The 230,686-nt window shown below is 40.9% G+C and carries 181 protein-coding genes, 3 tRNA genes, 15 pseudogenes and 1 other annotated feature (2 of these 200 running past the window's edge); of the genes and pseudogenes, 105 read left to right on the top strand and 94 right to left on the bottom strand.

Annotated features, from left to right (window positions below):
- Positions 1 to 807, top strand: the 3' portion of a protein-coding gene (locus tag ACX27_RS08245) for a SpoIID/LytB domain-containing protein (protein WP_062290781.1). The gene continues 339 nt to the left of window position 1, outside the view; only the last 807 of its 1,146 coding nucleotides appear in the window; its start codon lies off the left edge, out of view; the stop codon is at positions 805 to 807.
- A 58-nt stretch (positions 808 to 865) separates the two neighbouring features.
- On the opposite strand, the pseudogene ACX27_RS08240 reads toward ACX27_RS08245, so the two are convergent.
- Positions 866 to 2,168: pseudogene (locus ACX27_RS08240) on the bottom strand (hypothetical protein).
- Between the two features lie 215 nt (positions 2,169 to 2,383).
- Between ACX27_RS08240 and ACX27_RS08230 the strand changes: the two are divergent.
- A complete protein-coding gene (locus tag ACX27_RS08230; protein WP_062290775.1) occupies positions 2,384 to 2,863 on the top strand; it encodes a hypothetical protein in 480 nt (159 codons plus the stop codon).
- Positions 2,864 to 2,954: 91 nt separating this feature from the next.
- On the opposite strand, the gene ACX27_RS08225 is transcribed toward ACX27_RS08230, so the two are convergent.
- Positions 2,955 to 5,171, bottom strand: coding sequence for a GumC family protein (locus tag ACX27_RS08225; RefSeq protein ID WP_062290771.1), 2,217 nt, complete (start codon positions 5,169 to 5,171; stop codon positions 2,955 to 2,957).
- 628 nt (positions 5,172 to 5,799) lie between these two features.
- Here ACX27_RS08225 and tatC point away from each other — a divergent pair.
- Positions 5,800 to 6,594, top strand: coding sequence for a twin-arginine translocase subunit TatC (gene tatC / locus ACX27_RS08220; protein ID WP_062290769.1), 795 nt, complete (start codon positions 5,800 to 5,802; stop codon positions 6,592 to 6,594).
- A gap of 160 nt (positions 6,595 to 6,754) precedes the next feature.
- Here tatC and ACX27_RS08215 read toward each other — a convergent pair whose 3' ends face one another.
- Complete coding sequence (locus ACX27_RS08215; protein WP_062290766.1) at positions 6,755 to 7,063, bottom strand: DUF3067 family protein; 309 nt, start codon at positions 7,061 to 7,063, stop codon at positions 6,755 to 6,757.
- Between the two features lie 229 nt (positions 7,064 to 7,292).
- Here ACX27_RS08215 and petC point away from each other — a divergent pair, with 229 nt between their 5' ends.
- Positions 7,293 to 7,832, top strand: a complete 540-nt coding sequence (petC, locus tag ACX27_RS08210; RefSeq protein ID WP_062290764.1) for a cytochrome b6-f complex iron-sulfur subunit — start codon at positions 7,293 to 7,295, stop codon at positions 7,830 to 7,832.
- Between the two features lie 163 nt (positions 7,833 to 7,995).
- A complete protein-coding gene (petA, locus tag ACX27_RS08205; RefSeq protein WP_062290761.1) occupies positions 7,996 to 8,997 on the top strand; it encodes a cytochrome f in 1,002 nt (333 codons plus the stop codon).
- A gap of 404 nt (positions 8,998 to 9,401) precedes the next feature.
- Here the strand turns inward: petA and modB are convergent, their stop codons facing one another.
- The 3 genes from modB to ACX27_RS08190 all read right to left on the bottom strand — a co-directional run bounded on the left by modB (position 9,402) and on the right by ACX27_RS08190 (position 13,943).
- Positions 9,402 to 11,213, bottom strand: a complete 1,812-nt coding sequence (gene modB / locus ACX27_RS08200) for a molybdate ABC transporter permease subunit (protein ID WP_062290757.1) — start codon at positions 11,211 to 11,213, stop codon at positions 9,402 to 9,404.
- A 142-nt stretch (positions 11,214 to 11,355) separates the two neighbouring features.
- Entirely contained in the window at positions 11,356 to 12,174 is an 819-nt protein-coding gene (gene modA / locus ACX27_RS08195; RefSeq protein WP_062290753.1) for a molybdate ABC transporter substrate-binding protein, read from the bottom strand.
- Positions 12,175 to 12,332: 158 nt separating this feature from the next.
- Positions 12,333 to 13,943, bottom strand: a complete 1,611-nt coding sequence (locus ACX27_RS08190; RefSeq protein ID WP_235526550.1) for a glycoside hydrolase family 10-like protein — start codon at positions 13,941 to 13,943, stop codon at positions 12,333 to 12,335.
- Between the two features lie 42 nt (positions 13,944 to 13,985).
- Between ACX27_RS08190 and ACX27_RS08185 the strand changes: the two genes are divergently transcribed.
- A complete protein-coding gene (locus tag ACX27_RS08185; protein ID WP_062290749.1) occupies positions 13,986 to 15,125 on the top strand; it encodes an acyltransferase family protein in 1,140 nt (379 codons plus the stop codon).
- Positions 15,126 to 15,285: 160 nt separating this feature from the next.
- Here the strand turns inward: ACX27_RS08185 and ACX27_RS30745 are convergent, their stop codons facing one another.
- Together ACX27_RS30745 and ACX27_RS32305 are read right to left on the bottom strand one after the other, a co-directional pair.
- The gene (locus tag ACX27_RS30745) at positions 15,286 to 15,561 is read right to left on the bottom strand and encodes a hypothetical protein (RefSeq protein ID WP_144427421.1); all 276 of its coding nucleotides are present in this window, start codon (positions 15,559 to 15,561) and stop codon (positions 15,286 to 15,288) included.
- 101 nt (positions 15,562 to 15,662) lie between these two features.
- Entirely contained in the window at positions 15,663 to 16,049 is a 387-nt protein-coding gene (locus ACX27_RS32305; RefSeq protein WP_158507357.1) for a hypothetical protein, read from the bottom strand.
- Between the two features lie 46 nt (positions 16,050 to 16,095).
- Here ACX27_RS32305 and ACX27_RS08175 point away from each other — a divergent pair.
- The 3 genes and pseudogenes from ACX27_RS08175 to ACX27_RS33505 all read left to right on the top strand — a co-directional run bounded on the left by ACX27_RS08175 (position 16,096) and on the right by ACX27_RS33505 (position 20,413).
- Positions 16,096 to 18,241: pseudogene (locus tag ACX27_RS08175) on the top strand (pentapeptide repeat-containing protein).
- A gap of 182 nt (positions 18,242 to 18,423) precedes the next feature.
- Positions 18,424 to 20,076: an NAD-binding protein gene (locus tag ACX27_RS08165; RefSeq protein WP_235526549.1), complete on the top strand. Its 1,653-nt coding sequence runs from the start codon at positions 18,424 to 18,426 to the stop codon at positions 20,074 to 20,076.
- Between the two features lie 19 nt (positions 20,077 to 20,095).
- A complete protein-coding gene (locus ACX27_RS33505; protein ID WP_235526548.1) occupies positions 20,096 to 20,413 on the top strand; it encodes a hypothetical protein in 318 nt (105 codons plus the stop codon).
- A gap of 59 nt (positions 20,414 to 20,472) precedes the next feature.
- Here ACX27_RS33505 and ACX27_RS08160 read toward each other — a convergent pair whose 3' ends face one another.
- Both ACX27_RS08160 and ACX27_RS08155 read right to left on the bottom strand, forming a co-directional pair.
- The gene (locus ACX27_RS08160) at positions 20,473 to 21,354 is read right to left on the bottom strand and encodes an amino acid ABC transporter substrate-binding protein (RefSeq protein ID WP_062298223.1); all 882 of its coding nucleotides are present in this window, start codon (positions 21,352 to 21,354) and stop codon (positions 20,473 to 20,475) included.
- A 297-nt stretch (positions 21,355 to 21,651) separates the two neighbouring features.
- Positions 21,652 to 22,086 (bottom strand): BON domain-containing protein, encoded by a 435-nt coding sequence (locus ACX27_RS08155; RefSeq protein WP_062290738.1) that lies wholly within the window; start codon positions 22,084 to 22,086, stop codon positions 21,652 to 21,654.
- A 431-nt stretch (positions 22,087 to 22,517) separates the two neighbouring features.
- On the opposite strand from ACX27_RS08155, the gene ACX27_RS08150 reads away from it, so the two are divergent.
- Positions 22,518 to 22,862 carry a DUF760 domain-containing protein gene (locus ACX27_RS08150; protein WP_062298222.1) on the top strand — a complete coding sequence of 115 codons (345 nt, stop codon included), beginning with the start codon at positions 22,518 to 22,520 and terminating at the stop codon, positions 22,860 to 22,862.
- A 74-nt stretch (positions 22,863 to 22,936) separates the two neighbouring features.
- Here the strand turns inward: ACX27_RS08150 and ACX27_RS08145 are convergent, their stop codons facing one another.
- Entirely contained in the window at positions 22,937 to 23,431 is a 495-nt protein-coding gene (locus ACX27_RS08145) for a pentapeptide repeat-containing protein (RefSeq protein WP_062290735.1), read from the bottom strand.
- A gap of 151 nt (positions 23,432 to 23,582) precedes the next feature.
- Here ACX27_RS08145 and gcvT point away from each other — a divergent pair, with 151 nt between their 5' ends.
- From gcvT to ACX27_RS08115, 6 genes and pseudogenes are all read left to right on the top strand, one after another.
- Positions 23,583 to 24,698, top strand: a complete 1,116-nt coding sequence (gene gcvT, locus ACX27_RS08140) for a glycine cleavage system aminomethyltransferase GcvT (RefSeq protein ID WP_062290732.1) — start codon at positions 23,583 to 23,585, stop codon at positions 24,696 to 24,698.
- Positions 24,699 to 24,856: 158 nt separating this feature from the next.
- A complete protein-coding gene (gene gcvH / locus ACX27_RS08135) occupies positions 24,857 to 25,246 on the top strand; it encodes a glycine cleavage system protein GcvH (protein ID WP_062290728.1) in 390 nt (129 codons plus the stop codon).
- Between the two features lie 118 nt (positions 25,247 to 25,364).
- Positions 25,365 to 28,262, top strand: coding sequence for an aminomethyl-transferring glycine dehydrogenase (gcvP, locus tag ACX27_RS08130; protein ID WP_062290725.1), 2,898 nt, complete (start codon positions 25,365 to 25,367; stop codon positions 28,260 to 28,262).
- A 171-nt stretch (positions 28,263 to 28,433) separates the two neighbouring features.
- Complete coding sequence (locus ACX27_RS08125; RefSeq protein ID WP_062290722.1) at positions 28,434 to 29,393, top strand: AEC family transporter; 960 nt, start codon at positions 28,434 to 28,436, stop codon at positions 29,391 to 29,393.
- Between the two features lie 349 nt (positions 29,394 to 29,742).
- Positions 29,743 to 30,601 (top strand): annotated as a pseudogene (locus ACX27_RS08120) (M23 family metallopeptidase).
- Between the two features lie 119 nt (positions 30,602 to 30,720).
- The gene (locus ACX27_RS08115) at positions 30,721 to 31,260 is read left to right on the top strand and encodes a late competence development ComFB family protein (RefSeq protein ID WP_062290719.1); all 540 of its coding nucleotides are present in this window, start codon (positions 30,721 to 30,723) and stop codon (positions 31,258 to 31,260) included.
- 63 nt (positions 31,261 to 31,323) lie between these two features.
- Here ACX27_RS08115 and ACX27_RS08110 read toward each other — a convergent pair whose 3' ends face one another.
- Entirely contained in the window at positions 31,324 to 32,106 is a 783-nt protein-coding gene (locus tag ACX27_RS08110) for a L,D-transpeptidase (protein WP_200929925.1), read from the bottom strand.
- Positions 32,107 to 32,389: 283 nt separating this feature from the next.
- Between ACX27_RS08110 and ACX27_RS32800 the strand changes: the two genes are divergently transcribed.
- The 3 genes from ACX27_RS32800 (at position 32,390) to ACX27_RS08095 (ending at position 34,599) form a co-directional block, all read left to right on the top strand.
- Positions 32,390 to 32,539 carry a hypothetical protein gene (locus ACX27_RS32800; protein WP_200929924.1) on the top strand — a complete coding sequence of 50 codons (150 nt, stop codon included), beginning with the start codon at positions 32,390 to 32,392 and terminating at the stop codon, positions 32,537 to 32,539.
- A gap of 612 nt (positions 32,540 to 33,151) precedes the next feature.
- The gene (locus ACX27_RS08100) at positions 33,152 to 33,808 is read left to right on the top strand and encodes a sigma-70 family RNA polymerase sigma factor (protein ID WP_062290711.1); all 657 of its coding nucleotides are present in this window, start codon (positions 33,152 to 33,154) and stop codon (positions 33,806 to 33,808) included.
- A gap of 167 nt (positions 33,809 to 33,975) precedes the next feature.
- Complete coding sequence (locus ACX27_RS08095) at positions 33,976 to 34,599, top strand: anti-sigma factor family protein (RefSeq protein WP_062290708.1); 624 nt, start codon at positions 33,976 to 33,978, stop codon at positions 34,597 to 34,599.
- A 114-nt stretch (positions 34,600 to 34,713) separates the two neighbouring features.
- On the opposite strand, the gene ACX27_RS08090 is transcribed toward ACX27_RS08095, so the two are convergent.
- Complete coding sequence (locus ACX27_RS08090) at positions 34,714 to 35,160, bottom strand: gamma-glutamylcyclotransferase family protein (RefSeq protein ID WP_062290705.1); 447 nt, start codon at positions 35,158 to 35,160, stop codon at positions 34,714 to 34,716.
- Positions 35,157 to 35,519: a dihydroneopterin aldolase gene (folB, locus tag ACX27_RS08085; protein WP_062290702.1), complete on the bottom strand. Its 363-nt coding sequence runs from the start codon at positions 35,517 to 35,519 to the stop codon at positions 35,157 to 35,159. The genes ACX27_RS08090 and folB overlap by 4 nt, the downstream gene beginning before the upstream one ends.
- 195 nt (positions 35,520 to 35,714) lie before the next feature.
- Between folB and menD the strand changes: the two genes are divergently transcribed.
- Both menD and menB read left to right on the top strand, forming a co-directional pair.
- Positions 35,715 to 37,436, top strand: coding sequence for a 2-succinyl-5-enolpyruvyl-6-hydroxy-3-cyclohexene-1-carboxylic-acid synthase (gene menD, locus ACX27_RS08080; RefSeq protein ID WP_062290699.1), 1,722 nt, complete (start codon positions 35,715 to 35,717; stop codon positions 37,434 to 37,436).
- Between the two features lie 277 nt (positions 37,437 to 37,713).
- A pseudogene (menB, locus tag ACX27_RS08075) lies at positions 37,714 to 38,548 on the top strand (1,4-dihydroxy-2-naphthoyl-CoA synthase).
- Between the two features lie 125 nt (positions 38,549 to 38,673).
- On the opposite strand, the gene ACX27_RS08070 reads toward menB, so the two are convergent.
- Together ACX27_RS08070 and ACX27_RS08065 are read right to left on the bottom strand one after the other, a co-directional pair.
- Positions 38,674 to 39,009, bottom strand: a complete 336-nt coding sequence (locus ACX27_RS08070; RefSeq protein ID WP_062290696.1) for a hypothetical protein — start codon at positions 39,007 to 39,009, stop codon at positions 38,674 to 38,676.
- 858 nt (positions 39,010 to 39,867) lie between these two features.
- Positions 39,868 to 40,428, bottom strand: a complete 561-nt coding sequence (locus ACX27_RS08065) for a DciA family protein (protein WP_062290693.1) — start codon at positions 40,426 to 40,428, stop codon at positions 39,868 to 39,870.
- A gap of 133 nt (positions 40,429 to 40,561) precedes the next feature.
- Here ACX27_RS08065 and ACX27_RS08060 point away from each other — a divergent pair, with 133 nt between their 5' ends.
- The 9 genes and pseudogenes from ACX27_RS08060 to ACX27_RS08020 all read left to right on the top strand — a co-directional run.
- A complete protein-coding gene (locus ACX27_RS08060) occupies positions 40,562 to 41,785 on the top strand; it encodes a hypothetical protein (protein WP_062290690.1) in 1,224 nt (407 codons plus the stop codon).
- A gap of 89 nt (positions 41,786 to 41,874) precedes the next feature.
- On the top strand, positions 41,875 to 42,582 hold the full coding sequence (locus ACX27_RS08055) for a PspA/IM30 family protein (protein WP_062298220.1): 708 nt from the start codon (positions 41,875 to 41,877) through the stop codon (positions 42,580 to 42,582).
- Positions 42,583 to 42,742: 160 nt separating this feature from the next.
- Positions 42,743 to 43,528, top strand: a complete 786-nt coding sequence (locus ACX27_RS08050; RefSeq protein WP_062290687.1) for a PspA/IM30 family protein — start codon at positions 42,743 to 42,745, stop codon at positions 43,526 to 43,528.
- A gap of 279 nt (positions 43,529 to 43,807) precedes the next feature.
- Entirely contained in the window at positions 43,808 to 44,143 is a 336-nt protein-coding gene (locus ACX27_RS08045) for a thioredoxin family protein (RefSeq protein WP_062290684.1), read from the top strand.
- A gap of 93 nt (positions 44,144 to 44,236) precedes the next feature.
- Positions 44,237 to 45,430, top strand: a complete 1,194-nt coding sequence (locus ACX27_RS08040) for an LL-diaminopimelate aminotransferase (RefSeq protein ID WP_200929923.1) — start codon at positions 44,237 to 44,239, stop codon at positions 45,428 to 45,430.
- A gap of 173 nt (positions 45,431 to 45,603) precedes the next feature.
- Positions 45,604 to 45,975 carry a PEP-CTERM sorting domain-containing protein gene (locus tag ACX27_RS08035; protein WP_062290681.1) on the top strand — a complete coding sequence of 124 codons (372 nt, stop codon included), beginning with the start codon at positions 45,604 to 45,606 and terminating at the stop codon, positions 45,973 to 45,975.
- 304 nt (positions 45,976 to 46,279) lie between these two features.
- A complete protein-coding gene (locus ACX27_RS32795) occupies positions 46,280 to 47,560 on the top strand; it encodes an NF038130 family PEP-CTERM protein (RefSeq protein WP_062290678.1) in 1,281 nt (426 codons plus the stop codon).
- 398 nt (positions 47,561 to 47,958) lie between these two features.
- Positions 47,959 to 48,381, top strand: a complete 423-nt coding sequence (locus tag ACX27_RS08025) for a response regulator (protein ID WP_062290675.1) — start codon at positions 47,959 to 47,961, stop codon at positions 48,379 to 48,381.
- Between the two features lie 277 nt (positions 48,382 to 48,658).
- Positions 48,659 to 49,579: pseudogene (locus tag ACX27_RS08020) on the top strand (diguanylate cyclase domain-containing protein); the annotation flags it as partial.
- Positions 49,580 to 49,663: 84 nt separating this feature from the next.
- Here the strand turns inward: ACX27_RS08020 and dxs are convergent.
- Positions 49,664 to 51,571 carry a 1-deoxy-D-xylulose-5-phosphate synthase gene (gene dxs / locus ACX27_RS08015; RefSeq protein ID WP_062290672.1) on the bottom strand — a complete coding sequence of 636 codons (1,908 nt, stop codon included), beginning with the start codon at positions 51,569 to 51,571 and terminating at the stop codon, positions 49,664 to 49,666.
- A 245-nt stretch (positions 51,572 to 51,816) separates the two neighbouring features.
- Positions 51,817 to 52,506, bottom strand: a complete 690-nt coding sequence (locus ACX27_RS08010) for an S-layer homology domain-containing protein (protein ID WP_062290668.1) — start codon at positions 52,504 to 52,506, stop codon at positions 51,817 to 51,819.
- Positions 52,507 to 52,885: 379 nt separating this feature from the next.
- Between ACX27_RS08010 and ACX27_RS30730 the strand changes: the two genes are divergently transcribed.
- Positions 52,886 to 53,752: a TauD/TfdA dioxygenase family protein gene (locus tag ACX27_RS30730; RefSeq protein WP_083468694.1), complete on the top strand. Its 867-nt coding sequence runs from the start codon at positions 52,886 to 52,888 to the stop codon at positions 53,750 to 53,752.
- 25 nt (positions 53,753 to 53,777) lie between these two features.
- Here the strand turns inward: ACX27_RS30730 and ACX27_RS08000 are convergent, their stop codons facing one another.
- The 4 genes from ACX27_RS08000 to ACX27_RS07985 all read right to left on the bottom strand — a co-directional run bounded on the left by ACX27_RS08000 (position 53,778) and on the right by ACX27_RS07985 (position 59,885).
- A complete protein-coding gene (locus ACX27_RS08000) occupies positions 53,778 to 55,037 on the bottom strand; it encodes an alkaline phosphatase PhoX (RefSeq protein WP_062290665.1) in 1,260 nt (419 codons plus the stop codon).
- A gap of 154 nt (positions 55,038 to 55,191) precedes the next feature.
- A complete protein-coding gene (locus ACX27_RS35085; RefSeq protein ID WP_269465099.1) occupies positions 55,192 to 56,526 on the bottom strand; it encodes an alpha/beta hydrolase family protein in 1,335 nt (444 codons plus the stop codon).
- Positions 56,527 to 56,941: 415 nt separating this feature from the next.
- Positions 56,942 to 57,757, bottom strand: a complete 816-nt coding sequence (locus tag ACX27_RS07990; RefSeq protein WP_200929960.1) for a hypothetical protein — start codon at positions 57,755 to 57,757, stop codon at positions 56,942 to 56,944.
- 40 nt (positions 57,758 to 57,797) lie between these two features.
- Positions 57,798 to 59,885, bottom strand: coding sequence for an S-layer homology domain-containing protein (locus ACX27_RS07985; RefSeq protein WP_062290659.1), 2,088 nt, complete (start codon positions 59,883 to 59,885; stop codon positions 57,798 to 57,800).
- 348 nt (positions 59,886 to 60,233) lie between these two features.
- On the opposite strand from ACX27_RS07985, the gene ACX27_RS07980 reads away from it, so the two are divergent.
- Positions 60,234 to 61,331, top strand: coding sequence for an AI-2E family transporter (locus ACX27_RS07980; protein ID WP_062298213.1), 1,098 nt, complete (start codon positions 60,234 to 60,236; stop codon positions 61,329 to 61,331).
- An 8-nt stretch (positions 61,332 to 61,339) separates the two neighbouring features.
- On the opposite strand, the gene ACX27_RS07975 is transcribed toward ACX27_RS07980, so the two are convergent.
- On the bottom strand, positions 61,340 to 62,395 hold the full coding sequence (locus ACX27_RS07975; protein WP_062290656.1) for a DMT family transporter: 1,056 nt from the start codon (positions 62,393 to 62,395) through the stop codon (positions 61,340 to 61,342).
- A 268-nt stretch (positions 62,396 to 62,663) separates the two neighbouring features.
- Here ACX27_RS07975 and ACX27_RS07970 point away from each other — a divergent pair, with 268 nt between their 5' ends.
- Entirely contained in the window at positions 62,664 to 63,041 is a 378-nt protein-coding gene (locus tag ACX27_RS07970) for a hypothetical protein (protein ID WP_062290653.1), read from the top strand.
- A gap of 97 nt (positions 63,042 to 63,138) precedes the next feature.
- On the opposite strand, the gene ACX27_RS07965 is transcribed toward ACX27_RS07970, so the two are convergent.
- A tRNA-Ser gene (locus tag ACX27_RS07965) sits at positions 63,139 to 63,225 on the bottom strand.
- Positions 63,226 to 63,260: 35 nt separating this feature from the next.
- On the opposite strand from ACX27_RS07965, the gene ACX27_RS07960 reads away from it, so the two are divergent.
- Entirely contained in the window at positions 63,261 to 63,443 is a 183-nt protein-coding gene (locus ACX27_RS07960) for a hypothetical protein (protein WP_062290650.1), read from the top strand.
- Positions 63,444 to 63,458: 15 nt separating this feature from the next.
- Here ACX27_RS07960 and ACX27_RS30725 read toward each other — a convergent pair whose 3' ends face one another.
- A complete protein-coding gene (locus ACX27_RS30725; protein ID WP_083468693.1) occupies positions 63,459 to 63,632 on the bottom strand; it encodes a ribbon-helix-helix domain-containing protein in 174 nt (57 codons plus the stop codon).
- Between the two features lie 231 nt (positions 63,633 to 63,863).
- On the opposite strand from ACX27_RS30725, the gene ACX27_RS07955 reads away from it, so the two are divergent.
- The 9 genes from ACX27_RS07955 to ACX27_RS07920 all read left to right on the top strand — a co-directional run bounded on the left by ACX27_RS07955 (position 63,864) and on the right by ACX27_RS07920 (position 69,708).
- Entirely contained in the window at positions 63,864 to 64,799 is a 936-nt protein-coding gene (locus tag ACX27_RS07955; RefSeq protein WP_062290646.1) for a ParM/StbA family protein, read from the top strand.
- 4 nt (positions 64,800 to 64,803) lie between these two features.
- Positions 64,804 to 65,217 (top strand): hypothetical protein, encoded by a 414-nt coding sequence (locus ACX27_RS07950; RefSeq protein WP_062290643.1) that lies wholly within the window; start codon positions 64,804 to 64,806, stop codon positions 65,215 to 65,217.
- The gene (locus ACX27_RS32790) at positions 65,214 to 65,378 is read left to right on the top strand and encodes a hypothetical protein (RefSeq protein WP_200929922.1); all 165 of its coding nucleotides are present in this window, start codon (positions 65,214 to 65,216) and stop codon (positions 65,376 to 65,378) included. The genes ACX27_RS07950 and ACX27_RS32790 overlap by 4 nt, the downstream gene beginning before the upstream one ends.
- A gap of 6 nt (positions 65,379 to 65,384) precedes the next feature.
- Positions 65,385 to 65,591, top strand: a complete 207-nt coding sequence (locus ACX27_RS07945; protein ID WP_144427420.1) for a hypothetical protein — start codon at positions 65,385 to 65,387, stop codon at positions 65,589 to 65,591.
- Positions 65,592 to 65,600: 9 nt separating this feature from the next.
- Positions 65,601 to 66,104 carry a hypothetical protein gene (locus ACX27_RS07940; protein ID WP_144427419.1) on the top strand — a complete coding sequence of 168 codons (504 nt, stop codon included), beginning with the start codon at positions 65,601 to 65,603 and terminating at the stop codon, positions 66,102 to 66,104.
- Positions 66,105 to 66,181: 77 nt separating this feature from the next.
- Positions 66,182 to 66,577: a hypothetical protein gene (locus tag ACX27_RS07935; protein ID WP_062290634.1), complete on the top strand. Its 396-nt coding sequence runs from the start codon at positions 66,182 to 66,184 to the stop codon at positions 66,575 to 66,577.
- Positions 66,577 to 67,182 carry a hypothetical protein gene (locus ACX27_RS07930; RefSeq protein ID WP_062290632.1) on the top strand — a complete coding sequence of 202 codons (606 nt, stop codon included), beginning with the start codon at positions 66,577 to 66,579 and terminating at the stop codon, positions 67,180 to 67,182. The genes ACX27_RS07935 and ACX27_RS07930 overlap by 1 nt, the downstream gene beginning before the upstream one ends.
- A gap of 52 nt (positions 67,183 to 67,234) precedes the next feature.
- Positions 67,235 to 67,801 (top strand): hypothetical protein, encoded by a 567-nt coding sequence (locus ACX27_RS07925; protein ID WP_062290628.1) that lies wholly within the window; start codon positions 67,235 to 67,237, stop codon positions 67,799 to 67,801.
- The gene (locus tag ACX27_RS07920; protein WP_062290625.1) at positions 67,798 to 69,708 is read left to right on the top strand and encodes an ATP-binding protein; all 1,911 of its coding nucleotides are present in this window, start codon (positions 67,798 to 67,800) and stop codon (positions 69,706 to 69,708) included. The genes ACX27_RS07925 and ACX27_RS07920 overlap by 4 nt, the downstream gene beginning before the upstream one ends.
- A gap of 236 nt (positions 69,709 to 69,944) precedes the next feature.
- On the opposite strand, the gene ACX27_RS07915 is transcribed toward ACX27_RS07920, so the two are convergent.
- Positions 69,945 to 70,163: a hypothetical protein gene (locus ACX27_RS07915; RefSeq protein ID WP_062290622.1), complete on the bottom strand. Its 219-nt coding sequence runs from the start codon at positions 70,161 to 70,163 to the stop codon at positions 69,945 to 69,947.
- Between the two features lie 202 nt (positions 70,164 to 70,365).
- Positions 70,366 to 70,650, bottom strand: a complete 285-nt coding sequence (locus ACX27_RS07910; RefSeq protein ID WP_062290620.1) for a hypothetical protein — start codon at positions 70,648 to 70,650, stop codon at positions 70,366 to 70,368.
- Positions 70,651 to 70,801: 151 nt separating this feature from the next.
- Here ACX27_RS07910 and ACX27_RS07905 point away from each other — a divergent pair, with 151 nt between their 5' ends.
- The 3 genes from ACX27_RS07905 (at position 70,802) to ACX27_RS07895 (ending at position 72,582) form a co-directional block, all read left to right on the top strand.
- On the top strand, positions 70,802 to 71,314 hold the full coding sequence (locus ACX27_RS07905) for a hypothetical protein (RefSeq protein ID WP_062290617.1): 513 nt from the start codon (positions 70,802 to 70,804) through the stop codon (positions 71,312 to 71,314).
- 178 nt (positions 71,315 to 71,492) lie between these two features.
- Entirely contained in the window at positions 71,493 to 71,738 is a 246-nt protein-coding gene (locus tag ACX27_RS07900) for a hypothetical protein (protein ID WP_062290614.1), read from the top strand.
- Between the two features lie 391 nt (positions 71,739 to 72,129).
- Positions 72,130 to 72,582, top strand: coding sequence for a hypothetical protein (locus ACX27_RS07895; protein WP_062290611.1), 453 nt, complete (start codon positions 72,130 to 72,132; stop codon positions 72,580 to 72,582).
- Positions 72,583 to 72,982: 400 nt separating this feature from the next.
- Here ACX27_RS07895 and ACX27_RS07890 read toward each other — a convergent pair whose 3' ends face one another.
- The 3 genes from ACX27_RS07890 to ACX27_RS07880 form a co-directional block, all read right to left on the bottom strand.
- Complete coding sequence (locus ACX27_RS07890; protein ID WP_062290608.1) at positions 72,983 to 73,267, bottom strand: hypothetical protein; 285 nt, start codon at positions 73,265 to 73,267, stop codon at positions 72,983 to 72,985.
- Between the two features lie 234 nt (positions 73,268 to 73,501).
- The gene (locus ACX27_RS07885; protein ID WP_062290606.1) at positions 73,502 to 73,795 is read right to left on the bottom strand and encodes a helix-turn-helix domain-containing protein; all 294 of its coding nucleotides are present in this window, start codon (positions 73,793 to 73,795) and stop codon (positions 73,502 to 73,504) included.
- The gene (locus ACX27_RS07880; RefSeq protein WP_062290604.1) at positions 73,792 to 74,154 is read right to left on the bottom strand and encodes a type II toxin-antitoxin system RelE/ParE family toxin; all 363 of its coding nucleotides are present in this window, start codon (positions 74,152 to 74,154) and stop codon (positions 73,792 to 73,794) included. Before ACX27_RS07880 ends, ACX27_RS07885 begins: the two co-directional genes overlap by 4 nt.
- A 699-nt stretch (positions 74,155 to 74,853) precedes the next feature.
- Here ACX27_RS07880 and ACX27_RS07875 point away from each other — a divergent pair.
- A complete protein-coding gene (locus ACX27_RS07875; protein ID WP_062290601.1) occupies positions 74,854 to 75,222 on the top strand; it encodes a DUF732 domain-containing protein in 369 nt (122 codons plus the stop codon).
- A 2-nt stretch (positions 75,223 to 75,224) separates the two neighbouring features.
- Here the strand turns inward: ACX27_RS07875 and ACX27_RS07870 are convergent, their stop codons facing one another.
- From ACX27_RS07870 to ACX27_RS07845, 7 genes are all read right to left on the bottom strand, one after another.
- Complete coding sequence (locus tag ACX27_RS07870; RefSeq protein ID WP_062290597.1) at positions 75,225 to 79,775, bottom strand: septal ring lytic transglycosylase RlpA family protein; 4,551 nt, start codon at positions 79,773 to 79,775, stop codon at positions 75,225 to 75,227.
- A gap of 128 nt (positions 79,776 to 79,903) precedes the next feature.
- Entirely contained in the window at positions 79,904 to 80,470 is a 567-nt protein-coding gene (locus ACX27_RS07865; protein WP_062290594.1) for a hypothetical protein, read from the bottom strand.
- 374 nt (positions 80,471 to 80,844) lie between these two features.
- The gene (locus tag ACX27_RS31585; protein ID WP_144427418.1) at positions 80,845 to 81,327 is read right to left on the bottom strand and encodes a hypothetical protein; all 483 of its coding nucleotides are present in this window, start codon (positions 81,325 to 81,327) and stop codon (positions 80,845 to 80,847) included.
- Between the two features lie 586 nt (positions 81,328 to 81,913).
- Positions 81,914 to 84,241, bottom strand: coding sequence for a hypothetical protein (locus ACX27_RS07855; protein ID WP_062290588.1), 2,328 nt, complete (start codon positions 84,239 to 84,241; stop codon positions 81,914 to 81,916).
- A complete protein-coding gene (locus ACX27_RS31580; protein WP_144427417.1) occupies positions 84,216 to 84,560 on the bottom strand; it encodes a hypothetical protein in 345 nt (114 codons plus the stop codon). The genes ACX27_RS07855 and ACX27_RS31580 overlap by 26 nt, the downstream gene beginning before the upstream one ends.
- Positions 84,561 to 85,114: 554 nt before the next feature.
- Positions 85,115 to 85,255 (bottom strand): plasmid mobilization protein, encoded by a 141-nt coding sequence (locus ACX27_RS30720; protein WP_158507356.1) that lies wholly within the window; start codon positions 85,253 to 85,255, stop codon positions 85,115 to 85,117.
- Positions 85,256 to 85,502: 247 nt separating this feature from the next.
- Entirely contained in the window at positions 85,503 to 86,684 is a 1,182-nt protein-coding gene (locus tag ACX27_RS07845; RefSeq protein ID WP_062290582.1) for a tyrosine-type recombinase/integrase, read from the bottom strand.
- Positions 86,685 to 87,071: 387 nt separating this feature from the next.
- Here ACX27_RS07845 and ACX27_RS07840 point away from each other — a divergent pair, with 387 nt between their 5' ends.
- The 5 genes from ACX27_RS07840 to ACX27_RS07820 all read left to right on the top strand — a co-directional run bounded on the left by ACX27_RS07840 (position 87,072) and on the right by ACX27_RS07820 (position 91,037).
- A complete protein-coding gene (locus tag ACX27_RS07840; protein ID WP_062290578.1) occupies positions 87,072 to 87,569 on the top strand; it encodes an LptA/OstA family protein in 498 nt (165 codons plus the stop codon).
- Positions 87,570 to 87,741: 172 nt separating this feature from the next.
- A complete protein-coding gene (gene lptB / locus ACX27_RS07835; RefSeq protein WP_062290573.1) occupies positions 87,742 to 88,470 on the top strand; it encodes an LPS export ABC transporter ATP-binding protein in 729 nt (242 codons plus the stop codon).
- 135 nt (positions 88,471 to 88,605) lie between these two features.
- On the top strand, positions 88,606 to 89,721 hold the full coding sequence (locus ACX27_RS07830) for an LptF/LptG family permease (RefSeq protein WP_062298211.1): 1,116 nt from the start codon (positions 88,606 to 88,608) through the stop codon (positions 89,719 to 89,721).
- A 281-nt stretch (positions 89,722 to 90,002) separates the two neighbouring features.
- Positions 90,003 to 90,467, top strand: coding sequence for a hypothetical protein (locus ACX27_RS07825; protein WP_062290569.1), 465 nt, complete (start codon positions 90,003 to 90,005; stop codon positions 90,465 to 90,467).
- 12 nt (positions 90,468 to 90,479) lie between these two features.
- Positions 90,480 to 91,037, top strand: a complete 558-nt coding sequence (locus tag ACX27_RS07820) for a glutathione S-transferase family protein (protein ID WP_062290566.1) — start codon at positions 90,480 to 90,482, stop codon at positions 91,035 to 91,037.
- 115 nt (positions 91,038 to 91,152) lie between these two features.
- Here ACX27_RS07820 and ACX27_RS07815 read toward each other — a convergent pair whose 3' ends face one another.
- Positions 91,153 to 92,436 carry an aspartate aminotransferase family protein gene (locus tag ACX27_RS07815; protein WP_062298209.1) on the bottom strand — a complete coding sequence of 428 codons (1,284 nt, stop codon included), beginning with the start codon at positions 92,434 to 92,436 and terminating at the stop codon, positions 91,153 to 91,155.
- Positions 92,437 to 92,707: 271 nt separating this feature from the next.
- Here ACX27_RS07815 and ACX27_RS07810 point away from each other — a divergent pair, with 271 nt between their 5' ends.
- Entirely contained in the window at positions 92,708 to 93,772 is a 1,065-nt protein-coding gene (locus ACX27_RS07810; protein ID WP_062290562.1) for a potassium channel family protein, read from the top strand.
- Positions 93,773 to 93,903: 131 nt separating this feature from the next.
- A pseudogene (gene glcD, locus ACX27_RS07805) lies at positions 93,904 to 95,377 on the top strand (glycolate oxidase subunit GlcD).
- Between the two features lie 366 nt (positions 95,378 to 95,743).
- Here the strand turns inward: glcD and bchM are convergent.
- Both bchM and ACX27_RS32295 read right to left on the bottom strand, forming a co-directional pair.
- Entirely contained in the window at positions 95,744 to 96,430 is a 687-nt protein-coding gene (bchM, locus tag ACX27_RS07800) for a magnesium protoporphyrin IX methyltransferase (protein WP_062290560.1), read from the bottom strand.
- Positions 96,411 to 96,581, bottom strand: coding sequence for a hypothetical protein (locus tag ACX27_RS32295; protein ID WP_158507355.1), 171 nt, complete (start codon positions 96,579 to 96,581; stop codon positions 96,411 to 96,413). Before ACX27_RS32295 ends, bchM begins: the two co-directional genes overlap by 20 nt.
- A gap of 332 nt (positions 96,582 to 96,913) precedes the next feature.
- Here ACX27_RS32295 and eno point away from each other — a divergent pair, with 332 nt between their 5' ends.
- Positions 96,914 to 98,191, top strand: a complete 1,278-nt coding sequence (gene eno / locus ACX27_RS07795) for a phosphopyruvate hydratase (RefSeq protein ID WP_062290557.1) — start codon at positions 96,914 to 96,916, stop codon at positions 98,189 to 98,191.
- A gap of 60 nt (positions 98,192 to 98,251) precedes the next feature.
- Here eno and argC read toward each other — a convergent pair whose 3' ends face one another.
- Positions 98,252 to 99,310: an N-acetyl-gamma-glutamyl-phosphate reductase gene (argC, locus tag ACX27_RS07790; protein ID WP_062290554.1), complete on the bottom strand. Its 1,059-nt coding sequence runs from the start codon at positions 99,308 to 99,310 to the stop codon at positions 98,252 to 98,254.
- A gap of 357 nt (positions 99,311 to 99,667) precedes the next feature.
- Here argC and ribBA point away from each other — a divergent pair, with 357 nt between their 5' ends.
- Positions 99,668 to 101,380 carry a bifunctional 3,4-dihydroxy-2-butanone-4-phosphate synthase/GTP cyclohydrolase II gene (ribBA, locus tag ACX27_RS07785; RefSeq protein WP_062298207.1) on the top strand — a complete coding sequence of 571 codons (1,713 nt, stop codon included), beginning with the start codon at positions 99,668 to 99,670 and terminating at the stop codon, positions 101,378 to 101,380.
- 222 nt (positions 101,381 to 101,602) lie between these two features.
- The gene (gene trmB / locus ACX27_RS07780) at positions 101,603 to 102,241 is read left to right on the top strand and encodes a tRNA (guanosine(46)-N7)-methyltransferase TrmB (protein ID WP_062290550.1); all 639 of its coding nucleotides are present in this window, start codon (positions 101,603 to 101,605) and stop codon (positions 102,239 to 102,241) included.
- Between the two features lie 160 nt (positions 102,242 to 102,401).
- Here trmB and ACX27_RS33490 read toward each other — a convergent pair whose 3' ends face one another.
- The 7 genes from ACX27_RS33490 to ACX27_RS32785 form a co-directional block, all read right to left on the bottom strand.
- On the bottom strand, positions 102,402 to 103,295 hold the full coding sequence (locus tag ACX27_RS33490) for a beta-barrel domain-containing protein (protein ID WP_235526546.1): 894 nt from the start codon (positions 103,293 to 103,295) through the stop codon (positions 102,402 to 102,404).
- On the bottom strand, positions 103,264 to 103,923 hold the full coding sequence (locus tag ACX27_RS33485) for a biotin/lipoyl-containing protein (RefSeq protein ID WP_235526545.1): 660 nt from the start codon (positions 103,921 to 103,923) through the stop codon (positions 103,264 to 103,266). The genes ACX27_RS33490 and ACX27_RS33485 overlap by 32 nt, the downstream gene beginning before the upstream one ends.
- A gap of 92 nt (positions 103,924 to 104,015) precedes the next feature.
- Entirely contained in the window at positions 104,016 to 106,745 is a 2,730-nt protein-coding gene (locus ACX27_RS07770; RefSeq protein ID WP_062290547.1) for a peptidase domain-containing ABC transporter, read from the bottom strand.
- On the bottom strand, positions 106,735 to 107,364 hold the full coding sequence (locus tag ACX27_RS07765; RefSeq protein ID WP_062290544.1) for a helix-turn-helix domain-containing protein: 630 nt from the start codon (positions 107,362 to 107,364) through the stop codon (positions 106,735 to 106,737). Before ACX27_RS07765 ends, ACX27_RS07770 begins: the two co-directional genes overlap by 11 nt.
- 686 nt (positions 107,365 to 108,050) lie before the next feature.
- Positions 108,051 to 108,821, bottom strand: coding sequence for a peptidylprolyl isomerase (locus tag ACX27_RS07760; protein ID WP_062290541.1), 771 nt, complete (start codon positions 108,819 to 108,821; stop codon positions 108,051 to 108,053).
- 394 nt (positions 108,822 to 109,215) lie between these two features.
- Entirely contained in the window at positions 109,216 to 110,544 is a 1,329-nt protein-coding gene (locus ACX27_RS07755; protein ID WP_062290537.1) for a tetratricopeptide repeat protein, read from the bottom strand.
- 210 nt (positions 110,545 to 110,754) lie between these two features.
- Entirely contained in the window at positions 110,755 to 110,919 is a 165-nt protein-coding gene (locus tag ACX27_RS32785) for a hypothetical protein (protein ID WP_200929921.1), read from the bottom strand.
- A gap of 431 nt (positions 110,920 to 111,350) precedes the next feature.
- Here ACX27_RS32785 and ACX27_RS07750 point away from each other — a divergent pair, with 431 nt between their 5' ends.
- Positions 111,351 to 111,545, top strand: a complete 195-nt coding sequence (locus ACX27_RS07750) for a hypothetical protein (RefSeq protein WP_062290536.1) — start codon at positions 111,351 to 111,353, stop codon at positions 111,543 to 111,545.
- Positions 111,546 to 111,897: 352 nt separating this feature from the next.
- On the opposite strand, the gene ACX27_RS07745 is transcribed toward ACX27_RS07750, so the two are convergent.
- The 13 genes from ACX27_RS07745 to ACX27_RS07680 all read right to left on the bottom strand — a co-directional run bounded on the left by ACX27_RS07745 (position 111,898) and on the right by ACX27_RS07680 (position 126,834).
- Positions 111,898 to 112,536: a heterocyst differentiation related protein gene (locus ACX27_RS07745; RefSeq protein WP_062290534.1), complete on the bottom strand. Its 639-nt coding sequence runs from the start codon at positions 112,534 to 112,536 to the stop codon at positions 111,898 to 111,900.
- Positions 112,537 to 112,836: 300 nt separating this feature from the next.
- Complete coding sequence (gene trpA / locus ACX27_RS07740) at positions 112,837 to 113,634, bottom strand: tryptophan synthase subunit alpha (RefSeq protein ID WP_062290532.1); 798 nt, start codon at positions 113,632 to 113,634, stop codon at positions 112,837 to 112,839.
- A gap of 180 nt (positions 113,635 to 113,814) precedes the next feature.
- The gene (locus ACX27_RS07735) at positions 113,815 to 114,129 is read right to left on the bottom strand and encodes a DUF3007 family protein (RefSeq protein WP_062290529.1); all 315 of its coding nucleotides are present in this window, start codon (positions 114,127 to 114,129) and stop codon (positions 113,815 to 113,817) included.
- A 24-nt stretch (positions 114,130 to 114,153) separates the two neighbouring features.
- Positions 114,154 to 114,366, bottom strand: a complete 213-nt coding sequence (ndhL, locus tag ACX27_RS07730; RefSeq protein ID WP_062290526.1) for an NAD(P)H-quinone oxidoreductase subunit L — start codon at positions 114,364 to 114,366, stop codon at positions 114,154 to 114,156.
- A gap of 1,042 nt (positions 114,367 to 115,408) precedes the next feature.
- Positions 115,409 to 116,905 (bottom strand): beta-barrel domain-containing protein, encoded by a 1,497-nt coding sequence (locus tag ACX27_RS07725; protein WP_062290523.1) that lies wholly within the window; start codon positions 116,903 to 116,905, stop codon positions 115,409 to 115,411.
- Between the two features lie 97 nt (positions 116,906 to 117,002).
- A complete protein-coding gene (locus tag ACX27_RS07720) occupies positions 117,003 to 117,878 on the bottom strand; it encodes an SDR family oxidoreductase (protein ID WP_062290519.1) in 876 nt (291 codons plus the stop codon).
- A 275-nt stretch (positions 117,879 to 118,153) separates the two neighbouring features.
- A complete protein-coding gene (locus tag ACX27_RS07715) occupies positions 118,154 to 119,422 on the bottom strand; it encodes a glycosyltransferase (RefSeq protein WP_062290515.1) in 1,269 nt (422 codons plus the stop codon).
- 219 nt (positions 119,423 to 119,641) lie between these two features.
- Positions 119,642 to 120,901 (bottom strand): glycosyltransferase family 2 protein, encoded by a 1,260-nt coding sequence (locus tag ACX27_RS07705; RefSeq protein ID WP_062290508.1) that lies wholly within the window; start codon positions 120,899 to 120,901, stop codon positions 119,642 to 119,644.
- A gap of 317 nt (positions 120,902 to 121,218) precedes the next feature.
- The gene (locus tag ACX27_RS07700; protein ID WP_062290505.1) at positions 121,219 to 122,478 is read right to left on the bottom strand and encodes a glycosyltransferase family 2 protein; all 1,260 of its coding nucleotides are present in this window, start codon (positions 122,476 to 122,478) and stop codon (positions 121,219 to 121,221) included.
- Between the two features lie 155 nt (positions 122,479 to 122,633).
- Complete coding sequence (locus ACX27_RS07695) at positions 122,634 to 123,101, bottom strand: DUF2141 domain-containing protein (RefSeq protein WP_062290502.1); 468 nt, start codon at positions 123,099 to 123,101, stop codon at positions 122,634 to 122,636.
- Positions 123,102 to 123,279: 178 nt separating this feature from the next.
- Positions 123,280 to 124,281 carry an NAD-dependent epimerase/dehydratase family protein gene (locus ACX27_RS07690; RefSeq protein WP_062290499.1) on the bottom strand — a complete coding sequence of 334 codons (1,002 nt, stop codon included), beginning with the start codon at positions 124,279 to 124,281 and terminating at the stop codon, positions 123,280 to 123,282.
- A 92-nt stretch (positions 124,282 to 124,373) separates the two neighbouring features.
- Positions 124,374 to 125,552 (bottom strand): ABC transporter permease DevC, encoded by a 1,179-nt coding sequence (gene devC / locus ACX27_RS07685; RefSeq protein ID WP_062290495.1) that lies wholly within the window; start codon positions 125,550 to 125,552, stop codon positions 124,374 to 124,376.
- 76 nt (positions 125,553 to 125,628) lie between these two features.
- Positions 125,629 to 126,834: an ABC exporter membrane fusion protein gene (locus ACX27_RS07680; protein ID WP_062290493.1), complete on the bottom strand. Its 1,206-nt coding sequence runs from the start codon at positions 126,832 to 126,834 to the stop codon at positions 125,629 to 125,631.
- 568 nt (positions 126,835 to 127,402) lie between these two features.
- On the opposite strand from ACX27_RS07680, the gene ACX27_RS07675 reads away from it, so the two are divergent.
- From ACX27_RS07675 to ACX27_RS07635, 8 genes and pseudogenes are all read left to right on the top strand, one after another.
- Positions 127,403 to 128,743 carry a ParB N-terminal domain-containing protein gene (locus ACX27_RS07675; RefSeq protein ID WP_062290489.1) on the top strand — a complete coding sequence of 447 codons (1,341 nt, stop codon included), beginning with the start codon at positions 127,403 to 127,405 and terminating at the stop codon, positions 128,741 to 128,743.
- Positions 128,744 to 129,481: 738 nt separating this feature from the next.
- Entirely contained in the window at positions 129,482 to 129,760 is a 279-nt protein-coding gene (locus tag ACX27_RS07670; RefSeq protein WP_062290487.1) for a hypothetical protein, read from the top strand.
- 359 nt (positions 129,761 to 130,119) lie between these two features.
- A pseudogene (locus ACX27_RS07665) lies at positions 130,120 to 135,515 on the top strand (beta-ketoacyl synthase N-terminal-like domain-containing protein).
- 116 nt (positions 135,516 to 135,631) lie between these two features.
- Positions 135,632 to 137,362 (top strand): SDR family NAD(P)-dependent oxidoreductase, encoded by a 1,731-nt coding sequence (locus ACX27_RS07660; protein ID WP_062290484.1) that lies wholly within the window; start codon positions 135,632 to 135,634, stop codon positions 137,360 to 137,362.
- Positions 137,363 to 137,615: 253 nt separating this feature from the next.
- Positions 137,616 to 138,995 carry a beta-ketoacyl [acyl carrier protein] synthase domain-containing protein gene (locus ACX27_RS07650; protein ID WP_062290478.1) on the top strand — a complete coding sequence of 460 codons (1,380 nt, stop codon included), beginning with the start codon at positions 137,616 to 137,618 and terminating at the stop codon, positions 138,993 to 138,995.
- Between the two features lie 101 nt (positions 138,996 to 139,096).
- Positions 139,097 to 142,393, top strand: coding sequence for a PfaB family protein (locus ACX27_RS07645; protein WP_062290475.1), 3,297 nt, complete (start codon positions 139,097 to 139,099; stop codon positions 142,391 to 142,393).
- A gap of 313 nt (positions 142,394 to 142,706) precedes the next feature.
- Positions 142,707 to 144,353 carry a PfaD family polyunsaturated fatty acid/polyketide biosynthesis protein gene (locus tag ACX27_RS07640; protein WP_062290472.1) on the top strand — a complete coding sequence of 549 codons (1,647 nt, stop codon included), beginning with the start codon at positions 142,707 to 142,709 and terminating at the stop codon, positions 144,351 to 144,353.
- Positions 144,354 to 144,367: 14 nt separating this feature from the next.
- A complete protein-coding gene (locus ACX27_RS07635) occupies positions 144,368 to 145,882 on the top strand; it encodes a thioester reductase domain-containing protein (RefSeq protein ID WP_062290469.1) in 1,515 nt (504 codons plus the stop codon).
- Positions 145,883 to 146,137: 255 nt separating this feature from the next.
- Here the strand turns inward: ACX27_RS07635 and ACX27_RS07630 are convergent.
- Positions 146,138 to 147,401, bottom strand: a pseudogene (locus ACX27_RS07630) (hypothetical protein).
- Positions 147,402 to 147,778: 377 nt separating this feature from the next.
- Between ACX27_RS07630 and ACX27_RS07625 the strand changes: the two are divergent.
- The 3 genes from ACX27_RS07625 to ACX27_RS07615 all read left to right on the top strand — a co-directional run bounded on the left by ACX27_RS07625 (position 147,779) and on the right by ACX27_RS07615 (position 150,686).
- Positions 147,779 to 149,086 carry an acetyl ornithine aminotransferase family protein gene (locus tag ACX27_RS07625; RefSeq protein ID WP_062290466.1) on the top strand — a complete coding sequence of 436 codons (1,308 nt, stop codon included), beginning with the start codon at positions 147,779 to 147,781 and terminating at the stop codon, positions 149,084 to 149,086.
- 86 nt (positions 149,087 to 149,172) lie between these two features.
- The gene (locus ACX27_RS07620; RefSeq protein WP_062290463.1) at positions 149,173 to 150,069 is read left to right on the top strand and encodes a DUF1338 domain-containing protein; all 897 of its coding nucleotides are present in this window, start codon (positions 149,173 to 149,175) and stop codon (positions 150,067 to 150,069) included.
- A 260-nt stretch (positions 150,070 to 150,329) separates the two neighbouring features.
- Positions 150,330 to 150,686, top strand: a complete 357-nt coding sequence (locus tag ACX27_RS07615; protein ID WP_062290460.1) for a hypothetical protein — start codon at positions 150,330 to 150,332, stop codon at positions 150,684 to 150,686.
- A gap of 165 nt (positions 150,687 to 150,851) precedes the next feature.
- Here the strand turns inward: ACX27_RS07615 and ACX27_RS07610 are convergent.
- Positions 150,852 to 151,302: pseudogene (locus tag ACX27_RS07610) on the bottom strand (Hsp20/alpha crystallin family protein).
- 403 nt (positions 151,303 to 151,705) lie between these two features.
- Between ACX27_RS07610 and ACX27_RS07605 the strand changes: the two are divergent.
- Positions 151,706 to 152,026: a DMT family transporter gene (locus ACX27_RS07605; protein WP_062290456.1), complete on the top strand. Its 321-nt coding sequence runs from the start codon at positions 151,706 to 151,708 to the stop codon at positions 152,024 to 152,026.
- Positions 152,027 to 152,336: 310 nt separating this feature from the next.
- Here the strand turns inward: ACX27_RS07605 and hppD are convergent, their stop codons facing one another.
- From hppD to ACX27_RS07580, 5 genes and pseudogenes are all read right to left on the bottom strand, one after another.
- The gene (hppD, locus tag ACX27_RS07600; RefSeq protein ID WP_062290452.1) at positions 152,337 to 153,365 is read right to left on the bottom strand and encodes a 4-hydroxyphenylpyruvate dioxygenase; all 1,029 of its coding nucleotides are present in this window, start codon (positions 153,363 to 153,365) and stop codon (positions 152,337 to 152,339) included.
- A 259-nt stretch (positions 153,366 to 153,624) separates the two neighbouring features.
- On the bottom strand, positions 153,625 to 154,695 hold the full coding sequence (locus tag ACX27_RS07595; protein WP_062290449.1) for an NYN domain-containing protein: 1,071 nt from the start codon (positions 154,693 to 154,695) through the stop codon (positions 153,625 to 153,627).
- Between the two features lie 418 nt (positions 154,696 to 155,113).
- Positions 155,114 to 155,924 (bottom strand): annotated as a pseudogene (locus tag ACX27_RS07590) (phosphate ABC transporter ATP-binding protein).
- Positions 155,925 to 156,884: 960 nt separating this feature from the next.
- Positions 156,885 to 156,957, bottom strand: a tRNA-Arg gene (locus tag ACX27_RS07585).
- 46 nt (positions 156,958 to 157,003) lie between these two features.
- Positions 157,004 to 158,182: a murein hydrolase activator EnvC family protein gene (locus ACX27_RS07580; RefSeq protein WP_062290446.1), complete on the bottom strand. Its 1,179-nt coding sequence runs from the start codon at positions 158,180 to 158,182 to the stop codon at positions 157,004 to 157,006.
- Positions 158,183 to 158,312: 130 nt separating this feature from the next.
- On the opposite strand from ACX27_RS07580, the gene ACX27_RS07575 reads away from it, so the two are divergent.
- The 8 genes from ACX27_RS07575 to ACX27_RS07540 all read left to right on the top strand — a co-directional run bounded on the left by ACX27_RS07575 (position 158,313) and on the right by ACX27_RS07540 (position 165,301).
- Positions 158,313 to 158,606, top strand: a complete 294-nt coding sequence (locus tag ACX27_RS07575; protein ID WP_062290443.1) for a hypothetical protein — start codon at positions 158,313 to 158,315, stop codon at positions 158,604 to 158,606.
- Between the two features lie 82 nt (positions 158,607 to 158,688).
- The gene (locus ACX27_RS07570; RefSeq protein ID WP_062290440.1) at positions 158,689 to 159,885 is read left to right on the top strand and encodes a class I SAM-dependent methyltransferase; all 1,197 of its coding nucleotides are present in this window, start codon (positions 158,689 to 158,691) and stop codon (positions 159,883 to 159,885) included.
- A gap of 372 nt (positions 159,886 to 160,257) precedes the next feature.
- Entirely contained in the window at positions 160,258 to 161,136 is an 879-nt protein-coding gene (locus ACX27_RS07565) for an NAD(P)-dependent oxidoreductase (RefSeq protein WP_062290437.1), read from the top strand.
- Positions 161,137 to 161,353: 217 nt separating this feature from the next.
- Positions 161,354 to 162,118, top strand: coding sequence for a serine O-acetyltransferase (cysE, locus tag ACX27_RS07560; RefSeq protein WP_062290434.1), 765 nt, complete (start codon positions 161,354 to 161,356; stop codon positions 162,116 to 162,118).
- A 484-nt stretch (positions 162,119 to 162,602) separates the two neighbouring features.
- Complete coding sequence (locus ACX27_RS33480; protein ID WP_235526544.1) at positions 162,603 to 162,998, top strand: L,D-transpeptidase family protein; 396 nt, start codon at positions 162,603 to 162,605, stop codon at positions 162,996 to 162,998.
- A gap of 74 nt (positions 162,999 to 163,072) precedes the next feature.
- A complete protein-coding gene (gene cynS / locus ACX27_RS07550; RefSeq protein WP_062290431.1) occupies positions 163,073 to 163,513 on the top strand; it encodes a cyanase in 441 nt (146 codons plus the stop codon).
- Between the two features lie 254 nt (positions 163,514 to 163,767).
- Positions 163,768 to 164,367, top strand: coding sequence for a dephospho-CoA kinase (coaE, locus tag ACX27_RS07545; protein WP_062290428.1), 600 nt, complete (start codon positions 163,768 to 163,770; stop codon positions 164,365 to 164,367).
- 670 nt (positions 164,368 to 165,037) lie between these two features.
- Positions 165,038 to 165,301, top strand: a complete 264-nt coding sequence (locus ACX27_RS07540) for a hypothetical protein (RefSeq protein ID WP_062290424.1) — start codon at positions 165,038 to 165,040, stop codon at positions 165,299 to 165,301.
- A gap of 40 nt (positions 165,302 to 165,341) precedes the next feature.
- Here ACX27_RS07540 and ACX27_RS07535 read toward each other — a convergent pair whose 3' ends face one another.
- On the bottom strand, positions 165,342 to 166,736 hold the full coding sequence (locus tag ACX27_RS07535; protein ID WP_062290420.1) for a TldD/PmbA family protein: 1,395 nt from the start codon (positions 166,734 to 166,736) through the stop codon (positions 165,342 to 165,344).
- Positions 166,737 to 167,264: 528 nt separating this feature from the next.
- On the opposite strand from ACX27_RS07535, the gene ACX27_RS07530 reads away from it, so the two are divergent.
- From ACX27_RS07530 to ACX27_RS07510, 5 genes are all read left to right on the top strand, one after another.
- Positions 167,265 to 168,014, top strand: coding sequence for an SDR family NAD(P)-dependent oxidoreductase (locus tag ACX27_RS07530; RefSeq protein WP_062290416.1), 750 nt, complete (start codon positions 167,265 to 167,267; stop codon positions 168,012 to 168,014).
- Between the two features lie 108 nt (positions 168,015 to 168,122).
- The gene (locus tag ACX27_RS07525) at positions 168,123 to 169,499 is read left to right on the top strand and encodes a dihydrolipoyl dehydrogenase family protein (protein WP_062290412.1); all 1,377 of its coding nucleotides are present in this window, start codon (positions 168,123 to 168,125) and stop codon (positions 169,497 to 169,499) included.
- A 94-nt stretch (positions 169,500 to 169,593) separates the two neighbouring features.
- A complete protein-coding gene (gene nifJ / locus ACX27_RS07520; protein ID WP_062290409.1) occupies positions 169,594 to 173,145 on the top strand; it encodes a pyruvate:ferredoxin (flavodoxin) oxidoreductase in 3,552 nt (1,183 codons plus the stop codon).
- Positions 173,146 to 173,310: 165 nt separating this feature from the next.
- Positions 173,311 to 174,342 carry a dihydroorotate dehydrogenase-like protein gene (locus ACX27_RS07515; RefSeq protein ID WP_062290406.1) on the top strand — a complete coding sequence of 344 codons (1,032 nt, stop codon included), beginning with the start codon at positions 173,311 to 173,313 and terminating at the stop codon, positions 174,340 to 174,342.
- A gap of 190 nt (positions 174,343 to 174,532) precedes the next feature.
- The gene (locus ACX27_RS07510) at positions 174,533 to 175,615 is read left to right on the top strand and encodes an ATP-dependent 6-phosphofructokinase (RefSeq protein WP_062290403.1); all 1,083 of its coding nucleotides are present in this window, start codon (positions 174,533 to 174,535) and stop codon (positions 175,613 to 175,615) included.
- Positions 175,616 to 175,765: 150 nt separating this feature from the next.
- Here ACX27_RS07510 and ACX27_RS07505 read toward each other — a convergent pair whose 3' ends face one another.
- From ACX27_RS07505 to ACX27_RS07490, 4 genes are all read right to left on the bottom strand, one after another.
- Entirely contained in the window at positions 175,766 to 176,161 is a 396-nt protein-coding gene (locus tag ACX27_RS07505; RefSeq protein ID WP_062290401.1) for a VOC family protein, read from the bottom strand.
- Positions 176,162 to 176,418: 257 nt separating this feature from the next.
- Complete coding sequence (locus ACX27_RS07500) at positions 176,419 to 177,192, bottom strand: ZIP family metal transporter (protein WP_062290399.1); 774 nt, start codon at positions 177,190 to 177,192, stop codon at positions 176,419 to 176,421.
- 244 nt (positions 177,193 to 177,436) lie between these two features.
- A complete protein-coding gene (locus tag ACX27_RS07495; protein WP_062290396.1) occupies positions 177,437 to 178,210 on the bottom strand; it encodes an SDR family oxidoreductase in 774 nt (257 codons plus the stop codon).
- Between the two features lie 148 nt (positions 178,211 to 178,358).
- Positions 178,359 to 179,168 (bottom strand): hypothetical protein, encoded by an 810-nt coding sequence (locus tag ACX27_RS07490; RefSeq protein WP_062298206.1) that lies wholly within the window; start codon positions 179,166 to 179,168, stop codon positions 178,359 to 178,361.
- Positions 179,169 to 179,252: 84 nt separating this feature from the next.
- Between ACX27_RS07490 and murG the strand changes: the two are divergent.
- Positions 179,253 to 180,324: pseudogene (gene murG, locus ACX27_RS07485) on the top strand (undecaprenyldiphospho-muramoylpentapeptide beta-N-acetylglucosaminyltransferase).
- 57 nt (positions 180,325 to 180,381) lie between these two features.
- On the opposite strand, the gene ACX27_RS07480 reads toward murG, so the two are convergent.
- On the bottom strand, positions 180,382 to 180,960 hold the full coding sequence (locus ACX27_RS07480; RefSeq protein WP_062290393.1) for an HPP family protein: 579 nt from the start codon (positions 180,958 to 180,960) through the stop codon (positions 180,382 to 180,384).
- A 414-nt stretch (positions 180,961 to 181,374) separates the two neighbouring features.
- Positions 181,375 to 183,782, bottom strand: a pseudogene (locus tag ACX27_RS07475) (GH116 family glycosyl hydrolase).
- Between the two features lie 850 nt (positions 183,783 to 184,632).
- Here ACX27_RS07475 and ACX27_RS07470 point away from each other — a divergent pair.
- The 4 genes from ACX27_RS07470 (at position 184,633) to ACX27_RS07455 (ending at position 192,317) form a co-directional block, all read left to right on the top strand.
- On the top strand, positions 184,633 to 186,468 hold the full coding sequence (locus tag ACX27_RS07470) for an alpha-amylase family glycosyl hydrolase (RefSeq protein WP_062290391.1): 1,836 nt from the start codon (positions 184,633 to 184,635) through the stop codon (positions 186,466 to 186,468).
- A 385-nt stretch (positions 186,469 to 186,853) separates the two neighbouring features.
- A complete protein-coding gene (locus tag ACX27_RS07465) occupies positions 186,854 to 189,829 on the top strand; it encodes a response regulator (RefSeq protein ID WP_062290388.1) in 2,976 nt (991 codons plus the stop codon).
- 45 nt (positions 189,830 to 189,874) lie between these two features.
- Complete coding sequence (locus tag ACX27_RS07460; RefSeq protein ID WP_062290385.1) at positions 189,875 to 191,647, top strand: hybrid sensor histidine kinase/response regulator; 1,773 nt, start codon at positions 189,875 to 189,877, stop codon at positions 191,645 to 191,647.
- A gap of 262 nt (positions 191,648 to 191,909) precedes the next feature.
- Entirely contained in the window at positions 191,910 to 192,317 is a 408-nt protein-coding gene (locus ACX27_RS07455) for a KTSC domain-containing protein (protein WP_062290382.1), read from the top strand.
- A gap of 234 nt (positions 192,318 to 192,551) precedes the next feature.
- Here ACX27_RS07455 and ACX27_RS07450 read toward each other — a convergent pair whose 3' ends face one another.
- The gene (locus ACX27_RS07450; RefSeq protein WP_062290379.1) at positions 192,552 to 193,559 is read right to left on the bottom strand and encodes a DnaJ C-terminal domain-containing protein; all 1,008 of its coding nucleotides are present in this window, start codon (positions 193,557 to 193,559) and stop codon (positions 192,552 to 192,554) included.
- A 676-nt stretch (positions 193,560 to 194,235) separates the two neighbouring features.
- On the opposite strand from ACX27_RS07450, the gene hisD reads away from it, so the two are divergent.
- The 3 genes from hisD (at position 194,236) to ACX27_RS07435 (ending at position 196,996) form a co-directional block, all read left to right on the top strand.
- Positions 194,236 to 195,537, top strand: a complete 1,302-nt coding sequence (gene hisD / locus ACX27_RS07445; RefSeq protein WP_062290376.1) for a histidinol dehydrogenase — start codon at positions 194,236 to 194,238, stop codon at positions 195,535 to 195,537.
- Between the two features lie 200 nt (positions 195,538 to 195,737).
- Complete coding sequence (locus ACX27_RS07440; protein ID WP_062290373.1) at positions 195,738 to 196,169, top strand: universal stress protein; 432 nt, start codon at positions 195,738 to 195,740, stop codon at positions 196,167 to 196,169.
- Positions 196,170 to 196,333: 164 nt separating this feature from the next.
- Positions 196,334 to 196,996 (top strand): Uma2 family endonuclease, encoded by a 663-nt coding sequence (locus ACX27_RS07435; RefSeq protein ID WP_062290370.1) that lies wholly within the window; start codon positions 196,334 to 196,336, stop codon positions 196,994 to 196,996.
- 6 nt (positions 196,997 to 197,002) lie between these two features.
- On the opposite strand, the gene ACX27_RS07430 is transcribed toward ACX27_RS07435, so the two are convergent.
- A complete protein-coding gene (locus ACX27_RS07430; RefSeq protein WP_062298204.1) occupies positions 197,003 to 197,392 on the bottom strand; it encodes a hypothetical protein in 390 nt (129 codons plus the stop codon).
- Positions 197,393 to 197,606: 214 nt separating this feature from the next.
- Between ACX27_RS07430 and hslO the strand changes: the two genes are divergently transcribed.
- Together hslO and ACX27_RS07415 are read left to right on the top strand one after the other, a co-directional pair.
- Complete coding sequence (gene hslO / locus ACX27_RS07425) at positions 197,607 to 198,506, top strand: Hsp33 family molecular chaperone HslO (protein ID WP_062290368.1); 900 nt, start codon at positions 197,607 to 197,609, stop codon at positions 198,504 to 198,506.
- Between the two features lie 312 nt (positions 198,507 to 198,818).
- Positions 198,819 to 200,877, top strand: a pseudogene (locus ACX27_RS07415) (chromosome segregation ATPase).
- A 175-nt stretch (positions 200,878 to 201,052) separates the two neighbouring features.
- Here ACX27_RS07415 and ACX27_RS07410 read toward each other — a convergent pair.
- The 3 genes and pseudogenes from ACX27_RS07410 to ACX27_RS07400 form a co-directional block, all read right to left on the bottom strand.
- Positions 201,053 to 201,991, bottom strand: coding sequence for a hypothetical protein (locus tag ACX27_RS07410; protein WP_062290363.1), 939 nt, complete (start codon positions 201,989 to 201,991; stop codon positions 201,053 to 201,055).
- A gap of 143 nt (positions 201,992 to 202,134) precedes the next feature.
- On the bottom strand, positions 202,135 to 202,524 hold the full coding sequence (locus tag ACX27_RS07405; RefSeq protein ID WP_062290360.1) for a DUF2267 domain-containing protein: 390 nt from the start codon (positions 202,522 to 202,524) through the stop codon (positions 202,135 to 202,137).
- Between the two features lie 291 nt (positions 202,525 to 202,815).
- Positions 202,816 to 204,229, bottom strand: a pseudogene (locus ACX27_RS07400) (sensor histidine kinase).
- 504 nt (positions 204,230 to 204,733) lie between these two features.
- On the opposite strand from ACX27_RS07400, the gene ACX27_RS07395 reads away from it, so the two are divergent.
- The 7 genes and pseudogenes from ACX27_RS07395 to ACX27_RS07365 all read left to right on the top strand — a co-directional run bounded on the left by ACX27_RS07395 (position 204,734) and on the right by ACX27_RS07365 (position 214,294).
- Positions 204,734 to 205,336, top strand: a complete 603-nt coding sequence (locus tag ACX27_RS07395; RefSeq protein WP_062290356.1) for a hypothetical protein — start codon at positions 204,734 to 204,736, stop codon at positions 205,334 to 205,336.
- 151 nt (positions 205,337 to 205,487) lie between these two features.
- Positions 205,488 to 205,994, top strand: coding sequence for a hypothetical protein (locus ACX27_RS07390; RefSeq protein ID WP_062290353.1), 507 nt, complete (start codon positions 205,488 to 205,490; stop codon positions 205,992 to 205,994).
- Positions 205,995 to 206,013: 19 nt separating this feature from the next.
- Positions 206,014 to 206,904, top strand: a complete 891-nt coding sequence (locus ACX27_RS07385; protein ID WP_062290349.1) for a fimbrial biogenesis chaperone — start codon at positions 206,014 to 206,016, stop codon at positions 206,902 to 206,904.
- Between the two features lie 187 nt (positions 206,905 to 207,091).
- On the top strand, positions 207,092 to 207,766 hold the full coding sequence (locus tag ACX27_RS07380) for a hypothetical protein (RefSeq protein ID WP_062290346.1): 675 nt from the start codon (positions 207,092 to 207,094) through the stop codon (positions 207,764 to 207,766).
- A gap of 683 nt (positions 207,767 to 208,449) precedes the next feature.
- Positions 208,450 to 211,221, top strand: coding sequence for a carboxypeptidase regulatory-like domain-containing protein (locus tag ACX27_RS07375; RefSeq protein ID WP_062290343.1), 2,772 nt, complete (start codon positions 208,450 to 208,452; stop codon positions 211,219 to 211,221).
- 288 nt (positions 211,222 to 211,509) lie between these two features.
- Positions 211,510 to 213,721 (top strand): annotated as a pseudogene (ppk1, locus tag ACX27_RS07370) (polyphosphate kinase 1).
- Between the two features lie 156 nt (positions 213,722 to 213,877).
- A complete protein-coding gene (locus ACX27_RS07365) occupies positions 213,878 to 214,294 on the top strand; it encodes a response regulator (RefSeq protein WP_062290340.1) in 417 nt (138 codons plus the stop codon).
- A gap of 256 nt (positions 214,295 to 214,550) precedes the next feature.
- Here ACX27_RS07365 and ACX27_RS07360 read toward each other — a convergent pair whose 3' ends face one another.
- On the bottom strand, positions 214,551 to 214,733 hold the full coding sequence (locus tag ACX27_RS07360; protein WP_062290338.1) for a hypothetical protein: 183 nt from the start codon (positions 214,731 to 214,733) through the stop codon (positions 214,551 to 214,553).
- A 157-nt stretch (positions 214,734 to 214,890) separates the two neighbouring features.
- Between ACX27_RS07360 and ACX27_RS07355 the strand changes: the two genes are divergently transcribed.
- Both ACX27_RS07355 and ACX27_RS07350 read left to right on the top strand, forming a co-directional pair.
- On the top strand, positions 214,891 to 215,436 hold the full coding sequence (locus ACX27_RS07355) for a DUF2854 domain-containing protein (RefSeq protein WP_062290335.1): 546 nt from the start codon (positions 214,891 to 214,893) through the stop codon (positions 215,434 to 215,436).
- 50 nt (positions 215,437 to 215,486) lie between these two features.
- Positions 215,487 to 216,014: an ankyrin repeat domain-containing protein gene (locus tag ACX27_RS07350; protein ID WP_144427414.1), complete on the top strand. Its 528-nt coding sequence runs from the start codon at positions 215,487 to 215,489 to the stop codon at positions 216,012 to 216,014.
- 20 nt (positions 216,015 to 216,034) lie between these two features.
- Here ACX27_RS07350 and ACX27_RS07345 read toward each other — a convergent pair whose 3' ends face one another.
- Positions 216,035 to 216,295, bottom strand: a complete 261-nt coding sequence (locus tag ACX27_RS07345; protein ID WP_062290329.1) for a CRR7 family NDH-1 assembly protein — start codon at positions 216,293 to 216,295, stop codon at positions 216,035 to 216,037.
- A 926-nt stretch (positions 216,296 to 217,221) separates the two neighbouring features.
- Here ACX27_RS07345 and ACX27_RS07340 point away from each other — a divergent pair.
- Entirely contained in the window at positions 217,222 to 218,244 is a 1,023-nt protein-coding gene (locus ACX27_RS07340; RefSeq protein WP_062290327.1) for a GGDEF domain-containing response regulator, read from the top strand.
- 208 nt (positions 218,245 to 218,452) lie between these two features.
- On the opposite strand, the gene rplL is transcribed toward ACX27_RS07340, so the two are convergent.
- The 8 genes from rplL to rplS form a co-directional block, all read right to left on the bottom strand.
- Complete coding sequence (gene rplL, locus ACX27_RS07335; protein ID WP_062290323.1) at positions 218,453 to 218,848, bottom strand: 50S ribosomal protein L7/L12; 396 nt, start codon at positions 218,846 to 218,848, stop codon at positions 218,453 to 218,455.
- A 188-nt stretch (positions 218,849 to 219,036) separates the two neighbouring features.
- A complete protein-coding gene (gene rplJ, locus ACX27_RS07330) occupies positions 219,037 to 219,576 on the bottom strand; it encodes a 50S ribosomal protein L10 (protein ID WP_062290320.1) in 540 nt (179 codons plus the stop codon).
- Positions 219,577 to 219,638: 62 nt separating this feature from the next.
- Positions 219,639 to 219,804, bottom strand: a sequence feature (ribosomal protein L10 leader region).
- A gap of 56 nt (positions 219,805 to 219,860) precedes the next feature.
- Positions 219,861 to 220,577 (bottom strand): 50S ribosomal protein L1, encoded by a 717-nt coding sequence (gene rplA, locus ACX27_RS07325; RefSeq protein ID WP_062290318.1) that lies wholly within the window; start codon positions 220,575 to 220,577, stop codon positions 219,861 to 219,863.
- Between the two features lie 143 nt (positions 220,578 to 220,720).
- Positions 220,721 to 221,146, bottom strand: a complete 426-nt coding sequence (gene rplK, locus ACX27_RS07320) for a 50S ribosomal protein L11 (protein WP_062290316.1) — start codon at positions 221,144 to 221,146, stop codon at positions 220,721 to 220,723.
- Positions 221,147 to 221,152: 6 nt separating this feature from the next.
- The gene (gene nusG / locus ACX27_RS07315; RefSeq protein WP_062290313.1) at positions 221,153 to 221,785 is read right to left on the bottom strand and encodes a transcription termination/antitermination protein NusG; all 633 of its coding nucleotides are present in this window, start codon (positions 221,783 to 221,785) and stop codon (positions 221,153 to 221,155) included.
- The gene (gene secE / locus ACX27_RS07310) at positions 221,785 to 222,006 is read right to left on the bottom strand and encodes a preprotein translocase subunit SecE (RefSeq protein ID WP_062290310.1); all 222 of its coding nucleotides are present in this window, start codon (positions 222,004 to 222,006) and stop codon (positions 221,785 to 221,787) included. The genes nusG and secE overlap by 1 nt, the downstream gene beginning before the upstream one ends.
- Before the next feature lie 193 nt (positions 222,007 to 222,199).
- Positions 222,200 to 222,272, bottom strand: a tRNA-Trp gene (locus tag ACX27_RS07305).
- A gap of 150 nt (positions 222,273 to 222,422) precedes the next feature.
- A complete protein-coding gene (rplS, locus tag ACX27_RS07300; RefSeq protein ID WP_062290307.1) occupies positions 222,423 to 222,785 on the bottom strand; it encodes a 50S ribosomal protein L19 in 363 nt (120 codons plus the stop codon).
- Positions 222,786 to 222,946: 161 nt separating this feature from the next.
- On the opposite strand from rplS, the gene ACX27_RS07295 reads away from it, so the two are divergent.
- Positions 222,947 to 223,888: a glycosyltransferase family 2 protein gene (locus ACX27_RS07295; RefSeq protein ID WP_062290304.1), complete on the top strand. Its 942-nt coding sequence runs from the start codon at positions 222,947 to 222,949 to the stop codon at positions 223,886 to 223,888.
- A 104-nt stretch (positions 223,889 to 223,992) separates the two neighbouring features.
- Here the strand turns inward: ACX27_RS07295 and ACX27_RS07290 are convergent, their stop codons facing one another.
- The gene (locus ACX27_RS07290; RefSeq protein WP_083468688.1) at positions 223,993 to 227,232 is read right to left on the bottom strand and encodes an efflux RND transporter permease subunit; all 3,240 of its coding nucleotides are present in this window, start codon (positions 227,230 to 227,232) and stop codon (positions 223,993 to 223,995) included.
- A 31-nt stretch (positions 227,233 to 227,263) separates the two neighbouring features.
- Positions 227,264 to 228,598 (bottom strand): efflux RND transporter periplasmic adaptor subunit, encoded by a 1,335-nt coding sequence (locus ACX27_RS07285; protein ID WP_418006833.1) that lies wholly within the window; start codon positions 228,596 to 228,598, stop codon positions 227,264 to 227,266.
- A gap of 632 nt (positions 228,599 to 229,230) precedes the next feature.
- Here ACX27_RS07285 and ACX27_RS07280 point away from each other — a divergent pair.
- Positions 229,231 to 229,782: a phycobiliprotein lyase gene (locus ACX27_RS07280; RefSeq protein ID WP_062290297.1), complete on the top strand. Its 552-nt coding sequence runs from the start codon at positions 229,231 to 229,233 to the stop codon at positions 229,780 to 229,782.
- Between the two features lie 218 nt (positions 229,783 to 230,000).
- On the opposite strand, the gene ACX27_RS07275 is transcribed toward ACX27_RS07280, so the two are convergent.
- Positions 230,001 to 230,216: a DUF2839 domain-containing protein gene (locus ACX27_RS07275; RefSeq protein WP_062290293.1), complete on the bottom strand. Its 216-nt coding sequence runs from the start codon at positions 230,214 to 230,216 to the stop codon at positions 230,001 to 230,003.
- A gap of 214 nt (positions 230,217 to 230,430) precedes the next feature.
- Positions 230,431 to 230,686, bottom strand: the 3' end of a protein-coding gene (locus ACX27_RS07270; protein ID WP_062290290.1) for a helicase C-terminal domain-containing protein. It continues 1,301 nt past the right edge of the window; 256 of the gene's 1,557 nt are visible here — the last part of the coding sequence; its start codon lies off the right edge, out of view; its stop codon occupies positions 230,431 to 230,433.

The raw sequence follows: 230,686 nt of genomic DNA, 5'->3' as shown, positions 1-230,686 counted from the left end.
CGCGGCAGAACCTTGGTTGTCCCCACAGAAAAAGGTTTAACGGCGGTTAACTGGGTGGATGCGGAAGAATACCTCTACAGTGTGATTGGCGGCGAAATGGATACTAGCTGGCCGCAAGAAGCCCTGAAAGCCCAAGCGATCGCAGCTCGCACCTACGCTCTCTACGAACGAGAAAAACAACGCAATAACCCCATCTACGATTTAGGTGATAGTCCCGATCGCTGGCAAATTTATCAAGGAGTCAAGAGTGAGTCTCCTTCTACTTACGCAGCCGTTGATGGTACGGCGGGGCAAGTCCTAACTTATAACAACAAAATTATTCTCTCTGTTTTCCATGCTTGTTCGGGCGGACATACCGAAAATGTGGAAGATGTCTGGGGAAATACTTTGCCTTACCTGCGGGCTGTACAAGACTACGATCAAGATGTCAAAGAATGCAATTGGGTCAAAACTTTCTCACCTGCCGAAATTAGCGCCAGAATTTCTGGTGTCGGCAATGTTAAGGACATCATTCCCGAAAAATACTCGCCTTTCCGCAGTGTCAAAGCCTTAAAAATTGTTGGCGATAAAGGTACAAAAGTCCTGGAAGGTGAGGCGGTACGTACTGCACTGAAACTCAGAAGTACTCGTTTTAATGTCAGTAAAAGTGCAGATGGTAGTTTTGTGCTGCAAGGCTTAGGTTATGGCCATGCTTTAGGAATGAGCCAATGGGGCGCGTACAACCTAGCTCGACGGGGCATTAATCACCTGCAAATTTTGGGACATTATTATCAAGGTGTAGCCCTCACACCGATTAAAGCGAAGTAAGGGGAAAGTATGAAGTGTGAAGTATGAAGTATGAAATTTATCCTTCACACTTCATCAATTATTCTCCACCTTGTAGACGCTTTTGCCATTCTGCTTCGATTTGGGCAGAGTTCAGAACTTCCTGTTCTAATAAGTCGGTTTCGGTAGTGTAGACTAAATCTTTGTTTTCAATGATGTTTTCGGTGGCAAACTGTTGGGCAAAGTCAATTTTTTGCTGCAAATTTCTATCTGGGTTAGTTAATAGTCTGGCGCGAGACAGGCGATCGCGGTTACTTGCTGTAATTTTTTGATTGCGCCACTGAATCCAGAAATAACGTACTAGTGGTACGCCCAAAAACCCTATACCGTAAGCCAAAAGCAGCCAATAAATTCCTTGGACAAAAACAACTAATCCGCCTAATTGTGCAGCCGCAATCCCATCTTTTAATAAATTTCCCAGGATTAAAGCGCCCACAAAATTGAGAACTCCTAAGCCAGCACTCAACATAATTTGTCCAGAATCAGCCTGACTAAAACGCCAAGATGATTCTTCTAAATAAGGTTGTACTGACTGACGACCTTTTTGACTAGCTTGCACTTGTAATTCGGGAAAATAATAAATAATTTGCCCTTCGGAACTCACTTTTGGTTCTCCGTTAAAGCGCAACAGTACAGGCAGCATATAATCTTCGTACTCTTGTCTATAACTGGGGCCAAGGTCGTCTAAATATGGTGCAATTTGTTCTGCTACGACTGCACCACCCTGACGGCGAATGACAGTAGCTATTTCTTGCCAACGGCGTTCTTCTAATTTGGCATTAGGATTACCATCACCAAATAAAAAGGAAAACACCGCTTCAAAAAAAATTCATCTCACTACCTCTACCTTGACGGCTGTTTTGTCGCCTTTGTTGGTAGGAAGTATCGTAGTAGTTGGGACTAAAATACCAAAATAAATCGGGGAAAAAGAAGAAGCCACCACCGCGGTAATTACTACCACGACTGTCGTTATCGCGATCGGAACTAGCAGCAGTGATTATTATAATGATGCTAATAGTAATTAACGCGATCGAAACAACTAAAAATATCCCAAAAGAAATGCGAATCAGGTAGAAAAGAACCTGCCAAATTTTTTGCCACCATTCTTGCAAACGTAACTGGAAATATTTATTCCGTAAAATTGCCCTAAAATTCTGTGGAAATAGGTAAACAATGTCACCTGTTTCCGCTACTTGCAAATGTCCACCAGCATCAGTAGCTAATGCCAGTAAACCTTGATTTGCTTCTGCAATTTTTAAGCCTGCTTGGGTGGCGACATCACCAATGGTAACTCGATAACCCAGTTGCTCCACAGCATTCATGATAGCGGGATTGGGAGCCATTGCTCACCCCTCCTGTTTCAATTGATTCTATCTTTCTCTAGTATAAAGTTTTATTTTTGATGGCTTGATCAGGTGGTAATTAAATCCCCATAAAGTCACAAAATTAGCCACAAGAATAATTAATTTTTTATTCTCAGAGATATTAATCTTCACTGCCCACATGTTAGAATTATTTGCCCTGGCTTGGTTAACCAGCAAATTTTCTGTCTTCAAATATGGTTCAGTATACTCTCGCCCAAAGCCCAGAAATTATCCTGACTGTTCCTGGCAAAGATTCTGCTAAAGCTCGTGATAAAGCAATGGATCAGTTGATGGAACTGATGGATGCAGGTAAACTCCCCACGGAATTAGAAGAAGGATTCGGACCGCAACAATTAATTGAGGTCAAAGAATCAACCAGTGACCATAGCAATAGTGAGGATGCTATTACTCAAGCAGTCCAAGTGTTAAGTAATTTAGCGACACTCAAGTTGAAAGTGCAAGAATCTCGCACGGAAGCCTTAGAACTTCGTAAAGCTGTTGATATTTTGTTCTCGGATAACGCTGTCACCGAAGAAGAAATTACACGTCTGAAAGAAGGTTTTAAAGTTCTCAAAAATTTCGCTCAAGCAAATCTGCGTTACCAAGAAGCACGCGCTAAAGCAGAACAAGCGCGACAAGTTTTAGACCAAGCTTTAAAATCACCGGATGCGTAAATATAATATTTTGTGTTGTGGGTTGGCAAGTTGAAGTTGTCATTTGTCCTTTGTCATTAGTCATTGGTAGTGACAAAGGACAACCTTTAATTTAGCGTCGTCTGATGCCTCTAAAAACAGAGTTAGCTTGTTCGTCGCTATTTGGTGTTTCTACTTCTACAATTTCAGTACTGGTACTCTTTTTGTAATATTGCTGATAGTAGTCATGGGAAACAGGTGTGGAATCTTTTGATTTGTTGGCAATCATCCCTAACAGGGGTGTACCAGAAATTTGAATTTCTTCCAATACTTGCTTGAGGGCAGTACGTTTTAAATGACCCAAGCCAGCTACCATGACAATACCATTGGTATTAGATGCTAGCAGGTAAGCATCAGCAAATCCGAGTAATGGGGGAGTGTCATAAATTACTAAATCAAAGTTGCTTTGCAGTTCGTTCATTAAATCCTGCATTTTCTTAGAAGCTAGTAACCTGACAGAATCGGGAGGTGTTGGCCCCGCAGTCATCACAAATAGATTATCTTCAATTGGCGATCGCTCAATTACATTTTCCCAATCTAAATCTTGGGCAATGACATCAGTCAAACCCTGAACATTCAATATACCCAAACGCAGGTGCAAAATAGGACAACGCAGGTTAGAGTCTACCAGTAACACTCTCTGCCCCATTGCCGCAGCGGCCTGTGCTAAATGTACAGCCACCGTAGATTTACCATCCCCTTGGCCAGCAGAGCTAATTACCAAAGAGCGAATCGGGTCATCGGAACCCAGTAACATGATATTGGTGTAGAGCGATCGGAAAATTTCAAAGAAAGAAGCCCGATTCGTTTGTTGTAAACCTCTAGATAAAGTTGATTGTGGTGCTGCTTCTAATTCTTTTCTTAAAGGTACAATTCCCAGTAATGGCAACTTAGTACTGTTCTTCAACTCTTGAACAGAGTAGAAAATATTACTCAATTTATCAACAATTAAAGCTGCCCCTATACCCAACACCAGTCCTAAAAGGCTACCAATTGCTAAGTTCAACTTGGCATTGTTAGAAATTGCACTTGGTTTATTAACTGTTGCTAATTTGGGATCAAGTAATCGCCAAGGTTGTTGTTTTTGAGCTTTTTCAATTTCTAGTGCTTGTTGTTTAGTAGTAAATTGCGTCAGAGAACTGTTAGCAATTTCTAATTGTTGCTGAATATTGGTATAGGTACGAGTCAGAGTAGCTAAGTATCTGACATCGTTATTCAGAGTTGTGATTTTGTCATACAAAAATTTATCACGGGCAGAAACAGAGCGAATTTGGCTTTGCAATTCTTTTTGCAGACGCATTTCCTCGCCAGCCAACAAAGGAAGCAAATAAGCTCTCCTATCTGTTAGCGTCAGCATAGCTGGATTATCTGGTGTATATACTGCTGCTTTTTGGGCAATTTCAATATCAATGGCTTGTATTTGATCTAGTATCTTTTGATAACGCCCATTTTCACTCAGCAAAGAATTCCCTGCCTTTTCACCAGGGTTTCTGGCTAATTCTCTTTGTAAATCTTGATATCTGGCGACTAATTGTTCTAGTTGTAAGCGGTTTTCTATGCGCTGTTGTCGCAATCCAGCAAGTTGACTTGCTAATTCTTGCGCTCTCTGGGCTGGATCAATTAAATTATTTTCTACTTGTAAATTGCGGAGTTGATTTTGCCAATATTTGACTCTTGCTTCTATTGGCTGTCTTTGTTTATTAACAAACTCAATTGCTTGATCAACATCTAATTGACGTTCTTGTAAACTATAACCTAAATACGCATCAGCTAATAGCTTAGAAACATCACTAACTAATTTTGAGTCTGGGTGCGTATATTGGACAGTTAAAATATCAGGTGATTGTGAGCCGATGGTTAAGCCAGAAACTAGAGAATTATAAGTAATGTATGGATATTTGGGCTTGAGCCTTTCAACAATCGGATCGAGTACTCTGGGACTACGTAAGACTTGAATAGTTGTATTACCACCATCTCCTTTACCTGATGAGGCTGCAACCCTTGGAGTTGCGTCTTCATCAGAAATTGTTTGAGGCACACTAGCTATTACCTTTGTCTCACCAGTTACCTGTTTCGTTAAAATATCAAACGAACCGAGATACACTGGAGGGTCGGTTTCTGCCTTTAACACCGCTGCTGTAGCTACTAAAGCAGTTATCCCAGAAATTAACAACAATCGACGACGCAAAATGGCAAAAATCTGGCCTATATGCAACTCATCATCATCATTGTTGTTAAATTGAGCAGATTTAGCTTGTGACAGGTAAGGGTGTTTTTCTGACTTCAGCATAGTGTTTGTAAATTAAACGACTGGGTTTTGATGCAGTAAAAACTACTTTCGCAATTGTGGTAAAGATGCTGGGAATGCTTATAAGTTACCTTGTCTATTGCTATGCCCTGGCAAATTTTGGACTTGACTAACTAACTAATACGTTAGTCAATTTTAAGTACACAGGTATTGTGAAGAACTTAGTTCATACACTTACTATTGTGGTTAAGGTTTTACAAATACAGTTTAGTCAAGGGTAACGCAATACAAATACAGTAACATTGCGTAGCATAAATTTGTGGGCTTTGCTGAATATTCCTGTTGAGCTATACAAAATTTTTACTGAAACACCACGAATTTTTTTAACTTTCGACTCTGTAGAAGTTATCTACTCCCTAAGTAGAGACTTTTGTATGTACAGCACAAAGCAGTTCCGATGAAACTGATTTTACGAGCCTGGGATGAAAGGAGACTAGTATGTTTACTCAGCGCAAAGTTGTCTTGGCAGATTACTAGGACTTACTTAGTGAGAGGCAAAATCAAGGGTGTATGGGTATAAGTAAGGAAAAACCCTCATACCCTTACACCTCTACACCCTTACACCTATGAGTAATAGAATAGTTAACAAATGTTGCCTAATAGCCTACTCATGACTCCTTCATCTGAAGCTGACACCATTATCAATCCTGATATCGATCCAGAAGGACAAGGCAACCCTGAGACCAATCCTCTTGATGAGTTGCCGGGTGAAGTCGAAATGTCTCTTTTCGACCACCTAGAAGAGTTAAGACAGCGAATATTTTATGCACTAATAGCTGTAGTCATTTTTGTGATTGGCTGTTTTGTGGCTGTCAAGCCAATTGTGCAATTACTGGAAGTACCAGCTGCTGGAGTAAAATTTCTCCAGCTTGCACCAGGAGAGTATTTCTTTGTCTCTCTGAAAGTTGCTGGCTACAGTGGCTTAGTTCTTTCTAGCCCTTTTATCCTTTATCAAATTATCCAATTTGTCTTGCCAGGGTTGACCCGCCGCGAACGTCGCCTACTGGGGCCCATAGTTTTGGGATCAAGCGTGTTATTTGTTGGAGGGTTAGTATTTGCCTATTTTGCTCTGATTCCCGCCGCTTTAAGATTTTTCATTAGCTATGGTGCGGATGTAGTAGAACAAATTTGGTCAATTGATAAGTATTTTGAATTTGTGTTGCTGTTGTTATTTAGTACTGGTTTAGCATTTCAAATTCCAATTATTCAATTATTGCTCGGCAATTTAGGTATTGTTTCTTCTGAGCGGATGCTGGCTGGCTGGCGATATGTCATTATGGCAGCCGTAGTTTTAGGTGCAGTGCTGACACCTTCCACCGACCCTTTAACCCAAGCTTTGTTAGCAGGCGCTGTTTTAGGGCTTTATATGGGTGGAATTGGTTTAGTAAAACTCACAGGGAAGTAATACAAATAACTTATAGAAATTCGTGTATGAAAAGTTACCAAAGTTTTAGAATTTCTCCAAGCGGATAAACTTTGTTAATTTAGGCATCAAAAAATCTAGCACCCAAATTACTAAACTTTAGCAACCAGAAAATTTAGTGTTAATTGTTTAATTTTAGTGGTTACACTATCCATTCAGAAGCTCTTTCCCCCAAATCGAGTGGGATGCTGACAGCTTTACCCAGTCGGGGGCGATCGCGTGTTTGAGCGATAAAATTTTTTACCTGTGCTGTACCATCTAAAGCATTAAGATAATTAGCGATGGTATCAAGATGTTCTTGGTACTCTGCCTCGGTTAAGGGAAAAGAAGCTTGCTCAAGATATTTCCACATGACTTGCAGAAATATCTTGCCTTGGGTACGGCGGAACTGGACATCGTAAGAATATCCCCATTTATCCAGCAACAGTTGGTGTAATTCCTTTCCTGTCATAGCTTCTCTCAATTAGATTTTACATTTAGTTATGATGTTAAGTTCCGTAACTCAAGTATGATAAGGATATAAAGAAATGTAATGCTAACAGAAAAGATGCTAAAAGTATCTTGCAACAAAGAAATTTAGCATTGTTAGTTAGCATTTCGACCCAGACAAGAGCTGCTCAAGTATTAGTACTCTTGTCAAAATGCTTAAACAAAATATACAAAGAGCGAGCGCGTAGGATATGGCTCAATTTTCGGAATCAATGGACGTTCCCGATATGGGTCGTCGTCAATTCATGAACCTGCTCACCTTTGGGACTGTCACTGGAGTAGCTCTGGGTGCATTGTATCCCGTTGTTAACTACTTTATTCCTCCGGCTGCTGGTGGTGCTGGTGGTGGTACAACAGCAAAAGACAGCCTAGGCAATGATGTGAGCGTTAGTCAATTTCTGGCCAGCCATAACGTAGGCGATCGCACCCTCGTTCAAGGATTGAAGGGCGACCCCACCTACATTGTGGTCGAAAGCAAAGAAGCAATCACCGATTACGGCATTAACGCTGTTTGCACCCACTTGGGTTGTGTTGTTCCTTGGAACGCTGCGGAAAACAAATTTAAATGCCCTTGCCACGGTTCTCAATACGACGCAACTGGTAAAGTAGTTCGAGGCCCTGCACCCCGTTCTTTGGCTTTAAGCCACGCCAAAGCCGAAAACGACAAGATTGTTCTCACACCCTGGACTGAAACCGACTTCCGCACTGGCGAAGAACCTTGGTGGGCTTAGTTTTAGTGCTGAGTGCTGAGGAGCCACTGCGTTGGGCGGCTTTGCCGACTCCCTCAGTGGCGTTGCTGAGTCAAAAGTCTAATAGTTTCACCCATTGACTATTGACTAATGACCAATGACCAATAACCGACTACTTCATCCAAGAATCGTTGTCCTTATAGAGATGAGAAATGCCTTTACAACAGCGAGTTTGACTCGCAGTGCTAAAGCAATTACCAGAACATTGCTTATAGCGATCGCTACAGTAACATTCTTCTTTACTAGCGATATTGCTTTGCCTCAAAGTGCTGCTGCTTATCCCTTCTGGGCGCAGCAAACCTATCCTGAAACTCCCCGTGAACCGACAGGTAGAATCGTTTGCGCTAACTGTCACCTAGCAGCCAAGCCCACAGAAGTCGAAGTACCTCAATCAGTGCTGCCCGACACAGTATTTAAAGCTGTAGTAAAAATTCCCTACGATACCAGCGTGCAGCAAGTTGGTGCAGATGGTTCTAAAGTTGGCTTAAACGTTGGTGCAGTTTTGATGCTCCCCGAAGGCTTCAAACTTGCTCCTGAAGACCGCATTCCTGAAGAACTGAAAGAAGAAGTCGGCGACACCTACTTCCAAACCTACAAAGAAGGTTCCGATAACGTAGTTATTGTTGGCCCATTACCTGGCGAACAATATCAGGAAATTGTCTTCCCTGTTCTGTCTCCTAACCCTGCAACTGACAAAAACATCCACTTCGGTAAGTATTCAGTTCACGTAGGCGGTAACAGAGGACGCGGACAAGTTTATCCCACTGGCGAAAAGAGCAACAACACTGTTTACAACGCTTCCGCTACTGGCACCATTAGCAAGATTGCCAAAGAAGATGATGGTGAAGGTAACGTGAAATATTTAGTGAACATCACAACCGAAGCGGGTGATGTAGTCACTGATACAATTCCTCTTGGCCCAGAACTGATTGTTTCCGAAGGACAAACAGTAAAATCTGGTGATGCTTTGACAAGTAACCCCAACGTTGGTGGTTTTGGTCAAAAAGATACAGAAATTGTATTACAAGATGCTAGCAGAGTTGGTTGGCTAATTGCCTTTATCTGTCTGGTAATGTTAGCTCAAGTAATGCTAGTTCTCAAGAAGAAACAGGTTGAAAAAGTTCAAGCTGCTGAAATGAATTTCTAAAATTCTCTGATAAATCCTTTTTTAAAAAAGACAGGCGATACACCTGTCTTTTTTAGTTTTTTGTGTCATAAAATAAGCTATAGCAGAAGGCAGCTATGCTGGAGGAAAAGTCTTACTATGCCTAGCGTTCCAGTTTTCAAATTGTCCTAACATATCTGACTACTGCTATATCAGGTAAAAATATACTTAAGCTAATCGTCATTTAAATTGCACTATTTTCATAGTAGTAAAAGCTGTAAACCCTCTCCCTTGCTCCCTGCCACCATGCAGTCTCAATGTGCTTTCTTAAATGTTTAACAGCTTATCACCTTCTAACTGACGGGGTGAAAAAGGGTCTGAAGCTAAGTCAGTGTATTCTGAATCCACACAGCGCAAAAATAAATTTAAATGCTGAGTAAACAATACTAGTTTTCCATCAACATCAAACGCAGAGGGTCTAAACGCACGTACCAAGGGAAAGGTTGGTCTTTGATATTGACCCATTTCTCTTTGAATACCTCGGCTTGTAGATGATAGTCTTGCGGATTATTCGGGGCAGTATGTAGTTTTAAAAATAATGTCATCCGATGAGGTGTTTCACTGGTTCGTACTAACCAACAGGGAAAGGTATTAACTGGAGATTTATCTGAGGAAAAGATTAGTTGATGAGCGCGAATACCGATGTGAGAGAGTTCATCAGGAATTGGTTGAACAACTTGCAGGTGACAACCCCAATCTAGGGCTTGGATTGTTTGGATTCCTTGAACAACAGCACGAGAAAAGTTCTTACAGCCAGTTAACTGAGCCACATTTACACTAGCAGGACGCTCGAAGATTTCATATTTGGAACCGTGATGAACTGCTTGACCTTGTTCCAAGACTAATAAATTTGGACAAACTCGGTAAGCTTCATCCATGTTATGAGTGACAAATAAAGCCACACCTTGGTAATCTGCTAGAGTTTCGGTCATCTGCTGTTCTAATTGACTCCGCAGATGAGTATCGAGGGCGGAAAATGGCTCATCAAGAAGTAATGCTTCTGGTTGACTAGCTAAGGCTCTGGCTAAAGCCGCCCGTTGTTGTTGACCGCCGGAAAGTTGGTGGGGATAGCGATCGCCCAATCCTGATAACTGCATTGCTATGAGTTGTTCTTCGATTTGCACTCGTACACTTGGCGCAGATAATCCCTTGGGTAAGCCAAAAGCGATGTTTTCCGCCACTGTCATATTCGGGAACAAAGCATAATTTTGGACTAAAAAACCAATGCGGCGATCGCGGCTAGGTACATTAATGCCTTTTTCAGAATCAAACAACACCCTACCATTCAACACTATCCTTCCTCTGCTTGGCGTTTCGATTCCCGCAATGCAACGCAGAATCATGCTTTTACCAGCGCCGGAACCGCCCAACAATCCTAGTGGTTGCTCGTTGGTATTGAAGGAAACTTGTAAATGAAAACTGGGTAATTTTTTTTCAATGTCTACAAACAAACTGATTTCGGAAGTTGGCGCAGACACAGTAGCAGATTGAACCAGTCGTCTTTCTGGTTTTCTTGTTTTTGTTTCCCTGTGTCTTCCCTTTTCTCTGATTTCTTGCCAAAAATTCACCGCAATAATTCCCGACAGGGAAATTACCATAATTGCGATCGCCCAAAACCAAGCTTCATCCATTGCGCCTGCTTCTACAGCAAAATAAATCGCCATTGGAATCGTCTGGGTTTGTCCAGGAATATTCCCAGCCAGCATCAATGTTGCACCAAATTCACCCAAAGCACGGGCAAAAGCCAAGGTCGTCGCTGCTAAAATTCCCGGTAAGGCTAAAGGTAAACTAATTCGCCAAAAAATTCTCGATTCACTTGCACCCAGGGTTCTCGCCACCCGCAGCAAATTACCATCAATTTGTTCAAAAGCTCCCAGGGCAGTTTTATACATTAATGGGAAAGAAACCACCGTCGCTGCGATCGCTGCACCATACCAAGTAAAAACAATCGTCAAGTCAAAAGGCTCCATGAGTTTCCCCACAGGCCCATTCTTGCCAAAAAATAACAGCAGTAAAAAGCCTACAACTGTTGGTGGCAAAATTAGCGGCGCAACAAAAATACTCTCAATCAAAGATTTAGCTTTACCTCGATAACTGAGCATCCAATAAGCCGCAGCGATGCCCACAAAAAAAGTAATAAATGTTGCCAATAATGAAGTTTTTAGCGATATCCAAAGAGGTGACAAATCCTGTGGCATAGTTTATACAATCAAAGATTTTCCAACATCCCAATAGTAGAAGAGTAAAAAATCATCCGCGTTTATCCGCGGTTAATTATTTTTTCTGATTTCACCCCAACATATCTAAATAACTTTGCTTACTTTTTAACGCCTTAAATTATCAACCTCCAGCTAACACAAATCCCTGCTTTTCAAATACATTTTTAGCTTCATTACTACTATATAGAAACTGCTCAAAATCTTTAGCAGCATCAATATTTTGACTACTTTTAATGACTGCGAGCGGATAGACAATAGGATAATGACTGTTTTCTGGTGCAGTAGTTACCACTTTAACTTTTGAACTACTTTTTGCATCGGAAAGGTAAACTAAACCTGCATCAGCATTACCAGACTCTACATAATTCAAAGCTTGCCGTACATCTTTAGCGTAAACAACCTTCCCTTTGAGTTTGTCAGCAATTTTTAACGAAGTCAAAACTTGTTGGGCATATTGTCCCGCAGGTACACTTTTTGGTTCACCTAAAGCAATTTTCTTAATTTGAGGCGAAGTTAAATCTTTAAAATCTGATATGGTTGTCGAGTTTTGTGGGGCAATTAATACTAATTGATTTTTCAACAAATTTTTACGTGTACCATCAACTAATAAACCTTTTTTCTCAAGTGCATCTATTTGTTTAGTTGCGGCGGAGATGAAAACATCAACTTTTGCGCCTTGTTCAATTTGCTGCTGTAAAGCACCCGATGAACCAAAGTTGTAGGCTAGGTTAACGTTTGGTTTTGCCTGATTGTAAATTGGTTTGATTGCGTCGAGTGCATCTTTGAGACTAGCGGCGGCTGAAATAGTTAAAGTAGTGCTTTGGGCTGTTGGACTAGTAGTTGTGGCTGAGTTGGTTGTATTTGCTTGATTACAACCAATAACTAACAGGCAAGTGAACAATAACCAACAACTAAAAGCTAAAATGCGTTTAAAACTCATTGCCAGTGTTTAATTCATCTGTTACTTACCAACCTAACATAGAAAAAGTTGGTAAGTAACAGTAAATTATTTAAATACACGAAAATCTGGAATTTCTGTAACGAATAATTCCACAATGATTACATCTGTTCAGACCCCCGACTTCTCTAAGAGGACTTTTAAAACATCCTATTAGACTTTCTCGCTTGATATTGAGGAATTTCCACAACGGCGCTTGTTCCTTGCACACCATAACGAGTCACTGCCGACACAGCGACATCTTCAACTTGATTATTATTTAACAAAGTTGAATTCTGCCCAGTCGGTACAATATTGGTGTTCCATTCATTACCTGTTTTGGTTTGCACAACCCATAACCAAACGGGTTGTTTACCTGTGGGTTGCCATCTGAGGACTGTTTTAGTCCCAGTCACATCTTTTTCTAAACTCACTTGGGGTTTTTCAGGTGGTGTATTATCTAACCAAGGTGATGCCGGGACTAATGCAGGATTGTGATAAACATCTTGTGGTAATAAATCTGCAATGCCGCCGCGATTTTGCAGCAGAGGTTTCATACTAAAGTGAATATTGCCATCAGAACCAACATGACCTTGAGTGGTTTTAATTTGATAGACAATTTCTTTAGCAGGCCAAGCTGTGCTGTTGTTTTGACCAACGCGGCTAGTATAAATTCCTGGCCAAATATGTCTAGCTTGGGTGTTTTGTGATATCCACCAATTCAACAATACAGGATAGCTTTGTTGGGGCTGTTCAATTTTCCAATAAAGTTGGGGTGAGAGATAATCTAACCAGCCATTCATTAACCATTTGCGAGAATCTGCATATAGTTCTTGATAAGCATTAAAACCTTTTTCATTGCCTATTTGTTTGGGAAATCCTGGTTGCCAAATGCCAAAAGGACTAATACCAAATTTCACCCAAGGTTTAGCAGTTTTAATGTTTTGATAAAGTCGTTGAATTAAGGTGTTGACATTTTCTCGCCGCCAATCATCACGGGTTTCTCTCCCTCCTGATTGTTGATATTTTTGCCAACTAATTTGATCAGGAAAATCAATTGTTTTATTTCTCCTGTCTTTTTCGGGATAGGGATAAAAGTAATCATCAATGTGAACACCATCGATATCATATCGATTGACAACATCCATAATGACTTGAACGGTGTAATCCTGCACGGCTTTTTCACCGGGGTCTAACCAGAGATATTTGCCGTAACGTTTGACTAATTCTGGATGAGTTTTGCTGATATGATTCGGTGCAATAGTTGATTTGCCTTGGGGATGACGGGCGCGATAAGGATTAAACCAAGCGTGTAATTCCAGTCCACGTTTATGGGCTTCTGCCACTGCAAAAGCTAAGGGGTCATAATAAGGTGCGGGTGGTTTACCCATTTGTCCTGTTAAAAATTCTGACCAAGGTTCATAAGTAGATTGGTATAAGGCATCACAACCAGGACGGACTTGTAAAATCACGGCATTGAGTTTTAATTTAGCCGCGCGATCGAGTATTGTAATTAACTCGGCTTGTTGTTGGCTGGTATTTAAACCGGGTTTAGAAGGCCAGTCAATATTAGCAACACTCGCAACCCACACACCCCGAAATTCTCTGCTGGGTGATGGGGGGATGATAGCGGCTGGCTGGGGAGAAGAGTCAGCAATTTGAAGTGGAAAGAGGCAGAAGGCAGAAGGCAGGAGGCAGGAGGTAAGAATTAGATTCCTGTGCTGCTGTCCTAGACGTAAAAATCCACTAAGAAAAATGTCTTTGATGTTCACAAAAGTTTTGGAGGAGCGTTTAACAGATTAAACTATAACGTTATGAAAAATTCCTCTACACCCTCTACGCGCCTTGCTTCCCTAGATGTATTTCGGGGAATTGCGATCGCCTCTATGATTTTAGTGAATAATCCCGGTAATTGGGATTATGTCTATCCTCCTCTCGACCACGCCAAATGGAATGGTTGCACGCCGACAGACTTGGTTTTCCCGTTCTTTTTATTTATCGTCGGTGTCGCAATGCCATTTTCTTTCGCCAAGTACACCCCAGAAAATCGCCCCACGGCTACTGTCTATCAGCGTATTTTCCGCCGTGGTCTGATATTATTTGCCCTGGGCTTGTTCCTGGCCTTGGTTTCTTTAACCCTTGATTGGTTAATTAAAGGCATACCACCCGATTTCAGCACCCTGCGAATTATGGGAGTCTTGCAGCGCATCAGCCTTGCTTATGTACTTGCATCCCTAGCAGTTCTCAACCTTTCCCGCCGTTGGTTGTGGATATTAGCAGCTGTTATCCTCATCGGTTACTGGCTGGCGATGCAATATATCCCCGTCCCCGGCTTTGGCACAGGAAATCTCACCCCAGAAGGCAATCTCAGTGGTTACATTGACCGCATAATTCTAGGTAAGCATATTTATCGCGGCGGTTCCTTTGACCCAGAAGGTTTATTTAGTACTTTGCCAGCCGTTGTCACCGTCTTTTTGGGATATTTTACAGGCGACTGGTTACGCACTCAGCCAATTAAAAGCCGTACGAGTGTAAATTTAGTAATTTTTGGTTTAATTGCCCTAGTAATTGGATTATTGTGGGGATTTTTATTTCCCATTAATAAACAACTTTGGACAAGTTCTTATGTTGTTTTTACCGCAGGTTGGGCATTACTCACTTTAGCTTTGTGTTATGAACTCATCGAAGTCCGCAACTTGAAAAACTGGGGACTACCATTAGAAGTTATGGGACTGAATGCCATCTTTTTGTTTGTTGGTTCTGGTATACTCACCAGAATTTTACTCAAAACTAACATCGGCAGCAGCACAACCTACAACTGGATTTATGACCACCTATTTCGCCCTTGGGCTGGGACATTCAATGGTTCACTTGCATTTGCCATAGTCATGGTTTTATTGTGGTGGACAATTCTTTATGGAATGTATCGTCGCCGTTGGTTTTTCAAAATTTAGTAGGGGCTTTCCAACCATTGCCTCTACATTGGAGACATATCATGAAAAACAATCCAGACAAATATTGAGTAGGGTGTGTTACGGCTATGCAAGGATTTCGGAACTTAAGAGAGTGAGAATTAGCCGTAACGCACCATCTTTCTCGATACTTTCGGCGTTGCTATAAGAGCGAACTAATGTAGTAAGCGGTTTCGTGATAAGGTTTGCCAGCACGAGTCCCAACTCGTTCAACTCGAACAATAGATTTTAAACCAACCCAGTCAATTGAAATCTTCTCCAAGTTGTCAAATACACAAACTCGACATTGAGTAAAGGGATTGCTAACTCGCTCTATAGTTGTATTGCTACTGGTTGGTGAGGATAGTTTGATATTTTTTCGGAGTTGATTGTAGAGATATGGAGTTCTGATACTCATTAATGAGTCTTGAATACTCATAGGACTTACGCATAAAAACGCAAAATCAAGGGTTTTGGCGAGGGTGTAGGGGTACAGGGGTATAGGGGTGTATGTATCTAAAACCCTTCCGCCACACACCCTTACACCCAATCTTCATAGACAATCTTGGTGCGTAAGTCCTGACTCACACGGGAGTTTTTGATACTCGCGCGTGAGTCTTGGATATTCGTGAATGAGTCTTGGATACTCATTAATGAAGTTCTGATACTCGTGCGAGAGCCTTGGATATTCGTGAATGAGTCTTGGATACTCATTAATGAAGTTCTGATATTCGCGCGAGAGCCTTGGATATTCGTGAATGAACCTCGGATACTCATTAATGAAGTTCTGATATTCGCGCGAGAGCCTTGGATATTCGTGAATGAACCTCGAATACTCATTAATGAAGTTCTGATATTCGCGCGAGAGCCTTGGATATTCGCGCGAGTATAGCAGTAGTTTTGTGAAATGCTATCAGCACTATTCATCAGCTTAAGCGTGTAGTAAAATTTGCCTAAGTGCGTAAAACTACAGATGGCTTTAGACTATTCCGGTCAAAATCTCCGAGGACGCAACTTCAAAGGACAAAACCTTGCAGGTGCAAACTTTAGCTATGCCGATATTCGAGGCGCAAACTTTAGCGGTGCGAACCTGACAGGGGCAAACTTCAGTAACGCCAAAGCTGGACTGCAACGCCGTTGGGTAATTGGTTTAGTCCTTGTCTCATTCTTATTGTCGGCACTGTCAGGTTATCTCTGGTCTTTTAATGGTTACGTAGTGTCGCTAATATTTAGCTCATCCAATGAGAATCAGATTGCAGGCTTTATTGCTCTAATCATATTAATTGCCTTTTCTTTTATCACAATTCGCCAAGGGATAATAGCTGGTTTAAAAGCCGGAGCCTTTGCCATAGTAGGAACATTCGCCGGAGGTTTCGCCTTAACTGTAGCCGAAGCCTTCTCTGTAGCTGGATCTGTAGCCGTAGTTGTAGCCGGAGCCTTCACCGGAGCCTTCGCCTTAACTTTAGCTGGAGTTTTAGCCGGAACCGAAGCTATAGTTGTAGCCGTAGTTGTCGCCGAAGTCTTTGCCGTAGCTGGAGTCGTAGTCGTAGGAATAGCTGGCGATGTAGCCGGAGCTATAGCTGTAGTTGAAGCGTTATTTATTGTATACATTAGCTGGCGAGCCATCATAAGGGATCAAAAGTACTCCTTGCTTCTGAATCTTACTATTGCCTTCGCAGCTACAGGTGGTACAAGCTTTCGACACGCGAGCTTAACCAATGCCGACTTTACCCAAGCTGTACTCAAAAGTACAGATTTTCGCAACGCTATCCTTACTCGGACTTGTTACTATCAAGCCAAGATGCTTGACCGTGTTCGTCCTGGTTCCACTTATCTGCAAAACCCACAAATACGTCAACTGCTAGTTACCGGAGAAGCACAAGGTCAAAACTTCGACCGTCAAAACCTGCGGGGTATCAAATTACAATCTGCTAACCTAGCAGATGCCAGCTTTATCGGTGCTGACCTCAGTGAAGCTAACTTGCAAGATGCTGATTTATCCAGAGTCAAACTCAAACAAACCCAACTCGAAGCAACCGATTTAACAGGCGCAACTCTCACAGGCGCATTCATTGAAGATTGGGGCATTACCAGAGAAACTAAACTGCATGGAGTGAGGTGTGAATATATCTTCATGCGCTTACCCACGAAAGAAAATCCCGACCCCCTCCGCAAACCCGATAATCAGCAAGAAGTCTTCCAAGACGGTGACTTTGGCGAATTTATTCAACCAATTTTTGACACCCTCGACCTTTACTACAATCAAGGAGTTGACCCTCGCGCCATTGCTATTTCGTTCAAAAAACTTGCTGAAAATCACCCCGAAGCCGAGTTAGAAATTGTGGCAATAGAGAAACGCGGCGATGATAAATTATTAGTCCGAGTCAAAACTGCTGAAGCAATTAATAAATCGCAACTGAGTGCAGAATCTTTTGAAGAATATAATCAACTCAAAGCTTTATCTCAGAGTCAGCAATTATTACAGATAAAAGCTAAAAACTATCCCGAAGACAAGTCAGAAATTCTGGCAACAGAGAAACGCAGCGAAAAGAAATCCTCGCTCCATCCTAAAAAAATTTTTGCGCCAGACTAAGCAAGCATCGCTGAAAAAAATAGATAAACGCGTTGCTAAATTAGAAAATATGATAGAGACTTTATTATCCCAGCCAAAATATCATATAAAAGTAGAAGGAGATATCAACGTGTCTGATATTAGCGGCATCAATATTCAAGGTAGCAGTAATGTTAGTGGTATTGCGGGTGGTGGTTCTGTTGCCAACGTGGGAACAATTAGCGGCAATGTCAATATTGCCATTAATGAATTACCCGATTCCCAAAATAGTGAGCAACCAGGAATTAAAGAATTACTCACACAATTACAAGAGGCAATTTCCCAATCTTCAGATTTATCAGATGAAAATAAAGCCGAGGCTTTAGAACAAGTCAAAACCTTAGCCGAAGCAGGTCAAAATCCCCAAGAACCCACTCAGCAAAAAACTGCCAAGACAGCCATCACGATGTTAAAAGGTTTATTTTCTGGCTTACCCGCCGTCGCCACATTGGTAGAAGCAGCAAATAAATTATTACCTGTAATTTCTAAACTATTTGGGTTGGGATGATTTTGTAGGTTTAGATGTCGGAACCCCACCCCGCATTTGCTAACGCAAACGCTCCCCTCCCCGTGAACGGGGAGGGGTTGGGGGTGGGGTTGAAATTACCTCATCCAACCGATAACCGCTATAGTCGTTTGTCGCAAGATGTGAAAAAAGTCGAGTAAAATCTGCTGACTAACATCAAATATATGGAACACAATACAACAACAGATCCGAACTTTTTCTTAGTGTGTGGACTGGGGAATTTGGGACAATATTGTGTATATGTGCTGAAGGAGTTTGGCGTTAAGGTTAATGCCATTGAACAGGTAAATACTCACCCTTGGGAAATTACAGAATTACCAGAGTTAATCGATAAATTAGTGATTGGTGATTGTCGGCAACCGAAAATATTAGAACAAGCAGGGATAAAACATTGTCGGGCAATTTTGATTGTAACAAGTGATGAGCGGGTGAATATAGCGGCGGCATTTGCGGCGCGATCGCTTAATCCTCATGTGCGTTTAGTTATCCGTTCCGCCCAAGATAATCTCAACGATTTACTCCAAGACAGTTTGGGTAACTTTATCGCCTTTGAAGCCACCCAATTACCCGCCCACAGTTTAGCTTTAGCTGCATTAGGTTGTGAAACCAGAGGATTTTTTAATTTAGACAACCATTTACTCCAAGTTTTCGCAGTATCTATCCATGCTTCCCATCGCTGGAGTCATTGTTGTCTTTCGCAAATTAATACTAGCCAACGCCGCGTACTTATCCATGTCACAGCCGGTCAACCAGTACCCAAAGGTTTCTATCAATGGAAACCAGATGCAAAAATCCTCCCCGGAGATTCTATCTTCTACATTGAAGTCAGCGAAAATATCAAGACTTCCCCCAAACAAATGAACAGTTTTGGGCAATTTTGGCATGAAATGGTGACAGAAACATCATGGCAAAATCTCCGCCACAAATTAACGCAGTTTTGGGAAGACAGTAGTCAAACCCGCCGCGTTGCTTTAGTTGGGGCATTATTGTTAGTGAGTTTATTCTTGTTAGGAACACTGCTTTTCAAATCACAATATCCTGACCTTTCTTGGCAAGATGCGCTCAATGTGGCTTTGGTATTGAGTCTCGGCGGTTATGGTGATGTGTTTGGGGGACAGCAAAAAATATCTTTTCCCCTGACATGGTGGCTGCATTTATTCAGTATTACCACGAGTGTGACTAGTACGCTATTTGTTGGTATTCTCTACGCCTTAATGACCGAACGTGTATTATCTGCGAGATTTCAGTTTTCAAAACGCCGTCCCCGCATCCCCAAAACCGACCATGTAGTATTAGTGGGAATGGGGAGAGTCGGTCGGAGTGTCGCCCAGTTGTTGCAAGAACTCAAACAACCCTTGGTAGGCGTAAATACCAAAGACCTTGAATCAGGAATGTTACCCCAAATGCCTTTAGTTTTGGGAAATCTCAACCATGCTTTAACGAAAGTCAATCTTTCAACAGCAAAAAGTGTTGTGGTTGTCACCGATGATGAAGTGACAAATTTGGAAATTGCATTAAAAGCAAGTACTGTCAACCCAAAAGCTAACTTAGTTATTCGTACCTTTGACCCTTGCTTTAGCGAAAATATCGGACTGCTGTTACCTCACGCCAGAATTATGGGAGTTTACGCATTAGCCGCCGAAGCATTTGCGGGTGCAGCATTTGGGGAAAATATTTTAAATTTATTTCGTTTGCATAACCAGACAATTTTAGTTACCGAATATCAAATTGAAGCTGAGGACACCCTCAATGGCAAATTAATTGCTGATATTGCCTATGGCTATAGAGTAGTACCAATTTTTTCATCTGAGAGCTAAACAGCATACACCCAAGTTTATGCCTTCCGATGATATCAAATTAATTGTAGGCGATCGCTTGGTCGTCTTGGCCACCATTGAAGGACTGCAAGCCGTCGAACGCGGAACTATCAAACCCGGACACTGTTTGGTGCGAGTCGAAAAAACAATTTCCGCAGAAGCCACATTTGAAGGCGCAGCCATAATTTCACGAGTTACTGGTTGTGATATGCACCTAGCCAGAACTTTAATGAATCAATTACCAGCCACTCTCCAACATCCCCTATACTTGCACCAAGCACACCGTTTAGTGCAGGAATTGAGTAAATCCCAAATTTCGGCTCATATTGAGTGCTGAGTGCTGAGTAAATATTCTTCCCCTACACCCTTCACACCCCTACAACCCTACACCCCTAATTACAGTTCTCTCTTCGGAATTTCCTCACGAAACTCAATTACCAATTGCATAGTTTCCACAGTCAAATCGCGCAAATCTCGATTCAGAAAAACCGCACCTTGCGGCCCGAACCAACGGTCAAAAATAGCGACATATTTACTATCACCGCTGACAAAACCTTGCATAAACTTAATCAAAGAATAATTCACAGCATCGAGAAACTTAGAATTATCCTCTGGAACCATGCAAGCGATACCTTCTCGTGACAAAGGTCTGTCAGGTGCGATCGCAAAATTATCAGGATTCTTCGCTTTTTGCAACCATCCTTCCAACAAAATGCTATCAGACGCAAAAGCATCAATTTTGCCTTCTTCTAAAGCTGTATAACCTTCCGCACGAGTTTTCAAATAAACCAACTTAGCTTGGGGTTGTACCTGTTTAATCGCTAATTCATTTGTAGTTTGTGCTAATACCCCAATTCGTTTCCCAATTAACGATTCTGGCGAACCAATATCACTACCTGATTTCACTAATAATTGCGTTCCCGTCACACCATAACTCACCGAGAAATCGACTTGTTTATCTCTTTCCCAGGTAAAACTACTAGCATCACAAACAATATCAACTTCCCGGTTAACTATTTTTGGAATTCTCTGTGCAGGAGTCAAACCGACTAATTTTAATTGAATTTTTTTGCCTAATTGTTTTTCTAATTGTTGTTTGATGACATTTAACATATCTACCGAATAACCAGTTAATTTACCTTGGTTATCGGTGTATGCAAAAGGCAGGGCATCTTTACTAGTACCAGCAGTCAGTACTCCTGTACGTGCAACTTTTTGCATCACAGTCTCAGCTACAGCCGCATTAGGCAGAATTGCTACCAAAGCCAGACTAATCATAGGAATATATACTTTAGTATATTGAGTGATTTTGATGAATCCAGATAAGTACTTTAAATCAAAACTTTTATGCACAGCACCCTCACAAAAAATCTGTTGTGATGGACAAAATACAGTAATTATCCCTGCCAAATGCAAATTAGTTGAATCTGGTAATGATTCTTTACCAGAATTTACTTAAAGACTCTCTAAAACTCTCAATTCTTCTACTAAATATAATTAGCCTGCTAAGGCAGGCTTTGTTTGTATAGCTCCAGACTTCCAGTCGGAGGGGAGGGGTTTATGTACAGGCTGAAGTTAAATCTTATTAGGTATTAGCACTTTTGCTTCTACTTTGACACTCTTCACCCCTTTGACTTCCTTTACTAATTTTTCAGCTTTTTGTAACTCTGCATTCGATGTCGCAGTCCCTTTAATGACGACATCACCTGCTTTAGTCTCTACCTCTAATTTATTATTAGGTAACTCTGCTTTCAGCTTTTTAGTAACTTCAGTTTTTAATTCACCCTCAGACTTTTTAGCTCCAGGAGTATTTTTAGTTACTACTGTTTTCTCAGTTGTATTTTTAGGTGTTTTACCTGTAGTTTGAGTAGTTTGAGAAGCGGGTTTTGCTGATGCTTGAGAAGTTGGGTTATTAGTAGAACTTTTAGCAGCATCTTGATGATTTTCTTGGCAACCAAAAGTACCAACTAACAGAATACTACTGATAAGCAACGGAAATAAGTTTTTCATATCTGTCTCCAAATTGAATACTTGCAGCGGTCAATAGAGATAGATGCTATTCTGAAGAAAAAAATTTAACAACAATCCAATAAGCTATAGCAAGTTGCCAGCTATTAAGCAATGTATTTGCCTAAGATATTATCTTGACTGGTATCCTAAGCAATTTCATAGCGGTTTTACGATGTTATCAAATCAATTAGATATTTGCCTATATTTTGTCAAAAATTTATATTTTTTCAGAATAAATTGTTAGTTATTTTTGATACATATATATGAGGAATAATATTTTTTTATTCCTACATCAAATTTACTTATTTCCAGCAAAGCAAGTTTTATCATAAGTAGGATAAACCAGATGTGAAATGTTCGGTTAATCTGAATCTACATATTGCAAAAATCTGATAAATTCAATATATTACAGCACCAACATGAATCATACTATGAGTAATCTTTCCTCTCGCCAGCCAGAAAATTTTATGCCAGAAGATATTAATGAAAATCAGTTTTGGCAATATCTACAATCTCTCAATCGAGATACAGTTGTCCAACTATCTAAACCAGATTCCCCAGAAGTATTACATTTAATTCAACAGACAATTGTGGCAATATTAGGCAATTTGCCCCACGACAGATTTAATACTATGATTACTACTAGCCGCGAAGAATTAGGTAGGTTATTAGGTTCAGCTATGGTAGACGGCTATTTTTTACGTAATGCCGAACAAAGACTGCAAATAGAAAAAACTTTTCATTTAGCAGATGAACAATCTACAAATCCTGAGTAATTTTCCTGCTGATTAATGTTCAAACTTTCATCAACTAAAACCCTCCAAATATCTGGAGGGTTATTTTTATTAATTTACTTACAACCCAAAGACTCGCGCGTATCTACACCTGTTCTAGAATTGACACCACTAGCTTTAACGCAGAGTTTTTTGACCTGCGGCCCATCTAACACAGCATTCGTAAAATCTGCACCTGTAATCTCAACATTATCAAAGGTCGATCGCAGCATCATTGCGTCTGTCAAAATTGCATCAGTCAAATCAGCATTTTTGAACCTAGCTAAGTAAGCTATACCTTCACTAAAATCTACACCATGCAGATTTACACCTTCCAAGACAGTACCGTTAAACACACCGCCGCGTAAGTCAGCATTGCTAAAGTTAGCATTCTCTAAATCAACATTGGTAAATTCTCTACCCATTAAACTTTGACCAGAATAATCCTTTGCTATCACTTCATCCCCAGCCGAACGGGTAATACTCGAAGAACTAGCAGCCTCCGCCGACAGAGGGAATAAAAATAGAACCATCGCTAAAACAACACTCGCTAGTATGCGCCAATTTTTCATAACTTATTCTTAACAAAACTCAACACTCCTACAAATAACATTACTAGGTTGAAGTCTGAAGGGTGAAGTATAAAGTCGGAAATTTTATACTTCAGACTTCATACTTCATCCTTGACTTAGGATATATAGATGTTGAAGAGCATAACTACCTGTGGCTAATCAAGAAAACATCGCCGCATCCTTGGCGCGAACTCCTTTATATCAACTGGGTGTAGAACTGAAAGCCCGCCTGACCAGCTTTGGTGGTTGGGAAATGCCTGTACAATATAGCGGTATTACCAGCGAACACGAAGCCGTGAGAAATGCTGCTGGGATGTTTGATATTTCCCACATGGGCAAATTCACCCTGGAAGGAAAAAAAGTCATTGACCAACTCCAGGGTTTAGTCCCTTCTGACTTGAGTCGCTTACAAGCGGGTCAAGCGCAATATACAGTATTGTTAAATCCCCAAGGGGGAATTATTGACGATATTATTATTTATTATCAAGGTGAAGAGAAAGTAGCGATCGTTGTCAATGCAGCGACCACAGCCAAAGACAAAACCTGGCTATTGCAAAACCTCAACTTAGATGAAATTCAATTTCAAGACCTCTCACCCGAAAAAGTCTTAATTGCCTTGCAAGGGCCACAAGCTGAGAACTATCTCCAGCCATTTGTAGAAACAGACTTACAACCAATTAAAGCCTTTGGTCATTTACAAGCAAATATACTCGGTCAACCAGCCTTCATCGCCCGTACAGGTTATACCGGCGAAGATGGCTTTGAAATTATGGTAGACCCAGAAGTAGGCAGAGAATTATGGCGTAATTTATACAACGCTGGTGTCGTCCCGGCAGGACTAGGTGCCAGAGATACCTTGCGACTTGAAGCCGCAATGGCACTTTACGGTCAAGACATCGACGATAACACCACACCCTTAGAAGCAGGTTTAGGTTGGTTAGTTCACCTCGATACCAAAGGAGACTTTATTGGTCGGTCAGTCTTAGAACAGCAAAAAGCTAACGGAGTGCAACGCCGACTCGTAGGGTTACAAATGCAAGGACGTAACATAGCCCGTCACGGCTATCAAGTTTTATCAGCCGGTCAAGTTGTTGGAGAAGTTACCAGTGGTACCATCTCTCCTACACTGGGCTATCCGGTAGCCCTAGCATATATTCCCAGCAAACTAGCAAAGGTTGGTCAACAGTTAGAAGTGGAAATTCGCGGTAAAGCCTACCCCGCAGTAGTAGTCAAACGTCCCTTCTATCGGTCAAAAACTAAAAAATGAAGTATGAAGTCTGAAGTTTCAGACTTCATACTTCATCCTTTGGTGTTTTTAAGGAATAATGTGTTGTGAACTACTTAAGCTACAGTAAACCTGATTATTAAATATGACCAGCATTACTGTGAGAACAATAATTTTAGTGATATTGGAGAGTAAATAATATGGCTGAATATCCTGATGATTTGAAATACCAAGATAGTCATGAATACGTGCGGCTAGATGGTGAAATTGCTACCATCGGTATTACTGAATTTGCCGTCAGAGAATTGGGTGAAATCGTATTTGTAGAACTGCCAGAGATTGGTAAAACTTTTGCCAAAGGTGATGAATTAGGCACAATAGAATCAGTCAAAGCTGTTGGAGAATTGTATTCACCCGTAACCGGTGCAGTGGTAGAAAGTAATAATGCTTTGATTGATGATCCCGAATTACTGAACGATGACCCATACGGCGAAGGCTGGTTACTGAAAATACGTGTTGATGATCCCAGTGAACTAGATGATGCCCTAACTGCAAGCCAGTACAGCGCATTGGTAGAAGGTGCTGAATAAGTGTGAAGTATGAAGTATGAAGTATAAATTTCATACTTCATGCTTTTCCTTGAATGTCAACGTGTTAAAAGTATTTTTTATTGCAAAATATTAAATAGTTGCGTCCGGAGTTCGATTTGTGGTATATCATGCCCCTCAAACCCAGTCTACCCTTCCTGAAAATACAGCGTACTCTAATTTTATAGAACGACATATAGGCCCCAACACCCGTGACATTCAGCAAATGTTGGAAGTTCTGGGTTTTGCCAGCCTAGACGACCTCATCGATCGCACAGTACCACAAGCCATCCGATCGCAGCAAACGCTACAATTACCCGACGCACAAAGTGAATATGCAGCCCTAGCAAAGTTAAAAAACATTGCTGCTAAAAATCAAGTGTGTCGTTCCTACATCGGTATGGGATATTACGACTGCATTACCCCGCCTGTAATTGGTCGTAATATCTTAGAAAATCCTGGTTGGTACACTGCATACACACCCTATCAACCAGAAATTGCCCAAGGACGGTTAGAAGCACTGCTGAATTTCCAAACCATGATTATTGACTTAACAGGTTTGGAAATTGCCAACGCTTCCTTACTCGATGAAGCCACCGCCGCAGCCGAAGCCATGACTCTGAGTTATGGTGTCAGCAAAAATAAAGCCCATAACTACTTTGTTTCCCGTGACTGTCATCCCCAAACCATTGATGTGTTGCAAACACGGGCAAAACCTCTAGGAATCAATATCATTGTCGGTGACCATCAAATCTTTGATTTTGCTGAACCGATTTTTGGCGCAGTCTTACAATATCCTGCCACCGATGGCACGATTTACGACTATCGCGCCTTCATTGATAAAGCCCATACAGTCGGGGCGTTAGTCACCGTCGCCGCCGACCCCCTCAGCTTAACTTTACTCACCCCACCCGGTGAATTTGGTGCGGATATTGCTGTAGGTAGTACTCAACGCTTTGGTATTCCCTTGGGGTTTGGGGGGCCTCATGCAGCGTATTTCGCCACCAAAGAAGAGTATAAACGCCAAGTTCCAGGACGCATTGTCGGCATATCCAAAGATGTCAACGGTAAGCCTGCATTACGTTTAGCACTGCAAACCCGCGAACAACACATCCGGCGGGAAAAAGCCACCAGTAACATCTGTACCGCCCAGGTACTACTAGCTGTGATGGCGGGTATGTACGCCGTATATCATGGGCCAGAAGGACTGAAGAATATTGCTGAAAATATTCACCAGTTAACTGTAATTTTGGCAGCAGGCTTAAAGCGTCTGGGTTACAAGATTAGTTCGGAAAATGTCTTTGATACACTGCGCGTAGAGTTAGGTACACACAACCTCGAAACTATTCTTGCAGGTTGCCAAGGTAGGAATATCAACTTACGAATTTTTGATGATACTGCTGTTGGTATCTCTTTAGATGAAACAACTACCCCAGAAGATTTAATCGACCTGTGGCAGATTTTCGCGCTTAAAGATGAATTACCGTTCTCTGTAGAAGAATTAACGCATTCCACTACTGATATTCTGCCACGCCGTCAAAGCAGCTACCTCAGCCATCCCGTATTTAACCGCTATCACTCCGAAACAGAGTTGTTGCGTTATCTGCACAAACTAGAAACCAAGGATTTATCCCTAACTACATCGATGATTCCTTTGGGTTCTTGCACTATGAAACTAAACGCAACCGCCGAAATGATTCCGGTAAGTTGGGAGGAATTTAGCAAGATACATCCTTTTGCACCACCATCACAAACCAGGGGTTATCAAATTTTGTTTCAGCAGCTTGAGGCTTGGTTAGCTGAAATTACTGGGTTTGCGGGAATTTCCCTGCAACCAAATGCAGGTTCTCAAGGGGAATACGCTGGACTGTTGGTCATTCACGAATATCACGCCAGTCGTGGAGAAGCACACCGCAACATCTGTTTAATTCCCACCTCCGCACACGGAACCAACCCAGCCAGTGCGGTAATGTGTGGAATGAAGGTTGTACCAGTTGCCTGTGATGCTGACGGTAATATTGATGTAGCAGACCTCAAAGCCAAGGCCGAAAAGCACAGTAGTGAACTTGCAGCGTTGATGGTGACATATCCTTCAACTCACGGCGTATTTGAAGAAGCCATTCAAGAAATTTGTGCAGTTATACACCGTCACGGTGGACAAGTATACATGGATGGGGCAAATATGAACGCCCAAGTCGGGTTGTGTCGTCCCGGAGATATTGGTGCAGATGTTTGTCACTTAAATTTGCACAAAACCTTCTGTATTCCTCACGGTGGCGGTGGCCCTGGTATGGGGCCAATTGGTGTCGCATCCCATCTCGTACCCTTTCTCCCCGGACACACCGTAGTTCTCATCAATAAACCCACTCCCCACTCCACCGGCGCAGTCGCCGCCGCACCTTGGGGTAGTGCCAGCATCTTAGTCATTTCTTGGATGTATATTGCCATGATGGGGGCGGCTGGTTTAACCCAAGCTACGAAAGTGGCAATTCTAAATGCTAACTATATTGCCAAGAGACTAGAAAACTACTATCCAGTGTTGTACAAAGGCAAAAATAATTTAGTTGCCCATGAGTGTATTTTAGATTTGCGATCGCTCAAAAAATCCGCCAACATCGATATTGATGATGTTGCTAAACGGTTAATGGATTATGGTTTCCATGCACCGACAGTCTCCTGGCCTGTGGCTGGCACTATCATGGTGGAACCCACAGAAAGCGAATCTAAAGAAGAATTAGACCGTTTTTGCGATGCCTTGATTGCTATTCGTCAAGAAATTGCTGCCATCGAATCAGGCAAAATGGACATTGAAGACAATCTTTTGAAGAACGCACCCCACACCGCCGAAAGTCTCATCGCTGGCGAATGGACTCATCCCTATTCCCGCGAACAAGCCGCTTACCCTACACCTTGGACAAGGGAAGCAAAATTCTGGCCTAGTGTCGGTCGTATTGATGCTGCTTTTGGTGACAAAAACTTTGTCTGTGCTTGTTTACCTATGGAAGCCTACGCACAATAAATAATAATGTTTAGAGGCTTTGCTGAATTAGCAATAGTCAACTTTTGAACCAAAAATTCTAAGTGTAAAGTATGTATAACCAGAAAAGCTGGCTACAAAAGACAGCTTTTCTACCTTCATACTTTACACTTCATACTTCAGTTGACACCTCAACCAAGGTGCCATATTACCATGATTGAAAGTTTGATTCATGCTTACACCCCGCTTTTCCTGTGGGTTGGGATAGGATTACTAGGTTCTCGATTAAGTTCAGATAATTTTCTCAAGTGGCTTGGTAATGGCCTGTACTGGGTGGGAGTGCCATTGCAAATTTTTGTTTTGGCACGTCATACTGACTTATCTCACGGCCTCCTCATTCCCGGAGTCGCAGTTGGAGTATTACTGCTGAGTTTGGTTTTAGCATTGTTGATTTGGCAAGCTTTACAATGGTTCCGACATCATCAACAGCCATCCTCAGACTCAGCAGTAGACATCCCATTGATGCAAGCCAGCTTGGGCAGTTTTATTCTCGCTACCATTTTAGGAAATACTGGTTTTGTTGGACTCACCCTCACCCAAGTCTTAACTAGTCCAGCCAACAACGACTGGGCAGTATTATTTAGCGTTACTAACAATGTCATCGGCACTTATGGTATTGCAGTCTTAATTGCCAGCTATTTTGGTAAAAGCACAATTAATAACCACTGGTGGACTCAGGTACGCGATTTAGTCACAGTTCCTAGCTTGTGGGCATTTTTTCTAGGTTTGATGACTCAGTTTATCCAATTATCAGAAATAATTGAATCAGGATTAGAACAAGCTGTTTGGGTAGTTATCGCATTTGCTTTGTTACTTGTCGGTTTGCGGCTAGGTACAATTACAGACTGGCAAAGTATTAAAGTTGCTTCTGTTGCTAGTGTGTTAAAAGTATTTGTTGTACCTGTATTAGTGGGGTTAAGCGCCACCTTTTTTGGTGTCACTGGTGAACAACGTTTAGTACTAGTGTTAATGTCTGGTACGCCTACTGGACTTTCTGTATTAATTTTGGCAGAAGTTTATGATTTAGATCGCAACTTATTAGCCAGCAGTATTGCTTTGACATTTATCGGCTTATTTATAGCACTGCCTTTGTGGCTTTTGTGGTTCAGTTAATTTTTGACAACCGCTTTAATAATTTTTGATACAACTTCTATTTGAGTAATCAATCTTAAGACACTATAATGTATCGGCAAAACAAGGGTAAGCAAAAAACTTCCCAATCATATCTTAGCCTAGTGTTTGCTTGACCACATAGAGTATTTCAGGAAAACAAATGATGATTATTGGCGATCGCATCCCAATCGGTATAGCTTATTCATTAGAATGTTTATTGACATAATATTATGGTGTTCAAAAATAATTGCATTGCAAAGAAAGCCCTAGCAATGATGATTTAGGCTGGATGTTCATAAAAGAAAGGAACTATATTATATTTCTATGATTATTGAGAATCACGTAGTAAATCGCTACAAAAAAAAATCTTTTATACGGGATATTTATATCTTTACCCCTGGGCTTGGCATTACCAGCAGCAGCTTTGCAAGTGCAGTTATCTCCGAGTAATCCCCAGTTGGGAGACACCCTATCGGTAATGATTGATGTCACCCAAGAAAATAGTCAGCAACCAACAGTAGTAGTAGGCGAGAAAATACCCAGCTTTTGCCGTTGCGCCCAACAAATATCGAGCCTTCATTCCCACCACCCCCCTAGAACCAGCAGGAAATCGAACCTTCAAAATTTCTGGAGATGGTCAAATTAAGAATTTAACAGTCCAATTGCGATCGCGCAAATTTCCCATACAACGCATCACTCTCCCACCAGGTAAATCTGCTGATGGGGCTACAGAGTATGAACTCAAGCGTGTCGCCGCCTTCAAAGCCTTGCAAACCCCTGAAAAATTTTGGGACGGGAAATTTCTCGCACCTAGTAAAGCCAGAGTTAGTACAATCTATGGCGTACGCCGTTACTATAATGGTAAATTTGCAAAGGATTATTATCATCGGGGTGTAGACTACGCCGGAGCCGCAGGTTCACCTATAACCGCCCCAGCTAGTGGGCGAGTTGCTTTAGTAGGTACAGTATCTCAAGGCTTCCGAGTTCATGGCAATGTAGTTGGCATTGATCACGGCCAAGGAGTAACCAGCATATTCTTACATTTAAGTCGCATTAACGTTAAAGAAGGCGATTTTGTGAAAGCTGGTCAATTAATTGGCGCAGTGGGTTCAACAGGTGCTGCTACAGGGCCACACTTGCACTGGGGTTTGTATGTCAATGGCCAGTCTGTTGATCCAGTACCCTGGCGAACACAGGTTTTTCAATAAAAAATGTTAATTAATAGCGTGTGTGCATAATTTGTAGATTATGCACCGATAATTGGGCAAGATAAATTGGATTTGTACCGTCCTTACCTTACTTGGGTGGCTTAAACAAGATGAGCGTTATGAGTATTGAAAAAATTGTAGAACAAGCTCTTCAGGATGGTTATCTCACCCCAGCTATGGAAGCAGAAGTTGGGCGAATTTGTGATAACGCATCGGAACTCTCGATAGAAGAGTATATGGCCCTGGATCGATTAATGGGAGCTTTATTGACAGGTGAGGTAGTGGCGGTACCTCGCAAACAATTTATCAACGTTATGGAAGAATTGGTGTTGACAGAAGCGATCGCCCGTGTCGCCGAGATTGAAGCCACCAGCGAAAGTTCTCTTGATGTGGGTGATATCGCTGCCTATGCCCTCAACCGTCTGCCACCTTTATATGCCACCACAGAAGAAGGTGCTAACTACCAACGTCAACGCGCTAGGGCAGAATTACAAGAGTTGATTTCTCAACAAGTCAGCGAAGCGATCGGCCGTAACCTCGACCAACCAAATGTCGGAGATAACAGAACACCCTTTTTGGCGAAAAACGCTGGCAATGAAGTTCTTCGTCAAGTTAGTACCTTACTCCAGGTCTACGCCCCTAGCTTCGAGCAGAAATAAATTTTGGTCAATAGTCAATGGTTGATGCTCAAGATGTTTTGACGCTGAACTCTTGACTCTTGATTAATCACGCACTGTTACTAGTGTGCCGACTTTAACTTGGTCATATAGCAAACGTACATCAGAATTACGCATTCTCAAGCAACCGTGAGAAATGGCAGTTCCTAACAAGTGGATATCTGGTGTGCCATGAAAGCCAATTTCATTGCGTCCATCTGTCCAAAAACCAATCCAACGCTCACCCAAAGGGCTGTCACTACCGGGAGGAAACACTTTGCCAGTAATGGGGTGTCGCCAAATCGGGTCATGCTGCATATTCATGACTTGAAAAGAACCCGTAGGTGTTTCCCAGCCTTTTTTCCCTATAGCAATTGGGTAACTGGCTATGACCAAATCTCCTTGATAAACATAAGTGCGGCGATCGCTTAAATCAACCACTACCTGCGTTTTCATCCCCAGTTTACTAGCCGTTTTTTGTTGAGTGGAAAACTGGCTAAAAAAGGATTTTGGTTGAGTATTAGTATTGCGATTTTCTTTTGGTTCTGATTCAGCGCCAACAAATCGCCTGTTATTAGGTATATTAGTATCCCTAGCTACATTTTGGATAACTGTGCCTGACTTACGATCAGAATCTCGCTGCGAGTTCTGCCCTGGAATGGATTCATCAGCCGTTGTCGACGCACCAAAGGCTGTTTCTCCTATACTCCCAGGAAATTTCCGATTAGGAGCATAATTATCCGACTGTTGCTGCGTTGTCGTCACTCGCCAATGGACAGCTAAAGACAAGATGGCTGCGCCAAAACAGAGAAACATTGCTACACGCGTTATAGATTCATTTCTTATCATTGCGATCGCCTATTATTTATCCCTGACAGATCCATCTCTTGGAATAATTGAATGCGCTCATCATCCAATTATCAATAATTCATAAATACTTATCTGTTTCCTTATACATTCGCCAATCTTTCTGGGCAAACTTAACTTAAGCAAATGTCCCAGCAAATAAAACTTCTGGAGAGAAACCTTGATTCCCGTAAAGACCGAACGAAGGTTTCCTCCGTTCAGGCTTTTTTCTAGAACTCTCCAAGTACGGTAATCAATTATTAATGGTGTGGGTGGGAGATAATTCATGTTTGAAAAACTATTGTTAGCAGTCACAATCACATTTTCCATTAATTTCTTTCTTCAAGTTCGGATCACAAATCCAGCGAATACTGGTGCAATTTATCAGGAACATCCAGAAAAAACTACAATTCTGGTAACTAGACCCAATAAATAACATGAGTTTTCCAGGATGCCAGCAGAAATTCATAATGTCTCATTCATAATTATTAATTATGGATTTCTGCGAGCTTCATAATCTCCGGCAACAATCACCAAAAACAAAATTCTACTCTACCCTTGGTGAAGTTACCACAATCTTTAAAACAGTCTAACGACTTCTTCAAACTCAATTCAGTATTCAAAGTAGAAGCTCAGAAATTTAGCTATTCGTCTGTCAACAGATTTAGACTTTTGCCCTGAGCGTGAGGGGATAGGTGACAGGAGGTAGGGGAGCAAGGAGCAAGGGGGAGATTATGGGTTACAGAGGATAGGTAATCACAGATTAAATCTGATACACACAAAAAACAAAAATTGTCAAGCGTAAATAGTCAGTTGCTATTAGCCGCACAATTATATGTAAAACGCCTATGAGTATAAATGTGGCATAATTCGACAGCAAACCCAACTTTCACACTAAAAACTAGAGATCAGCACCATTGTTGTAACCAGGAAACTCACCGCAATTCGAGACTTTTATGTTCCAGTCGTTAATCCGGCACTTAAATCAGGAACATACTGTAATTTAGTATGTCTAATAGTAAGGGATGATTTAAAGCGAATACGATCTATGAGTCAATCGATTGCTGTATCCTGGTCAACGGTTGATGCGAAATGTTCAGAAGCATCGGTGCAAGTTGACAAGCTCTCAAACCACGATTTAATTTTGCGCTGTCAAGCGGGATTGCGTCCAGATCGTGCTGCGTTTGCAGAACTCCTGCGCCGCTATCAAACCCAAGTAGATAGGGTTTTATACCACCTAGCGCCCGATTGGCCAGATAGAGCCGACTTGGCTCAAGAAGTGTGGATTCGAGTGTATCGGAATATTAACCGATTACAAGAACCTGCTAAGTTTCGCGGCTGGTTAAGCCGGATTGCTACTAACTTGTTTTACGACGAATTGCGTAAACGCAAGCGGGTTGTGAGTCCATTGTCCCTAGATGCTCCCCGTGCGGTAGATGATGGTGAAATGGATTGGGAAATTGCTGGTGATACTCCAGGGCCAGAAGAGGAGTTGACCACCAGAGAATTTTATGAACAACTGCGAGAAGCGATCGCCGATTTACCAGAAGTTTTTCGGACTACAATTGTCTTAAGAGAAATTGAAGGCATGGCTTATGAAGAAATCGCCGAAATCACAGGGGTTTCTTTGGGTACGGTAAAATCAAGAATAGCTAGAGCCAGATCCAGACTGCAAGCGCAATTGCAAAATTATCTAGATACCTAAATTACAATCTCTTTCCTTTGTTTAATGCCAGAATTTAAACATTGATTAAGAATTGTGAGGAATCAAAACGTCTGCTGCTGCCGTCAGGAAAAATCAGGAATTTATCAATGAATTTCTGAGAATTACTAGCTTGCTTTACCCGTGTATGAATTAGTAATAATGTTAAGATGACTACTGATTCTCAGTTTAAAGACCTTTCCCACTCACAACTTACTGGAGATTTGTCAGCAGGGATGGATCAACATACCAATGAATCAACGGGTACTACAGATATGGTGAAGCGCGATCGCTTCGAGTTATTGAGTGCATACCTCGATGGTGAGGTAACAGCTACAGAACGCAGGCAAGTAGAAGAATGGTTGGCTAATGATGCCTCTGTTCAATGCCTGTACGCTAGATTATTAAAACTGCGGCAAAGTTTACGGACTTTACCAGTTCCAAACACCGCACAATCACCAGAAGTCACAGCCCAAAAAGTCTTCTCGCGGTTGAGTCGTCGCTCACGCTTGGCCTGGACATTTGGTGGTGCAGCTGTGGCAGCTTGTTTCATTAGTGTAGTTTCGGGTTTACTACCGGGAAGTGAATCTAGGACACCGCAACTGGCACAACAACCCCCAGTAGAAATAGAATCTCCATCAGCAGCTAAAACATCTACTACCCCCACAGCACCCCTGATGGTGGCGATAAATAATCCAGTGATTGAAATTCCCAAAGCAGCAGTCACCACGCCAGAAGAAACTATTGATTTCAAACAGCCTGAACTGAACAAAATCGAGCCAGACTTGAATTAACCCCAAGTCAAACAATTTTGGACTTTAGATTCTTTTGATGGATAAATTCAGGAGCTTCAGACCTGTTTAAATTTTGGCTCTTGAATTTTCAATCCAAAATCCAAAATTTAAAATCTAAAATTCAGTGAGTGCTAAACCACAACCACTCCACCAGCCATCGGCTAAAAAAGTGCCGTTGAACTGGTGAACAAGTTCTAAACTCATTACATAAACCCAAGCCCAACCCAGAATTTCGCCTTGGGGCGTGTACACTTCGACTCTTTGGCGATTGTAAAGATTTTCTGAGATGGATCTATGGGGTTGGTAATCTTCTAGATAATCTAGAGCTTGTAAAACCTGTGGATCGGAAAAAGAAAGTAAATAGCCGTGGACTTGATTTTGTCCCAATATCATACCAGGGTAGCCCATAGGCAAAGCAAACAGTTGGCCTAAGACGACTGCCCTCTTGGTATTTACCACCTTACCTGCACAGTATTTTTGATAATTAGCTTCACCGGGTTTAAGTGTACCGTAAACAAAAACCTGTAGTTCTTCTATTGATATTAACCTATCACCTGTCACCTATAACCTCTAGTCAATTCAATACTAATTTTGCCGCCAAAATCAGGAATGGGGGCGGCGGGTTTGGTAACAACGACTTGGACTTGTGTGACGCGATCGCTCTGTTGCAAAATAGAGTCAGCGATTGTACCTGCTAACTTTTCTAGTAAAGCAAATTTAGATGTTTTAACTAAATTTTGAATAGTGCTAATTACACTGCGATAATCAAGAGTATCTGCGATCGCATCAGTTTCAGCAGCTTGGGCAAGATCCAACCACAATTTAATATCTACCTCAAACCATTGCCCTAAAACTTGCTCTTCTGGCAAATATCCAGTGTAGCCATAGCAGCGAATTCCCGTTAAATGAATACAGTCCATAGTGTTCCAGATCAATTTGCCATCCAAAATTTAACAAACAAAGGACTTACACACAAAGTTTATCTGTTGATACTGGGTATAAGGGTATAGGGGTGTAAGGGTTTTGAACATCTACACCCTCACACCCTCGTCCACTATTCCCTATTCCCTGTTCACTTTACAATTGAATATTGTCTGATAGCTACCTTGGATTTGATGCTGGTCGCCTATAAGAATGTTAATCAACTTTGGGCTTTTGTCTTAACGGAGACATTAAAGCGACTGGGTTTAACTTGTGCGGTAATTTGTCCTGGTTCTCGTTCTACACCTTTAACAATTGCCTTTGCCCAACAAGTACCAGATATTGAGGCTATATCGATTCTCGATGAACGTTCTGCGGCTTTTTTTGCCTTGGGAGTAGCTAAAGCCACCGGAAAACCTGTAGCACTGGTTTGTACTTCTGGTACAGCAGGGGCAAACTTTTATCCAGCCGTGATAGAAGCAAAAGAAAGCCGCGTACCACTCTTAGTATTAACAACTGATAGACCACCAGAACTGCGAGATTGTCACTCTGGTCAAACCATCGACCAAGTGAAATTATATGGTAGTTATCCCAACTGGCAAACTGAGTTAGCCTTACCTTCGGCAAGTATGGAAATGCTGGCTTATTTGCGGCAAATGGTAATTTATGCCTGGGAGAGAACGCAAATACCAACTCAAGGGTCGGTACATTTGAATATTCCCTTCCGTGACCCCCTTGCGCCAGTTCCCGACGGTACTGACTTTCAGTTTGACCCAGAAGAATTCTTCACAGCCGTCACCAATACTATTTCCACCCCCTACTCCCTACTCCCTACTCCCCCAGGATGGCAAAATTGCGATCGCGGTATAATTATTGCCGGAGTTGCCCAACCACAAAATCCTGAAAATTATTGTAGAGCGATCGCCCAACTTTCTCAAACACTGCAATGGCCTGTTCTGGCTGAGGGACTCTCGCCACTGAGAAATTACGCCGACCTCAACCCCTATTTAATTTCCACCTACGACCTGATTTTACGTCATCAGCAACTAGCAAAGCAGTTAACACCTGAAATGGTTATTCAGGTAGGAGATATGCCTACCAGTAAAGAACTGCGGACTTGGTTAAATACCACACAACCCCAACGCTGGGTAATTGACCCCAGCGACCAAAATCTTGACCCCCTCCACGGCAAAACCACACATTTACGAATCAGCGTAGATAGTTTGGATATTAGGGAAAGTCACAAGCAAAACTCGTCATCGGAATATCTGCAAAGTTGGTGTGTTGCAGAAGCAAAAGTCAGGGCTGCTGTTGACCAGACTATGACGACAATGGAAGACTTATTGGAAGGGAAAGCAGCTTGGTTATTGTCTCAAACATTACCCCCAGGAACGCCATTGTTTATTGCCAATAGTATGCCTGTGCGAGATGTGGAATACTTTTGGCGACCGAATAATTTAAGAGTACGAACATATTTTAACCGTGGTGCGAATGGGATTGATGGCACATTATCCACCGCGTTAGGAATTGCCCATCGTCAACAAAGCAGCGTGATGTTGACAGGAGATTTAGCATTATTACATGACACCAATGGTTTTTTAATCCGCAACAAATTTGTCAGTCATCTCACAATTGTTTTAATTAATAACAACGGTGGTGGAATTTTTGAAATGTTACCCATCGCCAAATTCGACCCACCCTTTGAAGAATTTTTCGGCACTCCCCAGGATATTGATTTTGCTCAATTATGTGCCACGTATGGTGTACAGCATGAATTAATTACTTCTTGGAAAGATTTACAGAAAAAACTCAATCCTTTACCGACTAAAGGAATCCGAGTATTGGAAGTGAGGACAAATCGTAAAGCTGATGCTAAATGGCGGCAGGAAAATCTAGGAAAATTTGGGCTTTGCTGATTAGTGGTATGTTTTTTGTTTCGTGCAAAGGCTCAAAAAATCAATAGTTAAACTAGTACAGGTCGGCGTAAATGAACAGACAGAAAAAGTTGCTAAAACGTCTGTAGTATAAATATTCTTTCTTTTTCCTTTTGACTTTTGCCTTGTTTTACTAGCCTCTTTGTCCCCCTGCTCCCTGCCTACACAGTGATATTAAATCTTTTTATTTGAAAGTCCCTTAGCGATCGCTTCTCAGTCCGCGATAAAATTCTCAAGCACAATAGCGCAATTCATTCTCATGCAAGTTAACTGGCAATCCGTCAAAACCTACGAAGATATCCTTTATCACAAAACCGATGGTATTGCAAAAATCACCATCAATCGTCCCCACAAACGCAATGCTTTCCGCCCGAAAACTGTCTTTGAACTTTACGATGCCTTTTGTGATGCCCGTGAAGATACAAGTATTGGTGTAGTTCTCTTTACTGGGGCTGGACCCCACACTGATGGCAAGTATGCTTTTTGCGCTGGTGGTGATCAAAGTGTGCGCGGACAGGCGGGTTATGTTGATGATGCGGGGATTCCTCGCTTGAACGTGCTGGATTTACAGCGATTGATTCGTTCGATGCCAAAAGTAGTAATTGCTTTAGTTGCGGGATATGCGATCGGTGGTGGGCATGTTTTACATTTGATTTGTGACCTCACCATTGCGGCTGATAACGCTATTTTTGGTCAAACTGGCCCAAAAGTCGGCAGTTTTGATGGTGGTTTTGGGGCTAGTTATCTCGCTCGCATTGTGGGACAAAAAAAAAGCGCGAGAAATTTGGTTTCTTTGTCGGCAATATGATGCTCAACAAGCCCTAGATATGGGTTTGATTAATTGTATTGTGCCGATAGAACAATTAGAAAATGAAGGGGTTCAATGGGCGCAAGAAATTTTACAAAAAAGCCCAATTGCCATTCGCTGTCTGAAAGCTGCATTTAACGCCGATTGTGATGGACAAGCGGGTTTACAAGAACTGGCGGGGAATGCAACTTTACTTTATTACATGACCGAAGAAGGTGCAGAAGGTAAGCAAGCATTTTTAGAAAAGCGATCGCCTAATTTTCGCTCTTTTCCTTGGCTACCTTAAAATGGCAAAAATCGCACCTCCAGGTATACCACAATTGGTATCAGGTGCGATTTTTCCAGATGTCAACGTTTACAGCACTAGCAATTTTCAAGAGAAATATTTTTTTTAAGGTCTATAAACTGAGTCTAATAAGCGATAGTTGCTAAATTAGCACTTACTGCTTTAGCCTCAGTCTCTTCAGGAATTAAATTAGCTATTTCTTCTATAGGCACAACTGTTCTATTGTCTGCCACAGAAACTAGAGAATGGACACCATCTAAAACTGGTGTTCCATCTGGCAAACTCCAAGAATCTTCTAAAGTTTCCCAAGAAGGAGCAAAAGGTGGGATCGCTAACGAGCAAGCTTTCCAACTGGCTTGCACATGCGCTCCCAACTGTTGACAAGTTCCGCCACGACGACCTTCTGGTTTGTAATGACGACAATATCTACAGGCAGATGTCAAAAATTTTATCGGTTTCATTTGAGTTCATCTTTCGTGCTGTTCAGGGCTGCTTGATATGTTTATATTTTGCTCCTAGATATAAATACGTAATATTGCCAACAAATGATTATTTACTCTAGGTTCTAGCGATCCCAACAGAAAAATAAACTTCAGGATGTTTTTAGAATCTTGTTATATTTGTAAATGATTGGTAAAGTATCTACCTACTAATTTTGAGCCAAAAATAGCTAGGGATCAAGGCTAAAACTAAAAGTTTAGATTTAGGCTGAATTTAGCTTTATTTTTTTTGCTATCTTATATATAGCTAGTTAACGATGAAATTTTGTATTTAATTTAGCCATTCAGACTGAAATTTACATAGTTCTTACTGAGATATCATCAGGAAAAATTGCTAGGCTGAGAAATACTGTTTACTCAATCCAGTCCTTAGTCACGTTAGAAATGAAAATTGTGATGTGTCAATCAGTACTCAGAAAGGAGCTAACCAGGAAAGCATTAAGTATGGATATTACCTAAAATCGTGGTAATAATTTTAGTTAAATTCTTAACCAGATTTAGGCTACTACTTACAATCCAAAATGCTATGAGATGCTATGACATTGCTATTTGATATGTGGACAACACAAACAAGGGAACAAGGAAGAGAGATATTGGTAAATCATTGAGAATTGCAATATCAGCCCAAACTTGATTTTTGGGAACGAATCTCAAGTTATAACTCCAGTTAATAATTTCTAACTGTTTATAGAAAAGCCAGGAATTAACTCTAGATTTCTTAAGTATTTTCCAGGTGACCTATAGAGAATATGAAATTTATAAAAGCTTTGCGATTTTTTTTTGTAAAAATATCAATTTTATTAAATATTGTTTACATACTCAGGCGTAAGGCAGGTTTTGAAACTGCTTAGATGCACAAATAGCGCAAACTTGCCAGCGATGGAGTTCACCTGGAGGTGTAGGAGATTGACATTGGGGACATAGAGGTAAATTTTGCGATCGCATTTGCATTTTTTTTGCCCATTCCCCAAATGCAGTTTCAGGAGTTTCCTGTACAGGCGAAGCATCAGGCTGAACAGCACCCGTCTTTCCCAGATAACTAGGATGTTCTTGGGGTGAATTTGTGGTTGGTTGGGGTTTGACTGATGAATTTTGCCAGCCAGCCGTAGAGAAGCGAATATCAACTAACGGTGCGGGTAACTTTGGATTTAACTTTAAAAGAATCATTTGGCGTTTGAAAGCAAGATTTTGCGCCCAAGCCGCACTGGAAGTCGCTACCCGCAAAACATCTCGCTGAATCATGATTGGTTGGGTATGTTTAGCGGCTACTACACCTACCACCTCTGCCCAAAAATGCAGCACTTGTTGGAATGGCTGTTCTTGCCATCTGGCTTGCTGTTCTAAACAGCCTAAAATATCATTGACTGATTTCAAAGACATCCTTACTTCCAAGTGCTGATTGCTGAAATTCAAGATAGTTCAAGAAAGTCTATAGTGATGGGAAATTTTTCGCTACCATTAGCACAAATTATTTAAAGTTAAACTAACAGTCTAGGTTTGAGGCAGACAGGTAATGAGTCAAAACTCGCCGATAGATTCCGGTATTCAATTATCTAAAACACCTGAGTTAAAGCCAGCACTAGCCGCAGCCCTGGCCAGTTTAGAAGTGCAGCTAGATCAAGAGCTGGCTAGATACCGTCGTTTACGTATAGTAGCCAAGACAGCTTATCAAGCCCAAACAGGTAGTAACGTTAACACTCAACTCCAAAATACAACAGCAATCACGGCATTAACTGGCAAAACTCAAATACCTGTCACAGAAGTTAAAAGCAGTATACCGCCTGCACCTGTGACAGAAGTTTCTCTGGAAAAACCAGTCACAGTAGCAAAGACTGAAACAACAACTCCAACCCAGCCAATATCTTCTCCCGATTCCCAGCAAACTCAAATTCCCCTACCACCGCCTAATGCGACTAGCAGTATAGTGCCTGCGGCTGTCAAGGCTACTGAAAGTGAAAATCTGATGTCAACTCAAGAAACTCCGACTCAGCCAGATGATTACTTGGAATCAAGCGAGGCTTTGCTGCGGAGTTTAAATGATGAACAACCACAAACAACCAAGCCACCCAGTAATTCTCAAGATAGTTTGCTATCACCTTTGGGTATTGGTTCTATGTTGCTGTTGTTGATGGCTAGTCTGACATTGGGCTATGTAGTTTTTAACCCAAAAAGCTTGCCGCAGTTTAGTCTCGATAAAATATTCAACAGCAATTCTGCGACTAATAGCAATCAAAACCAGACTCAGCCAGCACCCAGCCAATCCCAGCCCCCAAATCAAACCGAACTCACTCCTATACCCAAATATCCCAACTTAGCGGCGAAAGAATTTCCCGAACTGAAAGATCCTAACGATATTGTGGGTTTACAACCAAAAACTCCCCCAAATGCGGCCGCACCTGTAAATCCACCTGTGGTAATTGCCCCACCAGCCGTTAATCCTTTACCAGAGGTGCAGCCAGTACAGCCATTGAATATACCACCCATCGCCACAACACAGCCTCTCGTCACTACACCACAGTTAAATAGTGAAATCAAACCCGCAGCAGATGGGTTTTATCATATCGTTATGGATAATGAAGGCGATCGCAGTTTTGTGACTGCACGGCAAATAGTTCCTGATGCTTATTTATCGAGTGACAATAAACTGATTCATCTTGCTGCTTTAAAAACCAAAGAACAAGTTGCACAAAGATTACAAGAACTACAAGCCAAAGGAATTAAAGCACGGGTGCAGTAATCCTAAGTGATCAACATCTAAGATAGGATGAGGAAAACATCGAGAAAATGCTCTGCCTGTCAACTGGCAAAATTGAATGGAGAGCTGAAATGGACTTGATCAAGCGTATCCTGCGGGTGATTCAGGCTAACCTAAATAGTCTGATAGGCAGTGCAGAAGATCCCGAAAAAGTTTTGGAACAAGCTGTTGCCGAAATGCAAGACAATTTAGTGCGATTGCGACAAGGTGTAGCACAGGCAATTGCTACCCAAAAACGCACTGAACGCCAAGCCATAGCTGCCCAAGCGGCGGCGGAAAAATGGTATCGCAACGCCCAACTCGCGCTAGAACAAGGCAATGAAATTCTAGCCAGAGAAGCTTTGACAAAACGTCGTGCTTACCAAGAAACTGCCACATCTTTGTTGAATCAAATCGGGCAACAAACAGAAATTGTCAACCGTCTGAAAACAGACATGCGATCGCTAGAGGCCAAAATCTCCGAAGCCAAAACTAAAAAAGATATGTATATTGCCCGCGCCCGTTCGGCAGAAGCATCTTATAAACTCCAAGAAATGCTGAGTGGAATTTCTCCTACTAGTAGCTTGAATGCTTTTGAGCGGATGGAAGAAAAAGTATTGCAAATAGAAGCGCAATCAGCCGCAATCTCTCAACTCGATAGTGATGACTTACAAAAACAATTTACTTCCCTAGAATCTGGCAACAGTATTGATGCGGAATTAGCCAGTCTGAAACAACAAGTACTGCATGAAGCAGACAATACACCACCACAGCAATTACCCCAAGCTCCAGAGTCTTAAAAACTGGTCAATTGCTATGAATAAGGTATATCTTAGCAATTATGGGGTATCGGAGGGTACCGAACCAAACCGGAAAGATTACATTTAAATAAGAAACTATTTAATAGTAAAAACCTTAACTGTTCATCCAAGTACCGAAACTGCCAAAGGAAAAGTAATTATGGGATTATTTGATCGGATTAAACGAGTCGTCAGTGCCAACATCAATGACTTGGTAAATAAAGCTGAAGATCCAGAGAAAATGCTAGAGCAAGCAGTCCTGGAAATGCAGGAAGACTTGGTACAGTTGAAACAAGGTGTTGCTCAAGCGATCGCTGCTCAAAAACGGACTGAAAAACAGTACAACGACAATCTCAATGAAGTCAATAAATGGCAGCGCAACGCCCAACTAGCACTGCAAAAAGGCGATGAAAATCTTGCACGTCAAGCCCTAGAACGGAAAAAAACTTTTAGCGAAACTGTCACAGCCCTCAAAGCAAGTTTAGATCAGCAAGTTGCTCAAGTTGAAACTCTTAAACGCAATTTAATTCAACTAGAAAGCAAAATATCCGAAGCCAAAACCAAAAAAGAAATGCTCAAAGCGCGGATCACTACCGCTAAAGCCCAAGAGCAACTCGAAGGTATGGTACGCGGGATGAACAGCAGCAGTGCAATGGCAGCTTTTGAGCGGATGGAAGAAAAAGTCCTGATGCAAGAAGCCCGCGCCCAATCAGCCGCCGAACTCGCTGGTGCTGATTTAGAAAGTCAGTTTGCCCGTTTAGAAGCAGGAAGTGATGTTGATGATGAATTGGCAGCTTTAAAAGCTTCACTAGCACCCGCCAGCCCAGCAAATCAACCCCAACTACCACCACAGCAAACAACTCCTTCCCAAACTACACCTCCCCAATCAAATGAAGTTGTTGACGCTGAGTTAGAATCTTTACGCAAGCAACTAGATCAAATGTAAAATCCGATTGGATCAGCGATTAGACACTCAAACTGCATATTCTGGGGTTGAGACTTGCATTAGTCATTTGTCAACGCAGATGACCAAGAACGACCTTTAGGAGTAATAATTTAATTTAGATGTGTTTAGCTTACTGATTTGAGCTAGTCCCACACCTGTTGGCTGTGGGATTTTGTTTCAGTAGTCAACAGTCCATGAATTATCGACTATAGACTATTGACAACTTTGGGATAAAGTATTTTTTGTGCCAAGTATTAATGTCAACTAATGGAGACTGCCATGAGTAAGGGTGTAATCACCATCACTGATGCTGAGTTTGAAACCGAAGTGTTGAAATCTGAGCAGCCTGTATTAGTTTACTTTTGGGCTTCTTGGTGCGGCCCATGTCAGTTAATGTCGCCACTGATTAATTTAGCGGCCAACCAATATAGCGATCGCCTAAAAGTTGTCAAAATGGAAGTCGACCCCAACCCACTTTCTGTCAAACAGTACGGGGTAGAAGGTGTACCAGCCTTAAGGCTAATTCAAGGGGAAAAATTATTAGAATCAACTGAGGGAGTTATTAATAAAGAAAAGTTACTGAGTCTGCTAGAGATACATTTAAATAATAACTAGTCATTGGTTCTTAGTCATTGGTAAGCCAGTTGCTGATGAAGGATTTTCCCAGAAGCAACTGGCAAATGACAAAGGACAAAGGACAAAGGACAAATGACTAACATACAATTTGCACAACGTTTACAACCTCTACAATTTAACGTGTTTGCGGAGATGGACAAAGCTAAAGCGGCGGCTTTGTCTGTTGGGCAGCAGTTAATTGATTTATCGCTGGGTTCTTCGGATTTACCAACTGAGGCGCATGTTCTAGAAGCGATCGCCCAATCTTTGCATGACCACAGCACCCACGGTTATTTGTTATTTAACGGTACGCAAGCATTTCGGCAAGCGGCGGCTGACTGGTATCAGCAGAAATTTGGCATCAAGGTTGATCCCGCAACAGAGGTGTTACCTTTAATTGGTTCTCAAGAAGGTACCGCTCATTTACCTCTAGCTTTATTAAATCCTGGCGACTTTGCCTTATTACTTGACCCTGGTTATCCGTCCCATGCAGGCGGAGTTTATTTAGCCAGTGGACAAATTTATCCTATGCCACTACTGGCAGAAAATGGATTTTTACCAGTATTAGCAGATATTCCGGCTGCGGTTGTGGCTCAGTCGAAGATGATGGTATTGAGCTATCCCCATAACCCCACAGCCGCGATCGCACCTTTGGCTTTTTTCCAAGAAGCTGTAGCTTTTTGTCAACAACACAATATTGTTTTAGTTCATGATTTCCCCTACGTAGATTTGGTATTTGCGGAAATTCCGGGAGTAGAGTCCCCATCTTTAGTACCGTCAATTCTACAAGCTGACCCAGAAAAAAGCGTCTCGATTGAATTTTTCACCCTTTCTAAGTCTTATAATATGGGCGGCTTCCGCATTGGCTATGCCATTGGCAATGCTGAGTTAATCAAAGCTTTACGTCACATCAAAGCCGCAGTTGATTTTAATCAGTATAGAGGAATTTTGAATGGGGCGATCGCAGCCTTAACCGGGCCACAAGCCGGAGTCCAAAATACAGTCGCCACCTTCCGCCAACGCCGTGATGCTTTTGTGAATGCTTTACATCGCATTGGTTGGCAAGTTCCCAGTCCGCAAGCCACAATGTATATCTGGGCTAAATTACCCACACCTTGGCAAAATAACTCTGTAGAATTTTGTACTCAGTTAGTCAAACAAACTGGGGTAGCCGCTTCTCCCGGTGCTGGTTTTGGTAAATCTGGAGAAGGATATGTCCGGTTTGCCTTAGTACATGAACCACCTTTATTAGAAACTGCCGTGGAAAGAATTGCTAAGTTTCTTTAAGTGTGCCGATGTCAGTGGATTTATCAAGTCTTGATGTTAAATTTGCCAGAATTTGATTAATCCATATCTAATGTTGGATCTGTTTAAGATAAACTACAGAGAAAATACGGAAGAGTCATCGAGATATTAAAATCTATCGATGATGGTTGACTAGAAGTGGTGAATAAAGGTGCATGGCAAGTAGTGTGGTAAAAATTAGCCTGTGTGCTGCGTCTTTCGTCGTGATTAGTGTTTGGGGACAGCAGTCAGTTTGGGGTTTGAGCAACACTTCATTACTAGAACCGGAACAGACGACTTCCCAAGCAGAAGTGACTGGTGATGAAAATCATACCAGTTCAAATCATTACTACACACCTAGTTTGATTCCAACTCCTAGAAGTGATGCACCTGTATCTAGTTACATCCCTGCTTATAGCAACAGGTGGGCCAACCTCAATAGTACAAATCCACGCCCCCGCAGAGTCCCAGAACCTTCAGTATTGCTAGGATTAATTGCGATCGCTGGTTGCTTGGGAATGCAGCATCAGCTAAAAAAAGCTAGGTAAAAACGTCTTTTTAACATCAATGTCATATTCACGACACTAGAAAAATTAGCAATATAGTAGATTTGCTGAAATCAATAACAAAAGATTAGTCATCTTTTTATTTAGAATCCACAACAGCTTTACCCAATAAAGTCTCCCCGTTTCCTAAACTAGATTGGTGTGCAGAACTACTAGGGATGATTAAAAGCTGGTGATTTTTGTGACCAGCCGCATTCTGTAAGAGTCAAAGCCTGTAGTCAGGCTAATCCAATTCCAGAGACAAATAAAGTATAGAAAATTACCTCAAAACTGGCGGAGACAGTAAATGAAAAGAACTTTGAAAACACTTGTAATTGGTGCCTCGATGGCTGTTGGCGTGAGTGCGATCGCCTCTAACCCAGCACAAGCTACAACTTTTTCCTTCAACAATACCAGCGAAATTAAGACTTACACAGGTGGTTCCGACGGTCAATTTATTACAGGGGATACCACTGCTGCTATCAAAGCTTTAACAGATAAAAATGCTAGTTCTAACGTTGAACTTTGGCACAGTACAGAAAATCCTACTTCTAACGTTGGTTTCACTGCAACAAAAGGACAATACAGTGCCACAGTCACTAGTGTCACGGCTGAGGACTGGAAGAGTTTTAGTTCCCAATGGTTAGGTGATTTGTTGGAAAATTATACTCCATTTAAGTCAGTTTGGAACGGTTTTTCAGCCGCTACTCAATTACAAGTCACCAGCTATTTTCCTTCTTTGGGAATGGGAGATCCCAACATTGGCGGTTTCCAATTCGATACAAATGGTGGCGTAGAACTGAAATTAGTGGGTCACTTGGATGTCAAGAGTAAACTTGCAACCACGATTTCAATGCAGGTTAATAACACTTGGGATGCAATGAAATCTAAGTTTCCTCAACAATCTCTACCAACCCTTTCAGAAGTTGAAACTTTGATTCCACAAGTACAAACACAACTGAACGCTATTACTGGACAAATTACCAAACTACAATCAGCGGTGGACGCAATTCCAGGGCAAATTACAACATCATCACAAGCGGTAAACACAATTAACACAGAAATTTCATTACTACAAACTGCGCTGAATGAAATTCCTGATACTCCAGCCAATAAAACACTAAGAGATACACTGAAGAATCAAATCGCTGGACTGACTCTTCTCAAAACTAAGTCTCTGACTAATCAAATCGCTGGACTGACTGCTCTCAAAAATACGACCCTACCAGATCAAATTTCTCAACTGAACACTCTCAAAGCTAAACTACCTGAAATCTCTAAACTGACATCTTTGAAAGATATACTGAGCCTGCAAGATGCGCTCAATAAATACGAAGGTGAAATCGGTGCTAGTGAAATCGCCAAAGTAGTTACTGGTGGTAAGACTTACTACGCTTACAGCTTTAAGTCCACTGCATCTGGTATTACTGCTTCTGATGACGGTGTATCTTACAGTGCTATTTACACTTGGCAAACACCAGGATATGTTCCTTCCACTTCTGTACCAGAACCTTCTGTAGTCCTGGGTATCTTGGGTGTAGCTGGAATCGTTGCTACACAACGCAAGTTAAAGAAAGTTTCCGGTTGAGACTCCGGTTTCCATTCCAAATAATTACTAAAGGAGCATAATTGCTCCTTTTTTTTATCCAATCTTTATATTTGCCCTGTGAATTTACTGTTGTATATATCACTATAATAAGCCATTTATATAAGTACATATACATGAGTGAAAACAAATTCACAATCAAGTTCTATAATAAAAATATAAATATTTATTAAGCAAGTATTAATTTTTTGTTAAAAAAAATCAATAAATCATAATGATATTATTTAGTAAATACTAAGATAAAAAATTAATTTTTATTGACTATTTTTTGATATAGCAGAATAGCATAAATAAATTTTTAGTAACTTAATAACTCCTCTGGCAGCATATTTTGTATTCAATTTAGAATCTGGAATGTCTATCTTCAATTCTGTTGTGTAATGACAGTAAATTTACTTACTATTAATCAGCAAGTGCATCTCAATCAATTAAAAAGAGTCTTATTAATTGAAGATAATCATGTAAACCGGATGTTACTGAGTGACTATCTGGGTTACTGCGGGTTTAATGTCAAAAGTCTGTCAAAGGGTACAGCTTTATTTTCAACTGTCAACACATTCCAGCCCGATTTAGTGTTACTAGATTTAAAATTACCAGATATTGATGGTTATTGGCTGTTAGAACAAATCCAAAAACATCCATATTTATCTAAAATACCTGTGATTGTAGTTTCAGCTTTTGCTTTTAAAGCAGATCAAGAACGAGCCATACATTTAGGCGCACGTCGTTATCTTGTTAAACCTATAAACCTTGCTGCTTTGATGATGACTATTCAAGAAGAGTTGGCTTGTCACTGCATCTAAAATTCACACTTTTATTTTTATACCAACTTTATCAGAATTAACACTTGATAAATCCTGTAGAGACATATTTTTGAAATACACGTAGTGGCATGGCAAGGCTAAAATGTTGCATTGAAGAATTTCAAAAATAAAATCGGATTATTCGAGATATTGATTATCATAGAATTATTCACCTTCAGATTCAGTTAACAATTCCCACAATATCGGAACTTAGCAAATAGGTAATCTGAATATGCTGGCAGAAAAAATCCTAGTTGCTGAGGATGAAAATTTCCTTATTAACGAGAAAATGCAGGAAAAACAGCAACCAATGTTGGCAATTATTAACAGTATGCAACATGCTGTAGTTGTCACGGATACTGATGGTTGCATTCAATTTATGAATTCAATGGCTGAAATACTGACAGGTTGGCAGCTAAAAGAAGCTCATGGAAAAAATGTAGCAGAAGTGGTGAAACTAATTGACAAAGATATAGAAGAAGCAATTGAAGATTTAGCTACACAAACAATAATTACAGGAACAGTTATATATTTACCAGATAATTGTGTATTAATTAATAAACATAGCAGAGAAATATTAATTGGCGATTATGCTGCACCGATGCGTGATAGTAGTAATAATATTACTGGTGCAGTATTAGTTCTTCAAGAAGTCACCCAACGCAAATTGATGGAATCACGACTGCTTCAGAATGCGTTTTATGATGGATTGACAGCATTACCAAATCGAGCTTTATTTTTAGACCGATTAAAACAAGCGGTAGAAAGAAGTAAACGTCGGATGGATTACCGTTTTGGAATTTTATTTTTAGATTTAGATGGCTTTGAGGAAATGAACGATCGCTATGGTCATACGATGGGTGATGATTTATTAATAGCGATCGCTCGCAGGTTAGAATCATGCCTACGCAGTGGTGATACAGTCGGCAGGTTTAGCGGTGATAAGTTTGCCGTGCTGCTCGAAGATATTAAAGATATTAACGATGCTATTAACGTAGCCAAACGTATTCAAGACACTTTAGGCTTACCTTTAACTCTGAATGGCAATTTATTTTCAACTACAGCCAGTATAGGTATTACTATCAATCAAGGTGGTAGCGATAGGCCAGAAAACTTACTGCAAAATGCCGATGCAGCAATGTATGCTGCCAAGCAGCAAGGAAAAGCGCGTTATGCAGTATTTAAGATTAGGGAGTAGGGAATAGGGAAGAATTTAACAATACAAAAAAAGGTGGTAAATGACCACCTAAATCACATTATTAATGAAGATCACACAGTAGATTTAAACCACAGCAGATACTTGCTTTTGGAAATAAGCCTGCATCACTCTTTCGGCAATTTGACGACTAGTTAAACCTAATTCTGCCTTAGATTCTTCTGGGGTAGCGTGTTCCACTAAGACATCTGGGATACCAATACGCTTGATGGGGACAACAATATCAGCATCGAGTAACGCTTCAGCGACAGCAGAACCAAAGCCACCCATCACACAACCTTCTTCTAAGGTGACAACACGACCAATTTTCTTAGCCAAGGGTAAGATTAATTCTGTATCTAAAGGCTTGACAAAGCGGGCGTTAATGACTGTGGCTTCAATACCATGTTCGCTGAGAATTTCTGCCGCTTGCATACTGGGGTAAACCATAGTACCGTAGCCAACGATTAACACATCATCACCATTGCGGAGAATTTCACCCTTACCAATTTCCAAAGGTTCCCAACCTTCTTCCATTAAAGGGACACCGTAACCATTGCCACGGGGGAAGCGCATAGCGATCGCACTGCTGGTATGATTAATGCCAGTCACAATCATCCGTTGTAATTCGGCTTCATCCTTGGGAGCCATTAGCACCATGTTTGGAATGCAGCGCAAATAAGCAATATCATACATCCCTTGGTGAGTGGGGCCATCAGCACCCACAATACCCGCCCTGTCTAAACAGAAGAAAACAGGCAAGTTTTGAATACAAACATCGTGAATAATTTGGTCGTAAGCTCGTTGTAAGAAGGTTGAATAAATAGCCGCCACCGGACGCATACCTTCAGATGCTAAACCTGCTGCTAAAGTTACAGCATGTTGTTCAGCAATACCCACATCTATATATTGATTAGGTAGTTTAGCTTGCAGTTTGTCTAAACCTGTACCCGTGGCCATTGCGGCTGTAATACCGATGATTTTCGGGTTTTGTTCAGCTAGTTTAACTAAGGTGTGGGCAAAGACTTTAGCATAAGCAGGGGGTTTGGGTTTGCTAGAAGGAATAGCCTTCCCGGTTGCCAAGTTAAAGGGGTTTTGGGCATGGTAGCCTACTTGGTCTTGTTCCGCCAGTTCATAGCCTTTACCTTTGGTTGTGACTACATGTACTAAAACTGGCCCTTGTATTTGATGTGCTTGTTGGAAAGTTGCAATCAATTCTTCTAAATTGTGTCCATCAACTGGCCCCATATAGGTAAAGCCCAGTTCTTCAAATACCGCCCCTACCTTGGGAACTGCTAACCGCTTCATCCCTTCTTTGATGCGTCCCAACTCTGGAGACAAAGATTCACCCACGAAAGGAATTTGCTTGAATTGTTCCTCAAAGTTATCTTTGATGAATTGGACGGGCGGACTCAGGCGCATTTTGTTGAGGTAGCGAGGAATTGCACCGACGTTGGGAGAGATGGACATCTCATTGTCGTTCAGCACTACCAGCAAGTTAGTTTTCGGCAAATGTCCAGCATGGTTAATGGCTTCTAAGGCCATCCCACCAGTTAAAGCACCATCACCAATAACAGCAACCGCTTTAAATTTTTCACCTTTTAAATCTCTAGCTAATGCCATACCCAAGGCGGCGGAGATACTTGTAGAAGCGTGACCAGCACCAAAGTGGTCAAACTTGCTTTCGCAACGTTTGAGATAACCAGCAACTCCGTCTTTCTGTCTGAGGGTATGGAAGTTACTGTAACGTCCTGTAATCAATTTGTGGGGATAAGCTTGGTGTCCGACATCCCAAATAACTTTATCTTGATCTAAATCTAATGTTTGGTAAAGCCCTAGAGTTAACTCTACAACACCCAAACCTGGCCCTAAATGACCGCCTGTTGCTGCTACTGTTTGCAGGTGTTTATCTCGAATTTGGCGAGCAATTTGTTGCAGTTGCCGGATAGATAAACCGTGCAACTGATTAGGATGGGTGATTTCGCTCAGATGCATATTATAGGGTTTTCCTCTCTAATTTCTACTTCTGGTATTTTGATTTTCCCACGGTCGGGTTGCCCCCATGATGATGGGGCGTTGCAATTCTGTTACATAACCCGTTAAGAATGAGAACTTACGTAATCACACACTCTGCTTCGATACAGCTTTAGGAGATAAGAATCTTTTGCTGTCAAGGTTTGGCATTCTCGATACCTGTTTTTTGTGTGATTTCTCCGAATATGGGTACGTTACCTTGAACACTAGGGTGAAACTGTATTATCAGGCACAGTCGGAACTTCTGGTGTGTCTGGTAGCTTTTGTTGCCGTTGCAAGTATTTACTCAGTACGTAAGCCATATCTCCACGAGTCATGGGTTGCAATGGGGAAAGATTGCCTTGGCTGTCTGTTTTGACAAATCCTTCCGAGACTACGGTGGCGATCGCTCTTCGCGCCCATGTCGGAATTGATGTAGCATCAGGATGGGAGGCTAAAATCTCATTCACCGAATCATCATCAAATTGAAAGACACCGTAAGCTTGGGCAAATATCGCCAAAGCTTCTGCTCTGTTAACTCTTTGGTTGGGAAAAAACAAATTCCCCCGATAGCCTTTCATGATGTCTGTTTTTAAGACTATCTGAATATCGTTAAATGCGCGATTAGAAGCCGGGACATCTGCAATCAAAACATTTTCTTGATTCACAGATGGTCGTTTATCTAGCCGAAAGACTTTCACCATAATTGAGGCTAATTCTGCCCGATTTAGCAATCTTTCAGGATGAAAATTGCCATCTGGCGAATTGGTCATCCATTTAGCGGCAATTACCTGTTGAATAGAATCTGAGCTTGTCTGAGAAGGTGTTTCTGTTGATTGTGCTTGAACATTTATCGGAAAACTTTGCAGTAGCACAACTAAAGAAATCGTACTGAAGTACTTACTGATATTTCTCATTATTCTTTCAGATACTCATTTATGAAAACAACAAACTGCCAGACTGGGTGGAAATTCAAATCTGGGCTACTTGAATTTCAAAACCTATGAGATGAGAATTCATCTCGTGACGCAGAATAGTTAAGTAATGTTGCGAGGACTGACGCAGTGAGACGAAAAATCAAGGTTTAGAGAGAGGGTGTAGGTACCTGTTTGGTTGACCGCCAAACGGAAAATTTGGCATGGTTGATTTATCCACGGCTGCGTACAGAATTTGTACTGATACATACTAAATGCTGTTTGTTGAGAATTGTAACTAGCGAATAAATATTTTTTAACACATCCATTCTCTTGAACTGTTTAGCCGATAGATTGAAATCAAGTAACAAGGACTAGGAAAATGCCGCAAACAGTTCAGCAGCATCATAGACTAGGTACAGAAGTTTTACAAGGTTGCAATCTGACGCAACTTACAAACCAACAAATACAAGAATTTAAACAATCTCTTTGGGCGAATGGTGTAGTTGTCGTCAGAGATCAACATTTAACAGCATCACAATTGCAGAAATTTGCCACCCAAGCTTTTGGGGAATCAGGCTTTAAGTATCTACCCAAACCTTTAGACCCAGATATTGACCCAAATTTACAAAGCCCTGGTGTTGGTATCTTAGGAAATCCCAAAACAAATTCTCCCGAAATTCTGGGTAAATTTGCTTGGCAATGGCATCATGACAAAGACCATCTGCCCAGAACAGCAGGTCTAGATATGAATTCTTTGTATGTAGTGATGTTGTATGGTGTGGAAATACCAGCACAAGGAATTGATGGTCAACCCCACACCACGGAATTTCTTGATATGGTAGAGGCTTATCAAAATCTTAAGCCTGAATATCAGCAGCAATTAGAGCAAATGTCAATGTATCATCTGCCACCAAGAACATCTAAGCTAGGGGCAGATGTACCGATGAAAAAACATCCTATTGTTTCAACTCATAAAGTCACGGGGCAGAAAGGCTTATATCTAGGTTCAGATACATCCATACTGGTAGGAATGGAAGATGAATTGAGTTTGGCGCAAAAATTTTGGCACGAACTATTTCAAAGGATTTTAGAATGTACACCCGTTTATGCTCATGTGTGGCAGCCTGGAGATTTGGTTTTTTGGGATAACTCCCAAGTTATGCACGCTGGTGTTCCTTATGATGCTAGTCAGTACAAACGTGTGGCATTACGTGTAGGAGCCGTGGATATAGTAAGTAATAGGTAGAAGAGGATTTAGTTAAGAGCTAAATTTACCAGGAACCCCAAATCGCAAAGGTAATTCCTGGTGTCTGCATATTCACAAACATGGTTTGCCCATCAGGTGAGAAACAAACTCCAGCAAACTCTGATGTGTTGAGAGCATTCCTGGCAAACTTGTAAAGACTGCCACTGGGTGTAATGCCCAAAATATAATCTGTTCCATCTCCATCTTCACAAAGGAAGATGTCACGGTTGGGGAAAACAATAATATTGTCGGGATTATCTAAAAGGCCAGAATTGTTGGGTTCAATATACAGTTCAACGGTATTGTTAGTAGGCGAATAGCGCCAAATTTGACCATCTCCACTACTACCGCCACTCTTACAAGTGAAGTAGACATAACCACTACCATAAAAGATACCTTCGCCACCAGAAAACCTGGCTGCACCTTTGTTATAACCTTCGGTTCTGACGGTATCATTAGCGGGATCAGGAGTATTAATTGTTACCCAGTCTACTGTTATTTGAGTATTTTTAGGGAAATTTGTAGCGGTGTTGATTCCAGATGAGCCGATAATTCTTAAGGCGTAGAGCGTACCGCCAGCACTCAGGTTGTTGGTTTGGTTGGGAATGAAGCGATAAAATAGTCCATTCGGCTGGTCTTCTGTCATGTAAATATAGCCTGTGTTGGGATCTACCGCAGCAGCCTCATGGTTGAAACGCCCCATAGCTGTTAGTGGGACAGGGGTAACAAAAGTATTGGCGCTACTGGGAACTTCAAACACATAACCATGCCTTTTGTTGTTATTGGTTTCAAAGGTTTCCTCACAACTTAACCAAGACCCTGAAGGCGTAGGGCCACCAGCACAATTGCGAATGGTTCCCGCCAAAACTCCTCGATGTTCTACTAGGTTACGGGAAGAATTAACCACTAATTTAGTGCAACCGCCCCTAGCACTTGTGTTGTACTTCCTGCTATTGGGTGCGCTCAAACCATTGCTAGAGCTTGGAGAAAGTTCATGGTTGCGGATGAGAATTGTATTACCATTGGCTCCAGCAAAGGCGGCCATACCGTCATGACCACCGGGAACTCTGTAGCCATCAGTCATTGTTTGCTCTGTTTCTGATAATCTTCTGTAAGAAAATCCAGCAGGCAAATCTAGGACACCTAAAGGATCTGGTTGTAAAGCACCGTAAGGCCCTGCCGCTAATATGCGCTGGGCGTAAAAAGCTTGTAATGGTGATAAAAGAACAGCACCGGCTGTTCCTGTTCCGGCTAAGGTGAAAAATTTACGTCTGGAAAATTTCATAGTGTTCTCCTGAATTGTGAATGAATTGTCTGCTACTCAGGAGTTGTAAACGATTGATGTTAAGAGACAGCTAAGATAACCTTATAAAAGCTAGATAAAATACTGTTAAAAATGAAAAGCCCGCCTGTAGCGGGCTATCGGGGACTTTTGAAATTTAAACTGTGACGAAATAGTTAGCACTCAAGCTGAAGTTGGTAGAACCTTGAATAATCGCTACTAGTTCCAGGCTGCTTTCATTGAGGAATAGGGCTGTCCCTGTAGGTAAACCAGTGGGTACGGTTCCCAAGCTGTAGCTAGATTTAGAGCCTGATAATTGGATGATATCTTCTAGGGCATTGAAATCAGTGATTAAGGCATAGTCACTTAGACCAGAGGTGCTAGTATTACCATCGCTGTAGAAGACACCCGTGGTAGCACCAACCACAAAGCGATCGCTCCCTATACTACCTGTTAAGCGGTCAATTTCACCCAAACCTCTACCATTTGAGGCATCTGCACCTGTGATGATATCGTTGCCATCATCACCAAACAAGCGATCGCTTCCACTACCACCGAAGATAGAATCATTACCACGTCCGCCATTGATGCGGTCATTACCACTATCACCGTAAAGCAAATCATTACCGTCGCCACCTGTAATTCTGTCATTACCAGCGTTGCCACGGATAGTATCATTAGCTGCACCACCAGACAAAACATCATTGCCAGTAGTACCAACAAGATTGAGTGCAGCAATTACTTGATTGTTTTTAGTGCTGTTATAGTTCTCACCCAGAAACCCTGCATTGAGTACGGTGTTCAAGTTCAGCAGAGTATCGTTTGACTGAGTAAAGCTATTGCCTTGGAGTAATTGTGTATACAAAGTATGGGCATAGCTGTGATTACCCACAAAACTGATTTGTCCTGGTTGGAATAGGTCATTCCAGTTAATGTAGAGGTCTAGGGTAGCGAGTCGTGCATCGTAGCCCAAGGTTTCACTGGTATGTATAGCTGTCACGCGAGTTGCATCGGTGGGATCTAAGCGATCGCCTGCGGCTGCACCTTCAAAATTCGGCCCAGCTGGATCTAAGCCCACAATTTGTCCGATGGAACTTCCCGTAGCCGCACGATAAGCCGCACCAGCAAACCCCGCTACATGCGCTCCTAAACTATGTCCAATCAGGTTAACATCAGCTGGAGCTACACCGCGACTTCTTAAATAGGTAGCCAACTGATTCCCGACATCCCGCGTGTTACTAGCCGCAGTTGGATAATACAAGGAACTTGCGCCTGCTTCCCAATCTACCAAAATAATGTTTGCATTCGACTCGCGCTGGCGAATGGTTTGGGCAATGTTGACTACCCAATCTGCGGGTTGGTAGTTATTCCCAGCATTACCAGCAGTGCTTTGATAGCCGTGAATAATAGTATATGTCGGCTCACTAGAATTAATTATTCCTGAACGGTTAATAGAACCGTTTCCCCACACATTAAAAGTAACTTGAACCATAGGGAAAATGTTTGTTTTTTGGGCATAATTTTTTTGACAGCAAAAATTCATTTATTTGATTGCGGAAATATCTGCAATCAAATAAATTTCAGATTCCAAATTATTTGTTGTGCCTGAATTGATAAAAATGATTTTCTGGATTTTTTTAAATCTTTGTAGAGACGTTCTGTAACAACGTCTCTACAAAGATTTTTATTTCAACTCAGAAATTTAAATAATTGAAAAACTGATTTCGCCATAGCTAAATTAAGCTGATTACTTAATTTTCAAGTAAAAATCAGTATAAATCTAATTTAAAATTACATAAACTTTTATTTATGATTGCAAGTGCGATCGCCGATTTAATATTCAAAAAAGAATATATTAATTTTATTTTCTGGTGAAAAATAATCTTAAAAATATTTGATTAGTTTTACTAACTTTGTTCAAGTTGTCTGTGAGTAGACACACGCTGCGGCCTTTCGTTAGAAATGGCCTTAAGTTTAGAGGTAAATGACTCAGAGCGATCGCTGGTTTCGGGAGTAAAGCGGTCAATTGGAGGATGATTAACTGTAGATGGCAGTAATTTGGGCTGATTGTCAGAATTTACTGAAAAATGATTGGGCAGAACTGGTGATGAAGTCATCCTGGATTTAGTTTCTGTGGCGGGGAGAGTTAAAGTTGATGATGCCAAAATGTGTTTGACACGTTCACTTTCGCTACGGTTAGAGGCTGTTTGTGTTTGTGTGTAGCTGGGTTCAAATTCCGCTTCAGACGAGTATGCAGAATGATTTATTGCCAAATTGGCAACATTCGCTACATTTTCTGAGCTACTATCCTCTTGAGCAGGTGGTAATGCTGGCGTGTTTAGGGCAGTTAAGATTTCCGGGAATTTACTGCAAATTAGGCGTTCAAATTCCATGTTGAAATGATAAATTGCCTGTTGCCTTCGTTGCCAAAAAGCCAGGATTTGCTGGACAGAAATCGCTTTATAACGACCTTGATACAAAGCTTCAATCACTGCTAAATGCAGCCAATCAAGGGGATATTGATTTTGCCAACGGTAAACTAACTCAGTAGCACTATAGCCACTGAGGTCAAAACTGTAGTGAATTAGGAGGGCGGCTGCTAATTCAGCAGCTGTTTCTGGCGTTTTGGTAAACATGGGACTATTGGCTTGAGGCAATAGGTGTAAATTTTCGACCCATCGCCTATAGCCTAGTGTGTTTTTAGCTATAGGGTTGGTCACCAAGGTTTCCAAGTTAATCAGCAATGTTTTTCATTTTACTTGGTCAACCCTTGGCTGTCGAAACAATATAGGGCGAATTAAGATTTGCGGTGCGGTTAATAGCTACTAAGGCTTGATAAACCATTGCAGCAACCTCCGCCCTTGTGGCTTCGCGGGTGGGGGCGAGTAAATTAGGCTTGGGATAGTTGACAACAATGCGTTGTTGTGTAGCAGTTGCCACCGCTTTTTGGGCATAGTCAGGAATAGTATTACTGTCAGTGTAAGGAAGTAATAAATTACTTTGGGCGGCGGGTAAACCCAGACCATTCACGAGGGAAACAATCACCTGTAACCTTTGGACATTTTGATCGGGGCGGAAAGTGCGATCGCTAAATCCACTCACAAAACCACCACTGGCGGCAATTTGTAAAGCTTTGTAAGCCCAAAAATTTTGGGGAACATCAATAAATTCAATGGACGGGCGTTTGGGAGTCGGGTTAAAAGCCGCCGCCACCAAAGCTGCATATTGGGCGCGAGTCATGGGTTTATCTGGCTGGTAGCTACCATCAGCAAAACCTTGAGTTAAATTCAGGACGGCTAAGGCGCGAATGAATGGTTCTGCCCAATGTCCCACTAAATCGGTAAATGTCGGCACTTCAACATCGGGACTGACAATATAAGGCGAGGCGATCGCTTTTTCTTTGCTATTAGCAACCAACGCCTGATATAGTAAGGCGGCAATCTCGCCGCGTGTAATCTCCCGCAGTGGTTCTAATAAATCCGATTGGGGATAATTGACAATGATTAACTTTTGGGTGGCGACGGCGACAGCATTAGTAGCATAACTAGGAATTTGGGCGCGATCGCGGTAGACACTCAACACATTGGGGTTGCCTCCTGTAAATTTTAAACCGTTAACAATTGATACAATCGCCTGTACCCTTGTGAGATTATTTCCAGGGCGAAATGTTCCATCAGGAAAACCGCTAATAAATCCGGCTGTCGCCGCACTAAAAATAGCTGGTGCTGCCCAAAAATCAGGTTTGACATCTGTAAATTTACTAGATTGGCTACTGCTGGGTAACTGAAAAGTTTTTGCTAATACTGCCGCATATTGGGCGCGGGTAATGGGTGCATTGGGGCCAAATGTACCATCAGGAAAGCCACTAATTGCCCCTCGACTAACTAACGCTTCCACAAACACCGCCGCCCAATGTCCCGCCAAATCTGGGAAACTGCTACTCCCAGTAACTAATCTCGGACTATCTTCGGTGGCGGCGACGAAATTGACTTGTCCTTTAACTAAAGTGGGGTTTAATTGATTACCAGCAGAAATCAGGGATTGTGAAGTAGCATTTTGTAAATCAAACTCACCATTATCTTGAAAGATATTCGCCCCAGCATCTTGGCTGTTACCCAAATCTGGGACAGCATTAGCATTAACCAACAAGCCACCCTGTGCATTTTTGCTGATCAAATTTTGCCGTAATACCGGACGGGCATCACGGGAAAGAGCGATCGCAGTCCGATTCTCTGATAATTTATTATTGGCAATTAAAGGCGCGGCTGAGTCTGTAATCGCGATCCCCAAAGGATTTTTTTGAAAAGTGTTGCGTAATATCTCCCCTTTACTATTCCGCGCCATAAACAACCCACTCGCAGCATGTTGGACAAACACATTATCTAAAATGGCGGGTTTGGCGTTTCCGGTAATAAATATTCCTTCTCGTCCACAACTAATCAAAGTATTGTTAGCCAAATAAGGATTTGATGACTCTATCCATACCCCAGTACCTTTAGCATTGGGATTTGTCACACTCACACCCATCAAACTGGCATCACCCAGCAATAACAACGTGATATTCTGGACGCTAAAAGTCGGGCTTTGATATTCACCCCCGCCAGAAATGATAATTCCTGCACCTTTATTCAGTTCATTACCAATGACTGTTACCCCCGCAGTTAACACCAAGGGAAACTGTTCACCGTTAGCCGCGCTGTAAGTACCTGGTGACAGCTGAATAATTATCGGTGTTGTGGTTCTTAAGGCACGGGTGAGGCTTTTAAACGGACTCAACCGTGAACCATCATTAGTATCTTTCCCCGTTACAGGGTTGACATAGAGTGTGGCCACGAGGGTGGAATTTACCATTGGTTGTTGAGATGCAAGTGTTTAAACGTCACGGCATGAATCATAACTTAGTTGTAGCCGCAATCTTCAAAGCATCATAGCTGTCGTAAATATACCGACGTAGCACCATTGGTCGCAAGTAGTTGCAGTGATATCTTGATGACTTCTGCACAAAGGTTGTTCGCTAGGACTGAGTATAAACTACGATACAGACACATCTCTAAAAATACTACTCATCCTAACATTGGTATTCAAGCGAAGTCTTGCAATGGGACGATCTCTCCCCCAGAAATCAAGTTTCGGGCTGATAGTCAAAGTCTACTAAAGTAGATTTATACCATTTCACAAAATTTAGGAATAATTATGAATATCAATTTATCAGTTAATCACCTCCTAAAGTGGCTAATTTTCACACTGTTGTTTCCGCTATTATTTCTTAATGGATGGCTATTATTAAGGTTTTTTCAATATTTTCAACCTTTGGTAACTATCCTTGTATTAGCATCTTTATTTGCGTTTATTTTAAATTTTCCTGTTGCTTTACTAGAGAGGAAAGGATTAAACCGCAACTATGGAGTTACACTAGTTTTTGTTTTAGCTTCGTTGATATTAGTAATTTTTGCAATTACGTTATTGCCTATAGTACATGAGCAATTTAATGAAATGGTGAAATTACTACCCCAATGGATTGATTCTAGTGAGACTAAATTACAGGTTTTAAATGATTGGGCTTTTAGCCAGAACACTCGCATAGACTTTAGTCAGATTTTTACGAAAATTACGGATAAAATTCCTGATGAAGTGGAATATCTTTCAGATAAGCTGTTAAGCATTATCATCGACACCATTGATAGTGTTTCTGGTGCATTAATTACAGTAGTGTTAAGCTTTTATTTGTTATTAGATGGTTCAAGATTGTGGCACGCTATACTTAAGAAGTTGCCTTGGGATTCTGCCCAAAAAATTGGTAAATCAATCCAACAAAACTTTCAAAATTACTTGATTGGTCAAGGCACATTAGCTTTATTGATGGGACTTGCCCAAACATTCATGTTTTTAGTATTTCAAGTCCAGTTTGGATTGCTTTTTGGCTTAGGAGTAGGAATTTTAAGCTTAATTCCCTTTGGCGATGTGTTTAGTTTGATTGTAATTACTTTAATTATCGCTACCCATGATTTTTGGTTAGCAGTTAAAGTTTTAGCAGTAGCGGTGATTATAGATCAACTCATTGACCAAGCGATCGCGCCGCGCTTGTTAGGAAGTTTCACCGGGCTAAGACCAATTTGGGTGTTAATTTCTTTATTAGTAGGAACTTACATTGGTGGCGTTTTAGGGTTAATTATTGCTGTACCAGTGGCTGGTTTTATTAAAGATGTTGCAGATGGCTTTGCTGTATCGAATCATTCTGATACTGCGGTTGTCGGTGAAGATGCAGAAATGTTACCCCAAGAATCTACATCTGCTTGAAACTGGTACTAAATACCTTTAAATCCCATTTCGCTTTCTACTTGTTGCACTTCGGTAGAGTTTACCTGATTGGCGGTAGTTACTCTACGAGTTTGGCGCATCACTCCCAATTGGCTGATAAATATGCCAATGACAATCAAACTACCACCTATATATTGAGGTAACGTTGGAGCTTCATCTAAGATAAAATAAGCTGCCAAAATGCCTGCAATGGGGGTAAATGAGCCAACTAAAGAAGCTACAGATACACTAGAAGCTCTCAAACCTTTAAACCACAGGGACTGGCCTAAGACGACAATCACCACACTATAAAGCAACATCCACTGCCACAAAAAAGGCGAAAATACTTCGACAAAATGATGTTGACCGTACAACTTTACAGCCAGAAAGAAAAATACGATAGTACCTAAAGCAGTGCGATAAATGGTAAAAATTCCTAAAGGAATGTGGGAGACAGATTTTTTCCCAATCACGGTAGATATAGCGGCGGCGACGGCGGCGACGGCTGCTAGGATTTCGCCTGTACCCAAGTGAAATCCTGGCATATTAGTTATATGACTTCCTGATGGTTGGAGTATGACAGTTAGTGTCACACCAATAAAAGCTGCGATCGCACCAATAATTTCCCACAGATTTACTCTTTCTTTCAATAACCAAATTGATAAAGCTAAAGCCAGCGGTGGTTCTAATCTGCCAACTAAAATCACATTATTGACATTCGTGAGCGCCAATGCCTGAAAAATTAATCCAGGGGCTAAAGCTCCTGATAGGATAGAAACTACCGACAACACTAACCAATTCTTTACAGATATTTGCTTCAATGCTGTTTTGTTCCACTGCTGCCTATAGATCAGAATTAGAACCAATAAGGCGCAGATATTACCCACGAACAAGACATTACATAAAGAAATCGGGTTTCTGCCATTTATTAAGTTTTGCGAGCCAATTTCTGTTAATTTGCGCGTAATTGCGCCAGATGCGCCGAAAATGACAATTGCGAGCCAGAGATAGGCTTGACTGGGAATTCTATCAATGAAACGATGCCATCTTCTCAGGCTAGTCACAACGCTACCACTTATAGTTGCAGTACAAATTACATTCAGAATACTAAAAGATATTAGCGTACATTGAGCTGATAACAGCCTGAAACACCCTTAAAAATTACCTAAGATTTCTGCACATCACATTTACCTGAGAAAATGCTGAGTTTAAACTGAATCTTCTCAAGGAATAAACTCAGACAATTTATGGCTAAGTTTCAGATGAGGTTCAGTAGCGTTTGAGATGCTCTGGATAGCTGCTCTAAAGCTCAAACATAAGGAATAATAACCAATGAAATTCGCCCCTTCCTTACTAACAGGTGTTGCTGTAGCTGGTTTGTTGACAGTTGGGAATGTTTCATTTCAGGCTGTAAAACCTTCAATTTCCATCCTTCCAGTTTCAGCTGCTGATGCTACAGGTTTGTCGGCTCAACAAAAAATTGACTTGATCATCAAGAATAAAGGTGTTTTTGGTAGTGGTGATCAACTACGTCGTTTCTTCTTTGGCGACCTTGAACCCGTTGGAATTCAACCAGGCGGTGCAGGTCATGTAGTTAACCTTTACAACAAAGCTAGTAATACGACATTTTCTTACTGTTCTACCTTTGATGTTGTGGTCGCAGTGAAAAAAGGCAAAGTCGAGAAGTTTGCGCCTGAAGAAGTTAAGTAATTTTGTGTAGTAATTAAGTAATATAAATAAACTTTGGGGTAGTAACAAACATCTTGTTTACTACCCTAATTTTTTGCTTGCAGGTTTTATTTAACAACGGAGAGGGGGGGATTTGAACCCCCGAAGAACTTACATCCTTAACGCATTTCGAGTGCGCCGCATTCAACCACTCTGCCACCTCTCCAGGTACTGATAGAAATGCAAAGATGTTCCTCAGCTATGATAACACTCCAAATCCAGAGAGCGATCGCTTGTTTGGGAAATCCGCATTATAAGACCTTAGACATCAATTTAGGCATCACACAACTTACTTTTTTACATTACCATGATTTAAATTTAACTGCGATCGCTGTATTCAGCGCAGTGATTTTTTATCATACCCCTCAATACAATCGCATCTGATCTGTCTGGGAGATTTTATTTATCCTTCTCCTTTCTAGCTTCAAAACCTTCTTGAGCAAGTCTTAAAAACATCTGAGCAACTGGTCGAGTTTCTTCCTCTGCCAATTTTTCTACTTTTTCGTACAAATCTAGTGGAACGGTTAAATTAATACGCTTTCCTTTATATCTTGGTGTTGGATTAGCAGACATTTTCGCATACAAATAGCATCTATTAGTATCACTTTAACTTATTAAAAAAAATATTTTATATAAAATATTTTTAGCATTTAATAGCATCTATTAACAATTACTAAATGCTATATTATGGTCATGGACGCGAAACGGATAAAGAAAGACGCAAGGCGATCCACCGAACCATGAAGGGGGTTAGCAACAGCCAAAAAAAAAACGGCTGCTACTAGCTTTTAAGGAATTTTTGAAGTGATAAACATTTACTGTGCTGACATCGGCAACTATTCCAGCATCACAGCCTTGAGAGGTGAAAAACCAAAAGTGATGCGCTCCGTATTGGTGGACATGACTGCTACCTCAGCCTCTCGCGGGATTGATAGTGATGATTCACCCAGTGTCAAACTAGGCAATAAATTTTTAGTTTTGGGAGATAGAGCCGTTAAACAGAAAAATCCACAAGCGGCTGCTGAGAGAGGTAAACAGTTACCAGAATTTGTAAAACCTTTCGCCCTGGCCGGCTTGCGGCAAGATTTTGAGGGAACTGTAAGGTTTTTAGTCCCTGATCGCGATCGCATAGAAGAAGAATCAATTAAAAGTTGCTTAATTGACTCTCATCAAGTAATTGTTAATAGCCGGAATTACCAACACAGAATTAAGAACGTCGAATTTTATCTTGAAACTGATGTGGCTGTTATCCACGCCTATAAAACTGGCAAGCTCGATCCAGAGGGCGACACACTTGGCATCGACATCGGCGGAGGCACAACCAACTACGTTGTCATGACTCCTAATGGTGAAGTGCTAACCCGTCGTTCAATCCCCAAAGTAGGCGGTGTTTCTCTGGCTAACGACATCATCAACTCTGACCTAATCCAGAACTACGCGAGACAGGATAAATGCGCTTTTAAAGTTGCGAAGATGATGGACGCGATCGCTGATGGAAGTCTTATTTATGGACGTAAATACGATTTCAGTTCAGTCTTCCCTGACTTATTAGAAAACTGGTTTAACGGGTTGATGGATGGCATTACTACAGCAGCTAACGATTATCTTGCAGATGTAACCAACATTATGCTGATTGGTGGCTGTAGCAATTTAGTCCGTCACAAATTGAGTTCTAAGACTGGGTTTTATATTCCTGTTGACCCTCAACTCTCAAATATTCAAGCTTTACTGGCGATGTGATGAGATGCAAGTACGTCTCGCGGCTACAGTCGCCGCCAAAGCTGAGGGAGTCCGTCAATTACTCAATTATCAAACGTTGAGCGACACCGTAAATCTACTTTTGGATGCAATTAAGCACCAATGGGACTTAAAACTTACTGATTTGTCACAAATTGAGACAAGCGACACAAGAGTGAGACTAGATAAACGCCATTTGAGTTGGTTGTCACAATACGGAGAAGAAAGAGGAATAAATATAGCTTCTGTCACAAATTTATTAATTAGTGAGCATCTGTCTGGGAAATTGACTCAGACAGCAACAAGACAGACCACAGACAGACCGCAGACAGAAAAACCTACTCAACAACCTCTAGACAGACCACAGACAGCCACAGAAAAGCCCAAGGGACAAGCATTGATGAGGAGTTTAAAGTTATGAAATCAAAAAGAGTAGTACTGGATGAGAAGCATGTGCCAAAGGCAGAGGAAATAATTAACCAGACAGGAATTAACAATCTTTCACAACTTTTTACCATCTTGTTGGTTAATTATGGCGATCGCTTGATTGCATCTTTAAGAGGTAGTGATGGGATTAATTAAAACCTGATGTCAATGGAACTACAACAACTAATTAACAAAGCACAAGAAACAATCGCTGCAATTTGTAAGCATCCTGATTACCAAAAGATTGCTCTTTACTATTCTCCAGACCTTACAATTAGCGATGCTCAAGCCGCGCTAACTTTTTTAGAGTTAGAAATCCACGCAGAGGCGGAAATTAATTTAAGTCAATTAGAAGAGTTTTCAGCCTAATTTAATTTGGTGATTAGGGTGTCAAATACAAGAATGATGGGAGAAAAAACAATGCCAGAAACATCGCTACTAAGAGATGGGATTGATTTCCTTTATGGTTGCCCGATATTTTCGGATACGTTTAAAAATATTGATGACTATTTAGCGTATTCCGAAGGCGAGTATGACTTTGTATTTGTTGATCCGATGTGCAAAAGCGATCGCTTTGATAATTGGGATGATTATGTTGCTTGGTATCTAAACGAAGGTGATGAGGGGGATGAAGAATGGTATCTAGGCGGAGAATGTGAAGAAATAGAGGTATACGAAGAACTCGAAGAATATGAAGAAATAGAACCTCATAGACAATTCCAATTTTTATCAGAATTCGAGGAGGTTTTACCAGACGATATATTTAGCAGACTTGAACAAGGTGATTTTTTAGCACTTGAAGAAATCGCCGACCCAGGACTAAGGAATTTAGCTACTCATGCGATGCGGCAACTCGATGCTATAGAAGTATTTGCCGCATAGAGAAACAGCGATCGCAATCCTTATTTTTTGCGATCGCCATCTAGTTGTCAAAATAACACACAAGGATTTTACCAAGAATGAATAACGAGAATCTATTTTACGAAGCGTTTCACGCATTAACTAATAATGGATGCCCGTTAGAATTGGCGCAATCAGCAGCAGAGATAGTGTCCAACGATGACCCATTCCAACCCGACTTAGGTAGAACGCTACAGCAACAACAAATTACTCAAGAAGCACTGCCATACTTGCAAACCGGAATTTATGACCAGTTTCAAACCATTGATGAAACACCAAATCCCTTAACTCACGGTCAATTTTTAGGGAATTTCGGGGGAGAATTGCCAGACGAAACCATTTGGAAGCTTGCAGAGGGTGACATGACAGCACTCAACGATATCACCGATGACGCAGCTAGAGGTAGAGCTAACAACATCTTCACAAGATTTGAACAACTAGGAGCGTGGGAGTGATGAACCGAAGCGTAAAACTCAAACTGGAAGCACCGATCACTTATGCTGCGTTGCATTCCCTTTCGGGAATCAGTCAAGAAACAATATTTCAAGCCCTTGACGGAAATCAGACAGCCGCAGCACAGGTGGCAGATTTCCGAATCCAACAAACTCAACGCGCCCAAAATGCCAAAGCTGTTTTTGAAAACTTATCGCAAGGATTACAGGCAACTGAAATTGTGATGTCAGAAGAAAGCCAGTTTTTAGCTACCGCAGGTAATAGCGTCAATAAAATGGCTGATAGCTGGTCAAAAGTTCGAGTAAGCGATGCGCGTTTAGGTTACAGATTACAACAAAAAGTTGTTTCGTCTGACAACCAACTAGGTCAGGAGCAATTTCAGCACTCCAGAACGCTAAATTTACTGAGCGAGTCGCACCGCGCAGCACTTAGGGGTATTGAAATTGATTCTGCTAAAGCACAATCTCAGATGTGGCAACAGGTTAAAGATAAGCACCGGGGACTTTTACCCACAGATAGAGCGAAAGAAACACTAAAAGACATTCACAGACACGGTTCTAATGCTGTTAATCGTGCCAAAGGTTTTTTCAGACGGTTGATTGACTAACACACAAGCCCAGGCGTGAAACCTGGGCTAATTTTCTTCCTAAAGGTGTTCTATGCTGACCAACAATCAAAAACAAACACCAATTTTCTTTGACGCAGAGATTATAGACGAAAGTATACAGACTGTAGACGGTGAACAGTACGACTCAGAGCAGATACAGCAGGCAATATCCGAAACCGACAGCAGTATCGCCATCATTCAAGGCATTGCCCAAGGTGCTTTTCTGGCAGGATTTCAGATCACATCAACTCAATATCTTTACCTTGCTGGCAGTGTTGGATTATTCCCCGCCGTCATTGCTGGTTTACCTGTTGGAGTATCTTTCGCCGCTACCCTCTGCTATTTGCGATTTAACAACAGCATCATTCCCCAAATCAGCGACCGCCAGAAATTCGGCATTGGTGTAACTCGCAGTTTAATGCTTTCCGCAAGTTCTTGGAAGTTAACCGCAGATTCTAAAAGCATGGACAGCATAGCCCGTAAGAGTTTCTACACGGTTTCCGAGCAAGTCAAAACTTATGAAGGCATCCAAGAACCAAAACAAGGTAATTACGGGCTATTTCTAATGTTTGCGGTCGCTGCTTCTGTTGTTATATTTTTCTACCTTCGTAAAAAATGAAAGACGCAAAGTTATCAGAATTAAATCAGCGCGTTTATTCCCTGTCGCCGCGTCTCAATTTGATGCTTTCGGTATCGATTTTAGGCGCGGCTTTTTGTACTTTAGCAGGCCATGTCGGGGACGGTGTAGCTAAGAAAGAATTATGTTTTTACCCTAAATCAGCCCGGATACACGATGCAGCATTAGAGGCAGAAGGGGATACAGAGCGTTTACTTTTGGGTAAAAAATATTGTCGCTACGAACAGCGATCACAAATTCCCCAACCTTACTTGACTGCTAACCAATACCGCACTAGTAACCCAAACTATAACGAGTGGGCTTTTCTTCAGCATGAAAGCTTATATGTTTTTCGAGAACTGCCAGCCGATAACCCTTTAAAGCATCACTTTGGTTTAGGTGCGATGTTTCTGGGTGGACTTAGTTTATTACTAGTGGGCAAGGCTAAAGACTACCTCAGTGATATTAGACCCCACTACCGCGCCACTAAACATTTTGAGAGCGTGAGAGCTAATTACTCTTTAAAATTTGGTGAGCAGTTACTTGAACTGTCTGGAAATGAGTTGATTAAATACCTGCGTGGTATCAAAATTGCTGAGGCCAGACAGCAGTTTATTGCCAGCATCACCCCGCAGCAACAGACAGCCTTACTTATGGCGATGTCCGCCGATGATTATTATCAATTTGGTCACTTGTTGGATGGGGGGCGGAGCTTTGAGAAATTTGAGCCAGTACCACCCCAATTACCCCACGGCGATCCGGGTACTGTTCAAGAGTTTGTCGAGCAAGCAGCGATCGCGCCCACTACTAGCGAGGCAATCAGCGAAATATTGCAACGTATAGCGCGGGAGGATGGTAGTACCGCGCTGTGTGGCGATCCAGGTACGGGCAAAAGTACAGTCACCCGTGAATACATCCGGCAAGTTGAGGTTAATTGCCCCGATGCTGACATAAGAGTATTGGCAGTGAAAAATGACTCATTCAATGGATTAAGAGAACAAGGTAAAGTAACCCGATTTGTTGGGGAAGATGCCCTAGACAAAGCTAAAACATTCTTTTTAGGCGTTCAGACTGAGTACAACAAACGACTAGAGGTAATTGAGGATATACGCGAAAAGTTACCACCGTTTATCATCATTCTTGACGATTGGCTTACTATCGCCGCGAAACTCAACAAGATAAAACCAGAAGATTTAGGTTTTGATTTTGGTCAGATTCTTTTTGACGTGCTGATTGTTGGGCGTGAATATAACATGAAGTTTTTTGTTAACTTACATTCACTCAACCTAAAAGCAATTGGTATTCAGGAATTAGACCAAAATACACGTAAAGTTTTGCGTCTACTCTTGTTAGGCAACCGCTACTGCAAAGACGGACGTGAAATTGACGCTTACGGTGTGATTGAGCAAGCGATTATGGGGAATCAAGTAATTACCCATAGCAAGGATAAAGAATTAGTGAGAGCGCAGTATAACGAGTTAAAAGCGCAGTCCAGAAGCCAACATCAGCCCGTAATGTTTGCCTTTGTAGGGGGGTACTATTTAGGTTTAGTCCCAAAATTTCAACACACAGAAGTCAGCGATCGCCCAGTGACAGCCCAAACCAGGGAACAACTAGAGGCGATATATAGGCGGATGGAGTTTGATGTTAGTGAGGATAAAGCTTCTTACAAAACACAATCTCATAATTTATCGCCCCAAGCCCAAGCATTACTCGGTTATTTACAACGCACTGGCAGAGATAAAGCAGTGATTCAGGAGATACAGCCCAACTTTAAAGTTAAAGGCGATCGCTTCTCTTCTGACGAATTAAAGCGTCTGTTTAGCGAGTTGGTTGAGAATAGTCTGGCCGTCTGGATTGATGCAAATACCATCGAAATTAATCCAGATTCGGACAGACAGACAGAGTAGACAGAATACTTGCTGGATAAAGGACAGAAGTGAGAGCCTCAGATTGCCCAGCAAACATCATGAAGCATTGCTACATTTAGTCTGTGTTTGTAAAAAAATGCCTTCTCTATATTGAATGCAGAGGGCTTTTTTATTATTGTTTTAAATTTAATTTATCTACAATTGATTGCAAGAATATTTCTAATTGCGATCGCATAATTAAGCCTTCACTAAAAATGTTACTGAGACAGTTTATTTTATTCTTTCTGTTGTAACCATACTACTTCTTGATTGATTATTTCTAAGTAGTTAGGATGAAAAGGGGTTATACCTAGCTCCTTTTCTTTTTCTTTGATTTTCGCTATTAGTTGATGTGCTTCTTCACCAGAAATAGGAATATCTTTTGGATTTAACTTTCTAAAAGCGAAGTATCTTATTGCTAATTCTTGTAAAAATCTCTTGTCTTCCTCCTTCATTTTCTTTATCCCTCTTTCAATTACTAAAAACTTATCTCAATTTTTTTCGTCTGAGTTTTTGACTTAGTGGATGTACTCTGGCTTAGGATATTTTCAAGAGACGCTAATCGCTGCGAAAGCTCATCACTTTTGCGCCGATGAAAGATGGGAAGGGATACGCAAAGTCATTTCTATCTAATAGCTTATACCCAATCGCCTAAAGTTATCCCTCTGATTTTTGGTTAGATTCTCGATCCATTACGTCTTGAATTAGCGATCGCACAAATTCACCACCACCACGATTTTTTACCCATTCTTTCATCTCTGCGGTCATCTTGACCGGGAACGGAGTTTTATCAAAACTGTTTTTTTCTGGAATGAATTTACCTGTGTTTCTGTCTCTCGCCATTGTATTACCGTGGTAATCTTCACCCCCGATATTACCACGGGAGAGATTGAAATACCAGGGTATTACTATGGATAAGTTTTTAAAATCTAAATTGAACAATTAAACTCAAAACCTTTGCAAATACTAATCATTCTCCTATTGCATCCGTAGTAATACCGTGGTATTATATATCTATAAGCGGTGAGGAAACAGCACAAAGCACCGCACAGAATTCAACCAGAACCTTGATAACTGAATAGGAGATTTACAGATGCTAGAAGCAATCAAAACCGCGATCGCATCCGCTACCACTCTTGAAGAAATCGAAGCACTCCAAGAGCAATTGCAAGAGTTAGCAGACGCGGTTAGTGAACTACAAGACGATGCTCAAGACCGCTACGAAGAAATTGAGGCAGAAATTGAAGAGGCGGAGGCATCGGCAGAGGAAGCAGAAGAGGCAGAGCGCACAGGCGAGAAGTTAGGCGACTGCAACATAGTTACAGAACGTGGTGAGGCAATAATTACCAAACACTCCAAAACCTGGGAAATCAGTCTACTGCACAACTACTACGGTCAGGCTCAATACCTCTGCCTCCCCTCCAGCACCCCAGAGAGCGAAGTATTAGAGAAATGTAAGTATTACCTCACTGAGTGGCCTTTTGAAATTCAGTCCTACTGCGGTTGGTTCCGTAACCACAAAGTAGAGGTAAGCACCGAAGAGATTTTAGAAAAAGGCATAGAGGCAGCGAAACAAGAAAAATTGAATCTCCTGTTCAAAAACTAAATATCTTATCCCCTCCCTTTGGAGGGGGTGATACTAAGAATTACCATCGTAATACCGTGGTATAAGTAAATATTCAATTATTGCCCAAAACCTTTGCAAATACTAATCATCCTCCTATTTACTTCCATTGTAATACCACGGTATTATTAATATAGAGAACAGCAAAGGAGATAAACAAATGACTTACATCGACTGCAAAGAACAAAGAGATTTCACAGTAAAAGAACTGACTGCTTTACTAACAGGAAATGCCAAACCTTATCCCGATAGCTGGTACATGAACCCCCAAAGCATAATTACCAAGAAGAATGCAAACTTCTGGAATACGATCCAAGACTTAACCCAAGAAGATTTAGAAGAATGTTACTCAGAATTTACCTGCCCTCTCAATAAATGGGAATACCTAAGCCTAGACCTTTATTAATCAAAAAGGGCGATCGCCCGTCCTGAGAAAACTTGCGATCGCCTCACTCCGTAAATCCAAACCTTAGATAAAGGAATGAACTATCATGAACCACTGTAAACAATGCCCACACTTTAAGCAATCCCTCAACATTTCTAAAATCGGCTACTGTCAACACTGGGAGCAAAACGTTAGAGGATGCGATCGCGTTTGTAGTGCCTATCCTGCAACTATAAAGAATAGTGAGCAATTAGCAGTAGCTTAATTTTTCTGACCTGGGTATGTCGTAAAACTGCCTAAAAAGAAGTTTTAAACCAATAAATAACAGTAGTTAATTTCCCTTTTAAAACATAAGAGATTAATTTCTATTAAAATATAAATAACAGCTAAATTTTAATGATGGAGAAAAAATATGTCCTTAACTGAGCAAGACATTAATAGATTAAGAGTAAGTTACCCTATTAAGACCCCAAGAGATATTAAGGAACTTAATTTTTGGCTTGAGTGTTTGGAAGAATATCAAAAAGAAGTAGAAGAAGAAAGTTATCAACACCCATACATTCCTTACTCAAGCCTTAATTACTCTGTGAAAAAATGCCCCGATGACCCGTCAACAGGGGCAGCAACACGAGAACGCATGGAAGATTTAGTTACTAAAATTGGGCGTTCGGAACGTAGAGATAAAGAAACCTTTGGCACTTCACTTTTTATTGATGAATGTCCAGAGATTGAAATTTCAGAAGATAGCCAAAGACTATATTTGCAAGGTTTTGACTACCGGAGACAATACCCCGACCATATACCAGAAGAATTTCACAACGAGAATAGACATCGCTATATTCGTAATGATTTTAACATTTCTTAACAATTAGTTTTGGACTAAATTTTTATTTTTTTCAAAATTTTTAGAGGGCTTTAAAATACACCCTCCCCCTTCTCTGGGGTACTCCCTTAAATATGCTAGAATAGTATTACTAAATAGCCCTCTCTTCCCATCTGTTTCTGTAAGAAGAGAGGGCTTTGTTTTTGAATTATTTTTGAGCATGGGAATGGGTCTAGAGTACCCCCGTAGGTCTGTCAGACACCCCCGGCTTTTCTCGACCCCTCCCTGTCATATAGTTATGAAGTTAGCGATTCTAGCAGGAGCGATTGCTACAATCGTGTGTCTCAAGAATTAATCGAAAGAGAAAACAACAAAGTTGTAACTAGAGTAGATATTGATCGCTACCCTAGAGAATTTACAAGCCGTTGTAATTAGTAGGTAATTAAGCATTTGCCTCGGAATCGCTATAAATAAACTCTACAAAGACTTCTCCTATTATTTGGTCTTCATCACTTAAGGGAGTGTTATTTAAAACTTGAGCATAATGAATAACTTTTACTACCCGAAGTTGTTTTGTATCGCCAGGGATGAGAAGTATATCCCCTACTTCTAATATTTTGGCTGTTGCAATATCACCCCTATGATTACAATTCCAACTGACTATATTTTCAAAAGGTACATTGGAATTGCAGACAAATTCTGAATAGTAGTAAGGAAAAGACTTCATAAGGAATCCAGTCTGGTGTTATAAATAGCATTATAAGCACTTGGTGTCAATTATAAGTTGGTTTTGCATCGAATAAGACATTTTCTACTAGGATTCATACAAAAACATTTCATCTAATTTATGACGGCTTCTTGTAAAAGGACAAATACAAAATCGACTAATCTCAATGAGAGAATTAGTCGCATTTACAATCCTTTTTTTTTTGCGTGTAGTTAGTAAAATTCTGATTTGGAATTACACTATATCAACTAACTCAAACTTTACCCGTTTACCAACTACTTTAGCAGCGCGTTCTATAGTATCCAAACTAACGGATGTGTTATTTGGATCTAGCAAGCGACTAAGAGATGATCTGCTTGTTCCCATCTTTTTTGCCATTGCAGTCTTGTTTAAATTTTTTTCGTTCATTGCTTCGCTAATTCGCCATGCAATAACACGCTTTGTGGCAATTAGGTTAATTTCTTCAAGTATCCCTTCTTCTTCAAAAAGGTCATCAAGAGATGAACCAATATGAGGATTCTTATTCATCCTTGTGCCTCCAAAATACGTTTACGTTTTAATGCTAGGGTTAATTCTTGTGGTGGCGTTTTTTGAGCCTTTTTGATGAACCCATGTAGGAGTATCATTTCTCCCTTAAAAAAACAAAATAAAACACGGGCAATTCTTCCATTGGATAAATTAGTTCGCACTTCAAATAAACCGTCTTTCATTGGACGGCAAGTTGGCATCCCAATTGGCCATCCAAACTCAACTGTTTTTATATCAGCGCCGATTATTGTTCGATCTTCTTTGTTTAGCTCCTTTAACCAATCACGCGCAGGTTCCGCACCATTTTCATTTTTATAGAATCGCGCAGGAACGCGCTTTTGGCTCTGTTCTTCAGTCATTTATATCAAATTTTCTGATAATACACGAAACTGTAAATCTAAAGTTTGCGATTTTACAGAGCGAAGTACAATCAGATTTATTTGATGTTATTTATGTTGTACCTTTTTTGGTACTAAAATTTCAACTGTAGTTTCATGTATAAAAGAATACTTTTATACTTTATGTTTTTATAGATTTTAATCTAGCAAAAATAGTACAATCATATATTTTTATCTATAAAAGAGTAAGATAAGCCTCGACCGCGCAAGACAGTTGAGCAGCAATGGCTCTTGAAATACTTGCTATATAAGGCTTTTAATCAGACTAGCTTTACTGTTTCTTACTTTTTTCTTACTTAAGTTAAGAAAATACTTCTTATTCATACTCGTTACGAGTTGATAAAAAAAATTACCTCCGCTAAAACGGAGGTAAGCAAACTAAAGCTAATGATGGGAACTGGCAAAAACTTAGAATTAGGGTAACTAAATCATTAGTATAAAAAATTACATTATACTATCTTACACCAGTTTCACCGATTATACAGTCTGCCGCGATTAATGCTTCTGCCTGACTAGGTTGTAAAGATATAGCGTTTTTTTTTCATGAAGGAATTTAAAAGTATAAGGTGTGTGAGTATTTTTGCTTAAATGTCGATGGCATAATTTGTTTACTAAAACTTTTCGTCATTAAATATAAAAAATTACAGTTTCATTTATAAAATGCGTAAACTAACTGCTTTTATTTTTACTTTAGGTTTACTCACTCCTTACCCTGTTATCGCTCAACCCATTTCGCCAGAATCGCTATATTTGAAATTGGTTGATTATCAATTAAAACAGTCTGGTAATTTCCTTATAGGTATTACCAACGATCGCAAAATAATTGATGGTAAATTTGTTTGTCGGCGATTTCGTAGCGGTGCATCAAAGGAAGAAATCATAAATACATTTTTGAGAGTAGTTTCAGAGTTTGACCCTCAAATAGATTCGCCATCCGGCAACGCTATGCTGGAATATTTATCAGTTACATCCGCAACTGGAGTAACAATATTTTGTCCAGAGTTTAAGGGATGGACTAGATTTCGTTAAGTTCACCGATTATACAGTCCGCCGCGATTGATACTTCCGCCGGGGCGGCGCTCATCTTTAATTACTTGCTGGATCTTCGCCTCAATTACTTTTTCAAGGCGCGGTAGGTCGTAGCCATTGGTGCTTGTGCCGGGAACTTGCACAACCGAAGAAACATTGAAAGTATCTCCATTTTGACCAAGGTTGGCAATTGTGCCAATGCGATCGTTAATCATACCGCCGCTACTAAAATTTGGCAGTTTACCCGACTGCTGTAAACTATTCCAAAGTTTAGTTTCTTCTGGATTTAAAACTCTTTCGCCCTCATTAGCAATGATGAGTCTAGGTCGATAGCCGCTTAATGTTCTTTCAGATTGCAGACCTCTGGCCAATTCGCCGACCATACCACCCTTAGCAAAAGGTTTGAAATCGTAGAAGAAACTACCGCTAACCGCGTCTACGATATCGCCAGCATCGACGGACGGAACACTGTTACTACTACCAAATAATCCCCCAGCCAAGCTACCAAGAGTCCCAAGTAAATTAAATCCGCCGTCAGTTCCTGCAAAGTCTGGCGTTTTACCGCGTCCTAAAAATGAGCTAAACAACTGATCTGATAGCATCTTAGCGGCAAGATTAGCCAAATTATTGAGGATACTTTGGAAGATGCTATTTAGCGATTCGTCAAGTGTTTTTGTTCCTAGAATAAAATCCTTAAAAATACCTTCGGTGTCAGACTTAACGCCCTTAATTACTTCGATAAAATCATTAAACTGAGCGTTAATGGTGTCTAACCTTACCTTATTCAAAATTTCTAAATTAGACTTAACTTGAGCAAAGGCATCGGCTGTAATTTCGCCAGTATCTTTAAGTTTTTCTAAATCTTTAATCTGGTTCCTAAAATCTAAGTTTTGAGAAATAGTCGCAGATTGTTTTTGTAATTTTTTAGTATCCAGACCATACAACCCTAAATAATCAGCACGACCGTTAATTAAATTCTGTAATGACTCATTAACTCTATTCGAGCTATTGAAATTAATATCATCAATATTTCGCTGAGATTGAGCGTTAATTATTTGATTTCGTTCATTAAACCGTAAAAATAATCTCAACCTCTCCGCTTTTATTTGGTCAATTGGCAATTCTTCAAGTAATGCTCTTTCTTGCAACTGTTGGCGCTGTTGCAGGTAGCTGCTTCTATTTTCAATCAAATCTGCATCTCGTTGTAAGGTGATGTGATCGCCTGTCCCAATGCCCACGTTTCTTAAATCTATACCAGTTCTAAGGCGCTCTACCATTGCCGAGTTACGTCTTAGTGTTTCGTCAAGCTTTAGCTGTCCTTGGCGTAAAAATTCATTAGTTCGAGCTAATTTATGGCGAATGTCAATTGTTTTTAGTTCTTCAGCATTCAGATTTTTGATTGCATTTAATCTGTTTAAATATTCTTGTTGGTTAATTTCGTTTCTATCACGCTGATTTTCAAGATTTAATAAGTCTTGATTAACTTTTATTTGCTGTTGATTTAGTTCTAATTCTTTTTCTAAATGCGGCAGTGATTCTAGTTCTTTAGCGTAAGGATTTAGTTTTGATAGTTCGCGCAACTGCTCAACTCTTTCTACCAAAATTTCGTTACTAGACTGGAATACTCGCAAGTCAGATTGTTGTTGTCTGAACTGGCGATCGCGTTCATTGAATTTAGCGTACTCCTCAGAAGTTTTACGCCATGATTCTCTCAACGATGCCAATGATTCATCTAGTTTTTGAATCAGCGTCGTATCCAGATTGATTTGATTGTTTAAATCACTGGTAACATCAGGTGATAAACTACCGCTACTAATCTGAGTTTGATTAATTTTAATTCTTGATTGCGCGTCTTCTTTCTGGCGTTGTAACTGGGTAATCTGGTCATAAATCTGCTGTAATCGTTGCTGTGACTGGCGAGTATTGCGTTCATCAGCACTAGGAAATAGAGAAGAATTTTGAGAAACTTCCCTTGCTGCACGTAAAGCTGATTGAATCTGGTCTTGGGTTTGTCTCAGGGCATTCCTACGCTCTACTCGCGCTTTTTCTTCCGCACCTTGCAGAATAGCCCTAATTTCTGGCGGTTGTTGTTGTGGTGTGATGGTACTGGATTGAGGTTGAGACTGTCCGCCGTTAATTATTCTATATTCAATATTTGGCTTAGATAAGTTTGAGTTCAATGTTCCTAGCTTACGGGCTAACCCTTCACTTAAATCAAATTCTCTACCTTTAACGAACGGGCCGCGGTCGTTTACCGTTCCGATCGCCGTTGTTCCGGTTTCAGGATTACGAAATTCTACTTTAGTACCAAAAGGTAAAGTCTTGTGAGCTAATGTCATAGCATCGGCGTTAAAGATTTCCCCTGACGCTGTAGGTCTACCGTGGAAACCATCTGGTTTACCGTACCAACTAGCAGCCGCTTTCTGCCAAGGTTGCTGATTCTGCTGCTGTTTTTGTGGTGTAGATGAGGATGCAGGGACAGAGATATTCATTCTTAAGAAGTCTCTAGGGTTAACCTGCTGTCCATTAATTTTGATTCGCCAGTCTAAATGCGCCCCTGTTGTTCTTGCGCCAGAATTGCCAGATTTAGCAATTACTTGACCTTGGGAGATGCGATCGCCCTCTTTAACCAAAGTCCTACTCAAATGCAAAAATGACTGTTCAACTTTTTGCCCTGACTCAGTAATTGATTTTAAGGTTACTGTTAAACCTCCGCCGTTATCATTAAAAACTCTGGAGATAACACCAGATGTAGGGGCTTTTACGTCCGTCCCCATTGGCGTGCCGTAATCAATGCCTTTATGAAATTGTCTGCGTCCAAAAATCGAGCGCCATCCATACTCGGAGGTGACAGGGAACCTACTATCAACAGGTGAAATAACTCTATTACTAGGTGTATTTGGTGTATTAGATGTAGTGGCTGATAATCCTGATAAAAGTCCACTTACTAAACCTTGCTGCGCTTGTCCTTGATTACCTTTAAAAAAGAATGATAACGGGCCATACCTTAAGAAATTTTCAAATTGTTTCTGTTGTTCAGATGTTCCTCCAAGAGTTTTACTGATTCGGTCGTAGAAAGAATCAATAGTTTTACCAATATTTTCAAAGACCCCTAGTAAATCTCTAGCAAGTTTTACAGCATCGCCTACGCCCTTGCCAAAGTTACCAAATGCAGTTGTAGCGTCTTTGATAGCATTGGGGTTTTGTTTGAGGTAGTCCAACAAAGACCGTGCGCCATCAGAAGCTAGTTTAATTGCATCTTTGGCTAGAGATGCGATCGCCTGCGCTGTTTGTTTTGCTAATTCTGGATTCTGTGCTAAATAATCACGAAATTCCAAAGCACCTTTATTTACATCGTTAAATAAGCCTTCTTTGCTTAATTCTATTAATGTTTTTTGGGCGAAATCTAAGCCAGCAATTACGCCGGGTTCTACTGCTTTACCGAGACTTTCTTGTAGCTCTACAACTTGATTTTGCAGCCTATTCAAAGATGCTGTAGAGTTATTGCTTGCTTGTTCTACCCCCTGACCTAATTCTTTTTCTAACTGTGTAGCGAATTGACTTAAAAACTTAGCAGATAGTTGTCCACTTTCTAGTAATTTATCTAATTGCTGAGTAGTAATTCCTAATGCACGTGCTGTAATATTTATCGCCCCATAAAGCCTTTCACCAAGCTGACCTCTTAATTCTTCTGCCGTTATTTTATTTTTTGAAATAATCTGCTGAATTGCAGTAAGCGCACCTAAGTAATTGTCGTTTGACAAGTTAAAAACTCGCGCCGCACTGCTAACAGCAGAAAAAATCCTCTTAACTTCAGATTCTAGCTCTGTCCCTTTTGCGGAAGCCGCTAAACCTATATAAGCCTTTCGTGCAGCATCAAGCGAAAGTGACAAGCGATCGCTCTCTTCTCGAATGAATTTTAAGCTATTAGAACTACCTTCGATTAATCTTAATTGAGATTCAAAAGATTTTAAATCGCTAAATTTATTAATTGAGTCGGCAGTGAAAGATAAACTAGTACTGACTAAATTTCTAGCAGTATTAATCGCACCTCCAACCAATCCAGAGATTGCGCCTGTGACTGATAGTCCACCACCTATACCAATACCTTCAATAAGACCTTTGACAATATCCTGTCCAATTTCAGCAAATACTTTTGAAGGGGATTTAATTCTTAATCTTCGTTTGGTTTCATCAATAGTTAATCCTGCCAAATCACTAGCCGCTTTTTTGGTTTGATTAGTGTTCGAGTTAATTCCAACTGCTAACCCCGCACTAACTTGTCTACCAATATTTCGGACAGTGGTTTGATTAACGATAATTGACGATGTAATGTCAATTTTGTTTAACCGTAAAGCCTCTTGAAAGACTTGGGCTGTTGTTTGCGCCGCCCGTTTTATTTCAGTGGGATTAATGACCAGTTGAGGGCTAATTACTAAATCTTTTTCAAACTGTTGGACGTTGATTAGTGCCTGTCGTCTAGCTTCTCTGATATCGTTTTGAAGTCGGGAATAATCACCAACCAGTTCTACTATTAATTTTGGCAGTTCCATCGCTTAAGTTAGTATAATTTTTAACTTATTACATAGTTTTATTCTAAGTAATAATTTAGCCCCTGCATAGGAAATAGCGGGGGCTAAAGCGATAGGAGTTTTAAATTTAATATTTATTGAGTTTAATTTTATACATTTGTAGATGTTATGTCAATATAGTCTCCGGGTTCGGGTTCCGAGAGACTATCAATACTATTTAAAAGCTCTGTTACAGCGAGTCCGTCATTCAATAACTTGGCTCCGATTTCTGAGGCACTAACGCCGGCGGCGGCGAGTGCGCGAACCTCAAGAGGTTTCAGTTCTTTATCCTCGTTCTTATATTTAACTAAAGCTTTAGAAACTAAATAGACCGCATCGGCGGCAACTTGTAGTTGCATCCATCCCAAATCTTCAATAGTTTCTCGATATTTCCTTAGCTTATTTTTGTGCGCTATTATTTCCTCGCGCTCTGATACTTCTCGTTTAATTCTTTCTGTTTCACGGTCGTAAGCATTAATACGTTCCGTCCATCTTCCATTTTTCGACCAGCGTGAAATTAGCTCAATTCTTTTACCAAGAATATCAGCCGTTCTTTTTAGTGATCGCCCTACACCTAAATCTCTGTATGTACAAAATGCCTCGAACGATTTAGGCGTATCAATTTCATCCAAAAATTCCCACTCGGCTATCTCGCCGCTTAATACTAAATTACTCATATTTTCTCTAAGTTGCTAATTTAAGAAAAAAGTACATTAAATTCTTAATAATTCTTACATTGTAGCAAAAATGTCATTCTTACTTAACTTTTAATGTACCGATTTTTTAGAATTAACAATTTTTGGTAATTTTGTTCAGATAAGGTTGAAGAATAAAATCGCAAAAGTTAACGCTAAATTTTAGAGGTACGTTAACATTTGAATCCACTTATAATTAACATCGTAAATAAACTATCATCGTTTTTGTTAATTTAAGGAATTTAGGATTAGTAAAAAATAACGTTAATTTAGAGCAAAACCTTATTTTTAGAATTTAACGCTAAATTTAAGGATTTAAGAATTAAAAAATTAACGTTATTCCTTAATCCTTATTTTTACCAGGGTGCTGCTTTAACTTCTCTGTCTACTCTTTCTGGTACAGATATATGGTTTATGCCAGCGATCGCATCAATCCATCGGAGAGGCTTCGTATAGCCAGGGTGAGCGTATCTCGGTAGCGCGACCCATTTTTGCTGTGCGTCGTCCCAAACAGCGAATTTTACTAACCTCTTTACGTTGGCGTATTCCGGTGGTAAATCTTCCGCAGCCGCTTTTACTGCTTCAAGTGGGACAAAATTTAGAACATCAATCAACATCCCAAAATCTTTAACTTCCTGGAGCCGCGATTTTAATGTTTTTTGTTCTGGGGTGCGATCGCAGTGTTCTTGGTTAAAAACTGGTATACGGTACGTCAGGGGCGACTGGATAGCCCCATCGTTACACTCGGTCGGTTCGGAATATGTAGTGTGACACTCCCTATCTAGAGTCGTGTTGTAGTACGTTTTATTTTTTTGTTCAAAATCGGGTGATTTTGACACTGAAATTGTCTCTGGGTAAGGCGCGGAGGCGCAGAAGATCGAACGAGTAGTGGTTATAGACAGGGTGGGTTCGATCTTCTGCTCATTTTTCCCCTCAACCATAGGGGTTTCAGCCTTTAAACCCCCGCTTTTTGCAAACTTTTCTGAAATGATGCTTTCAAGGCGTTTTCTGTAGTCTTCTTGTAGTACATCATCCCCGTCTACAACTTGGTAAATCCCTAAATTGTTATCCCCTCTCTGCTTGATTTGCTTAAACCCAAACCGAGAAAGTACGTTACCAATATTTCGTATTAAATAATTAATACTTTTTTTTGTCACTAGACAGGATAATCCCTAAATATTTGTCCAGTTCGCGTTTGTATTTAGGGGGTAGTGGTTTGATATATTTTTTGGTGATAGCGTCCTTTTTAGCTTTAGGAACATCTTCCAACTTGCTATAATCAAATATTTCTTGCACAGCATCTTCAGAATTAAGCTTGAAGATCCACCTAATTACTTTTTTGAGCGTAACTTCATTACCTAGTCCAAACTCCTCAAAAAACTCTATCTCTTCGAGAAATTTAAAGTAGGGCGTTTTTTAGCTTATCTAAATCACCAGGCTATCAGTTCCACTATCCTTAAACTGCCCTAATAACCGTTCTAGACTTTTAATATCTTGGGCTTTCAGTAGTTCTCTATTCTCCCAACGCCACCGCGCAAAAACGGAACTTACCCATCGTCCTCCGTCTTTTAAGTGTCGGTAGTAAAACTCTATTGCCTCGGATTCATCTTTTATGGAGCCTAGAAAACCAGGAAGCATTTTATTAAATTTGTACTTCTCAGCCTTAATACGTTCACTTGGGGTTATTAAAACTTTTTTATTTAAAAGTTTCTCGCCTTCTGCCTCATTAACTAATGGCGCTTCAATAATAGCAACCGCTTTTTTCAGTAATATTTGTTTTGTGGCCTCCCTCTTATCTCCTAAGAAAGACGAATCAATTTCTTTACCCTCCGCATCAAAAGAATCAACAGTGTAACCATCGGATGAGAATTGCTCTCTTAGCTTGTCCCGACGCTTGCAGCTTAAGTAATTATGTCTAGCACGTTGCTTACAAATTAAATCTAAAATAGGGGATTGTCCCTCTAGCCCAGCACGGGCTATTCTGCGTAATTCGTCAGCAATCGCATCGGGGGTAGGTTCTGGCGATTGAATTTTTGCAACGTCCGTAAGTCGGTCAACGCTATCGAAGAAGCTTTTTTTATGCTCTGATGGATAATGGCTTTTACTCCAATCACTTCTATTTGGCTTGTCAGAACTCGACCAATAATAGAGAGGTATTTGAAGGCGATATCGCCCGACCATCTGCAAAAAATCGGTCGGGGTTAAATGCGTATTTAAGGCTACCATTGCGTCAAAATGACCATCTTCGATACTTGCCCCCGACCCTAACGTTGGGGAAAAAATAAATAGCCTTATTTCTGGATGAGCTTTGATATATTCGGTAGGATTGTTTAAAAATAATTCTTGTTCTCTTCCGCCTTTAGTTTCGCGGTCAAGGCGGAAGGTTTTAAACCCTTGCTTCTGATAGCGTTCCTCAATTGATTTAGTAGTGTAAATTTCATCTAATGCCTCACCAGTTCTTTGAGAATCACAGGGAATAATTAGGCTTTTCCCTTCTTCTAGCAATTGGTCAATCAATTGGTAATTTTTAGCTTCGTTTGTAATCTCCCAAATTTCCCTATCCCGTGTGTAGGTAGGAATTTCAAGCACGTATACTGGCAAATCGGGACGTAAATTAGTAATATAATCGGCTTCTACATTAGTGATATAAGCATCGCTCAAAATAATAATATCTGAGTTTCTGCACACTTCATTTAATGCCTTTATATTTTGCGATCGCGGTGAGTAAGTATCACACTCCTTTGATTGAGTAAGGAATGAGAGAGATTGTCTAAACTCATCTAAAATTGCAATACTATGATTACCATAATCACGCCCTAGCAATTTCCATAAAGAAGGGCATACAAAGCCAATTTTTTCAATGAGTTTCGGGTCAAATCCCATTGCTTCAACATCATCGCGTATATCGATTTTTAGCCGATTACCCAACACTTCATTTAAAGCAATCGTAGGAGTAACACTAACAACTCTAGAATCGCGGTAGATTTCATTAATCAAAACATCAATGAGTTTCGTTTTACCGCCTCCCATCGGAGCTTTAAGAATAAGAATCCCCTGTGGCGGTATCTTCTCCAAAACTTTTGGATCATACTCAAAGCCACCCCAAGGTTTTTTTATTGAACAATCAGTGATGTGATGCCATTTAGGGCGAACAATGAGCTTATTTAGTAGTTCTGGATCGTCACCAGCAACAATGCTCCATAAAAAACCATCGTTGCCGTCCTCATCGTTAATACGGCTGGGTTTTAAATCTCTAGCAGAAGCAGACTTCCAAACTGCTTCTGCTTCAGATCCGTCTAGGGCAGGGTCACAGTTTTGGCAGTAACCCGCGTACAATTCTCTGGCAGTACCGGAAACTTCCACAGCCATATTTAGAGAGTTGTTGCCTTTAGCCCAATTCTCAACTGCTATTACTTCCGCAGCAACTTTAAAAGCGTCCTGGTTTCTCCCGCCTTCTTTGACACCATCTTTTATTAGTGTTTGGACTTCGTAACTACAGAGCCTAATTAGCGGAACTGTGGAGTCGCTACTATTAGCATTAGACTCAGTAGAGGCGTTTGTTTTTCTTTGACACTGTACATTTTTTGGTGGATTCTGTTCATCTAAATTAAGCAGACGCTTAATTTCAATCTCTTTCTTGAAAATGGAAAGTTTTTTACTACTAAGTACTTTTTTAATTTCCGACCATCTTTCATCTGAAAAATTCTCAAACGAATAGAACTTATAGTCATTCGCTGTAAAAAAACTTTTCAAAAGCTTGCGTCAGTTCTGACGCAGAGTATTTAACTCCAGAGTAAGAATCTAAAACTTGGAGTTTTCCCTTCTCCTTGCGGAAGAATCCGGGCGCACGCATTGGCTGATGCGGGTTACACACTGCCGGATCACCTAAGAGGGCGATCGCAAACATTCGAGAGAAGTAAGTTCTTAATTTAATCTCTACCTTGTCAGTCAAAACGAGGTGCGGATGTAAAGATTTACCGCCACTGGTAACTGTAAACGTTGGTTTAATACCACTGAGACGGATAAATTTATCAATTCGCCCTCTCTGCTCGATCTCTGCGCCGTCGTCCATCTCCGCGCCGATGTCGTTAGAGGCAAGGCAGTATTCTTTTAGTGGATACTCGCTAGGTTTCCCAGGAATGTAAAAAACGCCGCCGTCCTCTTGATCGGCTAACTGCGATAGTATGCCGAATCCATCTGGATAAAAAGTTGCTCTGTATCTGTTTTTGCCAGTTCCTCTAGTTTCCCAGAGGCTTATTCTCCCCCCTGGTTCTACAGTTCCAACAAAAAAATTTATCATGTCCTAACTTAAACCAAGCCGTATCGCTGGGGGTGAAAGAAGACTGTATAAAAAGCTCGAAAGCCGTTCTATTGTTAAGGTTTGAGCTTGTCGTTAGCGTTGAAGGTGTGCTAAAATTTAAGTAAGAAATTGCTTGCTGTTGTTCAAATTCTGATTTAATATTAGGCATAGTTAATTTACACCGTAAGGTGTATGAATCCATTAGTAAGCACCCTTGCTAAAAGATTGAAAACTAATGGGTTTACAAAAGAAAAAAAGAAACTAATTAAGCCCTCTTGTCTCCACAAGTGGGCTTTATTCATTTCTACAGAAATCACTATCTATCGTTAACTACCAAGCTTAGGTAATCCGACGTTTTGGCGAACATAAGAACTAATTGTTAAGCCTTGAGACTGAGCGGCTTGTTTTATTAGTTGGTGTTCTTGAGGATTAACGCGCAATTTAATCAGCGCCTCTCGTTTTTCCATCGCACTTAGTAATATTTTATACTTGTGTCCACGATAACACATAGTTCTCGAACTGACAATTACTTGACGACGTAAAGTATTGCTGTGCCTTAATTTCGGGCTTAATTCCTTAATTTAAGGAATGATTTTCTTACTTACGCAAATTAATCCTTAATTTAATTAAGGAGTTGTTTTCTTATTTGTAGAGAAAAAAGCTTAAATTAAGGATTAATTTCTTATCTGCGTAAAATAATCCTTATTTCCTTATTTAAAGTTCGGGGACTGAAACATCAGACACCACACCGGCGTAGTGTTTATAAATAACCTCTGGAGAGTTACCAACCCACCGCGCAACCTTTTGAACGCTAACGCCGCGCTCCAAACACAAACTAATAAAAGTGTGTCGGCAATTGTAAGGTGGTCGGTATCGTGAAACCTTACCTTCTACAACGAGTTGGGTAACAATGCCCGAAGTTTTTACGCCATGACTTACGCCACCGCGCCAAATAACGCCCGTAAAACTGTTAGCTTTAATTTCTCCCCCGCCAAGTGCAGGAAATAAAAGTGAGTCTGGACTGGGCTTATGTTCTCTGGCAGACAGTAAAAAAGCCCGTAATTGCTCATTACAAGGAAACTTGCGATTAACCCCCGTTTTGGTTTCTTTGCGCCCGTGGAAACTATAAGACTCGCAAAAGTAAATTTCTGTGCAATCAATATTGATGTGTTTCCACTGCAAGGCGATCGCTTCTCCAAGCCGACATCCAGTCAAAAATAAAAACCTTACAAAATTTGTGTAACCACTGTAGAGAGGGTGTTGTTCAAAACCTTGGATAATGGCATCACGCTCTGCTAGGGTGAAAGGGTCAATTTTTCCCGTGTCCCAACGTTTAACCTTGATATCAACAGCCAATCCTTCAAATGGATTGCTGGTAATTAATTTTGATTTAACGGCCCACTTACAACAAGCATTGATTTGAGTGAGATAACGCTTGGCTGTATATGGCGGGTAAGTTTGCAGTAAATGATCTCTGATTGCGATCGCATCCTTAATTTCATTGACAGGCAAATTATTTATCGACTTGGCGTAATTTCCCAAAAAATCCTGATTAAAAGTGGAGACAGAAACCTGATGTTGCTTAAATTCGCAGTATTTAGCCCATAACTGCATTAAGTTTGGTGTTTTAGGAATAATTTGCAGTCTTTGTTGCCCTCTTAAAACGCCTAATGCTGTTCTGTATTTCTCTAAAGTGCAATCCAGACAACCATCTTCAATATCCGCCTCAATCTGTAAAGCAACCATTTGAACCTTTTTACGGTTCTTAGGTGCGTCTTCAAAACCTGTGTAAATATAATGCTGTTTCCCGTCGCCAATATTACGCGGTAAGACAATACGAAGCTTACCAGCTTTAGCATTTATAGTTACACTACCCTTTCTTGCCTTACGTAACATTACAGGTTTCACCTCAGACATCAAAACGTCTAATCTAAGGTGATGCCCTTTATTTAACTGCCTAAAAGTCTTATACTGAGATGCTGAAATGTATTTAAACTAACATTTCGAGTGCGCCGCATTCAACCACTCTGCCACCTCTCCAGGTACTGATAGAAATGCAAAGATGTTCCTCAGCTATGATAACACTCCAAATCCAGAGAGCGATCGCTTGTTTGGGAAATCCGCATTAGACTTATATGATCATGATGAAACTTCAACGTTCTGCCAAACGTCAGTTTTCCAGCCATGACTTATCCCAAGCTATTCCAGATTGTAGAGGTTATCGCTGGAGAAAGTACTTGAGATAATTAGTATCAAATCAGAAATTCTGAATCCCAAATTTCTATGAAGCCCTGCAATCAATCGCTAACATCACAACTACGTCACTTTGGTCTAGCCTTGGTACTCCCAGCCGCACTTTTAGGCGCATTTACCTTTCCTAGCCAAACACAAACAGCAACCGCGCAGTCTGCTGGCGGTAATCGGCCTTTAACTATTCGTTCTGATATCCAAGAATATGACGCTAAAAGCCAAATTATCACTGCCCGTGGTAATGTGCAGATGTTGTATCCAGCGCGGCAAATCCAGGCTACGGCGGCTCAAGCCCAATACTTTAGCAAAGAACGCCGTATAGATTTTAGTGGCAATGTCTATATTTTGCAGCAAGGCGGCAATAGTATTCGGGCAGAGAAGGTGACATATTTAATTGATGAAGGCAGGTTTGTCGCTTTACCCCAAGGCAATCGTCAGGTAGAGTCGATTTATATGGTGGAAGACTCAGAACTAGGTGGACAAAATACTACACCAGCCCCCAAAACCCCAAATCTCAAGCCTGCCAATTAATATTTAAGTAGAACTGCGGGGAATAACTTCCTGGTTTATCCTCACAATTATGAGTGTTGAGTAAAAAAACTAGTTCTAGCCTCTAATCCCTTTTTCATAAGTCCTAGTAGCCTTGCCACGCCACTAGTGTATGCAGTTCATAATAACTACTTAGTATCAATCAACGCTGATAGTGAAAATTGTTTTAGAGAATATTCACAAATCTTACGGCAAGCGAGCCATTGTCAATCGCGTCAATCTTTCTGTTATTCAGGGTGAGGTCGTTGGTTTATTAGGCCCAAATGGTGCTGGTAAAACCACGACCTTTTACATTGCCACAGGTTTAGAAAGACCCAATCAAGGGCGCGTTTGGCTGGATACTCAAGATATTACTGGTGTCTCAATGCACAAAAGGGCGCGTTTGGGTATTGGCTATTTAGCCCAGGAAGCCAGTATATTTCGTCAACTGACTGTGCAAGATAATATACTCTTGGTTTTAGAGCAAACCAATGTCCCTAAACGGGAGTGGTCGAAGCGATTGTATACTTTGCTGAAGGAGTTTCGGTTAGAGAAAGTAGCTAACAGCAAAGGTATTCAACTTTCTGGTGGTGAACGACGGCGGACAGAATTAGCCAGGGCGTTGGCGGCGGGGAGAGAAGGGCCAAAGTTTTTATTGTTAGATGAACCGTTTGCTGGAGTTGATCCGATCGCAGTGGCAGAAATTCAAGAAATTGTAGCAGGACTGCGCGATCGCGGTATGGGAATATTAATCACAGATCACAATGTGCGTGAAACTTTAGCCATCACTGACCGCGCCTATATTATGCGTGAAGGGCAAATTCTCGCTTCTGGTACAGCTGACGAACTTTACAGCAATCCTCTCGTCCGGCAATACTATTTAGGGGATAATTTTCACGTTTAAAAAACTGAAAAATTTAAATTGAGAAGTTACCAATTACGCATTAACCAGGGTTGAACCATAAACTTTTATTTGCTTATGATTGCAACAAAGCAACAGTCTTTTTATAGTATTAATTCACTGCTGCCATTTACGATTATGGATCGTTATTTGCTCAGTGAATTGCTGCCACCGTTTTTGTTTGGTGTCGGGGCATTTTCATCGATTGGCGTGACAATTGATGCGGTATTTGACTTAGTAAGAAGAATTGTTGAATCTGGGCTACCTGTGGGCATTGCGATTCAAGTTTTCTTGTTAAAAATGCCATATTTTATTGTGTTAGCTTTTCCTATGTCCACGCTGTTGGCGACTTTGATGACTTATAGTCGTCTCTCTAGCGAAAGTGAACTCATCGCATTACGTGGGTGTGGGGTAAGTGTCTATCGGATGGTGCTACCTGCCGTGGTGTTAAGTTTGTTAGTTACAGGTATGACATTTGTCTTTAACGAACAAATTACACCAACAGCTAATTACCAAGCAAATCAAACTCTTCAAAATGCTATTAAATCTGATAAACCAGTTTTAAAACAACAAAATATTTTTTATCCCGAATACCGTGATATCCAAGAAGCCGACGGAACTAAAACTAAGATGCTGGCACGCTTATTTTATGCTGACCAGTTTGACGGTAAACGCATGAAAGGTTTAACAATTATTGACCGTTCTACAGCAGGACTGAATCAGGTAGTTGTGGCAGAATCAGCGCAATGGAATGGTTCGCAAAGTGTTTGGGATTTTTATAATGGCACTATTTATTTAGTTGCACCTAATGGTTCTTATCGCAACATTTTACGTTTTGAACAGCAGCAACTCAAACTCCCCCGCACACCACTAAGTCTGGTAGAAAAAAGCCGCGACTATGGTGAAATGAATATTTCTGAATCTTTAGAACAGTTAACAGTGGAAAAATTAGGAGGCGATCGCCAAAAAATTCGCAAGCTGCAAGTCAGAATTCAACAGAAAATTGCTTTACCCTTTGTCTGTTTAGTGTTTGGCATAGTCGGTGCAGCAATGGGAAGCATCCCGCAACGCACTGGGAGAGGTACAAGTTTTGGCGTGTGCGTAATTGTGATTTTTACTTACTATTTACTATTTTTTGTTAGTGGTGCGATCGGACAAGCTGGTGTGATTTCTCCTTTTTTGGGTGGTTGGTTGCCTAATTTTATTTTCTTAGGTATAGGTTTATTTTTATTGATGCGCGTAGCTAGGCGTTAGGACTCCAATTGAAAAAATATCCAATTATGAGGGTTAGCAGTAAAAGCAGAGGGAGAAAAAGATTCTGAATATTTGTAAACAGGAGAAAATGGCAAATGAGCAACAACTTGGTAGAATCCTACTAGCCGTTCAAGAGAGATGGAGAAAAGGGTAAAGAAACATTGCAACTTTCAGGCGCTTTTAGTGTTTTTTGTTGCTATGTTTCTCCCTTCACTAGGGTCTAAACTTACCAATCTCCAGTTATACATTTTCCAATTTTAAAGTTTTGCGACAATTTTCTCATGACAACCGCAATGTCTGATCAAAATACTGCCGATTTAGCTGCCGATGATTATGTTGTTATTGGCTTGGCAACCTGTTTTATTAAAGAAGATGGGGAAGTTCATCAAGTTGAAGTTATAGAACCAATTCCCTCTGCATCTTTAGAAACATTAATAAAAGATATTCCAACTTCCTATAAACTGGCTTGTGCCACAACTGTAGGTGCAGTTTTGGAGGGTGAAACGCCGGTATTACCCGCAGGCTTTCCTGCATCAGCACAGTTTGGTGAAGAATTTGCCCAACGAGTATTTGCAGCAGCGCGGACTTATAAACGCAGCGAAAGCAGCAAAAATTTAATTCCTTTGGGTACGACTTACACAAATTTCAAGTATTCTACTGAACGTAAACGCGTGTTAAATGCTGCCAGAGTTGTCACTAAAGAAGACAATGTGAAACAGCATTCACATACACACAAGGTTCTTTAAATACAAGTGATTATGCTAAAACTTTACGGTGGTGCCTTTAGTCGGGCTGCGATCGCCAAATGGTATCTCGAAGAACTAGAACTTCCCTACGAGTTTGTTCAGCTAGATATGCAAGGAGGCGCACACTTACAGCCAGAATACTTGCAGATTAACCCGATGGGGAAAGTTCCCGCAATAGTTGATGGTGATTTTCAGCTTTGGGAATCTGGGGCGATTTTGCTGTATTTGAATGAAAAATATGGCAAATTACCAGGTTCGCCAGAAGAACGGGCGAAAATTTATCAATGGGTGTTGTTTGCTAACTCTACCCTAGCATCAGGCATTTTTAACGAATCAACCAGAGAACGCGAAGTACCCCGTTTATTAACCCCACTCAATGAGATTTTTCAACAACAACCCTTCATTCTGGGTAATGAATTCACCGTTGCGGATGTGGCGGTGGGATCAGTTCTCGCTTACATCCCGATGATGCTGAAACTAGACCTCAGTGCCTACCCAGCAGTTGGAGAATATATTAACCGGATGTCTGAACGTCCAGCCTTTAAAAAAGGTATTGGTGGACAGGGTTAAAAGTAAAAAGGTAAAAGTCAAAAATTAAAAGGTACAAGAAAAAATTGTCTAAATCCCCTAAATTTTAAATTTATGGGGATTATCTTTTTACCTTTGACTTTTTACTTTTGCCTTTTTAACCAGTAATTTTGGCTAGTACTTTATCCACAGCTTGCAAAGCTTGGTCAACTTCCGCCTGGCTGACAATTAATGGTGGGACAAAGCGCACCACTTTTGGCCCGGCGGGGACAAGTAATAAACCTTCACTAATGGCGGCATTGACAACTTCACCAGCAGTTAGAGAAATGTCAGCAGCTAACTCCATCCCATTGATTAAGCCCCAACCCCGCACTTCAGAAATATATTGAGGATATTTAGCCGCGATCGCTTTTAATCCAGTACGTAACTGTTCTCCCCTCTCACAGACGTTCTGCAAAATATTTTCTTTTTCCAAGGTTTGGCAAACACTCAGCGCCACACCACAAACAAAGGGATTCCCACCAAAAGTGCTGGCGTGTTCTCCTGGTTGAAAAACAGCACAGAATTTTTTACTCATCATTGCGCCAATGGGAATACCACCGCCTAAACCTTTGGCGCTGGTAAAGATATCTGGTTCCACACCGAGATGTTCATAACCCCATAAATGACCACTGCGTCCCATACCGACTTGCACTTCATCAAAAATCAATAAAATGCCGGTTTCATCACAAATCTGCCGCAGTTTTTGGAAGTAAGCCACATCACCAGGACGTACGCCGCCTTCTCCTTGTAATGGTTCTAATAAAATCGCCGCAACGCGATAATCACCTTCATCTAACTCACTAATGGCTGTTTCGATGGCAGTAATATCGTTATAAGGCACGTAATGGAAACCTGGAACCAAGGGATCAAAGTATTTTTGATACTTGGGTTGTCCGGTGGCGGTAATCGTTGCTAAAGTCCGCCCGTGGAAACTAGCATTCGCCGTTAAAATAATTGGCTTTTCTATATCTAGAACTGTATGGGCATATTTACGTGCTAGTTTAATCGCCGCTTCATTCGCCTCGGCTCCAGAGTTACAGAAAAATACGCGATCGGCACAGGAATGTTGGATAATCCATTTGGCTAATTCCCCTTGTTCGGGAATGTAGTACAAATTAGAAACATGATGCAGCTTTTGAATTTGGCGTGTCACAGCTTCAACCATTGCTGGGTGGGCGTGTCCTAGGGTGCAAGTGGCAATCCCCGCCACGAAATCTAGGTATTCCCGCCCCTGTGTATCCCAAACGCGGCATCCTGCACCTTTTTCTAAGGCTAAAGGAAACCGACCATAAGTTGACATCACGGCTTCGTTAAAACTATCCGAATCAAAAGGAATAGATGACACTGAACCTGATGCTGGGGGGATGCTGGCTTCTTCAACTAGAGTTTGTAAGCTCACTAACCGCTCCTCCTGAAAATTTTTTAATTCTACACTCACTTACTAGTTTCCTCGAAATTGTTAAAAAATTTCTTGTGATTGATCGCAAATCATGATTTCTTTTAGGCTAACGCTTAAATATCCTTAAATCAGTCATCAGTTATCAGTGATCAGTTATCAGGCGGATGGCAGGTAATTTAGACCGCCACCAACGCTGTTAACCAATTGGTGCGCCTTTTCGCCCAGGGATTTTACTGTTAACTGTTAACTGTTAACTGTTAACTGTTAAACCATGTATTCCACTCTTGAGAGAAAATATCAACGTATTCAAAAAGAGCTAATGGCAGGAGCGATCGCTCTTGGTGGTGTTCTCCTGATTGGCACTTTATGGTACAGATTTGTAGAGGGTTGGTCATGGGAAAATGCCGCTTACATGACAGTAATTACCTTAGCTACGGTGGGATATGGCGAAACACAGCCACTAGGCAGCCGAGGACGCTTGTTTACCATTGCCCTAATTTTGTTGGGCGTAGTTAATATTGGTTACATAGTTAATCGATTTACAGAAGCCATCATCGAAGGCTACTTTCAAGAAGGAATTCGGCTACGACAACAGAGGCGCTTAATGGAATCCTTGACAGAACATTATATTATTTGTGGATTTAGTCGCACTGGTCGGCAAATTGCCAGAGAATTTCGGGCGGAAGGCGTACCTTTTGTGGTCATAGATTCGGAGCTAGAATCTGTGCAAAGAGCGCAAGGAGAAGGTTATATAGTATACCAAGGAGATGCTACTTTAGATGATACGCTGTTCCATGTGGGGATTGAAAGAGCGATTTGTATAGTTGCTGCCCTACCTTCGGATGCAGAAAACTTATATACAGTATTATCAGCAAAAACATTAAATCCAGATATTCGGGCGATCGCTCGCGCTAGTACAGAAGAAGCGTTGCAAAAACTACAGCGTGGTGGGGCAGATGCCGTAATTTCACCATACATTACTGGGGGAAAACGAATGGCCGCAGCCGCATTAAGACCGCAAGTATTAGACTTTGTCGATGGCATTCTTTCGGGTGCAGACCGACAGTTGTATATGGAAGAATTTTTACTTGATTCGAGCTTATCTCCCTTTGTTGGACAAACCTTGCAAAAAGCCAAACTGCGATCGCAAACTGGTGCATTAGTCTTAGCCATTCGCCGCGTTGATGGTAATCTGATCGGTGGCCCCACTGGTGATACTGTCCTAATGCCAGGAGATACCCTGATTTGTATGGGGACAGCCGAACAGTTACGCAGTCTCAACCAAGTTCTGATTCCAATTGGTTCGCAAATATTACGCAAGCCGAAGAATCAGTGATAGGTGACAGAGGTGCAATTTGGGAGAGCGATCGCTATTTTCTTCCCCTAAACTGCTATCCTGGCAAAAATAATACTCATATAAATTTCTCCTGCCTCCTGCCTTCTACAGAGTCATCTACCTAAAACCCTATGCTTACCCAAAATAAACAACAGCGTAACTGGCAACCTATTATCAAAGCATTTGAGGCTGTCCTTGGTAAAAATGGTGTAGTTCAACGCCGCGAAGAATTGATTACATACGAGTGTGATGGTTTGACTAGCTATCGTCAACGTCCGGCTGTGGCTGTATTACCCAGAACCACAGAACAAGTCGCGGCGGTGGTTAAAATCTGTAATCAGTATTCTGTACCTTTTATCGCACGGGGTTCCGGTACAGGTTTATCTGGCGGTGCTTTACCATTAGAAGATTCTGTATTGATTGTCACCTCCTTAATGCGGCAAATCCTCAGCGTTGATTTAGAAAACCAACGCATAGTTGTACAGCCAGGAGTAATTAATAGTTGGGTAACGCAAACTGTTAGTGGTGCCGGATTTTATTATGCGCCAGATCCTTCCAGTCAAATTATCTGTTCAATTGGCGGTAATGTCGCTGAAAACTCTGGTGGGGTGCATTGTTTAAAATATGGTGTCACCACCAATCACGTTTTTGGGTTAAAAATTGTCACCCCAGAAGGAGAAATTGTTGATTTAGGCGGACAAATCCCCGAAACACCAGGATATGATTTAACAGGTATATTTGTTGGTTCTGAAGGTACGTTAGGAATCGCCACAGAAATTACCCTCAGAATTCTCAAAAGTGCCGAATCAATTTGTGTATTATTGGCAGACTTTACGAGTGTAGAAGCTGCGGGGGCTAGTGTTTCTGATATCATCAGCGCCGGGATAATTCCTGGTGGCATGGAAATGATGGATAACCTCAGCATCAATGCTGTTGAGGATGTTGTTGCAACTAATTGTTATCCGCGAGATGCGACTGCTATTCTGCTAGTAGAAATAGATGGTTTAGAAGTAGAAGTTGCAGTTTTAAAACAAAGAATTACCGAAATTTGTCAACAAAATGGTGCGCGGAATGTCACCTCGGCAAGTGACCCAGAAACCCGCTTAAAATTGTGGAAAGGAAGAAAAGCGGCCTTTGCTGCCGCTGGACATTTAAGCCCCGATTATTATGTGCAGGATGGCGTGATTCCCCGTACACAATTGCCTTATGTTTTGCAAGAAATTGAAAACTTAAGTCAAAAATTTGGTTATAAAATTGCTAATGTTTTTCATGCTGGTGATGGTAATCTCCACCCATTAGTGCTTTATGATAATTCTGTCCCTGGTGCATTAGAAAAAGTTGAAGAATTGGGCGGAGAAATTCTCAAGCTTTGTGTAAAAGTGGGTGGTAGTCTTTCTGGTGAACATGGCATTGGTTCAGATAAAAAAATGTTATATGCCAGAAATGTTTAACAGCATCGATTTAGAAACAATGCAATGGGTAAGGCAGGTATTTAATCCCCAAGGTTTAGCCAACCCCGACAAAATTTTCCCCACACCCCGCACCTGTGGCGAAGCTGCAAATGCTATGAATCACAAGCAGTTTGAAGGCGTGGAAAGATATTAGTTTTCAGAAATTAGCGAATAGAATGATCTGAATATTGGTATTCTCAATTTGTAAGTATTCAGGAGTCAGAATTCAGGAGTCAGAATTGTTAAAAAACAGGAGAAATATTTGATACATCAATTTATTAATCCTAATATATACTTATTCATTCTGACTTCTGACTCCTGGGTGCTGAATTCTTACCTCAATTTAACAGTCATCAGTCTTCAAAGAAACTGATAACTGTTGACTGCTCACTGATTTATGCTGTCTCCAACATAGAAAGCAAAGATTTCAACTCTTTTAGCCCCCATAAAGTGTACAGCACTCAGCGAGAACTTGCGTGGGTGGGTTCCCAGCGTTGAGCAAAATTCGGGGACTCAGCACTTACTTGCGTGTCGCTTCCAGTAAGCGAGAGAAATAGAAGCGAGTTTTAGTCATTTCTTGGCGCTGGACTGTAAAGCCATTCTTTTCGATAATCTTGACTACATCAGCTTCACGGTGCAGATAAGCGCGAGTTGTTTTGCTTGCACCGGGAAAGAAACTACCAATTTTTTTGAGTAAACTGAGAGCGCAAGTTTTAGGGGCAAAACTGATGATTATCCGTGATTCTGCTAAAGAACAAAGGTGAGAAATCATTTCATCAGCTTTGTCTTGGGGGTAGTGGATAAGCACATCCAAGCAAATTACGGTGTGGTAATTGCCTGTCAAAGATTCTAAATCTTGGACAGCAAAAGTTGGGTTGGAGGCGTTTCCTAAAGCTTGTATAGCTCTTTGTTTGCCTTCTTCCACCATTTTTTCAGAAATATCGCTGGCAAAAACCTTAGCCCCTTCAGTTGCCAAGGGAATGCTCAGGCTACCTACACCGCAGCCAGCATCACAGATTGATAGCTCAGATAAATTGCCATCATTTTTCAGCCAGCCGATAACTTTATCCACGGTTTGTTGATGACCATAGCGGATGTCTAGCTGGACTTTGTTGACTTCACCATCACCATAAATCCGCTTCCATCGGTCAAACCCTGTGGAATTGAAATACTCACGAACAATCGTTTTATCGTCGGCTGCGTTCATAAACTTCGATTTTTAAGGGTTCCCAATCCTTAAAATTATCATTGTTGGCAGCAAGAGCGATCGCTTTCATCGAAAAACTTCTGCCGGAAGAAGAGGCAGGGGGCAGGGTGAAGGGGGCAAGGGTGCAGGGGAAGAATTGTTTACTCAGCACTTTCAACTCAGCACTCTACATAGCTTACTGTTGACTTTTGACTCAGAAATAATCCAAAATCCAAAGTTCGCATATCCTAAAGGGATTTACCAAAAATAGCTGTAGTTAAATAGGTAGGACATTTTGAAAGCTTGAATGCCAGCAATAGTAAAATTTTTACCTCCTGCCTAGTTGGTGAGCGAAGTCGAACCACTGCCTTCTGCTATATCTGGAAATCTTCTTTAATCTCAGCCCATCAGGTCGCTGAACAGCCTATGCTAACGATTAGGTTAATCCACTGGACTTAAGGCGCTCAACTCTAAGAACGCACTCGAATAAAGGACAAAGCACAGATGAGTAACATTGTAGATACAGCCATTGAGGCAATTGTGGCACGGGAAATTCTCGATTCACGGGGTAGACCCACAGTTGAAGCCGAGGTGCATTTGCTAAATGGTGCTGTGGGACTAGCGCAGGTTCCCAGTGGAGCCTCTACAGGAACTTTTGAAGCTCACGAACTACGGGACAATGATAAAAGCCGCTATGGCGGTAAAGGTGTTCTCAAGGCAGTACAAAACGTCAAAGAAATCTTAACTCCCAAGTTGTTAAATTTGGATGCGTTGAACCAAGAATTAATCGATCGCACAATGATAGCGGTGGATGGTTCACCTAACAAAGCCAATTTAGGCGCAAATGCGATTTTGGCTGTTTCCCTCGCAGCAGCTAAAGCCGGGGCGGAATCTTTGGGTATCCCCCTTTATCGCTATTTAGGCGGGCCTTTGGCGAATTTATTACCAGTCCCATTGATGAATGTGATTAATGGTGGCGCACACGCAGCTAACAACGTGGATTTTCAAGAGTTTATGATTGTCCCCATTGGTGCGTCTTCTTTTAAAGAGGCTTTACGTTGGGGTGCAGAAGTATTTGCTACTCTCAGCAAAGTTTTGGATGACAAAGGCTTGCTGACTGGTGTGGGTGATGAAGGCGGTTTTGCGCCTAACCTAGAGTCGAACCAAGTAGCTTTAGAATTGCTGGTGGCGGCGATTGAAAAAGCAGGTTATAAGCCAGGGGAACAAGTTGCTTTGGCGTTAGATGTGGCAGCCAGCGAATTTTACAAAGATGGTCAGTATGTTTACGATGGTAAACCCCACTCTCCTGCTGAGTTCATTGATTATTTAGGACAATTAGTTGACCAATACCCAATCGTGTCAATTGAAGATGGTTTACACGAAGAAGATTGGTCTAACTGGCAATTGCTTACCCAGAAATTAGGCTCACGGGTACAGTTGGTAGGAGATGACTTATTTGTAACTAATGCTACTCGTTTGAAAAAAGGTATCGAAGCCAAAGCTGGTAACGCTGTGTTGATTAAACTCAACCAAATTGGTTCTTTGACCGAAACCTTAGAAACAATTGACATGGCAACTCGCAACGGTTTTCGGTCAGTGATCAGCCATCGTTCCGGTGAAACCGAAGATACAACAATTGCTGACCTAGCAGTCGCTACCCGCGCTGGTCAAATTAAAACAGGTTCTCTGTGTCGGAGCGAACGTGTAGCCAAGTACAACCGCTTACTGAGAATTGAAGATGAATTAGGCGATCGCGCCATTTATGCTGGTACGGTGAAATAAAGTCTGAAGTCAGAAGTGTGAAGTATGAAATTTATTACTTCATACTTCATACTTCATACTTCAAGGATAGAATCCCAACTTGGGCAACCCCAAGGTTTCATCCCAACCCATCATTAAGTTCAAACACTGAATTGCTTGACCCGCTTGGCCTTTAATTAGGTTGTCAATTGCTGACATCACAATTATCCGACCTGTACGCGGGTCAGCTTCTACACCGATGTAACAAAGGTTGCTGCCGCAAGCCCACTTAGTTTGGGGATAAACACCACTTTCGCAGATTTTTACCCAAGGAGAATTACGGTAAAAAGCGTTGTAAATTGTAATTAAATCATCTCTGCCCAAGCCGGGGTCGCGCAGTGTAGCGTAGACAGTCGCCAAAATGCCGCGCACCATTGGTATAAGATGGGGTGTAAATTGTACAGTCACTTCATGACCGGCTAATTCGCTACAAATCTGCTCAATTTCTGGGGTATGACGGTGACGCACAACACCATAAGCAGCTAGGGAATTATCGGCTTCTGCTAGTAATAAATTGACTTTTGCTTGTCGTCCACCGCCAGATGTGCCAGACTTGGCATCGATAATGGCGGTTTCTGGCACAATTAAGCCTTGCTTTAACAGTGGTGACAATGCCAACAAGCTGGCAGTGGGGTAACAGCCAGGACAACCAATTAATTGGGCTTCGGCAATGCGATCGCGGTACAGTTCCGGTAAACCATAAACTGCCGTCGCCGCCGCAGTGCGATCGCTTCTTTCTTGTCCATACCAACTGGTGTAAGTTGCCAAATCATTAAACCGATAATCCGCACTCAGATCCAGTACCTTACAACCTTTTTCTAATAATTGCGGTGTAATTTGGCAAGCCAGACCATTTGGCAGAGACAAAAACACAACTTCACAGCGATGAGCAATTACCTCTGGCTCTACCGCCTCGATTGGCAAATTCACTGTATGAGCCAAATGTGGGTACAAATCCCCAAAAGATTTGCCCGCACTGCTTTCACCGCCTAAATAAACTAGCTCTACCTCTGGATGTTCCATCAGTAATCGAACTAGTTGTACTCCACCATAGCCTGACGCGCCAACAATCCCAACGGGTACGCGCCTAAAATTGCCCATGATTTTGAAATCCTTATCCGCTTTTGATTAATTTATCAGTCAATGGTCAAAGGTCAAGGGTCACTTGTCCTTAGTTACCTCAGCACTATGAATTTATTCTTTGTGAATCTCCCTATCCCCTTGACTACGACTTTTTAACTATGATTGCACTTTCGCTGAACCCCAATTTTAAAGGTAGAGGCTAGGCCATGTTATCGAATCATTGCTAGTGTATTCTCCACCGTATAAAGGAGTTACAATCACAATATAGAAATTGTTAAAAAAAAATTTACTATCACTAACTGGAAGTTTTTTGTGTCAATGCCTAAACCTACATGGCAGTCTGATAAAACTCCATCTGAAGGCGAAAACTCGCAAATGAGTGTAGTGCCGCAAGCTGGAGAAACCACTGATCATAGTGCTGCATCTCAACCAATTTTTAAATTTGATTCCATAGATGCTGCTTTGGCGGATCTCAAAGCAGGCCGCGTCATTGTTGTGGTAGATGACGAAAATCGGGAAAATGAAGGTGATTTGATTTGTGCGGCTCAATTTGCCACACCTGACATGATTAATTTCATGGCGGTGCAAGCTAGAGGGTTGATTTGTTTGGCGATGACAGGCGATCGCTTAGACGAGCTAGATTTGCCGTTAATGGTGACTAACATTACGGACACTAACCAAACGGCCTTCACTGTGAGTATCGATGCTGGCCCCCATTTAGGTGTCAGCACCGGGATTTCCGCCGAAGACCGCGCTAGGACTATTCAAGTTGCCCTCAACCCTGCCACCAAACCTTTAGATTTACGTCGTCCTGGACATATTTTCCCGATTCGTGCCAAGGCTGGCGGTGTCCTCAAACGCGCCGGACATACAGAAGCGGCGGTAGATTTATCTCGCTTGGCTGGACTTTACCCGGCTGGAGTGATTTGTGAAATTCAAAACTCCGATGGTTCAATGGCGCGGTTACCCCAGTTGATTGACTACGCCAGAAACCACAATTTAAAAATTATCAGTATTGCGGACTTAATCAGTTATCGCCTGCAACATGACCGCCTCGTAGTCCGAGAAAGTATTGCTGAGTTACCCACTCAGTTTGGTCATTTCAAAATCTACGCTTACCGCCACACCCTCGATAATTGCGAACATGTTGCTATTGTCAAAGGCGACCCCGCGACTTTCAAAGATGAGCCAGTGATGGTGCGGATGCACTCAGAATGTTTAACTGGTGATGCTTTGGGGTCTTTGCGTTGCGATTGTCGGATGCAGTTGCAAGCCGCTTTGAAAATGATTGAAACTGCTGGTCAAGGTGTCGTTGTTTACCTGCGCCAAGAAGGTCGGGGTATTGGTTTAATTAATAAACTCAAAGCCTATTCCTTACAAGATATGGGACTGGATACCGTAGAAGCTAACGAGCGTTTAGGATTTCCGGCTGACCTGCGCGACTATGGTATGGGAGCGCAAATGCTCATGGATTTGGGTGTTAAAAAAATTCGCCTAATTACTAATAATCCTCGGAAAATTGCGGGTGTTAAAGGCTATGGGTTGGAAGTTGTAGACCGCGTACCGTTGTTAATTGAGTCCAACGACTACAATTCCTATTACCTTGCAACCAAGGCGAAAAAACTAGGTCACATGCTGTTGCAGACTTATCTCGTGACAATTGCGATTCATTGGCAAGATGATCCCCAATCAGTAACCAAACGCTATGAAAGGTTGGAAAAATTACGTCATTTAGCCAAATCCCACGATTTATTATTGCAAGAAGAAGCTCGTCCTTTGGCGATCGCATTATTCGATGAACCATCTTTAACAGTACACTTAGGCTTTGACCAACCAAAGGTAGCAAGCTGTGATTGGTACCAGCAAAACGGTCATCCTTATGTGCAAGCTGTCTGCCAAATTTTGGATCATCTCAGCACCTTACCTTATATTCAGAAACTAGAATTTCTGATTTCTTCTGGTAGTGACCCCCTGAGCAACTTGCAAATTCAACTTGATCGACAAATCTTGTCTTCAGATACTTTGCCTTCTGCAATTAGCGATCGCCTAGAAAAACAGAAGATTTATAGCTTTACCAAATCACTCTAAAGTTGCGCCCAAGTTTTTAGTAAAAAATGGGTGTAAGGGTATAGGTGTTTTGGAGGCCGATGAGAGGAGGATTCAAACCCGCCTCTCATCGTTCCTGTACGGAAGACAGCCAAATCTCCGATTGGAGCAGGGGTTAAACTTCCCGAAGGGGAGTTAATTAAATTTAATATATAATTGTATGCTTAATTTTCTATTTGCATGTCCTGACGAGGAGTATCAGCTTTGGCACCTGTGAGAGTCCGCCAACACGTTAACCCATTAGCTCGCAAATATCGTACACCAGTGAATCCCCTGGAGTGGGAAAAGGTCTATGCACAACCAAACCAACCACTACATTTAGATATTGGCTGTGCTAGAGGTAGATTTGTGTTGCAAATGGCGCAGGTAGAACCTAACTGGAATTTTCTCGGTTTAGAAATTCGGGAACCATTGGTAGTGGAAGCCAATCAGTTGCGTTCTGAATTGGGTTTAACCAACCTGCATTATTTGTACTGCAATGCGAACAACTCCTTGCAACCTCTGTTATCTGGTTTAGCACCAGGAATTTTACAACGGGTAACAATTCAATTCCCTGATCCTTGGTTTAAAACTCGTCATGCTAAACGGCGTGTAGTCCAACCAGAACTAGTGACAGAATTAGCGGAATATTTAGCAGTTGGTGGAGTTGCATTTCTGCAATCAGATATGAAATTTATCGCCGTGGAAATGTGCGATCGCTTTGCCGAAAACTCAGCCTTTACAAAAGTCGGTACAGATGAATGGTTAAGCGAAAATCCCCTACCAGTCCCCACAGAACGAGAAATTGCTACTCAAAATAAAGGTGAACCAGTTTATCGCGCTTTGTTTGTCAAACAAGGGTGATATGTAGTTGAGAGGAGGCAGGAGGCAGGAGTTCGACAGGCTCGATATTCACCCTGACTGAGCATGGCTGAAGGGTTAATCAAAGGTAAATTCACATCTGCTCCCCTGCGGTTTACACTACAAATTAGGTGTTGAATAGTTTAATCAGCCTCCTGCCTTCTCAAAGCTTCACTCCTCCTTTTTGCAACTGCTTAAATGGATCAAGTAGAAAATCAATAATTCGGCGTTGACGGATAACGACTTCGGCTGTGGCTGTATCACCGGGACGCAAGGGTATACATTTATTAGCAGCAGGTAAACAATTTTGTTTGAGGGCAATATCTAAGTTATAAGCTGCAACTTTGCCAATGGGTGTGTCTATTTCTGTAGTAGTAGGAGAAATTTTAATTAGCTCACCTGAGATTACGCCATAATCTTGAAATGGATAAGCATCAAATTTGAGCTTCACTGGTAATCCTGTATGCAAAGAACCACTTTCTGTTGTGGCCATTGTGGCGCGAATGATAAAAGGTGAATTTGCAGGTGCTATCTCTGCTAACAAGCTTCCAGATTGAACAACGGCTCCAGCTTTTTGAATAGGTAGTTGAAATAAAATTCCGTTGCTAGTAGCTTTGATTTCTCTTTGTTGTAATTGAAATTGCCAAGATGCAATTTGACTTTTAGTTTGAGCAATATCTGATTGTAAAGATGTAATTTCGGTTTCGAGATTTTTTTGTTGTTCGGCAATTCTTAAAATGGCTAGTTTACCAGAACGAGTTAAAGTTTGATAACTACTTTCTTGTTCTTTGAGCCGTAACTCGGCTTGTTCAATTTCTGCATTCGCTTGGCGAATGTTCCGTTCATAACTACTTTGCTGTTCGGCTAAACGTAAAGTTGCCTGTTGAATATCTGCCTTGGTTTGTTCATATAGTTTTATTCTTTCTTGGAGAGCATCTTCCTTTTCCACAACGTTAACCTCCGCCGCAATGCCATCTTTAAAAGCTTTTTGATAACGCTCTAGTTCGCGTTGAGCGATCGCCAAGCTAACTTCCGCCAATTTTTTTCGCTTTTTCATTTTGAATAATAGTTTGTTTGGCTTGGTTTACTTGCGCTATACCTGCGGCTTTTTGTAAATTAAATGTATTAGTAGATAGTTGAAGATTTTGCCGAAATTGCTCAATTTGGGCTTGTTTTTCTAATTGCTGTGATTGATTTTGTTGCTCTTGGGTAGCTAAGGAAACCAAAAGTTGATTTTTAGCGGAATTTAACTGCGTCAGTCGATTTAACTGTCCTTCTAATTTATCTTGCGCTTGTTGTAATTCTGATTTGACTAATTCCGAGTCTAAGATTAATAAAGTTTGCCCAGCTTTGACTGTATCTCCTTCTTGCACTCTAATTTCTGCAACCGTTCCTGCAACAGCCGCATCTAGTTTAACTGTTTTATCTTGAGTTTCTACTCTTCCTCTGGCTGTACCAGTTTCATCAATTTTAGCAAACATTGTCCAAGGCAAAATTATCGAGACAAACACAACTAAAAAATAGAGTATTCCTCGCGTCCAAACCTGGGGTAAGTTATCAAGGGTTTCTCTAGTAACATCAGACCAATCATCGGTTTTTGGTAATACAGGTTCATCGATAATTTCTGGTTCAGATATATTTTTTGGTAATGAATGTGATACTTTACCATTCAATGTATTTGTCATAGTTCTTCTGAGAGGCTAGAGGTTAGGGGCTAGGGGCTAGAGATGAAGAGAAGAGATAATCAGAAAAGGCACAAATTATCAATGAGGGATGACTAAACATTAATTTGCATTTGCTGTTGATTTAAATAGAAATAATGTCCGCGTTTAGCCATTAGTTCTGCATGAGTTCCACTTTCAATTAATAACCCTCTATCTAAGACTAAAATTAAATCTGCATTCCGCACTGTAGAAAGGCGGTGGGCGATAACTAATGTGGTTCTGCCTTGGAGAATTGTATTTAAATTTTGTTGAATAATTCTTTCCGATTCTGTATCTAAATGGGATGTGGCTTCATCTAAAATTAGTAGCTGTGGATTACCTAACAAAGCTCTAGCGATCGCAATTCGTTGTCGCTGTCCACCAGATAACAACCCGCCACCTTCACCTATTTGGGTTTCATAGCCCAATGGCAACTTTTTAATAAACTCATCAGCACCAGCTAATTTAGCAGCTTCGATTAATTCTGCTAAGGTTGCACCTGGATATCCTAAACTAATATTCTCTCGAATTGTGCCACCAAATAAAAAGGTATCTTGATCAACTACTCCCACACAAGCACGGAGAGAACGTAGGGAAATACTAGTAATATCTTGTCCATCAATTAAGACTTTGCCATCAGTAGGCGAATATAAACCTAAAACTAACTTAGAAATAGTAGTTTTACCTGAGCCACTCCGCCCTACTAAAGCTACCATCTGCCCTGGTTTGATTTCAAAGGAAAGATTTTCTAAAATATTCACATCACTATCGGGATGATAGCGAAAGGTGACATTTTCAAACCGGATACTACCTTGGAGTTGGGGGATATTTTGCCTTAATTGGTGTTGTAAATCTTCTTCTGGCTCGGCATCTAAAACATCATTAATCCGTTCTACAGCAATCACGACTTCTTGGAATTGATTCCACAAAACAGTTAATCTTTGAAATGGGGTAATAATATTGACTAAAAGTAAATTAAATGCTACTAATTGCCCAATTGTTAGCTGATTTTGAATTACTAAATGCGCCCCGAACCAGAGCAAGGCAGTAGTTACTAAGGCTTGAATCGTATTACTAATAATTTGCAGTCGATTACTAATAACTTGACTGGCAAAGTTAGTTTTTACTTCTTGGTTTAATAACTCTTCCCAATGCCAACGCACATTTTGTTCCACTGCTGTGGCTTTGACCGTTCGTACACCAGTTAAGGCTTCAATTAAGTAACTGCTTTCCTTGGCGACAGCATTAAATATTTCCCGCGAAATTCTCTGTAAAAATGGGGTAGCGATTAATGCTAATAAGGCAAATGGCGGCACAATAATTAATACCAGTAAAGCCATGCGCCAGCTATACCAAAACATCAAGCCGACATAAATAAAGACGGTGAATAAATCTAATAAAATAGATAATGCTTCACCAGAAAGAAATCTTTGAATTTTGCGGTTTTCTTGAATGCGAGAGACAATATCGCCCACATAACGGGACTCGAAAAAACTTAACGGTAGCCGTAAGGTATGGCGAATAAAACCAACAATTAATACTAAGTCAATTTTGTTGGCTGTGTGGTCTAAGAGATATTGGCGCAACCCCATCATAGCGACGCGAAACAAGTTAAACATCAGCAACCCTAAACCCACGGCTGTTAATGTCAGTTCCGATCGCTGCACAACTACACGGTCTAAAATTAGCTGGGTAAATAATGGGGTAATCAAGCCAAAAATTTGGATGAATACAGAAGCAATCAACACCTCAGCTATCACCAACGAGTGAGGTTTCATTAATCCAAAAAATTGCCAAAAAGGTGTAGAGGCTTCTTTGGCATCTTTAAAAGCGGCTGTTGGTTGCAACAGCAAAGCATAACCAGTCCAGTTAGCTTTAAATTCGCTGTGGCTGAGAGTTTTTTGACCAATGGCGGGGTCGCCAATAATCACATCTTTGGGAGTAATTTCGTAAACAACTATATAATGTTTGCCTTCCCAATGAGCGATCGCAGGTAATTTTTGTTTGGCTAACTGATTAAAACTAGCTTTCACAGGTCTAGTGTTAAAACCGAGGCTTTCCGCCGCCATGACTAATCCTCGCAACGATGCACCGTTGCGGTCAACATTGGCGATATCTCGTAAACGATTCACACTAAAACGTTTACCCCAATAACGCGACACCATCACTAAGCAAGCAGCACCACAATCAGAAGCACTTTGTTGAGCAAAAAACGGATAGCGTCGAGTTACCCTCTGCCATAAATGTCCGACTCGTTGGCTAGGGTTGGGGAAGTAAGCTTTACTAATCTTTTTGCTGTCTGGAGGTTCAATAGGCGGTGCAACAATATCTATTTGATGATGTGGATGCACCTCAGATGTCTGAAGAGAGGAAGTATCTGAGCTTGTCTGTTGTGGCGAACGGGATAAGGCTTTAGTCCAGAGATGACCCCGCATTTGGGGATAGTTGGTCATCAATGACTGCAACACATCACCAGGAATAAAACATAGTTGCAAATTAACAGAAGCCCTGGCGGAATATGGCGTGAGGTTAGTTTCTGGAAATAAGGTAAATTCCCCAAAGGAATTTCCTGTTTCTAATGTGGCAATTAATTCATCAACATCATCTAGTAGCCTGACTTTACCTGTCACCACAATATAGATACCAGGTTCTACATTTGCGCCTTGCCAGAATTTACCAACTTTTGGATTTAGGGATTTAGCTTGTTTAAGACAGTACTGAAATTCTTCTACCGATAGGGAACAGCCCAAAGTCTCGTTGAGTTGTTCGGGAGTGATCAACTGAACGGATAGATTATGCACCATAGATATCTACATTTGTTCCTAATTTTGTGAACTTCATCGGCGAAAAATCGCTATCATCTTTTAATCTTGCCGATCGCAAATCTTGAATCAAAATTTTGGCACCATGAGTTTGCTGAGGTTGAGTTGCTTCAGCATTTTGGGATTTTGGTAATGTAGATAATCCCATTTGTTTCAGGAGTCGCTTAATATGGCGATCGCTAATTTCCATCCCTAATTCCTTAGCAAGATGTTTTTGCAGCCAGTTAACTGTCCAGCGCCGAAAAGAATAGCCATAGTCGCGGGGACTATTACTGACAAGTTCTCTCAATCGCTCTAAATATTGCTCGTTCACTGCTTTTGGGCGACCAATAGGGAAATCTTGCCATTGATGCGCCAGACCGATTCGCGCAATGTGCATCCAATGTCGTGCTGTAGCCGCACAACATCCCAAAATTTGACAAATTTCTGTTTGTGACTTTCCTTCATCTGTCAACAACATAATTTCAATGCGCTGACGATAGGAATCAGATAAATCTTTTTGTAAATTTTCTTGCAGTAGTTTGCGTTGAAACTTTGTTAAATACTTACCTGTAGGAGCTTGCGCCCTGTCAATGTCATATTGTGCTTGGTGGTACGACATAACGGTAAAAATGCACTACAAATGGTATGTCTGTTGTTATTTACCCAATGCAGATTAGACAGCAGATAAATCACAATCAGCGGTGCAGATTAATTTGCACCGGGCTATAAATACATATACAAAAAATTAATTTCCGTAAAAACAATTAAATATTTTTCTCGATGGAATTGTCATTCAACGATGAAGTCTATGTGATATCTCTGGTGCAGACAATCAGGCGATCGCTTCTGCAAACAAAATTTTTTGGGACAGAAACTCAAACATTTATGTCCCAAAAAATTTCTCAAATTAACCGCTTAAATTTTATTTCAATACAAATACATCTCTAGCTAGATTTACTTGCTAGAATTGGCTTCGCGAGATTTCCTAATTGAGCGCAGATACTTTTTCAAGGCATAATTCCGCAGTTAAACAGCTTCGATATTTCAATTGAAAACTAATTTTTGTCTCGCTAGTATTTACAAATTGATATTAATATGATAACTATGTGTTTTTCATCAATGTCTATATGCGTCATAACATATCTATACTAAATAAAGTATAAATAAAAGCAATTTAACCTAAAATATTTTGAATGAAGATACAATTTATCGGTTGTTGTAGATAAGTAAGTTGTACACAAAGTCCTAATTCTCCCATGTCCACCTACCTTGTCTATCCTGTCTTCCTTGTCTCCTAAGTCTCCCTTACCTTGATGCTTCAGATATAAAACTACCTACCGAGTCAAGCTGAAGCTGATATGTAACTTGCTGAGTTTGCTTCTTCAGCCATTCCGCAAATAAATATGCCACAATTTGTTGGCGCAATTGAGCATTTAACTCTGGCTGAATGATTTCCTCTACCAAAATCAAGTGGATTCCCCTTGATGTAAAAATTGGTTTGATAAGTTGGGGTGGCTGAACTGCAAAAATAGCCGCAGATATTTCTGGTAATAAATCTCGGCGACGAACTAACCCGCGATATCCACAAGCACGACGTAATTCTACATTTTCAATATATTGGTGAGCAACTTCATAAAAGCTAACTTCACCTTCTTTAATAGCGTAATAAAGTTCTAAGGCTAAATCTTCATCTTCTAAAATTACTTCATACATAATCACACCAGCATAGTCAAGTTGGTGTGCAAAAAAGTATTCTTCAACTTTATTTTCAAACAGATGTGCTGCTAACTTACCAAAAATGAGACTACTATAAGTAATTTTTTCAAAATCATCAAGAGACAAATAATTTTTTTCCAGCCATTGCCATGTTTCAGACGCACTATCAAGATTGTTAGCTAACCTAATTTTATCTGCTGCTTGCTGCAATTCCTCTGTTTCTACCTTAATTCCATTTTCTAAAGCAACAGCTTTCACAATATGATCAGCAGTGATTTGCTCAATAATTTCTGGCAGCTTACAAGATAGTTTTAGTTGATGTAAAATATCCTGACTGGTAATTAAGATAGAGTCTGTCATTTTAAATAGGAATTTCTAACAGTTTTATTTGATATGTGAATGAAAGAGACAAGGGGGAAAGGGTAGACAAGGAGGACAAAGTAGTGATGTTGGTAAATTACTTAAGATTGCTATAACAGTCCTCTTTGATTGATAAATTTGTAAGGATATAAGTAACTCGGTGAGAAAAAACAGAACTATGTTAAGAAAGGTTATTTAAACTAAAACCCTTTCTCCTCCTGTCTTCTGCCTTCTGGAGACACTTGCGTGGGCGGGTTTCCCACGCCAGTCGCTACAACAGAGGGAACCTCCGCAACGCGCTGGCTCGACTTGAGCAAAGTGTCGTCCTCCTGCCTTTTTCCAACTACAAATAGAATTACCAATTATTGATGACTGCCATAGCTTCATTGTTATCTTAAACTAATACTTTATCCGCCGATCGCTTTAATGCAGACAAGGATTCACTTTGGAAGTTAGGTGCGGCTTTGGGTTGTAATTGTTGCTTTTGTTCTTCCAGTTCTGCCAAACGTAAATTACTCCAATTTACCAGTCCGGGATTTCCCAAACTAGGAGCTATATTAGCTAGGTGTTGAACAACTGAGATAGCCTCTGGTTCGATTTGTAGAGAAGCCAGATAACAATCACTAGCTAACTCTAATTCACCCATTTTTTCATGACATTGACCAGCCATAAACCAAGCTACTGGAGTTCCTGGAGGGCCTAATCTTGTGGCTGAACGATAGACTTTTGCTGCTTCTTCGAGTTTGCCACGTTTGGTTAAAACTTCCGCCAATTCTAAATGATATCTCGGTTCTAGAGGCTCTAGCTGGACTATCAGACGTACTCGTTCTTCTGCTAAATCGAGATCCTTTAGCCATATAGACTCTTTAGAACGACTTTCCATACACAAGCTGAGATTTTCGCGGGCGACAACTTGTTGCAATTCATTTTCAGGTTTTAAACTTCTGGCGTGAGACTCGCATAAATCCATTTCTTCAACTACTTTCTGTTTATCTCTGCGTAAAAATGGCACAAAAGAAACAGAACGGTAGTACATACTCATCAACAAGTTATATTCAAACTCGTTGAGTGAAGGTCTTAAAATTTCAATGTCCTTGGTAACTTCTTCACGCCAAAACTCAGCTGCGGCTAAATCGCCAAATATTTTGGAATATTCAACTACCATTTGTAATCCGGCGTTGATTTTTACCTTACTTCCCGATGGTGCATGAGTAGCGATCGCAGCAATTTCTTGAATATAATCAAAGGTGCGATCGTCAAAGTGAGTAATCAAGCTAGAAAGCGCCCTACACCATGCAAGAGTAGCAAGTTCCACATTACTAGCAATTTCATCACTAGATATTTCTGGGATATACTCTTTCACGACTCGATGAAAGCACAAGCTACGTAATAAGTTCATCACCCGCAATTTGGTGATATTGGGTAATTCTTGATAATTAGATAAATACTCACAAAGCTTTTCCCAACGTTCAGTACGTAATTCTTTTGCTAACTGTAGTGGATGATTAACATGATATTGAAACATCCCAGTTTCTTTTACCAGAGATTCGCGAAAGAAAGGCGAGACATTAACTTGAACTGTATAGGGAAGTGTAGTGTTATTAATTAAACTATTATAACTAAATTCAATTCCATAATGATGAGGTTTACCGCCATTGAGAGGGCCTAAATCAAAATATTGTCGATTTAACCAAGCAATAGATGAACTATTAAGAGTTAGCATAATATCTCTCCTGATATTCATTATTATGTAGTTATTGCACTACTACAAAAATCTAGTAACAGTTTGATGAGTAACTAGACATTAGATGAATCACAGTGACATAGTTAATTTCATAACCTAATGTCACTGTGAAAAGTTCCTTTTAAAATAGTTTTGAAATCAGCAACAATGATTGTGTATTTCAGAACTATTTGGGAAAATTTTTCTATCTTACGCTAAGAAAGAAGACCATTTAGCAGCTGCAAAAGCAACACCACCACGTACAGTTGTGAAAGCTGTAAACTCTGGAGAATCTTTTGCAGATTTAGCCTTTAAGTCAACGATTTCATCAGCAGTTTTTTCGGATTTCAGTTGATTAATTTTAATTTCAGCCATGATAATAAACCTCAAGATTCAAGTTGTTTTTGTGGAGAAACTTTGTTTTGTCTCTTCCTATTAACATCATGCTTTCTTGAATCTTGAAATGCAAGAGAATGCCAAGCATAAATCGGGACAAAAATATCGCATTTTTTGGAGCTTAAATTAAAAGTTTAAGTTTATATTTACTAAATAAGGCACAAAAAGTTTAGGCCGGAGCAGAAGAACAAAAACTAATTCTGTAGACATATCTAGCATTTCTAAATCATTCCTGAACTAAAAGATCCCCGACTTCTCCAAGAAGTCGGGGATCTGAGCCTCTATAAGTTGCATCTTTATCAAGAAACGGTATTACTAGTGCAGTATGTCGGCAGAATAGAATTAATTATGTCTCTTTTTCTTCTTTTTCTTGTGCTTATACCAAATTGAAAAATGATTGCGACAGATGGATGGCTGAAAAACTTACCAATCAACCCTTACCCAATCCAATATCTGTCTTGAAAAGTTTGCTCAAGTCGAGCCAGCGCGTTGCGGAGGTTCCCTCCGTTGTAGCGACTGGCGTGGGAAACCCGCCCACGCAACGCCAGTTGCTTCAAGCCGGGAAACCCGTCCAACGCACTGGCTCAACTTTTCGCAAAATCTAAAATCCAAAATGGTATTAGCTGATTCTCATTAGGGACTTCCAAGCAAAAAATTTCCCATTATCTGCTAACAAGGAAGATCAGGGAGAAAATTATTTTTTTGATTACCCTTAAAACAAAAATAAAAAATTAAGCATCAAGGTAAAGATTTCACCTCATGCTTTATCTAAACTTTTTATCTAACAAGGCAAGCATTTTCTAAATAAGAATTCAGAACTCATAAGCCAGTATCTAGAACGAATTTCTCACGAACTCGTCTTTGAGTACCTGAAATATTAAGTTTCAAACCTTGCTCTTGGTAGGCAAAATTAGTATTAAATTATGATTCCTGGTTACAGAACTCCTGTGTTCTGAACTAGTGCATTTCGTCATACTCTGGTGCTTCAACTCGTCTGGCTTCTTGGCGAGAAGGCGGAAGAAACTCAGCTCGTCGTACAGGAACCAAAGGCGGAGTAGAACCTTGATAAGGATGAATTACCTGCACTGTGCGAGTCGGACGGCTGCGCGGCCCAAATAAAGCCAATACTCCAGCAACTACAATACCGCCACCAACAGTCAAAGTTGCGCCTCCCACAGCCCAAACAATTGGTGAAGTCCACCAAGCGTTTTGAGGTTGTAATACTTCAGATGCCGCTTTTTGGCTATTTTGCTGTGCTAATAACAACTGTTGGGCATTTTGATTGTCCAATAGTCGTTGGTTTGCCCCTTTTAGCTGTTCATTGTCGGTTCTTAAACGATTTAATTCAGCTTTTAATTGCTCAAACTCTGCCCGTAGCTCAGGCTGAGACGCGGTAGGTGGCTGAGTATTCGGGTACGGTTGTCCGTAGTTAGATGGATACTGCATAGGCGGCTGTAGCTGGGGTGCAACTACAGTGGGCATTTGGGGGGTAACAGTAAAGTTAGGTTGTAAGGGATTATTTGTTCCCTTGAGCAAAACAAGCGCCGCCAGCCCAGCCACAGCGACTCCACCGATAAATGCCATACTTTCACTCATCGCTTTTGTCCCTCAGCTGCGACGTAATTGTTTGTGACTGACACACTCTCACACTCATAATCTTTTACTTACTCAAATTCACCTAAACACTTAAAGTATAAGCGACAGTACCAGCTAGTTTTTTTACAGCCTGCAATCTGCTGTTAATATTCAAGACCATAAAGGTCAAATTGTCTACTAAATTAGGGTAAAAAAACTATACTGTTATACATTCTTAATCTACTTTTTCTGAGGTGGCAAGAAAGTCATGAGTTAAGAGTCAACAGTCATTTGTTCTTTCCTGGCTTTCCCTACTCCCGACTAACTGCGTAGAGCAGCTTTCAGGCTTTGGCAAAATTGGCCGATCGCATTTAATCCCTCTTCAGGAGTACCTTCTGCTAGACGTTTGACAAAAGCACTACCAACAATTGCGGCATCTGCTCCCCAATCTCTGACCTGAAGGGCTTGTTCAACATGAGAAATTCCAAAACCAACCCCGATGGGTTTATTAGTAACATTACGAATTTGCTGGAGTAAATCCGATACGCGTGTTTCCATTTGCGATCGCATCCCAGTTACCCCAGTCACACTCACTAAATAAATAAATCCTTGGGAAGCACGAGCGATCGCTTCGATTCTATCAGCCGAACTAGTAGGCGCTACCAATAAAGTTAAATCAATCCCGATCTCATCAGCAGGTTTGAGCAAGCCAGCCGCTTCTTCTAAAGGTAAATCAGGTACTACCAATCCTGCTACCCCAGCCTTGGCAATTTGCTGGAGAAAATTTTCAATACCCCGGTGCAGAATTGGGTTGTAATAAGTAAACAAAATAATTGGCGCTTGCAAGCTGGGGGTAATATCTTGCAACATTTCCAGAACGTCTTCTAACTTGGTTCCCTGTTGCAAAGCGCGGGTAGCAGCCGCCTGAATCACTGGCCCATCCGCCAGAGGATCAGAATAAGGTACACCGAGTTCAATCAAGTCAGCACCGCTATTATCTAAAATTTTCAAAGCGGATGCGGTGGTTGCTAAATCTGGATCACCAGCAGTAATAAACGGAATCAGAGCGCACTCTTGATTCCGTTTTAAGGTTTCAAAGCGATCGGAAATGGCGGTCATTAGTCAAAAATCAAAAGTCAAGGGTCAACAGTCAAAAGAATGAATCAGTAACGAGAAAACGGATAGTACCGATGGAAGTCAATATCTTTGAATCCCAGAACTAGAAACACTATTCCCTGTTCCCTGTTCCCTGTTCCCTTCTTCACCGACTATTGACTATTGACTCATAAAATGATCACTTTAAATCTGAGATTGTTTTTCTTGTTCAACCTCGGCTTGAATTTTTGCTAGTTCTTCTGGCGTAAGTTCTTCCAACCGCTTTTGGAAAAACGCTTGTTCATAGTCTTCCCGTTGCTGATGGTAGGTCATATTTTTATTCACAGCGCGGTAAACATAAGTGCTTACCCAACCAACCAAGCCAATCACCACTAGCACAGCTTGGCTCCATATCCCAGCTTGTTGAGCATCTAAGCCAACAAGTTGTAATCCCACATAAGCCAAGCCACCAGCAATAAAAATGCCTAAACCAATTCCAAGAGCGTCGATGCGTCGCATGAGAGTTATGACCTACCAATCTTGTTAAGCTTCAATTTTGCGCGGTTGTGGTCGCAGGTTCACAAAGGGCGACAGAACCAACAAACCGGGAAAGAAGAAGAAAACCAAAAAGTACATAAAAGCACGCTCAATAGAGGTAGCTGCATACCATCGCAGCTTCATGTAAAACATTACAGCCACAGGGAGGACTAATAAATAAGCGCCAGCCAAAATCAGATACAGCAGGGCTACGATCATAGGTTTTCTCTCTTTGTAGACAAGGCCATTTGGTGCATCTGTTTTTCATCATAGGCTGAAGAGTCCTATTTATGTAACTGTCCAAAAATTCTGCTCTTTTGCTGGACAAATTTTAGGATAGTGCTACAATAGCAAAGCCAGTATCTGATGTGTGTACTTGTAACACCAAGGTAAAGATGCTTGTCTAAAGCGATAAATTGCAAAAAGTAATGCGATCGCCCAACACAGACAAAATTTTTTTTTACCTAGTTCACAAAATGCACAATTGATGGTGGAATAGATGAGGGAGTATTTGTTACCTCCAAAAAATAAATGACTCCTAAATAAACTTGGGGGTGTGGCGGAATGGCAGACGCTACGGACTTAGAAAACTGAGCCTTGATGAAGAAATTCTTCAAGTGGAAGCTCTCAAACTCAGGGAAACCTAAATCTGTTTTCAGACAAGGCAATCCTGAGCCAAGCCTAAAACAAGTGCTGAGTTAAAAGTGCTGAGTAAGTTTAAAATTCATACTTTTGAACTTAAACTCAAAGTTTTAGGAAGGTGCAGAGACTCGACGGGAGCTACCCTAACGTAAAGGCGAGGGTAAAGGGAGAGTCCAATTCTCAAAACCAAAAGGTAGTTAAAACTCCTAGGTAGTAGTGAAAGCTGCAAGAGAATGAAAATCCGTTGACCTTAAACGGTCGTGAGGGTTCAAGTCCCTCCACCCCCACTAAAAACAAAGTTAAACAAAGCCTGCTTTGTGACTTTACCCATAACTTTGCCGCGATGGTAAGCTTATGATGCCAATGAAAGGCGGCTAGATCATGCTTCCAGGTTTTAAAAGTCAAGATAAAACTATAACAGTTTATATAGCAAAATCATGCTAAAGTTGCGATCGCATAAGCCGAAGCAGCAGAAACTGTAAAGTTAGGCTGCGGGTATGAACGTAAACGCAGTAGCGAAGGAGCCGCTTTGCGTCTACACTTCGCTATGGCTACGTATTCTACGGGAAGGCTGACGCTTAGGTAATGACAAGCGTTTGGTCGGACATGATATAACTTGTTACCTAACAGAAAAAGCTTCGCTAAATCGGCGAGTTACGGGTTCGATAAGGAAAGTTAAAATTGATTTCTTGCGCGTGACAATTTCTCCTGTAGCCACCATACCTGGTGTAAATACTACTTCTTTACCCCGTACGTTTAGGGAATGTTTATTCATTTGAATTCTGGTGGGGAAAACCAAACCCAAATCTTTATCAACTACGGCGTTGGGGCTAACTTGTACTACTGTGCCATCAATAGTGCCGAATTCTTGGAAAGGAAAAGTAGCCATTTTAACCTTTGCCTTCATCCCTGGACGAATAAAACCAATATCGCGGTTGAGGACTTTCACCTCTAGTTCTAATTCTTCGCCATCTGGCAAGATAGACAGTAATTCTTCCCCTGATTGTACAGGGCCTTTGGTAGCCTTAATTCTGTAGATTGTCCCAGCCACAGGTGCTTTGATGGTTTCTCCGTCTTGCTGCTTTTTCGCCTGGGCTAATTGACCAGAGACGGTGGTTAATTCTTCTTTGCGCTTGTTCATTTGAGTCAAAATTTCACTTTGACGCTCAGATGTTACACGTTGTGCTTGATTACGCGCCCCTTGAAAAGCTTCTTCGGCTTGACGGACTTCTTGGACTTGGGCTGCAATGTCTTTTTCGAGAGATACCACTCGATCTTGTGCTTCTGCGACTCTATTACTCGCGTTGGTTACTTCATCTTCTGCACGAGTGACATCTGTAGTAGCACGATTTAATCTTTCTTGAGCTTCTAAGTAATCAACTCTAGGGACAGCACCAGGAGTAATCAAGGTGCGGAGTTTGGTTTCTCGATTTTTGGCAATTATTAATGCTTCTTTGACTGTTGCGCGGATATTTTGAGCATTAGCTAAGTTAGCTTTGGAGTTAACTAATGCAGTTTTGGCAGTTTCTAAATTTTCTCGCAATCTTGTCAAGCGGACTTTTGCTTGGTCGAGGAGGGCGCGTTGGCGGTTAGCTTCGGCTTCGGCGCTGGCTTGACGTGCTTGATAATCGCGTAAGCGAGCAGTCAACAGTTCATCTTGTAGTTTCTCACCAGTGCTTTGACCGCCGATGCGTTCTACATCCAAACGCTCTAAGTCATCTTTAATCAATTTGCTAGATTCTGTCAGGCGGTTTACGTCTGTTTTTTGGAAATCGGGGTCACGTTCAACTAACACTTGATTTTTGGTCACCCGATCGCCTTCTTTCACCTTCACCGCTAAAATCATCCCATTCCCTAGGGATGTCAAAGGTCTGACTTGAGTTGAAGCAATTAATTCCCCTTGAGCGATCGCTACTTCGTCAATTTCCGAGAAATGCGCCCAGGCGATTGTGCCGAATAACGCTAAACTAATGGTTCCAGCTAAAAATCTAGTATAAAGCGGTGGCAATTCTTGAACTGCCTTACCTAACTCATAAGACAGTTGATCCTCTGGCTTGGCAAATCGCTGTTTTGTTTGACGCGCTTGAGCAGCATTGGCAAATAGGGGAGAAGTCATAAATTTTTAAATTTAATAGGAGGGATTAGGGGCTAAGGGTTAGGGACTAGAGGCTAGGGATTGGTCTTAAACTAACCTATAACCTCTACCCCCTGATTTAAACTGCTAAATAGCGTCGTAAAAAATTTTCCAACGTTTCTAATTGAAAATTGAAAATTCTCTCTAAGTTAGCTATTTCATCTTTTTTACAGAAAAATTCATTAGATAGCAATGTACGATAAGTCCCCAAAGCTGTTTGCGTTTGCGGACTGAACAAACCAATAAAATTTCTGACCCCATCCACTAAAAAAACTGGTGGGTTGATGACTATCGGTTCTCTGTTAAAAATTCGACCAAAAATTTGTGGAATATCTTCCCGTTGCAAAATTTCTGGCCCCCCGACTGGCAATATTTGATTACGCGCCTCTGTAAGTTTGACAGAATCGACTATCATTTTTGCTAAATCGTCTGTACTCACAACTGAGCTACGATTTTTGCGATCGCCAATCAATAAATACAACCCTGTTTCTCGAAATTGTTCTGCCAGTGGCAGCAAATTTGATGCTAGTCCAGATGGACGTAAAATTGTGTAATTTAAGCCACTATCTACTAAATATTGTTCGACTGCGCGTTTGGCTTTAAATACAGGCGCATCTTCATAGCCGCGATCGACTCCCAATACAGACACAAACACAAAATGCTGAACTTGGTTAGCTTTTGCTTGGTCAATCAGTTCTATGTTGGCGCGATAATCTAGTGAGAGTGCATCGCCATCAGAACCGTGAGTGCTGATAATATATTTGACACCTTGAGTAGCTTTTTCTATATCTCTGGCTTGGCGCAAGTCACCAATGAAGATTTCTGCACCCCGATGTTCTAACTCACTATAACGTGAGGTCAGGCGCACAAATGCCCTGACTGGTTGTTCCTGTTGGCGTAGCAGTCGCACAACACGACGACCAATTCCCCCCGTTGCTCCTGTTACTAGAAACATATAAATACCTAAAATTAATATACTTAGAGTCTACTGATGGATTCTCGAACATCAAGTATGAGCATATTTGTATATTAACTAGGACTTACACCACGAGATAATAAATCATCGATTTTAGCGATCGCTCATTTACCCAGTAAAATGGCCCCTGATTTTTGTATATTAAATAACTATAGTCACTTTGACGAACTCTTGTTACCAGAAGCATGAAAAATAAAGCAATCCCAGATTATTTGGGATTGCTTTATTTTTAGCTAATTGGAGCGGTGTTCAAGTTATCCGACAACTGTGGGTTTTCGTGGTTGAGATGTTTGCACTACTTCGTAAAGTCTGGCCTCAAACTTCTCCATACAAGCAGACCAATCATACTGAAGAATAGAAGGACGGGCTTGTTCGCTCATTGCGACTTTGAGTTCAGGATTTTCTAAGATAGCGATTACCTTGTGAGCAAAATCTCTAGGGTTATTTGGTTCCGCTAAAAAGCCATTCTGACCAGGAAATACTTGTTCTGATGTTGAGGGTGCAGTCACCGCTACTACAGGAGTTCCTGAAGCTAAGGCTTCGTTAGTTGTGGTGCAGAAGTTTTCTGTTACTGAAGGGTTCACAAATACATCTGCACGCGCAAACCAGCCTAAAAGTTCTGTACCGTGTGACTCACCCCAGATAGTAATACCAGAACCAAATTTTGCTGCTCGCCGACGAATTTCGGCATCTAAGGGGCCGCTACCAACAATCACTAAATGCACATCAGGAATTTTAGTGGCGATGATGGGAAAAGCATCTATTAATTGAGTAACATTTTTTTCGGCTGTAACGCGTCCTACAAATAATAGGGTCGGTCGATTGTCATCAGGTATTGGGTTATAAACGATGTTCTGGGGATGAAATTTTTCGCAATTAATTCCTTGATAGGGAAGATATTCACTACGTTGACATTGGAGGTTTTGGTATTTTGCAAGCTGTTCTTTAGAAGAAAATAAATTCAGGTCGTAAGATTCACTAAACTGCCTAACTATCAAAGGAATAATTGGGCGGAGGAGGTTAAAAAATGTATCTCCTAAATAATATTTGATGTAGGCAACAATATCAGTATGGAAAACTGAAATAATTGGAGTATGAGTTTTTTTTGCATATTCTACTCCAACAGGGCGACCATAACCTTGCAAAAAGGCTGAATATACTCCCCGCATTTGGGCGGCTTCTTCAACCACAATAATATCTGGTTGAAATTGTTTTAGTAGTTTATTATCACTCCAATGACGATAGTTTAATGGTTGGGGGAGAGACTTATAAAATATTAAAGGCTCTGTGGGGAATATATATGAATAAAAAGTCGGAAAAGACTTTAATTCATCTAGCCCTGGCATGGGGCGATCACTCACTTTTTTGGGGTATTTATCGTTAATTTCTGGATGAACAAGTAAAACTTCATGTCCTTGTTGTAACAACCAGCGAACTCTTTGATGAACTGCAACGGAAACTCCTGTCAGAAAAGGAGAATACAATCCTGTAAACAGCGCAATGCGTAGCTGTTGCTTTTGCATGATTTTAGTTAGTTTGTTAATTTTTTATCGGAGCCAACTTGCAAAACTGAACTACTTGCTCACACCGAAAAACGCTAATTTGAGGATTTACGCATTGCTAGAGAAATTCCTGGAAGAAGAAGTCAGGAGTCAGAAGTCAGAAGGATTAATAAATCAGCTTCTTACCACACTCATTACTGAGTGTTGAATAGCAAGAAGATCACATCTGACTTCTGAATGTTAGAGAGAAACTTTGCGATCGCTTGGTTGATCTTGTAAATGATAAGGACGATATTCTACAAGACGGATATTCCAAGGGCCTTGAACTTGATATATCACACCACGCCAATGGACTGTCGGCATCTGAAACGATGCTAACATAGCTAACCCATAAATCCATTGTGTGAAGGGCAGAGTTATAGCAATTTTCCCAATTACGGCTGCTGAAAGTTTTGTTACCTGTTGACCTTGAGCGCGAATTTCTGGCTGGACTCCTAACTCTAAAAAGAGGATCAGCATCACTAAAGCCAACATATAACTGACATACCAACTCAAAGCTAAATTGGCACTGTCTCCTTCTCCAATCAACAGAGCTGCGAAAAATACTACCAATAAAAGATTCGGTAGCAAAATTGTGAAAATCACATCAGTAGCTACAGCTATCCATAAAGGATGGTACAAGCGAGAAGATAGCAATTGACGTTGAAACCAGTATCTTAAACTCGGTAAATCGCACTCTTCCCTATTCAACATAATCAAAGAAGGCACAAACTGAACTTTGAGTTTATGCTTACCTAAGACGCTACGAATCATCGTATCTTCGCCAAAGGCTTTACTCCACTTATCTAGCAGTCCAGTTTGATGAAGTACAGAGGTTTTGATTGCTAAAGTTCCACCCCAAGGAATGCCATAAAGAAACATCTGTACGAGTGCAGAAACATTCCAGATATAGCGGACTACAGTACCCCAATACCTACCTGTTGGAATGTACCAACGATTTCCTGTGGTTGCACCAACTTTCGGGTTATTGAGAGGTGTGACTAATTCCCGCAACCAATTGAGATGCACGACTGTATCTGCATCAACTAAAGCCACAACTTCGTAAGACTCATCAAGTTCCGAGACAGCTTGAATTAAGGAACTACATTTGAGGCTGCAACTATTACGAACTATTTTGAGTGGTTGGATATCAACGTTAGTCACCCCTAGTTCATTGATAGTATTGTGGGCTATTTGCCATGCTGGGTCTTCGATGCTATCCACAACCAACTTCAAATGATAGTTAGGGTAGTTTTGATGAAGTAGCGATCGCAAGCAATTTGGCAAAAACGGATCAGCACCACGCAAGCAAAGAATTACTGCCGTTTTTGGTAGTTCTTCATCTAGTAATGGGTCTTGTGGTCGTGAAGACAAACACCACAACAACGCCAACACCGAACACACCTGAATTGCTAACCAACTCAACAAGCACCGAGACAAAAATATTATTAACTCATTCATGTTTGAGAAACCCTACGCAATTGCATCTGATAGAAAAGCTATAAATAGCTTTTGTGACTCATGAAAAATAACAGTCAACTGACGCAGGATTTACACAGAGTTCGTTAGGATTTTGGACTTTTAGATCCCCGACTTCTTCAAGAAGTCGGGGATCTGACGATTGACGATTAAAGCCGCTATAAATCTTGTTTAGTCTCTAGTACAGCTTGGCGTAAATAAAAGACCATCAGTAATTGCTAAAAGAATTGTGGTATTACCATTCTTTCTTTTGAATTTTTACTTTTTACTTTTGCCTTGTTGTACTAGCTCCTTTTGATTCACAAAGATATTTTGCTATCTACTGGTTGATCCAAAAAATCATAAGCTTGATATTCAACTAAGCGAATGTTCCAAGGGCCTTGGACACGATAAATAACACCCCGCCATTTAACAGTTGATTTCAATAAAGACTTAAGCATGGCTAAACCATATACCCATTGTGTTAACGGGATGGCAATCAACATTTTTAATATTGTGCCGATGGATAATTTTGTCACTGACTGACCTTGATGTAAAATTACTGGTCTGACTCCTAACTCTAATATCAACATGAGTAAAAGTAGTCCCAGAGTGTAGATGCTATAAGAGCGAAATAATAAGGCTGCGGTTTGCCATTCTTCATCCCACAAAGAGGCTATTAACAAAACAATTGTGATTGCGGGAAATAAAATGCTAGAAATTACATCACCAACTATAGCTATCCATTGCGGATGATAAAGTCGAGAGTATAAAAACAGTCGTTTGAGATGATCTATTAAGCCGAGTAAATCAGACTCTTCCCGATTTAACATCATCAAAGAAGGCACAAACTTGATTTGCATTCCATGTTTTTTCAAAACTTTGTGCATCATCAAGTCTTCATTTAAGGCTTTACCCCACATATCCAGTATTCCGGTGTGGCGTAGTAGTTGTGTTTTGATGGCTAAAGTACCGCCCCAAGGAATGCCAAATAAAAACATCTGCACAACTGTAGAAACATTGCCTGCATAGCGGACTACAGAACCCCAATATTTACCAGTTGGTATATACCAACGATTACCAGTCGTCGCGCCAACTTTGGGATGAGATAAAGGGCTAACTAATTCTCGCAACCAGTCGGGATGAACTACCGTATCAGCATCCACAAAAGCGACAACTTCGTAAGCATCATCTAATTCAGCAAAGACTTGTAAAAGGGCGCTGCATTTGAGGCTGCAATTGTGGCGAATTACCCTTAAATAGCTGATATCAACATTAGTTGCGCCTAGCTGATTGATAGTATCGTGGGCTATTTGCCAAGCTGGATCTGTTTGACTATCGACAACTAGTTTTAAATTATATTGTGGATAATTTTGCGTCAGAAGCGATCGCAAACATTCCGGTAAAAACGGATCAGCTCCACGTAGACAAAGAATCACCGCCGTTTTGGGTAGCTGCTCATCGGCTAATGAGCTTCTTTTGCTGAAGCGCAAGTAGAACAAGAAAACAAGTGCTAGACACACCTGAATAGCCAGCCAACCCAGCAAAGACTTAGACAGGAATATCGTAAATGCTTCCATGTAATTGAGATGTGAGGAGGAGTTGGGGAGATGAGGGTGAGGCGGGTGGCAAGGGTGACAAGGGCGAGGGGGAAGACAACGGTGACAAATATATTTTCTACCTTGTCTACCTTGCCCCCTTGTCCACCTTGTCCCCCGTGTCTCCCTTGTCCCTCTTATGGGTCAAGAGAGTATTTCATGACAATATTGATGCTGGTGTTTTTGTTAACTACAAAACTAGCGTCACGAAATTTTGGTGTACCTGTTTGAACAGAAACAGTAGGATTTTTAGAAATACCAAAGCCTTCTTTGGGGATACCGAAAAAGTCTGTATTTAATTTGCGATCGCCATTTTGGTCGTCAACAATTGCTACTGCATAAGTACCATGTTTTAAACCAGAAAATTTCTTAACTACAGTATTACCTGTAATTTTGGCGCAGCCGCTTTGAACTTCACTTTTATCGCTCATCGGGAATCCTTTTTCCCCAGCGTAAATGCGGAAGCACACATCACCTTTTTGATGACGAACATTTTTGACGACAATAGTTAGTGTTGCGGTTTGTTCTGCGGTTACGGGTTTAATACAATAAATGCTGATTAAAGAAGAAAGCACAAAGTAAGACCAACGTGCAATGTTACGCATGATGATTCATTAATTTGGTAATTTTGACAATTAGGAAAACTTCTAAATTCTTATCTCTGTATTTTCTGCGCCTTTGTGGTTTATTTCTGTTAACGAACCGCAGAGACACAGAGATAAGTTGCGTGCGCGGGTTCCCCGCGTTGAGCAAACTTCGAGAGGACTCAGAGAAGAGAGCCGTCTATTTGGCTAGTTTTTGGATATCTGTCTTCTGCACCCATTCAGATGTTCTACGCAAGCCTTCTTCTAGATCAATTTTGGGCTTGTAATCTAACAAAGTTTGGGCTTTAGTAATAGAATAAGCGTAGGGGCGAGTCATAAAATCAACTGATTCTGGGAGAATATCAGCTTTTTTGCGAAATAATTTTTGTCCTTGGCTGCGGATTTTGAGAAATAGCTTAATTTCATCTTTTGGTACAGACATCGGAGCCTGTAAACCTTCAGTTGCAGCCAAGCGCATAAAATACTCTTTCCAGGAAGTTTGTTGACCGTCGGTGATATTAAAAACTTCGCCGTAAGCTTCTTTTTGGATGGCTAAAAAGATGGCATCAATCAGATTATCTATATACAGATGGTTGATGACTCCTTGACCATCGTTAGCATAAGCAAATAGCTTTTGACGCATCATCAAAAGTGGTCTGATAATCCAAGGGATGCAGCCAGGGCCGTAGACATCGCCTGCACGAATCACAATCACACCAAAGTCTGGTGGAGCGTTGAGGGGTATAAGTTCTTGTTCTGCTTCGATTTTGGTCTGACAGTAAGGATTATTATCACCAGATAAAGGGCCAGTTTCGCTTACGCCATCAGGATAATCAAAGCCATACACCATCGCACTAGAGAGGTGGACGAAGGTTTTAACGCCAGCGTTTTTGGCGGCTTTTGCTATGTTGAGAGTACCATTAACATTGATTTCCCGAAACTCTTTGATGGGGCCAGCTTCTTGGGTAAGTTGGGCTGTGTGGAGAACAATATCTACTCCCTGACAAGCTTTTTGGGCAATTTTTGGGTCAGTAATGTTACCAGCGATCGCTTCTACATTGAGATTTTGTGGTATCTTGCGATCGCTAGAACTTTGCAACCCGCGCACCTTCATTCCCTGCGCTATAGCTAACTCGGCTGCACGCAACCCGATAAAATCATCAATCCCAGTAATCAGGAGAGTTTTTTTGTCTAAGTTCATCAGGGGTTATTATTTTACTAAAGTTTGAATTTCATCTGGAAGTATGAATGCTTAAAAATGAATGTTATTTTAGACTTCATACTTCACACTTCTTAGAAGATATCTGCTGGGTCAGCAGAACGTAATTTGTTAATAGCAAGTGCGCCAGATGTGATACACATTAAGACTGCTGAAATAAACACTATCAAGGCATTTGTACCATTCATCATGATGGGTAATTTTGTTGCTTCCATTGCAAAGTCATACAAAATTATGGAAGTAATAAACCCTGGAATATATGCAAGAAATGCCAAGATTAATGCTTGTTGAAATACCACTTTTAACAAATAAGAGTTGGGATAACCAATGGCTTTCAATGTCGCATAAGCAATAAATTGAGTGGCAATATTACTGTAGAGAATTTGATAGACAATCACCACACCTACAACAGAAGCCATTGTTAACATTAGGTTCAATATGAAACCAATTGGCGTTCTATCTGCCCAATATTGTTTCTCAAAATTTATAAAGCCTTGACGAGTAAAAACTAGAACATCATTAGGTAAATTGGCTTGCAAATTCTTTAAAACTTTTTCTTTATCGGCATCAGGCTTGAGAGTAATTACACCGATGTCGATTTTTTCTGCTGGACGAGTATTTGGATTTATCCGCAGAAAAGTTGAGTCGCTGACAATTAAGTTACCATCTACACCAAAGGAAGGACCTAAGCTAAATAGCCCACCTACTCGCACGTTATAGCCAATGGGGCCATCAAAAGGAAAGATTTCAATGGTTTGTTCAGTATCTCCCTTATCAAAATTCGCAGCAATTGGCCCAAATTCTGGACGAGAATTTCTGTCAAAAAGCATGACATCAGGAATTTTGAGCTTGTCTAAATTCTGCTCAATTTCTGGGATATTCAGCACCGGATTTCCTGGGTCAAAACCAATCACATAGATAGAATATTTCTCGCCATTGACAGGATTTTTTAACTTGGCAAATTGCAAGTACATAGGGCTGACAGATTCAACCCCTTCAAACCCTAAAGATTGATATAAACGAGTACGAGAAAAGCTTTGATTAGATGTCAAAGACTTATATTGTGCGCTAACTAAAAATAAGTCCCCGCGTAAGCTTTGATGTACTGCGGTGGCACTAGAATACAGTGCATCTTGAAACCCTAGCTGGACAAACATTAGTAGCACAATGAAAGCAATCCCGGCTACAGCAACGACAAAACGAATCTTTTGTTGAGCAAGCTGTAGCCATGCTAAAGGAATCTTGAAATTCATGGATTCATTTGTTATTTGTTATTTATCATTAGTCATTTGTCATTGGTCATTTGTTATTTTGACTATTGACCATTGACTAAATTTGAATAGATACATCCACTTGCAGATTTGTCATTCGAGCTACTTTTTGACTATCTGCGGGGTTATCAATAGAGATTTTGACCTCAACAATTCTGCGGTCGGTATCAGACCTGGGGTTGAGGCTAAAGATGCTTTGTTTGTCAACTTGCCAACCAATTTCTTTGACAGTTCCCTGTAATTTACCAGCGAATGCAGCACTGGTAATTGATGCTTTTTGACCTATACGTACTTTTTGAATATCGGTTTGATATACTTCTGCAATTACATACATTTGCGATATCTTACCGATTTCTGCAAAACCAGAAGTATTGATAACTTCGCCAGTTTTGGCGTGAATTTTGAGAATTCTACCGTCAATAGGAGCTTTAATGTAAGTTAATTCGTAGTCAGCTTTGGCTTGTTTAATTGCTGTGACTGCACTTTTAACTTCTGTTTGCGCGGCTTCAACATCTACAGAACGTACTTCTTTAATACTGCTGAGTCTGGCTTGAGCTTCTTTTTGTTGGTCTTTTAGGGTGTTTTGGATACGAGTCAGTGCAGCTTGAGCTTCTGTGAGTTGTTGTTGGGTGGTTTTGAGTTGTAAGGCTTTGCTGTCTGCTACAGAAGCAGCGATCGCACCTTGTTTGTATAATTGCTGATAGCGATCATTCTCTTTTTGAGCGTTATCAACTTCAGCTTGGATGCGGTTAATAGTTGCTTGTTGAGTGGCAACTTCTCCTTTTAATTGAGATGCTAAATTCGCAATGCTGGCTTTTTGCGCCTCGATATCTCCAGATTTTGCGCCAGCTTTTACTTGTGCTAATTTAGCTTTGGCAACTTGTAATTTATCTAAAGATTGTTGCAGGGCAGCTGTGGCACGTCCATAATCTTCTAAATATGCCAGTACCTGCCCAGCTTTGACTTCATCCCCTTCTTTTACCAACAGTTTTTCCACACGTACACCGTTGATAGAATTAGGTGCAGACAAAAAAGTAACTTCACCTTCTGGCTGCAAACGTCCTAAAGCGGTAACTGCAACTTTTACAGGTGCGGGTTTTGGTGTTGTTGCTTGAGTAGTTTGAACTGCGACACGGTTTGATTTTGGTGCAACAGTGTAAAAAGTTCCTAGCCCAGCCGCAGCTACAGTAATAGAAGCTGCCAAAATTATTTGCCACCGACTCAAGGGTTTTGAAAACAAGTGGCCGTATCTTTTTAGTGCCATATTTTTATTCCAATTGTGCTATGCCAGAAACCTGAAATCCCGATAATTAAGGTGAAGAATGAAGTATAAAAAATCTCTTTCAATTCATAATTCAGACTTCATACTTTTTGTACAGTTCTATGGAAATTGTTGTACGCCTTTAAACCAGAGTTTATTGCTAATTTTGCGGATAAATAACAGAAGGTGCTACTCTAAATCTTTCTCAGTTTTATCTTAATTTCGTATCAAATCCAGTATTCTAAAATACGATAGAGCTAACTAAAAAATTTAAATTTGTGAAAATGAAGCGTTTAGAATAACTGGATAAACTGTGTCTAATTTTTGCAAATTACTTTAATATTGTCAACCAATGGGTGTTGCTGAAGTGAGCTTTTCATGAGTTATTAGGCAATAGGTAATATACAGTATTGGACAAGAAAAATTTGTGACCAAATTTAAGTAATTTTCATCACTCTTTATCTATTTCAGGAACAAAACTCTAGGATTAGACTCACTAATTAGAATTAAACATTTTAATTTTGCGTGTTATCTTGGTTGTTTTATCTGAATTTATATCAAAACAGTAATTATGCCTGAAGTTGCCGTTAATCAAATTCATATAGGTTCTAACCGCCGTCCTGTTAATGCTCATAAAGTTAATGAGTTAAAAGATTCAATTAAAACTAATGGTTTATTAAACCCCATCACGGTAGATCAGAATTTGAACTTGGTTGCTGGCTTGCATCGGCTCACAGCTTGTAAGCTTTTGGGGCTTGAGGTTATTGAATGTCGTATTGTCAATTATCAAGATGCTGACCAAGCGCGGTTGGCAGAAATTGACGAAAATTTGATTCGTAATGAGCTAGAACCCCTAGAGCGTTCAGAACTGTGGTTAGAACGCGACCAGATTTTAGAGCGGATGGGATTACGGGCGAAAGCAGGGGATAACCAACATACTCTCAAAGGTGGTGCAACCATTTCACCACCTCCCAAACGCACTATTGAGTTGGCGAAGGAAGTTGGTTACTCTGAGCGCACCTTTCAGCATGGAAAACAAATTGCTAAAAGTATCCATCCAGATGTCAAACAGATGATTAAAGGTACACCCTTGGCTGATAGTCCCACAATACTATTAAAAATCGCCAGGGCTGGTAGCAAAGAACGCAGTTTAGCCGAAGAAGCACAAAAAGCTTTGGAATTAGCTCAAAAGCAAGGAGATAAACAAGCAGTAGCGCAGCAAGCGCAATTAATTGCAGAAGCTAAGAAAAAGCAAAAAGAGTTACAGACATTAGCTTTTAAAAGTGCTATGGCGGAGAAAGAAGCGAAATCAGCACTGAAAAAGGTGCAACGCCAGGTAGAACAAGTAATTGAGCAACCAAAAATCAATTTAGAACCCGCCATAAAAGTTGGTGAGGAATGGATGCTAGGAAGACATTTGGTTTATTGTGGCGATACTTACACTTCACAGTTTCGGAATTTGTTACCTTCAGATGCAGCACTGGCGATCGCTACTGTATCCTCTACATGGCAACATAATTATTTAGTAGACGAAGCCAGAGTTGTCGCTGTCCTCCGTTCTGAAGGACAAATTTACGATTTTTACAAACATAACAAAATGCCATTTCAATATGAATTGTTAGTAAACAACCTTTATGTAGGCATTTTTTCACATCATTCAATTGCTAAACCGCAATCAACTATTCATATAGAAGGTATTGAAGGGGTTGTCAATTATCTCATCAATTTCTACACCAGTCCCAATAATTTTGTGATTGCCCCGTTTATGGGGCAAGGTGAAATACTTATCGCTTGCGAAAGACTAGGACGCATCTGTTTTATTGGAGATGAAAGTCCTCAATTAGTTAATCGCGGTGTAATGCGTTGGCAACAATGGACTAGCAAGCCAGCGCAAAAAATGGTGGGTGTTTAAATCATTTGCAAGAACTTAGATCCCCGACTTCTTTAAGAAGTCGGGGATCTGGAACACCTCATCTTCTGTAACGTTTTTGGCAGATATACATTTCAATCCTCAAATGTTTGTAATTCATCAAATGTCATCAAATTATTGTTTATAATGCACTTTCTAAAATTTTAATGTTTGCTTGATTAATAACTTATTTCTGTTAGGTTTCGCCTTATTTTAAAAATTCATCAAAAACTTAGTTCATATTATGAGGCTCTGCTGAAAAAACAAGATATATGCTTATGTATTTGTTCATGATTTTTCTACTGAATACCCTGATTTTAGAAATATCTATGAAATTAAGCTGTGGTTTGTGCAGGGTAGGCGATCGCTCAAATTTTCAAACACTAAATATAAGTTTCTAAATATACCTATAATGCAGATTGTATTTAACATCAACATCCATCAAAAGCCAGATTTTTTTCTTAAAATCCCTTGAAGAAATGATTTAGTTTATGTGAAGTGTGCTATTCTTTTTATTAATTCAACTCTTCAAAGCCCAACGGAAACAGAACACATTTATTGTGCTTGAAGATGAGAAACATACTATACAAAGTCGCATCACCATCACCTTGTAACTGTTGATTAATTTCTTCAAATTGCTGTGAAATTCAAAGTAGAGGTGATGTTCTTTCGGTAACGAACTTGTCAACTTTTCTGGGTCGAATTTCGTACAATATATTATCCTGGACGTTGAAACTGGCTATGGCATTTATCAAGATACAGAACGTTGTCATTAATACCAGCTACGTTGCTGCTGTTAGGCTAGATAATCAAACGAGTTTGGGAGAAAAAAGCGTTTCTGTCCTCATGGCTACTCCTAAGTTTCCAGTGTTCCAGTTGGATACTATTGCTCAAAACTTCTACCACTACGAATGGCTTGAATTCACTGGTCAAGCAGCTAACGCGCTCCAAGATTATTTTACCAGTTTCAACAACGTTATTGACTTGCTACCGCAATATCAAGAGAAGTGTGAAGTATGAATTATGAAGTATGTTCGCCCTACAGCCCTAAGGGCATCCTACGGCAGGCGTTCCCGTTCGCGCAGCGTCTCTGTTAGGAGAAGGGTAGAAAGGCTTCATTATGGTGGTGCGAATAAATGTTACTAGGTTATGTCTATAAACTTTACAAATGACAAATGACCAAGGACAAATGACATTTGTACCTGCCTACTTCATTCTTCACCTTGATTTGAATTGTGTAGTGTTTGTTAGGAAAAAAGCATTTAGCCTTCACACATAGGATAGCTAGTTGCTTGTCACAACAGACAGATACTTTTTGACGGGTAACAAAGACTACTGTAGCTTCACAATCCACAGTAATTTAAAACTGTCTATGTCCTATGTCTGCTTATTCAATTGATGCTGCTTTGGCAGAGTTAGAAGCCCAGATCAACAGTTGTGAAAAAACTTTGATTCGGTATATAGAGGAAAAAAAAGATGACGACAGATAAACCAATGTCGATTAACAAACTTAACAGACGACTGGAACAAAATCCTATAGCTATTGTGGGCATGGCTTCGCTATTTGCGAAAGCCAGAAATTTGCGGGAATATTGGCAAAATATCATTAACAAAATCGATTGTATTACTGATGTACCTCCTACTCACTGGAGCGTAGAAGATTATTACGACCCCAACCCCAGAACCCCAGAAGATAAAACTTATTGTAAACGCGGTGGCTTTATTCCAGAGGTAGATTTTAACCCGATGGAATTTGGTATTCCTCCCAGCATTTTAGAAGTTACAGATGTTTCACAGCTACTAAGTTTGGTAGTTGCAAAAGAAGCAATGGAAGATTCTGGCTATGGTGAATCTCGTGAGTTTAGCCGCGAAACAACTGGGGTAGTTCTCGGTGTAGCGATGGCTAAACAATTGGGAATGCCACTGGCTGCACGGTTAGAATATCCAATTTGGGAAAAGGTTCTTAAAAGTAGTGGTTTGTCTGACGAAGACACTAAAAAAATCGTTGACAAAATCAAAGCTGCTTACGTCAAATGGGATGAAAACGCCTTCCCTGGAATGCTGGCTAACGTTGTGGCTGGACGTATTGCCAACCGCTTGAACTTCGGCGGGATTAACTGTGTAGTTGATGCGGCTTGTGCTAGTTCCTTCGGTGCGTTGAAATTAGCGATTAGCGAACTAGTCGAACATCGTGCCGATATGATGCTGACTGGTGGTGTAGATACCGACAACACCATCATGGCTTACATCTCCTTCAGCAAAACCCCGGCGGTTTCTCCTAGTGAAAGTGTTAAACCATTCGATGCTAAGTCTGATGGGATGATGCTGGGTGAAGGTATCGGGATGATTGTTCTCAAGCGTCTAGAAGATGCTGAACGAGACAACGATAAAATTTACGCTGTAATTAAAGGCATTGGTACTTCTAGCGATGGACGCTACAAGAGTATTTATGCACCTCGCAAAGAAGGTCAAGTAACCGCCTTGCGCCGCGCTTACGAAGATGCTGGTTTCTCTCCGGCTACCGTTGGTCTGATGGAAGCCCACGGTACAGGTACAATGGCTGGCGACCCCACCGAATTCGGTTCTTTAAGAGACTTCTTTGGTGAATACGACCAGAAAAAGCAGCACATCGCTTTAGGTAGTGTGAAATCTCAAATCGGACACACCAAAGCGGCTGCGGGTGCGGCAAGTTTAATTAAAACTGCTTTGGCACTACATCACAAAATTTTACCGCCAACTATTAACATTACCGAGCCGAATCCTAAACTCGACATTAACAACTCGGCATTTTATCTTAATACTGAAACAAGACCTTGGATTCGTCCAGAGGGCGAAGCACCAAGACGCGCGGGTGTCAGTTCCTTCGGGTTTGGTGGTACAAACTACCACGTAGTTCTAGAAGAATACGAAGCCGGACAAAATCAGCCTTACCGGATACACAGCACACCCCAAGAAATCCTGCTGTTTGCAGATAACCCAGCGCAACTACTCAGCAAGTGCGAAGCAGATTTATGGAAGTTGCAATCAGAAGGCGGCGAGAGACATTTTTCTCAGTTGGTGCAAGATAGTCAATCTCTAGAAATTCCCCAAACTGCGGCGAGAGTTGGCTTTGTTGCTGAGAACCTGCAAGAAGCTTGCAAGATGCTGCAAATCAGTATCGACTGGTTGAAACTCAAAGGTTCAGCCGCATCTTGGGAACATCCCCAAGGTATTTACTACCGCGCCTCTGGTATGGAGTTAGGCGGTAAAGTTGTCGCGTTGTTCTCTGGTCAAGGTTCCCAATACCTAGAAATGGGTCGTGAATTGGTAATGAACTTCCCTGAGATGCAACGGTTACATGGTTACATGGATAGTTTGTTACTCAAAGATAACTTGCAGCCTCTCTCGGAAATTATCTTCCCTCGCCCGACATTTGAAGAAGCAGAGAAAAATGCTCAAGTTGCAGCACTGCAACGCACAGAATACGCTCAACCTGCAATTGGGGTATTTAGTGCTGGTCTGTATTCCATCCTGCAAAAAGCTGGTTTCAAATCTGATTTCGTTGCTGGACACAGCTTCGGGGAATTAACAGCATTGTGGGCTGCGGGTGTATTAAGTGAGCAAGATTACCTGTTCTTGGTGAAAGCTAGGGGTCAAGCGATGGCTGCACCAGAAGACCCAGACCACGATGCAGGTACAATGTTGGCTGTCAAAGAAGACATCAACAAAATTGAGCCGATACTGAAGCACTATCCGCAAGTATCCATTGCTAACTTTAATTCTCCGACTCAGGTAGTGTTGGCAGGGCCGACCGCAGAAATCGCTAAAGTACGTCAGACTTTGCAAGAACAAGGATACGCGGCTGTACAATTACCTGTTTCCGCAGCCTTCCACACTTCACTGATTGCTTTTGCTCAGAAGTCCTTTGCGATCGCTACTAAATCAGTCAAATTTAATACTGCTCAAATTCCAGTTTTCAGCAATGTTACTGGTAAGCCTTATCCCCAAGACCCCGCAGGAATGCAGCGCATCCTGGAAACTCACCTTGCAAGTTCGGTGCTGTTTAAACAGGAGATTGAGAATATTTACGCGGCTGGTGGTTCTTGCTTTGTGGAATTCGGGCCGAAAAGAATTCTGACTAACTTAGTTAAGGATATTTTAGGCGATCGCCCTCATATTACTATCGCATTGAATCCTAGCACTCAGAAGAATAGCGATCGGTCTCTGCGGGAAGCAGCAGTACAAATGCGCGTCATTGGGATGCAGTTGAAGAATCTTGACCCCTATCAAGTTCAACCTGCATTACCTGCTGAGAAGAAGAAAACCTTGAGTGTGCGTCTCAATGGTATTAACTACGTTTCGGAAAAAACTAGAAACGGCTTTAAGGAAGCTTTGGAGAGTGGACATAAGGTTTCGTTACCTGCTGCACCTGCGCCAGTGGTTAGTGCTACTCCAGAGTTTTCTGAAACGAACCGCCAAGAGCGCGAAGAACGCCAAGAGATAAGAGTTTCGGAGAGTTTAGGTGTAAATCTTCAAGAAATAATCAAACCGGAACCCGCACCTGAAGTTACTCCTATCACTAATATCATCACCGAACCAACACCAGAACCAGAAATGATTCCTGCGATCCTTTCTAATCAACTAGCCCAGGAAACTGATATGCCAAAACCTGAAAACTTGGTAAATTACCAGCGAATGCTAGAAAGCTTAGAGTACTTGCTGACCCAATTCCAAAAGAATCAATCTGATAACTTACAAACTCACGGTCAGTATCTCAACCATCAGATGGAATATACCAAAGCATTCTTCCAACTGATGCAGCAGCAAAACGCTTTGTTCGCTAACGCCAAGTCTTCCCAAGAGGTAGCGCAACTGAAGCTAGTTGTGATGGAAGGTGTGGAACGCAGTATGATGCAGTTTCACAACCAACAAGGTGAAACTCTCCGCATCCATGAACAATATCTTCTGGAACAGGTTGAATACGCTAAAAACTTCTTCAATCTCATTCAGCAACAATATTCACAGTTAATTGCTGGTGGTGTTGCAGTTGAACCAACCCCTGTCAGCGATGCACCTGTACCTGTAACCACCAAAATTGTTGCACCAACTCCAGTAGTGGAGCCTGTAGCGAAAAATGGCAATGGTAACGGTAATGGTCACAAACCTGTTGAAACACCAGTTGCACCAACACCCCAGCCTGTAGCGGTTGCACCTGCACCAGTAATTGAAGCACCTGTTGCACCTGCACCTCAACCTGTAGCGGTTGCACCTGCGCCTTTAATTGAAGCACCTGTTGCTTTCACTCCTGCGCCTGTAGTTGAAACACCCGCACCAGTAGTTCAAATTCCTACACCTCAGCCTGTAGCTGTAGTTAGCGCACCTGTTGTAGCAGCACCTGCGGTTGATGTCTCTGACTTAGATAAAAACTTGCTGGCTATTATCAGCGATAAAACTGGCTACCCAGTCGAAATGCTCGAATTAGAGATGGATATGGAAGCCGACTTAGGTATCGACTCCATCAAACGAGTTGAAATCTTGGGTGGATTACAAGAAATGTATCCTAATTTACCCAAGCCCAACTTAGAAGAATTAGCAGAAAAACGCAGCATCGGCGACATTATTACATATCTGCAAACTAATGCTTCGGGAAATCCTAGTGTTGGAGTTGCAGTGTTACCCGCGCCAGCAATGCCAGAAATGCCAGCCGCTACTACCATACCTGTAGTTCCTGTAGTAACTGCACCTGAGCCAGTAGTAATTGCTGAAACTCTAGTCGCAGAAATTGTAGAAGATACTACAGATTACGCAGACATCGCCCAAACACTGTTAAATATTACTAGCGATAAAACTGGCTACCCAGTCGAGATGCTGGAACTCGAAATGGACATGGAAGCGGACTTAGGTATCGACTCCATCAAACGGGTAGAAATCTTAGGCGCAATGCAGGAAACTTACCCCAACCTACCCAAGCCAAACGTTGAAGACTTAGGTGACTTACGAACTATCGGTCAAATAGTTGATTACCTGCAACGCCTAGTTGCGGGTGAAAAAAAAAAAGCCTGATTCTAACTGGGACTTCCAGCCAGTCCAAGTAATTGATAACGTTGCGCGTCGTCCCGCGCAACTAAAAATCCTCCCGCTACCCGACAGCTTAGAGTTCAGTTTACCAGAGGGACACATCTGCTTAATCACAGATGATGGCTCCCTCACCACCTCCCACGTAGTGCAAACCCTGTGCGATCGCAGTTGGAAAGTAGTAGTATTAAGCTTCCCCCAAGCTATCATCGCGCAACAAGCACCCTTACCTGCTGGTGTAGAACGTATCACCCTTGCAGATATGAGTGAAGAATTACTCCAACATAAATTATCCGCGATCGCAACTAATATTGGCACAATTGGCAGTTTCATTCACATCCATCCACAGGCTGTAGAACAGGACAAAGCGATAGTTAAGCACATCTTCTTTGTAGCTAAACACTTGAAGAAATCCCTTACCGAAACAGCAAATTACACCCGTAGTTCCTTCCTCACAGTAGTGCGCTTAGATGGAGCATTTGGGTTAGAGCATAACACCAATTATGGAGCGATCGCAGGTGGTTTATTCGGACTCACCAAAACCCTGAGATGGGAATGGCCAAAAGTATTTGCTCGTTCAATTGATTTAAGTCCAGCGATAGATGCACAAAAATCGGCTGAACATATTATTGGCGAACTGTGCGACTCGAATCTTTATATCAATGAAGTCGCTTATGGTTCTCAAGGGCGAGTTACTTTGAAGGCTTCCGTAGTTAAGTAAAGTTTCGCGCAAAGGCGCAGAGAAGAGCGCACAGAACAACTCTCTTAAACTCTCATTCCTCCGCGTCCTCTGCGCCTTGGCGGTTCGTTTAAATTCTAAATCTTCAATAAATAAATATGACAACAGCAACCCTGGTTCGTTCCTCATCAGTATTTCTCGTTAGTGGTGGTGCGAAAGGAATCACCTCCCTCTGCGTTAAAAAACTCGCACAACAGCAACCTTGTACATTTATTCTTCTCGGTCGTTCAGAAATATTAGAAGACGAACCAGACTTCGCCAAAGATTGTTTTGAAGATGCTGCATTAAAAAAACGCATCATGGAAAATCTTCTCGCTCAAGGCGAGAAGCCTACACCCATGAGTGTGCAGAAAATATATAACAAAATTGCTTCTAGCCGCGAAATTAAACAGACAATAGCAGAAATTAGAGCAACAGGCGCGAAAGTTGAATATCTGAGTGCTGATGTCACAAATGTTGCCGAATTACAACAAAAACTAGCAGCGACAGTTGCACGTACAGGAGCAATTACTGGCATTATTCACGGTGCGGGTAACTTAGCTGATAAATTAATCGAAAAGAAAACCGACCAAGACTTTGAAAAAGTTTATACCGCTAAAGTTCAAGGCTTAGAAAATCTACTGAATTGCGTTAACCCCAATCAACTAGAACAGTTAGTATTGTTCTCCTCCGTAACTGGATTTTACGGGAATATTGGGCAATCTGATTATGCGATCGCTAACGAAATTCTCAACAAATCAGCGCATCTATTCAAACAAAAGCATCCCAATTGTCACGTAGTTGCAATCAACTGGGGCGGCTGGGATAGCGGGATGGTGACACCAGAACTCAAAAAAGCCTTCGCTGAACGCGGAATTGATATTATCCCCGTAGATATTGGCACACAAATGCTAGTTAACGAACTGCATCCCGCACACCATGACTCCACACAAGTAGTCATCGGTAGCCCTACAATTCGCCCACCCGCACCATTAGATACAGAACTCAAAAGCTACCGCATTCGTCGCCGCATTGTATTAGAAGCAAACCCCTTCTTATATGATCATGTCATCGCTGGTTCTCCCGTATTACCAGCAACCTGCGCCATGTCTTGGATGATTAATGCTTGTGAAGAATTGCATCCAGGCTATCGCTATTTAAGTTGTAAAGAATTCAAAGTTCTCAAAGGAATTACCTTCGCTAATTCCAACGTCAGCGAACACATTCTCGAAGTTCAAGAACTCGCTAAAAAAGAATCTGAATTTGTCGAATTACAAACCACAATCTTAAGTAAAACACCTGAAGGCAAAACTCATTATCACTTCCGCGCCCAAATCAAAATCGTGCGGAAAATGCCAGAAGCCCCCATTTACGAATCAGTAAACCTCACCGAAGATAACATCATCACCGCTACTGGCACAGACTTTTATCAAAAAGATAGCTCCTCATTATTCCACGGCCCAGCATTTCAAAAAATCACCAGAGTCATCAACATTACACCAGAAAAAATTACAGCCGAATGCTACTGGGCATCAATTTCTGCTCAAAAACAAGGGCAATTTCCTATCAATTGGCATAACCCATACGCCAACGATTTAAGCACGCAACCCCTATGGGTTTGGCTAAACCATTTCCATCAAGAAATCTGCCTACCAGGACAACTAACCCACTCCGAACAATTCCGCGCCTTACCTTGCGATGAACCCTTCTACGTTTCCTGCGAAGTCAAAGCAAAAACAGCAACAGGTGTAACCTCCGACTATTACATCCACGACCGCGAAGGTAAAATATATTCTCGCATCCTCGGAGCCAAAGCAGTAATTTGGCCTATGAGAATGATGAATAAATAACCGCCGATCAACGCAGATGAAAGTTCCCTTCACTCTGCGTTTAAAATAGCAATAGTAAACTCATCTCTATTTCTCTGTAACCCTCCTCTTCTTTGCGCCCTTTGCGCTCTTTGTGGTTCGTTAAAAAAATACTCTGGGAAAACACACCTTCCCAACTCTCCGCGCCTCTGCGCCTCTGCGTGAAATAAACTCTTAATTTCCACTCCGGGGAACATCGTAAATCCAAAAGCCCACCCCAACGAGGACAACAACAGTGGAAAAAATAGCCATCATCGGTATATCTTGCCTATTTCCCGACGCGAATAATCCCGAACAATTTTGGCAAAACATCACCGACCAAAAAAACTCAACCTCAGAAGTTACACTTGCCGAAATTGGTGTTGATCCCACAATATTTTACGACTCTGCTAAAGGCAAACCGGAAAAAATTTACTTCCTCCAAGGTGGATTTATTCGCAACTTTCAATTTGACCCCAGCGAATACAACCTACCACCAACCTTAGTAAATAGCTTAGATAATACCTTTAAATGGTCACTCTACGCAGCTAAACAAGCAGTCCAACATAGCGGCTATTTAGGTAATCAACAAGCCCTCGCCAAATGCGGTGTAATTTTAGGAACCCTCTCCCTACCGACAAAACTTTCTAATCAATTATTATCCCCCATTTATCGCCGCACAATTGATGGTGCGATCGCTCAACTTCTCCAAGACCAAGATTTCCATTTAGCAGCCATCCCCCCAACTAGCAAACCATCGCCCTACAACGCGATGATATCTGGTTTACCAGCCGCCCTCATCGCTCAATCTCTCTCACTATCAGGCACTCATTTCTGTATAGATGCAGCTTGTTCCTCAGCCTTTTATTCCATCAAACTAGCATCTCATTACCTACAGACACGCAAAGCCGACTTAATGCTGGCTGGTGCTATTAGTTGCTCTGATCCCCTATTCTTACGAATGCTCTTTTCTGGTATTCAAGGATATCCAGAAAACGGAATTAGCCGCCCTCTAGATAAAGCCTCTCGCGGCTTAATCACCTCCGAAGGTATCGGTATGGTAGTTCTCAAACGCTACAGTGATGCTGTCAGAGATGGTGATAATATCCTCGCCACTGTTTGCGGTAACGGACTATCCAACGATGGTAGGGGTAAACACTTACTCAGCCCCAACGCCAAAGGACAAATCCTAGCTTACGAACGAGCATATCAAGAAGCCCAACTTAGCCCCAAAGAGATTGATTATCTAGAGTGTCACGCTACAGGTACACTCTTAGGCGATACAACAGAATGTAGTTCTGTAGAAAGCTTTTTTGGTGAACATCAAGCATCACCTTTAGTCGGTTCTGCTAAATCAAACGTCGGACATTTGTTAGTAGGTGCTGGGATGGTGGGCTTAACCAAAGCAATTTACAGCCTGAATCATGGTGTGATTCCACCCACTATTAATATTGATGAACCTATCGGTGCAGAAAATACTGTCATTTCACCCAAAAATATTGTTAAAACAACAACACCCTGGCCTAACAATAATTCGACTAAATGCGTAGCCTTAAGTGCCTTTGGTTTTGGTGGAACTAACTCACATATCATTTTGGAAAAAACCGCAAAGGACGCAAAGGACACAAAGAAATAAGAGCTTTAGAGGTTCTTCGCGTAAGCTTCATTTTCTCTTTTTTCCTTTGCGTCTTTGCGCCTTTGCGTGAGGCAAAAAAATATTTGTTTAGGTACTTAGTAATGACACAAGATAATAAAAACAAAATTGCCATTATTGGCATGGATGCCTTCTTTGGTGAATGCAATAACTTAGATGCTTTTGAACGCAGTATTTACGACGGTAAACAACATTTCATACCTCTACCCGAAAAAAGATGGTATGGCATCGACACAGAAAAAGATTTACTCCAAGACTACGGTTTAACTGAAGGCAAACCCCCCGTCGGCGCATATATCAAAGACTTTGAAATTGATACCTTAGCCTATAAGATTCCTCCCAACGAAGTTGAAAAACTCAACCCCCAACAACTATTACTGCTGAAAGTTGCAGAACGCGCCATCAAAGATGCAAACCTACCTGAAGGCGGAAATGTAGCAGTAATTATTGCAGCTGAAACAGAGTTATCTGTCCACCAACTACAGCAAAGATGGGATTTGTCTTGGCAAGTCAAAGATGGTTTGAATGCGGCAGAAATTACTTTACCATCAGAAAAGATTACTCAATTAGAAACCATCGTTAAAGATAGCGTTCACCAACAAGTAGAAATTGGTGAGTATTTAAGCTATATCGCCAACATCATGGCGAGTCGCATTTCTTCACTGTGGAACTTTACCGGGCCTGCTTTCACTCTCACTGCTGTAGAGACTTCGGCTTTCAAAGCTTTAGAAGTCGCGCAAATGCTACTGATGACTGGCGAAGCAGACGCAGCCATTGTTGGTGCTGTTGATTTGGCTGGTGGTGTAGAGAATGTCTTATTACGCAATCAAACAGCCAAGATAAACAGTGGTGTCAATACGTTGAGTTATGACCAAAAAGCCAACGGTTGGACGGTGGGTGAAGGTGCGGGTGTAGTTGTTCTCAAACGCTACGATGTGGCGCAGGAAAATGGCGATCGCATTTATGCCACCATTGATGCTATCAGTATCGGACAATCCCTCGTTAACTCCGCTAACGAAGCCTTCTATAGTGCAGGTGTACAACCTTCTCAAGTGAAATATGTAGAGGTTTGCGCCAGTGGTATTCCCCAAGAAGACGAAACCGAAATTACAGGTTTATTGCAAGCATATCCATCGGTAGGTCATGGTTTGCACTCTGCTATTGGTAGCGTTAAAGCCAATATCGGACACACTCAAGTAGCTTCGGGAATTGCCAGCTTAATCAAAACAGCGTTGTGTCTTTACTACCGCTACATTCCTGGTACGCCTAACTGGTCTGGTGTGAAAACACCCCAACAATGGGAAGGTAGTTCTTTTTATGTGGCTACAGAGTCTCGTCCTTGGTTCTTGGGTAAAGACTCTGACCGTCGGATAGCTGCAATTAACGGTCTGGGTTGTGATGGTACTTTTGCTCATGTGATTATCTCGGAAGACCCCACCCAAGAAGAACGCCCTAGCAGATATTTGGAACAAATGCCATATCATCTGTTCCCGATAGCAGCTAACGACAAAGACAGTATTTTTGCGGCTCTAGATAGTCTGCAAAAGAGCATTGAAGCTAGTTCTTCTTTATCAGAATGTGCTAGTCAAGCTTTTGCTACATACAAAGCAAACCCCCAAGCGCAATACGCCATCGCCATTAACGGACGGAACAAAAAAGAACTCCTCAAAGAAATTGAATCGGCGCGTAAGGGTGTCAAAACGGCGTTTGAAAAAGGCACAGACTGGCAAACACCTATAGGTAGTTATTTCACACCGAAACCTCTAGGAAAGCATGGTGAGATTGCTTATGTGTATCCGGCGGCGGTGAATTCATACGTAGGTATGGGTCGAAATCTCTTCCGCCTCTTCCCCAGAATCTTCAACGACTACATGGTGAAGAGTCTGCATAAGCGGGTAGCGGATGTAGAACTACGAGTTTTTCCCAGAAGTTTGAGTAAGTTATCCCTCAGACAGCTAGAGACTCTAGAAAAGCAATTGCTAGATGATTCTTTAGCAATGTTTGAAGCGGAAATGTTTTTTACCAGACTGCTCACCACGGTTATCTGTGATGACTTTCAAGTTAAGCCAAAGTATGTATTTGGCTACAGCTTGGGTGAAACAAGCATGATGGTAGCGCAAGGAGTTTGGAGTGATTTCTTTCAAGGTAGTAACTCTTTCAACTCCTCGGCATTGTTTGGGAATAGGTTATCTGGGCCGAAAAATGCGGTACGCGAGTTTTGGGGCTTACCAAACGCGGATAATTTAGATAAAAGCTTTTGGGGTAACTTCGTTTTGATGGCTAGTCCTGAGCAAGTGCAGGAGGCTATCAAAAACGAGCCGCAAGTTTATCTCACACAAATTAATACACCGGAAGAAGTCTTAATTGCTGGTGAGCCAGCCGCTTGTAAGCGAGTCATTTCTGCCTTGGGTTGTAACTCTTTCGTAGCTCCCTTCGATCACGTTATCCACTGTGAAACGATGCGATCGGAGTATGGAGAGTTAGTCAAATTAAATACTTTGCCATCCCAGAATCTAGCTGGTGTAACCTTCTATTCTGCGGCTGAATATCAGCCTATTGTACTAGAGAGTGGTGCGATCGCTCGCAGCATCGCCACCGGACTTTGCCAACAATTAGACTTCCCCCGCCTAGTTAACCGCCTCCACGACGACGGCGCGAGAATATTCATCGAAGCTGGTGCGGGTGGAGTTTGTTCACGCTGGATTGATAAAATTCTCGAAGACAAAGATCATATCACCGTCTCCCTCAACCGCCGGGGTATGGATGACCACACTACTATTGTCAAAGCACTAGCAAAACTTCTCAGCCATCGCGTAGCTGTAGATTTATCACCACTCTACAATCTCACACCTGCACCTAAACAAAATAAAGCCACCTTACGCACTGTTACCGTCGGTGGTAAATCAATAACCGCTAGTATTTTGACCGAAGAAAATCGCCAACTTTTCCAAGATTTAGCCGGTAAAGCACAAGGTATTCAAGCTGAAAATCTGCATTCAAATATACCATTGCCAGATGAAATTGATATCATCAAATCGCTGCAAGATACTCATAAAATCTTAGGCAATGATATTTTGACTCAAAATACAGAAGTTTCAATAAAAAATATCATTGAACACGGTTTTGCAGCAGAGGAAAAAGTAGAATCTTCTGAGTTAATCGCCACACCAACACAAGCATCTGCTACCAATCAAGATTTAGATACCCTAATCAGAATGCTGGAGTTAAATACCTCTCACTGTCAAAAGCTGAATGCTAATAATGCTCGGATAACTCAAGCACATACAGCTTTTTTACAAGCGCGGCAAGATTTTAGTCAGCAGATGCGTGAAATTATTCAATTGCAATTAGTTTGCGCGGAAGATTTGCTTAAAGAATAAGCTTGAATGCACGTTACCTCATGGTTTAAGGATAAAGTGTTAAAGCTTTATTCTTAGACCTTTCTTAAGAAATTCAAATTATAGCAATTCTACTTGAGTAATGAAAAAAATCTTTTAACGAACCGCAAAGTACGCAAAGTTCACAAAGCTAAAAAAGAGCATCTTAGTGAGTAATTAAAAATCCTCTCTCATCTCTCTTCCCTTCGCGCTCTTCGTGTCCTTTGTGGTTCGTTTCAAAAAATAATTCACCTAACCACAACAATAAAATTCGCAATTAACAATCCGAGGGATAACTACTGTGACTACCTTCGATATGCCACTCAGCACCCAAGATAATGGCTTAAGATTCTCCGCATACACCTACAATCAAAATCTTGTTTGGAAAGGTAATTTAGAAACAATATCCTTTGAACAGCAAGCTATCAAAAATAAATTACTCCTATTAGATAAACCTTGCTATATTGTCAAAATTGCAGGTAAGATTGGCGTTACCAATGAAGGATATTTATCTCCTGCTGAAAATAGCACAACTTCTCAATTAGAGTTAATTGCTTCCCTTGCGCCAATTTCTCTACAACAATTAGGCGACCCTAGTTTTCTCTCTTGTTACGGCGTAAAATATGCCTATATGACTGGAGCAATGGCTGGTGGTATCGCTTCAGAAGAACTGGTCATTGCTTTAGGAAAAGAGAAAATTTTAGGTTCTTTTGGTGCTGGTGGTTTACCTCCAGAAAGAATAGAAGCAGCAATTCAAAAAATTCAACAAGCTTTACCAAATGGCCCTTACGCTTTTAATTTAATTCACAGCCCTAATGATATGGCTATTGAACGCCGGGCTGTGGATTTATATTTAAAATATGGCGTGAAGGTTGTTGAAGCTTCAGCATTTTTAGACTTAACTCCCAACATTGTTTATTACCGAGTTGCAGGCTTAAGTTTAAATGCTGCTAATCAAATTGAAATCAAAAATAAAGTCATCGCTAAAATTTCTCGCCGGGAAGTTGCGAGTAAATTTATGCAGCCAGCACCAGCCAAACTTGTAAAAGAATTAGTTGAACAAAAATTAATTACTGAGTTACAAGCAAGATTGGCAGAACAAGTGCCAATGGCTGATGATATTACGGTGGAGGCTGATTCTGGCGGTCATACTGATAACCGTCCTTTGATTTGTTTGCTCCCTTCACTAATTGCTTTGAGGGATGAAATTCAAGCTCAATATCATTATCTTCAACCAATTAGGGTTGGTGCAGCAGGTGGAATTGCTACCCCAGAATCAGCTTTAGCAGCTTTTATGATGGGTGCTGCTTATGTAGTTACTGGTTCAGTTAATCAAGCTTGTGTTGAATCTGGTGCTTGTGAGCATACCAAAAAACTATTAGCGCAAGCGGAAATGGCTGATGTAACTATGGCTCCCGCAGGCGATATGTTTGAAATGGGTGTGAAGGTACAAGTGCTAAAACGGGGTACGATGTTCCCGATGCGCGCGCAGAAATTGTATGAATTGTACCGCACTTATAACTCAATTGAAGAAATCCCGACAGCGGAAAGGGAGAAGTTAGAAAAACAAGTTTTTCGGAAAACTATTGCTGAGGCTTGGGAAGGAACTGCTGCTTATTTATCACAAAAGAATCCAGAAAAGTTAGGTAAAGCAGTTAATAATCCTAAACTCAAAATGGCTGTGATTTTTAAATGGTATTTAGGATTATCTTCTCGCTGGTCTACTGCTGGTGAAAAAGGTCGAGAAGTTGATTATCAAATTTGGTGCGGCCCGGCGATGGGTAGTTTTAATGACTGGGTACGTGGTTCTTATTTAGCTGAACCTCAAAATCGCACAGTTGTGGATGTTGCTGACCAGATTATGAAGGGCGCAGCGTTTTCCTATCGCATCCAAAATTTAAAAATTCAAGGTTTGCAAATACCTGATTACTACACTCAGTATCGTCCAGAAGTTTGTCAATAATTTAAGAGGTAACAATGTCTTATAGCGCAGCAGATATTCAAGCGTGGATGGTGTCTCACCTGGCTGAGTTACTGGGTGTAGAAACTGATGAAGTTGATATCCACGAAAATTTGGAAAACTACGGTTTAGACTCAGCACAAGCGATGACTCTAGTAAGTAAATTAGAGGAATTGCTGGGTTTTCAACCATCTCCTTTATTATTGTGGCATTATCCTAATATTGCATCTTTGTCGGAGCGTTTAGCTGAGGAATTAGTAGAACAATCTGATGTGCAAGATACAGGGATTGTAAAGCAAACAAGTGGGAATGCGATCGCTGATATCCCCACTCTCGATTTACAAGCTGAAGCAGTCCTTGACCCCACAATTCATCCTGGTGGTGCTGTTTACACACCTGTAGACAAACCCAAGAAAATCTTCTTGACAGGTTCCACAGGCTTTTTAGGCGCATTCATCATCCGGGAACTGCTAGAACAAACCGACGCAGAATTGTATTGCTTGGTACGCGCAAGCAGTCTCCAAGAAGGTAAAAACAAGCTATACAAGAACTTAGAACAGTATGGAATTGGTCAGGATGAATTAAATCCTCGCATTATCCCAGTCATTGGTGATTTGTCTCAACCAATGTTAGGACTTGGCGCAGAACTATTCCAAGCGTTAGCTACCAACATTGACACCATTTATCACAGTGGTGCTTTGTTGAACTACGTTTATCCCTACTCAGCACTGAAAGCAGCTAACGTTTTAGGTACTCAAGAAATATTGAGATTGGCTTGTCAAATCAAAGTTAAGCCTGTACATTACGTTTCTAGTGTGGCTGTATTTGAATCACCTGTTTACGCTGGTAAAGTGGTGAAAGAAGATGATGATTTTAGCCACTGGGAAGGTATTTTCCTCGGTTACTCGCAAACAAAATGGGTGGCTGAGAAGTTGGTGAAAATTGCCAGCGATCGCGGTTTACCTGTTACAATCCACAGACCACCATTAATCGCCGGAGACAGTCAAACAGGTATCGGTAACACCCACGACTTCATCAACTTAATGGTCAAGGGTTGTCTACAAATGGGTTACTTCCCCGACGTAGAGTATATGTTGGATATGTCTCCTGTAGACTATGTAAGTAAAGCTATTGTCTATCTGTCCATGCAGCCAGAATCAATAGGTAAAGCTTTCCACTTACAACATCCCAACCCTGTTTCTTTAAAAGTATTAGTTGACTGGGTTAGTTCTTTTGGTTATCCAGTGCAAATGCTACCCTACGATGAATGGCAAGCAGAGTTAATTAAAAATGCCGCTTCACCAGATAATCCTTTATATACTTTGCGCCCATTCTTACTAGAACGCTGGTCAGAAGAACAACTCACAATTCCTGATTTGTATCTGCAAGCTAGAAGACCAAAAATTAGCTGTGAAGCAACTGTGAAAGCATTAGCAGGTAGTTCTATTTCCTGTCCGCCAATTGATTCTAAGTTGTTTATGACTTACACAGCTTATTTAATCGAAAGCGGTTTCTTAAGTATCGCTTTGTAATAATTTACAATTGCAATAGATCGAAAAAACCCAGTTACTATCAGTAACTGGGTTTTTTGCTGTCGAGATAAAACGAAAAAATTATTGAAATGAGTATCTATTCTTTGATTACTCTATTCAACCTTGGCAATAACCCTTTTGGTAGTTTTTGATTCTTCAAACTTTGTGAAAAATCTGGTATTTTTTTGAAAAAATTAACCGCAGATAAATGTGGATAAAATAGATTTTTTAGACTAGACGAGCTACTACAAATTCTTATTTCTTAACTAAGAAATAAGCTGTAACATACTCTGGTAATTGCTGAATATACTGGTTAAATTCTTGGCGATTTTGGAAAATTCCTGCTAAGAAATCGAGTTGGTAAAGATTAGGTAAAAAGGCTCCACCTGTATCAGCAATTACTCCCATTCTTAGATTTTTACGTCCATCTTGGTTATGTTCTATAACTACTATTTTACCTAAGCCAACATTGAGGACATCACCAGCAAAAGTTACTCCTGGCTTAATCGAGATTTTGGCATCTATTTTGTGACCATAACCTTTAATGGCATCTACTTTTTTTAAAATACCAATAACGCTTTTGGGCTGTTCCTTTTAAACCCCGAATGTAAGACATACCATTATTTCTATCAACATTAAAAAATGCTTGTGAACCATCGGTAAATTTAATCAAGATAGTACCTTGTAACAGAGCTTCTTCTAAGCCGTCACGGGTAAGATAAGCTAATGGTTGAACTTTGCCAAATTCTTTACCACCAGGTTCATAAATACCGGATAAAACATCCTGTTTGGTGTAGCGTGTATAGAATTTATCTGTAATTGCGTTATCTTTTAAACTATAAATTGGTGTATTAAACTTAGCTGTTTTAGTGCGAGAACCTGTATGGGTAAATACTGCATATTTGGTGATGCGTAGCTGTTTTTGGCGAGTGTTTTGCTTGTTATAAGCATTCCATCTAATCACCCGAAAATTATTATTAATAAAGTTCGGGTCTTGGAGACGTGTCGGGCGATTATTTGCAATATCTTGTTTTAAGACAACAATCATGAAATCTAGTGTTTTGAGAACATCTTCGACACTGACTCCTTGAGTTCCTAAGACACCCTTACGTTGAATATCTGGGTCATCTGTAGCGTGGTCTTTGAAATATTGTCGGGTATTGACAAGGGTACTTAATAAATCTGTTTGGTTAAAATTAACTTTGCTAGTTGGTAATTTAGTTGTAGATAAAATTTGATTACCATTAATACTAAATTTATAATTCTTCCATTCGTCAATTACGGGATAGCCTACAGATACACCAGCCGCATATTTATCAGGTGTATTAAGACTCAGAGTTTGCATTGCAGCCCAGGAAATTTGCGGTTGAGAAGAGGCAGAATTATCTTGACGATTTTCTGATGATGAGAGTTGTAGGTTTTTTAACTGAGTAGGAAAATAGCTATGAGCAAAGGTAGCAGTTAATAAGGAAGCAATACCCAAAGACAGGCTGAGTGTGTGACGCAAAAAGTTACTCATAGGCTAGAAAAAATTGCTATTAATCAATAATAATTACACTTGCTTAATATCTGGTCGATATTAATTTGACAATCCAGAAACCGTGATTACAATAGTGGCATTATAACTAAGTTCATCTTGCTAGAATCAAGCTCACGAAATTCAGTACTTCCCATCATCAGCTAATAATAGATACTCAGTAAGATAAGAGCCATGAAACTTTGGCGCTAAATTGTGCGGAGGATTCATGAAAAATTTACGGTATTTATCCAGAAGAAAATAACTCATATTACCGTTGTTCTGTCAATACGTAACATTTGTACAAATAGCAGCAAATGATACTGTCAAAAATCGAACATGACAGTTTAATCATCAATAATCTAAAAAAAATCTAAAAAATGTTAAGTATCTCCATTAATCAACCTTTACCTAGTGTGCCGCGTTTGGTGACAGCTTTACCAGGGACTCGTGCTAAAGCAATTGTAGAACGCGATCGCGCTGTAACTTCCCCATCTTATACCCGCGACTATCCTTTAGTGGTGGCTCGCGGTCAAGGCTGTATGGTAGAAGACGTTGACGGCAATGTATTTTTAGATATGACGGCGGGTATTGCTGTTACTGCTACCGGACACGCCCACCCAGAAGTTGTACAAGCTATTCAAGAACAGTCGGCTTGTTTGCTGCACATGTCAGGGACGGATTTTTATTATGAACCAATGGTGGAATTGGCAGAAAAATTAGCCTTTCGCGCCCCCTTCCCAGAAGGTGCAAGAATATTTTTTACCAATTCTGGGGCGGAGTCGAACGAAGGTGCAATTAAACTAGCTCGATATTACACCAAGCGATCGCTCATCATTGCCTTTTTGGGTGCATTCCACGGACGTACATACGGCGCAATGTCCCTGACTGGTTCCAAAACTGTGCAACGGGCTAACTTTGGGGCGTTAGTTCCTGGGGTAACTCACATTCCTTACGGTACTCACGCAAGTTTAGATTATTTAGAAACACAATTATTTAATACCATGCTGCCGCCCCAGGAAGTTGCAGCAATTTTCGTTGAGCCAATTCAAGGAGAAGGCGGCTATATTGTCCCAGAAGATGGATTTTTGCAAAGAATCCGAGATATCTGCGATCGCTACGGCATATTAATGGTAGTAGATGAAGTGCAATCAGGGATGGGGCGTACAGGCCGCTTGTTTGCTATTGAACATTGGGGTGTGATGCCTGATATTATCACCACCGCTAAAGGCCTCGCCAGTGGTTTACCCCTGGGCGCAATTCTCGCCCGCCCAGAATTAATGACCTGGCCGCCTGGTTCCCACGCTACCACATTTGGCGGCAACCCTGTGGCCTGTGCGGCGGGTTTGGCAACTTTGCGACTCTTAGAAAGCGGTTTGATGACCAACGCTACCCAAATGGGAGAACTATTACAAGCTGGCTTAACCCAGTTACATCAAAAATTTCCGCAAATATCGTTACCCAGAGGCAAAGGTTTGATGGTCGCAGTCGATTTAGTCGACGAAGCAGGTAATTATGATAGTAAACTACGCGATCGCATTATCCAAGAAGCCTTTTTACGCGGTTTATTATTACTTGGTTGTGGTAAAGCCGCCATTCGTTTTTGTCCACCCTTAATTATTGACAGCCACCAAATACAAACCGCCCTCGATATTCTCTCAGATATTCTCCAAAGTATTGAGTGCTGAGTGCTGAGTAGACAAGGTAGAAAGATTGCTCCCTTGTCTCCCTTGTCCCCCTTCCTCCTGCCTCCTACTCCTCTGCGTGAGAAATTATGAACCCCGAACTCGCATCGTCCCTCTGGGAATCACTTTGGCAAGAATACAAAGCCAGAGTCAATTATGCTCAAATTTACGAAAAAATGATTATAAATGCGGGTGGAACCGTTGCCAACGACCATATTGCTTTTCGGTCTTTGCGGTTGCTAGTCGATAGTCCCCAAGGAAAGATTAACTTAGGAATCAACCACTTAGCACAAATAGCCGAAGCATTAGGTTACGAAGTTGCAGGTGAATATACATTTACCGCTACCCATCTTTATGCACGTCACTATCAACATCCACAAGCAGCAGAATTCGATTTACCCAAACTCTTTATTAGTGAATTAATTGTTGATGAATTACCAGAAAATATTGCCCGACTCATTTATCAAACAGTCTCCAAAATTCCCGACGCAATGCTTTCTTTCTGGACACCGATTTTCTCAGATGAACAACAATTAAAGCAAATCTTTTCTCGTCCTTGGCAAGTTCCCCGACGTTCCGTGGTGGAGGAAGTGAATAAAATCACTCAATATGGTGCTTGGGTATTGTTGCATGGTTACGCCGTCAACCACTTTACAGGATATATTAACCGCCAAAATACCCCTGCATATCCTGATATAGATACTACTGTTGAGGCTTTGGCGAAATTAGGTGTCCCGATGAAAGCCGAAATTGAAGGTGATGTAAGTTGTGGTTTACGCCAAACTGCAACCCACGCCGTCTCAGAAATGGTGATAGTCTTAGATGACAGCAGTCAAGCAGAAATCCAAATTCCTTGGACTTACGCTTATTATGAACTTGCCCAGCGTTACATAGTAGAATTGGAACCGGGAAAACCAGAACTTTTTCAGGCTTTTTTGGGCAGAAACGCTCAACAGTTATTTGAAATGACTAGGAAAATGGCCTAAGTGTCCTCACAAAGATTTTCTCTGAAGGGTGTAGGAGAGTAAGGGTATAGTAGTTCACCAACTCAACATTGCTATGTAGACTTAGCAGGGGTGTAGGGAGAATTGGAGAAATCTTCTCCCCCTTGCTCCCCACCCCCTGCGCCGAAGCCTGTCAACTCTCCCCTGCTTATCCGGGAAACATAAGCTCCTGATGGACATTCATGGTAAACGTAAGATTTAATCAAAGTATTCTAAGCCGCCAGGAATTTTTGAGTCAGCCCATGAATAAAATTATACTGAGTTTACTTTCTACCCCGATGCTGATTAGTTCTCTCCTGTCGATGACAGCGATGTTTAATCAAGCACAAGCAGCAGAACCAGTAGTCAAAAATACCGAAGACCGTTTATCTTGCATCCGCAATAAGCATAAAGTTGGCTTAGTTTGCGCTAGAGCGTCTGTGTTAGCACAAATCCCAACTGAACAGGCTGAAGTAGAATTTTCTAATGATAATAATGTACCGATGTTAGAGTTCAGTGACCAAGAAAGCGAAATGGCAGTTACTTTGTTTGGTTGTGACTGTCCAGCCTGCATCAATTCTTTGCGTCAAATGAGTGGTGCTAAACCTTTAGTTTATTAAACTTTCATCAGCGATCGCTTTCATTTTATCTGTTGTTAACCAAGACTTTAGCGATGCGATCGCTATTTGCTGATTTACTTAAGCTTCCTATTCTTGATTATCGGGGATATTGTTCTACAAAATTTTTATCTCTGTAGAGACGTTGCAATGCAACGTCTCTAATTTTTAGCCAACAGATTCTAGATTTAGTTTGACGACTTTTTTTCTTTTCGTCTTCAGCTTTAGGCAAGGTCAAATTCAAAATACCGTCTTTATAATCAGCAGTAACATTGGTATTTTGAATGCGAGTTGGTAGAGGAATCAAGCGTTGGAATTTACCATAGTGAAATTCACTCTTGGTAATGCCTTTGCCTTCTGTTTTGGTTTCAGATTTACGTTCACCGCTAACATAGACAGCTTTTTCAGTCACTTGCACATCTAGGTCTTTGGCTTCAATTCCTGGCAGTTCTAGTTTGAGATGAATCGCTTCTTCAGTTTCTTGTAATTCAGCAGCAGGAACTTTTACTAAGGTTCTATCAAGTAAAGTAGATGGTAGCATTTCTTCTTCAAATAAACGGTTAATTTGTCTTTGGAGAGTGTTAACTTCTTGCCAAGGATGCCAATGAACGAGTTTCATATCTCTACCTCATTTAATTTCTCAATTTGTTAGTTGATTTAGGTTTAAATCATTTGCTTTGTTCTTATAGTATTCACAAATTATAGGAGTGTAAATTCGGTTTTTATCACCAATTTCATCATGATTACCGAATGATATTATTAGTACGGTAAACCCCATTATATAGGTGTGGTAAACTGAATATAAATTCTAATTATTTATATACCCGACTCCTTGAAGAAGTCGGGTATATGATTTAGATGATTTAGATGATTTAGATAATTTTGATAATTTTAATCAGATGAGGAGGAATGTTATCAACATGGCAGAATTACATATTTTATAAAATATATAATTTTTAATCATTCTGTTTGATTGTCAAAATCATATTTTCATCATCCTCATACAATAAACCAATAAATATATGATAAGTAGTTGGATCTGTCTCATTACAGCAATATTATTTGAAGTCGCTGGGACAACTTCTATGAAATTGTCTGAGGGATTTACAAGAACTATTCCCTCAGTATTAATTTTTGTTTGTTATGGAATATGTTTTAGCTTTTTAACTTTAGCTCTCAAAAAAATTGAAGTCAGCATTGCTTATTCTGTTTGGTCTGGTTTAGGAACAACTGTAATCGCTACTATTGGTGTAATTTGGTTTCGAGAATCGATGTCTCTGGTTAAATTTATATCAATAGCTTTAATTATTGTTGGTGTGATTGGGGTAAATTCTGCTAAATAAAAAAAGCCCTCATCCATTACAAAATGAATGAGGTGAGGATAGGAGTAATCAACAAGGACTTCCTGTTATGTTTGTCCTTTTCAAGATAAAGAAGCTTGAGGCTGATCGCTACAAGAAAAACAGTAGCAATCTCTCAAAAGAGTCAGCAAAATAAGCAACCAACCTAAATCCGTCCGTTGTTAATGCTTTAGCATGTATAGATAGTGTAGTAAAACTTGGCTCATCAAGCCCGCAAGTTATTTCCCACTCATAATTTAGCAGTGATGCTCAGGTATATGTAGCCAAATTGGCAGTAATCAGCAAAACTAATTTATTCAAAGTGCAAAGTTCCACGTTTTATTTGTTCGCTTTCAATGGCTTCAAATAAAGCACGAAAATTACCTTCGCCAAAACCTTGTGCTTGAAAACGTCGTTCAATAAACTCAAAGAAAAATGTTGGCTGTCCAAAAATAGGTTGAGTAAAAATTTGTAGTAATAATGCGTTTTGGGTATTAGCTTGCCAATCTACTAAAATTTCTTGTTGGGCGATCGCTTCTAATTCTAAGGGTGATAAGGGAAATTCTGTCCGCTTTTTTAACTGAGAGTAATAAGTCTGGGGAACCGACAATAAAGATAAACCACGGCTACGTAATTGCGCGATCGCACCAATTAAGTTTGATGTTCGCAAAGCAATGTGTTGAATACCTGCGCCGCGATTTACATCCAAAAACTCTTGAATTTGCGAATTACGAGAAGTTGGTTCATTAATTGGTAATTGTACACTGCCATTCCGAGAAACTAGCACTTGGCTGTACAATCCAGAGCGATCAGTTTTAATTTTAAATGCTTGTTGCGCTTGCAAATCTAAGACGTTTTTGTACCAAGCCACAGCAGATTCTAACTCACCAACTGGTACATTTAAAACTATATGATCAATGGCGCTAAACATGGGGCGATCGCGTGCTTCCCAATTCACACTGGCTGATTTTTCTATCAAAGTATGAGTCATCCCTCCCCAAGCCGCAATTTTACCGCATCTATAGCCGGGATATTCTTGGATGGGTTCTAAGATTGTCGCACCTTGGGCTACTGCTTGAGCGATCGCAACCTCCACATCTGGTACAGTAAAAGCAATATCCGCCACCCCAGGAGGATGTAAGCGCAAAAAATCTGCTACCGGACTTGTCGGCAATAATGGTGAAGATAGTAAAAAGCAAACAGCCCCACTCTGCACCCTTTCAGTACGAGTGTGTGCTGAACTTATTCCACTATTAACTGCGGTAAATCCTAGATAGTATATGAACCAATCCCGCCAAAATGCGGCATCTTCTACATAGAAATGAACGTGAGCAATTTCCATAAATCCTGAAAATCTAGCTTGAGAGCTTATCTATGTGTAAATTTTGCCTTTTTTGCTAGATTATCAAGTCCTTCCTAAGCAGTAATTATGTAAGCATCTTACATAATTACACCTAAATAATCAAGAACTGGCATAATAAGACTTTAATTTGATTTCTCAAAACAATCTTGACACCTAAAAACTACTTTTTACTACTCCCCACTCCCTACTCCCTGACTCAACTGATAATTTAGAAATCAAATAAGAATATTATATAAGGTTATTTAACTGCTATTTGCCAACCTTTTGCTGTTTGCTTGAGTTGATAAGAGCTACATGATTGCAAAAATTTAATGAAATTGCCACTTAATTGCAAGCTTTTAATTTGTTCTGTAATGGGTTTATCATATTGCTGCTTAAATTCACTACCTAAAGTCCCAATGTCAATGTAATTTCCAGGCGAGTTACTAGTTAATTGATAAATAATATTTTTTAGTGCTTGTTCTAAATCTGCTTTACTATTAATACTTGCCTTTGGATGTTCAGTTATATCAGCTTGATCAGCCGCAATTTCAAATAATGTGATATGTACCGGGGCATTTTGCTCAACTTGATGCAGCACAAATTCTGCCGGATATTGCTCAAATATTTCCCTAGATTTCTTACCAGGAAAGTATTTTTCAGCTACTTGAGTAATACTTATTTTATACTTATTTTTATAATTTTGTGAGATAATAGCCAACTTAACCCAATGACTATGAGTACGGGTTTGCTCTGTTTTAATTAACTCTTTAATTTGTTGAATAAATTGGGCGATCGCTGGTATTTCAAGTACATTAGCATTCTTCCTCACCAGTTTGCCTGTAGCACTATTTAATACGGTGATATCTTCACCTTGGTGACTGACTTGATATACTATTAATCCATGTTGCCGGAGATGATTACATAAATTAGTCATCACTTTATCAGAAGAACAAACTAAAACTTCTCTCGCCTTTGGATATCTTTCATAAATAGATGAACCAAAGGCAATCATTTTTCCATCAGCGTTATCTTTACCTACGGGTACATGAATTAAATCGTAACCACGTCCATGCAATTCAACATCTAGTTTACCCATACTACACCAATTAGCAAAGGCAATTTTAATTTGAATTGGGCATGTACAAACTGTTGTTAAAAACTTTTCAGTTTCCGAGTTGATTTGTAAGTTTTCTGCATCTAATAATAAAACTGCCGTTTCCGTTGGATGAGCAAAAGAATAACAGACAAGTTTTTGTTCGGTTTCAGTAGGCTGCACTTGGATGATACTACCTGAGCCATTCAACTCAGTTGTTTTAGCATAGCTCATAAACTACCACAGATAATTTAGCTTAGATGATTGATTATCCAAGCCAAGAAATTACCCATGTTATATCTGTGCAGTAAAGTATCTGATAACCGTAAAACTCCTGAAAATAAATTCTCTTAGAGGATGTTTCAAAAGTCCTATTGTTGGTAGCCAATCATTTTAGATCCCCCTAAATCCCCCTTAAAAAGGGTGACTTTAAGGACTCTTAGCCCCCCTTTTTAAGGGGATCTGAACATAACCAATTTTTAGACAAATAATCAATATATTATCCAATATAATGATATATAAATTTATCTACATCTATCTCCGTTTAGCTGCGGTTAATTATTCTTTCCTCTCATTGGGATAAGAACAGCTATAGAGATAAATTAAAAGCAAATACGAGCAACTTTCTTCTCTAACCCCTAGCCTCTAACTTCTAGCCTCTATTTTCATATTTACCACTACCAAGACGGGTTAACACATATTCCCGTGTGCGAACATCAAGGGCGTTAGAGAAAATCTTTTTTGTAAGTCCAAATTCTACCATTTGCCCAATGCGATGTTCATTGGTGGAAAAAAAAAGCCGTGAAATCAGATATGCGTGTGACTTGTTGTAAGTTATGGCTAATAATCACCATTGTTAATTCTGATCGCAAACGCAAACTCTGAATTAAACCTTCCACTTTTGTCGCAGCTACAGGATCAAGCCCAAAACAAGGTTCATCCATCAGAATGACTTTGGGTTTGACTGCTAAAGCACGGGCTATACAAAGTCGCTGTTGTTGTCCACCAGAAAGCTCTAAAGCAGATTTATGCAGTTTATTTTTGACTTCATCCCACAGATCAGCATCTTTGATGGCAGATTCGACAATTTGATCTAATTCAACTTTCGGCCGCCATCCCAGTATTTTCACCCCATAGGCAACGTTATCATAAACGCTCATGGGAAATAAATTTGGCTTAGGCAACACCATACTAACTTGACGGCGTAAGCGATTTAAATTGACGCGACGTTCATAAATATTTTGATTGTAAAATTCTACTTTTCCTTCAACATGAACTTCAGCTTCTAATTCATTCATCCGATTGAGGCATTTAATAAAAGTAGACTTACCACAACCACTAGGGCCAATAATTGCTGTGACTTTATCCTGGTAAATATCCATTGATACTCCTTCCAGGATTTTTTGGGTGTTGTAGTAAAGACTAAGATTTTTAATTTTGATTGCTGGAATTAGCTTATTCATACCAGAAAATTGTAAGTGTATTGATGTTGACTAAACGCAATCATGAAAATCCGTGGCTTTATATACTACACTGGTTATCAAACTAGAAGTTGATTTTCTTTGTTTAAGCTATACAGCAAATATACTGATATTAGATACCTGTATAAATTTAGAGTAAAAAGTTACTGCTGATATCAAAGTTTACTGTAAAATATGTTACCATAAAATCCCGATTTTTTCTAGTTTTTGTTAATGAATTGCCCCATTTTCGGGATTAATTTTAAGATATGACCTGCAATTAACAATATTTGGGACTTTTTAAGTACACTCTTCTTTAAAAATGCAAACTATTTTTTAAAATTTGAATAAACTTATGATGGTAATTGATAATTTTTTGAGGAATCAGGTAAATTAAGTGTTTAGCTTAAAAGTAGATATTAAGCGATCGCTACAATATTAAACTTGAAATATAGATAATACATACTTGTAGTTAGTGTTGTTACTAACTGCATAGTTAATTTCTTGCATCTGATTAACTTTCAATTATTGCTGGCATTACTGTTTCAGATAAAATCTCAAACCTCAATATATTAATGAGCAGCAAAAATTTAAGTAATGATTAATATGCCAATATTCCCAAAAGCAACTGTAGTTAAACTATAGACATTTTTAAATTGAATAATGATTTCTAAATAAACACTTCAGCAGGATTTAGGCAAAATTTTGAAAAAATGTAGCCGCGCCAGCGTTGAAGCAGTCAAGGCAAACGTATTTAATATTGATATGCTCACCATTGCAATCTATGCTGGGTTGAAAGGATAGAGCAACAGATTCTTTGTTTGAAAAGCTTAATTCTAACTCTAATATCGAAACTGATTAGTTACGCGATAAAATAAGAGTCCTGCCACACTTTAAATATTGGTAAGTGTAGTCATGACACACAATTTGTCACGCGGACAACTAGTTTGGTAATCTATAAAACGAGCGCGGAGGGATTTGAACCCCCGACCCACAGAACCGGAATCTGTTGCTCTATCCACTGAGCCACGCGCCCTTAATCTTCTGCATTATAGCATGGTTGTGATCAAGTTTGCAGGTGATTAAAGAAAATCAGCCGGATTGATGGGTGTACCACGGCGACGTACTTCAAAATGCAGGTGTGGCCCCGTAGAAAAACCTGTGGAACCGACAGCCGCGATCGCTTGTCCGCGTTGTACTCCTTGTCCTTCAGAAACAAACACTTCGCTGGTGTGTCCGTAGAGTGTGGTCAATCCGTTACCGTGGTCGATAATAACCGCTCTACCATAGCCACCATACCACCCCGCAAAAATAACAGTTCCCGAATCGGCGGCGCGAATTGTACTACCATAACTAGCTGCAAAATCCAAACCTGCATGAAAGCGCCGATAACCTAGAATTGGGTGTACTCGCCAGCCAAAGGGACTGCTAGTAGGTGCATTGCTGGGATAAGCAAACATTCCTGTACCGCGAATGATAATACTATTGCGGCTGTTGGTTTTGCTGCGTCCTTCTAAGGCGGCGACTTTTTCTTCAATCAAGTTTTCTAGATTATGGGAATCTCTTTCTAATTGATTTTCGGCTGCTTCTAAGGCGAGGCGATCGCTATTTAAGCGTTGAAGTAATTCTGCTTGTGACTGTGCTTGAGCTTGATAATCTGCTTTTTGTAAGAGTAATTGCTGACGAATTAAGGCAATTTCATTTTTTTGTTGTTCTACATCAGTTTTTTGCTGATTGATTTGCAGTGCTTGGACATTAAGTTTGGCTAAAATTTTCTGGTCTGCCTGATAGACTAACTTTAATTGGTGACGACGGCTGATAAAGTCACTGATATTTTGGCTTTGCATTAAAACTGCCCAGCCTTGACTAGCGTGCGATCGCTGAAGATAACGCAATCTGGCGACTGTGGCGACTTGTCTTTCTTCGTAGCTACGTTGCGCCACAGCTAAATCGGCTTCTAGCTTTTGTAGGCGTTGATTGGCTTGGGCTAACCGTGATTCGCTATCTTGAATTTGATTACTTGTGGTATTGATATTTTGGTTGATCCCTGTCAAACGCTTTTTTGCAGCATTGTGCAAATTAGTCAAGCGATCGCGTTCCTGAATCACATTCTGGCGTTCTTGATTAATTTGTTCCTGCTGTTGTCGCAAGGTATCCACGGAGGCTGATGTTGTTGCATATCCCGCCGATACGGAAATTAATACCAAACCAACACACAAAACATAAGCAAATCCCAGAAAAATAATTTTTAATGCTCTCATAGCGTGAGCCTAACTAAGCCAATGCTGCAAAACACTATGAGTATTCCCAAATTTATCTTCTTTTGCTCAATGTACTATTTCTTGCTGTACCTGTGAGAAGTTAAATGGAATAGGTAAATCATCAGGTGTTATGAAAGCACGTATAGCAATTCTCTTAATTACTTTAGTTTTTCCAGGTGTGGCGGTAGTAGGAACGTCACTTTATTGGTTTAACTTAGACTATGCTGCACTAGGCAAAGCTGAAAATTATGTGCAGAAACTAGTAGAAGAAAACAAAGTCACTGATAGACAATTAGAATACGCTTACCATCGTACTTTTATTCATCGCATCAACGTATTCGCTGATGGTACATGGGGTTTGCTGGGAGGTGTGATCACAGCACTGGGGATACATGGATTAGTAACGATTAAGGAAAAGCCATAAAGAAAATATCTATTGTAAATAAGAAGAGTCCCAACTTATCAAGGAAGTTAGGGATTTGAAGCCCACTGAGTCTAACTTGTTTATGAATTCTAACCCAGCGTTGTGTGCGGCCATTAGCGATCGCATTGCTACAAGTCCGCAAAAGCGAATTACCTTTGCGGAATACATGGATATGGCGTTATATCACCCTGAACATGGCTACTATGCCAGCAAAGCCGTCAACATTGGGTTTAAAGGTGGTGATTTTTTCACATCTGTTAGTCTCGGTGTTGATTTTGGCGAGTTACTAGCAGAACAGTTTGTGCAAATGTGGGAAATTTTAGGACAACCCCGGCCTTATTCCTTGGTAGAAATGGGAGCAGGTCAAGGACTGTTGGCGTTGCATATCCTCAACTATTATCAACGGCATTATCCTGATTTTTTACCAGCCTTAGAGTATGTGATTGTCGAAAAGTCTCCCGAATTGCAGCAAGAACAACAACAACGTTTGCAAAATTACCCTGTGCGGTGGTGCAATTTAGCAGATATACCGAGTAACTCCATCACTGGCTGCTTTTTTTCTAACGAACTAGTCGATGCTTTTTCAGTGCATCAGTTTATTTTACAAACTGGGGAACTGCGAGAAATTTATGTCACCTTACCATCTGATGTAGAGCAAGATGAAAATTATCTGCTGTTAGAAGGGGAGTTTCAAGAAATCATCGGGGAAATTTCTACACCGCAGTTGACAAAATATTTTGATTTGATAGGGATTGATTTAGCTGCAAAAGTCTACCCCGATGGCTACCGCAGTGAAATTAATTTAGCGGCTTTAGACTGGTTGAGTATAGTAGCAGACCGCTTGCAACGCGGCTATGTGGTAACAGTTGATTATGGCTATCCTGCCCATCGCTACTATAACCCCAGGCGATCGCAAGGAACCCTCCAGTGCTACTACCAGCATCGTTACCATAACAACCCCTACATTAATCTTGGGCGACAAGATATCACTGCCCATGTTGACTTTACCGCCTTAGAACTGTGGGGAGAGCAATGTGGTTTAACCAAAATTGGCTTTACCCAACAAGGTTTATTTTTGATGGCGTTGGGTTTAGGGGATAGAATAGCCTCACTTTCTCAGCAAGATATAGCGATCGCTCAATTGTTGCAAAGACGTGAATCACTCCACCAACTTATTGATCCCAATGGCTTGGGTGGCTTTGGAGTCCTCATCCAAAGTAAAGGACTTCAAAATCAGGAAATTTTGCAACCCCTGAAAGGATTAATTGTGCCAAAGTAAAAGTAAGGGAAAAAGTTAAAACTCTCTGTAAGTCGGCAGCATCACTGTTATATGGACTAGCATTACTATTGATTACTGCGAAATCCTGTATTTAAAAAAGCAACAAAAACTATGAATACTCATGACTTGTTGATGCTAGTAATGCTACTTACACCCGGTATCTTACTATCTGTTGTCATTATGGCGACATTTGCAGCTGGCGGCTGAATTTACAGTGCTGAGTGCTGAGTACTCAGCCGTATCGGGTGAATTTGAGATTTAGGATGGCATCTTAAGTCTCAAATTACAAATCACCAGCCAATTACAATCAAAAGATGAAAACGCGATTTCTGTTATGGACTTCGCCTCAGCTTTATCAAAGGAACGTGAACAATGAAGGTGGCATTTCTGGGAACTGGACTGATGGGACAACCAATGGCTCAAAGGTTGTTAGCAGCCAACATACAAGTAGTTGCCTACAATCGCACCCCAGAAAAATTAGCACCATTACAAGCAGCCGGCGCGGAAATTGCCGCCCAACCCCGTCAGGCCATTCGTGCTGCTGATTGCATTATTTTGATGCTGACTAATGCCGCAGCCATTTATCAAGTCTTACTTTCAGATACAGCTTGGCGTACCCTAGAAGGACGCACAATTATTCAGATGGGGACAATTACACCCACCGAAAGCCAAGAAATTCGAGATACCATCATTGGTGGTGGTGGTGAATATATAGAAGCACCAGTATTAGGAAGTATTCCCGAAGCCAAAAGCGGGCAATTAATTGTTATGGTAGGCGCAACCCCAGATCAATACCAAAGACATTTACAATTACTGCAAAATTTTGGCCCAGAACCTTTACTAATTGGCCCTGTGGGGACAGCCGCCGCCTTAAAATTATCCCTCAATCAATTAATTGCTTCTTTAACAACTAGCTTTGCCCTCAGTTTGGCTTTTTTACAGCGTCAAGGTGTCAATATTGAATCTTTTATGCAGGTTTTACGCCAAAGTTCTTTGTATGCACCGACTTTTGATAAAAAGCTGCAAAGAATGTTAGAAGAAGACTATGCTAACCCCAATTTTCCGACAAAACATTTGCTCAAAGATACAGACTTATTTATCTCAGAAGCCAAAGCTTTAGGTTTAGACCTCAGCAGCATTGAGTCTGTGCGACACATTTTAGCTACAGCCATGAAAATGTCATTTGCTAATGATGATTATTCATCAATCTTTTCCGCAATTAAAGAATGGGGAGATTCTGGGGCGGAGTGAGTTGGGCTTGGAAGGGAGACAAGGTGGACAAGGCGGACGAGGGAGACAAGGGAGACAAGGGAGACAAGGCGGATAAGGGAGCAATTTTTCTCCCCCCTCACCCTTGTCCACCCCCTCCTCCCTTGTCCACCCCCTCAGCACTCAGCACTTTATCAACCAAGCACTGAAAAAGATAATATGGTATGGTAGCTCGTTTGCTTTTCGAGGGTACTATTGCGTGCTATCTACTCTACGTGCCGATTTCCGCATCATTTTTGAACGTGACCCAGCCGCCCGTAACTGGTTAGAGGTTTTGGTTTGTTACCCTGGCTTGCAAGCCCTAATTTTTCACCGACTGGCTCACTGGCTACATCACCTTGGTCTTCCCTTTATTCCCCGCTTCATTTCTCACTTCTCTAGATTTTTGACTGGTATCGAAATTCACCCAGGTGCAACCATTGGCCAAGGGGTATTTATTGACCACGGTATGGGTGTAGTCATTGGTGAAACTGCAATTGTGGGTGATTATGCTCTGATTTATCAAGGTGTCACTTTGGGAGGAACTGGTAAACAAAGTGGTAAACGCCATCCTACAGTCGGTGAAAATGTTGTGGTTGGTGCTGGTGCAAAGGTATTAGGCAATATTCACATTGGTAATAACGTCCGCATTGGTGCTGGGTCAGTTGTCCTGAGAGATGTGCCTTCTGATTGTACAGTGGTTGGGATTCCCGGCCGGATTGTCTATCGTTCTGGAGTCCGCGTTGCACCTTTGGAACACAACAATTTACCCGACTCGGAAGCGGAAGTAATTCGCGCTTTAGTCGATCGCATTGAAACTTTAGAACAACAAATTCAAACTCTACAGCAACTACAGACTGCTGCTAAAACTCCTGTATTAGTTGGTTGTGTTGCTGTTAACGAGCCTGAACCAAAACCAGAAGCGCCTTTGTGTAGCCTCAGAGATAAAGCCATACAACAATTTCTTGATGGCGCAGGTATTTAAATTGTGACTTACGCACAAATATTGTTTGTGGATAATGGGTGTAAGGGTGTAAGGGTTCTAGATACATACACCCCGGTTACTGAGCGCAGTTTAAGTATACCCCTATACTGCTTTACCCTTTCCTAAAACCTGGGTTTTTCGTTTTTATGCGTAAGTTCTATAAAATACTAACTTAAAGTGATGAAGCAAGAGCCACTGAAAAATATTTTTCTGCATCGTCAGCAGATCAAAATTATCCTCTTATTACTAATCAGTGGCTCTTTATTCTACTTGTTTTTAGTTCGATTGGGCTTTTTGGCTCCCCTCCAAGAAATTCCGCAAATTTTGTGTCTAAAAAAATTGCCAATCTGAGCAGAATTTTCATTCCAATTTACCAGGAAATCAACTATTAAATTACGACAAATCACTTGAGCAGTTAATTGACAGAAATTACAACAAAAATAAAATATCTATCCTAATTGAAAAATCTCAGCACAGGCTGACATTGTACTATGACCTCAAACCAGTCAAATCTTACCCAGTAGTGTTTGGTAGTAACTCTGTGGGTGATAAGTACGGTGAAGGCGATAAAAGAACACCGGAAGGAATTTTAAAAGTTAGAGATTTGTATCCTCATCCACAATGGTCAAAATTTATTTGGTTAGACTATCCCAATGGTCAATCTTGGCGGAAGCATTTTCAAGCAAAGATTAATGGTAAGTTAGCTTGGCACATTCCGATTGGTGGGCAAGTTGGTATACATGGTGTCCCAATCGGTACTGATAAAATGATTAGCGATCGCTACAATTGGACTTTGGGTTGTCCTTCCTTAAAAAATCAAGATGTCGATGAACTGTATCAATGGGTCGAAAAAGATACAGTAGTTGAAATTTTACCTTAAACTCAACATACAGACTGTCTTGGCAAAGTATACTATCCCTGGTTCAAAATCTAAAATTAGTATCAGAGTCTACTATGTCAATTCCCGCATTAACTCAAAAGCTGCTGGCTGCAAAAAAACTCAAAGGATTAACCTTTACAGATTTAGAACAAGTTTTAGGACGAGATGAAGTCTGGATTGCGGCTTTGTTTTATCGTCAAGCAACAGCTTCTCTAGAGGAAGCACAAAAACTAGCTGATGTGTTAGGGCTTGATTCTGAAGATATTGCGGAACTAATTAGCTATCCCACCAAAGGTTTAGGCCCTGTCGTCCCTACCGATCCCTTAATTTATCGGTTCTACGAAATTATGCAAGTTTACGGTCTACCGATGAAAGAAGTGATTCAGGAAAAATTTGGTGATGGGATTATGAGTGCAATTGATTTTACCTTAGACATCGAAAAAGTAGAAGACCCCAAAGGCGATCGCGTTAAAGTCACAATGAATGGTAAATTCTTACCTTACAAGAAGTGGTAATACCAATTCACAATTCGCAATTCGCAATGACGCTCGCAGGCTCGCTACCGCTACACTAACGCAATTAAAAAACTTAGATACAGCAAAGCTTTTAGGGTTTACATCTGTATCAAATTTTTCGTGAAATGGTATAAGGAAGTGATGAGTAATGAGTGCTAAACTCTTCCTTGTCCTCCTTGTCTCCCTCATCCCCCTTGTCTCCCTTATCCCCCAACCCAGAAAATAGGAAGAAAATCACCAATGACCACTGACTAATGACCAAACGCATCATCGGTTTAACTGGAGGAATTGCTACAGGTAAAAGCACTGTTGCTAATTATTTAGCCAGTGCTTATAATCTGCCGATTTTTGATGCTGATATTTATGCTAGGGATGCAGTATCTATTGGTTCACCTATTTTAAAGGCGATCGCTCAACGTTACGGTGAACAAATATTACTTCCTGATGGTAATCTCAACCGTCAAAAATTAGGCGAAATTATTTTTCAAAATCAACAAGAACGCCAATGGGTAGAAGATTTGATTCACCCTTATGTGGGTAACTGTTTTCTAGAAGCAATTGCAACATCTACCGCAGAAACTTTGGTGTTTGTGATTCCACTGCTGTTTGAAGCAAAAATGACACATTTAGTTACAGAAATTTGGGTAGTAAGTTGTTCAGAAACACAACAGTTGCAAAGATTAATCCAGCGCAATCATCTTCATCCAGCACAAGCACAAGCTAGAATGCAAAGCCAACTACCTTTAGCCGAAAAAATATCCCGTGCTGATGTTGTTTTAGATAACTCTTCTACCCCAGAATCGTTGTTGATTCAGGTGGATGTGGCTTTCCAAAAAAATACAAATTTATCATAAACCCCTCAGACTGAAAGTCTAGGGCTATAAAAACAAAGCCTGTCTAGCCTATCAGCAACAGCAAAGCCGAACGCAGGCTAATTATATTCTTAGTTGATGAAGATTTGGAATGTGAATTTCCACCATAAGTACTGAAATAACTTGAAATGTTGTATTTTTGATAAAAATTCAGCTAAATGACGCTCGACTGTCATCCTGAATACATATATTTATATATAATCGAAAGTCAAGTAATCAAGACTTATGTCTCAAGCGTTCTTAATTGAATTTTTAATAAATTCGATGTGAACACTACCTTTTATACTTCTATAATTTATGTACTAAACCCATCTTTGAGCAGTCCAATACAATAACCTGAATCATTGATAGATTTTATGGTTAGCATCATCAGCAACACGGATATTATCTTTAGATAAAAATTAAACAATTAAAATTCGGAATTAAGTCTACAAAAAATCTGCATCAATTCTGAATCCTGCTTATAAAATGATGAAATGGTTGCTAATTCAACCTATTGGTTCATCTACATAACAAGTTATCTCTAGCAGTCGAAGTATACTGCTTTTTCACTATTGCTTATTGCTCAAGATATATCGATGTTTTTAGTTTTTTACGGAAAAAAATATGACTTTAAGTTTTAATTTTTTTCAATTGGTTGCCACTATCAGTTATGTCAGTTAATGAACTAAAGCCAAAATATAAAACACATAATTACAGTAAATTTATTCCAGGTGAAGATTATGTATTTGAGTGGCTCAATTATGGTTTAGAAGGAAGAATGACAGGCATAGGGCAAGGCATTCAGCCTTGTGATTACATTATTTTACGTTGTGGTTCTGAATTATTGCGATATCAAGTTGCAGAAATAGATTACTATGCTGATCCGCCAGATATGTGGATGGCTTCACTCAAAAAAATCATAGATAATTCGTAATGCGTAATCTGTAATTATAAATTACGCATTACGCATTTAACTAAACTTCTCCACCTACAACGACATCTCTAATGCGGAGGCTGGGGCCACCACAACCTACAGGTAAACCATTTTGCCCTCCCTTACCACAGCCACCAGACTCATCCCAGTAGAAGTCATCGCCAATTGCTTCAATATCAGCTAGGGTTTGGAAAACATTACCCGACAGTGTGACATCTCTGACAGGTTCAGCAATTTTGCCGTTTCTAATCATCCATGCTTCCCCGGCGCTAAAAGTGAACATTTCACCATTAGTCATCCCCCCCAACCAGTTACGGGCGTAGACTCCTTCTTTGATATCTGTAAATAAATCGGCGACTGGCGTTTTTCCTGGCTCTATCCAGGTATTAGTCATTCGGACAATCGGGCTGAAGTGATAATTGAGACAACGGGCGTTACCAGTGGGGGCTTCGTCTAATTTGCCGGCGGTTTCTCGTGAGTGCAACCTTCCGACTAAAACCCCATCTTGGATAAGTTGGGTGGTTGTGGCGGGTGTACCTTCATCATCATAAAAATAACTACCACGGTGTCCGGTTGGGGCTGCACCATCAAAAATTTGTAGTTCTTCTGGCCCAAAGCGCCGCCCGATGGTCATAACTTCGAGTAAGTCGGGGTTTTCGTAAGCCATATCAGCTTCGGAAAGATGACCAAAAGCTTCATGAACAAATAAACCTGTGAGGATGGGGTCAATAACTACGGTATAGGTATTACCTTTAACTGGTGGGAGAGATAAAGCTGCAACTGCTCTTTGAGCTGCACTTTTGACTTGTTCATCTAAATTTATTAAATCTTCGTAGGCTTTACGAGAACCTGTAGTTTCTCTTCCGGTTTGGACGGTTTCGCCGTTTCTGGCGGTGGCAGCGAAGCGCATTTCCATATCTACCCAAGATTGGTCAATCAGTGTACCTTCGGAGGTAGCAATGATGATTCTTTGGGCGCTATCACCGTAGCGAACGGAAGTTGTAGTAATTTGGGTGTCAACACTTTTTAATAGTTGAGTGTAGCGATCGCACAATTGTTTTTTCTGCGATAGGCTAATTTTACGTGGATCTGTACCTAGTAGAGGTAATTGACAGACTGCTTGCACTGGGTCAATGGGCGCTAGTAAAGTTTCTTCATCACCTACCATCCGGGCAGCTGCGATCGCTTCTTCAATTCGTTCTTTAATAGTAGAAAGCTGGTTAAAACTGCTCAAACCCCAGCCACCTTTGTAGCAAGCGCGAATATGTCCACCAATGGAAATACCTTCACTGAGGGTTTCTACCTTGTCGCCACGCAACAAGATATCAGTCCCTTCTGCTTCCTCTAGGCGAATCATCAAATAATCTACACGGGATGAGTAGCGGGAGATGAGGTCAGAAACTAAATTTTGTGCGTCAGCAAGTGTAGTTGGCATTTGTTGGTAGTCACCACAACGAACTAAATTTATTGTGCAATATCTAGAGTTGTGCGTCTCAGTTCACAGTTTTTCACACAGAACATTACAAATACCACGCACAACCTGATAATTTTGTTTTAAATCAAATAACTGGAGTAATTTGACTGGAATCAGCGTTAAATAATATCACACCTGATTGGAACCTATTTATGTTCATGATATGTTGTAGCGATCGCTCTGGGTGCTTTTATCGTTACTCGTTGATGTCACTAAGTGTGTACGCTCTAAGTTAACTGGTATTTTAAATTAAGAACATCGATAGTCTAAGTTTAACCAAAAATTAACTAATCACGATAACTGATTGAAAGTAAGATCAGTCCCGGAACGCGCAATCAGATCATCAAAATTAGACTGCTGAAATTCAGCTATGTATCAACCTATTAAGTAGCAATTGATCGATTAGTTAGCGATCGCGGATGCAGTTATCTAAGTTCGCACCTATTTCGGACAGATATCTTAAACCCAACAACCACAGGAATCACAGGTATGACAAAACTAGATGGCAAAATCGCAGTCGTTACAGGTGCGTCGAAAGGTATTGGTGCCTCAATCGCCAAACATCTGGCAGCCGAAGGTGCAGGCGTTGTCGTCAACTACGCATCTAGCCAAGAAGCAGCCAATCGTGTAGTTGACGAGATTGTCAGCAACGGAGGCAAGGCGATCGCTCTCCAGGCAAATGTTGCCAAAAAAGCAGAGATTGAACATCTGTTTGCACAGACACAGCAAACATTCGGTAGGCTGGATATTTTAGTCAACAATGCTGGAATTTATGAATTTTCCCCACTTGAAAACATCACCGAAGAACACTTCCACAAGCAATTCGATTTGAATGTGTTGGGATTAATCCTCGCCTCACAACAAGCCATAAAGCACTTCGGTTCGACAGGCGGTAGCATTATCAATATCAGTTCTCTCGTCAGCACTTTTACACCTGCGAACGCCTCAATCTATAGTGCTACCAAAGCGGCTGTTGATGCTATCACAAAGTCGTTAGCTAAAGAGTTAGGCCCCCGCCAGATTCGAGTCAACTCCATTAATCCTGGCATGGTGGAAACTGAGGGTACGCACACAGCAGGAATTACTGAGGGTGAAGGCCGCCAACAGATTGAAGCGCAAACACCACTGGGTAGGATTGGGCAGCCACAAGACATCGCCCCTGCTGTTGTCTTCCTGGCTTCTGCCGATTCAGCCTGGATCACTGGCGAAACGCTGTACATTGCTGGTGGACTTCGCTAGGTTTAAATGTCATCGCTTAATCCACACCTACCTCAATAGGCAGAGAGGTTTTAACTTTGAGTGTGAGAGTGTGATGAAAGCCAACTATCTCCAAGGAGTGTCGCGCTGATGGAAACAGCAGATGTCATCGTGATCGGCAGTGGTCAAGGAGGCATTCCACTGGCGGCTGATTTTGCCAATGAAGGACGTAAGGTTGTCTTGTTTGAGCGGGATGCTTTAGGTGGCAGTTGCATTAACTATGGTTGCACTCCGTCCAAAGCGTTCTTAGCAGCGGCTCATGCAGCAGGTCGGGCGCGCCAGAGTCAGAAGTTAGGCATCCACACAGAGGTTCAAGTGGATTTCCCTGCGGTCATGGAGCGAGTTCGGGGCATCCGCAGCACCTTTAATCAAGGGATTCACAAGCGATTGGAGACTGCGGGTGTTAAAGTCATTTGTGCCGAAGCTGCTTTTGTCGGTGAACGGACGGTCAAAGGTGGGGATGTTAACTTTCAGGCTCCTCTAGTAATTATTAACACAGGCACGTCATCACTAATTCCTGATATTCCCGGACTTGCCGGAACGCCCTACTTAACTAACCGTAACTTCTTTGACTTGAATACCTTACCAGCCCGTTTATTGGTGATTGGAGGCGGCTATATTGGCTTGGAATTGGGACAAGGACTAGCGCGGTTGGGCAGTCAGACCCACTTAATTGTGCGGGGCGATCGCGTCCTTGGACAGGAAGAGCCTGATGTCAGCAAGGTCTTAGCAGAAGCATTCAAGCAGGATGGGATACATCTCCACTTTGGAGTCAATGTGAATCACGTCGCCCACGAGAATAATGTGTTTAGTTTAACCCTGAGCAATGGCGAACAACTCCAGGGAGAAGCGTTGCTGGTGGCGATTGGACGCAAACCCAATACAAGTGCCTTAAATGCAACCGCCAGCGGCATTGAGCTAGACGAGCGAGGCTTTGTCAAAATTGATGACCAGTTCCAGACTACCTGTTCTGGAGTCTATGCCATCGGAGATGCTGCCAAACAGCCTGCTTTTACCCATGTGTCATGGGAAGACTATCGCCGCTTAAAAGCAATTTTGTGTGGAGAAAACCGCACACGCAGCGATCGCGTCCTTGGTTATGCTGTTTACACAGAACCCCAGGTAGGGCGGGTGGGTATGACCTTAGAACAGGCTCAGAAACAAGGTATCAACGCCCATACTGTCACCTTACCCATGAGCCAAATTGCGCGTGCGATCGAGTGGGGGCATGACCTCGGATTTTATCGGATGGTAATCGACCGCGAAACAGACAAAATCCTGGGAGCAACCTTAGTAGGGTACGAAACTGCTGAACTAGTTCATGTATTTTTATCCCTGATGGAAGCAGGAGCAACTTGGCAATTGTTAGAGCGATCGGTTCACATCCATCCTACATACGGTGAAGCTTTACCCAGTCTGGCACGGTTGCTGCTTGGAGATAATATGCCTGGGTGTCCGAATATGTAATTTTCCTCACAACTTCCTCATGTTTTTCTCCTAACTTCAACTTAGAAACAGCAAAGTCTAGAAGAAAAGCCAAAGGCAGAGGGAAGACAGGAAAATGAATCAGAGAACCTTTGCAACCATAGATGGTAATGAGGTAGTAGCTCAAGTTGTCTATCGACTGAATGAAGTCATAGCAATTTATCCAATTACTCCTTCTTCGCCGATGGCTGAATGGGCGGATGCTTGGGCGAGTGAAAGTAAACCAAATATTTGGGGAACTGTACCAACAGTAGTACAGATGCAGAGTGAAGGCGGCGTAGCAGGTGCAGTGCATGGTGCTTTACAAACAGGTTCTTTAACAACCACATTCACAGCATCTCAGGGATTATTGTTGATGATCCCGAATATGTACAAAATAGCGGGAGAACTCACACCTACAGTATTTCATATTGCTGCGCGATCGCTCGCCGCCCAAGGTCTCTCAATTTTTGGCGACCATAGTGATGTTATGGCTTGTCGTGGGACTGGTTTTGCAATGTTATGCGCCGCCTCTGTGCAAGAAGCCCATGATTTTGCTTTAATTTCTACAAGAGCAAGTTTAGAATCTCGCCTTCCTTTTTTACATTTCTTTGATGGTTTTCGCACTTCCCACGAAGTTGATAAATTAGAACTATTAAATGAAGAAGATTTACGCGCATTCATCCCCAATGAATTAGTATTTGCCCATCGTTCCCGCGCCTTAACTCCTGATAAACCAGTGTTACGGGGTACAGCCCAAAACCCTGATGTTTATTTTCAAGCCAGAGAAACAGTTAATTCTTATTATGATGCTTGTCCAGATATCACCCAAAAAATTATGGATGAGTTCGCCCAAATGACAGGGCGACAATATCAATTATTTGAATATTATGGCGATCGCACCGCCGAAAGAATTATCGTGATTATGGGTTCTGGTTGCGAAGCCGTCCAAGAAACCGTAGATTATCTCAATGCCCGTGGTGAAAAAGTTGGTGTAGTCAAAGTGCGGTTGTATCGTCCCTTTGATAGCCAAAGATTTATCGCTGCATTACCCGCCACGACTCGCAGCATTGCCGTTTTAGACAGAACTAAAGAACCTGGCGCGTCCGGTGAACCATTGTATTTGGATGTCATCACTGCTTTGCATGAAGTTTGGGGTGTAGGGGTGCAGGGGTGTAAGGGTGTAGTGGGTGGAAGATATGGTTTATCTTCCAAAGAATTTACACCGGCGATGATTAAAGCTGTGTTTGATAATTTGGCAGAGACTACACCCAAAAATCATTTCACCATTGGTATTAACGATGATGTCACCCATACCAGCTTAGATTATGACCCAGAATTTCACATTGAACCAGATAATATAGTCCGGGCAATTTTCTATGGTTTGGGTTCCGATGGAACTGTGGGTGCAAATAAAAACTCCATCAAAATTATTGGCGAGGAAACTGATAATTACGCCCAAGGTTATTTTGTCTACGACTCGAAAAAATCTGGTTCGGTGACGGTTTCCCATCTCCGCTTCGGTTCTCAACCTATTCACTCCACTTATTTAATTAGCCAAGCCAACTTTGTCGCCTGTCACCAATGGGGATTTTTAGAACAGTTTGATATGTTGGCGCATATTATTCCTGGTGGAACTTTCTTATTAAATAGTCCTTACAATGTAGAAGATGTTTGGCAGAAATTACCGAGATTAGTCCAAACACAAATTATTGCAAAACAACTCAAATTTTATGTAATTAATGCTTATAAAGTTGCCCGCGAAGCGGGGATGGGCGGCAGAATAAATACGGTAATGCAAGTATGCTTTTTTGCCTTGTCTGGTGTGTTGTTACGAGAAGAAGCGATCGCCCAAATCAAGCAATCAATTACCAAATCCTACGGCAAAAAGGGCAATGAAATTGTCCAAATGAACCTCAACGCCGTAGACCGCAGCTTAGATAATCTCCATAAAGTCAAAGTTCCAGCAGGTATAGATAGTCACATTAAACTGCGCTCACCTGTACCCGATACTGCACCAACTTTCGTGCGGGAAGTGCTAGGTACAATGATTGCTAAATGTGGCGATGATTTACCTGTGAGTGCGTTACCTGTGGATGGAACTTACCCCACCGGAACTGCTAAATGGGAAAAACGCAACATTACCCAAGAAATTCCTGTATGGGATGCAGATGTCTGCGTGCAGTGTGGTAAATGTGTGATGGTGTGTCCTCACAGTGTGATTCGTAGCAAGGTTTACGAACCCCAAGAACTAGAAAATGCACCGCCCACTTTTAAGAGTACCAATGCCAAAGACCATGATTGGCACGGCTTAAAATACACTATCCAAGTAGCCGCCGAAGATTGTACAGGTTGCGGTATTTGTGTAGATGTGTGTCCGGCGAAGAATAAAAGCGAAACGCGCAAAAAAGCTATCAATATGGAACCGCAACCCCCATTGCGAGAAGCTGAACGGCAAAATTGGGATTTCTTCTTAAATCTTCCCAACCCTGATAGACGCAACTTGAAGCTAAATCATATCAACCAACAGCAAATGCAAGAACCGCTATTTGAATTTTCTGGTGCTTGCGGCGGTTGTGGGGAAACTCCCTATATTAAATTAGCAACACAGTTGTTTGGCGATCGCATGATTGTTGCCAACGCCACAGGTTGTTCTTCGATTTATGGTGGTAACTTACCGACAACACCTTGGACACAAAACGCCGAAGGACGAGGCCCTGCTTGGTCTAATAGTTTATTTGAAGATAACGCCGAATTTGGGTTAGGTTTTCGCATTTCTATTGATAAACAAGCCCAATTCGCCGCCGAAATGCTGACTTTACTCGCGCCAGTGGTAGGAGAAGAACTAGCAAATAGTATTTTGAATGCTGTGCAGAAAGATGAAGCCGATATTTGCGAACAACGCGATCGCATTGCTATCCTCAAACACAAGCTAGAAATTATTAATCACCCCAAAGCCAAAGAACTGCTGAGTATTGCCGACTACCTCGTTAAAAAGAGCGTCTGGATTATTGGCGGTGATGGTTGGGCTTATGACATCGGCTTTGGGGGACTAGATCACGTCTTCGCCAGTGGTCGCAATGTGAATATTTTAGTGCTTGACACAGAAGTGTATTCCAACACAGGCGGACAGATGTCCAAATCCACTCCTAAAGCCGCCGTCGCCAAATTTGCTGCTGGTGGTAAACCTGCACCCAAAAAAGACTTAGGTTTAATCGCCATGACTTACGGTAACGTCTACGTTGCGAGTGTGGCGATGGGTGCGAGAGATGAACAAACGCTCAAAGCCTTTTTAGAAGCCGAGGCTTATCCTGGGACATCATTAATTATCGCTTACAGTCATTGCATTGCCCACGGCATAGATTTGAGCCAAGGTATGCACAATCAAAAAGCCGCCGTTGATTCAGGTAGATGGCTACTGTATAGGTATAACCCAGAACTCCGCAACCTTGGCGAAAACCCCCTACAACTAGACTCCCGCACACCAAAACTCTCGATAGAACAATCGATGTATCTAGAAAACCGCTTCAAGATGCTGACCAAAATTAACCCAGAAGCAGCCAAGCAGTTACTCCAAGAAGCCCAAGCCGATGTCAATACCCGATGGCAAACATATCAATATTTAGCAGCAGAAAAGTATGAAGTGTGAAATTTCATACTTCAGCTTTCTCTCAAAACCTAACCCCCAACCCCTTCCCTACAAGGGCAGGGGAGGAAGATTCAAAGCCTCTCCCCGCTTCGGGGAGAGGTTTGGAGAGGGGTTTTAAGAAATCGCATTACTTCACACCTCTCAACTATTTAGGAATAAAGTGATATGGACATAACTACAACATACATGGGGATGCAATTGCGATCGCCCCTTGTCCCCTCATCATCTCCATTAACAGAAAATATTGATAACATTCAACGCATGGAAGATGCTGGTGCTGGTGCAGTTGTAATGCACTCACTGTTTGAAGAACAGTTAAGCTTAGAAAGTTACGAACTGCATCATCACTTAACTTATGGCACAGAAAGTTTTGCTGAATCTCTGACTTATTTTCCTGAACCAGAAAGATTTCGCATCGGCCCAGACGAATATTTAGAACTAATTCACAAAGCTAAGGAAAAAGTCGATATCCCCATTATTGCCAGCTTGAATGGTTCTTCTTTAGATGGCTGGACTGACTACGCTAGGCTTTTAAAACAGGCAGGTATTTCAGCACTAGAATTAAATATTTACTACGTCCAAACTGACACGGAACTTCCAGGAGAAGATATCGAGGAAAGTTACGTCAATATGGTGCGTAACGTCAAAGCTTCTGTGAATGTTCCCGTTGCAGTCAAGCTGAGTCCCTATTTTACCAATATGGCCAATTTCGCCCAGCGTTTAGATGATGCTGGGGCTGATGCTTTGGTGTTGTTCAATCGATTTTATCAACCAGATATCAACCTCGAAACCTTGGAAGTCCAACCAAACGTACTTTTAAGCACTCCCCAAGATATCCGCTTACCTCTGCGTTGGATTGCTATTCTCTATGATCGCATCAATGCCGACTTAGCCGCAACCAGTGGTATTCACAACGGCCAAGATGTCTTAAAAATGCTGATGGTGGGCGCAAATATTACTATGTTGTGTTCTGTACTGCTGCATCAAGGCATTAATCACATTCACTGCATTGAGGAGGAAATGCGCCAATGGATGGAAAAACACGAATATGAATCAGTCCGGCAGTTACAAGGTAGCATGAGTCAGAAAAATTGCCCAAATCCCAGCGCCTTTGAACGCGCCCAATATATGAAAGCTTTGCGGACATATAAACCTGAATGGGGGCGAGTTTATGAACCATCTTATTATCATGGCTAAAACTGGGAGTGGGGTACGAGGGTGCAGGGGTGTAAGGGAGACATCTATAGGACTTACGCAAGAACCCTCTCGAATCCTCTTAACTTCGTGTCCTTTGCGGTACCCTTCGGGAAGCCGCTTGCGCGTCTAAGTTTTTTCATGATTCTGCGTAAGTCCTGATCTAATAACAAAGGACAAATGACATATAAATATGAAAAAACGTATTGGTATTCTGACTAGTGGCGGCGACTGTCCGGGTTTGAATTGTGTAATTCGTGCAGTTGTGAGTCATGCCACACTCACATACAATTGGGAAGTTGTTGGTATTCCTTATGCTACACAAGGTTTATTAGAGCGACAAGTGATCGCACTCAGCGTCCACGGTTGGGATTTGCGCGGTATCGATCCCCTGCTGAATATGGGCGGTACTATTCTCGGCACAATCAATAAAGGCGATACCCTAGCCCGTGCGGGTGAGATGATTGCTAGTTACGCAGAATTACAGTTAGATGCCTTGATTGCCATTGGCGGTGATGGCAGTATGAATATTATTCATCAACTAGCGACGCTTGGTAATTGGAATTTAATTACGATTCCCAAAACTATAGATAATGACGTTGCTTTAACAGAAAGAGCGATCGGATTTGATTCGGCTGTGAATACAATTGTCGATGCTCTCAATCGTCTCACATTTACCGCCGCCAGCCACGATCGCGTCATGATTGTGGAAGTGATGGGACGCACCGCCGGACATTTAGCTTTACATTCCGGTATTGCCGGCGGCGCAGATGTAATTTTAATCCCCGAAGTAACTTACACAATTCCCGGTTTATGCCAACATCTCGACGAACTGCGAAATACTTGGCGGCGGAAATTTGCCATTGTTGTCGTTGCGGAAGGTATTTCACCTTGCGTAGCTGATTTTGGTAACAGTTGCGGTTTAGAACTCAATAACAAATACCCATCATTAAAATGTGGCATGGGACAATACATTGCAGACCAAATCACTCAATGTACCAACCATGAAGTAGATACACGAGTTTCTGTTTTAGGACATATTCAACGTGGTGGAATTCCTTCTGCCTTAGACAGACTCACAGCTACAGTTTTTGGCAAAGCTGCTGTAGATTTAATTGCTCAAGAAAAATACGACCAGATGGTAGCTTGGCAAAATGGGCAAGTCGTCCCTGTTCCCATTGCAGATGTAGTCGCTAAAAGCCCATCACCCGTCGATCCCGGCAGTTATTTGATACACAGCGCCCGTTCTTTAGGTACTTATGTCGGTGAATGGTAAAGTTTTGATACTGTAATTTCGTGAATTGGTATCAGAATAAGAGCGTGAGGTAAAGCACTACTACTCGCACAGAATTCAATTAGAGAATTCTGGCGAAGTAGCGGATGTATTCTGTTTTGTTAATTCACAAGTAATGTCTAGGAATTATATTTACCTCAGCGCATAATCTGGTTGATATTCTACTAACTCAATTTCATTACCATCGGGGTCATTGACATAGATTCTGTGCTTGGTTTCTGGTGCTGTAAGTGTGTAATATTCAATCCCCGCGTTTTCTAGCAATTTTTGCATTCCTTCGCCGTCTTTAATGACAAAGCCGACGTGATTAATACCAATGCTTTCGTAGGGTTGTGACACTCGATTCTGCTCTGAATAATCATTCAAAGTTAAATAAAATTGGTCATTACCAAAATGTAACCAACGACTACCGTTATACACACCTTCAGCACGTACATACCAATCAGGAAATAGAGTTTGATAAAATTTTTGGCTGGCTGCAATGTCTTTGCAAGCAAGGTTAAGATGTTCAAAGCGAGTGAAGTTCATAATTCGCTCCTTTTGAGTTGGAAATTATTTGTGAAAGTTGAGAATGGAAAACTGTAATTTTAGGTGTACTGTTTTTTGAGAAATAAAATCAAACTTTTACCAATGACAAATGACAAATTAACTGGTTAATTAACTTTCTCACTAGTACAGCATGGCGTAAATAAACAGACCATAAGGAATTACTAAAAGGCTTGTAGTATCAATATTTTTTCTTTTTCCTTTTGATTTTTTACTTTTGCCTTGTTGTACTAGCTAAATTATCCCAGAGCAATATCTAAAAACATCATCACTACAAAGCCAAACATGACACCGAATGTTCCTTCTTTTTCTAAGCCTTTGCGATGTGATTCGGGGATGATTTCATCACTAATGACAAATAACATTGCTCCGGCTGCAAATGCCATTGCCCAAGGTAAAACAAAATTAGCAATACTCACCACACCAGCACCAATTAAACCACCAATGGGTTCGACTAAACCTGTGAGTAAAGAAATCCATAAAGCATAAGTGGCTGAATATTTCTCAGCAACTAATGATAAGGCAACTACTAAACCTTCGGGAATATTTTGTAAGCCAATTCCCAAGGCTACGGGAATGCCATCACTAATATTATTATTGCCAAAATTCACGCCGACGGCTAATCCTTCGGGGAAGTTATGAATAGTAATTGCGGCAATAAAAAGCCAAATTCGCTTAAGATTATTGCCATGAAAGTTTTCCTTGCCTTTAAAAAAGTGTTCGTGGGGTAAAAAACGATGAGCTAGTTGGAGGAATGCTCCTCCTAACAACATCCCTGCAACAATAATTAATGCCGCATTTGTTTGGGATAAACCTTGAGCCATTGCGGCTTCTGTCCCTGGCATAATTAATGAAAAGGATGTGGCCGCTAACATCACTCCCCCACCAAACCCCAGCATGATTCCTTGTACTCGTTGCGTTAAGTTAATTGGGAGTAAAACAGGTAAGGCTCCGATGGCTGTAGCTAGTCCGGCTCCTAGACTAGCAAATACACCGATAACAAGGCTCTCCATAGCTGGGATGATTTATTTGATTTCTTTAAATAAATCATAGTCGAAATGAGTATGAGTTGCAAGTAATTGTTAAAGTTTTAAGTAAGACGTTAAAAAATATACTGATTTAAAATACTGCAAATGTAGGTTGAGAAACAAAAATCAAAAATTAAAACCTTGTATTTATTAAGTTTGACTTCGTTTCACCAACCTACATATCTATAAACTTTCTAAGTATAAAGATTTTAGCCGTAATATAAAGTACTTAATGATGACGATGGACGAGAGTGGCGCTGGCTTGATCTACTGGCATGAGGATGACTTCGTTAATGTTAACGTGGGGCGATCGCGTGGTGCAGAAAAATATCACATCAGCAATATCATCAGCAGTTAAGGGATTTACGCCTTGATAAACTCGCTTGGCGCGTTCCGCGTCGCCATGAAACCGCACTTCACTAAATTCTGTTTCTACCATCCCAGGATCAACAGAAGTAACGCGGACTGGAGTACCTAACAAGTCTTGTTTTAAACCTTCCGAAATTGCTTTAACCGCAGCTTTCGTTGCACAGTAAACATTCCCACCAGGGTAAGTTTGATGTCCGGCGATGGAACCAAGATTGACCACATGACCACGACCACGGCTGACCATTCCCGGAACGACATAGCGGGTGAGGTAAAGCAAACCTTTGATATTGGTATCTATCATTTCTTCCCAGTCTTGAAAGTCGCCTTCGTGCAGCTTATCTAAACTGCGACTCAAACCGGCGTTGTTGATGAGAATGTCTATATTCGACCATTCAGCAGGCAGACTATTGATTGCTGATTCTACCGCAGGGCGATCGCGCACATCTAGCTGTAATAAATGAGTGGTTGTCCCAAATTCTTGGTTTAAGCTGTCTGCTAACTGCTGCAAACGTTCCAGCCGTCGCGCCGCTAAAATCAACTTTGCACCAGCACCAGCAAAAACTTTGGCACAAGCAGTACCTATTCCACTGCTTGCACCAGTAATTAACACAATTTGATTTTGTAGGGAAATCATTGTTAGTCAATAGTCAATAGTCCAGTGTTAATTGTCCAATAATTCTGAACTATTGACCAAGGTGAAGATTGAAGGATATCAAACCCGCGCAGGTGGGTTTAGTTTGTATAGCTCCAGACTTCAGTCTGAGGGCTATGTGCTTCAGACTTCATTTAACTACTCTTAAACGCTGACTTACCATTGTGATTCCTTCACCCCGAACAACCACGGCAGAAACCCAGTGATTACCAGGAGTTGCAGGGGCGCGTCCAACTTTAAAGATGCCACCGGATGTGAGTAATTGCAAATCTAAAGGTGCAGGGTTGAGATATTTTTCGATTTTGACAGGTTCTTCCATTGCTGCCCCTAGTAGAAAATCCTCTCCCAATGGTTCTTTCACAATGGCATCAAAACTATACTGCTGCCCAACTTTTACTTGCTGGGGTAATTTCACATCTAGTTGGGGTGGCTGATTACCTCTAGTAATCAGAGTCCGTTCTCCTAAGATTTCTTGACTGACAATTTTGCCGCCTGCAATTCTTTGACGGGATGTGATTGTGGCATTCAGCGCCAAGTTATTAGCGTTAGTGGATGAGGCGCTAGAAATGTTAGTGACTGTTTCGGCAATAATGGCATTACCTTCAGATTTCCATGATTGCAGCTTTGTGGTGTAGCGTAATTGGGGGTATTGTTTCCAAAGAGTCACCAGGGCTTTTTCCAAGTTTGTACGGTTTAAGCCATCTCCATTGGTAAAATTGGGACTGTAGAATTGAAGTACGGCTTGAGCATTGCCTTTACTAGCGGCTGTATCAATTTGTGTTAGTAAATTATTTAGTTCTGCTGGTGGAGTTGGGGGAGTGGCTGCTTGCACACTGTGTAAACTGCTAGTTAAACCAAGTGTCAGCAGCGATAATAACAGCCAACTTGGAGTTAAAAACCGGGGTTGGCGTTTGCGGAATATAGGAATAATGTTAGTCATTGGTAACAGTTTACTGATTTTATTCATGAAGGTCGGGAAATTGTTTTATCTTAGTTAAGCTAGGCGCTAAACGGTAGAGGTTTGATGACAAACGCACCGATAAGATTACTCATAGCTGCCAGTGGGACTGGTGGACATTTGTTTCCGGCGATCGCACTGGCAGAAAAACTGCCAAACTATGAAATTGAATGGTTGGGTGTGCCGAATCGACTAGAAACGCAACTTGTTCCCAAACAGTATCCCTTGAATATTATTGAAGTTGAAGGGTTCCAGCAAGGGTTCGGACTTGCATCTCTAAAGATTTTAGGCAAACTCACTGGTTCGATTATAGAAGTTCGACGAATTCTCAAACAGGGGAAATTTCAAGGGGTGTTTACTACAGGCGGTTATATTGCGGGGCCTGCGGTAATTGCGGCGCGTTCTTTGGGTTTACCTGTAGTTTTTCACGAATCTAACGCTTTACCAGGAAAAGTAACAAGGTTTTTTGGCCCTTGGTGCAATGCAATGGCGCTGGGGTTTGAAGCGGCTGCTAAGTATTTACCCAAAGCGAAAAATGTTTGTGTTGGTACACCAGTGCGATCGCAATTTTTAGCCGCAGAAGTTCCCCCGCTAGATTTAAATATCCCGGAGAATGTGCCGTTAATTGTGGTGTTTGGCGGTAGTCAAGGCGCAGTGGCTGTAAATAAATTTGTCCGTCAAGCTGCGAGTGCTTGGTTGGATAAGGGTGCTTATATTGTGCATTTAACAGGCGATCGCGATCCCGATGCCGGAATTTTTTAAACATCCGCAATATATAGAGTTACCTTTTTATGACAATATGGCGGCGCTGTTGCGACGCGCAACTTTAGCAATTAGTCGTTCTGGTGCTGGTAGCTTAACAGAATTAGCAGTGTGCGGCACACCCGCAATTTTGATTCCTTACCCCTTTGCGGCGGAAGATCATCAATCTTATAACGCCGAGGTATTTACCAAAGCTGGCGCAGCAATTACTGACAAACAATCGGAGTTAACCGCCGAAAAATTGCAAACTCAAGTTTTAGAGTTATTGCAAAATCCCGCCGAGTTAACCAAAATGGGGGAAAATGCTAAAGCGATCGCAGTTCCTGATAGTGCGGATAAATTGGCTTCTTTATTGCGAGAAGTGCTGGAAACTTAAATAATTTAGCAAATAAAATTTTACATAGAGACACGAAATTTCGTGTCTTTTTTTGTTTTATAACCAGTATTTTGGATAACTCCTCTCCTTGGCTAGATTATTAAAAATCACAGCACACAATACAAGGATAATAGAACCTTCTATTACAGGAGTTACAAGAAATTCCCAAGGAGCTTTAGTCATCATTACAACTAATGCAACTGCACCAGAAGGTGGATGCAAAGTTGCAGTTAATTGCATGATTCCAATAGCAGTAGCAACTGCCATTCCCATTGCCCAAGGTTCTGAACCAAAAAGATGCAAAACAATAAGGCTGACTATAGCAGCCAAACAATTACCACCAATTACATTACGAGGTTGAGCCAAGGGACTATCAGGTACACCAAAAATCAAAACGCTAGTGGCACCAAAAGGAGCGATTAGTAAAGGAGAATTGGTTTTGACAGAAAGGTAAGCTGCTAAAGCTATGCCAAAAAAACTACCGCACCAACTCCAAAAAATATGTTTATGATGAGGAATATCTAAATTAACTGAGCGTTTACTTGCGCGAATCTTGAACCAATAACTATGTAATTTATAGTGAAACTTTTTGGTATATATGTAATTGATTTGTCTTTTTGGTAAAAAGCTTTTCATGATTGATTATGAGAAGTAAAAAAAATGTATTAAGTACCTCAGCAGATTAGGAAACTCTATATTAATTTGCTTTAGAAAAAACAACTATTAGAAAATAAATCATATTAAATATTTATGCCATTTTAGAGAGTAAGCTTAATGTCATGGAATTATGACATTGATTTTTAGAATACAACCTAAATAACTCAATAAAACTTTGAAAAGATATAAATAACTGATAACAAACATTAAAAATAATTATATTTATGTAAAAAATAATGAGACTTTATTTTTATTTGCAGGTATTTTTTTAATAAAAAAGCTAATATCGTCACTGCATTGCAACAATCAACTAAGCATATTTAAGCAAAAAGCTCGGAGTGACTTTTTCTTAACTCCAAGCTTCAGCTTCAGAACAAATCTAAATCTTATTTACTATTTACTCATCACTAAATAAATACCCCAAATCGCCATCGCGCGGAGATAAGTACTCGCGCGGAAAGTTCCGGCGGCGGTGATAGCTTCTGGTGTGCGGAATTGCAAGCCGTTGTTGTAAACTTGCTGCACTACAGCTTTTGTTAGCCGCAAAGCTTCATCCTGCATTCCCATTTGTACCAGAAACGCCGCTAGTCCAAAATTGATTCCTGTCCACACTTCTAAAGGATGGGTGGCTTTGGGGTTTTCTGGGGAACCATCGGGAAGCACACCATTCGCCGCACCAAATTCACCGTTTTGGAACTTCAAGAAACAAGCATCATAAACAGTTTTGAGAGCAGAAAGGGCGCGATCGCTCGGTACAATATCTGGCAGTTCTAGTAATCTGGCATAAAATTGCCCACATAATTGATCTGCCATCACCACAGCAGAACCACTACCACTATCTAACCGATAATATTGTCCATTCCACAACTTTTCCTCATAGATAGGACGAGATTGCGCTAACCAACCTTCATAGATAGACTTCTGTTTCTCTGCGCTCTCTACTACTTTTTGGTTCGTGATTAAAATATCACTAATTGCGATCGCTGCTTCCAACGCCGCCAACCACAACCCGCCACAATAAGCACTCACACCCTGTAACCGCCAATCATCAAAGGTTTGGTCTGGTGCGCCAGAATTCTCTGGAATACCATCGCCATCTTTGTCGAAAGTTTTCAGATAATCGAGAGTTTGGACAATTGCATCCCAACAATCTGCCAAAAACTCGACATCATTAGCACCAGTCAACAAATAATCACGGTAAACTTGCAAAACAAAATCAGAGCCTAAATCTTTCCATAAATTACAGTCTTGATAACAGGTGTAATTTGTCTTTTCCCAGACGTGTTCATTGGGTGCGCCTAAATCGTGGGGTGTTGCACCTGCGACTTTACGGGGGGCAGTCGTTGTATCTGCACCAATGGTATAGTAGTAACCAATAATCCGTTGATGGTCATCACTTTGGGGAATTGCCCTAGCAAAAGCCCGCATCACCGACTTTTCTAGTTCTGGGAACAGCAACAGCAACCCAAAGGAACCGTATAACCGCACATCTAAACTTTCATACCAACGGTAATCTAAACATTCCAGTACAGCAAATTGGCCGATAGGGTCGAGTTCTGAAGCTGCACTCCAGAGAGTTCCACCACTAGTTAAGTCGTATAATTCGTTAAATAACGCCATTTTGAACCAATCTGGCAAATCTTCTCGCTGGAGAATTGGGGCTTGCCAACTCTGAATTTGCGATCGCCATGTTTGATAATTGTCTAAAGCAGTAGTCGCAATTTTCCAAGCATTATCACCACTTTTCCCAAAAAAATCTGTATATCTGCGGTAATAATTTACTCCCGCAGCAAATTCTGTTACAGGCAAATCCCAAGCCAACACAAAAGGAATTTCTAAAGTTTCCCCTGGTTGGAGAGTGAAGCGAAGTGCGATCGCACTTCCTAACTGTTGATTTTCTACGGCTGGATTTGCATCCAGATAATTAGGCAAAGAACCATCACTAGCAAAACTTTGCCATACCTCCTCACCTGTACCTCCAGGATGCCATTTGCTGTGGTGAAAAACTTCCACTTGCGGATGTTTCACCGTCGCAATACACCAACTCCCGTCACCTTCCTGTACAGGTTCAGTAATTCCCACCCTTCCTAAAAAACAACCAAAGTATTGCAAATTTTCTACTACCTGATTGTAATTGCCCTGACTTTCACCCCAGCGCGCTGATACTCATAAACTGGGCTACCATCATCACGAATCTTGACTTCTGGCGACTTCAACGCATTAGTAAACCAGCCCACCATATTTTGCCAAGTCAACATAATGCTGAGAGTAATTGGTGCATTACTGGGGTTATGCGCCTGCCAAACAAACACCGCCATCGGATAGCTAGTTTCTTGATAATTATTTGCCCAAATTGGCGAAAACTGCTCACAAGTTAATTGTGCTTGAAAGACATTTTCATACACAAACCAACTACGCGGGTATAAAGCATGATATGTTCCTGTGAAAGCTGACTCACTACTGGCTGGATACCATTGCCAAGCCTGGAGACTACCATCTTCCGGTGATTGAGTAGATAAAGCATAAACTTGAGAAGATGTGCCATTAGACTCAAACACACTGAATTGACAAGCCGGCACATTTTTAAAGATATGTTCACCGCCATCGATGTGCCACAGGTTAAAATCTCCCCTCGAAGAACGCCCAATGCAACCCGCACCAAAACCACCCAAAGGCATTCCATGCCAAGGGCCATCATCAATATTACTGGCGTAGCGGACGGTATAAGGTTTATCCCAGCCTAAACCGATGGGACGATTCCAAGTACAAGGGGGAATTTCGTGGGAGTTTTGATTTGTCATCGCCTGATGTCACAGCGTGCAGTTACGCTAAGGAAGCTTAACGCGATGTGCCGTTTTTCTCAAGTTTTTTCTCCAAGTCCAAATGACTTCCTTTAGAGAGATGAACTGTCAAGCTAATATTTCTACATTAATCACGGATGTCTGCTTAAGCACTAGGACATTTTAAGGCTTAACAAGACGTTAAGCCTTTTTCTTTAAGATGAAAAATCAAAGATTTAGAAGTATTAAGCACTGCCGGAGGCTGGGGAGAGACTGTGACAGTGCTTTTACTCCGCCCCAAATCGAGCGTCTTAGAAGGACGGGGCTTGATACATGAGTTCCGCTTCGCTCCACAGCAGGAGGGAAGGAGCTTGCTTCTCCCTGCTCTCTGCCCCTTTTTCCCCTACTTCTTGAGCCAGGGTATAGGTTTGAAAAACCTTTACAGCCTATACCCTGAGATATTTATGCAAAAATGTAATTTATTTTATGTAATTTTTGCATAAATGCGGATGCAATTAACTCTGATAAGTGCGATTCTCTTTGATGTAGGAATAGGTTGATGCTGATAGAGATAGATACCCCTGGTAAACACCGGGGGCTTTTTATTGGCAGTCTGTGGATAGTCAAGTTTTCAGCAGCTAGATCCCTGATGTCTCCGAGGTTGTTTGAAAAGTGATTGGCAGCACTTCTTGATCCGCTTGAGTATCCCCTTTTTAAGGGCAGGGCTGTTTCATTCTGGGAAAAACAATGGTTGAATCGGATAATCAGTGCATTGTTAAACTGACAAGTTATCCGGAATTAAAAAATTTAGTTTTGTAGCTTTCCGTATCCACACAGCAATTATTTCAGTCATTAATCTGAGAATACGGAAATGACAATCAAACAACTATCGCAACTAAATTTAGCTTCTTATACCACCAATAAAACATTTTATCCATCTCCCAATGCTTGGGAAGACCAAGTGTTTTATTTTATGATGCTCGACCGATTTTCTGATGGTAAGGAGAAGGAATATAAAGATAATTCAGGAAATATTGTCTCTAATGGTGTAAATCCCTTATTTGATGGTGATCAAAATAATGCCACTCGCACACCAGAAGGCGCAGAACGTTGGCGAGAAGCGGGTGTAAAATACGTTGGTGGCAATCTTAAAGGACTAACTAGTAAGATTGGATACTTGAAGCGTTTGGGCGTATCTGCAATTTGGATTAGTCCAATTTTTAAACAGGTATCTTTTCAAGAAACATATCACGGTTACGGTATTCAAGATTTCTTAGAAATCAACCCTAGATTCGGTAGCGGTGAAGATTTGCAAGAGTTAGTGCAAACTGCTCATGCCAATGGTATCTATGTAATTTTAGATATTATCCTCAACCATTCTGGTAATATTTTTAGTTACGAAGCTGGTACTGTTGATTACAACGGCACACCCTATCAAGTCAAAGGTTTTAATGATGCGACAGGTAAACCTAGCATCCCATTTCGCAAAACAGACCCCAACAAACCCGCAACTTGGCCGCAAGAAAATGACGCAATTTGGCCTGTAGAATTGCAAGATCCATCTTTATATACCCAAAAAGGACGCATTAGAAATTGGGATGGTTATCCAGAATTTTTAGAAGGAGATTTTGAGGATTTAAAAGATATTCGTCATGGCTTTGGTGGACTGGATGATTATGTCCCATCTCCGGCTCTAAAATATCTGGCCCAGGTTTATAAATATTGGATAGCCTACGCAGATATTGATGGTTTCCGCATTGATACTGTCAAACACATGGATAAAGGTGCAACGCGCATTTTTGCTTCGATGATTCATGAGTTTGCTCAAAGCATTGGTAAAGAAAGATTCTTTTTACTTGGGGAAATTACTGGCGGAAGACAAAGAGCATTTGAAACTTTAGAGGAGACAGGTTTAGATGCTGCTTTAGGTGTTGATGAGATTCCTGACAAACTGGAATATTTAGTCAAAGGATATCGTAACCCTAGAGATTACTTTAGTTTGTTCCGTAATTCTTTACTGGTACAAAAAGAATCTCACGTTTGGTTTAGAGATAAGGTCGTGACGATGTTCGACGACCATGACCAAGTACGTAAAGGACAAAACAAAGCAAGATTCTGTGCAGATAAAGACGCTACAAAAGTAGTACTCAATGCTTTAGCACTCAACGCTTTAACGCTGGGTATCCCTTGTATTTATTATGGTACAGAACAAGGTTTTGATGGACATGGAGATAGCGATCGCTATTTGCGCGAGTCCATGTTTGGCGGTGAGTTCGGTGCATTTGGTACTAGAGGCGTTCACTTCTTTAATGAAAACAATTACATCTATCAAGAAATCTCCCAAATTCTCCAAATTAGAAGCCAGAAAAAAGCTTTAAGTCGTGGTCGTCAATATCTCCGCCCTATTTCTGGTGATGGTGTAAACTTTGGTTTACCCCAAATCATTGGTAACGAAATTCGTTCTGTTGTCCCTTGGTCTCGTATTCTCAGTGACCAAGAAATAGTCGCGGCTATCAATACCGACTATTATCAACCTCGTGAAGCTTGGGTGACGATTGATAACGAGTTACACAAAGAAGGTGATTTCCTGACTTGCATTTACTCCACCGATAAACAACAAGTCGGCCAAACGGTGAAAATTGCAGCCAGGAATGGTAAAGCTGTGAAAATTACTGTACCTGCGGCTGGGTTTGTAATTTACGAATAAATTCCTCTTTACTGCCAATTTTATCTCCTCGTAGAGCGCATATACATATAGATATGCGCTCTTTTATTATTGGCATTGCAGGAGCGATCCAATTACCAAAGTTTTGTCACTAAAATATTTTTGGGATAAATATTTTATGTCAAAATAGTTAATTTAATCATACAATTTTTCACTGAACAGCAAAATTCTTTCTTAGTTAGTATGAAAATAGATCATTATCAACTTACGAAGCAGGTAAATTTTACTACCAGCAAGATAGATAAGTTGTTGTAGCTCGGAATGTAGCCTCTGGCTAACTACAGTGTCAATTAACACTAAATTTTAATCAAATGCCTTTTTTTTAAAATCGAATTTTTGCAAAAAAATAAAATATTTCAATTTCAAAATGACTGATTCAGCTCCGATTACTATCATTGATTGTGATCAGGAACCAATTAATATTCCTGGTTATATTCAACCATTTGGTGTCCTGTTAGCTTTAGAATTACCCCAACTCAAGATTCTGCAAGCTAGTAAAAATACAAGTGAATTTTTTGGGATTCCCGCTACTGATTTAATTGGACATAATTTAACATTTCTCTTTGGTTCAGAGCAAATCCAGTTAATTATTGATTCTCTTCAACAAGAGATATTGCCGTTTGTCTATTTGTTTGAATTAAAATCTGAAATACACCAATTTTCTGGAGAAATCACGCAGAAATTGTTTCTCGGAACTATACAGCGATCGCAAAATGTTTTCATCTTAGAATTAGAACCGCGTTCATATACAAAAAGTAGTCCATTTCTGGGATATTGTCATCTTTTAGAACAAACAGTTTCTCAACTAACCACTGCTAGAAATTCCTTAGAACTATTTCAAATTATTGTCAAAGAAGTCCGAAAAATTACACAATTTGATCGAGTAATGCTCTATAGATTAGAAGCAGACTATAGTGGAGTGGTGATTGCAGAAGATAAACCAAGTCATCTCGAAAGTTATTTAGACCTACATTATCCTGCTTCAGATATTCCCGCCCAAGCCAGACAACTTTACTACGAAAAATGTTTACGCCTGATTCCCAATATCAATTATCAGCCAGTTAAATTAACTCCATCTCATCCACTCTTAGACTTAAGCACAGTAACCTTAAGAAGCGTTTCACCCTGGCATCTAGAATACTTGCATAACATGGGTGTAACCGCAACTTTGTGTATCTCCCTTGTCAATCAAAATCGGCTTTGGGGGATGATTGCTTGTCACCATTATACACCTAAAAATGTTGATTATGAAATTCGCAAAATCTGTGAATTTATTGGTCAGTTTGCTTCAATTCAATTACTCAATCAGCAAGAAATTGAACTAAACTTTTATCGGCAACAAGTTAAAACAATTCAAGAACAACTCAGACAAGCTTTATCTAATGAATTAGACTATATTGGTAATGTCTTTAAACGCAACGAATCTAATTTATTAAACTTAGTGCAAGCTCAAGGTGTTGCTATCTTATTAGAAGAACAATTAACTTTAATTGGTCAAACTCCCTCAGACAGCGATATGAGAAAGCTAATAAATTGGCTTTCTGAACAAAACCGCCAAGAAATTTTTTATACTGACTCCTTACCACAAATCTACCCCCCTGCTAGAAAATTTAAAGATAAAGTTAGTGGCATTCTTGCCATTTCAATTTTTTTAAATCAAAGGTCTTATCATATTATTTGGTTACGACCAGAGCAAGTCCAAACTGTGAATTGGGCAGGAAATCCACAGACATCAATTTCTATAGCTGCTGATAATAGTTTACGTCTGACTCCCCGCAAATCATTTGAACTGTGGAAACAAACAGTAAAAGATAAATCCTATCCCTGGCAAGCATTTGAAATTGAAGTTGCACAGGAGATGAAAAATAACTTGATGTTAGCAGCTTTAGAATTTTCTCATGTGGCGCTTCAGCAAGCAGCCGAACAAGCAGAAATTGCTAACCGTGCTAAAAGTCAGTTCTTAGCCAAGATGAGTCATGAATTACGTACACCACTCAATGCTATCTTAGGTTTCACCCAAATTATGACTCGTAATAGTTCTTTATCGCAAAATGATCAAGAACATTTAGACATTATTAGTCGTAGTGGTGAACATTTATTGGCTTTAATTAATGATGTTTTAGAAATGTCAAAAATTGAAGCTGGGCAACTCACTTTAAATGAAAGTTACTTCGACTTGTTTCGGTTAATTTTCTCCATTCAAGAAATGTTTGCCCTCAAAGCTTCTGATAAGGGAATAAATATCATTACTGAGTTTAGTCCAGAGGTAAATCAATATGTCTATGGTGATGAAGGTAAACTGCGACAAATATTAATTAACTTGCTGGGCAATGCCATTAAATTTACAGTGGTTGGCTATGTGGCGCTGCGAGTTTCCTATGCTGAATCTGCCAAACAATCAGGCAAAGTAACTTTAGAATTTGTGGTAGAAGATACTGGCCCTGGAATTGCGACTGAAGATTTAGAGTTAATTTTTGAAGCATTTGCACAGGCTAAAGGTGGAAGACAATTTATGCAAGGTACAGGCCTGGGACTAGCCATTAGCCGCCAGTTTGCCAGATTAATGGGGGGCGATGTTCGCGCTCAGAGTATCTTAGGTCAAGGTGCAACTTTTACTTGTAGCGTGCAGATGACTATCGCCAAAAAAGTCGATGTTTTACCTGTTACACAAATTACTAGGCGAGTTATTAGTTTAGAACCTGGTCAACCTAGATACAGAATTTTAATTGTTGAGGATGTTTTAGAAAATCGGCAGTTAATGGTGAAACTGCTGAAATCTGTCGGTTTTGAAGTCTGTGCAGCAGAGAATGGTCTGATGGCTGTTGATATCTGCAAAGCTTGGCAACCCCATCTAATTTTGATGGATATACAAATGCCTGTGATGAATGGTTATGAAGCAACTAAGCAAATTCGCGCTCATACTCAAAATAAAGTTTTAGCAATTATTGCGTTGACTGCCAGTGCTTTTGCCGAAGACAGAGAAATTATTTTACAAATAGGTTGTGATGATTTTGTGGCTAAACCTTTTGAAGAAACTGTTCTGTTGGAGAAAATGGCACAGTATCTTGGTGTGCGTTATGTTTATGCTGAAAATCATCAACAAAAATTGCCAGAATCTAAACATCAATCACAAAAACTAACACCATCTGATTTGGCAGATATGCCAGCAAGTTGGCTTGCTCAAGTTTATGAAGCTGCATTAATGATTGATGATGAAAAACTTTATCAACTTTTCCAAGAAATTCCAGCCAGTCAGTATCAACTTGCAGAGACTTTAAAAGATTTAGTTGATAACTTTCATTTAGAAACAATTATTAACTTGTTAAAAGATATCTCAAATTAATCAACATTATTAATTCATAATTGAGTAAAGTTAAAACAATAAATTATGTCTTTATCTAGATTGACGATTGATTCCGCTTTGATTTTGTTAATTGATGATACACCAGATAATTTACGTTTACTAGCGAAAATTCTAGAATCTCACGGGTTTAAGGTTAAAAAAACTGTTAGTGGTAAAATGGCAATTCAGGCTGCCCAGATAGAACCACCTGATTTGATTTTACTGGATATTAACATGCCAGAAATCAATGGTTATGAAGTCTGCCAACAATTAAAACTGCAAGAAAAAACTGCTAATATTCCCATAATTTTTATTAGTGCGCTAGACCAAATTACAGATAAAATTAAAGCCTTTGAACTAGGTGGTGTAGATTATATTACTAAACCTTTTCAAGAGTCGGAAGTATTAGCACGAGTACAGAACCAACTGATTATTTATGAGCAGCGAAAAATGCTAGTGGCGCAAAACAAACACTTACAGCAAGAAATTCAAGAACGTCAACAAGCACAAGCAGATTTGCAAGAACTTAATCGATGTTTTGAACAACAAATCATCCAACGGACTGCGGAATTACAAAGATCACTAGAGTTTGAAGAAAGATTAAAACGTATTACAGATATAGTTCGTGACAGTTTAGACGAAACACAGATTTGGCAAGCAGCAGTGGCAGAGTTGGTAGTTGGCTTGGAACTAGATTGCTGTTATGCCACTATTTGTACTAATGATTTAAAAACTTGTGCTGTTGCCTATGAATATAACAAAGATAGTGAGACTGACTGGGGAATTACTTGTATCAAGCAAATAAAGAGTTGGGTTGAATTTCCTACAACAATGCGGAAAAAACACAGCACACAATTTTGCTGGTACTTTCTCAATGGTGAGGATGAAATTGAGCGAAAATATGCAATTTTATTATGTCAAATTTTTGATAATCAAAAAACTCTTGGAAGTTTATGGTTGTTTAAATCAGCAGGCAAAGCCTTTGATGAACTGGAAGTTCGATTAGTTAAACAGTTAGCCAATCAATGCGCGATTGCTCTCCGTCAGGCTCGGCTGTATCAGGCGGCTCAAGCACAAGTTGAAGAGTTACAAAAGCTCAATCAATTAAAGGATGATTTTCTCTGTTCTATCTCTCACGAATTACGCAATCCCATAGCGAATATTCAATCATTTATCCAATTACTAGAAACAGAATTAACGAGTTTAAATCACCATAATCCCAAGATATCGCAGTACTTGGTAATTTTACATGAATCGTGCCAAGGTGAACTCCAACTAATTCAAGATTTACTGGATTTGCAGTATTTAAATGCTGAATTTTATCCCTTACAATTCACAACGATTAACTTGTGTGATTGGATTCCCTACACAATAGAAGTATTTATTATTCAATCTCAACAACAGCACCAAAATTTGCAAATTCAATTACCTCCTGATTTACCATTACTAACTACTGATATATCTAGCCTGAGTCGCATCCTGCGCGAGTTAGTTAAAAATGCCTGTAAGTACACACCGGCGGGAGAAACTATTACAATCACTGCTTCCCATCAAAATAATCACCTGCATCTTTGCGTGCTTAATTCTGGTGTAGAAATTCCTGAAGCTGAACTATCTCACATTTTTGACAAGTTCTACCGTATCCCCAATATAGGACATTTAACATCTGGCGGTACTGGTCTGGGGTTGGCATTGGTGAAAAAACTGGTAGAACATTTGGGCGGTTCTATCTTTGTGGAATCACGCCCTAGGGAGATTTGCTTTACCTTGGTGTTACCGTTGCTGACTGAATGTAACTATAGGGGTGAAAGGGTGTAGGGGTTTAGGGGTGTAGAAGGCAGAAAGCAGAGGAGGAAAGGGTGCCGGGGTATAAAGGTGTATGTATCCAAAACCTTTACACCCTTATACCCCCACACCCCTACACCCAGTCTCTATACGTAAGTCCTGATTTTAAGAAGAGATTATGAGGAAACTTGACGACTCAGGGGTTTTATAGTACAAAAATACTAATATAATTTGCCGATCGCACAGACACAAACATATTACACTCCACAACCATACCAGCAGGAGCGCCAAGTTAATGAAGCTATCGAAAATAGACTTAAGCAGTTTAGTAGGGATTGCTCATTCTGACGGATACTTGCAATTATTACTAGATAGAGGTGACGAACTGGAATTTTTAGAAATTCCTGCACCAGTTCAAGCTTATGAAGGCTTGCAACACCTGAATGAGATTGTGGCAGAAACGCTCACTTTGCCTGTGTTGGAAGAACCCATTGCGATGCTACCAGTCAATTCATCAATGGCGATCGCAGTGGGATATAGTGAAAGCGATCGCATCTTACAAGTCGAGTTTCACAACGGTGCAGTCTATCAATATGCGGAAGTAGAGCCAGAAACTTGGGAAGATTTACACGATGCTGACTCTGTTGGTGAGTTTTTCAATCAAGAAATTAAAGGTAGATATTTGTCAGAACGGGTAGACTAGCAGGGGGCAGGAGGCAGAGGGAAACAAGGCAGACAAGGGCGATAAGGGAGAAATGTTTACTCAGCACTTAACAGTGTTACCCTACTCATAAAGTTTGAGGGTGTCTCATGTTGAACTTATATCATTAGATTAAGTAAGTCGGTGGGAAAAAACCTAACTATGTTACGAAAGATTAACTAAGCTAAACTCTTCTTCCCTCCTGCCTTCTGCCTCCTGCCTACTGCCTCAGAAGAATTACAACTTAACTTGGTTTAAATGACTGCGGGGATTATATGTACGTATAGCCCGAATTTTTTCATAATATTCTCGTTCTTGGGGGCTGAGGTCTTTTGGTGGTGCGATCGCAACTTTCACCAATTGATCACCACGTCCACCTTTGGGTAAAGGCCAGCCTTTGCCCCGTAAACGCAGAGATTGACCAGAACGCACGCCCGCAGGCAATTTCACATTCACATTCCCATCAGGTGTAGGTACATCAATCGAAGCACCTAAAGTTGCTTCATCGGGGGTAATTGGCACTTCACAGACCAAATTATCACCTTCAATTTGGAAGAACGAATGAGGTTGCAGTTCCACTTTTAAATATAAATCGCCCCGTTGTTGAGTCATGGGGTTAAATTGACCTTTACCCCGCACCCGCAAACGACTACCGGGTTTAGCACCAGCCGGAATGCGAACATCTAATGTTTCACTACCCAAATTAAATCGCTTCTGCACACCAGCAAACGCTTCCAAAAAAGTTAAAGTAATTGTGGCTTCCGTATCTTGGGCTGTACCTGCACCAGCATCTTGAAAACCAAAATCGTTAAAACCGCCAAAACCGCCTCCTGGTCTACCTGTGCTAGTGCGATAAGAGTAGCTTTGTCTACCACCAGTCGCACGAGAACCAGGCGCACCACCAAAGCGGCCTAATAACTCATTAATAAACTCATCAAAACTGCCGTATTGGCTGAAGTCGAAACCACCCATATCAACGCCAGCACCGCCGCCAGGGAAGCCTTGACCGACTTGTTTCCAATATTGACCAAATTGGTCATATTTCTGGCGCTTATCTGGGTCAGATAAAACTTCGTAAGCTTCGTTTACTTCTTTAAAGTTGGCTTCTGCTTGCTTGTTGCCGGGATTCACATCGGGGTGATACTTTCGGGCTAACTTCCGAAAAGCTTGTTTAATTTCCTCTGGACTGGCAGTCTTACTAACTCCCAAAACTGAATAATAATCTTTGAAGTCGGTTGCAGCCATCTACCAGCCTCCTGTAAAAATTTACTTTAAGTTTTTTTGTAAGATGTCAGATTTATATTTTGCTAGGTATAATGCCGAGCAATTAGATTCTGATTTTAAGTTAACAAACAATACACAATTGCAAGTGGGGTTCTTGCTCACTGCACCAGCGCGATTCCCGTACTTTGGGGGGTGTGGGAGGATGGTGAAGAAATCTTTCCCCCCACACTCCCCTCACTCCCCAGACTTCCCTCTTTCCCCACACCCCCTACCCATACGTGAGAAATTCGGGTGAGCGGTCACTGAATTTCTGTGCCGAACCCTGGAAATGAGCTAGAATAAAGTACCTGAATAAATAATCAAATAAGTAATCACTATACTCAGATCCTATACTGACTTTTGGATTGGCAAATCAGGATGTATCGACATACGAAAACCACAGAAAGTAAGGCATAAGAAGAAAGATAGGAAGAATTAAACTCCTGCTTTCTATCCAGAAGCCCACTAGGCAAGTCAAACTGAGGCAATTCGATCATCTAAATTAACTCACCCATGTGCTGGCATCCTGGGGAGTATCAAAAAAATCCAGGTTAAGCTAGAGATGAGAATTAAAGCGAAACTCATCCCTCTTGGGGGTCAAGAGCCAGACTAATTCTCAAGCGGGAATAATCTAAAATTTTGGCATTTTCCTTACTCCATGCTGCGAATCATTACTCAGCAGGCAGATGTTAAAGCAGAACTACAACGTATCTGCGATCGCACCCATGACGAACAAGTGGTTCATAAAGAAGCAACGGTGCGGGAAGTGTTGCAAACAGTGAAGCGCCAAGGCGACAAAGCTGTGCTGCACTACACGGCTGAATTTGACAACCAAACCTTGAAGCTGGAAGAACTGCGTGTTACGGGTTCGGAATTAGATACTGCGTATCAGCAAGTCTCTAAAGAATTGCTCCAAGCGATTCAGTTAGCGGCTCGGCAAATTGAAGCATTTCACCGTCAACGTGTCCCCAAAAGCTGGGTAAACTTTGGGGAAGATGATGTAGTCTTGGGCAAACGCTACACTCCAGTAGACCGAGCCGGGATATATGTTCCTGGTGGTCGTGCGGCTTATCCCAGTACGGTGTTAATGAATGCGATTCCAGCAAAAGTGGCTGGTGTACCCCGAATTGTGATGGTGACACCGCCAGGAGCGGGGAAAGTAATTAGCCCAGCCGTGCTAGTGGCGGCTCAAGAAACAGGAGTGCAAGAAATTTATCGAGTTGGTGGGGCGCAAGCGATCGCCGCTTTAGCTTATGGGACAGAAACAATTCCGAAGGTTAATGTCATTACCGGGCCAGGCAATATTTACGTCACCTTAGCCAAAAAACTCGTCTATGGTACTGTGGGCATTGATATGCTGGCAGGGCCGAGCGAAGTGTTAATTATTGCCGATGAATTTGCCAATCCGGTGCATGTGGCTGCTGATATGTTAGCCCAAGCCGAACATGATCCAATGGCAGCAGCAATTTTATTAACTACAGATCCGGCTTTAGCGAAAAATGTCCAAGTCGCCGTCGAAAGACAATTAGTTGATCACCCTAGGCGAATCGATACAGAAAAAGCGATCGCTCACTACGGCTTAATTGTGCTGGTAGAATCTTTAGCAGCCGCAACAGAACTCTCGAATGAATTTGCACCGGAACATTTGGAGTTGGAAGTCAAAGATCCTTGGGCAATTTTGCCACAAATCCGCCATGCTGGGGCAATATTTTTAGGTTACTCCACACCAGAAGCTGTTGGTGACTATTTAGCAGGGCCAAACCATACCTTACCTACGTCTGGCGCAGCCCGTTATGCTTCAGCTTTAAGTGTAGAAACCTTTCTCAAACACTCTAGTATTATTCAATACTCCCCAACAGCCCTGCAAAAAATGGCTGGCGCAATTGATGCACTAGCAACAGCAGAAGGCCTACCTTCCCACGCTGATTCAGTCCGGCGGCGGATTCAAAAAGATGAGTAATAGGCAATGCTTAATTTTTTCCGCTACTTTTAGTAAAAGCTAACCTGGGGCTGCACACTAGAAAATTAAACTGTATTGCTGCAAAGCGATTGGCGATCGACAAGCATACATAAAATTAAGATAAACCTGAGCTTCCATCAGTAATATTATTGGTGTCAGAACTAGAGTTTCAGGGGTCTACTTTTGAGGAGACAAGGGCAGTGCTGAATAATATATTAGTAGCTCTGGATGGTTCGGATATTGCAGAACGTGTAATTCAAGTTTTGGATGATTTGGTATTATCACCCGAAACTAAAGTCGTTCTTTGTCATGTATTTCCGACTCCAGATTCAGAGATGGAACTACCCGCAGATCGTCCTCATCCAGAATCTCCAGCATTGTCTTATTTCCAAATAGAAAAACAACTGCAATCTTACAAAGAAAAAATATCAATTCACAGCGCCGTAGAACTAGTCACTGGCGAACCTGCCGATGAAATTATTCGCCTAGCTAATATTTATAAAGCTGATTTAATTATTATTGGAAGTCGCGGATTAACAGGAATGAAGCGCATTGTCCAGGGTTCTGTTAGTAGTCAAGTAGTAGAAGAAGCTAATTGTTCTGTATTAGTGGTAAAGCCTAGTAAAAATTAACAATGGTAGTAACAGCAATATGACTACAACTACCCCAAAACTCTCTTTTGCTGATATTTTTTCTCTTTGCGTCTTTGCAGCTTTGCGTGAACATAAAATTCTTCGCTAATCTTTCTCAAAGAAAAGGAATAGAAAACGCTAGAACTGTCAACTGCAAAGGTATTATGTATAACTATGATCCATTAGAATGTTTACCTTCATCGGCAGAATTGCCAGATTCTGATGATACCCCTGTGGATAACGAACTACAAATTTTAATTCCTAATTTACTATTAGCTATCTTAGCTAATATCTGGCAAAGCCGTGATGATTGGTTTTTTGGGATTAATATGGCAATTTATTATGCACCTACTAAACCTGCCATAGTTCCTGATGGATTTTTAAGTTTGGGTGTAGAACGTTTTGTTGGTGAAAATGGACGTTCCAGCTATGTTTTTTGGGAAGAAGAAGGTATTGCACCAATTTTAGCTTTAGAAGTTGTTTCCCAAACTTATAACGGCGAATATGAACAGAAAAAAATTGATTATGCCGAATTAGGTATTTTATATTATGTGATTTATGCACCAACACGGTTGCGTCGTAAGCGACAACGTTTGGAAGTTTATCGGTTAGTGGAAGGTAAATACATTTTGCAACTAGGTGATAAAGTTTGGTTGCCAGAAATTGGTTTAGGTATTGGAAGGGAACAGGGTATTTATCAAGGAAGAACACGAGAATGGTTATTTTGGTATGACGAAAATGGCGACCGATACCAAACCGCAGAAGAACAATTGCAAAATTTATTAACTAAATTACAGCAGCAAGGAATTGACCCAAATAAACTTTGATATCATTTATTGTTTCCTTTCCTGAGCTAAAAACTGACGCAAACTTAACAAACTCAAGGTTTGACCTAAATTTATGGGTAACATCGAAATGCCTTCTAAGCGGGATTGTACCCAACCTTCGCCCCAGTACCATTCGTGAAAACCATCAATACCGCCACTGAGTAGCAAACGCAGGCAATTGGACTGAACTACATCCACTTTATGATGAATGGAGACAGGGCCAGTCCAGCTTGTAAACTGGAATCCTTGATAAATTTCTTCGGGCATTCCGGGGTTAAAACGTTGCCCTAAGAGCCATTTTTCTAATTGTGCTGGACGTAGCAAGCTATCACCAATGGCGCTGGCTGAGGCTGCGATTTCTATCCGTAGTTGGCTTTGTTGAAAATTACCTAGCATTTTTTGAGAATTGTTAAAGGTGAGGACGACAAAAAAGTATTCAAAAGTAAGAAGCCATAAAATTCTGAGTTCTGAATCCTGACTTCTAGATTCTGGAATGAATTGTATTTCTAGTATTGCAAATGCGATCGCCACTGAGCATCCACCCACCTGGATGGTAACTGAGAACTTAGAATAGAAAAAGTGAAGTTGTTAAGAAATGTAAGGTTTTTTCATGGCGGATCAGTTAATTCGCGCAACAGCAGCCGAAGGTGGGATTCGTGCAGTGGGTGTCATCACTACGCGCTTGACAGAAGAGGCCCGGCAGCGCCATCAACTTTCTTATGTGGCAACAGCCGCACTAGGACGGACTATGGCAGCAGGTTTATTAATGGCTTCTAGCATGAAGCGTGCTGGTTCTAGGATTAATATCCGGGTGAAAGGCGATGGCCCTTTGGGTGGTATATTGGTAGATGCGGGCTTGGATGGAACAGTACGGGGTTATGTCAGCAACCCATCTGTGGAACTGCCACCTAATGCTAAAGGTAAACTTGATGTTGGCGGTGCAGTCGGTAGTGGCTACCTCTATGTAGTTCGCGATATTGGTTATGGTTATCCTTACTCTAGTACGGTAGAACTAGTATCTGGAGAAATTGGGGATGATGTAGCGCATTACCTAGTAAACTCAGAACAAACACCTTCAGCTTTAGTATTAGGTGTGTTTGTGGGTGCGACTGGAGTAACTGCGGCGGGAGGATTGTTAGTCCAAATTTTACCAAAAGCAGCTAGAGATGAAGCATTAGTAGAAACTTTAGAATCACGGGTGGCTGCCTTATCAGGATTTACCCCATTGTTACAAGCAGGTAAAACCCTACCAGAAATTTTTACTGATTTGTTGGGAGATATGGGTTTGTCAATATTTCCCGAAACTCAGATGTTGCGTTTTCATTGCAGTTGCTCTTTTGATCGGGTATTGAGCGCACTTAAGATTTTAGGAGAAGCTGAATTACAAGACATGATTGTGAAAGATAATGGTGCTGAAGCTACTTGTGATTTTTGCGGCAGAGTTTATCAAGCAAGTAGTGATCACTTAGCGCAGTTAATTGTTGATTTACAAGCAGAATCTTCTGTTTAAAAATTAAGTATAAAATAACACTGATTTTATCAAAGGTTAAAGGTATACCAGGAGAAAGTTCGGAAAAACAGTAGCTTTTTCACAATGAGAAAGTTACTATGGCAACAACTAAATTGTTGACCCTGCCAATTTGGGGTTTGGAATTTTGGATTTTAGATTGCTTTTTTGGTTCAAGCCCCGCCACGTTAGGGCAGAACATATATAAAATTGTTAAACTATATCCCTCTTGTGGGTAAGGTAAATCTAAAATCCAAAATCCAAAATTGTTTGACCTAGAGCCAATCACTATTTAATAAATTTTTGGTGTGAGAGATGACACAGCGGGATATTCCAGAAGATTGGTCTCCAGCCAGAGCTAGAGAGCCAAATCAGACTAACCGAACACCACACTTCGGTGAAACGCAAGCATTTGGCATCCCAGCTAATGGTTCTACCTCTAAGTCAGTGAAACAACAAACAGAAAATAATTCAGAAGGATTACCGATTATAGATCATCACGTCGCCGAAGCCAGTCCACCTAGAAAACGTTCCAGACCTTTGCCACGCTGGATGAAAAGCTGGGTGTTATGGGCAACATTGTTAGCATTGATTCCTGGCAGCATTGGATTTATCGCAACGGCAATGCTGTTAAAGTTGCCTGCGGCTCCTAACTGTCCGTCGATTTTTTGGCCGTTGGCTAGTGCTTCGGTAAGGTTGCACTGCGCTCAGTTAGCGGCTTCTAAACAGACAGTAAATGATTTATTACAAGCGATCGCTTTAGTTAAACAGTTACCAGAAAATCACCCACTGCGGGGAGAAATTGATCGGTTTATTGAAGAGTGGTCGCGGGATATTTTACAGTTAGCAGATCAAAGTTTTCAAGCCGGAGATTTACAAGAAGCAATTACGACAGCTCAGAAAATTCCCCAAGACTTGCCTGTATATAAGTTAGTAGACGAAAAAAATTGCTAAGTGGGAATCGATTTGGGCTAAAGCTGACGAAATTTATCAAGCAGTAGAAACAGAATTACAGCAAAGACGCTGGCAATCAGCCTCATTGTTGGCAGCAAAATTACTGCGTGTAGATAATAAATATTGGTCAAGTACTAAATACGACCAAATCAACCGCTTGATTGTGTCGGTGCGGGAAGATGGCGATAAGTTAGATAAAGCTGATAGTTTGGCCAAAACAAAAGTAGTAGATAACTTATTAGAAGCAATCAAAATTGCGGAATCGATTGGCAAAGACAGTTATTTTTATGATAAAGCCCAAGAGTCGATTCCTTTATATGGACGCAAAATGCTGGAATTGGCGCAAGCTAAGATGGATGCCAAAGATGCTGATGCAGCTTTAGAAATTGCGCGACAAATTCCTGATATTACTAAATTACAAGCAGATGTCGAAGACTTTATTGCTTTAGCAGATGCCCAACGAAGTGCTTGGCTAGGTACAGTTGCTAGTTTAGAAACAGCGATCGCCCAAGCACAAGAAATTGATCCTTCCCGCGCCAACTATAATAAAGCCCAACAATTGATTGCGCGTTGGCAATTGGAAATTGAAGATGTCGCCCGCCTGGAAAAAGCACGCACATTAGCCAGCCAAGGTACAATTAATGACTTAGCCGCAGCAATTATTGAAGCGCAACAAATTCCTGCTAATAATCCGCGGGCTTCCGAAGCTAGGCAAGAAGTCGGGCGTTGGCAATCTCAAGTGGAAACCATTGAAGACCGTCCTTACTTAGAACGTGCCGAACAAATAGCCTTATTAGAGGATATCAACTCTTTACAAGCTGCGATCTCAGAAGCCAGCCAAATCCGTAAAGGTCGGGCATTATATCCAGAAGCACGCAGAAGAATTAACAGTTGGACTGCGAAAATACAGCGCATCCAAGACCAACCATACTTAGACCAAGCACGAGATTTAGCTCAAACTGGAGATTTAAACGCTGCAATTAACGCCGCACAGACAATTGCATCTTCGGGAAGGGCGCTTTCTGGTGAAGCCCAAGCGGCTATTGATGATTGGCGAAGCCAAATTCGCGCCAAAGATAACTGGAAGCGAGCGAGAGAAGTTGCTGCTGTGGGTACACCAGATGCCTTAGTTGAAGCAATTCGGTTAGCGAATAAAGTCCCCAGCAGTAATATCCTGCGCTTAGATGCAAATGTAGGTATTGATCAATGGAGTCAACAGTTACTAGACTTAGCTCGCTCTCAGAGTAGTTCTAATCTCAGCAAAGCCATTGAAACTGCTCAGTTGGTTCCTAGAGGTACGAGTGCTTACAGTACAGCACAAGAACAAATTAAAAATTGGCAGCAATTGTTGAATCCTCAACCACTACCACAACCTGAGCCTTTGTTACCGTCATCAACTACCGAAGGTACTAATTTGTAAAGTGAGGGAGGTAGGGGCAGGTTTAGTGAATAAATATGTGAGTAGACCCGATACCTCATTAACCCGCCCGTACATGAGTGGGAAATACTAGACCGAGAACTTTTCTTAATTACAATACCCGCAAGTAATTATCTCACCCTATTCCTTACTCACCACTCCCTACTCCCAGCTAAAACTAATTCAAGAATACTGAACCGTTTTGTTGAATTCGCATAGCCTTAGTGTCTTGGCTTAAGTCAGTAGCTTCATTTAAAGTTACTTCTAACATTCCTGGTTGTTCAGTAGAAGCTTGGGGTGTGACTGACAGTAGTCCACCATCTTCACGTTGGAATGTGACTGTAACTGGGGCGCTGATACCTTGTAACATTACATTTGACTTACCTTCAAGAGATCGCGCTTCTGTGTCGCCAATAACTTGGTAAGTCACTTTAGCACCAGTATCGTTAATTAATTTCACATCAACTTTACCATTAGCCAACGCGATCGTTGCACTAGGTGTTTGTTGTTGAGATGGTGGAGGGGTTTGAGTGGTGGTAGTTTCGCTGGTAGACACCTGGGGATTAACTGGTACGCCTTGATTTGATGTTTCTCCTGGAGATGGCAATGTAGTTTGAGGCGTAGTTGTTCCACTTATAGAAGTCTGTGGAGTTACTGGTACACCTTGACTAGAAATGTTTCCTTGTCCTTGAGAGAAAGCGTTAGGTGGACAACCTTGAGGTACAACATTTCGGCTGTTGAAAGGTTCCTCATAGTAAATCCGCGGACAAGGATTAAGTGTTCCACCAGCTTGCGGTGTTTCCCCACCTACACCTAATCCTGTTTGATATGTAGAAGAAGTAGTTGGGGTGCCATTTGCAGGCAAAAGCCCTTGATTAGCTAATCGTTGAGTGAGTGCATTCGGTGGACATCCTTGCGGTACTACAACTCGGTTATTGTGTGGTTCTTCATAAAAAATACTAGGGCAAGGGTTCACCTTAGAAGTAGATTGTTGTGGTTTGACAGAGGTTGGTTGTTGAGCTAATGCTGTTTGTGAAATTACAGGTACACTAATCAATAAACCACCGCAAACAGCACTGAATATTCCAGTAAATTTCCGTAATTTTTGAGAACTCATATTTAGCCTTTACTCCTGAGCAAATTGGGTATTAATAACTGTCAAAAAATTTTGTTATTTGTCATTAGAAATTTGTGTTTATCCAGAACAAATAACTAATGACCATTCATAGTTCAGATGTTTTATTTAGCTAGATTGAGAATCTAAGCTTCTTCCCAAAGTTGACGAACTCTACCTGGAAGCCAACTAGCAATTTCCTCAATTCTCTCTGAGGAAAGTTCATCCTTCGTAGCAGAAAAAACGGCTTTTACAACTTGTTCGCGGTCTACATTTGGTGGCATGGTACCTTCATTGGCGACGCGGAATAAGAAACGATCGCTATCAATTTTAAAGATGCCAGGGCCTTGCCAGGGTGGACGTACCCGACTTAAAAAGCTTACAATCGGATTGGTATCATGCCACAGTTCGGCAATTTCCAGTTGCAGAGATTTATCTTCAGTTTCTTCGGCTGGTTTATGTAGCTCACCTTCAACTCGGTCAGCAGCTTCTGTAGTCATCAAGTCACGCATAACTCGAAATACTACTTCTGTAATATCTCTAGCATCGTAAAGGTCAGCTAAACCACTATTTTGTTTTACCTTTTCTAAAAAAGGTAAAGTTTTTTTTCTGCAATGGGAGTTGGCATCTTATCTCCTCCAATAACCTATTTTTTAGCTGCATTTAAGCAAAACAAATCAGCAGTTTATCGAATACTCATCAGAGTAAACAGTAAACTGTGATTTCTCACATTTATGATTTAAAAAAATGCAAGCTTTACTATCTAAGTTAGTAAGTAATGCCAAATCTATTCATCTGTCACAGGAAACAAAACAATAAACAAAAATTTAAGACTCTAGAGTTACGGGTAGAGTGACGGTGAAAGTTGTACCTTTACCAAGACTACTTTCCACTTGAATTTGACCTTGGTGATGTTCGACAATAGCTTGAGCGATCGCTAGTCCTAATCCTGAACCTGTAGCACTGTCTGTAGCTGTGCTTTCACTTTTTTTTATGAGTACGTGCAGGATCTACCCGATAAAAACGGTCAAACAATCTGGGTAATGCTTCTGTAGGAATACCAACGCCAGTATCACTCACTTTAATTTGTAACTGAGCCGTGCTGGCACGCATCCTTGATACACGACTGATTCCTTCTTGGCGTGCCAACTCGACATTTACCTTACCACCCGCTGGGGTATACCGTAAAGCATTACTAATCAAATTTGTCAATAGTCTGACTAGTTGATCCCAATCACCTAAGAGAGTGAACCAATTTTCTAGTAATTCGGGATTCGTTTCCGCCACTAGAGGATCAACTAAGTTTAAATTTAAAGCAATGCCTTTTTCACAGGCGAGAAGTTGCTGTTCTTCAATCACTTCCATCAGTAAAGCATCCAAAGGACAAGGTGAAAATTTATCTTTACTGATACCGCTATCTTGTCGTGCTAAAAATAATAAATCATTTACCAACTTACCTAATCGTTGCGTCAATCGTTCCACTACCTTTAACTGTTGACGATAGTTAGTAGAACTACTCACCTCTGTTTCCACTAATTCTAATTCACTTAAAGCGACTTGCACATTAGTTTGAATCAAAGTAATAGGACTTCTCAATTCATGGGAAGCATCAGCTGTGAATTGCTTCAGCCTTTGATAAGAATCACCGACTGGTTCCATTGCTTTCCCCGACAGAAACCAGCCACTTGCAGCCACAGACAGTAACATTAACCAAATTCCCAATGCTAAATCTAAAATTAGCTGGCGACTGGGTTTAGTAACTTCAAACCAAGGATGACTTACACGCAGATATCCTAATACTTGTCGGCCAAATTCTACGCGCTGGGTGACTTGACGCAAAGATAGTTCCGAGTCTCCCCACTGGTCTGGTTTGGGGATGCGGACTGTTTCGCCAGTATGATTACCATGAATAGGAATATTTAAAGGTTCTGAGAAAGTTGACCAAAGTAATTTCCCTGTAGGACTAAACCATTCCAAGTCAATGTGGTCATCATCGACGTTATTGGCATTGTTGCGAAAGCTGGCTTCTATATTAATGCGGAGTGTATCAGTTTCGTGATTTACTGGCTCAATGACAAGCGATCGCTCTACAATTTCCACCACATGATTTAACGTATCGTCAATTCGCTCAACCAACGTACTACGGACATATAAGTACACACCACTAGCAAACAGCAATAACAACACAGCAGTTACCGCAGTGTACCAAATAGCCAACCGACGACGAGTAGCTTGAAACATACTTGCAACCCAAATCTACTTAAGTAGATTTATTGATAACAATCACTAATAGCTAAGAATATAGTAGATTACAAGGTCTTACACCTCTATACCCTTCACCCTAACCCAAACCCTTAATTTTTCGTCTTACTGCATCAGTCCTAGTTCAATCAAAGCCAGATATCTTGATTCTAAATTTATCAACTTATAAGTTAATTTAGTAAAAAATTCACACCTGCATCCTAAATTTAACTTACGAACTGCTTGATAAAAGCATATTTTACCTAGCACAATAATAGTATTTTCACTGTAGACAGAAAAATATTAACTTAGTTTATATCAATATACTTAAGAAGAAATTAGCATAGAAAAATTATGGTTTTACAGTAGCTTTATAGAGAATTATCAACAAGGGAAATATATGTAAAATGCGTAGACTTTGGTAAATTCTCTGAGGTGCTATTTTTGCTACAACGGCTACATTGATTTTGTCATCTTTTTCTAAAGAGTAATTATTTAGCCCCCATGAAAAAGAATTTCTTGTTAGCAGCATTTACTCTCGGTGCAGCTTCTCTTGCCAACACTTTATTCTCTGCACCTGTTAGAGCCCTTGATGTTGAGGTAAAACTCCAAGTCGAAGTTCCAGAAGTTATTTACATCCAAACTTACGAAAGCCTGACTTTTCGTCCTACTAGCGAAGAGTATTTGGGATCAGCCGCACCTGTAAATGATACTGTTGGATTCTTTTCTTCTGACGGCACCATTACTCCACTTCCTGATCCTAGCGGTGATTTAACCCCCACTACAGGAGATATCACAACAGGAAATATTTTAGTTTATCGAATTTGGGGTACTAGTAGTGGTACTGGTGGTCAGATTCAGCACTCTGTTGAAATTAACGGTGGCAATACTGGAACGCTTTATCTTGATGGTGATACTACCTCCGCCGCTAATGTAGGTGTGACAATCAACGCACTTGGTGGAACTGCGACAGCACCAGGGCTTAATACAAGTGCAGATCCTATTGAAGGATCTATCGCATTTACATTTAACTTTGCAAACGCTTCATCAGCTGGTACTTACTCTAATCCAAATCAACCTTTGACCATTACGGCTACGGGTATTTAGACATCATATATTTTGACCTTGAGTTGTCTCTAAACAAAAGATAATAATCACAAGTTCTGGCTGAGAGTCAAATTACTATATTAAGTTAATTTCTCTTCCCGGAACTTAATATCTCAAGGTCATTTTTTGAATTAGTTTGGGTAAGCATTTGATGAAGCGACTACTATTTTTCAGCACATTTTTGTCTGTATTTTTGTTTTCTCACCCCAAGAGTTTTGGGCAATTAGGTTTAGGTACCACCCTGACTCTAGATAAAATTGAAGTCAATGAGATTTTTTCAGCAGGTTCTAATCAAGTCAATGATGGCAGAATAGAAAAATCATCAATTAGTCCATCATTACCCCCTGCTTCACTGAATACAAAAGTGGAACGTACAGTTGAAAAACTCTGGCGACTAGAACTTGATGCAAATCAAGATGAAAATCAAATATCGGTTGACTATCACGTGAATTCAGATCAGGGAACTGCGAATAGTCTGAGTAAAGGCGATCTTAGTGAACAAATTAAAGTTTCTGTAGATGAGATTAAACCAACTATAAATCCTAATTCTGCCAAAAGAGTTTTAGAGGGAGGAGCCATCTTTAAGTTAGACTTTACAGATATCAAAACTCCTGGTATTTATTCAGGCATATTAACCATAACTCTTACCGGGATTTAAATCTTCACTCAATTAACCAATGAATCAGCAGCAAAAAGTAGTTAACAACATTTATAAAATTGGAGCTACTGCGCTATTTACACTAAGCACATTAGCCTTAAATTGCCCCCATACTTCTGCAATCTCCATAGGGGTTAGTCCACCAAGATTTGAATTAAAAATCGATGATAAAAAACCTAAGACTCAGGTTTTTCGTGTCGTCAATGTTGATAGTAAACCTGCAACATTTAGAATTTATATTCAAGATTGGATTCTTGATGAAAAAAATGAAATTCAACCTGTAAAATCAAGCGAGCAATCTTTAGACAACTGGATTACTGTCAACCCTGTTAGTTTTACTCTTCCCCCTGGCAAAACCCAAACCGTGCGTTTTTCAGTTCGCCCTCGTGTCAAACCCCAAGCTGGAGAACACCGCGCTTTAATCTTTGTCGAAGAAGTCAATTCTAACCAAGACAAAAAACCCAGGTCTGGAGTTAGAGTTTTGGGACGTTTTGGTGTTGCTGTCTATGCTTATGTTGGCAGTATCAAAAAAGTAGGTGTTCTCAACTCAATTTCGGTTGATAGTAAATCTAATAATTTAAAAGCTGCATTTGACATTTCTAGCCAAGGTAATGCTTATGTGCGAATGAATGGTCAATATGCTGTTTGGTCTGCTAATAAATATCCTGGTGCAAGTGCTACTAAGCAAATAGCTAACTTGCAAGCAGAAAAAAGTAAGAAGCCAGATGGTGTAGTGGATGCAGGAAGTTTACCTTCCACACCTGTGCTGCCAGGTACTCGCCGTCAATTAATACTAAATATCACCAAAAAACTGCCTCCTGGGCAATATGTTTTAGATGTGAATGGTGATTTAAATGGCAGTGCAATTGATAAGGGTATTCCTTTTACAGTTACAGCCAGAAGTAAATAATAAACTGTTTAAGAATTGATTATTCTCACTTCTGGTAATCTTCTTATCTCTCCTCACGTTATTTAGATTTTGCCAGTTACCTAACCAAAATTCTCTAGTTTCTTAAATTAGTTACCTTGTCTGTCTCTGCAATCAACTTCCAGCCTAGAAATTTTTTAGGCTGTCATACCAGCATTTGTATACAAGTATGATCTACCAAGCTTCACCACCTTTACCGCCAGCAGAAGTTACTACTCTACCCGCGCAAGATACTCCTATTACAGCGCCAGATAAAAATAGTGCAAACCCAGCCTATAAAACTGCGCGACATACAGTAGCTACTCCACTTCCGCCAGAAACTACACCAGAAGCAGAATTTTCTACCAATGGCGTAGAGGAAGAAGAGTCATCTGCTGAAAGTAATTCTGGTGAAGTACCAGTTCAACGTAGTACGAAAGGTACAATACTGTCTGATATTTCGTTTACAAGCGGCATTCCCGAAGTATCGGACACATCAACCCAAGAACTTGATAAATGCACAACAGCAACAACATCTGCACAAACAGCTTCAATTAGTGCAAGTTCAACAATATCAGAAGAGTCTCCAGATTTATTAACTAAGCAATTAGTTAAATGCAAACCAGTCAAAACACCTTCTAAAGTTACTACTACCAGCGAAACTGCAAAAAAGCCAAGTAACTTGGTGGCTTTGTCTACAGAAAAACCAGCACAAGCATCTGTTCAACAGCAAGTCAAAGCACCGACTCAAGTTGCAACGATAACACCTGATAGTTCAACAGAGTCAACAACAAAAAAAACCAGCACAAGCATCTGTTCAGCAGAAAGTCAAAGCACCGACTCAAGTCGCTACAACAACTCCTGAAAACTCAGCATTAACCACCAAAAAACCTACACAAGCTTCTGTTCAACGCAAAGTCAAAGCACCAACTCAAGTCGCTACAACAACACCTGAGAACTCAGCATCAACCACAAAAAAACCTACACCAACTTCTGTTCAACGCAAAGTCAAAGCGCCTACTCAAGTCGCTACAGCAACTTCTAATAACAAAACCAAACCAAAAACATCAGTTCAACGCCGAAGAACTACAGCACCTGTCAAGGTTGCTAATAATGACTCAACAAAATTAAAACAACCACCACAACCACAAAATACTAAAGTTGAAGTTGCCAATAATGCTGATGTAGCCAAGACACCAGAAGAATTAACTGGTTCTTTAACTAAACAACCCCAACAGCGCCAAAATATAACAGCCTCTGCATCAGCGACAATTGCAGCTAAAGCACCAGAAGACTTAGAAACTTTTGTTCATAAACAAAGATCACAAACAGTTACAGCACTCTCCGAAGTAGCTACCAACGAAACTGATACAAATGTTGATAATTTTGGTACTTTTTTAGCTAAACAAACATTTCAATCGCAGTTTCCTGATGTTACAACAACAGAATCTACCGCAGTAACTAGCGAAACTTCGATAAACTCTCATGACTTAACTGCTTTTTTAACAAAACAACCAGCTAATTCATCAGTTCAATCTAAAGTTGCCAATGTACCTGCTGAAATTCCAACTACCAGCCAGACATCAAAAAAAATCGGAAGATTTATCAGCATTTTTAACAAAACAACCGGCTCATCCACAGGTTCCACAAAAAACAGCTACTAACACTACTCCTACACCAAGTTCAGCCACAGAATCAACTCCACAACCAAACACTAAACCTGCTGAAGTACAGCCGCCAAAACAAGGAGTAGATGTTAGTAAGAATATCTTAAATATAGACGACAATTCACGTATTACTTTTACTCAAACAGCAAGCTCAAATTTAGAGAATTTATTGCTGGGTGTAATTATTAATAGGAGAGAAGTAGGAAGCTTAGATGTTATCCGCCAAGGAAACACCTTGCTTCTACCTTTGGATGACTTTGCTAAACTTGCTGGTTTTACAGTAGAAACCAAAGATAATAATACATATTTAAATACACCTCTAGGCACAATTAATCTTGCAGAGAGTGATATTCAAAATTTTAAAGGTGTCAACTATATTAGTGATGCCTTTGTTCGAGAAAAACTATCGACAAATATTGAATTTAATTCTTTGGATTTGGCTTTAATTATTGACTTACCTTGGCGTGGTGATGGTACAGCATATACAAGCCAAGCAGTTAACTTACAACCAGATGTATTTGCACCACTCAATGGTTTTTCCAATTTCAGGCAAGAGTTAAATATTGTTAATAATGCTGGAGATTTTAGCTTACGTAGTTCTACATTACTGGGTGGCAGATTAGCAGGGGGTTTATGGCGTGTACGGGTCAATAATAATTTTGAAAACTCTCCTGATGTATCGGAATATTTTTACTATAAACGAAATGGAGGCTTTCTTTATCAAGTCGGTCGGCAACAAATTGGTATTAACCCCCTAGTCAATAGTCTAAATTTGACTGGAGCGCAATTTGGTTATACTAATATACCAACAAATCGCTTTAATCAAACTAACAGTGCGAATGAGTTATTACCCAGACGTTCTAGACCTTTACAAACTTTCCAAGGTGTAGTTCCACCCGCTAGTTTTGTACAACTGAGAGTTTCTGGAGTTGTTGTAGCACAGCAGCAGGTTGGGTTTGATGGTAGATACGAATTTGTTGATGTTAATTTACCTGTTGGGCAAAATAATCAAATTGAAATTTTAGTTTTTGACCGGAATAATCTCAATGTTCCTAGTGAAATCCGTTCTGTAAGAATCAATGCTTCTGATTTATTACTACCAGCAGGTGGTAATGTTCAATTAGCTGGGGTGGGTTTAACTGGAAATTTAGTACAAAATTCTTTGTTTGATAATAACAGTGGTACGGATGCTGGTCAATTTGCTGGATTTTATCAAATTCGTCAAGGTATTTCTAATAATTTAACTTTTGAAGGTTCTGTACAGGCGATACCTGATACAATTCAAAGCCAAGCTGGATTAGTTTGGCGAGTAGCTAATCCTGTAGTTTTATCTGCTAGTGTGGGTAATTCTTTTGGTAAGTTAGCCTATAATACCGATTTAGATATTCAATTAGGAAAGTTAGATATTACTGCTAATTCCCAGTCTTATCCTAATGGATATCGTAATGGGAGAAATTCTGGTGAGTTCTTTAACCATAGTGCAGAAGTAAGTTATCGATTTAATAATAATTTTCAGTTAGGGTTTCTAGCACGTAGTCGTAAAAGCGGTAGTGATACAAATGAATATATATCGCCTACTTTCTCTTTACGACCTTTTGGTAGTTTATCTTTAAGCGGTAGACCTGATATTACTGGGCAGTATTTATTCAATGCTTATTATCAAGTAAATCGTGCGGCAAGGCTATCTTTTAATACTTTTGGTGATAGATACACTACTGGTTTAAGTTATGACTTTAATCGCAACTATCAAGTTTCTTTAGGTACTGATTTTGGCGGTAATTATGCTACTCGCTATACAGCAACGTTGAACTATAATCCTCCAAGCATCAGACAACTGAGTTGGAGAATGGGGCTGGCTTACCGTGAGGGGAATTTTGGCCCGATTGTTGGTGCTAGTATGCAAGTACTACCGGGATTGTTTGCCAGGGTTGAATATCAAGGTATTCCCTTTGCAGGGAGAAGAAATGCTTTTGGCGGATTTAATGACGATCGCCTGACAGTATCATTAGTTTCAGACTTATCATTTGCTGGCGGTAGAGCTGTTCCTAGTAATTTTAGCTCTCTTGGTAAGGAACGTGGTGCGATCGCTGGCCGCATTGCTGTCTCAGGTGAAAATCAAGGTTACGATTTACAAGGCGCTAGTGTCAGAGTCATCAATAACCACAACAAACCTGTTGGTGGTGCAAAAACAGACTCTAGCGGTAACTTCTTTGTTGGCGGTTTACCAGAAGGTGTTTATCGTGTCGAAGTTGACCCAGAACAATTACCTGTAGAACTCACCGTACAAAAAACCAGTCGCGTGGCTGAGGTCGGAATGGCAGGTGTAACAAATGTAGATTTTACTGCCAGATTAGAATATGGTTTAGCCGGCAGAATTACTGATGTTGCAGGTCAACCTATGCCTGATGTCCGCGTAGAACTAGTCAATCTTGATGGTACAGAAGTTCTAGCAGCGATGACGGACGAATTTGGGTTGTATCGTGTAGATGGTGTGCCTGTTGGTAAGTATACATTGCGAATTCCACCCCAAGAGGCGATCGCCAATAGTGAGACTTTCCCCAAACGCGATGTCACTATTCACAACGAGTTCGTCTACGACCAAAATCTGCAATTACCAATTTCTACAGCCGCAAAGGAAACTAAAGAAAAGTAAAGTTTTTTGTGTTTCACTAGCAAATTAATTCAAAATCCCAAATTTCCCATCCACAATTGTTTGATTTTTGTAGGACTTACGCAGTAATACGAAAACCAAAGGTTGTAGGAAAGGTGTAAGGGTGTACTTATTCCAAACTCTTTAACCCCCACACCCAGTCTCAACACAAAATCTTTGTGCGTAAGTCCTGTTTTGTAAAAAAGCAACTTCTCGGCAATTACAAATTTCCACTAATATGTTTATTGTTCTTCAGCCTTGTGGGCTACTTCTGGCTACCCGCAGATCGTCATGCCGAAATCTAAAAAGATTGCCAATCCCATCAATCTCAATGATCAACAATACTATATCAACCGAGAGTTAAGCTGGCTGGAATTTAATAACAGAGTATTGCATGAAGCCTTTGACTCACGCACACCACTTTTAGAAAGACTGAAGTTTTTAGCTATCTTCAGTTCTAATTTAGATGAATTCTTCATGGTGCGGATTGCTGCTTTAAAGCAACAGGTAGAAGCAAAGGTAACTCAGTTAACACCCGATGGCCGTACCCCGCAACAACAGTTAGATGATATTCGGTTGCACCTTAGCCCCCAAGTAGTCAAACAGCATCAGCATTTTGAAGAAGTTTTGCGTCCGCTACTAGCCAACCACGGTATTCATATCCTGGACTACATTAATTTAAACCAAAAACAACGGACTTATTTAGATAATTATTTTGAAGAACAAATCTTTCCTGTGTTGACTCCTTTGGCTGTTGACCCTAGCCATCCTTTCCCCTACATTTCCAATCTCAGTTTAAATTTGGCAGTGGTGGTCAAAAACCCAGATACCGAGGAAGAATTTTTCGCCAGAGTCAAAGTCCCAAATGTGTTACCCAGATTTTTGCCTTTACCGCCAGAGTTGGGTATTCAAGAAAATGGCCATGCAGCCAACTGGACAGGTGTACCATTAGAACAAGCGATCGCCCATAATTTACATACTCTATTTCCAGGGATGAATATCCAAGAATATCACCCCTTCCGCATTACCCGTGATGCTGACTTAACCCTGGAAGAAGATGAAGCCGATGATTTGTTGTTAGCCATTGAACAAGAACTACGCAAACGTCGTATTGGTGGTAGTCCCGTCAGAATCGAAATTCAATCCCAAACCCCAGAACCAATCAGAACAAGGTTATTACAAGATTTAGATTTAACCGACAGCGATGTTTATGAGGTCGACGGTTTATTGGGTTTACGAGATTTGATGTATTTTCTGGCTTTGCCTTTGCCAGAACTGAAAGATCCTCCCCGTCAATCTGTCGTTCCTTCTCGCCTGCAAAGGTTGCGCGAACCGAATGTAGGCGAAGATATCTTGGAAATGGAAGAAGGCAAAGATTTTTTTTTCGGTGATTAGGGAAAAGGATCTTTTTGTCCACCATCCTTATCAATCTTTTTCAGCAACAGTGGTGCGGTTTATCACCCATGCAGCCCATGACCCGAATGTACTAGCCATCAAAATGACCCTTTACCGGACTTCCGGTGATTCGCCAATCGTTAACGCTTTAATTGCGGCGGCTGAAAATGGCAAACAAGTATCAGTCTTAGTAGAGTTAAAAGCCCGATTTGATGAAGAAAATAATATTTACTGGGCAAGACGTTTAGAACGGGTGGGAGTACATGTTGTCTATGGTTTAGTTGGCTTAAAAACTCATTGCAAAACCGTGATGGTAGTGCGGCGCGAAAAAGATAGAATGCGTCGTTATGTGCATATCGGCACAGGAAATTACAACCCTAAAACTGCAAGACTATATACCGATTTAGGATTGTTTAGTTGTCGTGAAGAATTGGGTGCTGATATTACAGATTTGTTTAATTTTTTAACTGGTTATTCCCGACAAAAATCCTATCGAGAATTGTTGGTTGCGCCTGTAAATATGCGCGATCGCTTTTTGTCTTTAATTCAGCGCGAAATCGAAAATGTCAAAAATGGCTTTTCTGGGCGCATTGTTGCCAAAATGAACTCCCTTGTTGACCCACAAATCATCGCCACTTTATACGAAGCTTCCCGCGCTGGTGTGCAAATGGATTTGATTATTAGGGGCATTTGCTGTTTACGTCCAGGAATCAAGGACATCAGTGAAAACATTCGGATAATCAGCATTGTCGGTCGCTTTTTAGAACATTCTCGCATCTATTATTTCTACAACAATGGTCAAGAAGAAATCTATATTGGTAGTGCTGACTGGATGCGCCGCAACCTAGATCGGCGAGTGGAAGTAATTACACCAATCAAAGATCAAGATATTGCTAAAGATTTGCAAGAAATTTTAGGAATTATGCTGGCTGATAACCGCCAAGCTTGGGAATTACAAGCTGATGGTACTTATATCCAACGCCATCCCGGAGATGATTGTCCCGAAACAAATTCACAAATAACTTTGATGAATATGGCACTACGTTCTACAGGCGGAACACCCAATTTACTAGATTCTCAAAAGAGTCTTTCGTACACTGATAACTAGTAAAAATTTGATTTTTTTAGCAAACTTTAATTTTTCCATATTTTCTCTATGTGAATTGGTTGATAAAACAGGAGTTATCAACCATAAGATAGAGTAATTATTGGGACTAGCTCTCATAAACTATAAACATTGTTGTCACTAATTTTTTCCCCTTGAATGTTAATGCTCTCCTGTGAGTCTTCTGTATTACGCGTTCTTGTGGTTGATGACCATGAATTAACTCGTCTAACCCTACAATTGGCTTTTTCTTGTCAAGAGAATATTCAAGTTGTTGGGTTAGCGAGTAATGGTCAAGAAGCGATTGAAATGGTTCAAGGCTGCCAGCCTGATGTGATTGTTTTAGATTTACAAATGCCCATCATGGATGGTTGGAGTGCTTCTAGTCAAATTAAAGCCATTTCTCCCCATACTCAAATACTTGCTTACTCTTCAGTAGAAGAGGCAAACTCTCCTCGTGCCACAGGAATGGCTAACTTCGATGATTTTTGTAAGAAAGATGTCTCAACTTCTGAACTCATCGCTTTAGTCAAACAATTAGGCAAACGTAGAGGAGACAGTGAAGTTATGCGATAAATTTTGCAACGAAATTTAGGTACTTGCAGAAAATAAATTATCCAAGTTTTCAAGAGAGGGTATTGTTCTTTTTCCCCTACCCCCTGCTACCTGTTCCCTACCTACACAGTGATACTATATCTTTGTTAGTTAGTCCCTTAATGCCATATTGACTTAGGCTTGGCTCATTGCTGGAGAGCTAGTAATGTTTTGTTATTGAAGAGCGTCGGCATCAATCTGATCCTATCAGAGATACCGACGCAATTTTTAGTACAAATTAATTATTTCCCGTTTCTGGGATAGTACGTTTATATTCATCAAGTAAGTCATCTAGTTCTTCTAAAGCTTGATTGACATCAACTCTCAAAGTTCCTAAATTTGGCTGTTCTAAAAGACTTAAAAGATAGTCGCGTTTGCTTTGAACTGCCGCAATTCGTTCTTTTATAGTTTGTAAATCCATTTTTTATCTGCCTTTGATTAATTACAGTCCAGTTTAAAGTTAACGCAAAATCAGGCAAAGCTTGATCAACTAGCCGAAAGTTGTGAGTTTCTCATCATCTGTGACACATAGCCGATGATAATAAAACTAATGTCTTAATAAATATTATCTTCTGCTCATGTTACGCCAAATCTCTTTGGGAACTCTAGGTTTAACCGTTGGTGGCATCTTAACCCTTGTCGGTTTCATCGCCTATGCTGCTAATAATGCCACATTAAATCTTGTGGGTTTTTTTTATGGTTTTCCTTTGTTGTTAGGGGGACTAGCACTCAAAGCCAATGAACTTAAACCAATACCCTTCAGCCAAGTCACCACACCATCTGTATTATCTCTGCGTCAGCAGCAAGCAACTGTCACGCAAAATAAAATCCGCAAAGACATCACTCGGTATTGTTATGGTCAAGATGCTCACTTGGATGCAGCACTCTCTTACTTAGGTCTCAGTCCCAGCGATGAAGAAAGACCAACTGTTACAGGTTTAAGAGAAGAGGAAACTAATGGTGCTTACACCTTAATTTTAGAATTTGATTCTCCTGATATACCCGTTCATGCTTGGCAAGAAAAACAAGAAAAAATGACCAGTTACTTTGGCCCAGGAGTAGTAATTAAAATTACTCAGCCCGATGCAGATAAAATTGAGTTAGCGTTAGTTACTAGTCAATAGTCAATGGTCAATGGTCAATAGCAATAAATATTAATTATTAGCTATTGACTGTGCGATCGCCTAGATTGATGATTATGGACAAAGATATTTTAGACACGTCTGGTCTAGGGAAAGATTTGATCCGTGCTATAAACCAAGATGACTCTCGTACAGCACTCGATATTTTACACCAAGTTTCTTTTCCTAAAAGTAGTTATTATTTAACTTTGGCACTGACAAGGACTACCGCAAAGGCAAATCATACAGTTTCTGTTACCTTAACCAAAGCTGGAGCTGATGTTAATGGGGTCAATGATAGTATTCCACTGATTAATGCTGTTTTATCTAGACAGTATGATTTAGTCAGATATTTGCTTGAAAATGGTGCAGATACAGAACGTCAAGACGAAAATTCCCATACAGCTTTAATGCACGCAGTCTTCAATCAAGACATAGAAGCAATAATGTTATTGATAGAAGCTGGTGCAAGTTGTCAGACTAAAACCTATGATGGTGTAACAGCTCAAGATATTGCTGAAAGACAAAACGAGCCTAGCATCTTGGAATATCTCAGACACCATCAAATTAATGACCAATAACTATTGCTACTGACCAACAATCACTTTTCTAGCCGAACTGCATACCACTGCAAATATTGACCCTTGCCAACATCCAACTCACAACTAGTATCGATGAGATATTGAACTCTAGCTTCCAAAGATTCAATATTTTGTAAATCTGGTGGTAAATCTTGAGAATTGATTGTTTGTAAAACTGTTTTCAGCTTTTCAAATAACTCTGATGCTGTGAGAAATTGTTCTGGTTGGTTGGTTTCTAACACCACAAAGTTATCTTGTTGATACATTAAAGAGTCTGGCATAGCTGTAATTGAGTTAATTTAAATTTATTTTTATTAAAAATTTTAGCGGTAACAATATTATTTAAAAAAATTTTTCTGTAAGTGTGTCTTAATACATTCTAGTCGGTATATAAAGATTATTTAAAAGTTTATCTATTATTTTGTGCTACTCACGAACTATTCAGGTCGAAATCAGGAATTTTACTTAACTCGAAAGTAAATTAACCTTTAAAAAATAAAGTTTGTTATATAGCTTGATATTAACACTGTTTAAGCTGGGTGATTACCCATCCATTGAAATGGATGAGATTGCACTACAAGTAGAAAACAAGGACATTCTAGCGTTTTTCAGATTTAGTTTAGCTGTTTTCTCAGCCATGTTTGGTCATGACTGATAATCTACTTAGTATGTGTCTAAAGTCACTTAAAAGTTTAATCAGCATAGTGTAGATTTGAAGTTTTGCTCAAAATAGTAATTAGGCTTTGTAGCCAGGGAAATATAAACATAGGTCTTATTTGCGACGCTAGAGCAACCCAAATAAATTGCTTTTCCCTTGTCAGTAAATTATCTATGAAACCGATTTATCTAAATCTTTCTTTACTGAAGCTGATTAAATATTCTCTTTTCCTAAAAAAATGGATTGTGCAGTCGGATAGGGTGGGTAGAAAATTTTTTAGCCATGATGGAACGGTTGTGCGATCGCGCCCTCCATTATCAGTCAGTAGTGCTAACAAGCACTCACTCCAATAGGAAATTCAAACTTCTTGCACAATATAGACCATTGCAGTACTGCCAAGTTTTACTGCGGTCATGAAATTTTAGCCAGTTGCCTTCCAGTAAGATTTACTGTCACAAAATCTTACTCAATGGCTCTTTTTTTTGTGTTATGCAGGTTTTCTCCCGCTTACCCTTCGTCGATACTTTCATTTTCTGTGGAACGCAATTCATGTCAGGCTTAAGCCCATTTTCTCTACCTAAACAACCTCCAGTAATTCTGGTGGCTGATGATGACAAGACCATCCGCTTGCTGTTGCGTGAAGCTATGGAACAAGAAGGCTATCGAGTTGTTGAGGTTGCAGATGGCAAGCAGTGCTTAGATGCCTATGAGACTGTCAAACCCGACATAGTATTGCTAGATGCAATCATGCCCGTCATGGATGGCTTTACTTGTTGTAAGCACCTGCTTCAAATTGCCAGAAATAACCTTATGTCAGCATTGGCAAATTTTGATACTGACTCTGCTACAGGCAATACTGTGATTTCCAAATTATGGGAACGCACACCCATATTAATGATCACTAGTTTGAATGATGCGGAATCTGTAGACCGCGCCTTTGAAGCAGGAGCCTCTGATTATGTTACCAAGCCAATTCATTGGGCAGTTTTGCGTCAACGTTTACGTCGTCTGCTACAACAAGCGCAAGTATACAAACAGTTAGAAGCAGCCAACCTAGCTTTACAACAACTCGCTAATGTTGATGGTTTAACAGGTCTGGCTAATCGCCGTCGTTTTGATGAATATCTCAATACCCAATGGATAAATTTAGCACAAGAAGAATCTCCTCTGTCATTAATTTTATGTGATATCGATTATTTCAAATTTTATAACGATCAATATGGTCATCCTGCTGGAGACGTGTGTTTGCAGAGGGTGGGTGCTGTTTTGAGCAAAAATGCACAAAAACATCACGATTTAGTAGCTCGTTATGGTGGCGAAGAATTTGCTGTAGTTATGCCAAATACTCATGCAGCTGGTGCATTTCATGTAGCCACAGCAATGCAAGCTGGTGTTAACAACTTACAAATTGTTCATGATGCTTCTGCGGTAAATGAGTACGTCACTCTGAGTATCGGCGTAGCTACCCTAATTCCTACGTGGGAATCTTCACCTTCTGATTTGATTGTGGCCGCAGATAAAGCACTTTACACAGCCAAAGCTGAAGGGCGTAATAGGATTATTCTGAGATAAAGCAGAGGACAAGTAAGAGGTGACAGGCGGCAGAATTAAAAGTTGTTGTAGAGACGTTTTATACAACGTCTCTACAGGATTTATAAAGTGCAGCTTCTCATAGAATTGGTATAACTGCTTTGGCTATGGGTAGAAAAATAATGAATAAAAATACAAAAAAAGAAGCCTAAATAGGCTTCTTAATTAAAAACAAGTATTGAAACTGGAACTATTTAACGGTAACTTTACCGCCAGCTTCTTCAATCCGTTTCTTAGCATCTTCAGCAGCTTCTTTAGCGATCGCTTCTTTAATTGGCTTAGGAGCAGCTTCTACCAAGTCTTTAGCTTCTTTCAAGCCTAGACCAGTCAATTCACGTACAATCTTCAGTACGGCAATCTTCTTGTCAGCAGGAACAGATTCCAGAATTACGTCAAACTCGGTTTTTTCTTCTACTGGTTCAGCAGCAGCAGCACCAGCACCAGGAGCAGCCATCATCATCATGCCACCAGCAGGTGCAGCAGCACTTACGCCAAAAGCTTCTTCGATTTGCTTAACTAATTCAGCAGCTTCTAGCAAGGTCAAGGATTTTAATTGTTCTAAAATGTTATCGGTTGTAGCAGACATTGATGTAACTCCGTAATTTTTGATTAATTATGAGTAGTTTGTCATTTGTCATTCGTCATTTGTAATTACCACTGACTATTGACTCTTGACTAAAGAAGTCTAAAGAATGAAAAAATTAGTAAATAAACCATTTTTGAATAATCGGCTTATTTTACAGTTCATACTTCATACTTCCTACTTTTTGCTGACTATTCAGCTGCGCTTCCTTGTTCTTTCTCAGCCAAAGCTTGCAAAGCACGAGCCAAGCCACCAGGAACTTCGTTGATACCAACAGCAATTTTGGTAGCCAATGCGTTGATAGCTCCAGCAATTTGACCCATGAGTTGTTCTTTGGATGGCAAGTCTCCTAAAGCCTTGACATCCGCTTCTTTCAGCAGACGGCCTTCCATAACACCGCCACGAAGTTCTGTCTTCTTGGTGGCTTTTTGGAAGTCTTGATAAGCCTTAATTGCTGAGGAGAAATCTTCTTTGACTAACAAAAAGGCGGAAGAACCTTTTAGCAACTCAGACATTGGTTGCCATTTTTCATCCTCTTTAATGGCAATACCCATTAAGGTATTTTTTGTCACTTTACAAGTAGTGCCACTCGGACGCAACCGCCGCCGTAAATCTGTGATTTCGGCAACTGTTAGCCCTTGGTATTCAATTACAAGTGCTAAAGTTGACTCACTCAAAGATTGTTTGAGGTCAGCTACTATTTCTTGTTTGTTTTCTAAAGTTCTACCCATCTTGTTTCACCTCCAAGGGCAAAATCAGCGATTTTTCTGCTTGTGTGTTCTAGTTCTGAACAACCAAAAACAATAAACCCCAGTTTTTTAACCGGGGTTTAGCAGCAAAACTCTTGACGCTGTAGTGTCTACGCCTTGTAGGTAGTACTTCAGGCAATGAGAGTTTTTACCTCGGCAGGATATTAAGCTATTCGCACCTGCTGTCTCCGGTTTGAACTATTTAGTTTTAAAGAAGTGGCGAGTAGGCTTTTTCTTTCTTACTCCCGACTCTCTATTCCCTATTCTTATGCAACTTCGGTCAGTTTTAAATCCCGTAAAGCGGTGATGTCAACTTTAATTGAAGGCCCCATAGTAGCAGATACATAGAAGGTTCGCCAATAGCGGCCTTTTGCTCCAGAAGGACGGTTACGGTCAATTGTTTCTTGTAACGCCTTCAAGTTTACTAACAAATCTTCTGGGGAGAAAGCTGCCTTACCAAACATAACATGAACAATACCAGTACGGTCAGCCCGGAATTCTAATTTACCAGCTTTGAATTCGGCGATCGCACTTGCAATGTCAAATGTTACTGTACCACCTTTGGGGGATGGCATCAAACCACGGGGGCCTAGTAATTTACCTAGTTTCGCTACCTGTGGCATAACATCTGGTGTCGCAATTAGTTTATCGAAATCCATCATCCCTTTTTGGATTTCGTCAATCAATTCTTCCGAACCAACAATGTCCGCACCAGCGTTGCTTGCTTCTGTGACTTTTTCACCTCTAGCGATAACTGCTACCCGGACAATTTGTCCTGTACCTTTGGGTAGTGCTACCGTTGTCCGCAACTGTTGGTCTGTATACTTGGGGTCAATTCCCAACCGAATATGTGCTTCTGCGGCTTCGGGGAATTTAGCGGTTGCTGTTTCTTTTAATAGTGCTAACGCGTCTAAGGGCGCGTAGTCCCTATCTTCTACCTTTGCTTGCAGTTCTCGCAAGCGACGCGATACTTTTTTTGTCATTTTTTTCTCCTGGGGTCAATGGCGAAGCTTATAACTTCTCCCCCGATAGTTTTTTAAGTGCTGAGTGCCGAGTGCTGAGTGCCGAGTGCGAAGTTATGATATTTTGCTTCTGCCCTCTGCCTTCTGCCTCCTGCCATCTTTTACTATTCAGTAATGGTCACGCCCATGTTTCTAGCGGTTCCTGCCACAATGTTCATTGCCGCGTCGATGTCGTTGGCGTTGAGATCGGGTAATTTGGTTTGGGCAATTTCTCGCAATTGCGCTTTAGTAATGGAACCAACTTTCTTTTTGTTGGGTTCGTTGGAACCTCTTTCGATTTTCGCGGCTTTGCGAATCAATACTGATGCTGGTGGGGTTTTGAGTACAAATGTAAAACTCCGGTCTTCATAAACGGAGATTTCTACTGGGATAACCATACCAGCTTGGTCGGCTGTTTTGGCGTTGTACTCCTTGCAGAACATCATGATGTTTACACCATGTTGACCTAATGCGGGGCCAACTGGTGGTGCTGGGTTGGCTTTTCCAGCATTCAGGGCCAGTTTAATGACCGCTACTACTTTTTTCGCCATTTGTATTTAGCTCTGTTTTTCTACCTGATTGAATTCCAATTCAACGGGTGTATCTCGGCCAAAAATCGAGAGCAAGGCTTTAAGTTTACTACGCTCTGGACTGACTTCAATCACCTCGCCTTCAAAGTCCTTAAATGGGCCAGAAAGCACGACAATTTTATCACCTGTAGCCATGTCAATTTTGACGACTGGCTCTTGTTCGGTGGTTTGTTTGAAGATCCGCTCTACTTCTGAGTAACTCAGAGGTACTGGTTTAACGTGGCCACGACCTTTAGCACTGCCACGTTTTTGTTCTGCGCCTACAAAGTTGATCACATGAGAGGTGTTACGTACTACCTGCCATGTATCATCATTCAGCACCATTCTTACCAGCACATAGCCAGGAAAAACTTTTTCTTCTGTATGCTGGCGACTGCCATCTTTCCGAATTTTGACTGCTGGCGTATGTGGAATTTCGACTTGAATGATTTTGTCGGCAACGTCAAAGGTTTGGATGCGTTGTTCCAAATTGGTTTTGACGCGCTTTTCACAGCCGGAGGCTACTTGTACTGCATACCACCGCGCTTCTTTGAGCGCCGCTTCTGCTGTTTCCTCTGACTGCAAATTTGAGTTAAGTGGGTCGTCTGTTGCAAAAGTCATCAGAACACCTGTTTTGCTGCCCAAGCAAACAATCCATCCACCAAATAAATCAAAGATGCGGAGAGTGTCACCATTAACAGCACGGCTGCTGATTCGCTCACTAGCTGTCTGCGACTTGGCCAAACTACTTTTTCAAGCTCTTCTTTTGTGCCTTGAAAAAAGTTTTGGATGTTTAGACCGCCAGTGTTTTCCGGCATTTCAGCTTCATTTTTTTTCGCCACTGTTGTTTATCCCCCCGTTTCTTGTACAGCTATATCCTGCTTGGTTGAATTTCAGGTTTACAGCTTTGATTCCAGCCTGCTGACTTGCAGCAAAAATTCTTTAAAGTATAAAACAATTATACCCGAAATGGTAAGCACTAACTACGTTGCTGGTAGAAGTGCTACTCTTTCGGGTTTTGTTTTTGCTTGCGAGCGCGCCCTGGAGGACTTGAACCCCCGACATCAGGTTTTGGAGACCTGCGTTCTACCAACTGAACTAAGAGCGCACAGGTTGGTTTGGATTCGGTGATTGCGCTGAACTTTTATCTAGTTTAACGCAATTGCGATTCTGATTGTACATGATTTTTGTCGGGGAAGCAACTTAGCGGCAAAAGCCGCTTGTTAATTGAGATTTCTCTCATACCCTGAGCAAAAAATTACAAAGGACGGTCGAAGCGTTGCTTGATCCGAGTTGCTTTACCAATGCGATCGCGCAGGTAGTACAGTTTAGCACGACGGACTTTACCACGACGCAGGACTTTGATACTGTCGATGCGTGGAGAATGTAAGAGGAATACACGCTCTACGCCTACCCCTTGAAATACACGGCGAACGGTAATAGTTTCGTTAATACCGCCGTTGCGTTTAGCAATCACAACACCTTCGTAGGGTTGGACGCGGTATTTTTCGCCTTCTTTGATTTTCACACCGACTTTGACTGTATCGCCCACATAAATATTGGGCAAGTTAGATTTGAGTTGTTCCGCTTCTATGGAGCGGATAATTTCTTGAGCGTTCATAGCTTATCTGCTGAAAAACCCACAATCATCCATAATAAATCGAGAATCTACTTTCAGTCTAGTAATATTTAAGATTTAAAATTCTACCCGATTTTTACCGATACGACATATCTAAAAATGAAAGCTATATTGCATAAAGCTTTGCTACAGGTGTGATATTTATGAAGTTTAGCATTGTGATCACTACCTATAACCGCGTAAGCTTACTACGTCGAGCCGTTGATTCTGCTATCAACCAGACAATTCCTTGCGAAGTGATTGTCTCGGATGATTGTTCTAGGGATGACACACAAGCCTACGTAGAAAGCTTGGGTGATAGAGTAGTTTACCACCGCAATGAGGTAAATAAAGGTCATGCAGCTACAGTAAATGCCGGAGTACAAAAGGCCAGTGGTGAATGGATTAAGTTTTTGGATGATGATGATTATCTGGCTAATAATTGTATCGAAGAGATGGCAAAGGCGATCGCTTTTTGTCCAAGCGCAGTGATTTGCTCTTGTGTGGCGGCTCAAGTGGATGAACATGAAATAGAACTCAGCCGCACTCCCCAGCTTGGCCCTGGTTTGGCTTTTTCCGTTCCTCAAGCTGATATTCACTACGGAATGCTGTTGGAATTATTGCCTTTTGGTACACCTGTACAAGTTGCTTGTAGCCGTGATGCTTTTTGTAAAACAGGTGGTTGGGATTCCCAACTTGATGCTAATTGTGATGATATAGATTCTTGGCTAAGAATTGCCCAATTTGGTGATGCTATTTTTTTGAATCAATGTCTCGCTTATCGCACCATTTGGCCAGGGGCTTATAATCACAAATTTGCTGTAGCTAAAAGATTAGATACAAATATTTTAATCAAGGAAAAAATTTATCCTTTAGTTCATAAAAATCATTATAATCATCTTCCTAAAATGGGAGATATTAAAAAATATCTCATATTACATTGGGCGTTTGTTGCACTCAAGCAGAGAAAATTTATAGTCTTTTTGAGGATGTTTTATCAATCAGCTTTCTCGCTCATGGTCTGGAAAATTCTCTTAACTATTGTTTTCTTTCGCAATTTACATTTTCAAAATAAACTGATCAAAAAATCTGTTTTATATTATTAAAAATTATATAAGTTCTGGATAAAAATACGATTTAGCAATTTTGATAGAGACGTTGTATGGAACGTCTCTATCTGATAATTAACGAACTTTGGCTGATGGCAAAATTAGTAATATCTGTTCTTCCACTTATCAAATTTGATGAGTATTTGCTTGAGCCACTCGAAATCTAAGATATCGTGCAGCAGTGTGTAAAAGCACGGAATAATAAACAGTGTTAATACAGTTGCTAAGGATAAACCAGAAAACACAACTACCCCCAAGGGTTGTAAAAATTCTGAACCTTCACCAATTCCTAATGCTAAGGGAAACATCCCTAACACTGTGGTAATGGTAGTCATGAGTACAGGACGTAAACGTTGAGGTGCGGCTTGTAAAATTGCAGTTTTGCGGTCTATATTTTCTCGTTCACGAATTTGGTTGGCTAACTCGACCATGATGATGGCATTGTTCACCACAATACCGACTAGTAACACAGCACCAACTATTACAGTGGCACCAATAGCGGTTTGAGTAATATACAGTCCGAAAATTCCCCCCGCTAATGCTAACGGAATGGTAAACATAATTACCAAAGGGTCGATGAGGGAATTGTATTGTACTGCCATGACTACAAATACCAGAAATGTTGCTAATCCTCCTAATAGTTGCAGTGAACTTTGCAGTTGCTCATTAGATTCTGCGGCGGCGCTAGGCAAGCGGCTAACACCTTCTGGTAAATCTAGGTTATCTATTACTTGCCGTACTTGGGCTATGGCTTGACTCAAACTAGCACCTTCGGTTAAATTACCTGCAAAGATAGCAACTTGGCGCTGGTTGATGCGTTGAATTTCTCCAGGTGCTTGCCCTTCAACGATTTTGGCAACGTCACTTAATCGGACTTGGCGATTATTATCAACAAATAAGGGTAATCTTTCTAATTGAGATGGTGCTTGCACTGCTGTTTCGTTTAACTTGACACGCACATCTACTAAGCGGTTGCCGCGTTGTAATTGGGTGGGAACGCTACCTTCTAGGGCAGTTTGAATGGTATCGCCAATATCTGTAGTAGTTAAACCCAAGGCTGCAACGCGCTCCCAGTCGGGCAAAATCTGAATTTCTGGTTGGCGCTCATCAGCATCGGGACGAAATCTAGCAAGGGTGGCTTGTTCTTCTAAGGCGGCTAAGACTTGACGACCAGCTTGTTGTAAGGTGTCTGAGTCGTTTCCTTGGAGAATTACGTCAACATCTGCACCGCGCACAGGTGAGTTATTGAGAATTAAACCCCGTACTTGTCCGGGGGAAAGGCGCAGACGAATTCCGGCTAAATTTAATTTGTCAAGTTCTTGGGTGACTCGTTCCACATAAGCTTCGACATCTGTACCAGCTTTCAAGGTAATGTTGCTGCTACCGCGTAAAGGGTTGGCGTTGGTGGTGTTGCCAAATAAGGCTCCGCCAGAGGTGGAAAAGACATATTCTGTTTCTGGTTGGTTGCGAAGAATTTCATCTACCGCATTCATAACTTTGAGGTTAGTTTCCAAAGGTGTACCTGGAGGAAACTGAGCATTTAAGTTAGCTTGTCCGGTATTAATTCTGGGGAGGATTTCTTGGGGAATTTGGGGAGCCATCCATAAACTACCGCCACCAAATAAGAGGAGGGCGATCGCAACTGTAATTATCCGCCAACGTAATATCATGCTTAAAAAGCCGCCATATCCTCTGGTGGCAGCATCAAAGCGGCGATTAAATTCTTTGAGTAACCAAAATTCGCTCAAACGGCTCGAAAATTTCCATCCCAGCATCCGCGATGCCATCATCGGCACAACGGTAACAGCAATTACAATCGAAGCTGCGACGGAAAAGCTAATAGTTAAAATTAATTCATTGAATAGCAGGGCGATAAATCCACCGATGAGCAGAAATGGCAATACTGCAACTAAGTTGGTACTGGTGGAAGCGACTAGGGCTGATTCTACTTCGCGGCTACTTTGTTCTGATTGATTGATTAATTGTTGTTGGTTTAATTTGCTTCGGTTACTTTTGCCTGGTGTCATACCTACACCTTCGGCAATGTTCTCTAACATGACGATGGAGTTATCCACCACAATACCCACACCCAATGCTAAACCACCCAAACTAAAAACGTTGATAGATAAGCCAAACAACCCCATCAAGATAATAGCGGCGAGGGTGGCTAAGGGAATAGCGAGGACAATGATTAAAGTTTGTCTGATGGAACCCAAGAATAGGAGAACTGCGATCGCTGCCAGTAATGTCCCAATTAACCCAGAACTAGTAACATTAGAAATAGAATTGCGGATAAATTTTGATTCATCCAAAGTTGCCGTAATTACTGTCCCTTCAGGAATCACACCAGACTGGCGCAGTTCTTCTACACGTTTTTTCACACCATCAACCACGTTGATAGTATTAGCATCTGGTTGTTTTTGAATACTGACTTTAACTGCTGGTTCACCATTCAAAGAAACAAAAACTCGTTGTAATTCTGAGCCGTCTATCACTTCAGCAAAGTCTCGCAAATAAACGCGGCGACGCGGAACTGTTGATTGAGTATTATTTGTGTTAGCAGCACCAGAGGATACCTCAAAGGATAAATTTCGCAATTCTTCTGCACTGCGAAACCTGCCAACAGTCCGAGTTAATGGTTCGGAATTCTGCCCTAAAATGCGACCACCGGAAATATCTTGGTTGCGGTCTCTTAATTCATCTAAAACATCCGTTAAACCTACACCCAAGGCTTGCAAACGGTCTAAATCAATATTGACTCTAACTTCTTCGGGGACTCCTCCCGACACATCTACTCCAGCTACTCCAGGAACAACACCTAGTTCACGGGCGAGTTCTTCTTCGGCGAAAACACGTAAATCTACACCTTGTAAAGAAGGTGAAGTTAAGGCCATTTCGTAAACAGGTAACTGGGAAGGATCTACTTTGAATAAACGTGGTTCTTCTATGGTGTCTGGTAAAGTTCCTCTGGCGCGGTTAAAGGCTGCTGTCGCATCGTTTAAGGCTTGGTCAATATTACCCCCCGGTTGAAAGTACAAATCTAAGCTGACTTGCCCTTCACGGGTTTGAGAAAAGACTTGCAATACACCTTCGGTTGCAGAAAAAGCTTCTTCTAAAGGCTTGGTGACTTCATCAATTGCCACTCTGGCGAAATTCCTGGTGCTTGTATCCGCACCCCAATCCCGAGGATAGGTAATTGATGGTAGTAAATCTACTGGTAATTTAACAATAAAAAATACACCCATGACAATTACTGCCAAGGTGAGCATAAGTGTACCGATATGTTGGCGGATGGAGATGGCGCTGATACTAAATCCGCCGCTTTTTTGGACTTGCTGCATGGCTATAATTGCACTCCAAATCTAAATATTCTTAATTTCTAGTTCTGGGTTGTGTAGAATTCGATTCGCCTGTTTCGGAAAGAATCGAAAGACGTACAGAATTGCCATCCTTTAAAGGTCTACCACTGCGAACTACGTAGCGTTCTCCTGGTTGTAAACCCGATAAAATTTCGACTTTGCTGTCAGCTTTTTTACCCAAAGTAACGGTACGCGCTGCTACTTTTGGCTGTCCTGGGGTGTCTGTCAGTACGAAGATGGTGCCATCTGTCTGGTTTTCAGCAGATTGTTTGTCTGTGGCTGGTTGTTGAATGGCGGTTTGTGAAACGACAACTCGCGGTTGAGTTTGGGTAGCAAAATTAACTCGCGCTAACAGGCCGCTACCAATATTGCCGTTACTGTTAGGAACTTCCACTTCTACGGGGATGAGCCTTGCTGTCGCATCGGCGGCGGGAGATATGCGGATGACTCTACCAGTTAATATTTGTTGAGGAAAGGCATCTAACCGTACTTGTACAGATTGCCCAAGTTTAATTTTTGCCAGTTCTAATTCGGAAACTTGGACAACAACTTTAACGCGGCTAAAGTCACCAATTTGGATAACTTCACCGCCTGCTTGCAAAAGATTGCCCGGTTCTGTAACTTTGCCTGTGACTACACCACTGATGGGGGAAACGAGTCGCGAATAAGAACGGCGTTCTTTGGCTTGAGCAACGACGGCTTGTTGCGCCAAAACTCTACCTTGGGCGGCGGCGACGGCTTGCTGTTCTGTGCGGACTTGCTCGGTAGCAGCTCGTAAGGCTTGGGCGGCGGTTTGGGCTTGAGTACCTGCTTGTTCGGCAGTTTGCTCGGCGATCGCGCCTTCTCTGTATAATTTTTGTTGTCTTTCAGAGTCTGCTTGGGCTTGCACCAGTTGTAACCGCAGTCTTTCCACTTCTGCACGGGCGTTACTTACCTGAGTTGCGGCTCTGGCTACTTCCGATTTTTGGGCGGCGAGTTCGGCTTCGGCTTGTTTTAAATCTGTTAACAGCAACGCATCATCTAACTGGCCAATATTCTGCCCCTTACCAACCCGATCACCGACATCTACATTTAAGGATAATAACCTAGCTTCTACTTGCGATCGCAGCGATACTGTACGAAAGGGAATTGTTGTACCTGTATATTCTGGCTGTTTTTCTAGTGTATCTGTACGGGCGATCGCTACATCTACTGGTGTCGCACCACCTCGTTCTCCGCCTTGACGTTGTTGTGATTGCGCTTCAGCTGTTTCTTTCGGTAGAGAAGCACAACTAGCTGAGAGTAATCCTGTACTGAATAAACAAGCAAATAGTGATATGAATTTCTTGGTTTTACTGTAAGGAAACATCCGTTTGTTGATTGGGTTTCCTGCGTAAATATTGGCGGTTAAATCTAACTGGCTATTCATCACTGGGATTTGAGCTATGTAGGTTTGCTGTTTCATTGATTTTTGCGGTTGTCGGTGGCAAATGATTGATTTTGCTTATATATAAAGTTTTTCCGAAAATAGCAGCCTTTTATACCCAAGCCATGCTGAATATATTTCTCTAGATAGAAGCATTGATGATGAATTAATGTTGAGACATATCTTTTTGTGTCAATTTTTACTAATTTTGCCAAATAAAAGTTTAAAAGAAAGCTCTTATCTACTATTGCAGATGTATAACAGTGTTATCTGCAATAGCATTAAGGGTAAGCCATGTTTTCCTCATATCTTGACCATAAGGCTTAGAGATGAGAATTTTAACCAATCAAATCTGGCGCTAATTTTTGCCTAAGTTTTGGCATTAGCATTGGTGAAATAATGATATTTAGTTTTACTAAGTATACCTAATATATACTAGCAAAGCTGCTAAGAAAGCAATCAGCCAGTCTCAGTATTTATGAGAGATATTAAAAAATCTAAACCGTAATTGTCTTTTGTCACCATGTAGTATATGAACAAACGCTATTTTTTAGAATAGGCGAGGGCAATAACGCGTGACATCACCGCTAAGACTGACTCAAACCGCTAACGAAGCAGAAATTACAGTATTTTTCCAAAAATCAGCAGGTCAGTGGCGCTCAGAAAGACGCTACTATACTCTGCCAGAGGGCGAAACCAAAGAAATGGTGAGTATGATTACCATTCGGTTTTTAGAGCCAGGATGCGCTGAATTACAAAAGCTGGCACAACTGCATGACTTACCTGATACAGTCAGCTTGATGTTTGGTGCAGAAGTATTTTGGAATAGTACAGATAAACTTAAGGGTAGACAAGAATCACAAGGTTCCACATTATTTGGTGTATTAGGAAATATTTTGTACCGCGATCGCGGTTTTGCCACATCCAAACCCATCACCGCCGAATATCATTTCGCTAATTCTGAAACTCTGTGCTTGCGAACTGAGTACAACGGCTCAGTGTTTGAGGAAGAATTAAAGTTAATTGGCAATAAATATCGCACTAGACAAACAATCATCTCTCGCGCTGGTGAACAGTTAATGATTGGTCAATATTTAGAAAAGCGAATTGACAATCTAGATATCTAGTACAAAAAGGCAAAAGTAAAAAGGCAAAAGTAAAAAGAAAGAATAGTGATACCACAAGTCTTTTAGCAATTTCTTAGGCTCTGGTTATTTACGCCAGCCTGTACTAGTTGGCTATCCCAGGAACCAAAAGATCCTCGACTTCTTCAAAAAGTCGGGGATCTGAACCTCTCGATTGTCACCAATCAAATAGGATTGCTATATCTACTAACTGAACTGTATTAATCTACAACTTGCCACCAACCGAAGGCGGGGCCGATAAAACGGATAGTTACCCAAGCAGCAACCATTGTACCAATGCCAATCCAGGCTCCGCGAGTCGTCCAAGCCACAAATAATTCGGATTGTTTTTTGGTGATGGGAACCCAAGACAATATACGTTCATCTTGACCGTATTGTTCTCCCAGTGTTTCTTTGCGACGTTTTGCTTCACCCATAATTAGTAATTCAAAATTTCAATTAGTGTGTGTTATTGAAAATCTGCGAACAAGCTGATAATAGCGTTTGCTCAGATGCGATCGCTATCCGTTGACAAAATGTAAATAGTTAGGGCAGCAGTTTAGATATATTAGGACAGTTTAAAAGCTTGAATGCTAGGAATAGTAAGAATTTTCCTCCTACCTTCTGCCTCCTGCCGTTTACATTTTTCATTTAAGCTGAATCTTCTTCATCTGGGTTAGAAAATAAACTAGGGTCAAGATAGTTGATGCGTGCTAGAGGGCTAAGTGCTGCGAGGATTTGGGAACCATAGCTACGGTTAATCACTCGACTATCAAGCAATGCGACTACACCTTGATTTTCGCGTACAGGAGCGATCGCCCGTTGTAGTTCATTTAATGCTGCCGGGAGTAAGTATACTCGAAACCAATCTTGGTGTGATCGCTTGTAATAAGCTACCCTCCCAGCC

The organism is Nostoc piscinale CENA21 (genome assembly GCF_001298445.1).
Taxonomy (GTDB): Bacteria; Cyanobacteriota; Cyanobacteriia; order Cyanobacteriales; family Nostocaceae; genus Nostoc_B; species Nostoc_B piscinale_A.
This window is presented reverse-complemented; position numbering and strand designations above follow the sequence as displayed.

Coding starts and splice junctions, on each gene's coding strand:
- ACX27_RS08230 (WP_062290775.1), top strand. CDS start 2,384: ATGGTTCAGTATACTCTCGCCCAAAGCCCAGAAATTATCCTGACTGTT.
- ACX27_RS08225 (WP_062290771.1), bottom strand. CDS start 5,171: ATGCTGAAGTCAGAAAAACACCCTTACCTGTCACAAGCTAAATCTGCT.
- tatC (WP_062290769.1), top strand. CDS start 5,800: ATGACTCCTTCATCTGAAGCTGACACCATTATCAATCCTGATATCGAT.
- ACX27_RS08215 (WP_062290766.1), bottom strand. CDS start 7,063: ATGACAGGAAAGGAATTACACCAACTGTTGCTGGATAAATGGGGATAT.
- petC (WP_062290764.1), top strand. CDS start 7,293: ATGGCTCAATTTTCGGAATCAATGGACGTTCCCGATATGGGTCGTCGT.
- petA (WP_062290761.1), top strand. CDS start 7,996: ATGAGAAATGCCTTTACAACAGCGAGTTTGACTCGCAGTGCTAAAGCA.
- modB (WP_062290757.1), bottom strand. CDS start 11,213: ATGCCACAGGATTTGTCACCTCTTTGGATATCGCTAAAAACTTCATTA.
- modA (WP_062290753.1), bottom strand. CDS start 12,174: ATGAGTTTTAAACGCATTTTAGCTTTTAGTTGTTGGTTATTGTTCACT.
- ACX27_RS08185 (WP_062290749.1), top strand. CDS start 13,986: ATGAAAAATTCCTCTACACCCTCTACGCGCCTTGCTTCCCTAGATGTA.
- ACX27_RS30745 (WP_144427421.1), bottom strand. CDS start 15,561: ATGAGTATTCAAGACTCATTAATGAGTATCAGAACTCCATATCTCTAC.
- ACX27_RS32305 (WP_158507357.1), bottom strand. CDS start 16,049: ATGAATAGTGCTGATAGCATTTCACAAAACTACTGCTATACTCGCGCG.
- ACX27_RS08165 (WP_235526549.1), top strand. CDS start 18,424: ATGGAACACAATACAACAACAGATCCGAACTTTTTCTTAGTGTGTGGA.
- ACX27_RS33505 (WP_235526548.1), top strand. CDS start 20,096: ATGCCTTCCGATGATATCAAATTAATTGTAGGCGATCGCTTGGTCGTC.
- ACX27_RS08160 (WP_062298223.1), bottom strand. CDS start 21,354: ATGATTAGTCTGGCTTTGGTAGCAATTCTGCCTAATGCGGCTGTAGCT.
- ACX27_RS08155 (WP_062290738.1), bottom strand. CDS start 22,086: ATGAAAAACTTATTTCCGTTGCTTATCAGTAGTATTCTGTTAGTTGGT.
- ACX27_RS08150 (WP_062298222.1), top strand. CDS start 22,518: ATGAGTAATCTTTCCTCTCGCCAGCCAGAAAATTTTATGCCAGAAGAT.
- ACX27_RS08145 (WP_062290735.1), bottom strand. CDS start 23,431: ATGAAAAATTGGCGCATACTAGCGAGTGTTGTTTTAGCGATGGTTCTA.
- gcvH (WP_062290728.1), top strand. CDS start 24,857: ATGGCTGAATATCCTGATGATTTGAAATACCAAGATAGTCATGAATAC.
- ACX27_RS08125 (WP_062290722.1), top strand. CDS start 28,434: ATGATTGAAAGTTTGATTCATGCTTACACCCCGCTTTTCCTGTGGGTT.
- ACX27_RS08115 (WP_062290719.1), top strand. CDS start 30,721: ATGAGTATTGAAAAAATTGTAGAACAAGCTCTTCAGGATGGTTATCTC.
- ACX27_RS08110 (WP_200929925.1), bottom strand. CDS start 32,106: ATGATAAGAAATGAATCTATAACGCGTGTAGCAATGTTTCTCTGTTTT.
- ACX27_RS32800 (WP_200929924.1), top strand. CDS start 32,390: ATGTTTGAAAAACTATTGTTAGCAGTCACAATCACATTTTCCATTAAT.
- ACX27_RS08100 (WP_062290711.1), top strand. CDS start 33,152: ATGAGTCAATCGATTGCTGTATCCTGGTCAACGGTTGATGCGAAATGT.
- ACX27_RS08095 (WP_062290708.1), top strand. CDS start 33,976: ATGACTACTGATTCTCAGTTTAAAGACCTTTCCCACTCACAACTTACT.
- folB (WP_062290702.1), bottom strand. CDS start 35,519: ATGGACTGTATTCATTTAACGGGAATTCGCTGCTATGGCTACACTGGA.
- menD (WP_062290699.1), top strand. CDS start 35,715: ATGCTGGTCGCCTATAAGAATGTTAATCAACTTTGGGCTTTTGTCTTA.
- ACX27_RS08070 (WP_062290696.1), bottom strand. CDS start 39,009: ATGAAACCGATAAAATTTTTGACATCTGCCTGTAGATATTGTCGTCAT.
- ACX27_RS08065 (WP_062290693.1), bottom strand. CDS start 40,428: ATGTCTTTGAAATCAGTCAATGATATTTTAGGCTGTTTAGAACAGCAA.
- ACX27_RS08060 (WP_062290690.1), top strand. CDS start 40,562: ATGAGTCAAAACTCGCCGATAGATTCCGGTATTCAATTATCTAAAACA.
- ACX27_RS08055 (WP_062298220.1), top strand. CDS start 41,875: ATGGACTTGATCAAGCGTATCCTGCGGGTGATTCAGGCTAACCTAAAT.
- ACX27_RS08050 (WP_062290687.1), top strand. CDS start 42,743: ATGGGATTATTTGATCGGATTAAACGAGTCGTCAGTGCCAACATCAAT.
- ACX27_RS08045 (WP_062290684.1), top strand. CDS start 43,808: ATGAGTAAGGGTGTAATCACCATCACTGATGCTGAGTTTGAAACCGAA.
- ACX27_RS08040 (WP_200929923.1), top strand. CDS start 44,237: ATGACTAACATACAATTTGCACAACGTTTACAACCTCTACAATTTAAC.
- ACX27_RS08035 (WP_062290681.1), top strand. CDS start 45,604: ATGGCAAGTAGTGTGGTAAAAATTAGCCTGTGTGCTGCGTCTTTCGTC.
- ACX27_RS32795 (WP_062290678.1), top strand. CDS start 46,280: ATGAAAAGAACTTTGAAAACACTTGTAATTGGTGCCTCGATGGCTGTT.
- ACX27_RS08025 (WP_062290675.1), top strand. CDS start 47,959: ATGACAGTAAATTTACTTACTATTAATCAGCAAGTGCATCTCAATCAA.
- dxs (WP_062290672.1), bottom strand. CDS start 51,571: ATGCATCTGAGCGAAATCACCCATCCTAATCAGTTGCACGGTTTATCT.
- ACX27_RS08010 (WP_062290668.1), bottom strand. CDS start 52,506: ATGAGAAATATCAGTAAGTACTTCAGTACGATTTCTTTAGTTGTGCTA.
- ACX27_RS30730 (WP_083468694.1), top strand. CDS start 52,886: ATGCCGCAAACAGTTCAGCAGCATCATAGACTAGGTACAGAAGTTTTA.
- ACX27_RS08000 (WP_062290665.1), bottom strand. CDS start 55,037: ATGAAATTTTCCAGACGTAAATTTTTCACCTTAGCCGGAACAGGAACA.
- ACX27_RS35085 (WP_269465099.1), bottom strand. CDS start 56,526: ATGGTTCAAGTTACTTTTAATGTGTGGGGAAACGGTTCTATTAACCGT.
- ACX27_RS07985 (WP_062290659.1), bottom strand. CDS start 59,885: ATGGTAAATTCCACCCTCGTGGCCACACTCTATGTCAACCCTGTAACG.
- ACX27_RS07970 (WP_062290653.1), top strand. CDS start 62,664: ATGAAATTCGCCCCTTCCTTACTAACAGGTGTTGCTGTAGCTGGTTTG.
- ACX27_RS07960 (WP_062290650.1), top strand. CDS start 63,261: ATGATAACACTCCAAATCCAGAGAGCGATCGCTTGTTTGGGAAATCCG.
- ACX27_RS30725 (WP_083468693.1), bottom strand. CDS start 63,632: ATGTCTGCTAATCCAACACCAAGATATAAAGGAAAGCGTATTAATTTA.
- ACX27_RS07950 (WP_062290643.1), top strand. CDS start 64,804: ATGCAAGTACGTCTCGCGGCTACAGTCGCCGCCAAAGCTGAGGGAGTC.
- ACX27_RS32790 (WP_200929922.1), top strand. CDS start 65,214: ATGAAATCAAAAAGAGTAGTACTGGATGAGAAGCATGTGCCAAAGGCA.
- ACX27_RS07945 (WP_144427420.1), top strand. CDS start 65,385: ATGTCAATGGAACTACAACAACTAATTAACAAAGCACAAGAAACAATC.
- ACX27_RS07935 (WP_062290634.1), top strand. CDS start 66,182: ATGAATAACGAGAATCTATTTTACGAAGCGTTTCACGCATTAACTAAT.
- ACX27_RS07930 (WP_062290632.1), top strand. CDS start 66,577: ATGAACCGAAGCGTAAAACTCAAACTGGAAGCACCGATCACTTATGCT.
- ACX27_RS07925 (WP_062290628.1), top strand. CDS start 67,235: ATGCTGACCAACAATCAAAAACAAACACCAATTTTCTTTGACGCAGAG.
- ACX27_RS07920 (WP_062290625.1), top strand. CDS start 67,798: ATGAAAGACGCAAAGTTATCAGAATTAAATCAGCGCGTTTATTCCCTG.
- ACX27_RS07915 (WP_062290622.1), bottom strand. CDS start 70,163: ATGAAGGAGGAAGACAAGAGATTTTTACAAGAATTAGCAATAAGATAC.
- ACX27_RS07905 (WP_062290617.1), top strand. CDS start 70,802: ATGCTAGAAGCAATCAAAACCGCGATCGCATCCGCTACCACTCTTGAA.
- ACX27_RS07900 (WP_062290614.1), top strand. CDS start 71,493: ATGACTTACATCGACTGCAAAGAACAAAGAGATTTCACAGTAAAAGAA.
- ACX27_RS07895 (WP_062290611.1), top strand. CDS start 72,130: ATGTCCTTAACTGAGCAAGACATTAATAGATTAAGAGTAAGTTACCCT.
- ACX27_RS07890 (WP_062290608.1), bottom strand. CDS start 73,267: ATGAAGTCTTTTCCTTACTACTATTCAGAATTTGTCTGCAATTCCAAT.
- ACX27_RS07885 (WP_062290606.1), bottom strand. CDS start 73,795: ATGAATAAGAATCCTCATATTGGTTCATCTCTTGATGACCTTTTTGAA.
- ACX27_RS07880 (WP_062290604.1), bottom strand. CDS start 74,154: ATGACTGAAGAACAGAGCCAAAAGCGCGTTCCTGCGCGATTCTATAAA.
- ACX27_RS07875 (WP_062290601.1), top strand. CDS start 74,854: ATGCGTAAACTAACTGCTTTTATTTTTACTTTAGGTTTACTCACTCCT.
- ACX27_RS07870 (WP_062290597.1), bottom strand. CDS start 79,775: ATGGAACTGCCAAAATTAATAGTAGAACTGGTTGGTGATTATTCCCGA.
- ACX27_RS07865 (WP_062290594.1), bottom strand. CDS start 80,470: ATGAGTAATTTAGTATTAAGCGGCGAGATAGCCGAGTGGGAATTTTTG.
- ACX27_RS31580 (WP_144427417.1), bottom strand. CDS start 84,560: ATGGACGACGGCGCAGAGATCGAGCAGAGAGGGCGAATTGATAAATTT.
- ACX27_RS30720 (WP_158507356.1), bottom strand. CDS start 85,255: ATGGAAAAACGAGAGGCGCTGATTAAATTGCGCGTTAATCCTCAAGAA.
- ACX27_RS07845 (WP_062290582.1), bottom strand. CDS start 86,684: ATGTTACGTAAGGCAAGAAAGGGTAGTGTAACTATAAATGCTAAAGCT.
- ACX27_RS07840 (WP_062290578.1), top strand. CDS start 87,072: ATGAAGCCCTGCAATCAATCGCTAACATCACAACTACGTCACTTTGGT.
- ACX27_RS07830 (WP_062298211.1), top strand. CDS start 88,606: ATGGATCGTTATTTGCTCAGTGAATTGCTGCCACCGTTTTTGTTTGGT.
- ACX27_RS07825 (WP_062290569.1), top strand. CDS start 90,003: ATGACAACCGCAATGTCTGATCAAAATACTGCCGATTTAGCTGCCGAT.
- ACX27_RS07820 (WP_062290566.1), top strand. CDS start 90,480: ATGCTAAAACTTTACGGTGGTGCCTTTAGTCGGGCTGCGATCGCCAAA.
- ACX27_RS07810 (WP_062290562.1), top strand. CDS start 92,708: ATGTATTCCACTCTTGAGAGAAAATATCAACGTATTCAAAAAGAGCTA.
- bchM (WP_062290560.1), bottom strand. CDS start 96,430: ATGAACGCAGCCGACGATAAAACGATTGTTCGTGAGTATTTCAATTCC.
- eno (WP_062290557.1), top strand. CDS start 96,914: ATGAGTAACATTGTAGATACAGCCATTGAGGCAATTGTGGCACGGGAA.
- argC (WP_062290554.1), bottom strand. CDS start 99,310: ATGGGCAATTTTAGGCGCGTACCCGTTGGGATTGTTGGCGCGTCAGGC.
- ribBA (WP_062298207.1), top strand. CDS start 99,668: ATGAGTGTAGTGCCGCAAGCTGGAGAAACCACTGATCATAGTGCTGCA.
- ACX27_RS33490 (WP_235526546.1), bottom strand. CDS start 103,295: ATGAAAAAGCGAAAAAAATTGGCGGAAGTTAGCTTGGCGATCGCTCAA.
- ACX27_RS33485 (WP_235526545.1), bottom strand. CDS start 103,923: ATGACAAATACATTGAATGGTAAAGTATCACATTCATTACCAAAAAAT.
- ACX27_RS07770 (WP_062290547.1), bottom strand. CDS start 106,745: ATGGTGCATAATCTATCCGTTCAGTTGATCACTCCCGAACAACTCAAC.
- ACX27_RS07765 (WP_062290544.1), bottom strand. CDS start 107,364: ATGTCGTACCACCAAGCACAATATGACATTGACAGGGCGCAAGCTCCT.
- ACX27_RS07760 (WP_062290541.1), bottom strand. CDS start 108,821: ATGACAGACTCTATCTTAATTACCAGTCAGGATATTTTACATCAACTA.
- ACX27_RS07755 (WP_062290537.1), bottom strand. CDS start 110,544: ATGCTAACTCTTAATAGTTCATCTATTGCTTGGTTAAATCGACAATAT.
- ACX27_RS32785 (WP_200929921.1), bottom strand. CDS start 110,919: ATGGCTGAAATTAAAATTAATCAACTGAAATCCGAAAAAACTGCTGAT.
- ACX27_RS07750 (WP_062290536.1), top strand. CDS start 111,351: ATGGCTGAAAAACTTACCAATCAACCCTTACCCAATCCAATATCTGTC.
- ACX27_RS07745 (WP_062290534.1), bottom strand. CDS start 112,536: ATGAGTGAAAGTATGGCATTTATCGGTGGAGTCGCTGTGGCTGGGCTG.
- trpA (WP_062290532.1), bottom strand. CDS start 113,634: ATGACCGCCATTTCCGATCGCTTTGAAACCTTAAAACGGAATCAAGAG.
- ACX27_RS07735 (WP_062290529.1), bottom strand. CDS start 114,129: ATGCGACGCATCGACGCTCTTGGAATTGGTTTAGGCATTTTTATTGCT.
- ndhL (WP_062290526.1), bottom strand. CDS start 114,366: ATGATCGTAGCCCTGCTGTATCTGATTTTGGCTGGCGCTTATTTATTA.
- ACX27_RS07725 (WP_062290523.1), bottom strand. CDS start 116,905: ATGACTTCTCCCCTATTTGCCAATGCTGCTCAAGCGCGTCAAACAAAA.
- ACX27_RS07720 (WP_062290519.1), bottom strand. CDS start 117,878: ATGTTTCTAGTAACAGGAGCAACGGGGGGAATTGGTCGTCGTGTTGTG.
- ACX27_RS07715 (WP_062290515.1), bottom strand. CDS start 119,422: ATGCAAAAGCAACAGCTACGCATTGCGCTGTTTACAGGATTGTATTCT.
- ACX27_RS07705 (WP_062290508.1), bottom strand. CDS start 120,901: ATGAATGAGTTAATAATATTTTTGTCTCGGTGCTTGTTGAGTTGGTTA.
- ACX27_RS07700 (WP_062290505.1), bottom strand. CDS start 122,478: ATGGAAGCATTTACGATATTCCTGTCTAAGTCTTTGCTGGGTTGGCTG.
- ACX27_RS07695 (WP_062290502.1), bottom strand. CDS start 123,101: ATGCGTAACATTGCACGTTGGTCTTACTTTGTGCTTTCTTCTTTAATC.
- ACX27_RS07690 (WP_062290499.1), bottom strand. CDS start 124,281: ATGAACTTAGACAAAAAAACTCTCCTGATTACTGGGATTGATGATTTT.
- devC (WP_062290495.1), bottom strand. CDS start 125,552: ATGAATTTCAAGATTCCTTTAGCATGGCTACAGCTTGCTCAACAAAAG.
- ACX27_RS07680 (WP_062290493.1), bottom strand. CDS start 126,834: ATGGCACTAAAAAGATACGGCCACTTGTTTTCAAAACCCTTGAGTCGG.
- ACX27_RS07675 (WP_062290489.1), top strand. CDS start 127,403: ATGCCTGAAGTTGCCGTTAATCAAATTCATATAGGTTCTAACCGCCGT.
- ACX27_RS07670 (WP_062290487.1), top strand. CDS start 129,482: ATGGCATTTATCAAGATACAGAACGTTGTCATTAATACCAGCTACGTT.
- ACX27_RS07660 (WP_062290484.1), top strand. CDS start 135,632: ATGACAACAGCAACCCTGGTTCGTTCCTCATCAGTATTTCTCGTTAGT.
- ACX27_RS07645 (WP_062290475.1), top strand. CDS start 139,097: ATGACACAAGATAATAAAAACAAAATTGCCATTATTGGCATGGATGCC.
- ACX27_RS07640 (WP_062290472.1), top strand. CDS start 142,707: ATGCCACTCAGCACCCAAGATAATGGCTTAAGATTCTCCGCATACACC.
- ACX27_RS07635 (WP_062290469.1), top strand. CDS start 144,368: ATGTCTTATAGCGCAGCAGATATTCAAGCGTGGATGGTGTCTCACCTG.
- ACX27_RS07625 (WP_062290466.1), top strand. CDS start 147,779: ATGTTAAGTATCTCCATTAATCAACCTTTACCTAGTGTGCCGCGTTTG.
- ACX27_RS07620 (WP_062290463.1), top strand. CDS start 149,173: ATGAACCCCGAACTCGCATCGTCCCTCTGGGAATCACTTTGGCAAGAA.
- ACX27_RS07615 (WP_062290460.1), top strand. CDS start 150,330: ATGAATAAAATTATACTGAGTTTACTTTCTACCCCGATGCTGATTAGT.
- ACX27_RS07605 (WP_062290456.1), top strand. CDS start 151,706: ATGATAAGTAGTTGGATCTGTCTCATTACAGCAATATTATTTGAAGTC.
- hppD (WP_062290452.1), bottom strand. CDS start 153,365: ATGGAAATTGCTCACGTTCATTTCTATGTAGAAGATGCCGCATTTTGG.
- ACX27_RS07595 (WP_062290449.1), bottom strand. CDS start 154,695: ATGAGCTATGCTAAAACAACTGAGTTGAATGGCTCAGGTAGTATCATC.
- ACX27_RS07580 (WP_062290446.1), bottom strand. CDS start 158,182: ATGAGAGCATTAAAAATTATTTTTCTGGGATTTGCTTATGTTTTGTGT.
- ACX27_RS07575 (WP_062290443.1), top strand. CDS start 158,313: ATGAAAGCACGTATAGCAATTCTCTTAATTACTTTAGTTTTTCCAGGT.
- ACX27_RS07570 (WP_062290440.1), top strand. CDS start 158,689: ATGAATTCTAACCCAGCGTTGTGTGCGGCCATTAGCGATCGCATTGCT.
- ACX27_RS07565 (WP_062290437.1), top strand. CDS start 160,258: ATGAAGGTGGCATTTCTGGGAACTGGACTGATGGGACAACCAATGGCT.
- cynS (WP_062290431.1), top strand. CDS start 163,073: ATGTCAATTCCCGCATTAACTCAAAAGCTGCTGGCTGCAAAAAAACTC.
- coaE (WP_062290428.1), top strand. CDS start 163,768: ATGACCAAACGCATCATCGGTTTAACTGGAGGAATTGCTACAGGTAAA.
- ACX27_RS07540 (WP_062290424.1), top strand. CDS start 165,038: ATGTCAGTTAATGAACTAAAGCCAAAATATAAAACACATAATTACAGT.
- ACX27_RS07535 (WP_062290420.1), bottom strand. CDS start 166,736: ATGCCAACTACACTTGCTGACGCACAAAATTTAGTTTCTGACCTCATC.
- ACX27_RS07530 (WP_062290416.1), top strand. CDS start 167,265: ATGACAAAACTAGATGGCAAAATCGCAGTCGTTACAGGTGCGTCGAAA.
- ACX27_RS07525 (WP_062290412.1), top strand. CDS start 168,123: ATGGAAACAGCAGATGTCATCGTGATCGGCAGTGGTCAAGGAGGCATT.
- nifJ (WP_062290409.1), top strand. CDS start 169,594: ATGAATCAGAGAACCTTTGCAACCATAGATGGTAATGAGGTAGTAGCT.
- ACX27_RS07515 (WP_062290406.1), top strand. CDS start 173,311: ATGGACATAACTACAACATACATGGGGATGCAATTGCGATCGCCCCTT.
- ACX27_RS07510 (WP_062290403.1), top strand. CDS start 174,533: ATGAAAAAACGTATTGGTATTCTGACTAGTGGCGGCGACTGTCCGGGT.
- ACX27_RS07505 (WP_062290401.1), bottom strand. CDS start 176,161: ATGAACTTCACTCGCTTTGAACATCTTAACCTTGCTTGCAAAGACATT.
- ACX27_RS07500 (WP_062290399.1), bottom strand. CDS start 177,192: ATGGAGAGCCTTGTTATCGGTGTATTTGCTAGTCTAGGAGCCGGACTA.
- ACX27_RS07495 (WP_062290396.1), bottom strand. CDS start 178,210: ATGATTTCCCTACAAAATCAAATTGTGTTAATTACTGGTGCAAGCAGT.
- ACX27_RS07490 (WP_062298206.1), bottom strand. CDS start 179,168: ATGACTAACATTATTCCTATATTCCGCAAACGCCAACCCCGGTTTTTA.
- ACX27_RS07480 (WP_062290393.1), bottom strand. CDS start 180,960: ATGAAAAGCTTTTTACCAAAAAGACAAATCAATTACATATATACCAAA.
- ACX27_RS07470 (WP_062290391.1), top strand. CDS start 184,633: ATGACAATCAAACAACTATCGCAACTAAATTTAGCTTCTTATACCACC.
- ACX27_RS07465 (WP_062290388.1), top strand. CDS start 186,854: ATGACTGATTCAGCTCCGATTACTATCATTGATTGTGATCAGGAACCA.
- ACX27_RS07460 (WP_062290385.1), top strand. CDS start 189,875: ATGTCTTTATCTAGATTGACGATTGATTCCGCTTTGATTTTGTTAATT.
- ACX27_RS07455 (WP_062290382.1), top strand. CDS start 191,910: ATGAAGCTATCGAAAATAGACTTAAGCAGTTTAGTAGGGATTGCTCAT.
- ACX27_RS07450 (WP_062290379.1), bottom strand. CDS start 193,559: ATGGCTGCAACCGACTTCAAAGATTATTATTCAGTTTTGGGAGTTAGT.
- hisD (WP_062290376.1), top strand. CDS start 194,236: ATGCTGCGAATCATTACTCAGCAGGCAGATGTTAAAGCAGAACTACAA.
- ACX27_RS07435 (WP_062290370.1), top strand. CDS start 196,334: ATGTATAACTATGATCCATTAGAATGTTTACCTTCATCGGCAGAATTG.
- ACX27_RS07430 (WP_062298204.1), bottom strand. CDS start 197,392: ATGCTAGGTAATTTTCAACAAAGCCAACTACGGATAGAAATCGCAGCC.
- hslO (WP_062290368.1), top strand. CDS start 197,607: ATGGCGGATCAGTTAATTCGCGCAACAGCAGCCGAAGGTGGGATTCGT.
- ACX27_RS07410 (WP_062290363.1), bottom strand. CDS start 201,991: ATGAGTTCTCAAAAATTACGGAAATTTACTGGAATATTCAGTGCTGTT.
- ACX27_RS07395 (WP_062290356.1), top strand. CDS start 204,734: ATGAAAAAGAATTTCTTGTTAGCAGCATTTACTCTCGGTGCAGCTTCT.
- ACX27_RS07390 (WP_062290353.1), top strand. CDS start 205,488: ATGAAGCGACTACTATTTTTCAGCACATTTTTGTCTGTATTTTTGTTT.
- ACX27_RS07385 (WP_062290349.1), top strand. CDS start 206,014: ATGAATCAGCAGCAAAAAGTAGTTAACAACATTTATAAAATTGGAGCT.
- ACX27_RS07380 (WP_062290346.1), top strand. CDS start 207,092: ATGATCTACCAAGCTTCACCACCTTTACCGCCAGCAGAAGTTACTACT.
- ACX27_RS07375 (WP_062290343.1), top strand. CDS start 208,450: ATGTACCTGCTGAAATTCCAACTACCAGCCAGACATCAAAAAAAATCG.
- ACX27_RS07365 (WP_062290340.1), top strand. CDS start 213,878: ATGTTAATGCTCTCCTGTGAGTCTTCTGTATTACGCGTTCTTGTGGTT.
- ACX27_RS07360 (WP_062290338.1), bottom strand. CDS start 214,733: ATGGATTTACAAACTATAAAAGAACGAATTGCGGCAGTTCAAAGCAAA.
- ACX27_RS07355 (WP_062290335.1), top strand. CDS start 214,891: ATGTTACGCCAAATCTCTTTGGGAACTCTAGGTTTAACCGTTGGTGGC.
- ACX27_RS07345 (WP_062290329.1), bottom strand. CDS start 216,295: ATGCCAGACTCTTTAATGTATCAACAAGATAACTTTGTGGTGTTAGAA.
- ACX27_RS07340 (WP_062290327.1), top strand. CDS start 217,222: ATGTCAGGCTTAAGCCCATTTTCTCTACCTAAACAACCTCCAGTAATT.
- rplL (WP_062290323.1), bottom strand. CDS start 218,848: ATGTCTGCTACAACCGATAACATTTTAGAACAATTAAAATCCTTGACC.
- rplJ (WP_062290320.1), bottom strand. CDS start 219,576: ATGGGTAGAACTTTAGAAAACAAACAAGAAATAGTAGCTGACCTCAAA.
- rplA (WP_062290318.1), bottom strand. CDS start 220,577: ATGACAAAAAAAGTATCGCGTCGCTTGCGAGAACTGCAAGCAAAGGTA.
- rplK (WP_062290316.1), bottom strand. CDS start 221,146: ATGGCGAAAAAAGTAGTAGCGGTCATTAAACTGGCCCTGAATGCTGGA.
- nusG (WP_062290313.1), bottom strand. CDS start 221,785: ATGACTTTTGCAACAGACGACCCACTTAACTCAAATTTGCAGTCAGAG.
- rplS (WP_062290307.1), bottom strand. CDS start 222,785: ATGAACGCTCAAGAAATTATCCGCTCCATAGAAGCGGAACAACTCAAA.
- ACX27_RS07295 (WP_062290304.1), top strand. CDS start 222,947: ATGAAGTTTAGCATTGTGATCACTACCTATAACCGCGTAAGCTTACTA.
- ACX27_RS07290 (WP_083468688.1), bottom strand. CDS start 227,232: ATGCAGCAAGTCCAAAAAAGCGGCGGATTTAGTATCAGCGCCATCTCC.
- ACX27_RS07285 (WP_418006833.1), bottom strand. CDS start 228,598: ATGTTTCCTTACAGTAAAACCAAGAAATTCATATCACTATTTGCTTGT.
- ACX27_RS07275 (WP_062290293.1), bottom strand. CDS start 230,216: ATGGGTGAAGCAAAACGTCGCAAAGAAACACTGGGAGAACAATACGGT.